The sequence below is a fragment of the Pseudomonas mendocina genome, from assembly GCA_037482215.1.
Lineage (GTDB): Bacteria > Pseudomonadota > Gammaproteobacteria > Pseudomonadales > Pseudomonadaceae > Aquipseudomonas > Aquipseudomonas mendocina_E.
Genome location: CP148074.1, coordinates 4,491,164 through 4,721,849, shown reverse-complemented (window position 1 = coordinate 4,721,849; position 230,686 = coordinate 4,491,164). Strand labels below are relative to the sequence as shown.

The following is a 230,686-nucleotide window of genomic DNA, read 5'->3' as shown; positions in this document are numbered from 1 at the left end:
TGGCTGGTGCTTGCTCAGGTAGCACCAGCCGGGTATTCAAGAATTACGGATAAAACAACAGCATCCCAAACACCACAAACAACATCATGTGCATGTAGCCCTGGATGGGGGACGTGCGCTGGCCGTTGAAGGTCTGCATGCTCAGAAACAAGGTAAGGGCAAACAGTACGGTTTCGAGGCTGCTGATGCCCATGATCACTTGTTTGCCAGTGAGCATGCCGATAATCAGCACCACTGGCACTGTCAGGCCGACGGTGGAAACAAACGCACCCAGACACAGGTTAATGGCGCGCTGCATTTCGTTGTTGAGTGCGGCTTTGACGGCAGTGATCGACTCTGGCGTGAACACGATAATCGCGATCAGAACGCCGCCTACCGCCAGCGGCATGCCTGCGGCTTCGATGCCGTAATCGGTGACTACGGCCAAGTAATGGGCCAGCAGCACAATGGGCAGAATCAGCGCCAGCAGGACGGCACTGTGGATGACCAAACCCCGCACATCCCGGTCTTTTTGACCGGAGTGAGTGCCTGAGTCTGCTTTATCCACAGGTGCCACTGACAGTGATCCTGCTTCGGGCTGGATAAAGAAGCGTCGATGGCTGCTCATTTGTTTCCACAGGAAGACGCCATACAGCACGATGGTCATTGAGCTAATGGCAGCAGCCTGTCTGAATGAGAACTCCCCGGGGATGCTGGTGAAGTTGGGCAGCACCAGCGCTACGCCAGTGAGTAGGGCGATCATCGACAGGTAGCTGGCGGTGCCTTGGGCGTTGTACTCCTGTTCATTGTGGCGAGCTGCACCGGCAATCAGGCAGATGCCCATGACCAGGTTCATGATGATCATCATCACGGCAAAAATGGAGTCGCGGCCGATGGTGGGCGTTTCGGCCGGGCCGAGCAGTACCGAGGCAATCAGGATTACCTCAATGCCCACAATTGAGAGGGTGAGGATCAGCGTGCCGTAAGGTTCCCCCAACTGTTCCGCCAGATGATCCGCCTCATGCACCACGCCGAATGAGGCAGCGAGGATGGTGATAAACAGCAGGGCAAATACCCAGCTGGCGGTTAGCGGTGTGATGGGGGCAGCGAGGATGCTGTCGCCGTAGATAAGAAACAGTGCGACAACTAGCCAGGCGCCGATCATGCGTGCCCAGGTAACCGGCGTGATGAGTCGGTTTGCAGTGTTCATGAGTTCACCTCCGTGCATGGCTTATGGGCGGCTTGCATGACGCGACGCGTGCGCGCAAACCGTTCAGTCGCGTTGGCGGAAGAAGGGAGAGTTCGGGGAAAACGTTCAGTCGCGGAAAGAGAGAAGACCATTGCAGCGTATTCCAGTTACAGGGTCGTCCCTTTGATGTGATACGTGGTCGGGGTCGTCCTCGTCCAGACTTGAGCCGTTGGCGCAAGTGGGATGAAGTTTATCACGCAGGCTTATTTTCGCACGGCACGAGGCACTGTTTCGGTGCTTATTTGAATCGGCTGCACCAGCGGAGTTCGCCTATAAAATTCACTGATCGTGCACGAAAAACGCTAATACGCTGTATTTAATCAGCTTTTTTGCATTGATTGGGTTGGCATGGCGCTTGCTCAAACCCTAATCAAGCGGAGCAGCATGGCAACGTGCTGCGAACTTGAAATGGCTGGCTAGGGTTCCGGTCCATGCAGGTGGATGACTGGTCCGAGAGCTAGCGACCTCTAGTCGAGGTTACACGGCGGGATAAAAGCCCGGGAGAGAGCTGCACCCTCATTGGTGTCGCGCTGCTCCCGCTTATATCCAACCTGACTGGAGGTTCGCATGAGCACTTGCCGCATAGTAGGAACGCTAGCCCTTTGCCTCGCCAGCCTGGTCGCTATTCCGGCCCACGCTGACCCGAAACGCTTCGATATCTGCTGGACCCTCTACGCGGGCTGGATGCCCTGGGGCTTTGCCCAGACCCAAGGGATTGTGGATAAGTGGGCCGACAAGTACGGCATCGAAATCAAAATCACCCAACTCAACGATTACATCGAGTCGATCAACCAGTACACGGTGGGTCAGTTTGATGGCTGCACCATGACCAACATGGACGCCCTGACGGTACCGGCTGCCGGTGGTGTCGACAGCACGGCGCTGATCGCGGGGAGCTACTCCAACGGCAACGACGGCATCGTGCTCAAGGGGCAGGGCAAATCCCTGGCTGATATCAAAGACCAGGATGTGCATTTGGTGCAGTTCTCCGTATCGCATTACTTGCTGGCCCGAGGGTTGGACAGCGTTGGCCTGCGCGAGCGAGATATCAAGGTGGTCAACACCTCGGATGCGGACATTGTCGGCGCCTTTTCTGCACCTCAGGTGCAAGCGGTGGTGGCGTGGAACCCGCAGCTCTCAAGCATTGCCGCTCAGTCGGAGGCCAGCCGCGTGTTTGACTCAAGCCAAGTGCCCGGAGAAATCATCGACCTGTTGGTGGTGAACACGGCAACGCTCAAGGCTAACCCTGAACTGGGTAAAGCCCTGACCGGGGCCTGGTATGAGGTCATGGCATTGATGCAGGCACAGGACGCCAATGCGCTGGGCGCTATGGCTAAGGATGCAGGCACCACCCTAGCTGATTTCCAAAGCCAGTTGAAAACCACCGCACTGATGTACACCGCTGAAGATGCACTGGCCTTTGTCAGCAGCCCCAAGCTGAGCCAGACCATGCGGCATGTGGCTGACTTCTCCTTTGATAAGGGCTTGCTCGGTGAAGGGGCCCGCAGCGCCGATGCCATCGGTGTTGAGCTGGCCGATGGTGCAGTCAATGGCGACCCTCAAAACATCAAGCTGCGTTTCGACGCGACCTACCTGCGCCAAGCCGTAAACGGCCAGCTCTGATCTCAGGAGAGCCTCTATGCGCTTTATTAGCCGTCACCCCAGCCGGGGCGGGAGCTTGCTGCTTGCGTTGCTGCCGCTGCTTCTGTTGGCGCTGGCCTACGGTACTGCCTCCAGCCTGCGGCTGGCCGAAAACCCCGGGGATCGTTTGCTGCCGAGCCTGGCGCAAATGACCGATGCGGTGGTGCGTCTGGGCTTTAGTGAAGATGCTCGCACCGGCGAATATTTGCTGTGGAGCGATACCCTCGCCAGTTTGCTGCGGTTGGGGCTCGGCCTGGGTATTGCGGCGGTGGCCAGCCTGGTGCTGGGGATCGCCGCTGGGGTCTTCCCGCTGCTGCGTGCACCTCTGTCGCCGTTGCTGGCGGTGGCGTCGATGGTGCCGCCGCTGGCGATCCTGCCGATCCTCTTTATCGTCTTTGGCCTGGATGAGTTGTCCAAGATGATGCTCATCGTCATCGGTATCACGCCGCTGCTGGCGCGGGAGCTGGAGCAACGCGCACGGGAGATTCCGTCAGAGGTGCTGATCAAGGCGCAAACCCTTGGCGCTAACAGCTGGACGCTGGTGCTGCGGGTGGTGTTGCCGCAATTGCTGGCGCGTTTATTGGTGTCGCTGCGGTTGATGCTGGGCGCGGCCTGGTTGTTCCTGATTTCGGCTGAGGCCATTTCCGCCACTGAAGGCCTGGGCTACCGCATCTTCTTGGTCCGTCGCTATATGGCGATGGATGTGATCCTGCCGTACGTGCTGTGGATAACCCTGCTGGCCTGGCTGATGGACTGGGGCCTGCGTGTGCTGCACCGGCGCTGTTTCCCTTGGTCGGAAGGAGCGCGCCCATGAGCTTTATCGAGATTCGTAATGTCTGGCAGCACTATGGCGATCAGGTGGTGTTGGAACGTCTCAACCTGAGTGTGGAAGAGGGACAGTTCTGCACCTTGGTCGGCGCCTCCGGCTGCGGTAAATCGACCTTTTTGCGCTTGTTACTGGGGCAGGAACGGCCGAGCAAAGGCACGCTGCTGTTGCAAGGCCAGTCGTTCCCCGCCGAGCCAGACGCCAGCCGTGGCGTGGTGTTCCAGCGTTATTCGGTGTTCCCGCACCTGAGTGTGCTGGATAACGTCAGCATCGGTTTGGAATTGCCCCGCTCAGCCTTCAGCGGCCGCCTGTGGGGCAACAGCAAACGTCGCGCCCGCGATGAGGCTGCGCAGATGCTGGAGAAGGTCGGCCTCGGCGCGTTTTTGCAGCGTTATCCCAGCCAGCTCTCCGGCGGCATGCAGCAACGTTTAGCGATTGCCCAGGCCTTGATCGCCCGGCCCCGTGTGTTGCTGCTGGATGAGCCCTTTGGCGCCCTCGATCCGGGTATCCGCAAAGACATGCATGCGCTGTTGCTGGAGCTGTGGCGCGACAGCGGCCTGACCGTATTTATGGTCACCCACGACCTGCCCGAAGGCTTCCATTTGGGCACCCGTTTGCTGGTGTTCGACAAGGTTCGTCACGACCCACAAGCGCCTCAGGCTTATGGCGCCCGTATTACCTATGACATCCCCCTGAATCACGACCGTTTACAGGCCCGCGCTGCACTTGCCGGGCTGCCGTCGCAGGTTCTGCAAGCCATTCAGCCACCCCCTGTGGAGATTGCCCCATGACCACCGAAGTTCTGACGCCATCCGCTGCGCTGTATGAAGAGTTAGTGCCCGGCGGCGGTCACACCTCGTTCATCCTCAAGCGCGGCCAGACCCTGCGCATCACGGATGTGCAAGGCAACGCCAATGTCAGCCTGATGCTGCTCAACGCCAACCAACCCAGTGAGCGCCTCAACCTGCCGGACACCCTCAAAGGCCAGCACACCGCGCGCCTAAGCACCGGCCACTGCCTGTACTCGGACATGGGCCGGGTGCTGGCGGCGATTACTGCCGACACCTGTGGCTGGCACGACAGCTTTGGCGGCGTGCTGAACGCGGCAGAAACCCGCGAGAAATATGGCCAGGGCCGCTATCAGGAACTGCGTAATGGCTTCTACCGCAACGGCACAGACAACCTGCTGGTGGAAATGGGCAAGTGGAACCTCGACCTGCAAGACCTGCTCATGGTGCTCAACCTCTTCAGCAAGGTCACGGTGGATGAGTCCGGCGCCTTCAGCTTTGTCCCCGGCAACGCTAAGCCCGGTGACTACATCGAGTTGCACGCGCCGATGGACAGTCTGGTGATCCTCACCGCCTTGCAGCACCCCATGGACCCGAACCCTGCCTACGCGCCGCGCCCGGTGCAACTGGCTGTGCGCGCCGAGCCGGAGGCTGATCTGGCCGTCAGCCGCAACCTGCGCCCGGAAAACGGTCGTGCCTTGCACAACACCGAACGCTTTTACCTGTAAGGAGCTGCCCCATGACCCTCACCAGTAGTGCGCTCAGCGCCGAAACCGCCCGGTTCAGTCACACCATTCCGGCCGGTGAGCCTTATCTGTTTGAAGTCAAAGCCGGACAAACCGTGCGTTTGCTTGATCTGGAAGGTAATCAGGCAATCGACACGCTGTTCTACAGCGCCAGCAATCCCCGTGAGCGCTACGACCCGCAGCGCACCCTGCGTCGCCAGAAAAACGCCTACTTATCCACCGGTAGCGTGCTGTATTCCAACCTGGGCCAGCCGCTGCTGACCATCGTTGCCGACACCTGTGGCCGGCACGACACCTTAGGCGGCGCTTGTGCGCAAGAGAGCAACACCGTGCGCTACGCCCACGACAAACGCCACAGTTGCCGCGACAACTTCCTCTGCGCTTGCCTGCATGACGGCCGCCTGAACAAGCGCGACATCGGCGCCAACATCAACTTCTTCATGAACGTGCCCGTCACCCCAGAAGGCGGCCTGACCTTCGAGGACGGCATCTCCGCGCCCGGTAAATACGTGGAGCTGAAGGCGCACCAAGACGTGGTCGTACTGATCTCCAATTGCCCACAACTGAACAACCCCTGTAACGGCTGGAACCCAACCCCGGCGCAGGTGCTGGTATGGGATTGAGGCGAACGCCTCGCAGCTTTTGATCTGGCGCTGACAGCGCGCTGCCCCGTGGACGACCACGGTGTGCTTTCACCTCGCGGGACGGCCCGCAACCGGGAAACACAGAGATGATCGACACCCTGCTTATCGCCAATCGCGGCGCCATCGCCTGCCGCGTGTTGCGCACCCTGCACTCAATGCAGATCAAAGGCGTCAGTGTGTACGCCGAAGCCGATGTCGCCAGCCTGCATGTGCAGCAGGCCGATCAGGCCATCAGCCTGGGCGAAGGCCCGGCAGCTCAGACCTATCTGGTTGTGGATAAGATTCTCGCCGCCGCCCGTGACAGCGGCGCCCAAGCGATCCATCCCGGCTATGGCTTTCTGTCTGAAAACGCCGCCTTTGCCGAAGCCTGCGAAGCCGCAGGGATTGCCTTTGTCGGCCCGACGCCTGAGCAGCTAAGGGTGTTCGGCCTCAAACACACCGCCCGCGCCCTGGCCAAACAACAAGGTGTCCCGCTGCTGGAAGGCACCGAACTGCTCGACGACCTTGCCGCAGCGCTGAACGCAGCAGAGCAGGTGGGCTACCCGGTGATGCTGAAAATCACCGCAGGCGGTGGCGGTATCGGCATGCGTGTGTGCCGCTCAGCTCAGGAGCTGAGCGAAGCCTTCGACACGGTGCGGCGTCTGGGCCAGAACAACTTCAGCGACGCCGGTGTGTTTATCGAGAAATACATCGAGCGTGCCCGCCACCTGGAAGTACAGGTGTTTGGTGACGGTGAGGGTGAGGTCATTGCCCTCGGCGTGCGCGATTGCTCAGTGCAGCGGCGCAACCAGAAGGTTTTGGAAGAAACCCCTGCACCGAACCTGCCAGACGGGATGGAAGAGGCGCTGTGTGCGGCGGCGATCAAGCTGGCCCGCGCCGTCAATTACCGCAGCGCAGGCACCGTGGAGTTTGTCTACGACACTCAGGGCGAACACTTTTACTTTCTTGAAGTGAACACCCGCTTGCAGGTTGAGCATGGCGTTACCGAGCAAGTCTGGGGTGTGGATTTGGTGCGCTGGATGGTCGAGCTGGCCGCTGGCACCTTGCCGCCGCTGAGCGAGCTGGCGGCGCAGGTGCAACCGCATGGCCATGCGATTCAAGCGCGGGTGTATGCGGAAGATCCGGGCCGGGACTTTCAGCCCAGCCCCGGCCTGCTCACCGCAGTGGCCTTTGCGCCTGCGGACGGCCAGCGCCTGCGTATCGACACATGGGTGGAAGCGGGGTGTGAAATCCCGCCGTACTTTGACCCGATGATTGCCAAGTTCATCAGCTGGGCTGACACCCGCGAGCAAGCCCGTCTGGCGCTGGATGCAGCGCTTAAAGACAGCCTGCTGTATGGCGTGGAAACCAACCAAGGCTACCTGCGGCAGATATTGGCGGATGCACCGTTCACCAGCGGCCAGCCTTGGACGCGCTGTTTGGAAGGATTGCACTACCGCGCCGCGACCTTTGAGGTGATCAGCGCGGGCACGCAAACCACTGTGCAGGATGTGCCCGGGCGTCTCGGCTACTGGGCCGTTGGTGTGCCGCCCTCCGGGCCAATGGATGACCGTGCGTTGCGTTTGGGCAACCGCTTGTTGGGCAATGCGCAGGACGCGGCGGGTTTAGAAATCACCATGAGCGGCCCGACCCTGCGCTTTAACACCGATGCGGTGGTGGCGGTGACCGGAGCGCCTATTCCGCTGCGTTTAAACGGCGAAGCGCAGCCGCTGAATACCGCACTGTTTGTCCCCGCTGGCAGCACCTTGACGCTCGGCACCATCGCATCAGCCGGTGCGCGCAGCTATCTGAGCATTCGCGGGGGTGTGCAAGTGCCGGATTATCTCGGCAGCAAAAGTACTTTTACCCTCGGTCAGTTTGGCGGCCATGGCGGTCGTGCTCTGCGTGCTGGTGATGTACTGCACTTGCTGGCGCTGGAGCAATCCGAAGCAGGCGCAACACTGCCTGTCGCGCTGCACACGGCATTACCTGCGGTACGCCAACTCAGGGTGATCTACGGCCCTCACGGCGCGCCGGAATACTTCAGCCCGGCCTATATCGACACCTTCTTCAGCACTGACTGGGAAGTGCACTTCAACTCCAGCCGCACCGGCGTGCGTTTGATTGGGCCTAAACCCGAGTGGGTGCGTGACAGCGGTGGTGAGGCGGGTCTGCATCCGTCCAATATCCACGACAACCCGTACGCCATTGGTGCGGTGGACTTTACCGGCGATATGCCGGTAATCCTTGGTCCGGACGGCCCTAGCCTTGGCGGCTTTGTCTGCCCGGTGACGGTGATCGAGGCTGATCTGTGGCAACTGGGTCAACTCAAAGCCGGGGATAAGGTGCGCTTTGTGCCTGTGGATATCTCTACAGCGCGCGCGCTGGCCGCGGCGCGGCTGGACGAGGTGGCTAATCTGGCTCCGGTCACTGTGGCTTGGCAGCCCGCTGAACGGCTATCGCCGGTTGTGCTGGATATTGGTCAGGACGACAGCCGTTTAGTCGCTCGCCTGTCGGGCGACACCCATCTGCTGTTGGAAATCGGCGCGCCGGAGCTGGATCTGGTCCTACGCTTCCGTGCCCATGCGCTGATGCAGGCACTGCAGGCCAAGGCACTGGCTGGGGTGATCGACCTGACGCCGGGCATCCGCTCGCTGCAAGTGCATTACCAGCCCCAGGTGCTGGCGCTGCAAGCGTTGCTGGCTGCCATTGCTGAGTTGTGGGACGACGTGTGCAGCGCAGCGGACTTAAGCGTGCCGTCGCGTATCGTTTATCTGCCGTTGTCATGGGACGACCCGGCCTGCCAGCTGGCGATCCAGAAGTACATGACCACCGTGCGTAAAGACGCGCCTTGGTGCCCGAGCAACCTGGAGTTTATCCGTCGCATCAACGACCTCAGCGACCTCGACGCGGTGCAGCGCACAGTGTTTGAGGCCCGCTATCTGGTCATGGGCTTGGGCGATGTTTACTTAGGTGCGCCGGTGGCCACGCCGCTGGACCCGCGTCACCGTTTGGTCACCACCAAATACAACCCGGCCCGCACTTGGACCGCTGAAAACTCAGTGGGCATCGGTGGCGCCTATATGTGCGTGTACGGCATGGAAGGGCCGGGCGGTTATCAGTTTGTCGGGCGCACCTTGCAGATGTGGAACCGCTACCGCGCAGTCGAAGCGTTTGCTGGCAAGCCGTGGCTGCTGCGCTTTTTTGATCAGATTCGCTTCTACCCGGTCAGCGCCGAGGAGTTGCTGCAGATTCGCCGCGACTTCCCACTGGGCCGGTATCCCCTGCAAATCGAAGACAGTCACCTCAATTTGGCTGAGTACCAAGCCTTTCTCAGCCGCGAGAGTGACGGCATCGAGGCCTTCCGCCAGCAGCAGCGGGCCGCCTTCGATGCTGAACGCCAACGCTGGATCGCCAACGGTCAGGCCAATTTCGACAGCGAAGAGGTGGCCGCCGACCAAGGTGATGAAGCGCCACTGGCTGCCGGACAGCACGCCATCGAAAGCCATATCGCCGGCAACCTCTGGCAGGTGCAGGTGGAAGTGGGTCAGGCCGTTAACGCCGGAGAGGCGCTGGTGATTCTGGAGTCGATGAAGATGGAAATCGCCGTGGATGCGCCCTTTGCCGGGGTGGTTCGTGAGATACGGGTACAACCCGGTTCGCCGGTGCGTGCCGGGCAGTGTGTTGTTGTGATTGAAGAGCTTGAGGAGGCTGGCCATGCTGCATAAATACGATCTTCGTCTGAGTGCCTTGGCGGCGAGCTACGCCTCGGGCGCGTTCACCCCACGTCAGTTGCTCAGCCAATTACGCGAGCAGGCTCTGGCGCTTAATCCCGAATTCAATCTGTTTATCCATGTTCTCAGCGACGCTGAGCTGGAGCCTTATCTGGCTGCGCTTGAAGGTCGTGACCCGGCTGATCTGCCGCTGTACGGCGTGCCCTTTGCGATCAAGGACAACATCGACCTGGCTGGGATTCCCACTACCGCTGCCTGCCCAGCCTTTGCCTATGTGCCGCAGCAGAGTGCAACGTTGGTTGAACAGTTGATTGCCCTAGGTGCGGTGCCGGTTGGTAAGACCAATCTCGATCAATTCGCCACTGGCCTTAACGGCACCCGCTCGCCCTATGGCGCCTGCCGCAACAGCGTGCACCCGGATTATCCGTCCGGCGGCTCCAGCGCGGGTTCGTCGCTGGCGGTCGCGCTGGGGGTGGCCAGCTTTGCCTTGGGCACGGACACCGCTGGCAGCGGGCGAGTACCGGCGGCGCTTAACAATCTGGTTGGGCTCAAGGCAAGCAAGGGCTTGTTATCCACAGCTGGCGTAGTGCCTGCCTGTCGCACTTTGGATTGCACCACCTTCTTTACTGCCACCGCCGCTGAAGCCAGCCATTTGCTGGCGCTGACGGCACGGCTTGATCCGCGAGATGCATACAGCCGCGCCAACCCGCAGTGGAACGACGCCAGCGCGTTCGGTCGACCCCATGCGGGCTTTCGCTTTGGCGTGCCGCGCCAGCTGGAGTTTTTTGGCTGCACAGAAAGCCCGGCGCTGTTTGCCCAGGCTGTGGATTATTTGCGTGAGTTGGGCGGTGAGCCGGTGGAGATCGACTTTGCGCCATTCCTTGAAGCCGCCCGCCTGCTCTATGAGGGCCCGTGGGTGGCGGAGCGCTACAGCGTGGCGGGTGAGTTGATCGAGCAGCAGCCCGACGCAGTATTGCCAGTGATTCAAGAGGTACTGCGTAAAGCGCCGGGGGCGACAGCGGTCGAGGCCTTCCGCGCTCAGTACCGTTTGCAGGCGCTAAAAGCCATATGCGATCAGCTAATGGCTGAGCTGGACTGCGTGTTGACCCCGGCCTATCCGCGCCCGGTGACGCTGGCTGAGCTGGCGGCGGAACCGGTTAAGCGCAATGCCGATCTGGGCTGGTACACCAATTTTATGAACCTGCTGGATTACGCTGCCGTGGCCGTGCCCAGCGCCTTTATGGGCAACGGCCTGCCGTGGGGTGTGACCCTGTTTGGGCGGGCCTTTACTGATCAGTGGCTACTCGGCCTGGCCGACGCCCTGCAACGCCTGCATGGTTTGCCACTGGCCGGTGAGCGGCAGTTCAACAGCCCGGCCCCACTCAATCTGGCCCGTAATGACCGCGCCCGTGTGGTGGTGTGCGGGGCTCATTTGGATGGTTTGGTGCTGAACTGGCAATTGCGCAATCGCGGTGCGCGTTTGTTGCGCAAAACCACCACTGCAGCGGCATACCGTCTGTATGCCTTGGCCGGTGGTCCGCCGCAGCGTCCCGGTTTGCAGCGTGTGGCAGCGGATGGTGTGGCGATTGAGGTGGAAGTATGGGAGTTGCCTTCGGCTGAATTAGGCTCGTTCCTAACCGGCATTCCGGCGCCGCTAGGCCTCGGCAAAGTGGAGCTGGCCGATGGCAGTTGGGAAACCAGCTTTATCTGCGAAAGCTACGCACTGAAAAGCGCGGAAGACATCAGCCGGTACGGTGGCTGGCGGGCCTATCTGGCACGATAAGCCGCCACCGCTGCTGTGGATAACCGCAAGGCACGGTTATCCACAGCACGCCGAGTGTTTGGCTAGCCTCTTAAGGCAGTTTGGCGATTACTTTGATCTCAAAGTCGAAGCCATACAGCCAGGTCACGCCCACAGCGGTCAGGGTCGGGTGCGGCGCCTGGCCCCAATATTCCGGCACGATCTGCCAGATGCGTTCGAATGTGGCCTGTGGATCGACCATAAATACCGTTACGTCGACCACATCATCAAAGCTGCAACCGGCCTCCTTGAGGATTGCATTGAGGTTGTCGAAGGCGCGACGGACTTGATCTTCAAGATTCGGCTCGGGTGAACCATCCTCACGGCTGCCCACCTGACCTGAGACAAACACAAAGCCGTTGCTACGAATCGCCGGTGAGTAGCGGTTGCGCTCGTACAACGCTTGCCGGCCTGCTGGGAACACCACATCACGTACTGTCATCACGATCTCCATCTGGGCCTGTCGGCCCGTTGATTGCGCGTTATTTGCGATGGAGAAACTGTAGAAACCCACGTCTTGTGGATAAACCAGCAACTTTGTTCATAACTGTTTGTAGAATCCAAACAATCAACCCGATCTGGAACGGACCATGGACCGCTTCGACGCAATGCAGGCCTTCGCCCGCGTGGTGGAAACCGGCAGCTTCACCAAGGCCGCCGAGAGCTTGCACATGAGCAAGACCAGCGTGACCCAGCTGGTGCAGCAACTGGAGGCGCGGCTGCGGGTGCGCTTGCTCAACCGCACCACACGCAAGGTCAACGTCACCGCTGATGGTGCGGCGTATTACGAGCGGGTGATCCGCCTGCTGGATGATCTGGACGACGCCGAAACCAGCCTGTCCTACGCGGCTACCCAGCCTCGTGGACGCCTGCGTATTGATGTGCCCAGTCCGCTGGCGCGGCTGGTGCTGATCCCGGCGCTGCCTGAGTTTTATGCACGCTACCCGGATATTCAGCTGGACATGGGTGTTAGCGACCGGGTTGTCGACATCATCAGCGAGAACGTCGACTGCGTGATCCGCGGCGGCGAAATCCGCGAGCAGTCCATGGTGGCTCGGCAGGTGGGGAGTTTGCAGCTCGGTGTGTATGCAGCACCTGCCTATCTGCAACGCAGCGGCATCCCGGCGCATCCCGGCGAGGTGGAACACGGCTCGCATCGGGTGGTGAATTTTGTCAGCTCGCGCACGCGCCAACCGATGTTTTACCGCCTCAGTCGCGCGGGTGAGCAGCTCAGCCTGCAAGGCCGCCAGGCGCTGACGGTGGATGACGGCAACGCCTATATCGCTGCCTGTGTGGCCGGTTTGGGCATCGCCGCGCTGCCGGACTATATGGCCCGCTCACATCTGGATAATGGCGAGCTGGTGCAGCTGTTTACGGACTGGTCGCTGGAGCCGATGCCACTGTATTTGGCTTACCCACCGAATCGCCATGTCAGCGCCAAGTTACGTGTATTTATTGACTGGGTGGTGGCGCTTTTATCAGCTCGGCAGGGATTTGGTTTGGGTTAGGCGTGAGCCGCTCCAACTGCGGGCACGCCCAATCCACAAAGGCTTTGACCCGTGGCGACAGTTGTAGGGAGTGTGGGTAAACCAGCTGGATCGGTAAGTCCTCCGGCTCAAACGCCTGCAGGACTCGGATCAGTCGGCCATCTGCCAGTTCATCCGCGACCTGATAGTGCATCAGCCGGGCAATGCCCAAACCCTGCACGCAAGCCAAGCTGGCGGCGCGTACTTGTGAGCACACCAGTCTTGGGGTGATCTCTTGCGCCCATTCCTGCTCATCATCGCGGAAGTACCACTGCCGGCCTTGGGCGCTGGTGCTGATGCAATGGTGTTCCCGCAGCTCTGATGGATGCTCAATGGCTGGGGCGCTGCGCAAGTAGTCCGGGCTGGCGCAAGTAACCAGACGGGTGCGGCTAACTTGCCTCGCCACCAGCCCGGAGTCCGGAAGGTGGCCGATGCGCAGGGCCAGATCGAGGCGCTCATCCAGCAGCGGCATGATCTGATCATTCAAGTTCAGCTCAATCCGCATAGCTGGGTGTTCTTTCAGGAAGCTGTTCACCAGCGGCGCGACATGGCGAGAGCCGAACTCCACCGGCGCAGTGATCCGCAACTGGCCGCGTACGCTACCGTCGTGGCCCGCCAGACGATGCTCCATCTCATCAAAGTCAGCCAGCATGCGCCGCCCCCAGGCTAGGTACTCCTTGCCCTCGTCGGTTAGGGCCATGCTGCGGGTTGTGCGATTGAGCAAACGCACGCCCAGGTACTTTTCCAGTGCTGCCAGCGAGCGCACCAGCGAGGCCAGTGATTGGCCGCTGGCATCGGCAGCGGCGCTGAGGCTGCCGCTGTCAACGATGCGGACGAAATTGGCGATTGCTTTGAGCCGGTCCATAGTCCACTTCCGGATTAGTGCGATTGGCGCACAGGTGATGTCAGCTTAGGGGTATAGGTGAAACGTGCGTGGGCCGTGACACTGGCCAAACAGACATTCCACCGGAGATCGCCAACATGAGCGCCCTGCAAAACCCCGCCAGGATCTTTGCATACGACCATATCGGGATTCGCGTCAGCGACAAACAGCGGGCACTGGATTTTTATCAGGCCCTCGGTTTTGTCGAAAGCGCAAATTTCCCCCTGTACGAGGCCAACGAGATGCTCACCCCAGATGGGGTGCGAATCAACCTGATCTTCAACGGCACGCGTATGCCCGATGCCCACAATCCGTTGCTGGACGCACCGGTCAAGCTGCCGGGCATCACCCATCCTGCGTTCGTGGTCGATGATCTTCAGGCGCTGCAGACGTGGCTGGGCGAGCAGGGCATCCGCATCACCGAAGGCCCGCATCCGATAGGCCCCAGGCGCATTGCCCTGTTTATACGCGACCCCGATGGAAATGTTCTGGAGTTCAACCAACTCATCAACGGAGAACACCCATGAAACTGTACGACCTGGAACCTTCCGGTAACTGCTACAAAGTCCGTCTGTTTGCCGCGCTGGCCAATATCAAGCTTGAGATTGTGCCGGTGGATTTTCTCGGTGGTGAACATAAGCGGGCACCGCTGTTGGATCTGAATCCGCTGGCGCAACTGCCGATTCTGGTGGATGGCAAGCAGGTGATTTATGACTCGCACGCCATTCTGGTGTACCTGGCTGGTGCCCATGGCGGGCTGGCCTGGTGGCCGGCGCATCCGTTTGGCCAAGCCGAGATTGTTAAGTGGCTGTCCTTTTCCGCCAACGAAATTCAGCACAGCGTCTGCGCTGCGCGTTTGGTGCAGAAGTTTGGTTATGCCCTTGATTACGATGCGGCGGTGGAAAAGTCTCCACGCGTGCTGTCTGTCCTTGATCAGCACCTGAAAGCCAACGAGTGGCTCGCCATCGGCCGTCCTTCGATTGCCGATTGCGCGGTCTATCCCTATGTCGTACTGGCCCATGAAGGTGGTGTGGATATCTCGGGCTACCCGCACATCGCTCAGTGGATAAACCGTATCGAAGCTTTACCGGGCTATTTGCCTAAGCCCTGAGTCGGGCGATTTAGCTGGCCCACGAACGCCGCCACGTTCGCTGGCTGGGTCTGCTAGGCTGCTGTTTCTTCACGGATAACCAGCCTTTGCTATGCACCAACAGCTACTCGCCATTCTTGCCGCCGACCCGATGCGTATGGCCGTTCTACGCCAGGTAAAAGCGTTGGGCCTACCGGATTGCTGGGTGGCGGCCGGGTGTGTACGCAATGCGGTCTGGGATCAATTGCACCAGTTGCCCATCAGCACGCCACTGGCGGATATCGACGTGATTTGGTTCGACCCTGATCAGGCCAGTGCCGAAGTCGATGCCCGGTTTGAACAGGCGTTGCAGCAGATGGACAGCCGCCACAACTGGTCGGTGAAGAATCAGGCCCGCATGCACCTAGGCAATGCTGATCAGCCCTATACCAGCTCCACCGACGCCATGTGCTACTGGCCGGAAACTGCCACGGCTGTTGCGGTACGTTTGGGCGTGGATGAGCAGATCGAAATAGCAGCGCCTTACGGCCTGGGCGACCTGTTTAACCTGATCGTCCGCCCAACCGCGAAATTCGCCGCAGAAAAGCAGCCGATTTATACACAGCGCCAGCGTTCCAAGAACTGGGCGGCGATATGGCCGCAGCTGCGCTTTGCTGAGGGCTGATCATCTGGGTTGGTTAAACGACATAATAAACAGTTCACAATTCCTCATGATCGTGAGGATTATCGCGTGTTTTCGACGAATTACATTTAAATCCTCACGATCATGAGGATTATTTGATAAATACGGGTTTTTCGCTAAAATCCTCACAGTCATGCGGATTTTTATCCGCCAAGCTCCTGTGAGGCGTCCGAATGAAGTTCGAAATAGATTCAGCAGAGCAAATGGGCATGCTCATCCGCGCTAGCCGTAAAGCCATGCAGCTCCGCCAGGATGATGCAGCGGGCGTCCTGGGTGTATCAGAGAATTTCCTTGGCAAGGTTGAGCGAGGCGGGGAAACCGTCCAGTGGGGCAAGCTGCTTCAGGTTATGCAGGGTCTTGGCCTCACCGTTAGCGTCGAGGCACCTGCGATCTTGGCGGATGAAATTCGTGACGTTCTGGCACAGAGCAGCAATAGGAAAACCGCTAAAACGCGCAGGAGCGCTGAGTGATGGAGCGCTTATTGAATGTCTGGATCAATCAGTCACTGGTTGGTGTTCTGCGTGAAAACAATGGACTCTGGGCATTCGGCTACAGCGCGCAGTGGTTGAGAGGCGCCTCGGCCTATCCGCTATGCCCGCTATTGCCATTACAGGAAGAAGAGCATCTGGATGGAGCCAGCATCCGTCCTGTGCAGTGGTATTTCGACAACCTGCTGCCCGAGGAAGGGCAACGGCGGCTGATTGCTGAGGCAGCAGGTTCTACCGTCGAGGATGCGTTTGCTTTATTGCAGCATTTTGGTGCTGAGTCAGCGGGCTCGCTGACCCTCCTGCCTCCAGAGCAGACTCCGCCACCCGGGCAGGTTCTGGAGCTGCCTGCCAGTGTACTGTCAGAGCGAATCAAGGCGATGCCTAAGGTGGCGTTGGCACAGCAGTCGGCTAAGAAAATGTCGTTGGCCGGGGCGCAGCACAAAGTCGCTGTCATATACCGGGATGGCCAACTGTTTGAGCCGCTGGGGAATGAGCCTTCGACTCACATTCTTAAGCCAGATCATCCTGATGGAGCGTGGGCACACTCAGTGATTAATGAGTGGTTTGTGATGACTTTGGCCAAGCGGGTCGGGCTGCCAGTGCCCGATGTGCATCGCTTGTATGTGCCTCAGCCGGTTTATCTGATTGAACGCTTTGATCGCCAGCTCACGGCAGAGGGTTGGAGCCGTCTCCACTGCATCGATGCCTGTCAGTTGGACGGATTGGCTGCGACGTTTAAGTACAGCGCCGGTAGTGTCGAGAAAATCTCAGCGTTGGCTGATCAGTGCCGTCCCACTGTTGTTGCCAGGCTGCGCTTGTTTCAATGGCTGATTTTTAATGTCTTGGTGGGAAATGAGGACGCTCACCTCAAGAACCTCAGCTTTCTGTTGAGTGGTAAGGACGTAAGCCTGTCGCCGTTCTATGACCTGCTGTGCACAGCGGTCTACGGCACCCGCGCATTTGACCAGAATAAGTGGCCCGAGCAGGCTGAGATGGCCTGGCCAGTTCTGGGCGTTAAACACCTAAGCCAGATCGGCGTAGCGTTGCTGGTAGAGGCTGCCGAGGTAATGGGCATCAAGCCTGCAACAGCCAGAGAACACATCCGCAAACTGGTGGATGCGGTGAGTGTGAAGGCTGAACAGTTATTGGATGCAGTGGTGCAAAACAATGCCCAATTGCGTGAAGGCAGGCCGGAGCTGGCGAGTACGCTTGCGGGTGAGGTACGTCTTTTAAGGAGTATTAACGCCATTGTGATCAGGGAAATGACGGCACATTTGCGCATAGGCCTTTAGCGTAAATCACTGCTGTTAAAAGCAGGCGCCCGTACTGAGCTCGGGCGCCACTCCCTGCTTACTCTTCCAGCGCAGCCAGCACCGTGCGCAACCGCTCTACTGTCGCCGCGCTACAGCTTTGCATCGGTTCACGCAGCTCCGGGGTGATCAGCCCTTGCAGCGCTAACGCGGCTTTGACTGCAGCGGGGTTGGGCTCGGCAAAGGCGGCCTGCATCCACGGCATCAGGCGGTAGAAGGTATGCCGGGCAGCACCCAGTTGCCCACTTTCGACCTGCTGCTGCATCTGCACATAAAGGTCGGCGCGGATATGCGCGCTGGCGGAGATGGCGCCGTGGCCGCCCAGGCACAGGTTGTTGAAGATGTACAGGTCTTCCCCGGCGAGCACTTCGACATCGCCATCGGCAATGAGCGTCATCGTCGTTTCCGCATCGCCGCCACAATCTTTGATCGCTTTGATATTCGGGTGGCGGACGATGCGGCGCAGGGTTTCGCGCTCAATGCGGACGCCGGTGCGGTAAGGAATGTCGTAGACCACCAGCGGCACGCTGGCCGCGTCAGCGACGGTGTTGAAGAAGGCTTCGATGCTTTGTTGAGAGGGACGGATGTAATAGGGCGCAGGTGTCAGCAGTCCGGCAATCGGGCGCTGTTGAATCTCCTGCTGGAAGGCCAGCAGTTCGCGCAGGTTATTGCCCGCTAGCCCCATGATCACCTGTTGTCCCGGTACCTGCTGCAATACTGCATCCAGCACAGCCAGTTGCTCGGCGTGGCTCAGTGCGGCGGCTTCGCCGGTAGTTCCACACACCACGAAACCGGCAACGCCTTCGGCGGCCAGCTTGTTGACCAGATTGCGCAGGGCCGGGAAGTCGATTTCACCTGAGCGAAACGGTGTGGCCAACGCCACCCAAATACCACGAAAAGACATGCAAGTACTCCTGTTACTGACCGTCAGGTCGCCATCAGAAGGGAGTGAACTTGAAAGAGAAGGTCGGTAAACCCAGCGCCATCTGTCCAGTCAGCCCATCTGACGGGACAGTGCCCCGGTCAAATGAGCGACTGTTTCTTGGATTTCTTGGCAACGACGACGCACGCGCAAACCTGGGCAAAGAAGCCCGGCTGTGCTGGCGAGTGGTCGTGGGTGTGGAGCATGGGATGTCCGTTGCGCAAGTCGTGCGGCAGATAGTGCGCAGCGTGTGGCTGACTGTCAACCGGGTTTTCTAAGACATTCGCGAGCAAATCTGATCAATGACAGACGATCTTCGGCGATTTTTGCTGATCATACGGTATGACCGTGTAAAATCCCGCGCCCCAAAAAGCAGGAGATAACACGTTGGCAATTCACTACTCCGCAAACCAAGAGGGTGTTGCATGCGGTCGCTCAGGAGCGAGCCTTGAGATGACGCAGGTTGAGGCTGAGGTTTCGTGCAAGCTGTGCCTCCGTTCCCTTGAGAAGAAGGCCGTTGAGCCGGTGCGTAAGACCCCGAGCTTGGCTGATCTGAGAGCGGCAGCCAAAGCCGAGAAAGCCGCAGCTGCTGAGGCCGCTGCCGCTGTTGAAGCGAAGCCGAGCCGCACTACGCCGGTGGAAAAAGTCGCTGCTGATAAGGCCGCAAGTACACCGAGCAAAAAATCTGCCCGTGCTGAATGGCAGGCGCGTCTGGCTCAATTGCCGGGGCGTAATCGTTTGCCTCGGGGCGCTTCGCGTCAGTCGTTTATCTGATGCTTACGTGGAGTGCTCTAGCGGCGCTCTGCTGATTTATCCACAGCCGGTCCGGCTTTCACACAGCGCCGGCCTGTGGATAAGCAAACTCATGGATGCTTATCTGCGCTTGAATGTGAGTTCAGCCCACGCTGTTGCAAATCATGGTTTGCATCAGGATTGTCGGGTCACTGTCCAGCGGCTCCCACTCGTCGATGAAGGCGAATCCCTGTTTCTGATAGAAACCTACCGCCCGGTGATTGTCGGGTGAGACCTCCAGATAAACCCGCTTGTGCTGCTTCTGGATCGCATCGCGCGTAACTGACTCAACTAACCGGGCGGCCACGTCGGAGCCTCGTCGTTGCGGCTCAACCCACATGGCGATCAATGTGTAGCGATCTGCTGCGCTGATGAGGCTTCCCACCAAGCCGACAGCCTCGTCGTCTTCTACCGCTAGCCAGAACCTTCTGTGAGCTGTTGCGGTTGCGAGGGCTTGCCACTGTTCATCGCTCAGGTTTGAGGCGCTCTGATAGGTCACGGCAAATGCGTTTGGGCTGTCTTTAAGCGCGTTGAGGCGTACAGCTTTAAGTAGGCGCCAGTCCGTGGTGCGTGCGGGTCGTATGTCCATGCTCAAGCGTGTCGTAGGCAAATGCCAAGCGTACTGGCCCCGCGAACGGGGATGACATTTAAATCGGTCGAACGGTAGGTGGCCCGCTGCTATCTTGTTTGCCCATAGGATGCACCGTCCAAGGAACCGGAGCCTGCACATGCCTGAGTTGTTCCAACGCCACCGCGTCATCATCCTGACCCTGCTTATCGTGCTGGGGCTGATCATCAGCATGTGGCTGGCCGGGCGCTATGCCGAGCAGCGCGCTTGGCAGGAGCGTAGTCAGGAGGCGCAAGGGCAGCTGCAGCTCTACAGCCAGTCAATTCACACCCTGTTGGACCGTTATCGCGCCTTGCCTAAGGTGCTGGCGCTGGACAGTGATATCCGCACGTTGCTGCGCTCAAAGGATGATCCGATTCTGCTGGACACCCTCAACAAGCGCCTAGAGCAGCTCAACGCTGTGGCCGGTTCGAGTGTGTTGTACCTGCTCGACACGCAAGGCAAGGCATTGGTGGCCAGTAACTGGCGGGACTGGAGCAGTTTTGTCGGTAACCGCTATGCCTTTCGCCCGTATTTCCAGAATGCGCTGCGCGAAGGTCACGGCCAGTACTTCGCCGTGGGGGTAACTACCGGGATTCCCGGTTATTTCTTAGCCCATGCGGTGCAGGACTTGGACGGAACCGTGCTGGGCGTAGTGGTGGTCAAGCTGGAGCTGGAGGAGTTGCAGCGCGAATGGGTCAGCCAGCCGGGCGTGCTTATGATCAGCGACAGCTACGGCGTGGCGATTCTCAGTAACCGCCCGGCCTGGCGCTTCCGCATGCTCAAAAGTCTGAGTGAGCAAGACCGAGACGAGTTGGTTGGGGTGCGCAAATACGCTGAGCAGGCCTTGCAGCCCTTATCGAGCCACGTACTGCGCACCATTACGCCTACCAGCCAGTGGCGCCGAGTCACGGGCCCGGATGGTGTGCAGGACTACCTCTGGCAGCAGCAAGACCTGGGTGATGAGGGCTGGACCCTGCATTTACTGAGCGAGCCAGGCAATCTGCTGAATACCGTACGCAGTTATCGGCTGGCCGCAGGCGGGACATGGATGACGCTGGCATTCCTGCTGCTGTATCTGGCCCAGCGCCGCAAAAATCAGCGTTTGCAGGCGGGCATCCGTGAACGTCTGGAGCAGGAGGTGGCGCTGCGTACACAGGAACTGCGTGAAGCACAGGACGGGTTGGTACATGCCGCAAAAATGGCCGCGCTGGGGCAGATGTCCGCCGCCATGGCCCATGAAATCAACCAACCGCTGACGGCCATGCGTATGCAGCTAGGCAGCCTCCATCTGCTGCTTCAGTCCGGAAGGCAAGATGAGGTAGAGCAGGGCCTCAAACGCATCGAAGAGCTGCTGCAACGCATAGCGGGCTTGACCGGCCACCTGAAAACCTTTTCCCGTAAAACCCCGGCTGGCCAGACTGAGGTGTTAATGCTGGTGGATGTGCTGGAGCAGGCCCTGCAACTGCTGGCGCCGCGTCTGCGCAGTGAACACGTTCACGTACATCGTGAAATCGACAACAACGTGCGTGTGCGAGGCGATGCGATTCGCTTGGAGCATGTGCTGGTCAACCTGCTCAACAATGCCTTAGACGCCATGGCGGATGTGGATAAGCCTCAGCTGTGGATAACCCTTCAGGTTGTCGGTGGGCAGGCGCGCTTGAGCATTGCCGATAACGGCGGCGGGCTGGATGCCCAAGCGCTGGCCCATGTATTTGAACCGTTCTTCACCACCAAACCGGTGGGGGCAGGACTGGGGCTCGGCTTGGCAGTGTCTTACGGCATCATGCGCGAGCTGGGTGGCAACCTGAATGCGGCTAATGGTGAACAGGGCGCAGTGTTTACACTGAGCTTGGCGCAAGCAGAATAAGCCGCGCGGCAGCAAAAGCTGTCGCGCCGCAACAAGGAGGTATTCATGCACACACAGGTCATCGTGGTTGATGACGAAGCGGCCATCCGCGACACCGTCCGGCAATGGCTGGAGCTGTCCGGTTTTACCGTGCAGACCTGCGCGAGTGCGCAGCAGGCGCTGGCGCTGATTGATCAGGACTATCCCGGCATTCTGATCAGCGATGTGCGCATGCCTGGCGTCGATGGCCTGCAACTGCTGGATGATGTGTTGCAGCGAGACCGTGATTTGCCGGTCATCCTCATCACCGGTCATGGCGATGTGCCGATGGCGGTGCAGGCGCTGCAGCATGGGGCCTACGACTTTATCGAGAAGCCGTTTCCGCCGGAACGTTTGCTCGACAGCGTGCGTCGCGCGCTGGATAAGCGTCGTCTGGTCTGCGAGAACCGCCAGCTGCGCCAGCAGGTCGGTCAGAAAAACAGTATCGAAGCGCATCTGCTCGGCATATCAAAGCCTATGCAGCATTTGCGTCGGCAAGTGCTGGAGCTGGCTGCAACTTCGGTCAATGTGCTGCTGCAAGGCGAAACCGGCTGCGGCAAAGAACTGGTCGCCCGCTGCCTGCACGACTTCAGCCCGCGTGCGGGCAAAGCGTTTGTGGCCCTTAACTGCGCGGCAATCCCCGAGCAGCTATTTGAAAGCGAATTGTTTGGCCATGAGAGCGGTGCTTTTACCGGTGCGCAGGGGCGGCGTATTGGCCGTATCGAACACGCTGACGGCGGCACCCTGTTTCTGGATGAAGTGGAAAGCCTGCCGCTGCCACAGCAGGCCAAACTGCTGCGTGTGTTGCAGGAGCAGTCGCTGGAGCGCCTTGGTTCAAACCGCAGTATCAACGTAGATTTGCGCGTGGTTTGCGCAGCCAAGCCAGACCTGCTGGAAGAGGTGAAAGCCGGGCGCTTCCGTGAGGATTTGTACTATCGCCTGAACGTCGCCAGCCTGCGCTTGCCGACCCTGCGTGAACGGCGTGAAGACATCCCGCTGCTGTTTGAGCATTTTGTGCAGATCGCCGCTAAGCGCCATGGCCGCGAAGTAGCTGCCTCAACGCCGGGGGAATGGACCAAGCTACAAGGCCACGACTGGCCCGGTAACGTCCGCGAACTGATCAACGCCGCCGAACGCCACGCCCTTGGCCTGAGCAGCCGTGAAGTCGCCAGCAGCAACGGACTGTCCCTGAGCGAGCAAATGGAAAACTTCGAAGCCCAATGCCTGCACCAAGCGTTGCAACAGGCCCAGGGCAACATCGCTGAAGTCATGGAACGCCTGCAGATTCCCCGCCGCACCCTTAACGAAAAGATGCAGCGCCATGGCCTGCAGCGCAGCCATTACCTGCCAGCCGGTGCCGCTGACGAGGGTGAGTAAAACCGTGGGTGCGCAGTGGTGGATGGCTTCGTCCATCCACCCTACGGGTTTTGTGGGGGCGGGTAGGGTGGATAACGCTCTTTTTATCCACCAAGCGATGGTTCGTTTTAGGTGGTCTTTCAGATGGTTTGATCGGCGGAATCTTGCCGATTGGTCTGTTTATCAACAGCAAAAATCCGCTCAATAGCCGTCTTAATATTCCCGGCGGCCCCGTAATATGGGGCTTTCAGTCTCTGGCATGGCTTCTGCTATGACCTTGGTGCTAGGCCCTCGATGGCCAGCGCGTGAACAGATAAGAAAGACAAGAGCTGACACGATTGCATGGGTGCGACTGCACCTGTCTCCTGCTTCTTTCCCGCCGCTGTTCTGCCAGTTTCGCTGGCTGCCGCTGACCGGCGTTGTGCCCGTAATCAGGATGCATATAGCCATAACAATGACGGAGAAACTCCATGCGCATGACCAAGCGTTTAAGCCTGTTCGCTGCTGCGGCCGCACTGACTGCCAGCACCGCAGTATTGGCCGCCCCGACCTTTATCAATGTCCTTACCGGCGGCACCAGCGGGGTGTATTACCCGATCGGTGTGGCCCTGTCACAGCTGTACAGCAACGGTATTGAAGGGTCTAAAACGTCGGTGCAGGCCACCAAGGCCTCTGTGGAAAACCTCAACCTGCTGCAAGCAGGCCGTGGTGAGTTGGCGTTTGCGCTGGGAGATTCGGTGGATGACGCGTGGAAGGGCATCCCTGACGCAGGCTTTAAGACGCCGCTGAACAAGCTGCGGGCCATCGCCGCGACTTACCCGAACTACATCCAGATCGTTGCCAGCAAAGAGTCCGGGATCAAAACCCTGGCTGACCTCAAAGGTAAGCGCATCTCCGTGGGCGCGCCGAAGTCCGGCACTGAGCTGAATGCCCGCGCTATCTTCAAGGCCGCTGGCCTGAGCTATGAAGACATGGGCCGTGTGGAGTTTATGCCGTATGCCGAGTCGGTCGAGCTGATCAAAAACCGTCAGCTGGACGCCACCCTGCAATCGTCCGGTTTGGGTATGGCGGCGATTCGCGATTTGGCGTCCATGGTGCCAATCACCTTTGTCGCTATTCCTGAAGAAGTGGTCACCAAGATCGGCAGTCCGGCGTATCAATCCAAAATCATTCCGGCGGGCACTTACGACGGTCAGGAGGAAGACGTACCGACTGCTGCTATCACCAACCTGCTGGTGACCCATTCCGGCGTATCCGACGACGTGGTCTATCAGATGACCAAACTGATGTTTGAGAACCTGCCACGTCTGGCCAACTCTCACTCGGCGGCCAAGGACATTGCCCTGGAAAACGCTGCCAAGAACCTGCCGATCCCGCTGCACCCCGGTGCTGAGCGCTTCTACAAAGAAGCGGGCGCTCTGTAATTCTGCCGGTATGGCGCAGGCTTTCGGGCGTGCGCCTTTTGCTCATTGAGCGATGTGTGTAGCAAGGGTGTAGACACCATGAGTGAAGATAAAGGCTTGCATGCCAGCCCGGCCGAGTGGCCGAAGGCGTTGTTTGTTGTTGCGTTGCTGTTTTCCATTTACCAGATCGTCACCGCCGCGTTTCACCCGGTTTCCAGTCAGGTGCTGCGGGCCGGGCACGTTGGTTTTCTGCTGTTGATGGTGTACCTCTGCTATCCGGCTAAAGGCTCAGATCGGCCGTGGCAGCCGCTGGCTTGGGTGCTGGGTTTAGCGGGTATGGCCACGGCGTTTTATCAGTGGTACTTCGAGGCCGATCTGGTGCAGCGCTCGGGTGACCTGACGCAGATGGACCTGATTGTTGGCATCACCCTGACGGTGCTGGTGTTCGAGGCGGCGCGGCGGGTGATGGGCATTGCCTTACCGCTGATCTGCGCGCTGTTTCTGGCGTACGGGCTATTCGGTGAATACCTGCCGGGTGATCTGGCCCATCGCGGTTATGGTTTTGATCAGATCGTCAATCAGCTGGCCTTCGGTACGGAAGGCTTCTATGGCACGCCGACTTACGTATCGGCCACCTACATCTTCCTGTTCATCCTGTTCGGTGCTTTTTTGGAACAGGCGGGAATGATCAAGCTGTTCACTGACTTTGCCATGGGGTTGTTCGGCCACAAACTCGGCGGACCGGCCAAGGTCTCGGTGGTGTCGTCGGCGCTGATGGGCACCATCACCGGTTCCGGTGTGGCTAACGTGGTCACCACCGGCCAGTTCACCATTCCGCTGATGAAGCGCTTCGGCTATCGCCCGGCCTTCGCCGGTGCGGTGGAAGCGACGGCGAGTATGGGCAGCCAGATCATGCCGCCGGTGATGGGTGCGGTGGCATTCATCATGGCGGAAACCATCAACGTGCCGTACGTGGAAGTGGCCAAGGCCGCGCTGATCCCGGCGCTGCTGTACTTCGGTGCGGTGTTCTGGATGGTCCATCTGGAGGCCAAGAGCAACGACCTCAAAGGTCTGCCGAAAGAGCAGTGCCCGAGCGCCTGGGCGGCGGTGAAAGAGCGTTGGTATCTGCTGATCCCGCTGCTGGTGCTGGTGTACCTGCTGTTCTCCGGGCGTACGCCGATGTTCTCCGGGACCGTGGGTCTGGCGCTGACGGCTATCGTGATTCTTGGTTCGGCGATCATCCTGCAGGTGTCGTCGACGTGGCTGCGGATGATCTTCTGGATTCTGCTCGGCGTGGTCTGCGCGGCGTTCTTCCAGCTGGGCATTGGCGTGGTATTCGGCGTGATTGCCGCGTTGGTTGTGGCGTGCTGGTTTGTTAAAGGCGGCGGTGAAACCCTGCGCGCCTGCCTGTATGCACTGGTAGAAGGCGCGCGCCATGCGATTCCGGTGGGTATTGCCTGTGCGCTGGTGGGGGTGATTATCGGTGTGGTGTCGCTGACCGGTATCGCCACGACCTTTGCCGGTTACATCCTTGCCATCGGCCAGAACAACCTGTTCCTGTCGCTGGTGCTGACCATGCTCACCTGTCTGGTGCTGGGCATGGGCATTCCGACCATCCCCAACTACATCATCACCAGTGCCATCGCGGCACCGGCGCTGCTGGATCTGGGCGTGCCGCTGATTGTGTCGCACATGTTCGTGTTCTATTTCGGCCTGATGGCTGACCTCACCCCACCGGTAGCGCTGGCCTGCTTTGCGGCAGCGCCGATTGCCCGGGAGAACGGCTTCAAGATCAGCCTGTGGGCGGTGCGCATTGCCGCTGCCGGTTTTGTTGTGCCGTTTATGGCGGTCTACGACCCGGCGCTGATGATGCAGGGCGACAGCTGGACGGCAACGCTGTACATGCTGATCAAAACCGCCTTTGCCATCGGCCTGTGGGGCATGGCGGTGGTGGGCTTCCTGAGCGTGCGTTTGGCCTGGTGGGAGCGCTTGCTGGCATTTGCTGCAGGTGTTTCGCTGATTCTGGCGATGCCGGTCAGTGACGAACTGGGCTTTGCCCTGGGGATTGTCCTGATTGCTCAGCACATCTGGCGCGCCCGCTGCGCTCAGCCGGTTCTGAACTGATCATGTTGGGTCTGTGCCTGGGGTTCGCCGGTGTGGTGTGGGCAGAAGTGCCCGTGCCGGCCTTTACCCTGGCCTGGACCCACACGATCGAGAAAGTCCGCTGGGAAGAAGACTACCGTGTCACACCGCAAGGCTTATTGCTGGGTGAGGCGCGGGTTAAAGGTTCAGGCGCCGGTATGGAGATTCCGGACGGCGCCGTACTGCGCAATGGCAGCTGGCATTACCAGCGTCAGCTGCCGCCGTTGCAACCGCTGCGTGTCGGGCGAACCCCGGAGGCAGGGGATTACCAACTCTGTTATGACCAGCGCTGCCACGCCCTGAGCGAATGGCTCGGCCCGCCACAAGCGAGCCAGCCCGCGCTGGAACTGTGGAGCTGCAGACTGAAAGAGTGAGGCGTTACTTGCGTGCCTGAGACGGTGCAATGCCGTACTGGCGCCTGAACGCATTGCTGAAGCTACTGAGGTGCTCGTAGCCAGCCAGGCTGGCCGCATCATCCACCGAGATGCGTTGCTGGCACAGAGCCTGATAGGCCTGTTCAAGCCGTGCCTTGCGCAGGTAAGCGGCGATGGTATCGCCGTAGAGCTGACGGAAGCCTTTCTGCAAATCCACCGGGTTGCTACTCAGCTCGCGGGCCATCTGGGCGATGCTCAGGTGATTGGCCGTGCCGCTGTCGAGCCAGTCTTTCAGGCGCTCCAGGCGCTGTTGCAGGTGATTACTCAGGCGCTTGCCGGGTATGGTCGCCTCAATGCCCTGGAGGATATCCACAGCCAGTTCCAGCGCCAGGCTCTCCCGTTGCAGGCGGCGTAATACCGGGTTCAGCGTTGCTGTCGGCTCCAGCTGCTGCGCTCGTTGCAGCAGGTTGGCAGCGGGTAGCCAGGGCTGGCTGTGCAGGTGGTTTTTGGCGAGCTGACGCAGCTGTTTGCTGCCGTCTGCGCTGCTGTGCAGGTATTGATCAAGCCACTGTGGGGTGATGTGCAGGCTCAGCTTGGTTTCGTGACGGCCTGCCTGCCAGTGGCGGGTGAACTGTTCGCTGTCGGTCAGGTTCAGCAACATGGCGCGGTTTTGGCTGCGACGGGCGTCGGAGTACCAGCGCTGACCGGGCAGGCTGATATCAGCCTGGCCTTCGAGCAACACAGACGCAGTCAGCCCCGGGCTGAGCAGGTTGCGACTGCAGCCATCGACCAGATCTTGGCTGTGGCTGAGGTACAGCACCAGGCCGTTGTCGGCTGTCTGTACGTTCTGTTGACCGTTCAGTACAGGCATGTCGCCGGGTAAATCAGCATCAAAACGCACGTCGCCACCCAGCGCGTTAGCGGCAGCGCTCAGTTGGCCGCAGGTGAATAAGTGCATGTGATTACCCGTGAAAATTTGCTCGCGCCTAAGTTTTGCTTGTTTTCTCCTAAGTGAGCAAGTGTATTCAGAATTATTCTCATATAGAAATAGCTGCCGATTTGCCTGTGCAATCGGCCAGTTGCGTGCAATTGCAGGAGAGTGAGCGGGGCGATGGGTTTTTTGCTACGCCAGACGGCGGTGGTTGATGCGGTATTTCAGGGGCTGGTCAGTGCCGGGGAAATCCGTGACTGGCTGGAGGGTATCGAGACCCTGCTGAAGGCTGAGCAGCCTTTTTATTTTGTGTCCTGCACCCTGGCCGGAACTGAGTTTGACGAGGATTACCGGGCCATTCAGGCGCTCTGGTACAAGCAGTACAAACCGGCTTTTCGTAACCATTGCCGGGGCATTGTGCGCGTCGCCCGTGATGCTGCCGAGCAGGCTCGGTTGGATACGCCAGCCCTGCATGCGGCTTGGGGCGTTCCCTATTTTGTTACTCAAGACAAAACCCAGGGCTACCAGTGGATCGCTCAACGCATGGTGAATGATGAAACGCAGTGCTGAGTTGACCGCCGTAACCGGCATGGGCCTGTCCGTGGTCGTGGTGTTGTACCTGGCCCACGCCTTGCCCCTGTATTTCTTCACCGTGGCGCTGCCCGCCATTTTGCGCAGTCAGGCGGTGGATTTGCGTTGGATCGGCATGCTTTCGCTGCTCTACATCCCGTGGGCGTTCAAGTTTCTCTGGGCACCGCTGATTGACCGCTATTACGTGCGAGCCTGGGGGCGGCGTAAAACCTGGTTGTGGGGCACGCAACTGGCGCTGGTGCTGGGTGTGCTAGCGCTGGCGGTGACGGCCTTCGATTACGGCCTGTGGGTGTTCATTCTGGTGAGCCTGTGGATATCTACCTTTGCGGCCACGCAGGACATCGCCATTGACGGCTACACCGTAGAGTCCCTGCCCACTGCTGATTATCGCCTGGGCAGTATGGCGCAGAGCATGGGTGTGGCGCTGGGCAGCATGGTCGGTGGAGCCGGTGTGTTGTGGCTGTACCAGACATCGGGCTGGCAAGTGGCGCTGCTGGTGCTGGCTGCGCTGACGGCATTGCCGATGCTGGCGGTGGCGCGGATTAATGACCGTACGCCGGTAACGGGCGCAGAGAAAAGCCCCCGCCCGAGTTTTATCAACACCTTTAAGCGCAAGGAAATGCTCTGGGCGTTTCTGCTGATTGTGGTGTATCGCCTGATCGAAGCCCCGGCCATGGCCATGCTGACGCCGCTGATGATCGACCAGAAGTGGAGCCTGACCGAGATCGGCCTGCTGATGTCAGTGGTGGGTGCGTCGGTTGGCCTGCTGGCTGCGGTGGCGGCGGCGCGGGCTCTGAAAACCCGCAAGGCTGAGTCGCTGCTGATCCAGATCGGCTGGGGGCGTACGGTGCTTTATCTGCTACTCGGCGTGCTGCTGTATGGCGGCGTGGCTCAGGGCTCATCACTGTGGCTGGGGGCGATTGTGTTGCTGATGCTGGCGATCCGTTACATCGCCATGACCAGTCTTTATGCCTTGCTGATGCGCCTGTGCTCGCGTCAGCAGGCGGGTACCGATTTCACCGTTCTGGTGTGCCTGGAGCTGCTGGTGTACTTCCTCGGCGGCGCGGTTTCCGGGCTTTTGGCTGAACGTTTGGGCTATGCCGCGTATTACCTGCTGCTGGGTGGGTTGTCGGTGCTCAGCGTGCTGCTCAGCCAGCGTGTTATGAAAAAAATTACTGCCGGATTTGCCAACTCTTAACTCGCAAACAAGGAGTCTCCCTGAAACGCAGTGCGTGTTCAGCGGTGCTCCGAAGGGGAACGTCATGCGTCTTCTAGCAACATCATTTCAGGTATCTCTGCTCAGCCTGGCGATCAGCGCCCAGGCCGTGGCACAGACAGGTGACTCAGCCCAAGGCAGCAGCCAGGCGCAGGCATTGGCACCGGCGGTGATTACCGCCAGCCGTGTGGGCAAAAGCGTGGCGGAAATCGCCGGTACGGTTTACACCATCGAGCGAGAAGACATCGCCAAGCAGAGCGCGCCGGGGCGCAGCACGGCGGATGTACTCGGGCAACTGGTGCCATCCCTGACGCCTGGCTCCGGGACCACCAGCAACTACGGTATGACCATGCGTGGCCGTACCGTGCAGGTGATGATTGATGGCGTACCGATGACCGGCTCCCGCGACGGCTCGCGCCAGCTCAACAGCATCACCCCGGCGATGATTGAGCGTATTGAGGTGGTCTCCGGTGCCAGCAGCGTGTTCGGTGCAGGGGCTACGGGCGGCATCATCAACATCATTACTCGCCAATCAGACGGCACGCCGTTGGCCTTCAGCAGCGAGGTCGGGATGAAGTTTGCCGACCGTGCTTCGCAGGACAGCATGGCCTACAACGCCACCCAGACCATTGCATTTAGCGAAGGAGACTTCAGCGGCTTTGCCGGGCTCAGCTATGTGAAGCAAGGTGAAATTCAGGATGCCCATGGTGATCGCGTAGGTCCTGAAATCGCTCAGACCGACCGTCAGGACACCCAGACCGTCGACTTCAACGGGCGCCTCAGCTGGCAACTGGACGACAATCAGAAACTCAGTGCTGGTGTGCGCTACTACAAAGACAAGCAGGACAGCGATTACGGCCCGGATTACGGCCCCGGTCTGGCGGTGCTGTTTGACCCCAGCTACGAGCCGAGCATGAAAGGGGTGGATGGCCTGAAGCTGGATGACCAGCCACGCACCGAGCACTACGGCTTCAATACCCAGTACCAGAATCTGGATGTGCTCGGCGGCCAGCAGCTGACCGCCGAGGCCTATTACCGCAAGGAAAAGGGCCGCTGGTTCCCCAGTGTTTCCGGCCTTGCACACCCGGCACTGCCTCGCGGCTTCACCTATGTGGCGATGCAGTCCAATACCGATATCGACGTATGGGGCGTACGCACGGCGCTGCAAAAAGGCTTCAGCGTGGCCGAGCGTGAGCTGACCCTGACCTACGGTGTGGACTACGAGCGCGAGAAAGACAGCCAGACCGGCCAGACTTACGACGTGAACACCTTTATCGCCAGCAACGGCCTCGACTATCAGGCCGGTAAGCGTTACGCCATGGGCCCGGATGTCGAAGTGACCAACACCGGTTTCTTCCTCCAGTCGGATTACCAGCTCACTGAGCGTCTGAGCCTGCAAGCCGGTTTGCGCAGGCAGATCATCAAGAATGACGTGTCCGACTCCACGCCATACTCCGAGGCGATCACCGCTGACCTGGCGCCGGGGTATCAGGCCAAGCAGTTGCGCGGTGGCGATGTGAAACACAGCGAAACCTTGTTCAATGTCGGCGCGCTGTACCAGCTCAACGATGATCAGCAACTGTTCGCCAATTTCAGTCAGGGCTTCAGCCTGCCGGATACCCAACGCATGCTGCGTGATGTCTCGGCAGGCTTTGTGATCGACAGCAGCAACATCGACCCGATCAAGATTAATAACTACGAGTTGGGCTGGCGCTTGCAGGCGCGTTCTGGCCTGACAGCAGGCGTTACCGCCTTCTACAACACCTCAGACAAAGTGGTGCAGTTCAACCGCGATTACAGCGTGTCGGTAGCCGATACCGACGAGCGTATCTGGGGGGTGGAAGCCAACCTTAACTACCCGCTGACTGAAATCTGGAATGTGGGCGGCACCCTGGCTTACACCCGCGGTGAATACAAGGATGCGGCGGGCGACTGGCGTGAGCTGAATGCCTTCCGTGTATCACCGCTGAAAGCCACGCTGTACAGCGACTGGACCTTCTACGATGACTACGGCTTGCGCCTGCAAGCATTGACCGTGGGCGGCACCGACCGCGCCTATGACGACGCACAGGACGCGGCGGTCAGCCCGACCATCCGTGCCACACCGGCGGCGAAGATTCGGGGCTACACCACCTTCGACCTGATCGCCCATGCGCCGCTGGCTGGCGGCAAGGTTGGCTTCGGCATCTACAACCTGGCCGACCGCGACTACAAGACTGTTTACGGCCAACAGGCTGAGGCCACCTACGGCAAAATCTCCAGCGTCTCGGCGCAGGGCCGCACCTTTGCCCTGAGTTATGCCGTGGAGTATTGATCAGGCGTTGCAGAAATAACCGCTGTAGCCAGACGCCGGGCTTTGTCCCGGCGTTTGCGTGTCTGTGCGCGAGAAAACCTGCACTCAATGGATAGGCCGCGCCGTCACGGGAGTGTTGGTAGCAGGCCACCTACCTATGCTCGGTACAGATCAATCATAGGAACCTGGTTGCACTGCCTGTGGGGGCTGTGCAACCCGAGTGTGGAATCAAGATGAGTGTCTATCTGCATTGCCTTTCCCATACCCCGCTGATGGGGCATGTGGACCCTGCCCAAGCCGTCCTCGACGAAGTGGACGGCGTAATCAGCGCCGCCCGCCAGCGTATCGCCGAGTTTGATCCTGAGCTGGTCATCTTGTTCAGCCCTGACCATTACAACGGCTTCTTCTACGATGTGATGCCGTCGTTTTGTATTGGAATGCAGGCCCATGCCATTGGTGACTTCGGCACCCTGGCCGGGGCTTTGGATGTGCCGCAGAGCCTGGCTGAAGCCTGTGCTGATGCTGTGCTGGCTGCGGGCATAGACAGTGCCGTGTCCTACCGTATGCAACTGGATCATGGCGCTGCTCAGCCACTGGAGTTTTTGCTGGGTGGCTTACGTGAAGTGCCGGTGATCCCGGTCTTCATCAACTCGGTGGCAACCCCGCTGCCGAGTTTTCAACGTGCCCGTCTGCTGGGCGAGGCCATTGGCCGCTGGGCCAGCTCGCTGGATAAGAGGGTCCTGTTGATAGGCTCCGGAGGTTTATCGCACCAGCCTCCGGTACCTGAACTGGCCAACGTCGAAGGCCTCATGGCAGACAGGCTCAAAGGCAGTGGTCGGCATTTGCCGGCCGACGAACGCGAAGCACGCACTCAGCGGGTGATCCTCGCTGCGCAGCGATTCGTGAAAGAACCGGAGTCGCTGTACCCACTCAACCCAGAGTGGGATCAGCGCTTCCTTTCCCTGCTTGAGCAGGGACAGCTCAGCGAGCTGGACAGCATGAGCAATGCCGAGTTGTCGGTGTTAGCCGGTAAGTCCAGCCACGAAATCAAAACCTGGGTGGCCGCGTTTGCTGCTCTGTCGAGTTACGGCCCATACCAGACCCATGACCGTTATTACCGGCCAGTGCCTGAATGGATTGCCGGTTTTGGCTCGCTCAGCGCGCGCCTTGTTTGAGAGGTGACCATGACCCGCTTCAGCGAAGAAGACAGCAGCCGTTTTGTGCAGATCGAAGACAATGGCCGCTCGCTTAAGGTGCATTACAACGACATCGGCGATGGCGACAAGGTTGTGGTCATGCTTCACGGCTCTGGGCCGGGAGCTACCGGCTGGGCCAACTTCAACCGCAATATTGATGCGGTGGTGGATGCCGGTTACCGCGTGCTGCTGATCAATTTCCCCGGCTGGGGCAAGAGTGATGCGTTTGTCTGTGCCGAGTCGCGCTCTGACTTCAACGCCCGCGTGGTCAAGGCGGTGATTGACCAACTGAACATCGACAAGATCACCCCAATCGGCAACTCCATGGGTGCTCACAGCGCGGTGGCCTTTACCCTCACTTATCCACAGAACGTCGATAAGCTGATCCTGATGGGCGGTGGCACCGGCGGTATCAGCGCCTTTGTGCCGATGCCGACTGAAGGCATCAAACGTATCGGTGAGCTGTACCGTGAGCCGACGCTGGAAAACCTCAACCGCATGATGCAGGTGTTCGTTTACGACACCAGCGACCTCACCGAAGACCTGATGAAGGCGCGCTTGGCCAACATGACCGCCAACCCGGATCACAACGCCAACTTCGTCAAGAGCGCCCAGATGTTCCCGACGCAATACCCGGATTTCGGCCCACGTTTGCCGCAGATCAAAGCACACACGCTGATCATTTGGGGCCGCAATGACCGCTTTGTTCCTGTGGATGTGGGCTACCGCCTGAACGCCGGCATCCTCAACTCCGAACTGCATGTGTTCAACCAATGCGGCCACTGGGCGCAGTGGGAACACGCAGAGCGTTTCAACCGTTTGGTGGTGGATTTCCTGCAGAACTAAGACTTAAGAAGTATCGGGACATCTCCGGGTCGTTGGTAGATTCGGAGGTGTCCAAAGGGTCTGCTGCCCAGACTCATTACAACCTGAAAAAAGCCGGAGAATAAAAATGAACGGCATCAACCCCTTCGAGTACGGCATGCCGCGCGAGGCTGCCAACTTCCAGGCCCTGACGCCCTTGAGTTTTATTGAGCGGGCGGCCACGGTGTATCCCGATCGTCTTGCCATCATCCACGGCCCGCAGCGGCAAACGTGGGCGCAGACCTATACGCGTTGTATCCGTCTGGCCTCTGCGTTGCACCAGCGGGGCATTGCCCAGGGCGAGACCGTAGCCTATCTGGCTCCCAACGGCCCTGCGCTGTTCGAGGCGCATTTCGGTGTTCCGATGTGCGGCGCGGTGCTCAACGCCATCAACACCCGTCTGGATGCCGAGGCGATTGCCTTTATCCTCCAGCACGGTGAAGCCAAAGTGCTGGTGGTGGATAAAGAGTTCGGCGAACTGGCCCAACGGGTGATCAGCCATCTGCCGCAACCGCCGCTGGTGGTGGGCATTGATGATCCGCTGTATGAGCAGGGCCAGTTGATCGGCCAGATTGAGTACGAAGCGCTGCTGGCAGAAGGGGATGAGCATTACGCCTGGCCGATGCCGCAGGATGAGTGGCAGGCCATCAGTCTCAACTACACCTCCGGCACCACCGGCAACCCGAAAGGGGTGGTTTATCACCACCGTGGCGCGCACCTGAATGCGCTGTCCAACGCCATGAGCTGGGACATGACCCGCTTCCCGGTGTACCTGTGGACGCTGCCGCTGTTCCACTGCAATGGTTGGTGCTTCCCTTGGGCGTTGGCTGCATTTATCGGCACCAGTGTGACCCTGCGTCATGTGCGGGCTGAGCTGATTTATCCGCTGATCGCCGAACACAAGGTCGATCACTTCTGCGCCGCACCGATTGTGTTGAATATGCTGGCTAACGCCGCGGATGAACTGAAAGCACTCAAACAGCATCCGGTGAAGGTGCTGACGGCAGGCGCGGCACCACCTGCTGCGGTGCTGGAGAACATGGAAGCGCAGGGGTTTGTTGTCACTCACGGTTATGGCCTCACCGAAACCTATGGCCCCAGCGTGTTCTGCGAGTGGAAAGAAGAGTGGCGTGCCGAGCCTGCTGAAGAACGTGCCCGTCTGACCTCCCGTCAGGGCGTGCGCGGGCCGCTGCTGGATCAGTTGATGGTGGCCCACCCGGAAACCCTGGAGCCTGTGCCGCAAGACGGCCAGACCATCGGTGAGATCATGATGCGCGGCAACGTGGTGATGAAGGGCTACCTGAAGAACCCGTCTGCCAGTGCCGAAGCGTTTGAGGGTGGCTGGTTCCATTCCGGTGACCTAGCGGTGTGGCATGCCGACGGTTACGTGGAAATCAAAGACCGCTCCAAAGACATCATCATCTCCGGTGGTGAAAACATCTCTTCCATCGAGGTGGAAGATGCTCTGTATCGCCATCCCAAGGTGCTGGAAGCCTCTGTGGTGGCCATGCCGAGCGAGAAGTGGGGCGAGACGCCGTGTGCCTTTGTCACCGCCAAACCGGGTGTGGAGTTGACGTCTGAGGAGCTGATCAGCTTCTGCCAGCAGCGTCTGGCGCGCTTTAAGGTGCCAGGCAAGATCGTCTTCAGCGAGCTGCCCAAGACCAGTACCGGCAAGGTGCAGAAGTTCGTCCTGCGTGAGCGGGCCCGGCAATTGGCGGTGGCGCAGTAATTTCTGCACTACTGGGATAAACCCGGTGCTCATGGGAGCGCCGAGTTTACCGGGCAGTTTCTAACATCGACCTCAATGCAAATTGTGCGGGCCTGAATCACGGGCCTGTCACAGTGAACCTTGAGGTGATGTGATGAGCGTGAACCAGGCAACTCTGGAGCAACTGGCAGCGGCGCTGCGTGAGGCCGAGCAGAGCGGTGTGGCCATTGCCCCGCTGCGCGAACAGATTGGTGAAGAGTCTGGCGAAGCGGCCTATGCCATTCAGCGTCTGAACGTGGCCCATGCCGTAGCGGCTGGGCGTCGTATCGTCGGCCGTAAGATCGGCTTGACCAACCCCAAAGTGCAAGCCCAGTTAGGTGTAGATCAGCCGGACTTCGGCACCTTGTTTGCTGATATGTGCTACGGCGACAACGAGACCGTGCCGTTCACTTCGGTGCTGCAACCGAAGATCGAAGCTGAAATCGCCCTGATCCTGAACAAAGATCTGCCCCGTGCTGACACCACCTTTGCCGATGTGATGGATGCGGCGGGCTACGTAGTGCCTGCACTGGAAATCGTCGGCTCGCGTATAGCGGGCTGGAACATCAAGTTTGTCGACACCGTGGCGGACAACGCTTCCAGCGGCTGCTTTGTCCTCGGCGGCCCGGCTGTGCCGTTTGCTGGTACTGACTTGCGCAAAGCCGCCATGAGCATGACCCGCAACGGTGAAGTCGCCTCCAGTGGCAGCGGTGCTGAGTGCCTGGGCCACCCGCTCAATGCCGCCGTTTGGCTGGCGCGCACCATGGCGCGTTTGGGTGATCCGTTGCGTGCGGGCGACATCATTCTCACCGGCGCACTGGGGCCAATGGTTGGCGTCAGCGCAGGTGATCGTTTCGAGGCTGTGATCGAAGGCGTTGGCCAGGTTGCAGTGAATTTTTCGGCCGAGTAATCGGCAGCTCCACGTAAAGAGCGCATCAGCATGAAGAAACTGAAAGTCGCCATCATCGGTTCCGGCAACATCGGCACCGACCTGATGATCAAGATCATGCGTCATGGCAAGCACCTGGAAATGGGCGCCATGGTCGGCATCGACCCTAACTCCGACGGCTTGGCTCGCGCTGCGCGCCTGGGCGTTGCCACCACCCACGAAGGCGTGGTCGGCCTGACCAAGATGGATGTGTTTAAAGACATCGACTTCGTATTCGATGCCACCAGCGCGTCTGCCCACGTTAAGAACGACGAGTTCCTGCGTTCGATCAAGCCGGGCATCCGCCTGATCGACCTGACTCCGGCGGCAATTGGCCCGTACTGCGTACCGGTGGTGAACGGTGCTGAACACGTCGACAAGCTCAACGTGAACATGGTCACCTGCGGTGGCCAGGCCACTATTCCGATGGTCGCAGCCGTTTCCCGAGTGGCTAAAGTCCATTACGCCGAGATCATTGCCTCCATCGCCTCCAAATCCGCTGGCCCGGGAACCCGAGCCAACATTGATGAGTTCACCGAAACCACCAGCAAAGCCATCGAAGTGATCGGCGGCGCGGCGAAGGGCAAGGCGATCATCATCATGAACCCGGCTGAACCGCCGCTGATCATGCGTGACACCGTTTTTGTCCTGTCCGAAGCAGCGGATCAAGCGGCTGTTGAGGCCTCCATCCTAGAGATGGAAAAAGCCGTCAACGCCTACGTGCCGGGCTACCGCCTGAAGCAGAAAGTGCAGTTCGACGTGATCCCAGAAGACGCGCCGCTGAACATCCCGGGCCACGGCAAATTCTCCGGCCTGAAAACCTCCGTATTCCTTGAAGTGGAAGGCGCGGCGCACTACCTACCTGCGTATGCCGGCAACCTGGACATCATGACCTCCGCCGGTATGGCCACCGCTGAGCGCATGGCCGAAAAAATGCTGAACGGCGAGGCCTGAGGACATGAGCATGACATTTGATCCCAGCAAAAAACTCTACATCTCCGACGTAACCTTGCGAGACGGCAGCCATGCCATCCGCCACCAGTATTCGATCCAGAATGTGCAGGACATCGCCCGCGCCCTGGACGAAGCCAAGGTCGACTCCATCGAAGTCACCCACGGTGACGGCCTGCAAGGTTCCAGCTTCAACTACGGCTTCGGCGCGCACAGCGATCTGGAGTGGATCGAAGCGGCTGCCGACGTGATCAAGCACGCGAAAATCACCGTGCTGCTGATCCCCGGTATCGGCACAGTTCACGACCTCAAAGAAGCCTACAAAGCCGGTGCTCGCTCCGTTCGCGTGGCCACTCACTGCACCGAGGCGGATGTCTCCAAACAGCACATCGAATTCGCCCGTGAGCTGGGTATGGATACGGTCGGCTTTTTGATGATGAGCCACATGATCCCGGCCGAACAGCTGGCCGCTCAGGGCAAGCTGATGGAGTCCTACGGTGCCCAGTGCATCTACATGGCTGATTCCGGCGGTGCCATGAACATGAACGACATCCGCGACCGCATGCGCGCGTTCAAGTCGGTGCTCAATGCTGAAACCCAAACCGGTATGCACGCGCACCACAACCTGAGCCTCGGCGTGGCCAACTCCATCGCTGCGGTGGAAGAAGGCTGTGACCGTATCGACGCCAGCCTCGCCGGCATGGGCGCCGGTGCGGGTAACGCGCCGCTGGAAGTGTTTATCGCTGCGGCTGAGCGTCTGGGCTGGAACCACGGCACCGACCTGTATCGCCTGATGGATGCTGCTGATGATCTGGTGCGCCCGCTGCAGGACCGCCCGGTGCGCGTCGACCGCGAAACATTGGCGCTGGGCTATGCCGGTGTGTACTCCAGCTTCCTGCGTCACGCTGAAGTGGCCGCCGCCAAATACGGCCTGAAAACCATGGACATCCTCGTCGAACTGGGCCGCCGCCGCATGGTGGGTGGGCAGGAAGATATGATTGTTGACGTTGCTCTGGACCTGCTCAAGCAACGCGCTTGATGCATTGCTCTGTTTGCGCCGTGCTTGTCACGGCGCTTTTTTTTGCCTTGCGAAAACTGACGTCTGCGGTGCGCTACCCATAACTAACAAGAGGTGCCCTGATGCTGTCGAATTTGACGATGAAGAACAAACTGCTCTTCACGGTTTTACCCCTGACGCTATTGATCTACCTGGCTACGGTGCTGTTGGTGTATTTCTCCAGCAAATCCTCCACTGAGGAGCTGGCTGAAGTCGCGGTGGATGCCATCGCCCGGCAGCAGGCCAGCGAAATCAGCAGCTATTTCGATGCATCGCTCTATTCGATGCGTAACACCGCAGGCCTGCTCAGCAGCGAGATCATTGAGGATGGGCTGCCGGATCGGCGTATCGCTGATCAGATGATCGAGTCGTTGTTCAGTGGTTTGCCTGAGGCCGCAGCGATCTGGTGGATACCTCGTCAGCAGAGCGCCGGACAGAGCGTGTTGTGGCTGCGCAATGGGCAGAGCATCAACCCGGCGCTGGATGAGGCCCGGGAGGCCCTGGTGCGGAGGCTTGGAGCGCAATTCCCGGCCACCGAGCAGGTCATTCCGCTTGTGCCGGTCAGCAGCAGCTCCGGCGATCAGAACGTCATTGCCCTGAGTGTGCCGGTGCTCAGTTCCGGCAGGGTGGTGGGCATGCTGGGTGTGGGGCTGGATGCCGCCAAGTTGCAGGAGCGCGTTGCCGGACTACGTCCACTGGGGGTTGGGGTTGCCGCTCTGATCGCCCATGACACCACGTTAGTCGCACATCCGGACCCGAGTCGAATCGGTATGAAGCAGGCGGATAGCGAGAAGGATTTCCTCGGTGATCATCTGGACGTTGTGATTGACGCGGTGCGTAAAGGTGTTGGTATCACCCTGCGTTTCGATTCGCCTGCGCTTGCTGAAGAAACATTCATGTTGGTAACCCCAGTCAGCATTGGCCATACCGTAACGCCTTGGTCGCTGGGGCTGGCCTTTCCCAGCTCGGCCCTGTTGGGTGGGGTAAAGTCACTTGCCTTGCAGCTGCTGCTATTGGGCACGTTGGCCTCTGTTGCGTTGGCCGTTGCGGTTGTCCTGCTGGGCCGGGCCATTGCTCAGCCATTGCAGGTGGTGGCGGATAAGGTCAAACAATTGGCCAGTGGTGAGGCTGACTTGTGTTCCCGTCTGCCAGCTAAAGGCAACGATGAGCTGGCAGTACTGGCGCGCGAGTTCAACAACTTCCTCAGCGCTATGGCGGACTTAGTTTTTGAAATCAAAGGCACCAGCAAATCCCTGCAGGCCACTTCTGTTGAGTTGCAGGAGCAAAGTCGTGCTTCCGGTCAGGTGGTGGATGCTCAGCGTGATGAAGTTGGCCAGTTGGCAACTGCCATGCAGGAGATGGCGGCCACCATTGAGGAGGTTGCAGCCAATGCAGGTCAGGCCGCGCGTGCCACCAGTGATGGTGATGACGCGGTGGCATTGGGGCAGGACAAAGTGTCTGGACTGGTGCGGGCGATTAATCAGGATGCCGAGACCCTGGAGCATGTTTCCACTCTGGCCGTACAGCTGGATGATGCCAGCCAGGCGATCGGTACCATTGTTGCGGTGATTAGCAATATCGCTGACCAGACCAACTTGCTGGCGCTCAACGCAGCCATTGAGTCGGCCAGGGCAGGGGAGCAGGGCCGTGGCTTTGCCGTGGTGGCGGATGAGGTCCGGGCGCTGGCGCGGCGTACGCACACGTCAACTGAGGAGGTGTGCGCCAGCATTACCTTGATTCAGGAGCGTACACGTACGGTTGTGGACATTATCGAGCAGAGTCGACGAACCTCCCAGAGCAATGTGTTGACTGCCAGTGAGGCCAGTGAGGCCTTAGATAGCCTGTCTCAGGTTATTAGTCGGGTGCGAGAGATGAGTCAGCAAATCGCAACTGCCACTGAGCAGCAGGCCACGACCAGTGACTTGCTGTCTCGCAGCCTAGTGAGCATTGCGGATTCGGCTGAAAGCGCTTCAAACAGCGCAGGAGAAGTTAACAGGCGCAGCGATGATCTGGAAGCGAGTGCGGCTCGCCTTAACGCCCTGGTAAGTCGTTTCAAGCTGTAAAAAACAGCACCGCCACTGGTCTTTCAGTGGCGGTTTAAAAGGCTGCTATGCACTTTTCGGATATTTAAATAACTCATTGATTAGAAAGAATTTTTCTTTCAGATCAGCGTTTATTTAGCGCATTTTAAGCTGTTTTTGTATTGATCCCGATCATTAACTTGCACTGGGCGGATAAGGCGAGCAGTAGACGGATAGTCCGTAGGGGCATGGCCGCCTAATGTCATGGTGCCTTCGCCGCCTGCTTTCCGGTGGCGATCAACGTGTGGATCTGTCTCATGTCGAACATCGCTACTAGTGAACTCAGCCTTGCACGGACGCAATCCCCCGGTATTGGTGCTCGGTTAATGAAACTCATGGTGGCGTTACTGCCCTGGGTGATCATTGCCGCTTTGCTCTGGGCGGGCATTTTTATCCGGCCACAGCCCGTTGGCAGCACCATTACCCCTGCTGCCCTGGAAAGCCGCGACCAGTTCTACGGTCTGGCTCAGGTGCCAGGTGCGGATCTGCTGGCAGTGGGTTTCGGTGGCAAAATTCTGAAGATCGCCGGGGACAGTAGTGTGACCCGCGCGACCTCTCCGGTTAAGAGCACCCTGCAAGACGTTGCTACTTGGGCTAACGGCAATGCCGTGGCGGTGGGGAATGACGGTGTAGTGCTGTACAGCGCTGACAAGGGCAACAACTGGCAGCAGGCACAGAACGTCCCACGTTCGGACGTGGCGAACAAACTCAACCGCGTACGGGCCTTTGCGGATGGCCTGGCCATTGCTGCCGGGGAAATGGGCGCACTGCTGATCAGCCGTGATTACGGCCACACCTGGCAGCGCCTGCGTGATGAAGAAGATGTGGCCTGGAACGATGTGGCTCTGCTGGGCAGCGACACCCTGCTGGTGGTCGGCGAGTTTGGCCGGGTGATTCGCGGCAGCCTCAGCGGCTACGACTGGCAAGAGGTGGATGTCGGCATTGGTTCGTCCCTGATGGCCGTGACCTTCCACGATGAGCTCAACGGCACGGCGGTAGGCCTGGAAGGCATGGTTCTGCAAACCACCGATGGTGGCCTGAGCTGGCTGGCGCGTGATGCTGGCCTGACTGAGCACCTGTTTGATGTGGCCTGGCTGGCTGACCAGCAGCGCTGGTTTGTCACCGGTGCCCTGGGGCGCTGGTCTGCCGGAAACGGCGAGCGCTGGCAGACGGGAATTCTCGATGAACGCAATCTGGCCTGGCACGTGCGCGCACTGCCGGTTGACGGCGGCCTGTGGCTGGCCGGCGCGAACATCGGCCATTGGGACGGCAAAGCCTGGTCCCTGTTGCAGCCCTGATGCCCATTTTGCCTAACGCAAGCGAGAACATTTCCATGATCGAACGTATTGCCGAACTCTGCATCCGGCGCCGCAACTGGGTCGCCAGCAGCCTACTGCTGATCACGCTGATCCTCGGCTGGTTTGCCCTGCACGTTGAAGTGCGCACTGTCTTCGAAGACATGCTGCCTTCGCGTCACGAATACATCAAAACCCACGAGCAGTTCAAAGACACCTTTGGCGGTTCGAACATGGTCACCATCATGTTCGAAGCCAGTGAGGGCGATATCTTCCAGAAAGAAGTACTGGATAAGGTACGCACCGTCACCTTGGGCCTGCGCGAGGTTTCGGCGGTCAACCAGTATCAGATCATCTCGCTGGCCTCCAAGAAGCTTAAAGAAGTGCGCGCCAGCACCATGGGCATCGAAAGTGTGCCGCTGATGTGGCCGGACCTACCGGCCACCGCGCAAGAGATGGCCGCGCTCAAGCAGGCGGTGCTGCGTAACCCGCTGGTGTACGGCCCGTATGTATCCCGTGATTTGAAAGCCACCCTGGTAACGGTCGACTTTATCGACGAACAGGTGGATTACGGCACCGTGTTCAAGGAAATCCGCGAGCTGATCAAGAGCGTGGATGACGACAGCGTCAATGTGCACGTAGTCGGCGACCCGATGCTGTTCGGCTGGGTTGGCCATTACCTGCCGGAAACCGTGCAACTGGTTGCAGCGGCACTGATGCTGACCCTGTTTATGCTGTTCATCCTGTTGCGTACTTGGCGCGGTCTGCTCCTGCCGATGTTGGCTGGTGCTGTGAGTGCGTCGTGGGCGTTGGGTATCTGCCGTCTGCTCGACATCAACTTCGAGCCGCTGGTGATCGTGGTGGCGATGCTGATCACCTCCCGTGCAGTTTCCCACTCGGTACAGATCGTTAACCGATTCGATGATGAGCTGGAAATCCTGCCGCCGGGTGCTGACACCAGTCGTATTGCAGCCCGTGTGGCCCTGAGCGATCTGTTCCGTCCGGGCATGCTCGGTGTGATTGCAGACGCTGCGGTAATGGCGGTGGTGGCCCTGAGCCCGATCCCGATGCTGCAAAAGCTGACGGTACTGGCCTGCGTATGGGTGGCCACCTTGACCATCAGTGCGGTGATCCTGACCCCGGTCATGCTCTCCTACATCCGTAAACCGCACGGTTACGTGCACCCGCTCAACTGCATTCCGGCACTGTCGAAAGTGCTTGATCTGGCGACCCGTGTCAGCCTCTCCCGTGGTCGCTTCGTGATCCTCGGCGGCGCGCTGATTGTGGTGGTGTCGGCCGGTCTGTACTCGCTGAACATGAAAATTGGTGACGCCAACCCCGGCTCGCCGATCCTCTGGCCGGACTCGACCTATAACCTCGACTCGGCAGCAATCAACCAGCGTTTTGAAGGCGTTGACCGCATGTTCGTGGTCATCGGCGACGAAGGTAACCGCGGTTTCGTACGCAGCACAGAATCGCTGCAAGCCATGAACGGACTGCAGCGCTTTATGGAAGCGCAGCCGGAAGTGGGTGGTTCGATCTCACTGGCAGACGTGATTCCGCAGATGAACGCCAGCCTGCGTGAGGGCAACCCGCGTTATCTGGAGATCGGCAGCAGCGATGCGGTCAACGGCAGCCTGGTGGCCATGCTCGACTCCGTATCCGAGCCGGGCGACCTGTCCCGTTTCGCCGACGATCAATATGCCAACGGCGCTGTAACCCTGATGTTCCGTGACCGTCAGGGCGAAACCATCCGTACTGCCGTGGCACGGGTGAAGGAATACATCGACAGCCATCCGCTGACCACCGGCCACTGGCAACTGGCAGGCGGCCAGATCGGTGTAATGGCGGCAGTGAACGAAATCATCCTGGCCAGCCAGATTGAGGCTGTGGCCTTGGCGCTGATGGTGCTGGCAGTGATTTGTACCGTGGTTTACCGCGCCAGTATCGCCGGCATGGTGTTCATGGTGCCGGTGATCATCTCCAACATGGTCACCTACGCGTACATGACCTGGCAGGACATCGGCATGAGCATCAATACCGTGCCGGTTGCGGCGCTGGGGATTGGTCTGGGCGTGGACTACGCGTTCTACATTGCCGACCGCATCAAAGAAGAAATCGCCCACGGCAAATCGCCGGAAGAGGCTGTGCGTATCTCTCTGCACACCGCAGGTATGGGTGTGATCGTGACTGCCAGCGTACTGATCGTGGCAACCCTGTTGTGGTGGCTGTCGTCGCTGCGCTTCCAGGCCGAAATGGGCCTGCTGATGGCGATCTGGCTCAGCGTTTCAGCGTTCTGCTCGCTGTTCGTAATGCCTGCACTGCTCTACGTGTTCCGCCCGCGCTTCATCTTTGGCGATGGGCAACCGGCGCCGGCCGCCGAAAAGCCGAACTCCTCGTTTCAGATGGCTTGAGACGACACAACAAAAACAGCAATCGATCAATCGCTGCCGCAACCTCTGGGGAGATTCACCATGAACAAGCTTATCCGGGGCACGCAACCGCAAGCCTCGTTTAAAAAGCTGGCTCTGGCTGTTGCACTGGGTGTGGTTACCACACCCGTGCTGGCTGAAACCTTTACGTATGACGGTTATCTGCGTCAGGAAATGTCCTGGAACATGAAGAACTGGGAAGACACCCCCGGTTACGATGACAAGGGCAAGCTTTCCATGATGCGCAGCACCGCCCGCGTAAACCTGCAGTGGAAACCGACTGACACCCTTTCTTTCGTCGCCAAGCTGCGCGGTGTGCGTGAAGTTGAAACCAACTTCCTCAAGCACCTGGAGAAAATGGGCGCGAACAACTATCACGAAGCGGATGGTCGCGGTGACATCACTGATCTCTATGACAAGAACGAGATTCGTGAGCTGTACGTAGACTTCCCGATGGGCGATCGCACCTGGGTTCGTCTGGGCAAGCAGCAGATCGCCTGGGGTGAGACTGACTTCTTCGCCGCCAACGACCTGGTTCATGGCTTTGATAACACCTGGCGTTCGTTCCTCGAGCCTGCGAACGAAGAGCTGCGCAAAACCAACATCATGGCCAAGTTCAACATCGACATTCCGGAGTTGAACGGCGGTATCGAGATGTTTATCCGCCCGGGTCTGGACAGTAAGAAAGACATCGGCACCGAGATCGACATCTACGGTGGCCGCTGGTCCAGCCAGCCGTACGCAGGCGTCGACTTCCGTAACATCGACCCGTACAACTTCAACCACGAAGACGGCGACCGCCACGACGTCACCGGTGGTATCCGCTGGAACGGCCTGTGGGGCGATACCAACTACTCGCTGTCGTACCTGAAGACTTACTACAACGCGCCGATCCTCAATGCCTCCAACAACCTGGCGCTGCTGGGCATGCCGGATGTACCGAGCGGTGCTGAAACCACCGACGGCAACCAGACCCGTGGCTTGGCCGGTGAGATCATCTACCCGATCGTTGACGTATTCGGCTTCACCGCCAGCCAGTACTCCGCTGCTGCTGACGCGGTATTCAGTACTGAACTGGCCTTCATCAAAGATGCGCCGTACCAGTTCGAAGCCACTACGCCGACCATGCTGAGCCAGTACGTGGCTGCTGGTTTCGACGGCTACACCAAGAAAGACGTGCTGGCCCTGATGGTGCGTATGGATAAAAACCTGGCCTTTACTCAGTCGCTGCTGGGCACTGAAAAGCCGGCGTTCTTCTCCGTGCAGCTGTTTGACAAGTGGATCCAGAACTACGACGAAGACGACAACCTGCTGTACAGCGTGGGTTGGGGCGGCAAGGCCAAAGAACACTCAGTCATGGGTACCGCGATCCTCGACATGAGCTACGCCAACGGCCGTATTCGTCCGAACCTGGTGGTCGGTGCTGACCTGAGCAACGGCGGTGGTTTCGTCGTGCCGTCGGTGACTTTCGAGCTGTCCAGCAAGCTGAAGTGGAAAGTTGAGTACGACCACTTCTGGGATACCGGCTACCACGACGACAAGTGTGAGCCTGGCAACCTGGCTACCTGCGAAAACACCAGCCTGTTCGGTTACCTGCATAACCGCGATCAGCTGTACACCAGCCTGACTTACCTGTTCTGAGTTATTCCGGAGACTCAATCATGACTACATTTCGTCGTGCACTGCTGGCTGGCCTGATCGCCGCCAGCACTGTCGGTGCAGCCCAGGCCGGTGAAGTACCGGCTGGCACTGTGATCAATGCTGCCAACATCGATCAGCTCAAAGACCAGACCTTTGAAGGTTACACCATCTCCAGCCTGCTGACCGAGAAGCTGGAATGGCGTATCCGCAACAACGGCATGCAAATGCCGCTGGCTGCCTCCAAGGAAGTGCCGCTGGACCCGCGTTGGGTCAAGGCTTCCCAGGCTAACGCCGGTAAAACCAGCATCAACAAAGAAGCCTGCCGTGTAGACGGTTGGGGCGCCGGTGCACCGTTCCCGGATGTGGATGTCAACGATCCGCAAGCCGCGGAAAAGATCATCTGGAACTTCCACCTGGGTCAGATCGTCGGTGACGTATCTCAGGTGCCGGGTTACACCCAACTGCTGATCGACGGTAAAAAAGGCGTTCACGCTGAGCCGGTTGCCGAGTTCACCCGTTACGCCATGAAAGGCCGTCTGACCGGTGACAGCACTGTAGAAGGTGATGGCAGCGAGCGCGGCCGTCAGCTGCTGTACTTCAAGTCGCCGTCCGACATGAAGGGCCTGGGCACTTACACTGTGATGTATGACTCGGACAAAGTGAACAGCGTATGGGCATACATCCCGGCTGTACGCCGCGTGCGTCAGCTGTCCGGTGGTGCGTGGATGGACCCGGTCGGTTCCTCTGACCAGCTGCAGGACGACCTGGAAATCTTCAACGCCCGTCCGTGCTGGTATCCGGAATACAAACTGCTGGGCAAGCGCAACATCCTGGCGGTGACTGCGAGCAAGCAGGGCGCGGATATCTGGAACAAAGACGGCAAAGACTACGCCACCCGTTACCCGGTCATGGACCCGAACCCACCTTACTGGAACTTCATCGGCAACACCTATGAAGTGCGTGAAGTGTATGTGGTTGAGGCGATCACGCCGTCGATCCACCCGTACAGCAAGAAGGTTCTGTACATCGACACCAAGTTCCCGCGCATCCACTACGGTGAGGCTTACAACCGTAAGGGCGAGTTCTGGAAGTTCATGGAATTCCACTCCTACTCCAACGAGAAGGATGGCGATATCCGTACCACTGCCGGTTCTGTGATCGACTTCCAGCGTAACCACGCCACCGTGTCGCTGATCGATACCACAACCTGGAAAACCAACTTCGACGCCAAATCGACTCAGTTTTCCCTGCAGGCACTGCAAGCAGCAGGACGCTGATTGCTGAGAAATCCCTTGTGTGATTTTAGTCCGGGCCAGCAATGGTCCGGGTTCTTTCTATAAAAAGCCTGTTTACAGGCGTATCAAACGGGTCGCTTGGCCTTGCGCCGTAGTCGCGATCCCAAGGAGAGTCCTGTGTCAATGATGCAAGCTGCACGTTTGCACGAGATTGGCGGCCGCTTTGTAGTCGACCAGATCCCAGTTCCAACCCCGGGCCCGCACGATGTGCTGCTCAAAGTCGCGGCCAGCGGCATTATCCCTAACCTGAAAAACGTCACCACGCATTTCCCGGAGTGGTATCCGTTCCTGCCGTTGCCGCAATTGCCGGCTATTTTCGGTCTTGATTCCGCCGGTACGGTGGCCGCTGTCGGCTCTGCCGTTACCAGCTTCAAACCGGGTGACCGGGTGTATGTGAACCCAGGTGTAGGTTGTGGCGAGTGCCGCCATTGCCGTGAGGGTGATGCACCACGCTGCGAGTCTTACACCTTTATGGGCTACTTCGGTTTTGGCCCCGGTTCAAAAGACGTCTTCAAGCGTTATTCCTACGCCGGTTATGGCCAGTACATGACGGCGCATACCCACAACCTGGTGCGTCTGCCGGACTGTCTGAGTTTTGTTGAGGCTACCCGCTTCGGTTATCTGGGCACGGCTTATGCGGCGATTCGCAAGGCCGAACTGCGTCCTTCGCAAAACATCCTGATCCTTGGTGCCAGCGGCACGCTGGGTGTAGGCGCGACTTTGCTGGCGCTGGCATTCGGTGCCTCCCGCGTATTGGTTGTGGCCCGTGACAAAGAGGCGCTTGAGCGCTTGCAGGCGCTGGACCCGCGCCGGGTTATTCCAGTTCAGTTGGGCAATGGTTCGATTCAGGAGCAGGTGCGTGCTGTGCTGCCATCCGGTGTCGATTCCATGCTCGATACGTTGGGCGCGAAAGCACCGACTGAGCTGTCGGTGGATGCCATGGGCGCTGTTGCCCGTGGTGGTCGCATCGTACAAATCGGTGGTGTGGCCGGGCCAATCCCGATTTATCCGCATCCGTTCATGTGTGCTCAGCTGCAATACATCGGCTCGCTGTGGTTCACCACCACGCAAGGCGAGGAGATGGCCAGCATGGTTGAGGCCGGCATTCTCAACCTGTCGCAGCTGGAGTCCCGTGCGTATCCGCTGGAGCAGTTGAACGAAGCCCTGGAAGACATTCAGTCCCAGGGCAACGGCTTCACCAACTTCCACATCCTCCACCAATAAATCCGTGCTGCGGTGGCCATTCAGGCCACCGCCTAAGCACCAAGGAGTTCTGCATGTCGCGTGCAAAATGTGTAGTGACCGGTCACGACGCTCAGGGACGTTCACGGGTTGTGAGTTCTGGCCCGATCCCAGGTGATGAATCGTTTGTGCATACACCGGGCTTCAGCGCAGCGGTGTTCTGGCAAACCTCGGCACAGCCGGAAATTGGCAATGTAAACCCGAATCCTCTGGCCGAACTGACCTCCATTGCGCCGGAGTTTGGGGGCACCAGTGCACTGTTTGTGACCTTCCCGCCAGAGTCTTCCTATGTGCCGAGCGAAGAAGAGCTTAAGGCTGCAGCGGAAGAAATGGCCGTGCGTCTACCGGGTATGGCGCAGCGCTTTGAGGAGGATGAGCCAGGCTTTCACCGTACTGAAACCATCGACTATGGCGTACTGATCGAAGGTGAGTTGACGCTGTGTCTGGATGGTGGTGTTACCAGTGTGTTGAAACCGGGTGATGTGGTGGTGCAAATGGGTACTCGCCACGCTTGGCGTAACACCAGTAACACTCCGGCACGCATGATGTTCGTGATGGTGGGGGCTAAACGCGTGTGATTTAGATTTAGAGTGCTTGAGCCATTGAGCGCGACCTTGCAAATCAGCCGTTTTTAACGATGAAAGGAGTCTGATTTGTGGGGTTTAGCTGTGTTTTTGACTGGCGATAGCGATATTTTCAGTTAACCCTGTGCCAGTGGTCTGGCAAATGGCCATTTAAGGCAATTCAGGCATGCTAAATGCTTGTTTTTAATGGCAGTAGGGGAAGTTTGATGTTCGTTTCATCAGGAGGGCTACATCCAGAGCATGCAAGGGGCGCAATCCCCTGCAAATGGAGCCATACCTATTTGCCTTGCCTTGAACTGGTGCGGCTCAGCCAGTAATGAGCTAAGCTGGTTCATGAGCGACAGCGATAACAAAAATGGGCTGTAGCACGAGCTGCGGCCGTATAAGAATCGTGTGATAGCGCGGTCTGGTTGCCTAGCCAGACCGTAGAGGGTTGTCCAAATGGAACAGCTAAGTTTCCGTCCTGTAACGCCGCCAGAGTCCGTCCTGGCCCGATATGAAATTTGCCGCACCCGTGATGTTGAAGAGGCTCGTCACTGGGGCGAGAGAATCTTCTGCGATAACCATCTGTGTAACCTGGACAGCAAAAGCCCGCTCAATGCCCGAATCTTTTACCGCAAGGTTGGCAATATCGGAATCGGCCGCATGAGCTATGGCGCTAATGTCACGATCAAGCCCGATGTGCTGGATACCTTCGCCCTGATTCAGATGCCGATCCGGGGTCAGGAAAAGATCGAAACGGGTGGTAAGACCGTGTTGTGCACGCCGCGTCAGGGTGTAGTCATCAATCCTCATATGCGTTCGGTTTTCAATCATGAAGCCGATACTGAAAAGCTCATTATCCGTGTAGAGCGCAGCCTGCTTGAGCGCTACTGTCAGCAGCTACTCGGACGCACGCTGCGTCATGGCATTGAGTTTGAGTCCGATATGCCGCTGAACACCGAAGCCGGAGCACGCTGGCTGCGTATGATCGGCTGGGTGTACGACAGCCTGTCTGTTGATGACGAGCTGTCACCACTGATGATTGCGCAAATGGAAAGTGGCTTGGTGACCATGCTACTGACTAACCATCCGCACAGTTACTCACAAGAGTTGTGCGCCGATGGTCCTTCACTGGCGCCTTCGTTTGTGAAGCGTGTTGAGCGCTATATTGAAGAGCATGCCCATGAGCCGATTTCGATTGTCGATATGGCCGAGCATGCCGGCGTCAGCAGCCGTTCACTGTTTACCGGCTTCCGCCGTTACCGCAACACCTCGCCGATGACCTACCTGAAGGAAATCCGCCTGCGCCGGGTCAATGAAGAACTTAAGCGCCTGACACCGGGTTCAGATACTGTCACGGCTGTTGCTTTCCGCTGGGGCTTTAGTCACCTCGGTCATTTCACCACTGACTACAAGCGCCGTTTTGGTGAGAGCCCATCAGAAACACTGGCGCGCTAAGCGCGTCAGTTTCTTTGCACAAGTTATTGTTTAATTCGCTGTTTTGGCCCTTTCAGAGTGATCTCTGAGAGGGCCTTTTAGTTGCGTATTTCTACTTATTTACCAAACGATAATCTTATTCAAACTGACCGGTTCAGCGTAGGGTAAACCGGGGGTTCTGGCTCAATGTCCCTATATAACGTGCATCTTTTTGCGCTTGCGGGATAAGCCAAACAGTATCGGGAGCGTCAGCCCGGACACAGCTTCTTAGGATGACACCAATCGCGCCACACAGGGTGGCGCTTTCCTGTCAGCTAGGGGGATAACAATAATGTCCGAGCAGCCAATCGTCCGCCGGCGTGTGGTTAAAACCGGCATCAGCGATGCCCGTACCAACAACGCCAAAACCCAAAGCCAGTATCAGCCGTATAAAGATGCAGCTTGGGGCTTTATGAACCACTGGTATCCGGCGCTGTTTAGCGATGAGCTGCCAGAAGATCATGTTGAAGGCTTCCAAATCTGTGGCGTGCCGCTGGTAATGCGTCGTGTGAACGGCAAAGTATTCTGCTTGAAGGACCAATGCCTGCACCGTGGTGTGCGCCTGTCCGAGAAGCCGATGTGCTTCAACAAGAGCACCATTTCTTGCTGGTATCACGGTTTTACTTTCGACTTGGAAAGTGGCGAGCTGGTTACCATCGTTGCCAACCCGGACGACAAACTAGTCGGCACCACCGGCATCACTTCCTACCCGGTTCAGGAAGTGAACGGCATGATCTTCGTCTTCGTTCGTGAAGATGACTTCCCACTGGAAGATGTTCCACCGCTGTCCCACGACCTGCCGTTCCGCTTCCCGGAAAACAACGAGAAGTTCCCGCACCCGCTGTGGCCGGACACCCCAAGCGTACTCGACGATAACGCACAGATCCGCGGTATGCACCGTACCGGTTACGGCAACTGGCGTATCGCCTGTGAAAACGGCTTCGACAACGCTCACATCCTGGTGCACAAAGACAACTCCATTGTGCACGCCATGGAGTGGGTTCTGCCGCTGGGCATCCTGCCTGCGTCCGATGATTGCATCACCGTTGTAGAAGACGAGAACGGTCCGAAAGGCATGATGCAGTGGTTGTTCACTGACAAGTGGAAACCGGTTCTGGAAAACCCAACACTGGATCTGAAAGTGGAAGGTGTGAAAGGTCGTTTCTACCGTACTTCCGTGGTTCTGCCGGGCGTTCTGATGGTGGAAAACTGGCCGGAAGATCACGTTGTTCAGTACGAGTGGTACGTGCCAATCACTGACGACACCCACGAATACTGGGAAATTCTGGTTCGTATTTGCCCGACTAAAGAAGACGTCGACAAGTTCGATTACCGCTACAAGTACATGTACAAGCCGCTGTGCCTGCACGGTTTCAACGACTGCGACCTGTACGCCCGCGAAGCCATGCAGAACTTCTACAACGACGGCACCGGCTGGGATGACGAGCAACTGGTTGCCACCGATATCTCGCCGATCACCTGGCGTAAAGTGGCCTCGCGCTGGAACCGTGGTATCGCCAAACCGGGTCGCGGCGTAGCCGGTTCGGTGAAGACCAGCAGCCTGATCTTCAAGGACACCGCAGACGGTCATCGCCCTGGTTACAAAGTGCGCAAGATCGAAGAGTGATCTGCCAGAACCAGCGCCCGGTAACGGGCGCTGGTTCTTTATTTCCGGATAGCCTGTATGCCCATTGAGTCTCCAAGCGAAAGTCAGTTCGTTTTGGTCGACGGTGTCCGCTTGCACTATCAAGTGCTGGGAAATGACACCGGACGCCCCCCAATTATCTTCACCCACGGCGGTGGGCCAGGCAGCACTGCCTGGAGCAACTTCCGCCTGAGTGCTGCAACCTTTGCGGCCCATCATCGTTGTTACTTCCTCGACTTGCCTCAATTTGGTCGCTCCGACATGGTGCTGGTTCAAGGCCCGCTCTGGAGTTGGCACGCTCGCAAAATGCTGGGCTTTATGGATGCCGTGGGCATTGTCAAAGCCCACCTGATCAACCAGTCTTTTGGCGGTGGTGTGGCCCTGCGCCTGGCGGCTGATAACCCTGAGCGCGTGGCTCGCATCATCACCATTGGCTCGCAACCGGTTGATCAGGGCGCACTCGCACCGCTGCCGCTGTTCAGCAAGCATGCGGCCAACCTGATGAGTGATTACTACCTCGAAGGTGGTGGGCCGAGCCTGGAAAAGATGCGTGTATTGCTGCAGCGCTATGAGCTGCATGATGACAAATGCTTGGACTCTGAAAACCTGCGCCTGCGTTTTCAGGCCAGTAACAACCCTGGCTACATTCAGCTGCTTAAAACGCCTGGTGCATTCGGTGACTGGGAGAATCTGCTGCCGGTGTTGAACCAGATAGAGTCACCCGTGTTGTTGTGCTGGGGACTGCATGACTGGTTTGGCAGTGTCGACGTGCCGATGATGATGCTTAACCGGCTACGCGATGGGAATCTGCACGTTTTCGGCAATGCTGCACATCACCTGCAGACTGAGTGCCCTGACGCGTTCAACCGTCTGGCCTCCTGTTTTATTGGAGCTGAACAATGAGTCTGCCTGACAACCTGCACTATCTCGATATGCAGGAACTTTCACTGCTGATCCGCACCCGCAAAATTTCTCCGGTCGAAGTGACCGAAGCCATGTTGGAGCGTATCAATTCGTTGGATGGCGTGCTGCACAGCTACGCCCGTGTTACTCCCGAATTGGCGCTGGAACAGGCCCATGAGGCTGAAGCGGAGCTAGCCCAGGGCATTTGTCGCAGCCCGTTTCACGGTATTCCACTGGCCTACAAAGACCTGTTCGACACCGCTGGTGTGGTGACTGCCGCGGGTATGCCTGTACACGCTAACCGTGTACCGCAGCAAGATGCCACTGTGGTAGCCAGACTGCGCGAGGCGGGCGTGGTGATGCTGGGGAAACTGCAAATGACTGAAGGCGCGTTTGCGATTCATCACCCTAGCATTGAACCGCCGGTCAACCCATGGGGAGCGAACCACTGGACAGGTGCTTCATCCAGTGGTTGTGGAGTGGCTACGGCGGCTGGCCTGTGTTTTGGCTCACTGGGTAGCGACACTGGCGGTTCGATTCGCTTTCCATGCGCGGCCAACGGCCTGACCGGGCTTAAACCGACTTGGGGACGGGTCAGCCGTTATGGTGTATTCGAGATGGCTGCCAGCCTTGATCATGTCGGGCCTATCACCCGCAGTGCGCGGGACACCCTGTTTTTGCTCTCGACTATCGCCGGTCACGATCCGCTTGATCCGACCTCAATGCCTAGCGTGTGCTTAGAAATCCCCGGTATCGACGAAAGCTTCAAAGGCCTGCGTGTCGGTGTCGATGAGAGCTGGCTGAGCGATGGTGTAGACCCGGAAATCCAGCAAGCTCTGCAAGCGGTTATGCAGTTGGTTGCAGGTGGCGGCGGACAATTGATCCGTGTGCGCATGCCGGATACCCGTGCTGTCAGCAGCAACTGGGAGGCCCACTGCGGCGTACAGACCGCTGTGGCCCATGACCTTACCTATACACAGCGCGCCAGTGAGTATGGTCCGGCTCTGAGCCGCCTGATCGAGGGTGGACGGGCACTGAGCGGTATGGATTACCAGCGTATTCTGCTCGACGCACAGCGCTTCACCGGTCAGATGGATGCCCTGATGAACGAGCTGGATGTGGTGCTTGCACCGGTGCAGCCGTATGCGGCACCAACCCACGCCAAGCTGGCCAGCTTGGCCCTGGACCCGGAAGCCAACCGCCGCCTTATTCAATTCACGGCGCCGTTTAACGTCAGTGGCCATCCGTGCCTGAGCCTGCCTATTGGCTTTACTCAGGGTGGCATGCCCATTGGCGGCCAGTTCATTGCCCGCAAAGGTGGTGAAGCCGTGCTGTGCCGTGCCGGTATGGCGCTACAAAAAGTCAGCGACTGGCATCGTCGCCGTCCGGCGGCTTATCAGTGAGGTAGCGTCATGGTGACTCTCTTCCGGTTACGAGCACTGCAAGCAGCGCGTCATGCCGAGGTACTGGGGGAGGGCGCGCCATGAATAATCGCCTAGCAAAGCAGGGGTATCAGTCTCTTCAGGTCCTGCGCTCGCGGGACCTAGATGAAACCCGCAAACTGGTGGCGGATGTGTTCTGCGAACACCGTTTGCATAACGACAGCGGCCACACGCTCAATTATCAACACAGCTATCTAAGCACCGGCCACATCAGCTTCAGCCAGATCAGCTATGGCGCGCAGGTGAAGATCCAACCGGAAAAGCTGGACAGTTTTTACCTCATTCAAATACCGCTGGCTGGGTATGACACCCTGCAAATCTGCGGACGTGAGCAGCTCAGCGACCATCGCCATGGCAGCGTCCACGGCCCGGACGAAAGCCTGGAGATGAACTGGAGCGGTGACTGCCGCAAACTGGTGGTTCGCATCGAGCGTGAAGCACTGGAGTTACACGCCAGCAGCTTGTATGGGCACGTCATACAGCGGCCTCTGCGCTTTTATTCCGGCATGAATCTCGACCATCCGGCCTGTGCGGCCTGGCGTAATACGGCACGGCATATTTTCGGGGAATTGCAGCGCTCGCCGCAGCTGTTCGAGATGCCGCTGATCCGCAACCAGTTCGAACAGACCCTGATGACCGCATTGCTCTCCTGGCAGCCGCACAATCTGCTGGCAGAGTCGCAACAAACGCTGCCCAAAGTGCTGCCCCGTCACGTCAAATTGGCGGCCGATTACATACAGGCCAACCCGGAGGAAAACATCACCGTGGAATGTCTTACGGCCATCAGCGGAGTCAGCGGAAGGACCCTGTTTGCCGGCTTTGCCAAGTTCCTCGGCATGAGCCCCATGCGCTACCTGCGCGATGTACGCCTGGACCGCGTGCATCATGACCTGCTCGACCCCAGCAAACCCCGCAGCGTCACCCAGGTCGCCACCCGCTGGGGCTTCTATCAGCTTGGCCGCATGGCCAGTGACTACCGCAAACGTTTTGGCGAAAGTCCGAGGGAGACGCTGGTGCGGGGGCTGGTTCGATAACACCCAGTAGTGATTTAGCACCCAAAGTTACAGCTTTCTCGGCTAATCGAAGGGCGCTGAATGCCACTCAACAAGTGGTTCCTGATTCTCCGCCACTGGTCATACATGACCTGTAAGTGCTGATGTCAGGTCTTAGCGGCCCATAAATGATCCATTAGTGGCTAGTCAGATTCCGCGCTTACCAGAGAGTCGGCTGCAGACAATTTTCTGCACTTTGCGTATAGCCGCTGCATGATCTGAATATTGCCCTGCCACCCCTTGCTTCACATTGGTGATACGGACGACAACAGGCCTTCCGTTCCACCACTATGGAGCGAAGCCTTATGAGAACAATAACAATCGTAGGTGCCGGGCAAGCGGGTTTACAGCTAGGCATTGGTTTGCTGCAACAGGGTTATATCGTCAATCTGATTTCCAATCGTACCGGCGAGCAGATCGCGGCTGGCCGGGTGCTGTCCAGCCAGTCGATGTACGACATGGCGCTGGGTTTTGAGCGTGAACTGGGTATCGCTCTGTGGGATGACGTTTGCCCTCCCACTGATGGCGTGCACATGCGTGCGGGCAATCATGAGGGTTTGTTAGTGGACTGGCGGGCACGTATGCATGCGCCGGGACAGTCGGTGGATCAGCGCATCAAGATGCCGCGCTGGATGGATGAGTTTGTGCGCCAGGGCGGCAACCTGATTATCGAAGAGGCAGACATCGAGTCGTTGGAGCGTTACGCACAAAGTAGCGATCTGGTGATTGTCGCCAGCGGTAAGGGCGATATTGGTAAGTTGTTTGAGCGTGATAATGAGCGCAGTGTGTTTGATCGTCCGCTGCGCACCATCTCCCTCACCTATGTACACGACATGCTGCCGCGCAAGGACTTCAGTGCGCTGAACATCAGCATCAACCCAGGTGTTGGCGAATACGTAAACTTTCCCTGCATCACCCACACCGGGCCTGGCGACATCATTAACCTGGAGTGCGTACCCGGTGGTCCGATGGATCGTTGGGAGGAAGTCACAACGCCTGCAGAGCACTTAGAGCTGGCGGTCGAGTTGATTCGGGAGTTCTTCCCATGGGAAGCCTCGCGTTGTGAAAACCTGCGTCTGACCGATGACCTGGGCACGCTGGTAGGACGCCTTACTCCGACTGTGCGCAAGCCGATTGGCGTGCTGCCTTCAGGCCGTACTGTATTGGGAATGGCTGATGCGCTGGTGCTTAATGATCCGGTCACCGGACAGGGATCCAACAACGCCAGTAAGTGCGCCAATGTGTACATGAAGTGCATTGTCGAGCAGGGTGTTGATGGTTTTGATGATGCCTGGAAACAAGCCACCTTTGAGCGTTATTGGGATTACGCACAATGGGTCACTAAATTCACTAATACCCATCTGCTGCCACCGCCTGATTCGGCTTTGCGCATATTCGCAGCCTGTGCTGCTAACCCAGCAATTGCAGCGACTGTAGCCAACGCGTTTGATGATCCGCAGAGTCTCAACCCCTGGTATTACGACCTGAATGAAGCTGAGCGCTTTATCAACAGTTTTGCCATGGCGAAGGAGGCTTGAAGTGACCCATTTCAAACTCACCGCCACCGGTTTAACTGCACTGTTGCTGACTTTTGCAGCGCAACAGGTCTATGCCACTCAAGGCACTTTCCCACATGGCTACGGGGTGAAATCCGAAGGCATGGGCGGCGTGGTGCTGGCGCTGCCGCAGGACTCTTTGGTGGGCGCATCCAACCCAGCCGGTATGGTTTGGGTTGGTACCCGCGTGGATGCTGGTGTGGCCTTGTTGCAAGTGGATAACGGCATAGAGTTCGCTGGCGAAACCGTCAGCGGTGTCGAAGACAATGACCTCTATATCATTCCGCAGCTCGGTGCGAACCGCATGCTGGATGAGGTCAGCAGTATTGGCCTTTCCATCGTTGGTAATGGTGTGGGTACCGCTTACGGCAGCGACAGCAATGTTGGTGGTCTTGAGCGTCCTGGCTCGGAGTTCCAGCAGATGGTCGCCACCGTCAGCTATGCACGCAAACTTAACGAGCGCCACAGCTACGGCATCGGTGTGATGCTGATCCGGCAGCAGTTGGATATCGACGGCACCTCCAGCATTGGCCTGCCAGAAGGGCGCGATGAGTCTTACGGCGCAGGGCTGCGTCTGGGCTATATGGGCAAACTAACCGATGAGCTGACCCTAGGCCTGAGCTACGCCACCCGTGGCTATATGGGCAAGATGAAGCGCTTTGAAAATCTACTGGCTGAAGGCGGCGACATGGATATGCCGTCCAACTACGGTATTGGCCTGAGCTACGCCAAAGGCGACTGGACGGTAGCTGCTGACGTGCAGCGCATTCTCTGGAGTGATGTGAAATCCCTCGGCAACCCCGGCGTCAGTCGTGCTACCGGCGCACCGGGCGACAGCGATGGCCCTGGTTTCGGCTGGCGCGATCAGACGGTCTACCGCCTAGGCATCGCCTACCAGGCCACTCAGGACCTGACTCTGCGCCTGGGCTACAACGACGCTAACCAGCTGCTCGACAGCCGCGATGGCTATCTGGGCATGCTCGCTCCGGCGGCTAACCATCAGCACGTCACCCTGGGCGCCACTTATCGCCTGCAAGGCGGCAATGAGCTGTCCTTTGCCTATGCCCGTTCCTTTAAGGACAAGGTGGACGGCGACGGTAATGGCCCAGACGCAGTGAGTTCGCCGTATATGGGGCAGCACTGGCTGTCATTTAGCTATGGCGTGGTGTTCTGAGGAGTGTGTGGATGATTGACCCTATGGCATTTCGTCAGGCCCTCAGCCACTTCGCCACAGGCGTTACGGTGGTTACGACGCGGGATGCTGACGACCAGCCAATTGGCGTTACTGCCAGCAGCTTTAACAGCGTCTCTCTGACGCCGCCGCTGGTGCTGTGGAGCATTGGGCGCAATGCCTATAGCTACCCAGCGTTTGCCGAGACCGAGCACTTTGCAGTGCATGTGCTGGGTGAGCACCAGCAGGAGTGGTCGAACCGTTTCGGCCGGGCTGGTGCAGACAAGTTCGGCGGGCTCAAGTGGCATGAAGGGATTGCCGCACTGCCGCTGCTTGAGGGCTGCCCGGTGCGTTTTGAGTGTGTGGTGGAACACCGCTACGAAGGCGGCGACCACATGATATTGGTCGGTCGTGTGTTGCGCGTGAGCGAAGCAGAACACGCTGCTGCACCGCTGCTTTTCCACCGTGGTCGCTATGCCGCTTTAGACAGTGCCTCAGAAGGCAGATAACGCGTAATGCTTCACGGTAGTCATGGATGACTACCGTTTCACGCAAGTAATTGCGCTTTAGGGATAACCACGTTTCCCAATGGAGCGCAGGCCCTGCGTTGCCCTTCCTAACATCGAATCCAAGCTTGGCCCCTCCGGGGCGCTGACGGCCTGTTGGGTCCGTGCGCTTCTGTTTGGCTTTACCCGCACTACGCAAGTCCCGTTTTTCGGTGGAACCCGGTTATGAATGAGCAACTACATCAAGTCACCCTGAACTTCGCCGATGGCGTTACCCACACATTCAGCGTTGCCCAGGGGGCCAATATTCTGGATGCCGCCATTGAGGCAGAGATGCCTGTGCTGTATCAGTGCCGTTCGGGGGGCTGCTCCAGCTGTATCTGTAATTTGGCTGAGGGTGAAACAGCCACACTACCTGGCGCCAGTTCATCGCTGATTTCCAGCGAGTTTGAAGCCGGTCAGCGTCTACTGTGCGTATCTGAAGCTAAGAGTGACTGTGTCTTTAACCTTGCCTATGGCAGCGAGGTAGGTTCGACCTCTGCCCACGAAGTGCATGCATTTATCGACTCGGTTGAGCGTATTGCCAGCAACGTCATGCGAGTGACTCTGGAGCTGGCAGATGGCGAATGGATGGAATTCCGTCCCGGCCAGTTTATGCAGATCGTGGTTCCAGGCCTGGGCGTGCTGCGCAGTTACTCGCCGTCCAGTACTCAAATCAGCCTGCCGAAGATGGAGTTTCTGATCCGTCTGCTGCCGGGCGGGGCCATGTCCACTTACCTCGAAAACGAAGCCGATGTGGATCAAGTTGTAACCCTCAGTGGCCCATACGGCGCGTTTTTTCTGCGTGAAGAGCATAAGCGCGCGCCTCACATCTTTGTCGCTGGCGGTACTGGCCTTGCGCCAATCATGTCGATGATCGACACCCTGCGTCAGACCAGCGGCCGTAAGCCGCCCATTCTGCTGAGCTTCGGTTGTGCCGTACCGGAAGCTCTTTTCTGCCTGGAAGACATCGAGCTGCGCAAGCAGTGGCTGCCGACGCTGGAAGCACGCATCTGCGTGGACCGCGAAGCCACTGGCGATATGCACCTGGGTAACCCGGTCAGCGCCCTGCGCGAAGGCGATGTCACCAGTCCGGACACGGTCGCTTACCTGTGCGGCCCGCAGCCCATGATCGATGGCGCTACTCAGCGTTTGATCGAGCTGGGTGTGAAGCCGGAAAACATCTTCGCCGAACAGTTTGTTGCCAGTAACTGAGGACCTGCCCATGAAACCGACGACTCAGCTTCCGTTTAGTGCCGAACAAAGCCAGTGGTATGAGCAGGCCCGTGCGCGCCTGAACCCTAAGCGTTTGCAAGAACTGTTGTTCAACCTGACCAACATTCACAGCCCCACCGGTGCGACCCGCGAAGCCAGCGAGTTTATGACTCAGCACATGCAGTCCATCGGCATGAAGTCGCGCTACTACCCAATGAACGACATCACCGGCAACGCGCTGGGTGAGTTCAAGGGCAGCGGTGGCGGTGCCACGCTGCTGCTGTACGCGCCGATCGACACGCACTTGGACCGTACACCGGGCGAAGAAGTCATCGTCGGTGATGGGCAGGAAGCTGACCTGCAGCCGTTCGCTCAGCAAGTTGATGACTGGGTTTTCGGCCTGGGTTCGTCCAACCCGAAAGCCATGATCGCCACCCTGACTGAAGTCGCCACCGCGCTGATTGAGGCCGGTGTACCGATCAAGGGTGATCTGCTGCTGGGGATGGCCGACGGCGGCATGCCGGTGGACATCAGCGAGCGTAATGCCGGCATGTCCAACGGTGTTATCCACATGCTCAACCGCGGTATGTACCCGGACTTCGCCATCATCATGAAGCCGTGGAACTGGGTCTACCACGAAGAGCCCGGCATGGCCTGGTTCAAGCTCAAGGTCAAAGGCACCCTCGGCTATGCCGGTGTGCCGCACAACATTCCGGGCTTCCGCAGCTCCGTAGTACCGGCTGCCACTGTGATTCAAGAACTGCAGCAGTGGATTCTCGATTACACCGAGCGCAACACCAGCGGCGTGATTCAGCCCCACGGCTGGATCGCCGGTGTGCGCGGCGGTCAGGTTGAGCGCCCGGCATTCCCCAGTGCGGTGACGGAAATCTTCTTCGACGTGCGGGTCAATCCGCGTGTCAGCCCGGCCAGCGTTAAGGCGCAGTTCGCTGAGTTTGTTGAAGACCTCAAGGCGCGCTTCCCCGATCTGGATCTGGACTGGGAGCAATACGGCTCGGCACCGGGCGGCACCACTGACCCGGAGAACTGGATCATCCAGTCGTGCAAACGCGGTTGGGAGCACATCGAACAGCGTCCACACGGCATGCCCGACATGCTCGCCGGGCAAACCGACGGTGCCGCTCTGCGCCGTTACGGCGTACCGACTGCGCGTATCGGCTGGCCGTGGCCTGCAACCGGTGCACCGCTGCCGGTGGCCGAAGGTCTGGGCGGCATGGGGGCGACCTATATCCCTGACCTGATGCCCTGCGCCGAGAAAATCCTCTACGCAATGATCGACACCCTGACCCGTCCGCGTCAGGAGCTGGGCCTGTAAGCCCCGGAGCCAATGATGAGCAAACGTATCAAGATGATTTTCCCGGTTCCGATGAGCGAGGCGACCCGCCCGCTGGTGGAATCGCAACTGCCGCCGGAACTGGTGCGCGCGGATATCGACGTGAGCTTTGTCGGTGCCGGTCAGGTCATGACCCTGGCTGACAGCTACTACGACATGGCAATCATGGAAATGGCCGTGATTGAAGCCGGTATCAAGGCCGAACAGGAAGGCTACGACGCAGTGTGCATCAACACCGTCAGCGACTCCGGTCTCGCCGCGCTGCGCTCGCGCCTGTCGATCCCGGTACTGGCTCCTGGCATTGCCGCGTTCCACACTGCCTGCATGCTCGGCCAGAAATTCAGCATCCTGACCATGTGGCCGCGCTGGTACCCGCTGTACCGCAAAACCATCAAGGAATACGGCCTGGAGTCGCGTCTAGCTTCCGTGCGTTCGATTGATGTGCGCCCGGACACCGAAGCTCTGCTGCAAGGCAAAGAAGAAGTGGTCTTCGCCAAGCTGCTGGAGCAGGCCAAGCGCGCCATCGAAGAAGACGGTGCGGACGTGATCGTTCTCGGCTCCACCACCATGCACCAGTCCCACGCTTACCTGGCAGCCAACCTGCCGGTGCCGGTGCTCAATCCCGGCGTGATCGCCTACAAGCAGTGCGAAGTGCTGCTTGACCTCGGCCTGTGCCACAGCAAGGTCGCTTTCCCAAGCCCGGAACAGAATAAGGACGAAGCCTTTATTCGCTGAGGCTGCGTCGAGGAGTATTGAGATGAAGATGTTCGATTCGACTGAAACTCACGCCACGAGCGACCTGACCATCGCCGAGGCGGTTGCCGCCTTCCGTGACGGCGTGCTGACCAGTGTTGAGCTGGTACACGCCTGTCTGGAGCGCTCCGAAGATGGCAAAGACCTCAACATCTACGTCACCTTGGATGGCGTTGGTGCGCTGCAAGCTGCACAGGCGGCTGACGCTGCGCGTAAAGCCGGTGAGCCGCAGAAGCCGCTGAGCGGCATTCCGATTGTGGTCAAAGACAACATCCACGCCGCAGGCCTGCAATGCACCGCAGGTTCACCGGCGTTTGCCGGTTTTGTGCCGACAGAAGATGCACCGACCGTGCGCGCGCTGCGTGATGCCGGGGCGATCATCCTCGGCAAAACCAACATGCACGAACTGGCCTTTGGGGCGACCGGCTACAACGGCGCGTTCAATACCGGCCGTGATGTCGGCGTGCGTAACCCGTATGACAGCACCCGCATTGCCGGTGGTTCGTCCTCCGGTAGCGCAGCGGCACTGGGCGCACGTATGGCGCTGGCGGCACTGGGCACCGACACCGGCGGCTCCATGCGTATTCCGCCGGCGCTCAACGGCTGCGCCTCGCTGCGTCCGAGCCAGGGCCGTTACAGCGACCGTGGCGTGATCCCGATTGCTCGCAGCCGCGACACCGTCGGCCCGATGGCTTTGTGCATGGCTGACGTGGCGCTGCTCGACGGCCTGATCACCGAAGAGTACGCCCTGCCGTCCGTGACCCTGAGTAACCTGCGTCTGGGGGTGCCGAGCGAGTTCTGGCGCAACCTGGATGAAGATACCCGCGAGCTGGCCGAAGCTGCGCTGGAAAAACTGCGCCTGCACGGCGTGACCCTGGTGCAGATCGAAGACGCTGGCTTACACGCACTGAATGAGCCGGTCGGCTTCCCCGTGGTCATCTATGAAGCCTACGACTGCATGGTTGAGTACCTGCGTGAGTACGGCCACGACATGACCATCGAACAGGTCGCCGAGAAGCTGCACAGCCCGGATGTCCGCTACATCTACGAAAACTGGGTACTGCCACGCAAGATGCCGGCCGGTGATGAGCTGGTCGATCTGACCCCGATCTATGAAGCCGCCCGCGACAGTGGTCGTCAGGCTATCCGTGAGCGCTATCAGGACCTCTTTGAGCAGTACGGCGTTGAAGCCCTGATCTTCCCGACTACCTGCGTGGTGGCTCCGCTGGCCAACGAGGAGGTGAACCTGCCGAGCAACTTCGAGCGCCTGATCCAGAACACCGAGCCGTCGGCCAGTGCCGGTCTGCCGGGTATCCAGCTGCCTATCGGCCTGGGTTCTCGCAGCGGTCTGCCGGTGGGTATGGAGCTGGATGGGCCGGCCTGGAGCGACCGTCGTCTGCTGGCCATCGGTCAACTGCTGGAAAGCATCTTCGGCCGCGTACCGCGCGCCTGAACAACCACGAGGAGTTGATATGAGCCAGAGCAGTGAGTGGCAAGACAAAGTCGTCATCGTCACCGGTGGCGCAAGCGGTATGGGGCGTGATGTCAGCCTGACCCTGGCCGCGCGTGGTGCCCGCGTGGTGATCGGTAATCGCAGTGCCGAAGCGGGCGAAGCCGTATTGCGTGAGATTCATGCAGCCGGTGGCCAGGCTGTATTCCGCGCCACCGATGTATCCAATCCGCAGGATTGCGAAGCGCTGGTGGCGCTGGCTGTGAACACCTATGGCCGCCTCGATGCGGCCTTCAACAATGCCGGATTGCAGCGTGCCTTTAACCCGATCCACGTCACACCGGATGTGGACCTGAGTGAGGTGATCGACATCAACCTCAAGGGCGTGCTGTACATGATGAAGTACGAAACCGCCGCCATGCTTGAAACCGGTGGTGGTGCGATCGTCAACAACGCATCCATTTTCGGCCTTAAAGGCATGGCTGAGACGGCCTGCTACATCGCCTCCAAGCACGGCATCGTCGGCGCGACCAAAGCAGCGGCGCTGGACTATGCCCGCCATGGCATCCGCGTAAATGCGGTGTGCCCCGGCCCGATGAAAACCCCAAGTTATGACCGCGTAACCGGTGGCGATGACCACATGTACGACGACGGCGTGCCCATGCACCGCATCGGCCAGCCCCGCGAAGTCACCGACGCCGTGCTCTGGCTGCTTTCTGACCAAGCCTCCTACGTTACCGGCAGCACCCTGTCGGTGGATGGCGGCATGGTCGCGCAGTAACGCGGCGATTTAAGGAGAACCCAAATGATCAATGCACTGAGTTATGTGGTGGTCGAGACCCCACATCTCGACGCCTGGATTGAACAGGCCCGTCACCATATCGGTTTGCATGTTGAAGAGGTGCAAGCAGGGCAATGCGTGCGCCTGCGTGCCGATGAAAAAATCCAGCGCCTGCTTGTCAGCAAAATTGACGGCGAAGCCACCATGGGCATGGGTTTCGAACTGGCCAACGCTGATGCCCTGAGCGTTATGCGCGGCAAGCTGGAAGAGGCCGGTTATGCCACTACCGAAGGCACGGCTGAAGAGCTGAGCCTGCGTGGCGTGCAGGGCATGATTCACTTCCGCGACCCGGATGGCGTGCGCATCGAGGTCTGCCACGGCCTGGGCGATGCTGTTGCACTGTTTGAGCCGGGCCGCCCGATTGGTGGTTTCCGTACCGGTGACATGGGCCTGGGCCACGTTGCGCTGATTACCGAGCACTTCGATGAGCTGAGCCATCTGTACCGCAACATCTTCGGCTTCAAGGTCAGTGACCACACCCAGGCGCCGTTCCGCGTTGAGTTCCTGCACTGCAACCCGCGCCACCACACCATGGGACTGGCCCATACCGGCGGCCCGGCGAAGATTTATCACCTGATGCTCGAATACAACGATTTCGACGATGTTGGCCGTGCCTATGACATGGCGCTGGAAAAACCGGAATCCATCGGCGTGACCCTCGGTCGCCACATCAACGACCACGTCACTTCGTTCTACCTGAAAAACCCCGACGGCTGGATGTTCGAGCTGGGCTGGGCCAGCCGCACGGTCGGCCCGGATTGGGAGGTTGAGGAACTGCAGGGCATGAGCCTGTGGGGCCACGACCGTACCTGGTTGCCCGATCACAAGCGCGAAGAAGCTCGCCAGATTCTCAAGCGTCTGTCAGCACAAGGCGTTCGCGCGCCCGTCGTCACCACTACGCAAACTGCCAAGGCTAAGCAATGAGTACTAACGCATCCCCGGAAATCGCCAAAAGCATTCAGATTGGCGAATGCACCCTTAACTATCACGATCAGGGCGAAGGTGATGTCATCCTGCTGATCCACGGTTCCGGTCCAGGTGTGACCGCGTGGGCCAACTGGCGCGGTGTTATCCCGACCCTGTCGCAGCGCGCCCGTATCATCGCCCCGGACATGCTCGGCTTCGGCTACACCAGCTGCCCGTCCGAGTGGAAACTCGACCCGGCAACCTGGGTTCAGTCCCTGGTTGGCTTGCTCGATGCCCTGAAGGTTGAGCGTGTGTCCATCGTCGGTAACTCCTTCGGCGGCGCCATTGCCCTGGCTTTCGCCAAGGCGTATCCACAGCGCGTACAGCGTCTGGTGCTGATGGGTGCAGCCGGTCTGTCGTTCCCGCTCACCGATGGTCTGAACAAGGTTTGGGGCTATCAGCCATCGCTGGACGCCATGCGTGAGCTGATGGAAGTGTTTGCCTACGATCACAGCATCATCAACGATGATCTCGTGCGTATGCGCTACGAAGCCAGTATCCGTGACGACGTGCAGACCCGTTTTGCCCAGCTTTTCCCGGCGCCGCGTCAGCAAGGTGTAGAGATGCTCGCCTTGGCCGAAGACGACCTGCGCGCACTGCCGCATCAGACCCTGCTGATCCACGGTCGTGACGACAAGGTGATCCCGCTGGAGTTGTCTGAGCGCATGCTGCGCCTGATCCCCCATTCCCAAATGCATGTTTTCGGCGAATGCGGCCACTGGGTACAGATTGAGAAAGCCCAGGCCTTTACCCGCCTGCTGGTCGACTTCCTGATTGAACAAGGAGCTTGAACATGAACCGTGACACCATTAAAGGCCGCTGGGCAATTTTGTCCTGGGAGCAACTGTACGATGACGGTCGTGTCGTGCTGCCTATGGGGACTGAGCTGGAAGGCTTCATCGAGTACAGCGATTTCGGCATGTTCTGCGTGGTTGCCAAGAAAGACCGTCCGGCTTTCACCACAGGTGGTCAGTGGAACGCTGAAGACGCTGAGAAAGCCGCCGCCTATAGCAGCTACCTGACTTATGCAGGTGGCTACGAGGTCAACGGTGACATCATCACCCACAAAGTCAATTACAGCATCTTCCCGAACTGGGTCGGTGGCAGCCAGCACCGTAAGGCAGTATTCGACGGTGAAGTTCTACGCTTGGAAGCCCGTCTGGAAGAGGGCACTAGCGAAGCCCGTACGGCTCGTCTGAGCTGGAAGCGCGTTGCTGCACAATAAGTGACCAGCTGCACCGGTGCGTCCACGCAACGCGCCGGTGCTGCGTCCATCTAAGGGGCTGACTTGTCGCTTAGCCACACGTCTAGCTGCTGATTGTTGTGCAATGGAGTAACGTTAGTGCCAAGGGATTCGGGTTGCTTGCCTGGGTCCTGACTGGTTTCTCGTTACTGGCCCCGACAGGCCGCGCCTACTGATAGGCGTGTTGCGCCGTTGTCGTGGCATCACAGCAAGGCGAATCATGCCCATTCGTTATGCCCGCAGCCTTACAGGCCAAGCCCGTACGCCTATCGCCAACCGTCATCTTGGTGTTGTCCTGGCGTTTATTGCCGGTGCGATCAATGCCGGTGGTTTTTTAGCCGTTCAGCAATACACCTCGCACATGACCGGGATTGTTTCCGGCATGGCGGATAACCTTGTGATTGGCGAGTTCACCTTGGTATGGGCCGGTTTGGGGGCTGTATTGGCCTTTCTACTGGGGGCCATTTGCACTTCGCTGATGACCCACTATTCGCAGCGCCGAGGCCTGCAAAGTGAATATGCCTGGCCGCTTTTGCTGGAGGCTGCACTACTGCTTTGTTTTGGGTTCCTCGGCGCACGTTTGGCGGAGATCGATGGTTTTTATGTGCCGCTGACGGTCTTGTTGCTGTGCTTCATCATGGGGCTGCAAAACGCTCTGATCACCAAGGTTTCCCGGGCAGAAATCCGCACCACCCACATCACGGGTATCGTTACAGACTTGGGGATCGAGTTGGGCAAACTCTTCTACTGGAACCGCAACCGCAACGATGAAGTGCCCCGCGTCATCGCAGACAACCGCCGCCTGTGGCTGCTCGGTTTACTGGGCTTTTACTTCTTCTTAGGCGGCGTGACTGGCGCGCTGGGCTTCAAGCACATGGGCTATATCTCCACCGTGCCACTGGCCATCGTGCTGGTGCTGCTGGCCAGTGTGCCGGTGCTGGATGATGCCCTGAATGTGTTGCGCCGCTGGCTAGGACGTAACGTGCAGTGACTGTGTTTTATACCGTCGCAAAGGCACGATACCGACCTGCATACCGAAGGGCTTGAACACGCTATTGAGGGTCTCTACGGTCGGGTTGCTGGTATCCTGCTCCAACTGGCGTAGCGTGCGCAGGGCGACTTTGCACATGCGGGCGAAATCGGTCTGATTCAGCCCCGTTACGCGTTGGCGCAACTGGCGGATCGCCTGACCGAAACTGAGGCTGCCCTCGCTCAATCCCTGCCTGATTTCATCCAGCACGATCTGCCGGTCTTCACGGATTTTGCTCATAGCAGCCCCCAGTCTTTCAGTGTGGCTTGCAGTCGTTTCAGGGGAATCATTGGGGCATTCCAGGTTTCTTCCGGCAGGCCAAGACCCAACAACAGGTCAGGCAGCGCGAGGCAGGTTTGGGCGTCTGCGCGCAGGTGTTCGAACAGCTGTTCGGGATCGGCAAACTCAGCCAGCTCAGTGCAGAGGGCACGCCAGTTGGTTTTGCCCAGTTGTTCGATATTCGCGGGCCACTTGCTGGTGCGGACAATACCTTCCGGGTCCATCACCATTGGGGCAAGGTCGTATATCGGCGCAAACTCGAGGCGCTCGTCTAAGCGCAGGATCGACAGGTTACGGCCATGGTTATCCGTGTTACCGAGGACCTGGTTCAGTAAATCACGGCGCAGGTATTCGCTGACTATGACCGGGATCTCATCTCGCTGTCCTGCTTCAGCCCAGGCTTGGGCCAGTTGCCTGATAACCTGCATGTGCTCCAGACGGCTGCCGGGGCGAGTGATACCACACAGCGAATACATGGACTCGACCGCCCGGTACTGAACACCATCCGCCGCGGCCACGCGGTCAAAGCGCTGCATCCACAGGCTTGGCTTTGCGGCCGTTTCGTAAGCGAGCCCATCAGCGCTGATGGTGTTAAAGCCCAGCTGATTCAGTGCCTGGTAATAGCAGTATTCACTGCGCAGGATATTACGGTCGGTTTCGGTTGCAGTGTTACGCGGAAATTTAACGAACCAGTGCTGTTTGACCTGATCATCTGCCAGCAAGGCATCGGGATAGATCAGCCCGTCTGTACCCTCGGCCAGCAACAGTTTCGGCGCCTCGCCACCTGCTCCCGTGGCACCACCCACCGCCACGCCCTGTTCGTAGGCGTAATCAAGAAAACGCGTGTCACGCTGGATCACGTCATCCCGGGAAAAGCCAATGACTGCACCTGTGCCGAGAAATCGGCTGAGGGATTCTTTAACGCGCATATGCCCCACAGGCGCCGGGGTGCAGTTTTGCAGCAGGTAGAACTCTTCATCGGCATCCAGTGGCACGCCCATACGCGCCAGAATCAGGCGTCGGGCTGCACCGGAAGGAATGACGTCATGCAGAAAGGCTGGAGCAATGTCATGGGCTACCTCCCATGACAAAGGCCATCTGGCCGAGACAGCAGGGGCTTTGATGGTGCTTAGGGCATCCAGATTTTCGACCAGATAGGTCTCCAGATAGCGCGTGCTGCATTGGCTACGCAGACCCTCAGCAGGTGTATCAAAGGTGATGGTCAGTGCATCTTGCCAGCGTCCATTGTTATGGACTTGCAGGGTCACGGTGTTATTACGCTCATCAGGCATTTTAATGCCTCTCAATCTGGACCTATTAGGCTAAATAAGCATTATTTTGCCTATTTAGTCCAATCCTTTCCTTATAAAAGGTATTTTAATACCTATTTATGGGTTGTGATGCTAAATTTTAGGTATTTAAATGCCTATTTTGGGATATGGCTGATCCGCCTGAATAGGCAAGACGGATCAGCGCGGGAGCGTTACTGCGAATCCCGCAAGCGTCCGGCTGCCTCCAGCAACATGTGCTCAGTGCCATCCCAGCCCAGGCAAGCATCGGTGATGGACACGCCGTAGCGCAGCTCGCCGCCGAGGCTTTGTGCGCCGTCGGACAGGTGGCTTTCGATCATCACCGCACGCAGGGCGTGGTCACCGGCCAGGCGCTGTTCCAACACGCTGTTGAGCACCTCAGGCTGACGCAGTGGGTTCTTGCCGCTGTTGGCGTGGCTGCAATCCACCATGATCTTCGCCTCAATACCCTGTTTGGCCAGCTCGGCACGGGCAGCTGCAACGCTCTGTGCATCGTAGTTGGGGCCGCTGTGGCCGCCACGCAGAACGATATGGCTGTCTGCATTGCCTTCAGTCAGCACCAGTGCCGGATGGCCTTGTGCATCAACTCCGAAGTGCTGATGAGCATGGGCGGCGCTGCGCATGGCGTCGATGGCAATGGAGAGGCTGCCGTCGGTGCCATTCTTGAAGCCCACCGGCATGTCCAGGCCGCTGACCAGTTCGCGGTGCACCTGAGATTCGCTGGTGCGGGCACCAATGGCGGCCCAGCTCAGCAGATCATCGAAGTAGCCCGCCACCAGCGGTTGCAGAATCTCAGTAGCCAGCGGTAGACCCAGCTCCAGCATGCGCAGCATCAACTGGCGTGAGCAGCGCAAGCCCTCGGCCATATCACCGCTGCCGTCCATCGCTGGGTCGTACACCATGCCTTTCCAGCCCACGGTGGTACGCGGTTTTTCGACGTAGGCGCGCATCACCAGCAGCAGTTTGTCGTCGACACGTTTGCTCAGTTCGGCGAGGCGTTCGGCGTATTCCAGGACAGCTTTTTCATCGTGCAGGGAGCAGGGGCCGACGACGACTAACAGGCGTGAATCGCGGCCATCGAGAATGGCGCGGACGGCGTCGCGGTGTTGCTGGATTTGCAGAGCGAGGGTGGCGCTCAGCGGCAGTTGTTCGCGTAACTGGCTGGCGCTGGGCAGGCGTGTGGTCTGGCGGCGGGCAGGGATGCTGACCTGCTGCTGAGCGCTGTTGATGCAGGTATTAAGATTGGTTTGCAGGGCTACGGACATGGTGCTTTTCCTTAGCCGGGCGGCGTGGCCGCGCGCGGCTTTCTATCTGGGATGTTGGGGTGTTCGCGTTGGTGTGCGGCCGCAGTTCAGGCCGTTGGTAAATCGCCAGTCGTAGCGGTAATAGCGGTTGAATGTATACATGGTGTGATCCTCAAAATTAGGCCGTTGTGCAGCCGGAAAAAACAAACCCCCGGTCGGGTGGCCGACCGGGGGTTTCGAGAAACTGTCTGGTGGCGACCCTTTTTGCCAGGGCGCCTGTGGGGTATCAGGCGCGCTTGTGGCTAAACCAATACCCATAAAAGAAATAACCGGTCGCAGACACGTCCGTGCGGGCAGCCGACAGCGCGATGCTGGGCGCATCGAGGCAGGCAAGCGACAGGGACAGTGTGGACGACGACATGGAAATCTCCGTTGAATAGGCCCGAAGTTACTCCTTCAGGCGCGTTGATTCAACCCGAAGTTGATGACAGGCCAATGACGTTAGGCGCATCGGCACTGTGGATCTGTTATTAACGCTCAGTCGCCGTGATCCACTTGCTGACCTGCGGCGGCTGGTAAGCACGGATAGCTTCGATTAGAGAGTCGATGCGCTTTTCCACGATCAGCATGGTGCGGTGCTCTGGCTTGACGAAGGCTTCGTTGACCATGTGATTAAGGAACAGGCCAAGCTGATCGTAGTAGCCGTTGATGTTGAGCAGCGAGCAGGGTTTGCGGTGGTGGCCCAATTGCGCCCAGGTCCAGACTTCGAATAGCTCCTCCAGCGTACCGACGCCGCCCGGCATGGCGATAAAACCGTCCGAAAGCTCAGCCATAAGGGCCTTGCGCTGGTGCATGGAATCGACCACACGCAAATCGTTGAGGCCGGTATGGCCGACTTCCTTTTCCCATAGCGAGCGCGGAATGACGCCGATCACCTCACCACCAGCCTCCAGCGCCGCATCCGCGACTGCCCCCATCAGGCCGACCGAGGCGCCGCCGTAAACCAGTCCGATTTCTTCTTCTGCCAGAGCCCGGCCCAGTCGTTTGGCACCCTCCAGATAAACTGGATCGTTGCCGGGGTTGGAACCGCAAAAGACACACAGACGCATAGGTATTCCTCCTGAATTCATCTGCCAAAAAGCGAGCAGACCGGTGAATGTAGCAGGTGCCAGTGACAGGCAGGAGACCGTTGATCTTGGATGCTGCGAGTGACGTTTTTAACGTGCGCCTCCTTGCGCAGGAGCGAACAGCTTTAACGGTAGCAGGGGCGGGGGCAGATTATTCGTTAGCTCAGCAATTTGTGGATAACTTTTTTGGAAGACACTGAAAAACAGCCCGTTAGCGAGTGCTTGATCGTCTATTAGGTACATACAAGGCGAGATTTAGAGCTTGCTTCCACTAAGGTTATCGAGGCCCACAATGAGCTAATTGCGTGCCAGAGCTAAGAAAATAGGCGTTTTCTACGTGTGAATGCTGGACGAGCAGGAAGGAATGCACCGCGTGGCGCGAAATGTCAAGCTGCGCAACTTTTTGCACAGTGATCTGTGGATAAGTCTGTTAATAGGTGGTGTAAGTAACTGTGAATAATGATCTTTAGACGACTGCGCAACTTCTTGCACAGCACTGCGCAAGAAGTTGCGCAGTTGCATGTATTTATTGGTTGTTTTCTGATCAGTTGATGATGGATAAATCTCATATCCGATTGATATTTAAGGTATTTATACGTTTTGGCACGGAACTGGCTAACCATTTGGTCAGGATCAATCCCGATCCTACGAATTTAATTCAGGCAATGGAGAGCTCTCATGCCAACACCAGCGTATCTGTCCCTCGAAGGCACCAAACAAGGTCTGATCACCGCAGGCACCTTCACCGAAGATTCCGTCGGCAACATTTTCCAGGAAGGTCATGAGGACCAGATTCTGGTTCAAGCATTCAACCACCAAGTTATCATCCCGCGTGATCCGCAGTCCGGCCAGCCGACTGGCCAGCGCGTACACAAGCCGCTGATGATCACCAAAGTATTCGACAAGTCCTCCCCGCTGATCTTCAACGCCCTGACCTCCGGTGAGCGTCTGAACAAGTGCCGTCTGGAGTGGTACCGCACTTCCTCCACCGGTACTCAAGAGCACTACTTCACCATCGAGCTGGAAGATGCCGTGATCGTTGACGTGCAGTCGCGCATGCCGAACTGCCAAGACCCGAACATGTCGCACTTCACTCACCTGGAAGACGTGTACTTCACCTACCGCAAAATCGTCTGGACCCACGAAGTATCCGGTACTTCCGGTTCTGACGACTGGCGTACTCCAATCTCCGCTTAATTGCTGCGAGATTGAGACTCACATCGACCAGGCTAGCCCTGGTCGTTGTGCTTTAAGCCTGCCTTGAGGTCGGCTGATTCATGGAATGAATTGCGAGGAACACGTATGTTCGCCCCTGCCAACCAGACTCACTTCAGCCTCACCATCGAAGGCGTTCGGCACGACCTACAAGTGCTGGCCTTTACCGGGCGTGAAGCCATCAGCAAACCGTACGAGTTTGACTTGGAGCTGGTCAGCGAACGTCCCGACCTCGATTTGGAAAGCCTGCTGCATCAGCGCGCCTTCCTCCAACTCAGCCAGAACGGTAATGGCATTCACGGGCTGATCTACCGCATCGCCCAAGGTGAGTCCGGCAAACGCCTGACCCGCTACAAACTGACCCTGCGTCCGCAGCTCAGTTACCTGGCGCACCGCCATAACCAACGCATCTACCAGTTCCTGACGGTTGAAAAAATCATCAGTCAGATCCTCGAAGAGCACGGCATCCAGAGCGACGCCTACCAATTTATCCTCAGCTCGATTTACCCCGAGCGTGAGTACTGCGTGCAGTACGACGAAAGCGACCTGCACTTCATCCAGCGCCTGTGTGAAGAAGAAGGCATTCACTACCACTTCGAACACAGCAGCGACGGCCACAAACTGGTGTTTGGTGACGACCAGAGCGTGTTCAGCCAGCTGCCTGCAACCGCCTACCAGCAAGACACTGGCTTGGTCGCTGACGAGCCCGTCATCAAGCGTTTTGGCGTGCGAATGGAAACCCGCACCAGCCGGGTGACCCGCCGCGATTACGACTTTGAAAAACCAACCTTCCAGCTCGAAGCCGCCGTGAAAGGTGACGCTAAACCAGACCTGGAAGACTACGACTACCCCGGCCGTTTTATTGAGCGTGAACGAGGCAAACACCTCAGTCAACGCGCCCTTGAACGCCACCGCCACGACTACGAGCTGGCCACTGGTGAGAGTGACCAAACGACCCTGATTAGCGGCCACTACCTGCCGTTGGCAGAGCACCCGCGTGACGCGTGGAACGACCTCTGGCTGCTGACTGAAATCCACCACGAAGGCAAACAGCCACAAGTGCTGGAAGAAGCCACACCCAGCGATGTGAAAAGCGCTGATGGCTTCCAGCAGGGTTACCGCAACCGCTTCTACGCCACGCCGTGGGCCGTACCGTTCCGCCCGACCTTGGAACACCCGAAACCGCGCATCCTCGGCAGCCAAAGCGCCGTCGTCACCGGCCCGCAAGGCGAAGAAATTCACTGCGACAAATATGGCCGGGTCAAAGTGCAATTCCACTGGGACCGCGAAGGACAAGCCAACGACAAAACCAGCTGCTGGCTGCGCGTCTCCTCCGCTTGGGCGGGGGATCGCTACGGTGCAATCGCCATCCCACGCATCGGCATGGAAGTGCTTGTCACCTTCCTCGAAGGCGACCCCGACCAGCCACTGATCACCGGCTGCCTGCACCACGCCGCCCATGAAGTGCCCTACGACCTGCCTGCCAACAAAACCCGCAGCGTGTTCAAAACCCTCAGCTCACCGGGCGGTGGCGGCTACAACGAACTTCGCATCGAAGACAAAAAGGGTGCCGAACAAATCTATATCCACGCCCAGCGCGACTGGGATGAAAACATCGAGCACGACCAAAAAATCCGCATCGGCAACGAACGCCACGACACCGTCGAAGCCAACAGCTACAGCGAATTCAAAGCTGAAGAACACCGCACCACCCACGCGGATCGCAAAAGCGAAATCAAAGCCAACGACCACCTCATCGTCGGCAACAACCAGCACATCAAAATCGGCGACAGCCAACTGATCAACGCAGGCCAGGAGATTCATCTCTCCAGCGGCCAGAAAGTCGTTATGGAAGCTGGTAGCGAACTCACCCTCAAAGCCGCCGGCAGCTTTATCAAACTCGACGCCAGCGGCATCACTATGGTTGGGCCGGTGATTAAAGTGAACTCTGGTGGTTCGCCGGGTGTGGGATCGGGGGCAGCGCCGGTACCGCCGGGTAAGGTGAAGCCTGCGGATGCGGATAAGGCAGGCATGCCGCTGGAAGCATTGCTAAAACAGAACCTTGTTTTCCGCACCACCCAGTCTGGTGTCTGTGAAGTGTGTGAGGCGGCTAAAAAGGCTAAAGCTGAGGGTGGCGTATGAGTGCTCCCAGCGGAAAAGGTGCGTTGCTGATTGATGGTGCCCGTTATGAGGACGCCTTCGCCTGGCTGTATCAGAACTTTCCGGATCATCAACCGCTCCCGTTATTGCAAGGCACGCCGTATGAACCCATCGCAGATGCAGGTCCTATTTTGTTTGATGCCCCAGTGGGCAGCTCTATTTACGAGGCGTGGCGAAGTGGGCAGAGCATTTTAGGTGGCGTGTGGTTGCAATCGGGTGCAAAGGCATCAGAGCTTTCGTTCATCTTGCAGCGGCGCTTACGTATTTTTACTCCGGAGCGTCGCGAGCTTTGGTTGCGTCTAGGAGATGCTCGCCCGCTTTACCGCGCTTGGCAGGCAGAGGCGCAGTGGCCGGAAGGTTTCTGGCACAAAATCAATGCTGTTTGGTTGAAGCACGAATCCAGTGTTGTACAGGCCTGGAGCAACGAATACCCAGACAAAGACAGCGCGCCCGCAAATACCGGATTAACGGCCCAACTGATGCTGGATTGGCCTCTGCTAGAGGCGTTGGCAAGTCAGGACGATACAACACAGGATGTGAACGCATGACCACTAAAGACACAGCCTCCATACCCGCCGCCTGTCCTCTGCTGAGTGCCATCCTGCCGTTGCGTTACGCCATTGGGCCAACTACCGCTGTTGATACCAATGCCTATGGTCTGCCTGCACTAGAGGGCAACTTCCCTGACCTCGGCGAAACCGAGCCAGAGTTGGCTCACCGCTCGCTCAACTACACAGCCCGTTTGCTAAGGGATGGTTGGCTTTATGTATGGCAGAGCGGGCTGAGCAAACTGGTTGAATACAGCGTCAGCAACGCAATGCTTAGCCAAACATCTCGCGGCGGTAAGGTGATCGATGGGCGCAAGTTGCCCTACGTGCTGGTTCCTGCTGGCGAGGTGGCGATGTTGGTCTGGTCACCCACAAAATGGAGTGACGCGCAGTTTGCATCGGCTAAAGCTAATGCCGCCGTGCGGCAGCGGGTGATGCGTTCAATAACGCCCGGCGCTGCTCCTTTCAGCGGCTCTGTCAGCTCCATCCATGAGCGGATTGGCGACTACATGGACGCTAACGCCTATGGCTGGAGCTGTGCGCCGGAAACCTCGCACCGCACCATGTGGCAGAAGTTGTTGGCTGATATGCAGCGTTGCGAGCAGCAAGGTTATGCCCTGATCGATGATGCCTGGGGCGTGTTGATGGACCTTGCCCTGCTGTTGCGCAAGCGGCAGGAGACGTTTAATGAGCGTCGACATGTGCGTGGCGATGATTGGGTCATGGCCGGTGTGCTTAAGTCGCTGGCCGACAGTGATAAGCAGATTGCAGCGCAGCTTCCCAGCATTACCCGTTACTCAGAGCTTACTGCTGCATTGCGGGAACAAAACACCGAAGAGAATGCGTTTACTACTGATATCCGCCGTCTCAGTGGCTTGTGGGTGGACTGGTTTAAGACCCAATCCGTTACCGGTCCATACACAATGGATACCGCCTGCGGTCATTTCGACATTACTCAGGCTACTGCTCGGGAAGAGTTGGAGCTGCACTTCGCCGCAGCATGTCTTGGCCCTGCATCAACTAGCCAAGCAGCTAAGGCCATAGCTGAACAACTCAATATTGAAACCGTTAAAGGCAAACCTTGGTTGCTTTGGTCGCTGCTGGGCGTGGCCAAGCGCATGGGCATCGGCGAGATATCCTCACTGGTTGGCCTGACCGATGGCGTAGCCAGTGACGGTGCAACACTAATGGCGCAGGCCTCCGCTTGGGCACAGTCCGCTAACGTGGCGGCCGAGAAGCTGGCTCCGCATGTAGACAAAGCGTTGCCGGAGGCGTTGTTCACAGCGTTGGCCCCAGTGGCCGGGCTGGGCTTGCAGCGTGGTAATGAAGCCACCAAGGCGGTTGGTCAGCTTTATATGGCTGCCTCACTTGCCCGCAGCCAGCAGCGTTTGGCGGTGGAAATGGCAAGCCCAAGGCAAATGGGCGAGTGGCTAAGTGACTTGATGGGGACACGCCCTTCGGCACCAGCTCACATCAAACCGACTCAACTCAGTGTTGCTGTTTCAGAGGCATTGCCCTTCTTCCGCCTGATGCCAGCCCGCAACCTGCCGCCGTTGGTGGGGCAGTTGCCTTCGGTTGTAAATACGAAAGATATGATGAGCCTCGTTAAAGAAGGCCTAAACAGTGCGCCTCTGAAGTGTTTAGTGGTGTTGGTGGCGGGGGTGAATTTTGCTCTCGGGGGAGTGCAGGTAATTAGCTCTCCGTCAGTTAAACAAGGAATCAGTGTTCTTGGGGGAGCTGTGGGCTTAGCATCAGCAATATCAGCTCTTACTCAGAAAGCTTATGAGATAAGGTGGGAAAAAACGGTTGCAATCAGTGGGGTGAACTCGATTTCATCTCAAGTTGCATTAGCTAATGCTTTAGGAATCAGTGCTGCAACATCAGCAGGGCAGGCGGTAACTTGCGGTCTTGATGCGCTTATCTATGGAATAGAAACATTTGAAGCATACCAAAAGGGGGATTTAGACACGGCGGCAATCAATGCCAGCCTAGCCTTTGCATCTATGGCTAACTTACAGATTTATGTAAAAAGTTTTCGTGCAATACGAGCTGCTAGAGCCGCCGTGATTGCTGGCGATGCCGCTGCATTAGCACGAGGTATCAATGTAGCTCCGCATTTAGCAGCTCGCGCCCTTGGCTGGACTATCCTGATCGTAGGTGGTGTGTTGGCCCGGCTTTATACACAGGACACGCCATTGGAGACTTGGGTTAAGCAAACACGTTTTGGCATTCGCCCTGCTGACTGGTCAAAAAGCCATGCAGAGTCGATGACTGAGTTCTATAAAATTATCTTTCCCATCAGCTTTCGGGCCTATCGGCTTAACGAGCTGAACCCCTACCACGGTCACAGGGTCAACACCTACCTGCTGCTACGTTTACCGGGCAAAAGTGAGCTGACCGATGAAATGATCCGCTTCAAAGGCCACGAGGTTTGGGACAGCTTTTTAGGACTGGCCGGAACAAAGAAAAAGGTGGAGTGGACTGGTAAAGATTTTGACGCGCATATTGGTACGCGTATTGACCCAGAGCCCGGCGTAGCAGTTTATCGCCGTGTTTATCACGAGAGTAAAGGTGAACAATTTGATGGCGTTCGGGGGGAACTCACTTATTCCCCTATGGACGGGCTGACGTTGCCACCGATTGAAATCAAGGAAGTGATGTGGTTGTAAGTGATCTGCTCCAGCAGGCCCGTGCGCGCTTTGGGAGCTCACCTAGCGCGGTATTGCGTGCCGATCAACCAACCGGTGAAAAACCGTGGGAAATGCTTGTCACGGATGAACATACCGAGAACTATTTATCGTTAAGAGCTAACGGAGAATCAGATATAGGTTTGATAACGGGCATATTAGGAGAGGCCGTTTTCTTCATGTTTGCTCTGTTAATTCCATGGATGGCTGTTGTGGATAAGTGGGATGCTTTCAATTACTTATTACTGGTTGGTTTACCAGCAATTTTGATTCCATTTTTTTGGGAAACTCGTCGCCCACTTCCTCTGCCGATTTTATTTAACCGCCGCACCCAAGAAGTCTATTTCGACCATAACGGCGAGCTGTACCACACACCGTGGGATGGAGCCGAAGCAGTTGCTGGTGAGTTTATGCTGGTGGGCCCGCATACAGGCGGTATGCGCAATGCGTCCCTAGAACTATTGGTGCGTCGCTTGGGCGAGCCGGACAATGCACTGCTGGTCTCACTGGGCTTGCCAATGGGCAAAACCTTGCAAATGCAAAAGGGCTTTTGGGAGTGGTTGCGCGCTTATATGGACAATGGCCCTTGGTTTGATGAAAACGGCCAGCGCAGCGACTCTGATGCCTATGTAAAGGAGATGCTGAAAGCCTCGGCAATTAAACCGACTGACTGGCACAAATTTACATTGGATGAAATTCGTAAAAGCAAAGCTGAAAATGGCGGCAGCAATTATCTGAGCGCGTCGGATTTTTTTATTCTTTGCTACGAAATCCTGTTTTATCCCATGCACTGGTTGCAGGTGTTCACCTACAAAGTCGCCAAGCGCCGCTCCCGCAACCGCTGGCCTCAGATCGTCATGGAGCGTCTGCAAGACGGGGGGCCTACTACCCGCCTGATCGATCTGGAGCGTGAACGCGGCTTGGATGTTTGAGCCCGCTCGCTTGGGCATCATCGCCAATTCTGACGAGTCAGGGATTGCGTGAGCACTGCTGACTACTCCGTGCTACGGCCTGATCCAGAGTCCGGCGTGAGGGTAGGGTGGATAAGGCTTTGCTTATCCACCAGCGGGCAACACCAAACATACCTTTGGTGGATGGGGGAAGCGCCATCTACCCTACGTACTGACCTTGAACCCGGCGTAGCAGTTTACCGTCGTGTTTATCATGAGAGCAAAGGTGAGCAGTTTGATGGTGTTCGTGGTGAACTCAGTTATTCCCCCATGGAAGGATTAACGTTGCCACCGATTGAAATCAAGGAAGTGATATGGCTTTAAGTGACTTGATCCAACAGGCCCGTGCGCGCTTTGGTAGTTCGCCCAGTGTAGTGTTGCGAGCGGATCAACCAACTGGGGAAAAGCCTTGGGAAATGTTCGTTACGGATGAGCATACCGAGCATTACTTATCGTTAAAAGTTGGTGGGGACTCAGATAGGGGAATGGTGACAGGGTTTCTTGGAGGGATTATTGGTGTTGCTGCAATTGTTGCAAGCACCATCCTCTTATTAAGTGGTAATGCCGATGGAGTTTGGATAGGTCTTTTATTCGGCATCATCGCATTTATCGTTCCTTTTATCTGGGAAACACGTAGCCCACTTCCACTGCCTATTTTGTTTAATCGCCGTACCCGTGAAGTCTATTTCGACCATAACGGCGAGCTGTATCACACACCGTGGGATGGTGCCGAAGCAGTTGCTGGCGAGTTTATGCTGGTGGGCCCGCATACAGGCGGTATGCGCAATGCGTCGTTGGAGCTATTAGTGCGCCGTTTGGGTGAGCCGGACAATGCACTGCTGGTCTCGCTAGGTTTACCGATGGTGAATCGCCCCGGGTTTCGTGGAGGCCGTTTCGTTTAAGTCAGGCCGCCATGGCCTGACTTGCTTGTTGCTGGTGGAAGTTTGCCTCAGCCTCCGCAGGCGGGATATACCCGATTGAGCTCAACAGCCGCTGGTGGTTGTACCAGTGCACCCATTTCAAGGTCGCCATCTCAACAGCTTCACGACTCTTCCATGACTGCCGGTAAATCAGTTCAGCCTTGTACAGCCCGTTGATAGTCTCGGCCAAGGCGTTGTCGTAGCTGTCGCCCTTGCTGCCAACCGAAGGCTCAATGCCGGCCTCTGCCAGCCGCTCGGTATAGCGGATCGAGACGTACTGACTGCCACGGTCGCTATGGTGAATCAGGCCACCCATACGATGTGGCTGTCGGGCGTACAGCGCTTGCTCCAGGGCATCCAGCACGAAGTCGGTCTTCATGCTGGTACTGACTCGCCAGCCGACGATGCGCCGTGCAAAGACGTCAATCACGAACGCCACGTACAGCCAGCCTTGCCAGGTCGAGACATAGGTGAAATCCGACACCCACAGCTGGTTCGGGCGCTCAGCATGGAACTGGCGTTGGACACGATCCAGCGGACACAGCGACTTGTCGCCGGCCACCGTCGTCCGTACAACCTGGCCACGCCTAATTCCCTGCAACCCAGCTCGCCGCATTAGCCGCTCCACCGTACATCTGGCGACCTTGAGGCCCTCTCGCAGTAACTGCTTCCAAACCTTCACCGCGCCATAGCACTGCATGTTGGTATCCCACACGCGCTGGATCTCCAAGCTCAACGCCTCATCGCGCTGAGCACGGCAACAACGCAGTGCCGGATTGCGCAGTTGGGCCGCATGTCTGCGGTAACCGGACGGGGCGATCTGCAAGACACGGCAGATCGACTCGACCCCGAGACGGTCACGGTACTGATCGACAAAAGCCCTCAGGACTTGGTGCGGCGGTCGAGCTCCGCCTGGGCAAAATACGCACTGGCCAGACGCAGAATTTCATTGGCCTTGCGCAATTCCCGGTTCTCCCGCTCCAACGCCTTGATGCGTTCGCGCTCTTCGGTGGTCGGGCCTGGACGCTGGCCTGCGTCGGTCTGATGGCGGCGAATCCAGCCATGCAACGTTTGCGCTGCACAGCCAATCTTCGGCGCGATGGCTTCAATGGCGGCCCACTCGGAGGGGTAGTCGTTCAGGTGTTCCAGAACCATGCGCACGGCACGTTCACGGACTTCAGGGGAGTAGGTCGTAGTCTTTTTCATGGCCTCATCTTCTCAAGAGTTGAGGCCTCCACGAAACCCGGGGCGATTCAGTTTGATGGGCGGGACTCATATATGATCTTTTATAGAAGGAGCGATGAGCTAGGATATGAGGAGTTGGGGCTGGTGGATACTGTCGGAATGAATGATTCTGATATTTTAATTAAGTGTAGGGAGTGGCTGTCCAATTTTTCATAAGCTTTACTTATTTTGTTAAAACCTGAGTGGGTTGTTGAAAATGAATTCGACTGAATATATTCAGGATTGGTGTAAGTCTAAAAAATCATTCTACTATTTTTTGCCGATTGGGTCGGAGGGTAGGCCATTTGATAGTCAATACAAAGTATTAAATGTTATAGGCGGTGATGATTTAATTGTGCTGGTTATGAGTGAGGGAATAAAGTTTACATTTTTTGGAAAGGTTCAGTTGCGAGATGAAGGAATGACTCTAGCATTTTGTGGGTTTGAAAAAATGATTTATGAAAGTGGTAATGAATATAGAGTGTACGAGAATGGCGAATTTGGCTTGTCTGGTTTGTGATTTGAATTTTTAAAAAAGAACAGAAGAGACTAAAGGGCCAGATTTATTAGTTAATTTCCACCCTGAAAATAAATCTGTAGTTTTTGTTGATGTCGTGCCCCCAGCTATGCCTGTAGCTGTAACTCCTTTCGCTGCCTGAAGCCGCTCCTGCCCCTTATCGATCCCCACTCGCTATACAACCTGCTTAAGTGTAATTTGAGTTCCCCCGACATGATTCGCTAATGACAGCAGCATGCGTGAGCTCATCACTTTTTATCTGCATATGCACAGCCCTGATCAGGTTCGTTGCAAGCCCTTGCCGGACGATCTGACGGTTGTGGAATGCAGGATCAAGCAATTCCAACTCAACCGTTTTCTTTATCAACTGGTGGGCGGGCCTTGGGCGTGGGATGACAAACTGAGCTGGTCAGATGCTCAGTGGCAGGCCTGGATTGAGCGGCCTGAGCACCGTACTTGGGTGGCTTATCATCAGGGCGCTATTGCCGGTTACTACGAGTTGCAGCAGGACGCTGAAGGCAATGTGGAGATTCTCTATTTTGGTCTGGTTGAGCGCTTTTGCGGGCAGGGTTTTGGCGGGCCGCTGCTGACTCATGCCCTGCAGTCTGCATGGGCCTGGCCGGGTACCGAGCGGGTTTGGGTGCATACCTGCACCCTTGATCACCCCAGTGCGCTGGCTAACTACAAGGCAAGAGGCCTGAGCCTGTACCGTGAAGTGGTTGGTGACCATTCATGAGTGGATTCACAGGCAGTGGAAACGGTGCGAACTGGTTTTCTTGTCTACATTAAGTTGAACGCTTTGTACCAAAAAGGGTCTGGTTAGACTCGGTATCGCTTCGGTTGCCTGCGCATTGCCGGCATGTTGTCCGTTGATACTGCTTTCTTGTTCCTGCCTCTGCGGTGAGGGCCGACTGTCACGTTGGGTGCTGATCGGCCTGGGCAGGGGCTGTACGAGTAGGGCAATCCGTCCTCGTGCGCGCTTCGCGTGCCAACGCTAAAGGAGAGACTCATCCATGGAGCAAACCCCTTCGTCTGACACGACACCTAAGGCTGATTCGGTTACCCCGGATGGCATTCCGGCTCCGACGGGTAAAGCTAATCTGATCGACACGGATTATGTGATAGGCCAGGACAATATTCAGGGTCAGTTCTCGATCAATCTCGACATTCACGGCAAGGTTTTCATTATCTCCGCCCTGACTGCGTTGCTGTTTGTGCTGCTGACCTTGGCTTTGCAAAATCAGGTCGAGCCGTTGTTCAGCGCTTTGCGCAACTGGATCACTCACCACATGGCCTGGTTCTTTCTCAGCGCCGGGAACATCTTTGTGCTGGTTTGTGTTGGCTTGATTCTGTCGCCGCTGGGCCGGGTGCGGATCGGTGGCACCCATGCCACGCCGGATTTCAATTACCTGAGTTGGTTCGCCATGCTGTTTGCTGCGGGTATGGGCATCGGCCTGATGTTCTATGGCGTGGCAGAACCGGTTTCCCATTACAGCGCCGCGCTGGGCGGGGTAACGGTGGAAAACGGCGTGCGCACCGATTGGGCCCCGTTGAGCGGTGCGGTAGGCGACGTTACCGAAGCCAAGCGCCTGGCTATGGCTTCCACCATATTCCACTGGGGTCTGCATCCGTGGGCGATTTATGCGGTTGTCGGGCTGTCGTTGGCAATTTTTTCCTATAACAAGGGCTTGCCGCTGGCGATCCGGTCGATCTTCTATCCGATTCTCGGTGAGCGGGTGTGGGGCTGGCCGGGCCATATCATCGATATTCTGGCGGTGTTTGCCACGTTGTTTGGTTTGGTCACGTCATTGGGCGTTGGTGCTGAGCAAGCCGCCGCGGGCATTGAGCAGCTGTTCGGGATTAAGGCCACGGACACCAGCAAGGTCGTCCTGATTATTGTGATCACGTTGGTGGCATTGGGGTCTGTGTTGTCCGGGTTGGACAAGGGCGTGCGGATTCTTTCCGAAATCAACATCGGTTTGGCCTTTGCCTTGCTGGCGTTTGTCATCATTGCGGGGCCAACGCTGGTGATCCTCAGCGGCGTTTTGGACAACCTCGGTGCGTACCTGAGTTACCTGCCTGCGCTGTCCAATCCGATTGGGCGTGAGGATGCCAACTTCAGCCAGGGCTGGACGGCTTTCTACTGGGCCTGGTGGATCAGCTGGTCGCCGTTTGTGGGCATGTTTATCGCCCGCGTCAGCCGTGGTCGCAGTGTGCGTGAGTTCCTGATTGCGGTGCTGTTGGTGCCGTCGCTGGTGTCGGTGCTGTGGATGACCACGTTTGGCAGCGCGGCATTTGAGCAGACAGCTGCGGGCTTGAACGGCGTGGCTGACGCGGCGTTGGAATTGAAGTTGTTTGCGCTGCTTAACGAGATGCCGTTGAGTGCGATTACCTCGTTTGTGGCGATCATTTTGGTGGTGATGTTCTTTATCACCTCGTCGGATTCCGGCTCGCTGGTGATCGACACCATCACCGCAGGCGGCAAGGTCAACGCGCCGGTGGTGCAGCGGGTGTTCTGGGCCAGCATCGAGGGTGTGATCGCGATTGCCCTGTTGCTTGGCGGTGGGCTGATTGCCTTGCAGGCGATGGCGGTGTCGACCGGTTTGCCATTCACACTGGTGCTGTTGGTGGGCTGTGTTTCTATCGTTAAGGGACTGATGAACGAGCCGCGTTGATAACGCAGGGCGCCTGATCCCCGTAATGAAGACAGTCGCCCGGTGTTAGCCGGGCGAACGCCCATCTGTCGCGCAGTGCATTCCGGAACCTTGCAGAAATGTGATAGTTCCTACACTTAGGTGTTAATACAAGAAAGCACTGCGTGATGGCCTTCTGCGCCGCAGTCACGCAGCAGGATGAGGATGCTTAGGATGAGTGAATCGGGACTGGCGCTGTCCAGACGGCAGTTTATGGTCGGTGCTGGGGTGTTGATTATCGGTGCACACCTGCCCGGTAAAGGCCTGGAAGCTAAAACCTTCGCGCAGAAAGTCGGGCCGTTTATGCCCAATGCTTTTGTGCAAATTGGCGAAGACGGCATTGTCACGGTGCTCAGCAAGCACTCAGAGATTGGCCAGGGCGTTTACACCGGCATGGCTACGCTGGTTGCTGAAGAGCTGGATGCAGATTGGGCACAAATGCGCGTAGTGGCCGCACCCTCTGATGCCAAGCTCTACCTAAACCCGACTTTCGGTTATCAGGCTACCGGTGGCTCAACTTCCATCGCCGGTGCTTATCAGCAGATGCGCAGTATGGGCGCGATGGCACGGGCCATGCTGGTGCAAGCTGCTGCGCTGCAGTGGCAGGTTGATCCGCAGTCCGTCACGGTTAAGCAGGGGCGCATTATTCATGCCGCCAGTGGTCGCGAAGCAGGCTTTGGCCAGTTTGCCGTAACCGCTGCGGGCTTAACCCCTCCTGCACCTGAGTCGCTGAAACTTAAAGACCCTGCCTCTTTCACCTTGATCGGTAAGCCAATCGGTGTTCGCCGGGTGGATTCCAAGGGCAAAACCGACGGCACGGCGTACTTCTCTGAAGATATCCAAGAGCCGGGCATGCTCACTGTCACCATCAGCAGGCCTCCCCGGTTTGGGGCCAAGGTGCGTCGCTTTGATGCCGCACACGCGCTATCCGTGCCTGGCGTTGTAGCCGTCAAGCAGATTGCTACAGGTGTTGCTGTGTATGCCAAAGGGACATGGGCGGCCATACAGGGGCGCAAGAGGCTGGCGGTGGAGTGGGATGAAAGCGACGCCGAGATGCGCAGCACTGAGGAAATCTTCGATTCATTCCGGCAGATCGCCCAAAAACCAGGTTTGGTGGCGGCCTCCCACGGTTCGCCGGATGAGGCCTTTAAACAGGCTGACAAAGTGATTGAGGTTGAGTACTCCTTCCACTATGTCGCCCATACCCCGATGGAGCCGCTGGGCGGCTATCTGTTTTGGGATGGCGAGCGGGTCAAGGCGCGCTATGGCAGCCAGGTGCAGACCCTTGATCACAAACAGCTGTGTGAGTTGTTCCAGCTTCCGGCAGACAACGTTGAGATTGAAACGATTCTGGCCGGTGGCAGCTTCGGTCGTCGCATCGACTTGGGCAATGCCAAGCACGGGCCGGATTTGGTCGCAGACATGGCGGCAGCGGCCAAAGGGATCGGGCCTGGCCAGGGCGTTAAGGTGGTGTGGACACGTGAGGATGATGTGACTGGCGGCTGGTACCGGCCAATGATTTTGCATCGCATGCGCGGTGCTATCCGCGACGGCAAGGTGGTTGCCTGGGCAAACACCATTACCGGCCACTCCTGGACCAAGGACAGTCCCATCAGCGAGTTGGTGGTAAACGGCATCGATATGATGATGGTGGAGGGGGCCAACGAGATTCCCTACAGCATCGAACACTTCCGCTGCGATACCCATATTGTTCCCGGCAAGGTTCCCACCTCATCGCTGCGCTCTGTAGCGTCTACCCACACCGGGCATGCGGTTGAGTGCTTTATCGATCTGCTACTGAGTGAGACCGGGCAAGACCCGGTCGAGGGCCGTCTGGCGCTCATGGGTGATGCACCACGGGAAGCCGGTGTGCTGAGAGCAGTAGCCAAGGCGGCTAGCTGGCAAGGGGCCAAGGTTGTTGATGGCCGTGCCCGTGGCGTTGGGGTTGCCAAGGCATTTGGCACCTCAGTGGCGCAGATTGCGGAAGTCTCCGTGGATGAAAATGGGTTACCACGGGTGCACAAAGTCTGGTGCGCCGTGGATTGTGGTGTGGTGGTCAATCCGGATGTCGTGCGGGCGCAGATTGAGGGCGGTATCGGCTTCGGTCTGGGGCTGGCCCTGTACAGCAAAATCACCCTCAAAGAGGGTTTGGTTGAGCAGTCCAACTTCCATGACTACCGGACGCTGCGCATCAATGAGATGCCTGAGATCGAGGTCATCATCGTCCCCTCGGCCGAGCCTCCTACCGGCGTCGGTGAGTTGGGCGTGCCGGTCATAGCGCCGGCGGTGGGCAATGCCCTGGCGTTGCTCGGTTTGCCGCGCACCTCGCTCAGCCTGCCATTTCAACGGATTAGTGCATAGGGAATGCCGTGATGAATTTAACCGTGAATGACCGGGAGCTGTCGTTTGACGGCGACCCGAACATGCCTCTGCTGTGGTTTTTGCGTGATGAAGCCGGGCTGACCGGAACCAAATACGGGTGTGGCATTGCCATGTGTGGCGCCTGCACCGTGCATATTGATGGCGTTGCTGTGCGCGCCTGTGCCATGCCGGTGTCGGCCGCTCAGGGCAAGCGCATCACCACCATTGAAGGGGTTTCGGCCACACCTGAAGGCCAGGCTGTGCAAAAGGCCTGGCTGGATCTGGACGTGGTGCAGTGTGGTTACTGCCAGTCTGGGCAGATCATGAGCGCGACGGCTCTGCTGGCGCATCAGGCTAAGCCAACAGACGCTGATATTGATGCTGCTATGTCAGGCAATATCTGCCGCTGCGCAACCTATGTCCGAATTCGGGCGGCTATTCATCAGGCATCCGGAGCGCTGGATGAAGAGCGGTCCGCATGAGCCAGAGTCGTAAAAACTTCATCCTGTTGCTGCTGGCCGTTGCCGTGCTGGCGGTGGTTTATGTCCTGTATGTGTTGTTGCGCCCTGTCGGGTCTGATCCGGTTGCGCCTATCTCTGGAGCGCCTGAGCAGTTTACCGATCAGGTCGCACGTGGCCGCTATCTGGCCCAGGCCGCAGACTGTGTCGCCTGCCATACCGCCAAGGACGGCAAGCCCTATGCCGGAGGCGGGGAGTTCGAGCTGCCATTCGGTAAGCTCTACGCAACCAATATCACCCCGGACACCGAGACCGGTATCGGCGCTTGGACTGATGAGCAGTTCGTGCGCGCAGTCCGCGAAGGGGTGGGTTCGCAAGGTAATCTCTATCCGGCAATGCCCTACACCTCGTATGCGGGCATGAGCCGGGATGATGTGCTGGCTATCAAGGCGTATCTGTTCAGTCTCGCTCCAGTCCGCCAAGCCAACAAGCCGCTTGAACTGGCGTTTCCGTTTAACCAGCGCTGGGGCATGACCTTCTGGAAGCTGGGCTTCTTTGATAACCGCCGCTTTGCGCCGGACCCACAGAAGAGTGAGCAATGGAACCGCGGCGCCTATCTGGCTAACACCCTCGGGCACTGTGGCGAGTGCCACACCCCGCGAAACCTCGCATTCGCCATGAACACAAGCCAGCACTTCTCTGGAGAAGTTGTCGATGGCTGGCTTGCCAGCAACATTACCCCGGAGCCGCAGAGCGGCATTGGTGCATGGAGTGATGAGCAACTGGCCGCCTACCTCTCGACCGGCCATGCGCCGGGCCGTAGCAGCGCTTCGGGGCCGATGGCTGAGGTTATTCAGCACAGCCTGCAGTTCCTTGTGCCAGAGGATATTCAGGCGTTGGTCGCGTACTTGCGTGATATACCGGCCTTGCCGGGTGATAAGGATGTGCGAGTTAACCTCAAACCTGCAGGTGCAGAGGCCGCCAATGCGATGCTGCCAGCCTCACAGCAGAGCGGCCTCGGTCAGCGTCTGTTTGCACAGAGTTGTGCGGGTTGCCACACCTGGAACGGCGAGGGGCGCCAGAGCCCGTATGCGGGCCTTAAAGGCAGCACCGCGAGCAATGATCCTAAGGGGCGGAATATCGTCAAAGCTATTCTGGACGGAACCCACATTGTTGTCGGTGGGCGCGAGGAGGCAATGCCAGCATTCGGTGAAAGCCACACAGACATCGAAATCGCGGCAATGGCCAACTATGTACTCGCCCAGTTTGGCGATAAGCAGGGCCCGGTCACGCCCGAGCAGGTGGCCGCACAGCGCTGATTAGGCGTACGTGCGGCCTTCAACTCCAGAGTTGGCCGACTGGCGTCTGCAGTGAATGGTGAGTCACCACCTGCGCCTGTAACAGCTCTGCAGTGGCCAGCGCATCGGTCAGCGCGTGGTGGGCCATGTAGGGCGGCAGATGGTAGCGCTGGCGGCTGTCATCCAGGCGGATGGAGACAGGCTTGCGCCCCAGCAGGCGGTCGAACCAGTTGGGCTGGCGTTTGGGGTAGAGCAGGGCTTCAAGCTGCATGGTGTCGATCAGCGGGAACTGCCAGCCTTCGCCCAGATGCAGGCGTGCGGCCTGATCGAGAAACTGCCGCTCGATATTACGGTAATGCACCACCATGACCCGCCCGGCCATGCACTCCAGTAACTCATCGAGAATTGCGGGTAGTGGCGGAGCCTGGCGGATATCGCTGTGGGTGATGTGATGGAGGGTGACCGACTCGCCGCTCAGCTCTGTGTCGGGCTTAACCACCCAGTAACGGCCCTCCGCGCAGCGAATCCGTTGCAGGTTAAAAGGCACCAGACCAAGGCTGACGATGGCGTCCCGGCTGGCATCCAGCCCGGTGGTTTCCACATCCAGCGCTAATAGCGGCACCTCTGCCAGAGGTGTATCCGCCGCTACGCAGCCCGCTTCATAAAAGGCGCGCAGGCGCGGTTCTTGGGTCGCGGCGGCCAGCGCTTTGCAACGGGCCGCCCAGTCCAGTTGCTCTATCGGGTTGCGCAGCAGGCTGAACATGCTCATTTACCGGCGTTGGCTGGGTAGCGGAAGCGAATGAACTTCTGCGCACGGTTGAGCACCTGAAAAGCCTCCTTGAGGTTATGCCGGTCAGCGGCGGAGACGTTCTCCGGCTCAATGTAATTGTCCGGCTCGCGGCCCTCAGAGACATCCCGCGCCTGATGACGGATACGCACCATGCTGAGGTATTCCAAGGCATAGCGCAGTTGTTCCAAGGCTTCGGGTTGCAGCAGCTTGGTTTTGCTGATGTCGTCGATGCGCTCAAGCGAATTTTGCGCGCGGCTGCCGCAGGCCAGTGCATGCACCCGGATCAAGTCGGTCAGCGGCGCAGTGCCCCGGCCTTTAAGGTTGATGAGGTGTTTCTGGCGGCCGTCGGTTTCCATCACAAAGGTGCGGAAGATGCCCAGCGGTGGTGTGCGGTTCAGCGCATTGCGGGCCATGGCAGCAAGAAAGGCTGGGCTTTGGCTGGCCTTGTTTGCCAGCAGGTCTTTGAGGTTTTCCACCAGCGCCGTTTTGCCGTAAACGCCATCCAGATCGAAGAAGATGCTGCTGTTGAGTAGGGCTTTGGCATTGGGCTGCTCGATCCATTGCGTAAACAGCTCGCGCCAGACCCGCAGTGGCTGCCGCCATTGTGGGTTGCTGGCCATGATCCCGCCTTTGCAGTAGCTGTAGCCGCAGGCGGCGAGGCCGTCGCAGACGAACGTGGCCAACTGGCTGAAGTACTCACCGTGCAGCGCCGGATCGTAGCGGTCGCTGAGTACCAGAGCGTTGTCCTGATCGGTGAGTATCAGCTGCTCATCCCGGGCCATGGAGCCTGCCACCATAAAGCAGTAAGACACCGGGGGAGGGCCGTACTGCTGCTCTGCCAATTCCAGCAGGCGCTGGGTGAAGGCGCGGCCGATGCTGGACATGGCGCTGCCGATCATATGTGCAGTGGCTAGCTCATTGGTCATGCGCACAAAGCTGCCACGCAACTCTGGGAGTAGGCTCTGTAAGCCCTCAACGCTGGTCTGGTTAAAGATGGCGTTAACCAAGTACAGGCTGTTTTGGGATTCGTAGCGAATGATGTCGGAGAGGTTGAGCAGCCCCACCGTGCGCTGCTGATGGAGGATCGGTAAATGATGGATGTTGTTACGCAGCATGCACAGCATGGCGCTGAACACGCTGTCGCTGCTGCGCAGGGTGATCGGGTCGGGTGTCATCACATCACTGACTGGCGTTTGTCCGCTAAGCCCGGCAGCCAACACGCGGGTGCGCAGGTCGCGGTCGGTGAGGATGCCGACCATGCTCGCGCTGTCGTCTTCAGTGTCGGTTATCACCAGTGATGACACGCTCTGTTCGGTCATCACCTGAGCGGCCTGCTGGATGGGCGTGTCTTGCGCCACGCTGACTGCTGGGCGGGTGATCAAAGACTGGACCTTGAGCTGAGTCAGATCACTGCCTTTGTTCTGGTTCTTCACCGCTGACTTAAGCCGCGACTGGCCGTCGGCCTCAACAAACTCGGCGAAGCCATCGTGTTCTTCGCAGAGTTGGGTGAAGGTGGCCTCGGGGATGAAATACACCAGGCTGTCTTCAATGGCCGTCGCCGGAAAGCGAACCTTGTTGCTGCGCAACAGACCAACCTGACCGAAGATGTCTCCCTCACTCAGACGGTTGTACAGCTCGCCACTGCGCCGATAGATTTCCACAGCGCCACTGCGCAGGTAGTGCAGGTCGTGGATTGCGGCACCGTACTCAAGAATCTCGGTGCCCGCCTTGAAGTAGGCAACCTCCACCTGAGTTGCAATGCTGTTTAAGGTGTCTTCGGGCAGGCTGTCGAACGGGGGAAAGCGCGCCAGGTGGTCGCGAATTTCCACTATTTCGATCTGCATGGAGCCTCCTTGGCCTGGATACAACGTAAAGCGTCGTGCGGGTGGGCGATCTGATCAGTTAAGACCATTGTGCTGACTGTCAGTGCCATCCTCGTGAAAATGCTGACCGATACAGATCACGCCAGGGATATATCCATGCAGGATTGAGCTTATTGGCAGGTTTGATGCTGGCGCTGGGGGTAATCACCGCCCCCAGTTGTGGCTGCTCAGCGCCACCGCATCGTGTGCATGGAGGCTCTCTGCATGCACCACCTTGATCTTGAAAGCGTTGTATTCAGGGCCTGCCAGCAGCGCCTGGTGCAGGCGGCGGGCGGCGTCTTCGCAGAACATCAGGTTTTGTCCGTTGGCTAGAGCAAAGGCCTGCTCATCCGCACGTTTCACCGCAGTCTGCACGGCTGTGCCGAGGGCTTTCTCAGCGCGGTCGATTAACGCCAGCAGCGGTATTTCATCGACATCGTCCTTAAGCCGCACCTGTAGGGTGGCCTCACTGCGCTGGCTGTGCGGCGTTGCGACAATCCCATTGCTGGAGCCCAACCATTGCAGCATGCGCTCGTGGTCCAGTGACTGCCCGTGAAAGTCCTCGGTGAACTGTTGCTGAATCAGCTGGCGGGCGAGTGCTGCCGAGCAAGGGCAGGTGGACGAGTAACTCAGCCTGAACAGTAGTTCCACGTGGAACCCCTTTGCTGACTGGCTTGCACGCAGGGTGAAGGGATAGCTCTTCCATCCAGATAGGGCGCTGATCAGCGCAGGCCGATTGAACACCGCCTCGCCGCTCAGGCGGATAAACGCCTGCTCTGACAGGTCAGCATGGCTGTGCAGGAAGTCTCTCAGTACGTGCTTGAGTGCCGAGAGCGTCAGCGGTCGTTGTTCCAGTTGGTGCAGGCCTAGAAACAGCCGCGACATGTGGATACCACGGGCGTTGCCGTCATCCAGGCTGACACCGGCGTCGACGATGGTGTTGATGGCTTGCTCCGCGAGCAAAACAGGCAAGGCAATACCTTCCATGCCCACCCAGTCGAGGGTTTGTTCGAGGCTGCTGGCTTGGGCGGCAATGTCAGGCAAGGCGGGTGCGTTCATCGGGATTAGGGCTCTTCGATTGAATAAATGTTATGTTATAACAATAATATCGTGATTCCGAACACACAAATACAGAAGCGACTGAAGGCATGCCTGACCTTCCAGCGCCGCTGATGAGGACAACTTGAAAATGAACCGCCCCCTTCCCGTAACCCTGCTGTCAGGTTTCCTTGGCGCGGGCAAAAGCACGCTGCTCAACGCCATTCTGAAAAACCGCGACGGCCTCAAAGTTGCGGTCATCGTGAATGACATGAGCGAAATCAACATCGACGGCAGCGAAGTGCAGCGCGATGTCAGCCTTAACCGTGCCGAAGAAAAACTGGTGGAAATGAGCAACGGCTGTATCTGCTGCACCCTACGCGAAGACCTGCTGATCGAAGTGGCGCGCTTGGCTGAAGAGGGCCGTTTCGATTACCTGCTGATCGAATCCACCGGCATCTCTGAGCCGCTGCAAGTGGCTGAAACCTTCACTTTCCGTGACGAGCAAGGCCGCAGCCTGTCCGACCTGGCACGGCTGGACACCATGGTCACGGTGGTCGATGGCGTGAACTTTTTGGCTGACTATCAAGCCGCGGAAAGCCTGGCTAGCCGAGGTGAAAGCCTGGGTGAAGAAGATGAGCGCGCCATCAGTGATCTGCTGATTGAACAGGTGGAGTTCGCAGACGTGCTGTTGGTGAGCAAAGCTGACCTGATCAGCAGCCAGGAGCGTGAAGAGCTGATGGCGATTCTGCGTGGCCTCAACAGTGAAGCGGAAATTCTGCCGATGGTGATGGGCAATGTACCGCTGCAAAAGGTGCTCAACACCGGGCGTTTTGACTTCGAGCGTGCCGCTCATGCACCGGGCTGGCTCAAGGAACTGCGCGGTGAACACACGCCGGAGACTGAGGAGTATGGCATTGCATCGACCGTCTACAGGGCGCGTCGTCCGTTTCATCCGCCGCGCTTCTACAACTTCATCAACCGTGAATGGCTCAATGGACGCTTGCTGCGCTCAAAAGGCTTTTTCTGGCTGGCCAGCCAGTACCAGAACGCGGGCAGCTGGTCCCAGGCGGGCGGGCTGATGCGTCATGGTCATGCCGGGCGATGGTGGCGTTTTGTGCCACAAACCCAATGGCCGCATGATGAGGAGAGCCTGCAAATGATCATGAAGAATTGGGACAATCAGGTGGGCGATTGCCGCCAGGAACTGGTCTTTATCGGCCAGAACATCGACTTCGAACGGCTGCGTGAAGAGTTGGATGCCTGCCTTCTGAACGACCTTGAATTGCAAGGTGGCCCTAGCGCCTGGGCTGAACTGGAAGACCCGTTCGGTATCACGGTGGAGGATGTCGCATGATGCTGGCTGAAGCGCTTCAACTGGCACCTCAGCAACTGGCCAGTGAGCGAATGGATGTGCTCGCCGACATCCTGCGTGATGACGTGAACCTGGCCATCTGGCAGCGCAATTTACCGGCGCACATCAGTGAGTTTGCCGAGGGCCTGCTGGCTCAGGGGGATACATTATCCGTAACCCGTCATATCGAGTTGGATGACCCGGAGCAGTTGGTCAGTCTTGCTGATTTGCTGCCCCAGTACAGCGACTTGCCGGGCCATGATGCGTTTCTCACTGACATAAGCTGGCTGGTAAGCGCCTATGCTTCTCTGCTCGATGCCCAGCGCTTAGGTCTTCGCCTAAGGGCGTTGGACAAGGCGATGTGCCCACGCTTTCACGTTGACCACGTGCCGGTGCGGCTGATCACCAGCTATGCCGGTGTGGGCAGTGAGTGGTTGGCCGAAGAGGCCATGCTGCGCAGCGAGCTGGGCAATCCGCAGGCGGAACCTGTCAGGCCCGAGCGTATCAATCGGGCCCTTGCCGGGCATGTGATGATGGCCAAGGGCGAGCGCTGGGTCGGCAATGAGGGGGCGGGCATCATCCACCGTTCACCACAGCCCCCGGCAGGTGAGCGGCGCTTGTTACTGACGCTGGACTGGCTGGCCTAATAGGCCATCCATACGCCCCGGCTCTGCTTTTCACAGTAGGGTTTGAGGTACGCGGCGTCACTGGCTACGCCGTAGTAATGAATGTCCTGTTTGTAGGGTGTGCCGCTGACCCCGGCGTTGCGGCAAACGCCAAAGGCGCCGATGGGGCACTGCTCGACAAAATCGACTTCAACCTTCTGTCCTTTGAGCTGCGGCTTACAGAAGCCGGTGCGAAACAGATTGGGCGGAATGCTGCGGTTCTGCTGGCAGACCTTCACGTCCAGCCGTTCGGCTTGGGTATGCACCACGCAGGCTTCGCCCCACGCGAGGCTGGATGAGGCCAGCAACGTCAATAACAGGGCAATTCGCATGGGGTTCTCCTTGAGCAGTGGCGTCAGCCCGTCGGGGTGGGCCGCAGGTGCGGATGATGCGCCAAAACGCGTTGCGCGATCCAGCGTTAGAATGCTGCTAATCCCAACGCAGAAAACACCCAGACCATGCTCACTCAGATCCCCACCCATGTGATTGCCGGGCCGCTCGGCGCAGGCAAGACCAGCCTGATTCAGCAACTGCTTAAACAGCGCCCGGCCCATGAGCGCTGGGCACTGCTGATCAACGAATTCGGGTTGGTCGGGCTGGATGCCGCGCTGCTGAGCACGGATGACGACGGTGTCAGCATGGGCGAGGTGGCCGGTGGTTGCCTGTGCTGTGTGAGTGGCGTGCCGTTTCAAGTGGGGCTGGGGCGCCTGCTGCGTAAGGCTAAGCCGCACCGGCTGTTTATCGAACCCTCAGGCCTGGGGCATCCGCTGCAATTGCAGGGGCAGTTGCGTGATGCCCCGTGGTTGGATGTGTTGGCTGTACAGCCGCTGCTGATGGTGCTCGATGCACAAGCGCTGGCGGCAGGGCAGGGCTTGCCGGAAGCCCAGCAGGAAACCCTCGCCAGTGCCGGATTGCTGGTGCTGAATAAGTCCGAACAACTGGACGAAACGGCCCGCGCCGCGCTGGCTGCACAGTTGCCGCAGACAGCCCTGCACTGGACAACACAAGGCCGGGTTGAGCTGCAACAACTGCCGGGCATTACTACCCAGGCGCAAGCCGCTGAGGCGGCGCCCAGTTTGCCCGCTGGCCCAGCGCCGATGCCGCAGCTGTGGCTCAATGCCGATGAGCCGATCTGCCAGGTGCAGCAACAGCCTGAAGGCTGGAGCATCGGTTGGCGCTGGCACCCGGCGCAGCAGTTTGAGTTGATGCGCGTGCAGCAATGGCTGACCAGCCTGCCTTGGCAGCGTGCCAAGCTGGTCTTACAGACCAATGCGGGTTGGCTGTCGGCCAATGCCTTGCGTGGCCAGGCGCTGCATTGGCAGAGCAGCGAGTGGCGCAAAGACTCGCGGCTGGAATTGATTTTCACCGAGCCACAGGATGTGGCAGTTTTGCAGGCTGCGTTCAGCGCTTGCCGTCTGTAGCCTGCTGCATTTACCAATCGCGCCACCGTTTTAGGTTTTTAGATGGATCTGCAACCCTGGTCTCACCCTTGTTCCGCCGGTTTTACCCTGCGTGGTTGGCACACGCCGCCCAGCGGTAAGCCTGTCCTGCATTTTCTACATGGCAATGGCTACTGCGGCCGTGTGTACACACCCATGCTGCAGGCCCTGGCAGAGGATTTCGATCTCTGGTTGTGTGATGTTCAGGGGCACGGTGAGACGGATCACGGTGGTCGCTTCCACGGCTGGAACCGCAATGCCGAAATGGCTGTAGAAGCGTTTGCCCAAGGTCGCAGCCGCTTTGGCGCTGCCCCAGCCTATGCTGTCGGCCATAGCTTTGGCGGCGTGCTCACCTGCCTGATCCTAGCTCGGCATCCAGACTTGTTTCAGCGGGCTGTGTTGCTAGACCCGGTATTGTTCAGCAAGGCCATGATCGGGGTGATGGCATTGTCTGATGTGGTTGGCTTGAGTAAGCGCAACACCATGGCCACTAAAGCCCGCAGTCGGCGCAGTCAGTGGCCTGAGCGTGCCGCTGCTTATGCCGCCCTGCATGGCCGGGGTATGTTCCGTGGCTGGGATGAGGCGGCTTTTGACGCCTATATTCAATACGCCCTGCGCGATACCGAGCAAGGCGTCGAGTTGTGTTGCCGCCCCAGCCGTGAAGCAGAAATCTTCAGCTCGTATCCGCGACGCCTGTGGCCTTCATTGAACAAAATCACTACGCCTTCGTTGATGCTTTATGGCGAGCACAGCTTTCCCTTTGTGGCCCAGTCTGCCGCCCGCTGGACGGCGATAAATCCCCACGTCCGTGCCCGTACAGTAACGGGCGGGCATTGTTTTATGCAGGAGCAGCCTGTGGATACGGCTGTGCGGGTCAGGGGCTTTCTCCTGCAAAAGGGCTGACATATTGGGCATGGAACCTGCGTGACAGATTCTGCCTCCAACGGCTTTACCTCAGGGAATGAAGATGAAGCGAATCGCACTTGTGCTCATGCTGGTGCTGACAGCCCAGGTTCAGGCGCAGCCCACTGAATGGCTGGAAAACCCGGCCGTCGGCACATTGTTCCAGCAGGCCGGTATCGACGGGACTTTTGTCTTGCATGAAGTCGGCAGCGACAAGGTCGAGGGCTACAATCAGGCTCGTGCGCAAACCCGCTTTTACCCCGCCTCGACGTTTAAAATCCCCAACTCGCTGATCGGTTTATCCACAGGTGCGGTCAGCAGTGTGGATGAAGTGATCCCCTGGGATGGCAAGCCCAAGTTCCTTAAAAGTTGGGAGCGAGCCATGGGCCTGCGTGAGGCTATTACGGTTTCCAACTACCCGATCTACCAGGAGCTGGCACGCCGGGTAGGCCTTAAGCGCATGACAGCACAGCTCGCCGCCCTGAATTACGGTAACGGGCAAGTGGGGGAGCAGGTCAATACGTTTTGGGTCGAGGGTCCTCTCACGATCAGTGCCATCGAACAGACGGAATTTCTAGAGCGTCTGGTGCAGGATAAATTGCCCTTTACCCCGGAGATTCAGGAAGCGGTAAGGGAGATCACCCTGCTGGAAGAAGGGCCCAACTGGCGCCTCTACGGCAAGACAGGTTGGAGCAAAGCCATCAAACCCGGCGTGGGCTGGTGGGTCGGCTGGGTGGAGCAGGATGGCCGCTACTACACCTTTGCTCTGAACATGCCGATGGACGATCTCAAAGACGCCAGCAAACGTGTTGAGTTAGGCAAGGCCAGCTTACGTAAGTTAGGACTTATATGAGCTGGCCAACAATCGATGGCGGTGATTCTGAGCATGCTAAATGTGAATGTTCTGTTGGATTGGGTTGGCGAAATTTAGCTTATCCTTCAGTGGAACACATAACATAAGCAGAGGTATTGGACGTATTGTTGGTTCCTGTCCTTAAACTAAAGCTTTTATAAGTTGAGCCGTCTTTGGCCCAATAATAATCACTTGCGCCTCCGCATTGATTATTTAGCGGCCACTCCCAGAGTGTGCACATTTCTTCGTTGTTTTCGTTGACACTAATAGCGCTTGTGGATTGGATGTATAGGTTTTTTGCCTGAGCATATGTGGCTACTTGCCCGTTAGCATCTGTGCAGGCTGCAATAGCCTCTGTAGATGACTTTAAACCAATATCCAGGCGGAATATAGGGTCTGGTGGGTAGTGTTCGCTGTTATCTTTCTTTTGGACCTTACCCAAACTCTTTGAAATATATATGGATTCATTTGGGTCTGTGGACGCAGCAGGTGTGGTTAATATGTATTTAACTGTGATGTCTTTTCCTACATCTTCCGAGGTGGCGAAGTAAGTTAGAGATGTTTGTCCTGGAATAGGTACACCATCACGCAGCCATTGAACTTTAGCTGTAACAATGTCGCCATCCTTATCTTTTGTAGAGATCAAATAATGGCGTAAATCGTCACCAACTATCGGTGCGGAGCCTCGGCGAGTATAGTTAAAAATCTCAGGCTTTGAAGTCAGTTCAGGTGGGTGGCCTTTAACTGCTAGCGTTCTCGCCGTCAAACTATCTTGAGCCGCGTAGGGCTGGTTAACCGAAATTAATAGAATGGCTGATACAATGTATTTTTTCATACGTGTACGCCTTAAATTTGAGATTCTGGTTAGTTGTTTTAGTCTATTGATTTTTTCATTCGGCTATCGTTGTCACTTTGTTATTTATTATTATGATGTTATGGAATCTAAGGTTAAGAATTTATTCACTATGGTTATACTGATTTTTCTAGCTGCTAGACGTCTAGGTGGTCATTATAGTCAATTTTAGAAATGCCATCCTAACGCGGTGGCTTTAATGAGATAATCAAATAGTCGTGTGTAATTAGAGAGGGAAATCGTGACGGGGGCTTATAGTTCAGAGGCTATGCGCGTTGCATAGAGTTCCTCCTTCTATGTATCAGTGGTTGGAAATATCGCGCTGATCGGCGCGATGCGTTTCCCGCCACTTGGCCAGTTCGATAACGTTGTTGTCCTCGAAGGCAGGTTCGCGCATGGGGTGCGGCGCCAATTCAATACGGCCGAGGTGACGGCCGAACATAATGATGCTGCCCGCATGGCGTTGCTCACCGGTGACGGTGAACTCAAAACCGTAAACCCGTGCTAGGCGCTTGCGCCCTTTGCTGTCGGCCTCAAAACCGATACGGCGCAGGGCCACATTGCCGTCGAGTAACTCCACATCGACCCGTGAGCAGTGATGTTTAACCAGTTCCAAGGCGCGCTCTCGCAGGCCATGGGCGTGCCACAACCACGCGCAAAACGCGGTAAACAGCATGGCGAGGAACATATCGAACAGGTCGAACATGACGGCTCCGGGACGTGGTGTGGCGAGTGCGTTCAGTCAGTGCGCAGCGTTACTGATCAGTCTAACGACTTGTAGCGCTCTTGCAGTTCAGCACGGATTTTGCGGCGTTGAATGGCCTGATTCTGTCGGCGAATACCATCGGGGGTATCTGGAACCAGCTGCGGTACTGGGGTCGGCTTACCCTCGTCATCCAGCGCCACCATGGTGAAGAAGCAACTGTTGCTGTGGCGTACTGAGCGCTCGCGGATGTTTTCCGTGACCACTTTGATGCCGATTTCCATGGACGTGCGCCCGGTGTAGTTGACCGAAGCGAGAAAGGTCACCAGCTCACCGACATGAACCGGCTCGCGGAAGATCACTTGATCCACTGACAGCGTTACAACGTAGCGGCCTGCGTAACGGCTGGCGCAGGCATAAGCCACTTCATCGAGATACTTGAGCAGAGTGCCACCGTGAACCTTGCCAGAGAAATTGGCCATGTCCGGTGTCATCAATACGCTCATCGACAGTTGGCTGCTAAAGGGTTCCATAAACCGGGTTTCCGTATATCGCGTTGAAAGCCTATACATTACCGGTTGTGGAGGAAAATGGCCCGTGCGCTTTGTCTATCGACGTAATCGGCACTAACCGACCTGACCGGAGGCGCAGGGTTTCTGTGGTCTCCGCTCAGGCCTGTCAGAGAGGCGTGATCAGGCGTGATGCAGGTACCAGCGCCAGTCTTGTTCGCCGACTTCGCCCATAAATTGGCGGAATTCGGCCCATTTGATCGACAGGTACACCTCAAGGAACGCCTCACCCAGCGCTTCTTTAGCCCAGCTGGATTGTTCCAGTGCACGCAGAGCGGTTAGCCAATCGGTGGGCAGGGTTTCCCGCGCCTGCTCGTAGCCGTTGCCAACGATAGCCTCACCGGGATCAATCTGATTTTTGATGCCGTGGTGGATGCCGGACAGGATGGCGGCAGCGGCCAGATAAGGGTTGGCGTCAGCGCCGCAGATGCGGTGCTCCACATGCCGACTCTTCGCCGGGCCGCCCGGTACGCGGAACGACACGGTGCGGTTGTTGACGCCCCAGCTCTTGGCCAGCGGCGCGTAGCTGTTAGCTTGGAAGCGGCGGAAGGAGTTGGCGTTAGGACAGAAGATCGCCAGTGCATCGTTGAGCGTGGCCATCATGCCGCCGATAGCATGACGCAGCAGCGGTGTGCCATGAGGGTCTTCGCTGGCCATCAGGTTGTTGCCTTCGGCATCCGCCAAGCTGACGTGCATGTGCAGGCCGCTGCCGGCCAGATCGCCAAATGGCTTGGCCATAAAGCAGGCCTGCAGGCCGTGTTTGTTGGCCACGCCTTTGACCAGACGTTTGTAACGGATGCCTTCATCCACTGCTTGTAGCGCGTCGAAGCGGTGCTCCAGAGTCAGCTCCAGCTGGCCCGGTGCGTATTCGGAAATTGCCGTGCGTACCGGCAGGCCCTGTACTTCGCAGGCGGCGTAGAGGTCATCGAGGAACGGCTGGACCTGTTCCAGTTCGTAAACCCCATACACTTGTGGTGCTTGTGGGCGCACGCCGTTGCACTGCACAGCAGGCTGCGGGCGGCCATTGGCGTCGCGGTTTTTATCCAGTAGGTAGAACTCCAGCTCCACCGCCATCACAGGGTGGTAGCCGTCGGCTTTGAGCCGGTCGATGGCGCGGATCAGTACGTGACGTGGGTCCGCCACCGCAGCAGGCAGGCCCTGTTCGGGGTGCATGCTCACTTGCAGTTGGCCGGTCGGCGTAGTGCGCCAAGGTTGCAGGGTGAGGCTGCCGGGCAGGGGATAGGTCCAGCAGTCGGCGTCGGCGACTTCCCAGACTAGCCCGCTTTCTTCAACGTCTTCACCCTGCATGGTCAGGGCCAGAATCGAGCTGGGCAGCGGTCGGCCGTTTTCGTAAATGGCCAGCAGTTCGTCACGGTGCAGCAGCTTGCCGCGTGGAATGCCGTTGGCGTCGATCAGCATCAGCTCGATGCTGCGTACTTCAGGGTGTTGGGCGAGGAAGTCGCGGGCTTCCTGAATTTCGGCGAATTGCATGATGCGGTCTCGTGTAAGGCGTGTGCCGGTAATGTGGTGGTGTTTTGGTGGATAACGCTTTGCGCTTATCCACCCTACGAGATGGCGGCGCGTGATTTTTGTAGGGTGGATGGACGAAGCCATCCACCAACGTCAGGCGATTATTCGCGGGCGCCGGGAATGGCCAGCAATTCGCGCAGGGCCTCATCCAGGGTGCTGATCAGTTTGTCCACGTCATCGGCTGTGGTGCTCGGGCAGCACAGGGTCATGTTGTGGAATGGCGTGATCAGGATGCCGCGGTTGATCAGGTACAGGTGCAGGGCCATTTGCAGTTCATCGTGGAACGCGGCTTCGGCTTCGGCACCGGTCTTCGGTGATACCGGGCAAAACTGGAACTCACTGCGTGCACCCAGCTCGGTCACTGACCAGCGCAGGTTGTGGTTGAGAATCAAACGGCGGAAGCCGTCGGCCAGACGTTTAGCCAGCGGCAGCATGTGGTCGTAGGCTGCTTGCGTCATCACCTGTTCCAGGTTGGCGCGCATGCAGTGCATGGCCAGGGCGTTGGCGGACAGCGTGGTGCCCATGCCGCTGTGGCCGTGACCGTGGCTGTTTTCGCTGGCTCGCTTGCGTGCGGCGGTCATGGCGTCGGCCATTTCTGCGCTGCAACCGAAGATGCCACATGGCACACCACCGGCAATGGGTTTGCCGACGACGAAGAAGTCCGGCTGCAGATCCCAAAGCTTGGTGCAGCCACCGATATCGGTGGAGATGGTGTGGGTTTCGTCGATGATCAGCAGGCTGCCGTACTTACGCGTCAGCTCGCGGCACTTCTGCATAAAGCCCGGCTCAGGCAGCACCATGCCGATATTGGTCATGGCCGGTTCGCACAGCAGGGCGCACACATCGCCTTTGGCCAGTGCGGCTTCCAGTGCCTCAACATCGTTAAACGGAATTGAACGGCTGTGTTCGGTGAGGTCGTAGGCCTGGCCGATCAGGCCACTGCGCAATACGGTTTCGCCGTCGCGGTAGCGCACCATCACGTCATCCACGGTGCCGTGGTAGCAGCCATCAAACACCAGCAAGGTTTTACGCTGAGTAATAGCCCGCGCCCAGCGCAGCACGTAGCGGTTAGAGTCGGTGGCGGTGGCGGTCACTTGCCAGAAGGGCAAGCCGAAGCGCTTGGCCAGCAGCTCACCGCAAACCACAGCATCTTCGCCCGGCAGCATGGTGGTCAGGCCGTTGTTGCCTTGTTCGGCAATGGCTTTGGCGATTGGGTCAGGCGAGTGGCCGAACATGGTGCCGGTATCGCCCAGGCAAAAGTCGATGTACTCGTGGCCGTCTACGTCATAGAAGCGTGCGCCTTTGGCGCGCTCCACGAACAGGGGGACTGGAGTGGACCAGTCGGCCATCCAGTGCATAGGCACGCCGCCATACAACGAGTGGCGGGCGCGTTCGGCCAATTCGACGGACTTGGGGTTGCGCGCAAGGAAGCGCTGACGCTCGCGCTCGACGAAGGTGTCTACGGCGGCTTGGGAAATACCACTGGCGGTCATGTCGGATACCTGTTGTTTTTTCTTCACTGTATTTTGTGATCACAAAAAATACAAGTAGTGCTGTTAATGCTGCTTACTGGTAGTTTATTGCGAAAAATGTGATCACAAAGAAGGATTGCACGATGCAACAACCACAGGTCGCTCTGGTGAGCGGGGCGGGTAGTGAGAGCGGGATTGGGTTTGCCATCTGCCGTCGTCTTGGGCAGCAGGGCATGCGTATTTTGTTGACTGCCAGCAGTGATCGCATCGAACAACGCGCCGCCGAACTAAGGGCCGAAGGCATTGAGGCTCGTGGTCGCCCAGCTGACCTGACTGATGAAGAGCAAGTGCAGGCGCTGTTTCAGTGGGCGGAGGCGCAATGGGGGCAGGTGGATGTATTGGTGAACAATGCCGGGATGGCCATGCAAGGCAGCCCGGAACCCTTCGCTGAACTGGTCACGATGGACTTGGCGACCTGGAACCTGTCCATCGCCCGCAACCTCAGCACCGCCTTCCTGCTGACCCGCGCCGTGCTGCCGGGAATGCAGGCGCGGGGCTACGGACGCATCGTCAATATCAGCTCCACCACCGGCACCCGTGGCAGCAATGTGGGTGAGTCTGCTTACAGTGCGGCCAAGGCCGGGATGCTCGGCATGAGCATGGGGCTGGCGCTGGAAGTGGCCAAGCAAGGTATTACCGTCAACAGTGTCGCGCCAGGCTGGATTGCCACCGGCTCGTCCACTGAAGAAGAGATTCGCGCCGCCGAGTACACGCCTATGGGGCGTGCAGGCCGCCCGGAAGAAATTGCCGCCGCCGTGGCTTTTCTCGCCTCACGGGAGTCCAGCTACATCACCGGCGAAGTCATCGTTGTCGATGGCGGCAACTGTTTGATTGAAAACAAAGCACCCTGAGTCAATTTAAGAAGGAAAACCCCCATGCGTGACTGCTCCCTGACACTCGCCCAGCTCCCTGCACCACCGGTACAAGGATGCTAATTCGTTATGGCCGACAATCTGCAAGAACAGCTTTATCAGCGCATCCGCCAAGACCTTCTCAGCGGACGTTTTGAACCCGGCGAGCGTCTTAAAATTCGCGACCTCGCTGCCAACCTGGGGACCAGCCCCATGCCTGTGCGCGCCGCGTTGCAACGACTGGTTGCCGAGGGCGCATTAGAGGGCGAGCCGCAGCGTTCATTGCGCGTGCCGCCGATGACCCGCGAACGTTACGAACATATCTATCAGGTGCGCCTGAGCCTTGAGGGGCTGGCTGTCGAGCTGGCCACACCACGCCTGAGCAGCGACGAGATCAGTGCTCTGCGGGAGTATGTGGAACAGATGGATCAGGCCATCGAACAGCGTCAGGTGCAGGCTTATCTGGATGCCAACAGCCAGTTCCACCTGACCCTCTATCAGGCCTGCGGCAATCCGGTGTTGCTGCGCAGCATCGAGTCGTTGTGGTTGCAGGTCGGGCCGTTCTTCAACCGCCTGTTTACCGATGCGGATATGTCACTGCGCTTTAACGACTTCCACGAAGAAGCCCTGAATGCATTGCAAGCAGGGGATGCCAAGGCAGCACGGCAAGCCATGGAGCAGGACATGAGCTACTTTGCCCGCTACCTGCTCAACTTGCTGGATCTGGAAAGTAAGGTGCGCTGAGGGCTCAAATAAAACGGGCAACCCTTGGGTTGCCCGTTGTTACATCAGCTTTCCAGCCAGACGTCCCGAGCCCAGTGCCAGACTGACTCCCAGCTTTCTTCGCTGAACTCTTCGGTCTCGGCTTCCCACAGCAGCACCGTGCCGTCTTCTTCCACGACGTAGTAGTTACCGTGGTCTTCACACAACGGCACCATTTCCCGTGGCACACCGAGGGACCAAGCCGTAGCGGCGACTTCTGGCAGATAGGTATGGGACTGCGGATCACTGGCGGTGACTGGCTCCAGGCGGCCAAATACCACATCACTGACTTGCAGGAGGAACTCACGCAGGCCGTGGGGCAGGTGAATCAGGATCTGTTCCTGAATCTCCACCAGCGTTTCTTCATCCGGTAATTCCAGAGGCACTGGCACCGGTTCGTTGAGTTCGCGCAACTGCTCGATGACGTCTTCCACGGGATAGCCTCTTGCTAGCAATCAAATCGGGCGTTTATACCTGAGTATATAACGGGGTAAAAGATGGCATAATGCCTTTATATGCCGCGACCTAGACAGGTTGCCAGCGACAAAAGGATTTTGTCATGAAGATTGATTTCGAAGTTGCCTCCGCCCCTCCCTCTGCGAAAACCTTCGGCCTGCCAGCCTTTTCCGTGAATCCGGTAAAGCAAAACCTGGCTGAATTCATGCCCTATGCTTTGTGGAGTGCCGTAGCCTTGAGCTTGGGCCTTAACTTCTATGTACTCTCGGACTCGGCCGCTGAGCGTGAAATTCACGTGCTGCAACTGCATGTACAAGCGCTTGAGCAGGCTAACGCGATTCAGCAGCAATCCTTGATGCATCACGAGAAGCTCTTGGTCAGCCAGCATCAGTCCCAGCTTGACGATGTATTCAAGCGCAGCGAAGAGCCCGACAGCGTTGGCAGGATTAGTCAGCTCTTACAGGAGCAGGAAAGGGATCTGCAAAAGCTCGTGGCGGCGATGAAAGAGAGTATGCGCGATCTGGCCAATATGATGCCCGGGCCACGGGAATGGGTGAATTATTACGCCGAGCAACTGGACGCCTTTGAGCGCAACAGCCGCGAGCGCGACCGCCTTATACAAGACTGGGCTGCGGGTGTGCACTAACCGGTTTTGAAATTAAAACGCCGCTAAAGCTTGGGCTAAAGCGGCGTTTTATTTAGGCCCCACGCAATGAGCGGGCAGGGCAAATGGCATCAGCCTGCGTGGAAGAACGCCAGCTTGTTGCCATCTAGATCACGGATGTAAGCCAGGTACATGCCTGGCAGACGCTCACCCGGCGCACCTTCGTCAGTCGCACCCAGGGCCAGAGCCTTGGCGTAAACACCGTCTACCGCTTCACGGGAGCTGGCGACGAGGCTGATCATGGTGCCGTTACCCGCGGTGGCTGGCTCGCCGTTTTGCGGGCCGCAAATGCCGAAGCTCGGTTCAGCCGGGCTCTTGCCGAACAGCACCACACGGCCAAAATCTTGTTGCACGGTCGCACCCAACTCGGCTAGCAGCTCGGTGTAGAAGGCCTTGGCTTTCTCGATGTCGTTGGTGCCATACAGGGTGTAAGCAATCATGCGGGTACTCCTTAAGTAAAACCCGTGGGGGATAAAACCGCCGAAATTGTAGCCTGAATCGGCGTCGTTCAGCCTGAATTAGGAACGATCGTTTTGCAATCGTCAGAGATCTCTACGCAGGGTTAGCCTGCCCCGGAGACGGCAATAAAAAACGCCGCATACCTTCGCAGGTAGCGGCGTTTTTGTAAGCGCGGTTTGGCTTAGTTTTGACGGATGCCCGCCACCAGCCAAGGTTGGTTTTCACCAACTGCACGCTCCAGGCGCCAGCTTTCGCTAAACTGCTCGCCCTGGTCGAAGCGCGAGGTTTTCGAGATACCGGTGAAGGTCAGGGTGGCAACAGTCTTGTCGCTGTTGTCATCCACGCCGTCCAGCTGTACGTCGAGGTTGTCGATGTAGGTGGACTGGAAGCCATCACCCAGTTCGGCACGCTCGCGGCGCAGGAACTCAAGCATTTGCGGGGTGACGAACTCGGCGATCTTGTCCATCTCGTTCGCATCCCAATGCTGTTGCAGGCTCATGAAGTGCTCACGACCCGCATTGATAAAGCTCTGCTCGTTGAACCAAGCCGGGGCGTTGATAACCGGCTTGATCAGCGCGCTGCTGCTGTTCGGGATGCTGTTGCCGAAGATGTTGCTGGAGCCGTTGTTGCTGCTCGGCATTTCACGTTGCATCGGCACACCACCGGCTGCTGCCGGGCTTGCTTGCTGGCGACGGGCCGCGAGGAAGCGGAACAGCAGGAAGGCGATCAGGCCGAAGATCAGGATGTCCATGAACTGGATGCCTTCGAAGCCGTCACCCATAAACATGGAGGCCAGCAGACCACCGGCAGCCAGACCGGCCAGAGGGCCCAGCCAGCGCGAAGCACCGCTTGCAGCAGCAGGCTGACGGCCAGCAGTGGCAGGCGCAGCGTTCTGTTGTGCAGGCGCTTGTTGACGGGTCTGATGGCTCGGCGCGGAGCCGAAGGATTTACCGCCACCCAGGCGTTTGGCCTCGGCGTCGAAACTCATGGTCAGGCCCAGCGTCATGAACATGGCCAGGGCAATACTAAGGAAACGTTGCATGCAGGCTGTCTCTTAATGATTGGAACTACGCGGGTCATCTTGCGCTGTCTGTCTACAGCTGGCTAGCCAGAGAGTGTTTCTGGCTTTTGCTTTACGCTCAAAGCCTAGTCTGCTGCGGTGACAGTTGGTGATGCCCAGTGGATAAATCGACGGGCGGGGCTTAATGGCGCCGCCTGTCGGTTGATGGGTTGGCTCAACGCCAGTTGTACAGCTCTTTCTCGGAGATGTCCTGCATCTTACCGGCCAAGGCCTGGAAGGCTTGCATGGAGGCCCAGATGCGTCCGTTCAGGTCGTTCTCGGCAGCTAGCTCGCCAAGCACGTTGATGCTTTCACGCTGCATGGCTTCCAGTACGTCATCGGGGAAGCGTTTGAGCAGTGTGCCGGATTTCTTCAGCTCATCCAGGGCCAGGGCATTGTGATAGGTGTAATCGTCGAGCATGTCCTGGCTGGTGGCGCGGGTTGCCTCGGTGAGGATGGCTTGCAGGTCGGCAGGCAGGCTGTCGAAGGCCTTCTGGTTGATCAGCAGCTCAAGGGTCGCCTGAGGCTCCTGCCAGCCGGGGAAGTAGTAATACTTGGCCGCCTGTTGCAGACCGAAGGCTTGATCATTGAAGGGGCTGACCCAGTCAGTGGCATCGATGGCGCCGGTTTGCAGGGCGGTGAATACCTCACCACCGGGCATATTGACGCTGATGGCGCCGAGGCGGGAGAACACTTCGCCACCGAGCCCAGGTGTGCGGATCTTCAGGCCTTTAAGGTCAGCAAGGCTGTTGATTTCCTTGTTGAACCAGCCGCCCATCTGCATGCCGCTGTTGCCCACGGCCAGCGGTTTGATGCCGAACGGGGCGTAGGCTTCATCCCACAGAGCCTGACCGCCGCCTTTGTTCAGCCAGGCGTTCATTTCCAGAGTTGACAGGCCGAATGGCACAGAGGTGAAGAACTGTGCTGCCGAGACTTTCCCCTTCCAGTAATAAGCTGCGCCATGGCCCAGTTCAGCGGTGCCACGGGAGACGGCATCGAAGACTTCCAGCGCGGGCACCAGCTCGCCTGCGGCATAGACTTTAATGCTCAAGCGGCCGTTGCTCATGGCGTTGACCCGCTCGGCCAGACGCTCAGCAGAGGTGCCCAGGCCTGGATAGTTCTTCGGCCAGGCGGTGACCATTTTCCAGTGATAAACCTTGTCGGCTTGTGCTGCGCCTGCCTGCGCGGGCGCTTTGTCCTCTTTGCAGCCAGTAAGGCCCAGGGTTGCAAGCAGGGCGCTGGCAAGCAGCAGGTAACGGCGTTTCATGGAAGCTCCTTGGTCTTGTTCTGTCCGATGTGCCTTACAGTGCTTGCAGCTTGGCGTAGCTGAGCATCAGCCACTTGCTGCCTTCACTCTCGAAATTCACCTGCACCCGCGCTTGAGCACCGGAACCCTCAAAGTTGAGGATGGTGCCTTCGCCAAACAATGAATGGCTGACGCGCTGGCCCAGGCTGAAGCCGGTGTCTGGTACGGCACTGCCCGCGAACAGGTTGCTGTCGCTGTTACCACCGTTGCGGCTGACTGCACCAAAGGGGCGGCTGACGCTGTTGGACAGGCGAACTTCCTGAATCAGTGCCGGTGGAATTTCGCGGACGAAGCGTGACACCTTGTTATAGGTTTCGCTGCCATACAAACGTCGGGTTTCTGCGTAGGTGAGCACCAGCTTGTGCATGGCACGGGTGATGCCCACGTAGGCCAAGCGACGTTCCTCCTCAAGGCGGCCGGGCTCTTCCAGGCTCATCTTGTGCGGGAACAGGCCTTCTTCCATGCCGACCAGGAACACCAGCGGGAACTCCAGACCTTTGGCGCTGTGCAGGGTCATCAGCTGGATGCTGTCTTCGTTCTCGGCGGCTTGGGTATCACCGGCCTCCAGCGAGGCGTGGGTGAGGAAGGCCTGCAGCGGCGTGAGGTCGTCCTCTTCGTGGTTCTCGAAGTTGCGCGCGGCGCTGACCAGTTCCTCAAGGTTATCCACACGGGCCTGGGCCTTTTCGCCTTTCTCGGCCTGGTGATAGGCAATCAGGCCGCTCTGTTCGATGACGGTTTGGGTCATCAGGTGCAGCGGCATTTCGCGGGTTTTGCTGCTGAGGTTTTCGATCAGCTCGATAAAACCTGCCAGCGCACCCGCTGCCCGGCCCGGCAGGGCTTTGCTCGCCAGCATTTGGACGATGGCGTGCCACATGGGAAGGGCATGAACGCGGGCGTATTCGCGGATCGACTCGACGGTTTTCTCACCAATGCCACGGGTCGGCACGTTGATGATGCGCTCCAGCGCGGCGTCGTTCTCGCGGCCATCCAGCAGACGCATGTAGGCCATGGCGTTCTTGATTTCGGCGCGATCGAAGAAGCGCTGGCCGCCGTAGATGCGATAAGGGATTTTCTCCCGCAGCAGGGCTTCTTCCAGCACCCGCGACTGGGCGTTGGAGCGATACAGAATGGCGATTTCGCTGCGCTTGAGGCCGTCTTTGCGCAGGGCATCTTCGATCGACTCGACCACGTAGCGGGCTTCGTCTTGCTCGTTGAAGGCGGCATACAGGCGCAGCGGCTCGCCGTCGCTGTCTTCGGTCCACAACTCTTTGCCGAGGCGGCCCTGGTTGTTGGCGATCACGGCGTTGGCGGCTTTGAGGATGCCAGCGGTGGAGCGGTAGTTTTGCTCAAGGCGAATGACTTGCGCATCGGCAAAGTCATCGGAGAACTCGCGGATGTTCTCGATCTTGGCGCCGCGCCAGCCGTAGATTGACTGGTCGTCATCGCCGACCACCATCAGGCTGTCGCCGCCTTTGGCGAGCATGCGCAGCCAGGCGTACTGCACGGCGTTGGTGTCCTGAAACTCGTCCACCAGAATATGGCGGAAACGGCGCTGGTAGTGTTCCAGAATGCCGCCGGGGTTGTTGCGCCAGAGGTCTAGGGCACGCAGCAGCAGCTCGGCGAAGTCGATCACACCGGCGCGGGCGCAGGCTTCTTCATAGGCCTGGTAGATCTTGACCATGGTGGCCTGGAACAGATCACCACCGGCCTGAATGTTCTGCGGGCGCAGGCCGTCATCTTTCTGGGCGTTGATAAACCACTGGGCCTGTTTTGGCGGCCAGCGCTGTTCATCCAGGCCCAGCTCGCGGATTACTCGTTTGATCAGGCGTTGCTGATCATCGGAGTCGAGAATCTGGAAGTTCTCGCTTAGCCCCGCTTCTTTCCAATGTGCACGCAGCAGGCGATGGGCCAAGCCGTGGAAGGTGCCGACCCACATACCTGCGGGGCTGATGCCGAGCATTTGCTCAATGCGGTGACGCATTTCAGCAGCGGCTTTGTTGGTGAAGGTGACCGAGAGAACCGAGTGCGGCGAAGCATTCTCGATCTGGATCAGCCAAGCGATACGGTGCACCAGCACGCGGGTTTTGCCTGAGCCTGCGCCGGCCAGAACCAACTGCCGGCCGAGCGGAGCGGCAACAGCCTGGATCTGGGCGTCATTGAGGGAGGCAAGGAGGAGTTCAGGGTTATTTTGCATGGCGACATTTTAGGGGGGCAGGGCTGGCAGGGCAAACCGCTGGGCGCAATGTCGCGGATCAAGTGACTGACAGGTCATCGGTTAATGTTGGAAGAGAGTCTACAAAACAGACAAAAAGATAGGTATTTCTACACTAAATGCCATCACCCCATCTCTTGGGATTGGACGTTCCTTAACGTATGCTGCTGGGCGTTTAGGCAACCATGATTATAAAAAAACGCCTATGACTATTTCGAATCCGCCTCTAGAGGCAAACGGCGAGCAGGCGACGCCTGTGCAGAATGTTGCACCGCGATACGTGCCGGACATTGCTGTTGAACGCACGCGTATGCTCTATCAGGGCTCACAAGTGCCGACCCTTTTTATGCTGCTCAGTTGCCTGGTGTGCACTGGCTTGATGTGGGGGGTTACGCACTCAGCTCTGCTTTCAGCTTGGGCTGTTTGGGTCGTAGCACTTGCAGTGCTGCGTTTGGTTCAGGTGCGGGCATTTAAAAGGTCATTGCCCAGCCAGCAGGCTGAACGACGCTGGCACTGGCAATTTTTGGTCGGGGCGGTTGTCTCGGGCCTGACCTTAGGTTTTACCGCCATCTTTATTGCTCCAGCCAATGACCTGTTATTGCAGGCTCTGGTCTATGGGCTGATTGCTGCGGCGGTGCTGTCTGCCAGTGTGGCCTATGCCATCAGTTTCGGTGCTTTTCTCTCGTTTGCATTGCCGTGTTTGCTGCCGCCGATGGTTAACCTGTTGTCTGTGGATAACCAACAGCAACAGAGCTGGGGGGTACTGGGCACTATCTTAATGTTCGCCTTGTTGGTGGTGGCCTGGCAGGTCAACCGTCTGGTGCAAACCAGCTTGTTGCAACGTTTCCAGAATCAGGCGCTGATCAGCAACCTTGAGTATGCCAAGTTGCAGGCAGAGGCCTTGAATGCAGGCTTGGCAAATGAGGTGGGGCAACGTCGTCGGGCTGAACGTGAGTTGCGCTTAGCCCATGAGGAGCTGGAACTCCGGGTTGAGGAACGCACGCGGGAGTTGGACCAGACCACCCGCGCGCTGAGCAAAAGCCGCACGCGCCTGAGTATGGCCATTGAAGCCAGTGGGTTGGGGCTGTGGGATTGGGATCTACAGACCGATGAGGTGCATCACTCACGGATCAAAGAAATTTTTGGCCTGGAGAACCATGAAGTTCAGGCCATGCTGCGAGACTTAAAACCCCGCCTGCATCCTGAGGACATGCCGCTGCTGCGCCAAGCTCTGGTTGAGCATATGAAAGGCCTGACGGACGGCTACCACGTCGAATACCGCGTGCGCCATGCCGATGGCCATTGGGTGTGGATAGAGGATCGCGGTAAGGCTGTAGAGCGTGATCAAGCAGGCCGTGTGCTGCGTATGCTCGGCACGCGCCGCGACATCAGCGCCCGCAAGCAGCATGAGGAGCAACAGGCCCTGTCCGCCACGGTATTCGAGGCAGCCAGTGAAGGTATCGTGATCCTTGATCCGAACTACCATTTTATGTCGATCAACCAAGCGTTCAGCTTGGTGACTGGGTATACCAAGGAAGATGTTCTGGGTAAGAGCGTCATCTCCTTGCTGGGCAGTAGTGACAACCGCCGCCAGTATCATCTGATCAGCATGGAGCTCGAAAAGACTGGCAGCTGGCAGGGTGAGTTGATCGACACCCGTAAGAACGGTGAGCTTTACCCACAGTGGTTGCAGCTCAACGTGGTGCGCGACAGCCTGGGTAATGTCAGCCATATCGTGGGTTTTTTTGCTGACCTGACGGCACGGCGTGAGGCCGAAGAGCGCCTGCGCTACTTGTCTCATTACGATGAGCTGACGGGGCTGGCCAACCGCTCATTGTTCAAAGAGCGCCTGCACGAAGCCGGGCAGCGTTCTCGGCAGTCAGGCCGCAGCCTGGCGCTGCTGCACATCGACTTGGACCGCTTCAAAATCCTTAATGACAGCTTGGGTCATGAGGTGGCGGATCAGCTGCTGCGGCAGATTAGCCGTCGTCTTTCCCAGGCATTGCCTGAAGCTGACACGCTGGCGCGTCTGTCTGGGGATGAGTTTGGCGTCATCATCGACTCCTACACCAGCCTTTCCAGCTTGGCGCGATTGGCCAGCCGCTTGCTCAGCAAGTTGCGCATGCCGATGACGGTGGGCGGTCATGAGTTGGTCATCAGTGCTTCGTTGGGTATTAGCCTGATGCCGGACAACGCCCGGGAAATCCCGGTGCTGATCAGCCAGGCCAACATGGCCATGCAACATGCCAAGCACTTGGGTGGTAATACCCTGCAATTCTTCACAGATAACCTACAGGCCTGCACGCTGGAGCGCCTGCAACTGGAAACCCAGTTGCGCAAGGGCATTACCGATGGCCAGTTGGAGGTCTTCTATCAGCCCAAGCTGTGCCTGGCGACGGATGGGATATTTGCCGCTGAAGCGCTGGTGCGCTGGCGTCACCCTGAGCTGGGTTTGATGCCGCCGGGGGACTTTATTGGCTTGGCCGAGGAGACCGGCCTGATTGGTGACATTGGCGAAGTGGTGCTGCGTGAGGCTTGTCGTCAGGCGCGCGTCTGGCAGCTGGAAGGGCCGGGGCCGGTACGGGTTTCAGTCAACCTGTCGGTGCATCAGTTGCGTCAGGGCAATTTGTACAGTTTGGTCTGCCAGACGCTGGAAGAGACGCATCTGCCGCCGCATCTGTTGGAATTGGAGCTGACTGAAAGCCAACTGCTGGATAACGTTGAAAGCGTCATCAGCACCTTCCGTCAGCTGCGTCAGTTGGGGGTCAAGCTGGCGATTGATGATTTCGGCACTGGCTACTCCTCGCTCAGCTACCTCAAGCGTTTCCCGGTGGATTACGTGAAGATTGATCAGAGTTTTATCCGTGATCTCACGCCGGGCAGCGAGGATGCTGCGATTACTCGGGCGATCATTGCCATGGCCCACAGCCTGGAACTGAAGGTAGTGGCTGAAGGTGTGGAAACTGAGGAGCAGTTGGAGTTTCTGCGCAGCCAGCGCTGTGATGAGGTGCAGGGATATCTGATCAGCAGGCCGGTAAATGCCGAGCGTTTTGCGGCGCTGTTCAGTGAGCAGTTTGTCAGTGCCGGTGTTTCCTGAATGGTGCTTGTCTGTTGTGGGCGGGGTCGCTACTGTCGCGTTTTCCCGGATAACCAGACATCACCATGTCGTTAGCTCTGTCCTCGTCTGCCAGTACGTTGCCCCGTAGTACGGTCATCCTGCTGGCATCGCTCTACTGTGCACAGGGTCTGCCTTCCGGCTTGATTGCCCACTCTCTGCCGGTGTTGTTGCGTCAGCATGGTGTCGATCTGGCCTTGATCGGGCTGCTCAAACTACTGGCGTTGCCCTGGCTGCTGAAGGTGCTGTGGGCACCGTGGGTGGATCGCCTCGCTTCAGCGCGGCTAGGGCACCGGCGGGGCTGGATTTTGCCGTTGCAGTTGACCGTGATCAGCATCCTGCTGGTGCTGGCATTAATGAGCCCGGACATGCTGTTTGGCCATTCGATTGCCTTGCTGGTCGGACTGTTACTGCTGATCAACCTTGCCGCTTCGACTCAGGACATTGCTACTGATGGTCTGGCTGTACGCCTGCTGCCCGAACGTTTTCGCGGCTTTGGCAACAGTTTGCAAGTCGGCGGCTACAAGGTTGGCATGTTGGTCAGCGGGAGCGGCCTGTTGCTGATGATGGAGCCGCTGGGCTGGAACCTGAGCATTGCGTTGGTTGCCTTGCTGCTGGTGCTGATGACGGTGCCGATTTGGCGTTTTGCTGAGCGGCGCGAGTTGCCGTTTCAAGCTGATAAGGCTGAGGCTACTGCGGGGCCGTCGTTGCTTTGGCAGCATTACCGGGGCCTGTTGGTGCAGCCGGGTATGTTGTTCTGGCTGGTGGTGTTGCTCGGCTTCAAATTGGGTGATGCGCTCGGCTCACCGATGATTAAACCGATGCTGGTGGATCAGGGCTGGAGCAGCGGCGCCTTGGGTGAGCTGACCTTGGTCAGCAGTGTGGTTGGTATTTGCGGGGCGTTTATTGGCGGCCTGCTGTACGGCCGCCTGGGTGTGTTCCGTTCGCTGATGCTGTTCGGCCTGTTGCAGGCGGTGGGCATCGCGGCCATGGCCTGGCTGGCAGGCTCGGCTGCCAGCGCAGTACAGGTGTACACCGTGGCGCTGTTTGAGCAGTTTGCCGATGGCATGTCCACGGTGGCGCTTTTCGCCGCGATGATGGGGTGTTGTCGACCAGAGCACGAGGGTGCTGATTTTACCTTGCAGGCCAGTGTGCAGATGCTGCTGGCTGGTGTGGTGGGGGCGGCCAGCGGTGTGCTGGCCAAGTGGTTGGGCTTTGACGGGCTGTTTTGGCTGTCAGGCGCGGCAGGCGTTTTCGGGCTGGTGCTGGTTGCCCTGTACTTCCGTAACAGGGCAAGCCAGCCGCTAGCCTAATCCAGCCATTGCCGTCCGTAGCGCTCCAGCAAGTTGTTCACCTGTTCCGGGCCGTTGGTGCCGGCTGGATAGGGGCGCGGGCTCTGGTAGTGCTGGTGCCAGCCGCTGATGATCGGATCGACCCAGGCCCAGGCCGCTTCCACTTCATCGCGGCGCATAAACAGGGTTGAGTCGCCTTCAATGACGTCCAGCAGCAGGCGCTCGTAAGCGTCCCAGCGTCGCTGTTTGTTGAAGGCGTTGGCCAGGTTCAGATCCAGCTCCACGGGTTGCAGGTGCATGCCTTTGCCGGGGCTTTTGCCCATGAGTTGAAGGCTGATGCGCTCCTCCGGTTGCAGACGAATCAGCAGGCGGTTGGCCTCGCTGCCGCCGAACAACTGGTGCGGTACGGGCTTAAATTGGATGACGATTTCTGAGGTTTTGCGTGCCATGCGCTTGCCGGTACGCAGGTAGAAGGGCACCCCGGCCCAGCGCCAGTTGTCGATTTCGGCCTGCACGGCGACAAAGGTTTCAGTGTCGCTGTCGTTATCCACATTCTTTTCAAAGTAGTAGGCCGGTACTTCCTGCCCGCCGATCTTCCCGGCGGTGTACTGGCCGCGCACGGTTTTGTCCTGCACATCGAGGCCGCTGATGGGCTTGAGCGCTTCGAGAATTTTCACCTTCTCGTTACGCACCGCTTCGGCGTCGAAGCGCACGGGCGCCTCCATCGCCACCAGGCAGAGCAGTTGCAGCAGGTGGTTTTGCACCATGTCACGCATGGCCCCAGCCTGCTCGTAGTAGCTGCCACGGTTTTCCACACCGAGGGTTTCGCACACGCTGATTTGCACGTATTCGATATGGCCAGCTCGCCATACAGGCTCGAACAGAGCGTTGGCAAAACGCAGGGCCATCAGGTTTTGTACGGTTTCTTTACCTAAGTAATGATCAATACGGAATACCCGCGACTCATCGAAGACTGCGCCGATGGAGGCGTTAATGGCGCGGGCTGACTCCAGTGAGTGGCCGATGGGTTTTTCCAGCACGATGCGTGCTTTGGGCCCGGCCAGCCCGGCGATTTTCAGGTGTGAGGCAATGTCTTCAAACAAGGCCGGGGAGGTGGCCAGGTAGTAAATACGTACCCGCTCTGGGTCATCCCCCAGATGCTTGCTCAGGCGCCCGAAGTCTGCGCTTTGGCTGGCGTCCATGGCCAGGTAGTCGAGGCGTTCGGCGAACCTCGCCCAGGTCTCATTGTCGAAGTCCTCACGGGCGACATGAGCACGACAGTTTCGTTCAGCCAGCGCCTGGAAAGCACTACGAGTGTGGGGGCTTCGGGCCAGGGCAATGATGCGTGTTTCAGCATGCAGCCGACCGGCCCGATGCAGGTAATAGAGTGCAGGAAGCAGTTTGTGCAACGCCAGGTCGCCGGTACCGCCAAACACCAGCATGTCGCAGGGGAAAATCAAAATGGTCACTCCGACTTGGTTTAGCCGTGCGGGGTTGGCGTCCTTGTAGTATAACTACAAAGTCACTACAGCCCGTTTTGCTCCGATCATAGCCGAGTCCACACTCGTATGCGCCGAGCCAGATGGTTTCGTTAGCCCAGTAGAGTCTAAATCTGTGAATTTGTTGCAACACATCGCCCAGTCCCGTCATTTGCTTCGCAAGTCCGAGCTAAAGGTCGCCGACTTCGTTCTGCTTGATCCCGCATCGGTTATGCACAGCTCCATGGCTGAGCTGGCCCATAGTGTCGGCATCAGTGAGCCGACCATTGTGCGATTTTGCCGGGCGATCGGTTGTACCGGTTTCCAGGACCTCAAGCTAAAGCTCGCGCAAAGTCTGGCCGCCGGTGCCAGCTTTGGTCAGTTTGCGATCCACGAGGACGACTCGGTCGCCGACTTTAGCCTGAAAATCTTCGATACCACCCTGCATACGCTGATGGAGGTGCGGGAGAAACTCGACACGCAAGCGTTACAACGCGCCATCAACGCCGTCAGCAATGCGCAGCGAGTGGAGTTCTACGGTTTCGGCGCGTCCGGTGCGGTGGCGGCAGATGCCCAGCACAAGTTTTTCCGCTTGTTGCTTAACGCAGCGGCCTACTCTGACCCGCACATGCAGGCCATGAGTGCTGTGACGCTCAAACCTAGCGATGTGGCGATCTGTATTTCCCAGTCCGGGCGCTCCAAAGACCTGCTGACCACGGCCAATCTGGTGCGTGAGACCGGCGCCAATCTAATTACCCTGTGCCCGAGCCAAACCCCATTGGCCGATCTGGCTACGGTGAACCTGGCCATTGATGTGCAGGAAGATACTGAGATCTATACACCGCTGACATCACGTATTGCGCACTTGGTGGTGATCGACGTATTGGCGATGGGCGTGGCCATGGCCCGCGGGCCAGATCTGGTTAATCACCTCAAGAGCGTTAAGCGCAGCCTGCGCAGCTTGCGCCTGTCGCCGAAGACACTGCGCGCCAGCGAAGACTAAAAGCTCACCCTACAGGTATTCTTTGGGCTGGAGTAAGTTTGGGCGGTAGTTGTCACGGCAGTAAGATTCGCTAAGAGGAATGGCGGTGTTATCAAGGAAGATTGCAGCTTCAAAAGTTTGTTCGGTTGTGGTTTTGGCGGTGTGTCTGAGTGGTTGTCACACGCTTATAAGTCGGTCTAATAACTCCGAACCAGAAATTTACCCTGCTACTAAGTCTGTTGCCGCTCTTGCAACAGATCCATGGTGTTGGGCGTTCTTTTTCGCTTGCCCGATCATGTTGATCTCATTCCCAGTTGAGGTCGTCGTAGACACAGCATTGCTACCTGTCGATGCAGTCAATGTGTATCGATACAGTAAACGTTCAGCTGCAGAGGAAGAGGCTCGGAGAGAAGAGACTTCACCCAGTGAATCCCTCTGAGAGTGCGATTTCATTCCGGATGTTCGCTATTTAGGAAGTATTGCTGCACGGTCTTTGGGCGTTCATCAGATGTTCATTTATCTGCGCTTAAACCGTCATCTGGATTAACCATTCTGTGATTCCCCTTATCTGGCTTGGGAGTGTCACTGATGTCTGTTTATCTGGAACAAGAGCAGCCGTATGTGAACAGTGCAGCGCGCGAGCGCCGCAAGAAGTTGGATCAGCGCCGCATGGCTTTTCGCCGGGCGATTGAGCATTACGCAGAACAGCGCGAGTTGCAGCATGCGCTTTCCGACTACCCGGAACTGATTGTTACGGGTGTGATTACCCAGCAGACGCGGACGCTGCGAAGCGCTCAGCCAGGCTGTTAATGACGCTGCGGTTGTCCCGTACGTAGTTGAAAAATGCCTGTGCCACAGGCGACAGGTATTTGCTCCGTGGGTGCGCCAAGCACCAACTGCGGTAGAGCGGCAATTCAGCTACCGGGAGTTCCCTAAGTGCGCCGCTTTCAAGCTCACGGCGTACGGCATGGCGTGGCAGCATGGCCACGCCAAGGCCAGCGAGAACGCCCTCCAGCTGGCCCTCCATGGAGGCGATTTCCAGAGTATTAGGGAAGTGTGCTCGCTTCTGGTGGCAAAACTCCTCGCAAGCCAGGCGCGTGGCGGAGCCGCTTTCCCGCATCAATAAAGGCCAGGCGGTGAGATCTTGCAGGCTCAGGCGCTCTAACTGGCTGAGCGGGTGATCGACCGGCGCTACAGCAATGATCGGGTTATTCAAGAACGGCAGAAATTCCAAGTCCATATCGGTCGGAACACGCGAGAGGATCATCAGGTCGTCACGGTTGCTGCTTAGGCGCTTGACCACCTGCGCATGGTTGGTGACCGACATCTTGAGGCTAACTTCTGGATACTCGCGGCGAAATGAGGCGAAGAGGTGCGGAATAAAATATTTAGCGCTGGACTCGATGGCCAGGCTGAGCTGACCTTGCAGCCTGCCCTGAAGATCAGCAAGTTGCATATCCAGGCTCTCCAGTCGACCGAACACATCGTCGCTGGCTCGCAGCAAAACCTCGGCCGTTTCGGTCAGGTAAAGCTTCTTCCCGACGTAATCAAACAAGGGCTCGCCAATGAGATCTTCAAGTTGGCGAATCTGCAAACTTACAGCCGGTTGTGTGAGCGACATCTCTTCTGCAGCCCGGCTATAGGAGAGGTTGCTGCACACCGAACGGAATACCTGAAGTTGGCGAAATGTCATACGCATCAATGACTTGCGCACTTTTTTGTCCTTTTTGGAAATGCACCATTCGGTCAACTATAAGTCGTTACTAATACTAAACCCAATAAATATTGATTTTTGTTAATCAAAACGCCGGCGTAGTTTTAGCCCCATGTCTGCCGACTTGGCAGGTAAACCACGTAGGCCGGCTGGTCCGGTCACCTGTTCACGTGATCGAGGAAGCTGGCTCGTGATCAAGAAAATTTTGATTGCCAACCGGGGCGAGATTGCAGTCCGTATCGTGCGAGCTTGTGCCGAGATGGGGATTCGCTCGGTGGCTGTCTATTCAGATGCTGATCGCATGGCCCTGCACGTTAAGCGTGCGGATGAAGCGCACAGTATTGGTGATGATCCGCTGGCCGGTTATCTGAACCCGCGCAAGCTGGTTAACCTGGCAGTAGAAACCGGTTGTGATGCGTTGCATCCCGGTTATGGCTTCCTGTCCGAAAACGCTGAACTGGCAGAAATTTGTGCCGAGCGTGGGATCAAGTTCATTGGCCCGAGCGCTGAAGTCATCCGCCGTATGGGCGATAAGACTGAAGCCCGCCGCAGCATGATCAAAGCCGGTGTGCCGGTCACCCCAGGCACCGAAGGCAACGTTGCTGATCTGGAAGAAGCCCTGCGTGAAGGTGAGCGCATCGGCTATCCGGTCATGCTCAAAGCCACTTCCGGTGGTGGCGGCCGTGGTATTCGTCGCTGCAACAGCCGTGAAGAACTGGAACAGGCTTACCCGCGTGTGATCTCCGAAGCCACCAAGGCATTCGGCAGCGCTGAAGTATTCCTTGAGAAGTGCATCGTTAATCCGAAGCACATCGAAGCTCAGGTGCTGGCCGACTCCTTCGGCAACACGGTGCACCTGTTCGAGCGCGACTGCTCAATTCAGCGCCGTAACCAGAAACTGATCGAAATTGCTCCAAGCCCACAGTTGACCCCCGAGCAGCGCGCCTACATCGGTGACCTCGCGGTGCGTGCAGCAAAAGCCGTGGGTTACGAGAACGCCGGTACCGTGGAGTTCCTCCTTGCTGATGGCGAGGTGTACTTCATGGAAATGAATACCCGTGTTCAGGTTGAGCACACCATTACCGAAGAAATCACCGGTATCGACATCGTCCGCGAGCAGATTCGCATCGCCTCGGGCCTTGAACTGTCGGTGAAGCAGGAAGACATCCAATACCGTGGTTTCGCCCTGCAATTCCGGATTAACGCAGAAGACCCGCGCAACGGCTTTTTGCCGAGTTTCGGCAAAATCACCCGTTACTACGCGCCAGGTGGTCCGGGCGTGCGGACCGATACGGCGATTTACACCGGCTATACGATTCCGCCGTATTACGACTCGATGTGCTTGAAGCTGATTGTCTGGGCGCTGACCTGGGAAGAGGCGCTGGCCCGTGGCTCCCGTGCGCTGGATGACATGCGCTTGCAGGGTGTGAAGACCACTGCGACCTATTACCAGCAGATTCTCGAGAATGACGAGTTCAAGTCCGGGCAGTTCAACACTAGCTTCGTGGAAGAGCATCCAGAGCTGCTGAACTATTCGATCAAACGCAAGCCGGGCGAACTGGCCCTGGCCATCGCTGCCGCAATCGCCGCGCACGCCGGCCTGTGAGGAATTGAAAATGGCTAAGAAAATCACTGTCACCGATACCATCCTGCGCGACGCTCACCAGTCCCTGATCGCAACCCGTATGCGTCTGGATGACATGCTGCCGATCTGCGACAAGCTCGACAAAGTCGGCTACTGGTCGCTGGAAGTCTGGGGCGGCGCGACCTTCGACGCCTGCGTGCGCTTCCTTAAAGAAGACCCGTGGGAGCGTCTGCGCAAGCTCAAAGCGGCGCTGCCGAACACCCGTCTGCAAATGCTGCTGCGTGGTCAGAACCTGCTGGGTTACCGTCATTACAGCGACGACGTGGTGCGTGCGTTTGTGGCCAAGGCCGCCGTCAACGGTATCGACGTGTTCCGCATCTTCGATGCCATGAACGATGTGCGTAACCTGCGCGTGGCCATCGAGGCGGTGAAGGCTGCCGGTAAGCATGCTCAGGGCACCATCAGCTACACCACCAGCCCGGTGCACACCACTGAAGCCTTCGTTGAACAGGCTCAGGCTATGGCCATGATGGGTGTGGATTCCATCGCCATTAAAGACATGGCCGGTCTGCTGACGCCGTTTGCCACTGCTGAGCTGGTTAAAGCGCTGAAAGATGCCGTGCACCTGCCGGTGTTTATCCACAGCCACGACACGGCAGGCATGGGCAGCATGTGCCAGCTCAAGGCGATTGAAGCCGGTGCTGACCACATCGACACCGCAATCTCCAGCTTTGCCTGGGGCACCAGCCATCCGGGGACTGAGTCCATGGTTGCTGCTCTGCGCGGCACCGAATACGACACCGGTCTGGATCTGGCGCTGATTCAGGAAATCGGTATGTACTTCCACGCTGTGCGTAAGAAGTACCACCAGTTCGAAAGCGAGTTCACAGCGGTTGATACCCGCGTACAGGTCAACCAAGTGCCGGGCGGCATGATGAGCAACCTGGCTAACCAGCTCAAAGAGCAGGGCGCCCTGAACCGCATCAACGAAGTATTCGCGGAAATCCCGCGAGTGCGTGAAGACCTCGGCTTCCCGCCGCTGGTGACGCCAACGTCGCAGATCGTCGGCACCCAAGCTGTATTCAACGTACTGGCCGGCGAGCGCTACAAGACCATCACTAACGAAGTGAAGCTGTACCTGCAGGGCGGTTACGGCAAGGCGCCGGGCAAGATCAACGAGCAACTGCGCAAGCAGGCCATCGGCAGCGAAGAGCTGATCGAAGTGCGCCCGGCTGACCTGCTCAAGCCTGAGCTTTCACGTCTGCGTGAAGAAATCGGCAGCCTGGCTAAGAGTGAAGAAGATGTACTGACTTACGCCATGTTCCCGGACATCGGTCGCAAGTTCCTCGAAGAGCGCGCAGCGGGCACCCTGACGCCTGAAGTGTTGCTGCCGATCCCGGAAGCGGGCGCAAGCTCGGCTGTGGGGGGCGAGGGCGTACCGACCGAGTTCGTTATCGACGTACACGGCGAAAGCTACCGTGTGGATATCACCGGTGTGGGTGTGAAAGGTGACGGCAAGCGTCACTTCTACCTGTCCATCGATGGCATGCCGGAAGAAGTGGTGTTCGAGCCACTTAATGAGTTTGTCGGCGGCGCCAGTGGTAAGCGTAAGCAAGCCAGCGCTCCGGGTGATGTCAGCACCAGCATGCCAGGCAACATTGTGGATGTACTGGTTAAGGTCGGTGATGTGGTCAAGACCGGTCAGGCTGTGCTGATCAGCGAAGCGATGAAGATGGAGACAGAAATCCAGGCGCCAATCGCTGGCACTGTCACCGCCATTCACGTTGCCAAGGGTGACCGCGTCAACCCGGGCGAAGTGCTGATCGAAATCGAAGGTTAACCTCGAAGCCCCCGGCTGGTTGAACAGGCATTCAGACGGTTTAGGGGGCTTCTTTTTATTCAGGCGGCCGCTGCATCAGGCAGCGGTTGCGGCAGGTGCACCAGCAGGCGTGCTTGCCCGGTTTAGGTTATGCCCCGTATTGGAGGTCCATCGTCCTTCCCCGGATTGGACTTTCACAGCTGCAGGTAACAGCACAACGTGCAGTGGGGCATAACCCTTTATTTTCTAGAGCAGTTTTCGGTACTGGATAAACCCTGACTTTTCGGCAATGCGCTCATACAGCAGCATGGCTTTGCTGTTGGTCTCATGGGTCAGCCAGTAAGTGCGCGAGCAACCGTGAGCTTTGGCCTGGGCGTAAACGAATTCGATCAGTTGGCGGCCTACGCCGTTGCTGCGGGTTTCTTTGCTGATGAACAGGTCTTGCAGGTAGCAGTAATCGCCCTGAGTCCAGGTTGAGCGGTGGTAGACCCACTGCACCAAGCCGATGGCTTTGCCTTCGTGCCAAGCCAGTGCTGCATTAACTGGCTCGTCCGGGTCAAGGAAGCGTTTCCAGGTCAGCTCGCTGGTGGCCGCATCTATCTCAGTCATGTAGAAGCGCTGGTAGCCCTGCCACAGCGGTTTCCAGGCTTCCAGATCGGAAGCGCTCACGGGGCGGATATCGACGGGAATACGAATAGCCATGCAGTGGTTCTCCTAGTCAGGGAGCACTGGGTTGCGCCAAGCTATCTCATTCTGCCCGCTCGCCACACAGATCCAGTGCAAACCAATATTCGGCATCAGCCTGGGTCAGACCGGCACCGATTAAAGCAAACAGTTTGCCAAGCGCAGCCTCGCGGGTCATCCCCCCAGCGGAAATCAGCCCGCAATTGGCCAGTTGGCTGCCCGCAGCATAAACACCGAATTCCACATGCCCGTGGGGGCACTGGCTGATGGCGACCATCACCACACCCTTGTCGTGGGCCTCACGCAGTACCGCCAGCAGCTCTTGGTTGTCCGAGGGGCCGGTGCCGCTACCAAAGCACTCGAGCAATAGCCCTTGTACACCTGTGCTGAGCAAGGCGCGTAGATGGTTGCCCTGCAAGCCGGGATAGAACGGTAATACGGCGAGGTTTACCGGCTGCCGACGTTGGCGGTAATCCAGTTGCGCGGGGATGTTGGTAGCGCGCTCGCTGCAACGCGGACGGGGCAGGACTTGAAAGGCATCAAAGTCGTCGCTGCTCAGTTTGCTGACGCGGGCGCCATGCATCAGACGCTGGTTGAAGTACAGATGAACGCCGTTATCGACACCTTCAGCGAGCGTGTGCAGTGCGCCGAACAGGTTGTTCCAGGCATCGCTATTCTCAGCACCGGCAGGCAGCATTGAGCCGCTCAGAATCACCGGGACAGGCAGACCCAGCAGCAGGAAGCTCAGCGCTGCGGCGCTGTAGGCTAGGGTGTCGGTGCCGTGCAGCAGCAAGACACCGTCGCAGCCGTTTTCAACGCCTTCGCGGATAGCGGCAGCCATGGCCAGCCAGTTGTGTTGGGTCATGTTGGCGCTGTCGATGGGGGGCAGCAGTTCAGCAAACTGCCAGGCGGGCAGGTTCAGATTCTGCTCAGCTTGCGCGGTGCGGACCCGCTGTTCGAAACCGGAGGCCGGTGCCAGGCCATCTTCACTCTTCTGCATGCCAATGGTGCCGCCGGTGTACAACAGCAGAATGTTTTTGCAGCCCATGCCGGGTCTCCGCATTTTCGTGCTCTGAATGTGAAAACAGGGGGCTAGGCCCCCTGTCTGTGTTGCTGCGTCGCTTCCGTTTAACGCTGGTGGACGCTGTCGCGCACCGCTGCCAGGTCATCAGCTGAGGCGGATGGTGTCGGCCAGGAGCTGTTGTCCAGTTTCAGGTCGCTGAACTTGGATGCGTCAAATACCGGGCTTTTGATGCCCGCTTTGATCTGTGCGTCATAGTCATCCATCACCCGCAGGGCTTTCTTGAACAGCAGCACCACGGCGGTGAGGTTGACCAGTGCCAGCAAGCCCATGGTCAGGTCGGCAAAGCCGAACACAGTGGTTAGGTCCTGCAGCGAGCCCCACATGATCAGGCTGATGACCAGTACGCGGTACAGGATCAGCATGGAACGGTTTTTGGTAAAGAAGCTCAGTGCGTTTTCACCCAGGTAGTAGTTGTAAACCAAGGTGGTGAAGGCAAACAACACCAGTGCAGTACTGACAAACACTTTGCCCCACTCGCCTACCTGCGAGGCCATGGCATTCTGGGTCAGCAGTACGCCTTCCATCTCCATGCCCGGCTGATAGATGCCCGACAGCAGGATGATCAGCGCGGTGCTGGTGCACACCAGAATGGTGTCGATGAATACGCTCAGTGACTGCACGATACCTTGTGCCGCCGGGTGCTTGACCTCCGCCACGGCAGCCACGTTCGGTGCGCTGCCCAGACCTGCTTCGTTAGAGAACAGGCCACGTTTAACACCCCAGACAATCGCCGCGCCCATGCCGCCTGCGAAGGCTGGCTCTAGGCCGAAGGCACTGCGCACGATTAGCATCAGGGTATCCGGCACCACATTCAGGTTCATGCCCAGAATCACCAGCGCCATGCCGATGTAGGAAATACCCATAATCGGCACCAGTACGTCGGCCATACCGGCAATGCGTTTGATGCCGCCGAAGATGATGGCACCAATAACAGCCACCAGAATCAGCCCGCTGCCGAAGGTGGGAATGTTGAAGGTGTCATGCAGTGATGTGGCTACGGTGTAAGACTGCAAGGCGTTAAAACCGAAGCCAAAGGTCACCAGCAGCAGCACCGAGAACAGTACGGCCATGCCACGATTGCCCAGGCCTTGCTGGATGTAGAAGGCTGGTCCGCCACGGTAGGTGCCGTCGGCCTGACGCTCCTTGTACAGCTGGCCGAGGGTACATTCGAAGTAGCTGGTCGCCATCCCCAAAAGGGCCACGACCCACATCCAGAACACTGCGCCTGGGCCGCCCAGCATGATCGCAACGGCTACACCAGCAATGTTGCCAGCGCCGACGCGACCTGCAACCGAAAGCATCAGCGCTTGAAATGAGCTGAGTTGGCCCGGTTGACGTTTGAATGCCTCGCCGAAGATGCGGAACATGTCGCCGAAGTAGCGGAATTGGACGAATTTCGAGCGAATGGTGAAGTACAGGCCAAGACCTACCAGCACAACGATCAGTACTTTGCCCCAGAGGAGATCGTTAACAACCCCCATCGCGCTCAGTACCTGCAAGTAAATATCTTTAAGCATTGTGTCGCCTCGTCATTGCGGTGCGCCTCTAAAACCTGTCTACGTGGGTGTCGTGACGCTTTCAGAGATGCTCCCGCTATTTCTTATGTAGGGGTGCTCCACGGTGCGGGCACACAGACCGGGCATATTTGTTGAGTGGCGTTCATCGTGCAATTTCGCGTATTTAGGCGACATGGCGCGACCTGATGCTAAAATTGCGTCGCTCGCATCACATGGAAGTTCGTCATGTCTGCCCATTTAGGGACCAATCTCAAACTGCTTTGCAGCCATTACCGCTCTATTGCGGAGGTTTGTCGCAAGCTCGACATTAACCGCGCGCAGTTCAACAAATACCTCAGCGGCCAAAGCCGCCCGATTGCGTACAACCTTAAGCGTATATGCGATTTCTTTGGTGTCGAGGCCTATGAGCTGGAGTTGCCCTCGGATCAGTTTTCCGAGTTAATCGGCGGTAACCTTGGGTTGCGAGAGTCTCCCCGCCTAAGCAGTCCGGTGACAGAGTTGTTCGCACCTTTGGCAGGTTATTGCAGCGACATGTCACGTTATTGCGGCTACTACTTCGAGTACGCCAACTGCATGTCTGTCCCTGGGAAGATCCTGCTGTCGTTGGTGCAGGTACGTGAGGAGCGCGGCAGCTTTCTGTTCGAGCGCCAAGAGCGCCAGGAGCCCGCCGGTGCGGATAGTGCTAAGGCCGATGAGTGGGTGCGCTGTCGCTACCTGGGGGCTGCGTACTTTCTCCAGGACCGCATATTCCTGGTGGATTACGAGTCTCTTACGGGTAATGAAATCAGCCAGACGATTCTCATCCCTAGCTTTAAGAGTCGCATTAAACGCCTCAATGGACTGAAAACCGGCGTGTCCAGTGGAGATCGTCGTACCCCGGCCTGCACGCGCGTGGTTTGGGAATATTTGGGTCAGCAGATTAATCGAGTCGCAGCCTATCGCCAGGTGATGCTCTACGATCCGGATGATGCGCGTATTGATGAGGATATCCGTCAGCGCCTGATTGGTTCAGTGGTGCGCAACGGCCTGTTTGAGATCGACTGAAGGGCACCGCTGCCAGCACCAATACATGACTGGCTTGATGAGCGAATAATGCCCTGCAGATCGTTTCGGCCTGTTTAAGCTGGTTTGGGTATGGACATTTCACTCGCCAGCGCCTGATCACGTGGATCGGTACTGGCCAGCAGGCCTTGCCTTACGCCACTCTGGTCTTGCTCGCTGCGGTTTTGGCCAAGCTTCCATTTACCGTCCAAACGTTCAATAGGCAGGGCGAAACCAACAATCGCGCGCAACATCCCGGCAATGTAGTCATCCGGGGCATCGCTGACCGCCCATGGTTTATCACGCCCGCCTTCATGTCGATCGGTCAGTGCGCTGACGATTTTCAGCAGGCGTTCGGCGTCTTCGAAAATTTCGACATGACCCCTGGCCTGAACGTTGATGTAGTTCCAGGTTGGCACCACTTTGCCGTGTTCTGCTTTGGCGGCGTACCAGCTGGGAGTGACGTAGGCCTCTGGACCCTGAAAAATCACCAATGCTTGGCTACCGGCGGCCAAATCCTTCCACTGTGGGTTTGCCCGGGCAAAGTGACCATACAGCGTGCCGTAAGGGCCTTCATCTTCAACTAGAAGCATCGGCAAGGGGGTGGCAAGCAGGCCATGCTCACCGTGACTGACCAAGCTGGGTAGGCGGCAGGCGCGCATTTGCTGGTGCAGTGCAGTGAGTTCTTCTTGGCGGAATGCTGAGGGGATATACATAACGGAGGCGCTCCAAGTGATAGCAGCATGCTAGACGGCTTGGAGGCACTTGGTAAGAGGGGTGTGCGATTTTATTTACGAAAACTTCTGAGTTGTTTGATAAATAAAACGAGAATAAGCTAGGGGAACACGCTCCCCTGGCTTACAGGCTTAGCCGACTTGGAACGGCGCGCTGTCTGGTGTGGACTTAATGGTCCATTGACCGCTTTGGCGGAATGACTTGGCCGAGGCGTATGTGTCCTCCATGAACTGGAAGTAAACGATCTGGTCGTTTTCTACTTTTGCCAACACCGAGAACGGGGAGGTGAAACGGTGGCCAAGGGCAACCGAGGTGTAGGTGAACTGACCGAATACGGCGACTTTGCCGTCACTGCCAAAGATGTCAGAGACCTGAAAGTCGTTTACGTCCCAGTAGGTGCCCACATTGGAGAAGGTGTCGACAAATACCTGGCGGCCTTTGCGTGTACCGGTCCAAGGCTCGATTTGCTGGAGCTCTGGGTGCTCGAAGTTAAGCGAGGTGTAGGTTGCGTCTTCCGCAACCAGTTGGCTGGCAGCGTAGGCCACGCTGTCTTTTCCAGAGTTGGCGAGAAACGCGCCTACGATGGCGACGGCATCTTGGCTGGCTTTGGCTTGGGCAATTTGCTCTTTATCTGCGGACATACTTTTTCACTCATAGATGGGTAAAAAATCAGCGCAAAGCGCGCTAACAGAGTTTGTGTAGAGTCATGCCTTAAATGTTTGCGTGCTTTAGACCAGAAAAAATGGAGTAGGTGCTGGCCCGTAGGGCGTACAGCCTAATACCTGTTGACGCGCTTCCCCTGTGTTGAATTTCAAGGAGCTCCAGCTTGAGTGTCTAGACTTTAGGCCGTCAGGCGGCTCAACGAAATCTTCACAATTTTTCTACCTGGCCAGCACAACTCACGCCGTAGATTCGCCGGCATTTCGTTCCCTGTGGGAGGACGTAATGTCCGAATCTCTCGTGAAAAAAATGTCTGTGCTGGGTCGGGTGCGATTGAGTCGTAACGTGTTGACCATGTTGGTGGCGCTGTGGGTGATGGCCACCATGAACCTGCCATTCTGGGCCAGAGTTTGGCAGGGCGTCGGTGGTTGGGATAACGACAGTCCGCTTTTTCTGCTCAGTTTGCCGGTGTTTGTCTGGATCTGGTTGTATGTGTTGCTGAGTCTGCTGGCCTGGGGGCGACTGACCAGGCCTGTGCTGTATCTGGTGCTGCTGGTTTCGGCGGCCACCAGCTACTTTATGCACAGCTATGGCATCGTTATTGACTACACCATGCTGACCAATGTGGTGCAGACCGATACGGCAGAAGCGACCGAGTTGCTAAGTTGGGGCATGTTGTTGTGGATGCTGGGCTTTGCCGCCTTGCCAATTCTCCTGATCAGCCGTGTGCAGCTGATTGAGCGGCCGTGGAAACGGGAGTTGTTTGGCAAGCTTGGCAGCATGGCGGTGTTGGTCGTGTGCTTGTTTGCGCTGGTGATGAGTTGTTATCAGCCCTATGCCTCCCTGCTTCGCAACAACCGTGAAGTGAGGCTGATGTTGGTGCCGTCAAATGTTGTAGGTGCGATCCAGGGGTATCTGAAACGTGAGTTCAGCGCACCCGATAAGCTAGAAATCGTCGGCGCAGACGCCCACCGTGTTACTCCTGTTGCGCTGGGGGCTAAGCCTAAGCCGAAGGTCATGGTAGTGGTGGTTGGTGAGACAGCCCGTGCAGTCAATTTCGGGCTCGATGGTTATGAGCGAAACACCAGCCCTGAGCTTGCCAAGCGCAACGTCATCAACTTTAAAAACGCCCGTTCATGCGGCACGGCTACAGCCGTGTCAGTGCCTTGTATGTTCCAAGACGTAGGCCGGGAAGGTTACAAAAGCAGCATGGCGCAGAACCGTGAAGGGCTGCTCGATATACTGCAGCGTGCAGGTGTTGGTGTTCTGTGGCGCGATAACAACTCGGGCTGTAAGGGGGTTTGTGATCGGGTACCGACCGAGGATGTTTCCCATCTAGATGTCAGCACGCTGTGCACAAAAGAGGAGTGCCGAGATGAAGCGCTTCTGTACAAGCTCTCGGAATATCTCGATAAGCTCGACCGCGATACCGTCGTCGTTTTGCATATGAAAGGCAGCCACGGCCCGGCCTACTACAAGCGTTACCCCGCTGCATTCGAGAAATTCACCCCGGTGTGCGACCAGGTGCAGTTGGATCGTTGTGAGCGCGAGACCATCGTCAACGCCTACGACAACAGCATGCTCTACACCGACTACGTGCTGGCCTCGACCATTGATCTGCTCAAAGAGAAGTCAGCAACGCTGGATACGGCCATGTTCTATATGTCTGACCATGGTGAGTCCTTAGGTGAGAGCGGCATGTATTTGCATGGGGTGCCGTATGCGATTGCTCCGTCGGAGCAGACCCATATCCCGATGGTGATGTGGCTATCTGATGGGGTACAGAGTAGCAATGGCATCACGGCGCAGTGCATGCAGCAACAAAGTACCGCTGAAGTCTCGCAAGATAATTTGTTCCACTCGGTGCTGGGTTTTATGGGGGTGCAGACCTCGGTGTACAAACCGTCGCTGGATCTGTTCAGCGCCTGCCAGGCGCAGAAGGTTGTCCAAAGCCAAAATCAGTCTGCGCAGGCTGTACAAGCAACTTATTAAGGCCCGTCATATCCCTCACCGGCATTGGATGTCAGAGAGATTTGCGATCAACCGGCAGAGGTAATGGCCGATGCGGATGGGGCAGGCGGTGGGTTTGGGTTACGTGTGAAGGCTGGCCTTGGCCAATAAAAAAGGGATGGCATAAGCCATCCCTAAAAAATAGAGGCGGGGGGCCTCCGGTACCATCTTGCGAAATCAGCGATTGCGGGCTTGAGCCTGCTGAGCTTGATGCTGTTCAGCGCGCTGTGGGACATAGCGCGGCATTGCAATACCCGGCCACATGCGACGTGGTGGAGTCAGCGCCATAAAGGTTGGCGGCAGGGTTGGCATGAATGCGTTGTTTTTCATGAGAATTCTCCTGGCTTATGCCTTCAGTGGGACTAGACGCGGGGCGATCATGTTTTCAGGGCGCAGAATGTCGTCCAGCGTGGCGTCATCCAGCAGTTTTTCTTCGCGTACCAGTTCCAGAACGCCACGGCCTGTGTCGAGTGCGACTTTGGCAATGCGTGTAGCGTTTTCGTAACCGATGTATGGGTTCAGTGCAGTGATCAGGCCGATGGAGTTCTCCATCAGTTCACGGCAGCGATCTTCGTTTGCAGTGATGCCGTCGATGCACAGCTCGCGCAACATATCCATGGCGCGGGTTAGCAAGCGGATCGAGTCGAGAATCTTGTAAGCGATCAGCGGCTCCATCACGTTCAGTTGCAGCTGACCACCTTCGGCAGCCATGGTCAGCGCCAGGTCGTTACCGATCACATCAAAAGCCACTTGGTTGACGGCTTCCGGGATCACCGGGTTGACCTTGCCTGGCATGATCGAGCTGCCTGGCTGACGCGCCGGCAGATTGATCTCGTTGATGCCGGTGCGCGGGCCGCTGGACAGCAGGCGCAGGTCGTTACAGATCTTCGACAGCTTGACCGCAGTGCGCTTGAGCATGCCGGAGAACAGTACGAAAGCACCCATGTCGGAGGTGGCTTCAATCAGGTCAGCCGCCGGTACAACCGGGTGGCCGCTGATAACTGCTAGGCGCTTAACCGCCAAGTGCTGGTAAGCCGGGTCGGCGTTGATGCCGGTGCCGATTGCGGTACCGCCGAGGTTAACTTCAGTCAGCAGTTTTGGCGCCAGCAGCTTCAGGTGTTGCAGGTCTTCACCGAGGGTGACGGCGAAGGCGCGGAATTCTTGGCCGAGGGTCATCGGCACGGCGTCTTGCAGCTGGGTACGGCCCATTTTCAGAACGTGACCGAACTCCAAGCCTTTGGCCGCGAACGACTGGATCAGCTTGTCCAAGGCGTTGAGCAGGCTGTCATGGCCCAGCAGCAAGCCGATGCGAATGGCGGTTGGGTAAGCGTCGTTGGTCGACTGCGCCATGTTCACATCGTTATTCGGATGCAGGTATTGGTACTCACCTTTTTCATGACCCATGGCTTCGAGGGCGATGTTGGCAATCACCTCGTTGGCGTTCATGTTGGTGGAAGTCCCTGCGCCGCCTTGAATCATGTCGACGACGAACTGGTCGTGAAACTCACCCTGAATGATACGGGCGCAGGCGGTGCTGATTGCGGTGTGCTTGGCGGCAGACAGGTGGCCCAGCTCGCGGTTTGCGTCAGCTGCAGCCTGTTTGACCATGGCCAGGCCAATGACCAGTTTCGGGTAGTGAGCAAGCGGTACGCCAGAGAGGCGGAAGTTCTGCACAGCGCGCAGCGTCTGGATACCGTAATAAGCCTCGGCGGGTACTTCGAGGCTGCCTAGCAAGTCTTTCTCGATGCGGTGTGATGCAACAAGGGACATGATGGATAAAATCTCGTAAAGGTGCGGTGGTAACCGCGATGTCCCGTAGATTAAGGGCTGTGGCCTGATGTTGGCCAATGCTGTTATCCGCTATCCTATGCACAATCGGCATAATGTTGGTGTGACTCGGTTTTGTTCAGGTAGTCAGAAAACAGCGCCGAGAGAGAAGCTCTCGATACCGGCTATCGTTTCGAGAGAAAATCTCGAAATAGATATTAAAAACACGAATTAGTCTCGAATGAGGTGCGCATGAATCTTGAGAGCAAATGGCTGGAAGACTTCGTTGCATTGGCGACAACCCGCAGTTTTTCCCAGGCCGCGCAGAAAAGATTCGTGACCCAGCCTGCATTCAGTCGGCGAATTCGAAGCCTTGAAGCTGCGCTAGGCCTGACATTGGTTGACCGCTCACGTACTCCTGTTGACCTCACGGAATCGGGGCAACTGTTTTTGGTCACGGCGCGCAGCATCGTTGAGCAGTTGGGCGAGGTGGTTCGTCACCTCCACAACCTTGAGGGACAGCAGGGTGAGGTGATGCAAATTGCGGCGGCGCACTCGCTGACACTCGGTTTCTTCCCTGAGTGGATTGCGCGTTTACGCCGTGAGGGGTTGCCACTAACGACTCGTCTGGTGGCCGCGAACGTGGGTGAGGCGGTGCACTCTTTGCGTGAAGGGGCGTGTGATCTCATCCTTGCCTATTACGATCCGGATGCTGCCATGCAGCTCGACCCGGAGCTGTTCCCTTCATTGCACTTGGGCCGCACAGAAATGCTGCCGATGTGTGCCGCGGATGAGAATGGCAAGCCCTTGTTCGATCTTGAAAGCGGGCAAAGCGTACCCTTGTTGGCCTATAGCGCCGGGGCTTTGCTTGGGCGTTCAGTCAACCAGTTGTTGCGTCAGCGCGCTCTGCGATCAACAACGGTCTATGAAACAGCCATGGCCGATAGCCTCAAATGCATGGCGTTGCAGGGCATGGGGGTGGCATGGGTGCCCAGGCTTTCCGCTACGGCTGAGCTGGCTCGCGGCGAGCTGTTGGTGTGTGGGGATGAGCAATGGTTTTTACCGCTGGAGATCCGCTTGTATCGCTGTGCTTTGGTCCGTAAGGCTTCGGTACGTTTATTGTGGCGAAAACTTGAGGGTGGTTTGGCGCCGGCACCTGTGGAGAATCTGTAGCGCGGAGCCAGTAGCATTTCATCGCCACATGCTTGATGAGGTGCCTTTGGATGAAACCAGATCGTGCGGCAGGCAGTCAGAATTTTCCGTAATACCTGTTGCGGTATTACAGCAGCTGCTTACTGGCTGATAGTTGGAGTTGAAAGGGAATTATTCGATTTTCTTCGTTCTCGTTTCAGCCCTGTCTCCATATGATCAGCACGGGATAGCTACCTGGCTGACCTGCAGTTTCTCACTGCTGGCATAACCATGCGCTGCACCGCAGATTGTAGATGTTGTTGTGATCAAACCTTAGGACAGGAGTCGCCCGCATGAGTAATGCCTTTATTAATGCTATCAAGCAACGTCGTACCCAATATGCGCTGGGTAAGGAATTGCCTCTGCCGCAGGCCGAGGTCACTGCGCTGATTCAGGAAGCCATTAAACTGTCGCCTTCGTCGTTCAACTCGCAAAGCTCACGTGCGGTGATTCTGTTCGGTGCTGAGAGCGACAGCTTTTGGGGCATCGTTAAAGATGAGCTGCGTAAGATCGTTCCAGCAGATGCCTTTGCTACAACTGAAGGCAAGATCAACAGCTTTGCGGCGGGTGCTGGTACCGTGCTGTTCTATGAAGATCAGGATGTGATCAGCGGTCTGCAAAAGCAGTTTGCTTTGTATGCCGATAACTTCCCGATCTGGTCCGAGCAGTCCAGTGGTATTGCTCAGTTTGCTGTGTGGTCAGCCCTGGCCAGCGCAGGCATTGGTGCCAGCTTGCAGCATTACAACCCGCTGGTAGATGCTGCTGCGGCAGCTAAGTGGAACATTCCGGCGAGCTGGAAGCTGCGTGCGCAATTGCCGTTTGGTGCGAACAAGGCTGGGTTTAACGACAAGACCTTTATCGACGATAAAGAGCGCTTCCGTGTTTTCTCCTGAGCATTAAACAGTTGGCCGTGAGGCTAGCTGCTTTAAACGAAAAACCCGTCGCTTTGTCGACGGGTTTTTTGTACGTGGGTTGGGAAAGTATGTTTCTGCCAATAGATGTGTTGAGCGCAGAACATACAGGCGCCACTCGAGTCCCCGTCAGGAGGCCAAGCGGAGGCGCTGTGTAGGGGGGAAGAGCCGCATGGATGCGGTGATAGACGTAAAGGGCCATGGATGGCCCTTGTACGTCGGCCCCCGGAACAGTGCCGGAGTGCGGGAAGTTTCGCGTAGCGAAACCCGGATGCCGGGGTGCATTTCTTTTGCTTACTTTTCTTTGTGCAAGCAAAGAAAAGTGAGGCGCCCGAGGGGGCGCAACCTGATCATTAAAGCGCTGCGTTGTTGTGTGTTACAGAGATTCATCCCTATGGCGCTGTTCCACTTGGCGAAAGATTTGGAGCTTCTGTCGAGTTCACAAGCCATTGGTGGATAAGCTGCTTTGCAGCCTTATCGCACCCTACGGGCTGTGACACTTAACTCAACCCGTATTTTTTCACCTTATCGAACAGCGTGGTCTTGGCCATGCCCAGGCTCTGGGCGGTCTGGCTGAGGTTGCCGCCGTTTCGGCTGAGGCTGTCGGCCAGAAGGTTGCGTTCAAAGGCTTCAACGGCTTCGGCAAAGGTGGCGCCGCCTGTGTGGCTCGTTGTGTTGTCTTTAAGCGCTGGCAGGTTGAGCGCGAAGCGTTCAGCGACGTTGCGCAGCTCGCGCACGTTACCCGGCCAGTCGTGACTTATAAGGCTGCTCAGGGTCTGTGCATCCAGCTCCGGGGCGGGGCGGTCGAAGCGCAGGGCGGCAAGTTGCAGGAAGTGCTCGAACAGCAGCGGGATATCCTCGCGGCGCTCGCGCAAGGGCGGCAGGTTGAGCGTCACCACGTTGAGGCGGTAATACAGGTCACTGCGGAAGGTGCCTGCTTTGCCTTGCTGTTCCAGATCAGCCTTGGTCGCTGCAATAAAACGACAATCCACCGGGATGCTCTGGTTCGAGCCGAGGCGCTCCAGGCTGTGCTCCTGCAGCACGCGCAACAGTTTGATCTGCAGGTTCAGCGGCATGCTTTCGATTTCGTCGAGGAACAATGAGCCGCCGTTGGCGTGTTCGATTTTGCCGACGCGGCGCTTGTTTGCACCGGTAAACGCGTGGGCTTCGTGGCCGAAGATTTCACTCTCAAAAAGGCTCTCTGGCAGACCGCCGCAGTTGAGCGCAACAAACGGATTGCTCTGGCGTTTGCTGAAGTCGTGCAGGCAGCGGGCAACCAGTTCCTTGCCGGTGCCGGTTTCGCCTTCGATCAGCACATTGGCGGAGGTGTCTGCGACATTGGCGATCAGCTCGCGCAGCCTTTCCATGGCCGGTGAGACGCCGATCAGGCGTTGTTCCAAGGCTTGACGCCCGGCGAGGCGGCGGCGCAGTTCGGAGACCTCTCGGCTCAGGCTGCGTTGGCTGAGGGCGCGGCGTGTAGCATCGACCAAGCGCTCCGGCGAGAAGGGCTTTTCAATAAAGTCGTAGGCACCGTCACGCATGGCGTTGACCGCCATGTTGATGTCGCCGTGACCGGTAATGAGGATTACTGGCAGGTTTTCGTCCAGCTGCTTGAGATGTTTAAGCAGGTCGAGTCCATCCATGCCGGGCAGGCGGATGTCGCTGATAACGATCCCGGCAAAGTCCGCATCAAGCCGTTGCAGTGCCTCTTCTGCACTGCCGACGCCGATGCTGGGGATATCATCCAGCGCCAGCGCCTGCTGGCAGCCCAGCAGAACGTGTGGGTCGTCTTCAACGATCAGAACGCTCAGGCGCTCAGTCATGGGGGGCATCCTTGTGAGGGGAGATAATGGGCAGGTTGAGGAGGAAGGCGGTACCGCCATTTTCCGGGTGCTGCACACTGAGGTTGCCATTGGCGGCGGCGGCCAGGCTGGCAGAGAGGGTCAGACCAAGGCCCAGGCCTTTTTCCCCTGGTTTGGTGGTAAAAAAGGGTTCGAACAGGTGAGCGCGAATATCCACCGGGATACCGCTGCCATTGTCTTGTACGGTCAGCAGGTAGCGTTCACCTTGGGGGCGACCTGTCAGGCAGAGTTGGCGTTCGTTTTGTTCGATCATGGCGTCCAGGGCGTTGGCGATCAGGTTGATCAGAATCTGCTCCAAACGGGTTTGCTCAATGCCCAGTACGCTGTCGTCGCCGTCGTGCTGGCAGTCGCGCTGCACGATCAGTCCTTCGTAAGCGCTATGGCTTTCCAATAGTTTTAAGGCGGCATCAATAGCCTGCTCAAGGCTGGCTTGGCCATGGTCATCTGCGCGGCGCGCAAAGGCACGCAAGCTACCGGTGATCTTGCCCATGCGGTCGACCAATTCGCCGATGGTTTGCAAGTTGCTGCTGGCTACATCCAGCACGCCGCGTTGTAGGAAACGAATGGTATTACCGGACAGGGTGCGCAGGGCGGCCAAAGGCTGGTTGAGTTCGTGGGCGATGGCGGTGGACATCTGCCCAATCACTGCCAGCTTACCCGCTTGGATCAGGTCGTCCTGGGTCTGACGCAGGGTGGTTTCGGCTTGCTCGCGTTCGCGTACCTCAGCTTGTAGGCGCTGGTTGCTGGCCTGCAAGTCGGCGGTTCGTTCGGCAATTTTACGCTCCAGTTCGTTGTTGGCTTTAATCAAGGCTTCTCGGGCAGCCAGACGGGTAGCAATCATGCGCCGACGCTGGTTGAGGGCCAGGGCGAGGAATATCAGCAGGGCGCAGGCTACTCCGGCAAGCAAGGCATGGCTGTAGGCGGCGCGGCGTACGTCCTGAATTGGGCTGAGCAAGGTCATGTGCCACGGGGTGTCCACCAGAGGCCTGGATTGGGACAAGTAGGTGACGCTGGTGGTCTGTGAGTGAGCGCTGGTTTCTTCATCGAAACTCACCAGCTCGGAGCCATCGGCGAGCTGTCGACGTGTAAGGGGTTGTAGCTCTTCGAGGGCCCACCAGTGGTATTGCAGGCTGCGCGCCAGTCGCTCGCGGGTCGTAGCGTCCAACGGTCGGACGGCCTTGAGCCAGCGCGACTCATTGCTGGAGAGAATGATGATGCCGTTTTCATCGCTGACATAGGCTTGCAGGCGTGCTTTCTGCCAGCGTTGTTCAAGGCCCTCGAGACGGACTTTAACCACTGCGACGCCAATGATCCGGTTACCTTTTTTCAGGGCGTGGGCCAGGTAATAGCCGGGCTCACCTGCTGTGCTGCCAATACCGTAGAAGCGAGCGGCGCGACCCTCCATGGCGTCTTTGAAATAAGCGCGGAAGGACAAGTCTTCACCGAGATAACTGGTCGCGTCCTGCCAGTTACTGGTGGCCAGCACCCGGCCTTGCGGGTTGAGAATATAGATAGCCAAGCTGCCGCTGCGCTGGTTAAGCCCTTCCAGGTATTCGTTGACCAAGTGACGGCGGTAAGTCGTGGGCGTACTCAACAAGCGCTCGACGTTGAACTCAAGCTCCAGCAGGGAGGGCAAGTAGGTGTACTTGCTGATTTCGCTTTCGACCGAGCGGGCGTTCAGCTCCAGTTGGCGCTGACCGTTTTCGCTGAGGTTTTGGATGCCGAAATATTCACTGGTGTAGAAGCCCGCAATGCCGCAGCCGATGGTCAGCATCAGCATCAGTGCGATCAGAGACAGGCGGCGGACAAGGCGCGGTTTCACAGTCAGTACCGAGGGTATGCAGTGAGGAGGAGCTGTAGGGTATTGCATCGTGGGAATCCCTGACAGGCCATTGTCCTAGGCTAGGTGATTACCGGGCGGAGCGCCCGGTAATCGGAACAGTGTGGTTGCCGCAGTAGCCTGCGGCGACCATGTGGGTGTGACTCAGTGCGGCAGGATGTTGGACAGGAAGTGTTGAGCGCGTTCGGAGCGCGCTTTTATGTCCCCGAAGAACTCGTCCTTGGCGCAGTCTTCAACAATCTGTCCGGCGTCCATAAAGATCACTCGGTCGGCAACCTTGCGTGCAAAGCCCATCTCGTGGGTGACGCACATCATGGTCATGCCTTCATGAGCCAGCTGCACCATCACATCCAGCACCTCGTTGACCATTTCCGGGTCCAGTGCTGAGGTTGGTTCGTCGAACAGCATTACGACAGGGTCCATAGCCAGGGCGCGGGCGATAGCCACGCGTTGTTGCTGGCCCCCAGAGAGTTGGCCTGGGTACTTGTGGGCATGGGCTTTCAGACCCACGCGCTCCAGCAGTTCAAGGCCTTTTTGAGTGGCCTCTTCCTTGCTGCGGCCGAGCACCTTGATCTGGGCGATGGTCAGGTTTTCGGTAATGCTCAGGTGTGGGAACAGCTCAAAGTGCTGGAACACCATGCCGACCCGCGAACGCAGTGTAGGCAGGTTGGTTTTCGGATCAGCAATGGAGGTGCCATCCACTACGATGTCGCCCTTCTGGAATGGCTCCAGCGCGTTGACGCATTTGATCAGGGTGGACTTACCCGAACCGGACGGGCCGCACACGACGACCACTTCGCCTTTTTTCACTTCAGTGCTGCAATCGGTCAGCACCTGGAAGTTTCCGTACCACTTGTACACGTTCTTAATGGAAATCATACGGCTAACCTTTTTTGCAGATGCTTGACCAGCAGCGAGGCTGAGAAGCTGATGATGAAGTAGACCAGACCGGCAAAGATGAGGAACTCATGGGGCTGGCCGATGATGTCGCCACGGGAGCGGGCTGCGTTGAGGAAGTCCATCAGGCCCACGGTGTACACCAGCGAGGTGTCTTGGAAGAGGATGATGCTCTGTTGCAACAACAGCGGGCTCATCTTGCGAAATGCCTGAGGCAGGATGATCAGGCGCATGGTCTGGCTGTACGTCATACCCAGGGCCTGCGCTGCACCCATTTGTCCGCGAGGGATGGACTGAATGCCTGCCCGTACGATCTCGCAGAAATAGGCCGCCTCAAACATGATGAAGGCCACCAAGCAGGAGCTGAAAGCACCGACGGGGGTGTCCTCACCGGTGATCCAGCGCAGGATGAAGGGCACTGCGAAGTAGAACCAGGTGATAACCAGCAGCAGCGGAATCGAGCGGAAGTAGTTGACGTACGTGGCAGCGATGTTCGACAGCAGGCTATTGCCGGACATGCGCATCAGGGCCAGCAGGGTGCCCAGCACCACGCCGCCGATAACGCCCATGACCGTTAGCTGTAAGGTCATCAGCATGCCGTCCCACAGCCCCGGCAAGGCCGGGATGATTGGGCTGAAATCCATTATTTACCCCCTACGGAGATCAGGCCGGGCACGCTGACTTTCTTCTCCAGCAGGCGCATGAGCAGCATCAGGCTCATGTTCAGGGTGAAGTAAATCAGGGTTGCCAGGGTGAAGGCCTCAAACAGGTTGGCGCTGAACTCAGCAGTCTGTTTGGTTTGTGCCAGCAGCTCCATCAGGCCGATCAGCGAGGCCACCGAGGAGTTCTTGAATATGTTGAGGAACTCGCTGGTGAGCGGCGGAATGATGATCCGGTACGCTTGTGGCAGCAGTACGTTCCAGTAGGTCTGCGGCAGGGTGAAGCCCATTGCGTAGGCTGCAGCGGTTTGCCCTTTAGGCAGCGCCTGAATACCGGTGCGCACTTGTTCGCAGACGCGCGCCGCAGTAAACAGCCCCAGGCACACGACCACGCTTAGGTAGGCTGAGGTGGCTGGATTGAGATCTTGTTTGAACCAGATTTCCAGCGGCTCAGGCAGCAGGTCTGGAACCAGGAAGTACCAGAGGAACAGCTGCACCAGCAGCGGCACGTTACGGAAGATTTCAACGTAAACCGTGGCGATTCCAGAAATCCAGCGGTTGGGCAGGGTGCGCATGACACCGAGCAGAGAGCCAAGCAGCAGGGCGATAATCCAGCCGGCTAGTGCGATGGCGACTGTCCAGCCCAGGCCGGTGAGGAACCAGTCCAAGTAGATCTCGCTGCCGATGCCAGTGGACTTGAAGAAAATGCCCCAGTCCCAGTTGTAGTTCATGCGGGTTTCCCCTCGGCGACTTAACAACACGCACGGCCTGCCGCTAAACAAGCGGTGGAGGGCCTATACGTGGTAACGGTTATCAAGCAGCAGGGCACACAGCTTCATCATCCGAACCGATGAGTCGTGTCATGCATGCTTGGTTGAATTGGAAAGGGGATGCCACACGGGCCTCCCCAAGTCCCCGCACACGGCCCCCCTTTTGAAAGGGCCGCGGCATCACCTTCAGATCTGTTCTGCAGACTTGTCGGTGGGGTTGGCGATCAGTTTTTTCAGCTGCTCGCTCATGGGGAAATTCAGGTTCAAGCCTTTTGGTGGGACAGGCTGTTGGAACCACTTGTTGTAGATGTCGTTGATCTCACCGGAAGCGAAGGTGTCGCTGATGGCTTTATCCACAACACGTTTAAAGTCCGCGTCGCCTTTGCGCATCATGCAACCGTAAATCTCGAAGGACTGCGGTTCACCCACAATGTGCCAGTCAGCAGGCTTCTTGGCCTTGGCCATTTCACCAGCGAGCAGAGCGTCATCCATCATGAATGCGACTGCACGGTTGGACTCCAGCATCAGGAAGGCCTCGCCGTGGTCTTTGGCGGAGATCACATTCATGCCCATTTTCTTCTCGGCATTCATGATCTTCAGCAGACGCTCGGATGTGGTACCGGCGGTGGTCACCACGTTTTTGCCCTTCAGATCTGGGAAGTCTTTAATCGGCGAGCTAGTGCGGGTCAGCAGGCGGGTACCCACTTCAAAGATACCCACGGAGAAATCAACTTGACGCTGACGCTCAACGTTGTTGGTGGTGGAGCCGCACTCGAAATCAACGGTGCCGTTCTGCACCAGTGGGATGCGGGTTTGCGAGGTGATCAGGTTGTAGCGGACCTTCAGCTCAGGCAGGTTCAGCTCTTTCTTCAGCTCTTCAACCACTTTCAGTTGCAGGTCGTGGGAGTAGCCTTCCGGCTGCTGAGGGTTGCTGCCGTAGTAGGAGAAGGGGATAGAGGAGTCACGGTGGCCGAGGGTTACGACGCCGGATTCTTTGATTTTTTTCAAGGTCCCGGTGAGTTCGTCGGCGAAAGCTGGACTGCAGATCAGGCTGGCTGCCATGGCGGCGCCCAGTACGCTTGTAGTAATTCGCATGAATCTGTTCCTCGATGTTTTTCTTATGGGTGGCAAGCCACCGAGTGCGGAAGGATCAACACATTCCTGAAAACATCAGGAGCAGGATGCATGCCAGTTGCTATTTTTAGATGCAAGTCATTGATAAATATAGATTTTATATGTTTGTCGGGAATCGCCAAGGGCTCCCTTTGTTCGGATTTACGAACCCCTTCAGTTTGGGAATTCGGATTTCCGAACGGCGCCTGGGCCTTGTCTAATTCGGTGGGGGGCACGTTTGCCGGGTGCGCGGGGAGTCAGGTTTGATAAATGTCGGGGCGGAATTGGTGCCAGATGTAATTAGGTTGATTGACGGGTTCAAACCCCATCTTTTCATAGAGCCAGGGCGCCGTTGTGGTGGCCAACATAATCCGCCGCAGCCCACATGCTTCTGGTCTGGCCAGCATGCCTTCGGATAACCAGCGGCCAAGGCCTTTACCTTGGTAGGCTGGGTCGACGAACACGTCGCACAAATAGGCAAATGTCGCTGCGTCGGTAACCAGCCGGGCAAAACCTATTTGTTGTTCATGGTGATAGAGGCCAAGGCACAGGCTGTTATCGATACTCAGCTTGACCCGCTCACGGCTGATGCCTTTGGCCCATGTCGAGTGAGTTAGAAAGCCATGGATAACATCCAGATCAAGGCGGCTTTTATCGGCATCAAGGCTGTAGCCCAAAGCGGTGAAATGGCTGTCACTGTGCGTCATTCGAAATCCCTTCGTATGTGGCTTCCAGGTAATGGAGAGTAGCTTGAAGACGCCCTTAGCCCCTAGCGATTATGCGTGCACTAAAATGCAAACGCCCGGCACATAGGCCGGGCGTTTGAGTACAGCAAAGGTTTATTTACCGGACTTGATGGTGTTCCACACGCGGGTGCGAACGCGCTCAATGTTCTGCGGCAATGCCTTCAGTACATACAGGCTCTTTTGGCCTTCTGCGTCCGGTGACAGGTCTTTGTTGTCACGGATGGCCGAGCTCACCAACTGCATGCCTGGCTTGTTCGGGTTCGGGTAGCCGAGGAAGTCACTCACCGGCGCGATAACGGTTGGGTCCATCAGGTTATTGAGGAATTCGTGGGCTTCCTCGACGTTTTGTGCGCTTTTGGGAATGGCGAAGGAGTCATACCACAGCGGTGCACCTTCCTTCGGCAGGCGCCAGTCGACCACAACGCCGTTGCCTGCTTCCTTGGCACGGTTGGCGAACTGGAAGAAGCTGCCCGAATAGCCGACGGCCACGCAGATATCACCGTTGGCGATGTCGGTCATGTACTTGGCGGAGTGGAAGTAGGCCATGTACGGGCGGATTTTCAGCATCAGCTCAGCCGCTTTTTCATAGTCTTCAGCTTTGGTGCTGTTCGGGTCCAGGCCGAGGTAGTGCAGGGCGACTGGCAGAATGTCGGTGGGCGAGTCGAGCATGGCCACACCGCATTGCTTGAGCTTGGCCATGTTTTCTTCTTTGAAGACTAAGTCCCAGCTATTTACCGGTGCGTTCTCTCCCAGTACGGCCTTAACCTTGTCTGGGTTGAAGCCGATTAGGATGGTTCCATACATATAAGGTACGGAGTGCTCATTGGCCGGATCATTGGTGGTCATCAGCTCCAGCAGCACGGGATCAAGGTGTTGCCAGTTGGGCAGCTTGGATTTGTCCAGTTTCTGGTAGACACCGGCTTTAATCTGCTGCTCAAGGAAGGTGTTACTTGGCACCACCAGGTCATAACCAGAGTTGCCAGTGAGCAGCTTGGCTTCCAGCGTTTCATTGGACTCGTATACGTCCCAGGTGACTTTGATGCCGGTGTTTTTCTGGAAGTTCTTCGGCACATCCGGCTGGATGTAGTCAGCCCAGTTATAAACGCGCAGCTCGCGCTGGGTTTTGGCTTCATCTGCGTGGGCTGTTCCGGCCAGCAGGGTGGCGCCACAGATGGCGGTGGCGAGCAGGTGTTTAATTATTGTCATCATGCTTCCCCTTAATATTTATGAGTGGCACTTATGCGCCTTCGAACCCTTCCAAAACGTTCACCGCGTTGACGCCAATGGCCTCCACCGCGTATCCGCCTTCCATCACAAACAGTGTCGGTTTACCCAGCACAGCAATACGCCGCCCCATCGCCAGGTAATCCGGGCTGTCGAGTTTGAACTGTGAAATCGGATCGTCTTTAAAGGTGTCTACGCCCAGGGACACCACGATCACTTCTGCATCAAATGCCGCAATGCGCTGGCAAGCATCTTCAAGGGCGGCGCCCCAGACTGAATACGGGCTGCCCATGGGGAGCGGGTAGTTGAAGTTGAAACCCTCTCCAGCGCCTTCGCCGCGCTCATCTTCGAAGCCTAAGAAGAATGGGAACTCTTCGGCCGGGTCGCCGTGGATGGAGGCGAACAGCACGTCGTTGCGGCTGTAGAAAATGTCCTGCGTACCGTTGCCATGGTGGTAGTCCACATCGAGGATGGCCACGCGCTTTTTGCCCTCATCCAGGAAGGCCTGGGCGGCAATGGCAGCGTTGTTCAGGTAGCAGTAGCCGCCCATCAGATCGCCAGCGGCGTGGTGTCCTGGCGGACGGCACAGGGCGAAGGCGCTGTGGGCACCGGCGCTGATTTCGGCTTGAGCGGTGAGGGCAACCTGCGCTGCACTGTAGGCGGCTTGCCAAGTGCCAGCGGTGATCGGTGCACCGCCGTCGAAGCTGTAGAAGCCGAGCTGGCCGTGCAGGTCGGTCGGGCATTTGTGGCGCAGGGTGCGCGCTGGCCAGGTGAACGGAAGCAGGTCGCCCTTGCCATTCTGCTCCTGCCAACGTGCCCAGGCGCCTTTGAAGAAGTTCAGATAATCGCGGCTGTGAATGCGTTCAATTGGCGCTAGGCCGTAATCGTTTGGGCCGCGAATTTCGCCGATTTGGCGGTCTTTCACCCGTTGCAGGATGTGATCAGCCCGTTGCGGCTTCTCGAAGCAAGGCATCAGTTGGCCGTCGATCAGCTCGCAGCTGCCGTGGTGCAGGTGGTGATCGTCGCTGTATATGGTCAGCATGCTGGTGACTCCGAGGCTTGTTGTTGTGGAGTCATTTTTCCCACCGTTGGCGACTGCTTTGAACGCTGGTAACGGCCAAAAGGGGATCGAAGTGGCCAAATTTTTCGGCCAGAGCAAACAGTGAAGACATCACCGCGATCTTGGCCAAGTGAAATCACGCTCGGAAATGGCTGGGCGCTACGCCGCTCCAGCGTTGAAACGCGTGGCGAAAACTGGCGGTTTCACTGAAGCCCAAGTGCTCGGCGATGCGGCAGACGGGCCAGTCTTTCTGGCTCAGCAGGTTCTTGGCCTGCTCGAAGCGCAATTCGTCTAACAGCTCCTGATAATGGGTGCCCAGCTCCTGTAAGTGGCGGCGCAGGGTGCGGGGTGAGCAGTGCATTTGCTGCGCAAGGCCTTCAAGGCCGGGCGGTGCATTGAGCTGCTCGGCGAGCAGCTGCCGTATGCGCGAAAGCCACGCCTGGCGGGTGGTGAACTCGGTGTTTTGTTTGCGGCAGCGTTCCAGCATCTCTCGATGGGTGACGCCGTCAGCCAGCGGTAACGGGCGCTCCAGCCAACTGGCGGGAAAGGCGAAAGCATTGCGCTGCGTATCGAATTGCAGTGGACACGGAAATGTTTGTGGATAACTGTCCAGGTAATGCGGTTCGCTGTAGCTGAACTGAGCGGCGCTCAGGGGCAGGGGCTGGCCGAGCAAGTCATCACTGATCAGCTTTAGCGAGCCTAGGCACATTTCCACGTTGAACACTTCCAGTTCCGGGTTGTGCTGGTAGTGGCTGGCGCTGACCCAGGCCAGTTCGCCTTCGAGCTGCATGTCCAGTTTGAAGTAGGTACCAAGCAACGCGGGGTATTGCAGAAGCAGGCGCCAAGCGTCACCAAAGGTGGCACTTGAGAGGGCGGCGTAACCGATCAGGCCATAGGCCGACACATGCATGCGGCGGCCCAGCTCCAGGCCCAGGTCGTTGCGCAGTTGCAGGGCATTAGAGCAGACCTGCAACTCTTGGATGCGGGTGATGCGGGTGTCGGCACTGCGCAGATCGTCTGGCGCGATGTTGCTGCCGGCCAGCAAGGTCAATGTCAGCTCTGCATCAGCGTTGAAAATCTTAAGAATCTGCGAAACCACATGCAGGGTAGTCAGATGAGCGTGCAACATCAGGGCAACCACAGCTGTTCAGGTCATTTTATGCACGCAAGTTCTATGCCGTGCGGTGTGGGTGTTACATCCTCCCCACTACTTAAGCTAAAGCCTGCGTGACGACGTTGAGCGGTTGCACGGATTTAGTGCGTTGCTTGGGCGTTTTTTGATCATATTGTTTTCTGGCTCGGCGGCTTTCCGCTGATAGAAGGGGATGGGCGTCGCTCGATAAACGGTAGCAACAGCTGCACGAGTGCATAGGGTTTCCGGTATACTGCGCGGTTCCTGACTGGCCATGCCAGACAGAATTCGCAAACAAGCCACGCCGGTTATCCCGCGTGGCTTGTTGGTTTTTGCCGCGCCAGAGGGCGCCATTTACTGATGAGGCACGACGATGAGCGCACTGGTTGGCGTGATCATGGGCTCCAAGTCCGATTGGTCCACCCTTAGCCACACCGCCGAGATGCTGGACAAACTGGGCATTCCCTACGAGGTGAAGGTGGTGTCTGCGCACCGCACGCCGGATTTGCTGTTCCAGTACGCCGAAGAAGCCGAAGGCCGTGGCATTGAGGTGATTATTGCGGGCGCCGGTGGCGCTGCACACCTGCCGGGCATGTGTGCGGCCAAGACGCACCTGCCGGTGCTGGGTGTGCCGGTACAATCCGCCGTGCTGTCGGGCGTTGATTCGCTGCTGTCGATTGTGCAGATGCCGGCCGGTATTCCGGTGGCCACTCTGGCCATCGGCAAAGCCGGTGCAGTGAACGCAGCCTTGCTGTCGGCCAGCATTCTGGGCCACAAGCATCCGCAGTTCCATGAGCGTCTGAAGCAATTCCGTAAAGAGCAGACTGACACTGTTCTGGACAATCCAGACCCACGTGAGGCCTGAGTAGTATGAAGATTGGTGTAATCGGTGGCGGCCAGCTCGGTCGCATGCTGGCCCTGGCAGGCACGCCGCTGGGGATGAACTTTGCATTCCTTGATCCGGCACCGGATGCCTGTGCTCAGGCGCTGGGCGAGCATCTGCGCGCCGATTACGGCGATCAGGATCATCTGCGCCAACTGGCCGATGAGGTCGATCTGGTGACCTTCGAGTTCGAAAGTGTCCCGGCTGAAACCGTCGCTTTCCTGTCCCAGTTCGTACCGGTTTATCCGAGCGCCGAAGCGCTGCGCATTGCCCGCGACCGCTGGTTCGAGAAGTCGATGTTCAAAGACTTGGGCATCCCGACGCCTGAGTTCGCGGATATTCAGTCCCAGGCGGATCTTGATGCGGCAGTCGCCAGCATCGGCCTGCCTGCGGTGATGAAAACCCGCACCTTGGGCTATGACGGCAAGGGCCAGAAAGTACTGCGCAAGCCGGAAGATGTGACGGGTGCATTTGCCGAGTTGGGCAGCGTGCCGTGCATCCTCGAAGGTTTTGTGCCGTTCACTGGCGAAGTCTCGCTGGTGGCTGTACGCGGCCGCGACGGTGAGACCCGTTTCTACCCGCTGGTGCACAACCGTCACGACAGCGGCATTCTTGGCCTGTCCATCGCCAGCAGCAATCACCCGCTGCAGGCGCTGGCAGAAGATTACGTAAGTCGCGTGCTGACCAAGCTGGACTATGTCGGCGTGCTGGCATTCGAATTCTTCGAAGTTGATGGCGGCCTGAAGGCCAACGAGATTGCTCCACGTGTGCACAACTCCGGGCACTGGACCATCGAAGGCGCCGAGTGCAGCCAGTTCGAGAACCACCTGCGTGCCGTTGCGGGCTTGCCGCTGGGTTCCACGGCCAAAGTGGGCGAGAGCGCAATGATCAACTTTATCGGTGAAGTACCGCCGGTGGATCAGGTGATTGCTGTCGACGGCTGCCACCTGCATCACTACGGCAAGGCGTTCAAGGCCGGGCGTAAAGTCGGCCATGCCACTTTGCGTTGTGCTGATCGTGAGACGTTGGATCGCCAGGTCGCTGCTGTTGAGGCACTGATCAGCAAGAGCTGATCATTCCGCGCTACCCGAAAGGGCCTGAGTTGCGTAAGCGCTCAGGCCCTTTTTATTTGTGCGCACTTTACTCAGTGCGCTGAACGGTTGGGCGGTTCAGCTGCGAACGACGCCATAGCAGCTAAGCTGATGGAATGGACGCCAGTGCTTGGCGCTTAGTTGAAGTGCTTTGGCGAGTCCTGCAGGAGGTAATTAGAACTGACTAGCTAATTACCGGTCAGATAACTGACCAATTGCATATTTGTTCTATAGGGAGATTCACAATGGGCATTATTGGCACAATCTTTATCGGTCTGATCGTTGGCTTGGTAGCACGCTTCATTAAACCCGGTGATGACAGCATGGGCTGGATCATGACTATTGTGCTGGGGATCGCTGGTTCCTTTGCGGCCACCTATGGCGGCCAGGCGCTGGGTATTTATAAAGCTGGCCAGGCTGCAGGTTTTATCGGTGCAGTGATTGGTGCGGTGGTGTTGCTGGTAATCTACGGGCTGGTTTCCAAGAAATAAGCCTCCCGCTGGATTGTGAGTACATCAATGCGTTATCTGCTGTTACCTCTGCTGTTGAGTTGTTCCCTAGCCTGGGCTGATATACCTGAAACGGACTGGCTGGAGCTGATGCCAGAGGCGGATCGCCAGGCTTTAGAGAATATGCCGGAAATTACCCATGACGGAGCCGAGCAAGACAGTGGCTTCTATGGTCCCGGCGGGCTTAGGCAGCAGGATAAAGGGCTGCCAGACGTGATGTACTCAAGCAAAACGGTACCCGCCTTTGACGGTAAAGATGTCCGTCTGGGCGGATACCCGGTTCCGCTGGAAAGCGACAGTAAGGGCAACAGCACGTTGTTTTTTCTGGTGCCGTATCCAGGGGCCTGTATTCATGTTCCACCCCCACCTCCTAACCAGCTGGTGCTGGTTCGCTACCCTAAAGGCATTAGCCTTGACGACATCTATGCGCCACTTTGGGTAACCGGCAAGATGAAGATCGAGCAGGTTAATAATGAGCTGGCTGATGCCGCTTATGCGCTAGATGCTCAGAATGTCAGGCCCGTCGAAGAAAATGAGTGGTAGCAGGGCGACAACAGCTCACTGACGTGTTTGGGGTGTGCCCTTCACATTGCCTTCAAGCAACTCATTGACGCTGTTGCCCATGGCATCCGTTGCCTCAAGGTCGGCGCCTTTCTCGCGCAATGACTCAAGTATCTCGGTGCGCTGGAAAAGAGCTGCATACATGGCAGGTGTCTGCCCCGCATTATTGCGTTGGTCGGGATTGCACGCTGCGTTGAGCAGGGTACGGGCGATACGCAGCTCACCCTTGAAGATGGCACCCATCAGCGCCGTATTGCCACGCTTGTCTTCGGTGCAGGGGTTGGCACCGGCTGCCAGTAACAAGTCGACTGCATCGGCGTGACCGTTGTACGCCGCCAGAATCAGAGCGGTATAGCCTTTCTGGTCTTGTCGGTCGAGGTCGTAACCGGCTTGAATAAATTCGTTGAGGATTGCCTGATCACCCTGGCGGGCAGCGTTAAATAAGTAGTCAGCGAGGCGTTGGCTGACCGTTGCCTGGTTAAGTTGATCTGCTGTCTCGGCAGCATGGCTGAAGCCACTGAACAGGCTCAGAATCAGGATCAAAGGAATAACGCGAGTCATGCTTAGTCTCCTGTAACGAATGAAGCCCGCCCTTGTGGGGCGGGCTCCGGTTTACATCAGTCTTGCAGTTTGGCTGCCAGAGCTTGAACGCGGCTCAGGTCACCTTTAGCTACTTTGGTCAGGCCTTTGCCGTAATCGGCATCAGCCTTGTAGAAGAACGACAGCATGTGATGCTTGGCTTCGTCTTCTGCACCGGCCAGAGCGCCGCCGAGGGTGGCGATCAGGTCAGCTTTCTCCTTGCGGGAGAAGGAACGGTACAGTTCGCCCGCCTGCTTGAAGTTCTGCTCTTTGTAGATCTTCTGCTGCTGAGTGGTACCTTGCAGCGGCAGCTGGCTGTAACGGGCTACGGCCGGTTGCGGTTTAGGCTGCATGCGGCTCGGCTCGTAGTTCACCTCACCGGTACGTGCGCCAGTGTTATGCGCGCCGTCCTGGTTGTTGCTGTTGACCGCAACCTTCGGCTGGTTGATCGGCAGCAGCTGGTGGTTGGCGCCCAAACGATACATCTGGGTGTCGGCGTAGCTGAACATGCGACCTTGCAGCAGGCGGTCTTCCGACGGCTCAATACCCGGAATGGTGTTGGCCGGAGCCATGGCAACCTGCTCGGTTTCCTGGAAGATGTTGGCTGGATTCTTGTTCAGAACCATTGTGCCGACTTTCTTCTCCGGAACATCAGGCCAGATTTTGGTGGCGTCCAGTGGGTCGTACTCGAACTTGCTCAGGTCTTCAGGCTTGATGATCTGAACGTACAGGTCCCATTTCGGATAGTCACCGGCGTTGATCGCAGTGATCAGGTCGCGGCTCATGTGGTTGAAGTCTTTACCCTGAACGCGCTCAGCTTCTTTCGGGTCGTGGTTTTTCACGCCCTGCTGGCTTTTCCAGTTGAACTTCACATAGTTGTACTCGCCCTTGGCATTCACGAATTTGTAGGCGTGAACCGAGCTGCCGTCCATGTGGCGATAGGTAGCCGGGGTGCCATAGTTGGAGAACAGCTGAGTCAGTGTACGGGTTGCTTCCGGTACATGACTGAAGAAGTCAAACAAGGTTTTGTCGGTGCCGTAGTTTTTGTCTGGGTCAGGCTTAAAGGCGTGAACCATGTCCGGGAACTTGATGGCGTCGCGGATAAAGAACGTCGGGAAGTTGTTACCGACCAGGTCCCAGTTACCGTCAGCGGTATAGAACTTGGTGGCGAAGCCGCGTGGGTCGCGCAGGGTTTCCGGGCTGTGGTTACCGTGAACCACGCTGGAGAAACGCACGAACACCGGAGTGGTCTTCCCTGGGGTGAACAGGCTGGCAACGGTCAGATCAGAGAGGTCAGCGCTGGCGGTGAACTCACCATGCGCACCGGTACCGCGAGCGTGTACAACGCGCTCTGGGATACGCTCACGGTCGAAGCGCTGCAGCTTTTGCAGCAAGTGGACGTCTTGCAGAAGAACCGGGCCGTTAGCGCCAGCAGTCTGCGAGTTCTGGTTGTCACCTACGGCAGCGCCGTTATCGCGGGTCAGGTCGGCAGCATTAACCGACAAGGACATCACACCAACTGCCAGTGCAGTAGCGGTCAGACGAAATGGAGTTGTCATAGACATTGAGATTACCTCGTGCTTGCAAAGCGCGTTGTAGCGCGATGGGGACAAGCGTACGTGGACTAACTCATTGATCTAAATTGAAAAGATGCAATCGAGCGATAGGTAATAATTGTCTGACTAGTTAGACAGGAATGGTTATGGAGGAGCGTCTGTCTTGTCTCAGGCCCTTATGCCTGCTTCTGATGCTGTGGGGATGTGCGCAAGCAAGCTGATTTAATTTTCAATGTGCCTAGGTCGCCTTAGAATGTGCTAATCCCGCCCGGTTAACCGGAGTCGCAATAAGTAAGGCCAGCCAGATGCGCCAACACCCCCGAATCACCTTCCGCTCGATGTTCAGGATCAAGATCAGTCGCGTTGAAGATGACCAGTTGATTGGTTACGTCGGAGATATCTCCGAGGGTGGCCTGCGCATGCTCGGCGACAATCTGCTGGAGCCTGGCTCCGAGCATCACTTGCGCTTACGCATGCGCGACCGCTTTGGTGAAATGCGACAAGTAGATGTGCAAACCATTTGCCAATGGTCGGCAGAAAATACCCGCACTGGGCATGTTGAGTCAGGCATGGCGCTGAAGAACGAGTCGCATGCTTACAACAAGCTGTTGGCTGATATCAGGTCTAAACCTGCTAAGTAGTTTAGAGCCTACTTGGGCATTGGCTGCGGCGCTGCGGTGGCTTCGTATGGGGACCTTCTCACCTTTGCTAGGAAGAATAAACATCAGCTGACATTTCATGAGGAAGCTGACTCATCCCTCGCCAGATAACCTGAGCATTTCATAACAGAACCGACGAAGTAGAACAGCCAGATTCAAGAAAATAGCAAGTTTTAATCCCCCATCTATCAGGTTTTTCCCGACTTTCCCCGATACACTGGATGTAGTCAGCATTACTAACGATTTTGTGCAGTTCGCCATTGAGAAAGAGCGCCAGAGGCTAAAGGGTAATTTCGAGGTCGTTGTGGAGAATAGGCTGGCGATTGCATAGTGGGATTTGGCTATCTATATGCTGGTTCGCCCAATGTTTGGGTCGGATCAATCGCGGCTTTTGAGGATTAGAGATTCCAGACACTTCGTGTAGCTCAAGCAGTTAGCGCAAGGAGAAAAACGCGGAAAGCTCAGTTTACGAGGTGTAGATGAGCATTTGAGGCTGTTTTAACGCAGCGATGATGGGACTGACAGTTTTTAGAATTACCCCAAAGTCAGCGAGGGCCAGCTTTTATGAGACTGATCCATCTCTCTCTGAATTAAGTGCCAACCTGAAATCTTTTCTGCACCTACTGTGTTGGTATTTCACTCGGGGTGCCTTGATGGTTCTATAGTTCCAGTTTCTATTGCTGTTAATACCAGTATATGAATCTCGCGTTGGTGCTCTATCGTGTCTGATCTGCTGTTTTAGCTGTCCATTGATAGTGCTGTCACACCTTGGTAATGGTTTTTTTTTTAAATACAATTGGTTATGAGCATTTACCAAATACTGATTTGTTGGCTTTGATAGGGTGTGTCCGCCTTGTAAAGGGAAGGGCAAACCTTGTAAGGCTGCACAGCTTACGTGGTTTCGCCTGTGCGCTGACTGAGTCATAATTAGCATTTCTACCGTGATGCAATTCTGACTAGGGGGTCTGGTGAGCTATAACGAAAGCCGCAGTCGTGATGACGACGAAATTGATCTGTTAGATCTGCTCGGCGACATCTGGGCCGAACGGTTATTAATTGCTTGTATCACCCTAGCAATTACTGTTTGTGCTGCTCTTTATGCTTTTTTGGCAACGCCCTATTACCAAGTCACCAGTGTGCTTCATCCTCCGCTGCTTAAAGACCTTGAAGAACTAAATGGTGCTGGGGTCTATAAAATAACTCCGGAAGAGGCTTTGGCGCGTGTTGGTAGCGCGGTTTCGTCATACGAAAACCGATTGGAGTTTGCGCGTTTGCACGAGGGAGAGCTGGACTTCCTTACCGACGCTGACGGATCTTTTGAGCAGGAATTTGAACGCTTCAACTCCGAAGCTTTTGAGATCAAACAGCCCGACCCTAAGAAAGCCAATACGCTATCACCGTTTATCGAGCTTTCACTAACGTATCCAAAGGATTTGGATGGGGCTCGATTTACCAACGACTTCATAAGCTTTGCCATTGACCGTGAGCGTGAAAAGTTAAAAGGCGACTTTGAAGCGATGGTTGCAAACCAGTTGGCAGGCCTGACACGCAGTATTAACTCGTACCGTGCCTCCTATGAAGCGGAAAAAGATTCGCAGATTGCTACATTATTAGAAGAGGATGCGCTGAAAACTGCTCAACTGAAGGATGAGCTTTCTGCACTGCGGCAGTTACTGCTGACGCGACGTAAGGACCGCATTGCAGCCTTGGATGAGAACATCGCTATCGCCCGCAGTTTGGGGATCCATAAGCCGACCAGTCCAACCTCGCTGGGTGACTCTGAAAGAGGGGGGGGCGGTAATGTTATCCGCACAGAAGTCAATAATCAGGAAGTCCCGCTATACTTCATGGGAACCGAGGCACTTGAAGCTGAGCGCTTGGTTCTGCAAAAGCGCCGCTCTGACGACTTTACTGAGCCGCGTATTGCCGAGATACAGCAAGAGCTGCATATGCTGCAGACCAACCGCCAAGTTGAGCTGCTTAAAAAACGCGAGAATGAAGACCTGTTCCTCAAAAAGTTGGCTGAAAGCCGTGAGGAGGAGGCCCGTCTGAAAGGGTTGCAGGTAGACCTTTCAAGCCTGAAGTTGGTCAACATCGATCGCTATGCCAGTGAGCCGCTTAACCCCGTTAAGCCTAAAAAGCTCCTTATACTTGCTGCTGGTATTATTCTTGGGGGTGTGCTGGGCGTTTTCGTTGCACTGCTGCGCTCTGTTCTGCGTAAGAAAAAACAGCCCGGCGATAACAGCCGTCCCCTCTCCGCTGTTTGATCCAGTCCACGGATCACGAGTTCTCAGAGCGCTCGCCTAGTTGGCGAACGCTCTGAGGCTGGGTAATCAGGCGGTTGATTACCCCAACGTCCCAATAATATTCACACCGACCCGTTCCGGGATTTCGTTCTGTGACAGTACGTGCAGGCCGGGGCTGAAGACGCGTGCGTAGCGGGCGAGTAATGGCCTTAGCTGTGGCATGACGGTCAGGATCGGTGGGTGGCCTTCCTTGCGTAGTTTCTCTTTCACCGCCGGCATGCTGTTCTGCAACTGGTTGAGCAGGTTCGGCTCGACCGGGATGTTGTCGAGGCTGACCGGACCGGACTGTTGGGCGATTGCCAGAGCGCTGAGCAGGGTGTTTTCCAGGGCGTTTTCCAGAATAAACACCGCGAGTTCCTGACGGTCACCGGCAATGCCTGCGACGATGCTGCGGCGCAGGGCGTAGCGCACGTCGGAGGCGAGCAGCACGGGGTCTTTAGTGGCTTCGCTGGCCTCCAGCAGGGTGGTGGCGATGGTGACGATGTCCTTCAGCGGTACCTGCTCTTGTAGCAGGTGACGATAGACACGGTGCTGCTGGGTGTAGGTGAGCTGCTGTTTGAGGCTTTCCGCCAGTTTCGGGGATTGCACCTGAAGGCGCTGCATCAGGTGGTCGACGTCTTCATGTTTAAACACTTCTGGCAGGTTCTCGCGGATCACCTTGTTCAGGTGGGTCGCGATCACACTGGCGCAGTCGATGACTTGATAGCCGAGGTTGAGGGCGCGGGATTTGTCTTCCGGCATGATCCACACCACTTGCATGTTGTAGGCCGGATCAATGCCGAGGATGCCGTCAATCTCGCCGTATAGCTCTGGCGATGGAATGGCCATCAGGCGGTCAGCGTGCAGTTCAGCGCCGTCAATCTTCTCGCCGCTCAGGTAGATGCTGTACTGCGAGGCCTTGAGGCGCAGGCTGTCGCGGATCTGGATTTCCGGCAGGAGAAAGCCGAGGTTCTCAGAGAGGGTCTGACGAACGCCACGCACTCGCTGAGTCAGGGGCGCGCCGGAGGCTTCGTTGACCAGGCCGACCAGCTTGTAACCCAGCGATACGGACAGTCGCTCTACCAGCGGGATATCTTCCCAAGCCAGGTTTTGTGCGCGCTCCTGCTCCATTGCTTTGCCGATGGCCTGCACTTGTTGCAGGCTGGCGGCTTCGTTGGGCGGGGCATTGCGTGAGGACACCCAGCCGATGAGTCCGGCCAGTGCGGCAAAGCCAAAGAACGCCAAGTGAGGCATGCCCGGCACGCTGCCCAGCACCACCAGAATGCCCGCTACCGTATACAGCAGGCTGGGTGAGGCGAGCATTTGCTTGTGCACCTGCTCGGTGATCTCGGCGGATTCGTTAACCCGGGTCACGATGATGGCCGCCGCAGTGGCCAACAGCAGCGCCGGGATCTGCGCAACCAGGCCATCACCGATGGTCAGCAGGGCGTACTGGCGGAAGGCATCCCCCGCCGGCATGTCATGGGCAAACACACCAATGGCAAAGCCACCGAACATACTCACCAGCAAGATCAGGATGCCGGCGATGGCGTCACCGCGAACAAACTTCGATGCCCCGTCCATTGCACCGTAAAAGTCAGCTTCTTTGGCGACTTCCTGGCGGCGCAATTTGGCTTCTTCCGGGCCGATCAGGCCGCCATTAAGGTCGGCATCAATGGCCATCTGCTTGCCGGGCAAGGCGTCCAGGGTGAAGCGTGCGCCAACCTCGGAAATCCGCTCGCCACCTTTGGTGATTACGATGAAGTTAACGATCATCAGAATCACGAATACCACCAGACCGACGATAAAGTTACCGCCGATCACCACTTCACCGAAGGCCTCAATCACTTTACCCGCCGCGCCGGTACCGGTATGACCTTCAAGCAGGACGATCCGGGTGGAGGCGACGTTCAAGCACAAACGCAGCAGCGTGGTGACCAGAATCACGGTGGGGAACAGGGAGAAGTCCAGCGGGCTTTTCGCTGACACGCTGATCAGTACGATCAACACCGCGAGGCTGATGTTAAAGGTGAACAGAACATCCAGCAGCAGGGGTGGCAGCGGCAGGATGACCATCGCCAGAACCGAAAGGATCAGGATGGGGATACCGATGCGGCCGCTGCGGAAGGTCGGCGCGATTTGTTGCAGTAAGTTCATGCTCAGGCCCTGTTCGCCAGACTGTCGGGGATGGGGAGGTTCTTGCTTAGCTCAGGTTTGCTTCTGCGGCCCTGGCGCCAGGCCTTGAGCTGCAGAACATACGTCAGTACATGGGCCACTGCGGTGTACAGCGGCGTTGGGATTTGCTGATTGACTTGGGTGCTGTAGTACACCGCTCGGGTAAGCGGAGGCACCTCAATCACATCCAGATTATGTTTGGCCGCCATCTGCTTCATGAATTGGGCGGTTTCATCCACGCCTTTGGCCAGTACAAAGGGCGCTTCAGCCTTTTTTGTGTCGTATTTCAATGCCACGGCGTAGTGGGTCGGGTTGGTGATGACCACGTCGGCATTCTTGATCACTTTGCTGATCTGCCGTTGCAGCATTTGCCGTTGCAGTTGCTTGATCCGCGCTTTTACCTCGGGGCGGCCTTCCTGGTTTTTATGCTCTTCCTTGCGCTCCTGTTTGGTCATACGCATTTTTTTCAGGAACAGAAAACGCTGAAGTGGAATGTCGATAAACGAAAACACCACAAAGATCACCAGCATGATCAGAATGAGGTCGAACGACAGGCTGAAGGCCGCTTGTAAGGCTTCTGTCACGCTGCGCCGTTGCAGGGCCATCAGTTCTGGCAGGGCATTGCGGATCAGCAGGTAACCGGCCAGCAGGACGACGAAGATCTTCAGGATCGACTTCAGTAGGTCGGTCCAGTTCTGGGCTGAAAAGATCCGGCCAAGCCCTGTGATGGGATTGAGCTTGCTCAACTTGGGCATAAAGTTTTTCGAGGCAAACACCCAACCACCGGGAAACAGTGACAGGGCGATCACCAGCACACTGGTTAGCAGCAGTGGAGACAGCAGTTTGATAAACGTCACCAGGTTGTAGCCGAGCAGGGTAGGCAGGTCGTCGAGACTGACTTCACTGTGGTCAAACTGGATGTAAGACATCCGGAAAATGTCGTTCAGGCCCTCCAGAAACATCCCGGCACTGAACTTCAGAATGAACAGGGTGGCGATCAACGAGACGGTGGTGGCGACGTCTTTGGAGCGGGCGACCTGGCCATCCTGCTTGCTCTTGCGCAGTTTCTGTTCGGAGGCCTCTTCTGTTTTCTCCTGACTGCTGTTCTGCTCAGCCATGGGCGCCCTCCCGCAGAATCACGCCAATGTCGTGCAGCAGCTCGCGGCTCAGGTGCAGGTAGCTTTCCGGCAGGTGAGGGATGGTCAGGAACAAGCACAGCAAGCCCATCAGAATGCTCAAGGGAAAGCCCAGGGAGAACAGGTTCATGGCCGGGGAAATACGGTTGAGCAGACCGAAGCAGAACTGCACCAGGGTCAGGCAGAACACAATGGGCAGGCTGACCAGTACAGCGGCTGCCAGTACCCAGGAGAAAGCGTCGATAAAGCTGTTCAGGCTCAGGTAATGCAGGCCGCTGCCCACAGGCCAGTAGATGAAGCTCTGGTACAGCACGCTGACGGTGAGCAAGTGGCCGTCGATGGCGAGAAACATCAGCACCAGGGCAAGGAAGTACACCTGATAAAGGATGGACGATGAGGACACGCCGTTCAGGGGGTCGTTAAACCTCGCCATACTCATACCCATCTGGGTGGAGATGATTTCGCCAACCAAGGTGAAGATGGTGAACACCAGTTGCAGCATCAGGCCCAGAATCATGCCGAAGATGATCTGCTCGACAGTGGTGAAGATGCCCTTTAGCGTCAGCGGATCAATCACGGGCATGTCCGGCAGGGCCGCGCTCAATGCCGCCGTCAGGGCCAGTGCCAACAAGATGCGCACGCGGATGCTCATGGCCTTGTGGTTAAACAGGGGCGCCATGCTCATGACGGCCATGATCCGGCAAAACGGCCACCAATAGGCCTGTAGGCTGGTCAGGTAAGTGCTGGCGTGCAGCAAGGCGTCTTGGCTGGGCATGGTGATCAGCCGACCAGGTGGCCCGCCTGCTGGAAGGTTTCTATAAACAGCTCACTGAGCGTGCGCAGAATCCAGTGGCCGGCAAACAGCAGCATGCCCAAGGTGATGAGCAGGCGCGGAAGGAAGCTCAGCATCTGTTCGTTAATCTGGGTCGCGGCCTGAAAAATGCTCACGATCAGGCCGCCCAGCAGGCTCGGCAGAACCAGAATGCACACAATCAGACCGGCGATATAGACAGCGTTGGCGACTAAGGCTGCGGCATATTCGGGAGTCAGCATGGTTGGCCTCTAATACGCCTGAATACTGGTACTGAGGGTGCCGACTAACAGCGTCCAGCCATCCACGAGCACGAATACCATGAGTTTAAAGGGCAGCGAGATCATCATCGGCGAGAGCATCATCATACCCATCGCCATCAGTACGCTGGCGACCACCAGATCTATCACCAGAAACGGTATGAAGATCATGAACCCGAGTTGGAAGGCAGTCTTCAGCTCGCTCAGTACAAAGGCTGGCAGCAGCAGGGAGAAATCCAAGTCTTCCAGATTGTCTGGCATCGTTTCGCCTGCCAGATCGACCATGGTCTGCAAGGCGTTCTTGCTGGTTTGCGCCAGCATGAATTTGCTGATGATGCGCTTTCCTTCGCCCAGCCCTTGTTCGAGGCTGATCTGGTCGGCTTCAAAAGGCTGATACGCCTCGGTGTACATCTCCTGCCAAACCGGCCGCATCACCAGCAGGCTCAGGCACAAGGCAACGCCGATGAGAATCTGGTTGGGTGGGCTCTGTTGCAGGCCGATCGCCTGACGCAGGATCGCCAGCACGATGATGAAACGGGTGAAGCAGGTCATCATCATCAACATGGCGGGCAGAAAGCCCAGCAGCGTCATCATCAGCAGGATCTGCAATTTGACGCTGAGGGTCTGGCCGTTGGCCGTGTCGTTGAAGTTGAACAGGGTGATGTCGCCGCCTTCAGCCTGGGCCAGCACGGGGCAGCACATGGCTGCCAGCAGCAGACCAACTTGCAGCAGGCGACTCATGTTCATGCGCCCAGTTTGCTCAGGCCGTCACCAGACAGCTCGACGATGCGCAGGCCGTAGTTGCCGTTCATCACCACCACTTCAGCGCGAGCAAACAGTGCACCGTTGACCTTCACATCCAGCGGTTCGCCCGCCAGTTTGTCGAGCACGATCACGCTGCCTGCGTCCACGTCCATCAGCTCTTGCAGGGACACTTCGGTGGAGGCGACTTCCAGGGTGACGTTAACCGGAATCTTGCCGAAAAAGCTCAGGTCCTGATGGGGCAGCTGCGGGGCAGCGCTTTCACTCTGAGCGGTCTCCATCAGACCGAGGCTGCCTTCGTTGATCAGGCTGTCGAAATCGTTGTCGGAAATGGGGCTGCTCATTGGGTTTTCACACTCTCAAGAGATGTCAGAAGCAGGCTGCCGTCGTCTTCGAGGATGTTCCCGCGGAACAGCTTCTGCTGGTTGATGTGCACTTCGCAGCGTTCCAGCATGCGGATCGGCAGGATGTCGCCGGGGCGCAGGGAAAGCACTTGCGACAACGGCATTTGCAGGTTGGCCAGTACACAGTCCAGGCGTACCGGCAAATCACGCACGGGATTGAGCGAACTGCTGCTCTGTGGCGTTGGCACCGTAGGGCTCAGGCGGCTGGTGAGTTCGTCCACCAGATGGCTGTCCAGGTAGACAAAGATTGAAGCCTTACCGCCGCTCTGGTGGCTGGAAAACTGGTATTCAGCGATGTATTCCCATTGCGCCTGGTCATAGGCGTTATCGTGGGTTTCCAGCTTACCGAAGGTGTTGCCAGAGAGCACTGAACGGGCAAACAGCTGGCAGATATCCACCCCGAGGCGTGAGCGCAGGCGCTGTTCGGATGTGCTGACCGGCGGGGCTTCAGTACCCGGCAGGCAGATGCCGCCGTAATAACACTCCAGCGCTTCGGTCAGCAGGCTGCGTTCAATCGAGAAACCAACTTTACCCAGAGGCGAGCGATAAACGCATTCAGCTTCGTCAACGCGCTGTTCATGAATATCAACTTTGAGCAGTTCAAGATTGACCCGGAAGTTGCGCAAAAAGTAATCGCTAATAATGCGCGGGTACTTTCCCGATAGCTCACGAATATATTGAGGAATTTTGTGGTAGTGCCGGCCCAGTTTTTGCGGTTTTAACCGGGTGAGACTTTCGGCGGGCACGCCATGATGGACTTTTTTAATGCCAGTCATGTTATTGGCGTATTCCTGATAATTGCGACGAGAGTCTTGCCGGGATGCCGGCGAGTATTTCAGATAGGGAATGCGCTGAGCGCAGCGGAGAAATCGACGCTGGGCAAGCAAAAGCGCTAGACCTGCGGTAAGTCTAGTGGTGGCGGGGCTGAAGGTTAAATCAATAGAAATCAAATACTGTTTTTGACAAGTATTTGAGGTCTGTGAGGATAATTGATTTCAAGTAATTCGCAGAATAGGTCGCTGCTTGCTAGTTTCTGCTGTTGTCGCATGGATAGCAGTCAGGTTAGTTCACACCTGTGATGAAAAAGTTCCGTTGCATGTGCACTTTTTTAAGACGACCAAGGTCGGGAAATAATTAAGTGCCTCCACGAAATTTTTTTCAGGGACGTATAGGAGCCATAACACCGGGCTGTTAAATCCAGCAGACACACGTAACTTCGGGTGGTCTACCTTGAAGCACTCTACTCAATTGGCAAGTTATGCTTCGACAGGAAGTTTTGTTGAACTTCCAAAGCGTCAGCATATAGTCGTTGTCGGTCAGGCAGACGCTGCAAGTGCGCAGCTTCTCAGCTCAGGCCTGAATCGTCAGGGCTATCAGCTGCACCACTTCGCCAACTGCCTTGAGCTCGATCCGCAGGCACTGGAGACCGCCAGCTTGGTCCTGGTGTTTGTCAGCGCCCTGGATGAGCACAGCCTTTATCCACAAGTGGCCGCTTTGCTGCGTCAGGTCGATCGCGTCGGTGTGGTGCCGGTTGTGGAGTACGCCGATCAGGCCAAGGCCGCGACCTTGCTCGAACTGGGCTGCGTGGATTACCTGCTAGCCCCCTTTAGCGAGGTGCAACTCAATGCCTTGCTGCGCCGTCAGCAGTCGGCCAGCAACGCTGATGAAGGCTTTGTCTCCTGCTCCCAAGCGGGGCGTCGCTTGCTGGCCATGGCACAGCGTGTGGCGATGACCCGTGCGCCCATTCTGATCACCGGAGAAACAGGCACCGGTAAAGAACTGATGGCGCGTTATATCCACCGCTTCAGCGCCAAAGACAATGCCCCGTTCGTGGCGGTGAACTGCGCGGCGATCCCGGAGCAAATGCTCGAATCCATCCTCTTTGGTCACGAAAAGGGCGCATTTACCGGTGCTGTGAGCGCCCAGCCGGGCAAGTTTGAGCTGGCCAGCGGCGGCACGTTGCTGCTGGATGAAATCGGTGAGCTGCCTCTGGGCCTGCAAGCCAAACTGCTGCGTGTGTTGCAGGAGCAAAAGGTCGAGCGACTGGGCGGGCATCGTGAAATTCGTCTGGATACCCGCATCATCGCTGCCACTAACCGCGATTTGCAGCAAGAAGTGGCCGAAGGGCGCTTCCGTGCTGACCTGATGTTCCGTCTGGATGTGTTGCCGCTGCATATCAGTCCGCTGCGTGAGCGCAAGGATGACGTGCTGCCGCTGGCCCGGCGCTTTATCCGCCAATATGCCGCCCAGGAAGCCGAACACGACCTGCTCACCGAAGACGCGTGCCGTGCGCTGCTGGCCTACGACTGGCCGGGCAACGTGCGTGAGCTGGAGAACTGCCTGCAACGCGCCTTGGTGCTGCGCAATGGCTTGTATATCCAAGCGCAGGACCTAGGCTTGCCGCTGCCACCTCCTGCTGAGGCCGAGCCTGCGCCATTGTCAGCGTTGCCGCCGATGCTGGTCGCTGAGGGGGGCAAAGCCGCCCTGCGCGCCAGCGGCAAGTGGGCGGAATACCAGCATGTACTCGATACCATCCGCCGCTTTGGCGGGCACAAGACCAAAGCCGCAGAAAGCTTGGGCATGACCCCGCGAGCCCTGCGCTATCGCCTCAACGCAATGCGTGAGCAAGGCGTTCAGATTCCCGTTTAACCGCCCTGGAGATACAGGATGGATGCAATCAGCAAGGTGCAGCAGAGCATGCTGAGCCAGATGGAACTACTCAAGGGAATGAGTGAAAACGCACCAGTCGCTGCGCCGCGTCTGTTTGCCGAGGAGCCGGGGGCTGCTGGCTTTGCCAGCGCCTTTAATGCTGTCGTGCGCTCTGTGGATAGCCAGCAGCATCAGGCCAGCCAATTAATGGCCGATGTCGACAGTGGCAAGACCGACAACCTGATGGGCGCCATGATCGAAAGCCAGAAAGCCAGCGTTTCATTCAGCGCCCTGTTACAGGTGCGTAACAAGCTGACCACAGCCTTCGACGACATCATGAGAATGCCGCTGTAAGCGGCTGCAGGGACTATTCGTGCTGCAACTAATTAAAGACAAACTCCCGCGCAATGGCTTTAAGCCCGACCCGCGCTTGACCTTGATCGGGCTGGCTGGCGTGGCCGCTGCGGTCGCCCTGGGCGTTGCGTATTACCTGTGGTCCGACAAGGGCGCTTTCCGCCCTCTGTATGGCGCTGGCGAAGCCTACGCGGCGGCGGATGTCATGCAGGTTTTGGACAGTAACGGCATTGGCTATCAGCTGCATCCGCAAAGCGGTCAGGTGCTGGTGCAGGAAGAGCAGCTGGGGCAGGCGCGCATGCTGCTGTCGAGCAACGGCGTGCAGGTCAAAGTCCCGGCGGGTTACGAGCTGTTTGATAAGGACGAGCCGCTGGGCACCAGCCAGTTTGTTCAGGACGTGCGCCTCAAGCGCAGCCTCGAGGGTGAGTTGGCCCGTACCGTGATGACGCTTAAGGGCGTTGAGTCGGCGCGTGTGCACTTGGCCCTGCACGAGAGCAGCTCGTTTGTCGTCGGCAAGCGTGAGCCTTCTAAGGCGTCGGTGATGCTGCGCATGGCCACCGGGCAGAAGCTGGAGCCTGAGCAGGTCAGTGCCATCGTCAACCTGATGGCCGCCAGCGTGCCGGAGTTGTCTGCGGATAATGTTCAGGTCGTTGATCAATTTGGCACCTTGCTCTCCCGGGGCATCGGCGCGGGTGGCGGCCCACAGCAGAACTGGAAGGTAGTCGATGACTTCCAGAATAAAGCGCTGGCCAATGCCGAAGCGGTGCTCGCTCCGATTGTTGGCGTTGGCAACTACCGCATCAGCGTCAATGCCGATATCGACTTCAGCCAGAAAGAACAGACCCAGCAGTCCTATGGTGAAACGCCACGTATCCGCAATGAAGTGATTCGTGACGAGAGCGTTCTCGACCAACTCGCCCTTGGCGTGCCCGGTTCGCTGAGCAATCGCCCGCCTCAGGCTAAGGCGCAACAAACGCAGGGGCAGCCTCAGCAGAATGCTGAGACAACCGCAGAGTCGGCGACCTCCTTGCGCAGTGAGGCCAATCGCCAACTGGACTATGACCAGACCGTGACCCATGTGAAGCACGCGCCGTTCAGCCTGCGTCAGCAGAGCATTGCGGTGGTGCTGAACGCGTCTTCTGCCCCGGAGGGTGGCTGGACACCCGAGACGCGCCAAGAGCTCGAAACCATGATCAAAAGTGCGGTGGGTTTTAGCACGGAGCGTGGTGATGTACTGACCCTGAGCGTTTTCCCGTTCACGGCCGCCAGCCTCGATGCGGGCGAAACCGAGGCACTGCCCTGGTGGGAAAATAGCAATATTCAAGATTGGGCCAAGTTGGGTCTGCTGGGGCTGGTCTGCTTGTTGTTGTTGCTCTTGGTGGTGCGCCCAGCGGTGCGTAGCCTGACCCAGCGCAGCAAGCCAGATGCACCGCTTCTGAGCAAAGAACACGACGAGCCGCTGGCACTGACCGGCGAAGCCGCCGCGGCACGTTTGCTCGCCGGTGAAGGCATACCCGGTGCAACCATCCTCGGTGAGCTGAACCCGCTTTCGGAGATTTATCTGCCAGCGCCTGGCTCAGGGCTGGAGATGCAAATCGAACACCTGCAAATGCTGGCCAAGAATGACCCCGAGCGTGTCTCGGAAGTCCTCAAGCAATGGATAGGGCGAAATGAAAGAGACACCAACCCAGCCTAACGGCTCTGTTGCCAAGGAAATGCGTCTGCGCGCCAAGAACCGCAACATGACGCCCACCGAGCAGGCCGCGATCCTGATGCTGAGCATGGGCGATGAAATCTCCGCCGGTGTCCTCAAACACTTCAGTCGTGAAGAGATTGTCAGCATCAGCCAGGCCATGGCGCGCCTGTCCAACGTCAAACAGCCGATGGTGTCAGAAGTCATCGGCCGGTTTTTCGAGGACTACAAAGAGCAGAGCAGCATCAAAGGGGCTTCGCGCAGCTACCTCTCTGGGATGCTGGGCAAAGCACTGGGTGGCGAGATTACCCGGACCCTGCTGGACAGCATTTACGGTGAAGAAATCCGCGCCAAGATGGCCAAGATGGAGTGGCTGGACCCGAAACAGTTCGCTGCGCTCATCGCTAAAGAACACGCACAGATGCAGGCGGTGTTTCTGGCGTTCCTGCCACCAGGTATGGCCAGTGAAGTGCTGGAGTGCATGCCCCGTGAGCGCCAGGACGAGCTGCTGTACCGCATTGCCAACCTGAGCGAAGTGAACAGCGACGTGATTGCTGAGCTTGAACAGCTGATTGAGCGCAGCCTCAACGTGCTCAGCACCCAGGGTTCGCAGGTGCGCGGTATTAAGCAGGCTGCAGACATCATGAACCGCTTCAAGGGCGATCGTAATCAGATGTTCGAACTGTTGCGTGCCCATGATGAGACGCTGGTCGAGCGCATCGAAGACGAGATGTACGACTTCTTCATCCTCTCCCGGCAAAATCAGGATGTGTTGCAGGCGCTGCTGGAAGCTGTCCCCATGGAGGAGTGGGTGGTGGCCCTCAAAGGTGCAGAGCCTGAGCTGGTTCGTGCCATCACCAACGCCATGCCCAAACGTCAGGTCCAGCAGATGGAAACCATCAACCGTCGTCAGGGCCCGGTACCGCTCAGCCGTGTTGAGCAGGTGCGTAAAGACATCATGGCGGTAGTCCGCGAGATGTCCGCCAGCGGCGAGCTGCAGGTGCAGCTGTTCCGCGAACAGACGGTGGAATGATATGGCTGTCAAAGTGATTCGCGGGGACACCCGCCAGTGGCGCCCGTTCCGGTTTCCGCCGCGCAGCAGCCAGATTAGCGCCCAGTGGGGCGGCGATCCGGCAGAGTTGCAGCAGGCCATCACCAATGGCTTTCAGGAAGGCCTCGACAAGGGCTATCAGGAGGGTCTGCAGCAGGGTGAGGAATCCGGGCGGCAAGTGGGCCTGAATCAGGGCCGTGAAGAAGGTTTGCGGATTGGCCGCGAGGAAGGGCGTCGCGAAGGGCGGCGGGAGTTCGAGCAGGCCGCGCAGCCGCTGGACCTCATCAGCCAGCAGATGCAGCAGTATCTGGCTGACATGGAACACAAGCGCCGGGAAGAACTGCTGGAGCTGGTGAAAAAAGTGTCTCAGCAAGTGATCCGCTGCGAGCTGACCCTGCATCCGACCCAGTTGCTGACGCTGGTGGAAGAAGCATTAGCCAGCATGCCGGGTGACGGTGACGATGTGCAGGTCCTGCTCAACCCTGAAGAGTATGCGCGGATCAAGTCCATTGCCCCGGAGCGTGCGGAAAATTGGAAGCTGGTGGCAGATGAGCGACTGGCCCTGGGCGAATGTCGGGTCATCACCACTCAAGCTGAGGCAGATGTAGGGTGCCAGCAGCGGCTGGATGCCTGCATCGACACCCTGGCCGAACACCTGAGCGTGAGTGAAGCCTGAGATGCTCGACTATAAGCTCGACGAAGCGTTGCGCTCGCTGGACAGCGTGCAGCTGGCCAAAGTGGCCGGGCGCTTGGTGCGGGTTTCCGGTCTGCTGCTGGAAAGCCTTGGCTGCCAGCGCAGCACCGGGCAGCGCTGTCAGGTGGAGCAAGCTGATGGCTCGCTGTTGGACGCTCAGGTGGTGGGCTTCAATCGCGATATCACCTACCTGATGCCGTTCAAAAAGCCTGTGGGCTTGGCGACTGGCTCCCGGGTATTCCCAGTTAAAGACGAAGCCCTGTTACAGATTGATGAGTCGTGGCTGGGGCGGGTTGTGAACGGCTTGGGTGAGCCGCTGGATGATCGGGGCAAGCTCAGTGGCCGCGACCCGCTGCCTGCGACGCTGCCCACTGTTAATCCCCTCAAGCGCCGCCCGGTCGAGGCCCCGCTGGACGTTGGCGTACGCGCCATCAACGCCATGCTCACTTTGGGCAAGGGCCAGCGTGTGGGCTTATTTGCGGGCAGTGGCGTCGGTAAGAGCGTGCTGCTGGGCATGATCACTCGGCAGACCAAAGCAGACGTGGTGGTCGTTGGCCTGATCGGTGAGCGGGGACGCGAAGTGCAGGAGTTCATTCTGCATTCCCTGGGGGAAGAAGGCTTGCGCAAGGCCGTGGTGGTGGTAGCCCCCGCTAACGAGTCGCCGCTGATGCGCCTAAAGGCCACTGAGTTGTGCCACAGCATTGCCGCCTATTTTCGTGATCAGGGTAAAGACGTACTGCTGCTGGTCGACTCTTTGACCCGATACGCCATGGCCCAGCGTGAAATCGCCCTAGCGCTGGGCGAGCCGCCAGCTACTAAGGGGTATCCGCCCTCAGTATTCGGCATGCTGCCGGAGCTGGTGGAAAGTGCCGGTAACGGCGAGAGCGGCAGCGGCAGCCTGAGTGCGATTTACACCGTACTGGCTGAAGGGGATGACCAGCAGGACCCGATTGTCGACTGTGCCCGTGCCATTCTCGATGGGCACATCGTTCTGTCGCGGCGATTGGCCGAGGTTGGGCATTACCCGGCGATTGATGTCAGCGCCTCGGTCAGCCGCTGCATGAGCCAGGTCACTGAACAGTCCCATCAGCGGGCGGCCCGACAGTTCAAAGAGTTCTACAGCACCTATCAAAAGATCAAAGAGCTGATTCCATTGGGCGGCTATACACCGGGGATGGATGCCAAGACCGACCGCTCAGTGCAGCTGGCGCCCATGCTGGACGGCTTTTTGCGTCAGGAAGTAGGGGCCAGCGCCGAGCTTGAAGAAAGCATCAGCAGTTTGCAGGCGCTGATCCGGTGAAAGAGCAGATAGATGTACTGAAGCGCCTCGCCAGCCTGCGCAATAGTCAGGTACAGCAGATGCTTGGCCGGGTGAATTACCAGCAGAACCTTTGTCAGCGCTACCGCAATAACATTGCCGGGCTGAGTCGCCTGTGCAGCTTTACCGTGCCTATGACCACGCCTTTGCAGCGTGATAACCAGCAGCGCTACAAAGCCACTCTGTACAAAATGGTGGAAATGCAGCGCCGTGAACTGGAGTTGGCCGAGCTTAATCTCAAGCGCATTCAGGGGGAGTTACTGGCCGCCATGCGCAATGAAAAAGTCATCACCCAACTGATGGACAGCAAGATCGAAGAGTGGAATTTGTTGCTGGGGCAGCAGGAACAGAGGATTCAAGACGGCTTGGCCGCTCAGGCCTGGTGGCGCAATCAAGCCGGTTAACGGTGGCTGCAAGCGCGACTTATGCAGCGTAGAATCGGCGCTTGCCATGATCCTGAGCAATACTTCTCAGGATTTTTGTGTGTGAATTTAAGCGCCGCGTGGATCCGGTCGCCTTAGGTTTACATCACCACCAGTTGGATTCGTATTCATGGAAATCAGCAGGCACCTCAAGCCCAGCCTCAACCTGCCCAGTGAAGCACCGGCACAGGTTAGCAGTGCGCGCCCGGCGCAGTCCGGTTCGACTTCCCGTGAAGCCATCGGCGCTGAAGCGCTGCACCTTGAACGGCTGCAAACGGCACTCAGCCAGTTGCCAGATGTGGACGAAGACAAAATCTCCACACTCAAGCTGGCCTTGGCCCGTGGCGAACTGTCACTGGACATGGCAGCCCTGGCCACCAGCATTTACACCTACCACAGCGGTAATGATGCGTGACACCCCGTGAGCAACAACTGCTGAATATCATCGCCCAGGACCTGCAACAGGACTGTGTCGATCACCAGCGCCTGCTTGAACTTATGCAGGCCCTGCATCAGCAGTTGCTTGAACGCAATACGCAGCAAATCGACCAGCTTAACGAACAAATTAACCCGCTGATCAGCCAGTCACGGCAGCGGGCTGAGCGCCGCAGCAAAGTGCTGGGGGCATTCGGTTTAAGCATTGGCCCTGAGGCCATGCAGCGTTTGCTGGGGCGCTACCCGCAGCCGCAGCGCCAAAAGCTGCTTCAGGCTTGGGCTAATCTGGCTGAGCTGACCGTGCACTGTAAGCGTCAGAACGAACGCAACGGCAAGCTGCTGGCGATGCAGAACGAGCTGCTAGAGCAGATGCTCAGTGATCCAGCCAACGCCCACCTCTACACCCCAACCTATTACTGAGCCTAAGCGCTCATCTCTGCACATTCTGCGCAAACGGCTTGCGGGTTACCCTTGGTTTATTAAGCAAACTGCTGCGCTGCTTGGAGCGGACAGCCTGCAAGGGTGATTACGGTGCAAAAGATTCTGGTCAGTCGCTGCCTGTTAGGGCATCACGTTCGTTATGACGGTGGTGCCCATGGTCCCTATTCACTGTTGCAGCAATGGCAGGCCGAAGGCCGTGTGATCGCGCTGTGCCCGGAGGTTGCAGGCGGCCTGCCTACGCCCCGTGATCCGGCCGAGATTCCCAGCGGGCAGGGCGCTCAGGTGCTCGATGGGCTGCTTCCGGTGTTGACCGTGACGGGGAACGACGTGACCGCCGCGTTTGTTTCGGGGGCTCAACAGGCACTGGCGTTGGTGCGCGAGCATGGCATCCGCGTGGCTTTGCTCAAGGCGCGTAGCCCCTCATGCGGTAATCACGAAACCTACGATGGCAGCTTCAGCGGCACCCGTGTGGCAGGAGAGGGCGTAGCAGCTGCGGCGCTCCGCCGGGAAGGGGTGCAGGTGTTCAACGAAAATGAACTGGGCGCGCTTGAGAATGTCCTTCGTCTGTTGGACTCAGTTAAATCCTGAGTACCTGCTATTACTGGGTTGTCTCACCCTTCCCGTTTGCTGAGGAATAATTATGAAAATGCTTCGCCTTGGTCTGTGTGCTGCTGCCTTGATCGGAATGTCGAGTGCATGGGCTGAAATCCCACGCACTGCTGCCCCAGAGGGCGCGTCGGTGTATTTCATCAGCCCTGCTGATGGCGCAACGGTGGATAAAACCTTTACCGTCAAATTCGGCTTGAAGGGTATGGGCGTGGCGCCTGCGGGTGTCGACGTGCCGGATACGGGCCATCATCACCTGCTGATTGATGCAGACCCGCTGCCGGACCTGAGCCAGCCGCTGCCCGCCACCGACAATGTTCGCCATTTTGGTAAAGGCCAGACCGAAACTGAGCTAACCCTTGCACCGGGCAAACACACACTGCAACTGCTGTTGGGCGACAAAAACCACGTTCCGCACAACCCGCCAGTGCTGTCTGAGAAGATCACCGTTACGGTTAAGTAAGGCGCTGCCTGTTGTTCGCGAGAGCGTTCAGGCCGCAGGGCGGAACCGCGCAGCGTTTCCGCCGTTGCGTAGGCGGCTGCAATGACGCACTCCGGATTACGCCTGCCGCTAATCCAGGCTACGAAGAGAATGAGGTGATCTTGTAGGAGCGACTTTAGTCGCGAACAAACGAAAGCCCGCTGCCTGAAACAAAAATGCCCGTCATAAGACGGGCATTTTTCGTTGCGTGAAGCCTTAGAACAGTACGCGGGTACGGATGGTGCCGTTCACGTCCTGCAGCTTCTGCAGGGCCAGGTCAGAGTAGGCTGCATCAACGTCGATCACCACATAGCCAACTTTGTCGTTGGTTTGCAGGAACTGACCAGAGATGTTGATGCCGTTGTCGGCAAACACCTTGTTGATTTCGCTCATCACGCCCGGCACATTCTTGTGGATGTGCAGCAGGCGGTGCTTGCCTGGGTGAGCCGGCAGGGCCACTTCAGGGAAGTTCACGGAAGAAACCGACGTACCGTTGTCGCTGTACTTAACCAGCTTCTCGGCCACTTCCAGACCAATGTTGGCCTGCGCTTCGGCGGTGGAGCCACCGATGTGCGGGGTCAGGATTACACGGTCCAGACCACGCAGCGGGCTTTCGAACTCTTCGTCGTTGGACTTCGGCTCAACTGGGAATACGTCGATGGCTGCGCCGATCAGGTGCTCGTCTTTGATCGCGTTGGCCAGGTGATCCAGCTCAACCACGGTGCCGCGAGCAGCGTTGATCAGGATGCCGCCTTTCTTCATGGCACGGATTTCTTTCTCGCCGATCATCCACTGAGTGGACGGCAGCTCAGGCACGTGCAGGGAAACGATGTCGGCCATGCCCAGCAGCTCGTGCAGGTTGCCAACCTGAGTGGCGTTGCCCAGCGGCAACTTGGTGACGGTGTCGTAGAAGAACACCTGCATGCCCAGTGCTTCAGCCAGAACAGACAGTTGAGTACCAATGGAACCGTAGCCGACGATACCCAGCTTTTTACCCCGGATTTCGAAGGAGTTGGCCGCAGATTTGATCCAGCCGCCACGGTGGCAGGAGGCGTTTTTCTCTGGGATGCCGCGCAGCAGCAGAATGGCCTCGGCCAAAACCAGTTCGGCTACCGAACGGGTATTGGAGAACGGTGCGTTGAACACGGCAATGCCGCGCTCGCGCGCTGCGTTCAGGTCTACCTGGTTGGTGCCGATGCAGAAGCAGCCAACGGCGACCAGTTTCTTCGCGCAGTCAAAGACTTCAGCGGTCAGCTGGGTACGGGAACGAATGCCAATAAAGTGCGCGTCGGCGATCTTGGCTTTCAGCTCGTCGCCCGAGAGTGCGCCCTTGAGGTACTCGATGTTGGTGTAACCAGCGGCCTTCAGGGTATCCACTGCATTTTGGTGGACGCCTTCCAGAAGAAGGAACTTGATCTTGCTCTTGTCGAGAGAGGTCTTGCTCATCGGAGTACCTGTTTGTCCCACATTTGGTGTCAGGGAAAGGTCAGCTGAATGCTGACAGCACCGGCGAATTGGCGGGAGCGCACGATTCGCGGGGTGCGTATGCTAGCATACGAGGCCCGCGAAACACCTATCCTGGCAGATGAGAGATGCTCAGGGTGACCATGAATCGTATGAGAGTTCCAAAATGACCAATCCTGCCCTGATCGACGAGCTGAAGTCCCTGCTTGAGCCCGGCAAAGTACTGACTGATGCTGATTCCCTCGAAGCCTACGGCAAGGACTGGACCAAGCATTTTGCCCCGGCACCGGCGGCAATCGCCTTCCCCAAGAGCATTGAGCAGGTGCAGGCCATCGTGCGTTGGGCGAATCAGCACAAGGTGGCGCTGGTGCCATCCGGCGGCCGAACTGGCCTGTCTGCGGGTGCTGTGGCCGCCAACGGCGAAGTGGTTGTCTCCTTCGATTACATGAATCAGATCCTGGCCTTTAACGAATATGACCGCACGGCGGTCTGCCAGCCGGGCGTTGTCACCAAGCAACTGCAAATGTTTGCTGAGGAGAAAGGCCTGTACTACCCGGTGGACTTCGCATCGTCCGGCTCTAGCCAAATTGGCGGCAATATCGGCACCAATGCTGGCGGGATTAAGGTAATTCGCTACGGAATGACCCGTAACTGGGTGGCGGGCCTGAAAGTCGTCACTGGTAATGGTGATTTGCTGGAGCTGAACAAAGACCTGATCAAAAATGCTACCGGCTACGACATGCGTCAGCTGTTTATCGGCGCGGAAGGCACTTTGGGCTTTGTGGTTGAAGCCACCATGCGTCTGGACCGTGCGCCAAAGAACCTGACCGCGATGGTACTGGGCACGCCGGACTTCGACTCGATCATGCCAGTGCTGCATGCCTTCCAGAACAAGCTGGACCTGACGGCTTTCGAATTCTTCTCCGACAAGGCGCTGGCCAAGGTTATGGCCCGTGGTGATGTACCGCCTGCCTTCGAAACCGACTGCCCGTTCTACGCACTGCTGGAGTTCGAGGCCACCACAGAAGAAGTCGCTGAAGCGGCGCTGGCCACCTTTGAGCATTGCGTTGAACAAGGCTGGGTGCTGGATGGCGTCATGAGCCAGAGCGAGCAGCAGCTGCAGAACCTGTGGAAGCTGCGCGAGTACATCTCGGAAACCATCAGCCACTGGACGCCGTACAAAAACGACATCTCCGTAACCGTGGGCAAGGTTCCGGCCTTCCTCAAGGACATCGACGATATCGTCGAAGCCAACTACCCAGACTTCGAAGTGGTCTGGTTCGGCCATATTGGCGACGGCAACCTGCACCTGAACATCCTCAAGCCGGAAAACCTGAGCAAGGATGAGTTCTTCGCCAAGTGCGCGACCGTCAACAAGTGGGTGTTCGAAACCGTACAGAAATACAACGGTTCGATCAGCGCCGAGCACGGCATGGGTATGACCAAGCGTGATTACCTCGGCTACAGCCGCTCGGAAGCCGAAATTGCCTACATGAAGGCGATCAAGCAGGTGTTCGACCCGAACGGCATCATGAACCCGGGCAAAATCTTCCCGGTCTGATCGGCCATCTGCGCTGGGCATGCTCGTGTCCAGCGCTCAATCCGACAAAAAAGAGGCCCGCACCTTCGGGGCTGGGCGTGGAGACGGCAGACATGAGTTATCAGCATCAGTACATTGACGGTACCCGCATCCATTACCCGATGGGCAAAGTGGTGTGTATTGGCCGCAACTATGCAGAGCACGCCAAAGAGCTGAACAACGCTGTTCCGACTGAACCGCTGTTGTTCATTAAGCCGGGCAGCTGTGTGGTGCCGCTGAGCGATGGCTTCCAGCTGCTGGCAGATCGCGGTGAGGTGCACTACGAGGCGGAAATCGCGGTGCTGATCGGCAAGCCGCTGTCGCGTAACCCCAATGCAGAAGAAGTGCTGGATGCTATTTCCGGTTTTGCCCCTGCTCTGGATCTGACGCTGCGTGATCTGCAAAGTGAGCTGAAAGCCAAGGGTTACCCGTGGGAGCTGGCCAAGTCGTTTGATGGTGCCTGTGTACTGGCGCCGTTCGTGCCGGGGGATGCAGTGGCGGATCTGGCTGATATTGGTATCCGCCTGGAGATCAACGGCGAAGTGCGTCAGGACGGCAACAGCCGCGACATGATCAACCCGATCCTGCCGATGATTCAGCACATTTCTGCTCACTTCAGCCTGCAACCGGGTGATGTGATTTTGACCGGTACGCCGGCTGGTGTTGGCCCGCTGCATGCGGGTGATGAGCTGGTGCTGGAGTTGCCAGGCCTGAGTCGTTTCAACAGCCGCGCCCTCTAAAGCCAATCCGGCCTGTGCTTGCAGGCCGGCTCACATCTTGCGGCGCCAAAGTAAGTGAAATCCTATTTACCTGTCGGTATTTTCTGGGCAGCTATTTTTAGTGCTTTGGAATGAGTCGCTGAACCGGCCGATTCCCCCACAATATTCCCGTCGTAGCTCACCGACTGCTGGGTTGTATGACCAGAGCGCAGTCGAGTCGTCGTATTGCCACATTAGAGAATTAAGGTTGGCTTAAGTCGCGATTAAGGTTCGCTTCAGCAAGCGGTTCTAGTCTTAGCTCATCAACTGACTGATGAGGAGATACCTTCATGAAACGTTTTGCACTTGTTCTGCTGGCCCCGCTGTTCTCTACCGCTGCTCTGGCTGCCAATGGTTACTCAGGTCCAGGCACTCAGGCTGCAGGTGGCTACACCGGCCCTGGCGCTCAGGCCACCATCACCACTGTGGCTGAAGCGCTGAAAGCTGGCGATGACACACCGGTGGTGCTGCAAGGCCAGATCACTAAGCGACTGCACGATGAAATGTATGAATTCAAAGATGCCACCGGCACCATTGAAGTCGAAATCGATGATGAGCTTTGGCCTGCTCAAGCTGTCTCTGAGACAGCTACGGTCAAGCTGAGCGGTGAGGTTGATCGTGACCTGACCAGTCGCGAAATTGATGTGGAATACCTGGAAGTGGTCAAGTAATCGCGACCCTTCGAAAACGTACCGGCCTGCAGCGATGCAGGCCGGTTTTGATGTTGGTGCGTGACGAGAGTTTGTATTTATGAGGATTCACCTGACATGGCGGCACCTAGGCCTGATGCTGGCCTTTGCGTTCGTGCTGCTGCTTGTTCTGGTTGCTCAAGAGTTCCGACTGTTCGAGCGGGCTTGGTTCAATGTGCAGAACTCATACAGTTCAGAACAGCAGGACGACTCAATCGGGCTGGCTGATTACCAGATCGATATTGAGGCCAAGCTTCTGGGGGATCTTGAAGAGGTGTCTGCACTGGCCTACGACCCAGATCGCAACACACTGTTCACTGTAACCAATCAGAAGGCTGAACTGATTGAGCTGTCTCTGGATGGCGACATTCTGCGGAGAATTTCGCTGGAAGGCTTTGGCGATGCGGAGGCCGTGGAATACATCAGCCCCGGTGTGTATGTCATCAGCGATGAGCGCAAGCAGCGTTTGATCAAAGTGCGAGTTACCGATAACACGACTCATCTGGTTGCGGATCACTACCAGCAGTTTTCATTGAACATAGGCGGCGGCGGTAATAAGGGGTTTGAAGGGCTGGCATATGACCCGCACACAAAGCGTTTATTTGCAGCAAAAGAGCGCGATCCAGTGCGTATTTTCGAGATTAACGGCTTTCCGCATGAAAAAAGTGAGCAGCCCTTCAATGTGCATGTAGGCGGCAATGTGGCGCGGGATGAAGCGCTGTTTGTACGGGATCTGTCCAGCCTGCATTTTGACGTTCGCAGCGGGCATCTGCTGGCGTTGTCCGATGAGTCGCGTCTGCTCTTGGAGCTGAACAAAAAGGGCAAGGTGATCAGTAGCTTGTCTTTGCTGGGTGGCACCAATGGCCTGAAAGACAGCATTCCTCAAGCCGAAGGTGTAGCCATGGATCGCCAAGGTGTTCTATATCTGACCAGCGAGCCTAACTTGTTTTACCGCTTCAAACCGGCGGCTCAGTGATTCCGCAGTGGTTTGGGTTGGAAGAAGGCCGCATCAGTCGTGCGGTCTTCCATTCAAACCCAAGCGTGAGACCAATGGCTGCGCAAGCCAGTCCGGCGGCCAGCCCCCACCATACGCCCTCAGCGCCCCAGCCGAGCGGGAACGTCAGTACCCAGGCCAGAGGGGCGCCAACGCCCCAGTAACACACAAGACCCACAAAGAAGGTGGTCTTGGCGTCTTTCAAGCCTCGGATGGCGCCCATGGCGATATTTTGGATGCCATCGAACAGCTCGAACCAGGCCGCAATCGCCAGCATACCGATGGCCAACGCGACCACCTCGGTGTAGTTGCTGTCAGCCTTGTCGAGAAACAGGCCGATTACCCATTGCGGCGCGAACCAGAACAGGCAGGCCACCAGCAGCATGCACGCGGCGCCTAAGCTGATGGCCAGCCGTCCGGCCAGACGGGCTTCACTTAACCGGTCGGCGCCGTAATGCTGGCCAATGCGGAAGGTGGCAGCATAGGAGATGCCCACCGGGATCATGAACACGACGTACACCGACATGATCGCGATCTGATGGGCAGCCAGCTCGTGGCTACCCAATGCGCCCATACACAGGGCTGCAAAAGTAAACAGCCCGGCCTCCACGGCGTAGGTTCCTCCTATAGGCGTGCCGAGGCGCAGCAACTCGCGGATATCGCTCATTTTCGGGCTGAACAAGCCTTGTTTCAGGGGGTATTGGCGGTAGGCCGGATGGCGCAGGACATACCACCCCAGTAGCAACGCCATGCCGGTCATGACAATGGCGGTAACCAGTCCAATTCCAGCCAAGCCCAGAGCGGGCAGCCCGAGCCAGCCCTTAATCAGCGCATAGTTGAGAACGAAGTTAGCCACAGCTCCACCTACGCTAATCGCCATGACCGGTCCGGGATGGCCGATGGCGCTGGTGAAACCGCGCAGAACCATAAAAGTCATGTAGCCCGGCAATGCGAGTACCAGCGTGGATAAGAACTGAGTTGCACCGTGAATATTCTGTTCCTGCTGACCTGATGCCCGCAGCAGGGGCTCTAAGTTCCACAGCAGGACGGCAGAAATCGCTGCGAGTCCCCAGCCCAACCACAGACCGCTTTGTGTCAGGCGCGTCACCCCCTGTGTATCGCCAGCGCCATGCCGAATGGCCACAAGACTGCCGACAGCGGCAATCACCCCGACACAGACAATCGACACAAAGTGATAGGTGGATGACCCGAGGCTGCCTGCCGCCAGCGCTTCAGGGCCAAGCATGCCCATCATCACCGTATCGGTGAACAGCATGACGACATAAGCCAGTTGTGCGGCCACCAGCGGAACAGCGAGGTGCAGGATGGCCCGCAGCTCGCGGCGTAAAGAGTTGGGCATGATGAGTTTCACTCAGAAAGGATGCTTGCTGCCGATTACCTGCAAGCTGAGAATCAGCCTATTCTCACAGGCAAAATGAGTTGGCACAAAAGGATAAAAACCATGCTAAGCATGATTATTACTCATGGATTATTGGCGTGAGAGAACGACTTCCCCCGCTGTATGCCTTGCGTGCCTTTGAAGCGGCGGCGCGGCACGCTTCATTCACCCGTGCAGCTGAAGAACTGGCGTTGACCCAAAGCGCGATCAGCCGCCATGTGCGCACACTTGAAGAGCACTTTTCCTGCCGCCTGTTCGACCGCCAAGGGCGCGCTCTACAACTCACAGAAGCCGGACGCCTGCTGCTGCCGGGGCTGATTGAAGGCTTCACTGCGTTGGATAGAGCCTGTAGCACCTTGCGGGTGGATGACGCTGTGCTGCGCCTGAAAGCGCCCTCGACGCTGACCATGCGCTGGCTGCTGGCGCGTATCTCGCGTTACCGACTCGCGTCGTCAGCGGAAGTACAACTAACCAGCGCCTGGATGGACGTAGATACCGTGGACTTTCTCCACGAGCCCTTCGACTGCGCAGTGCTGCTCAGCGAAGGCAATTTCCCGCCAGAGTGGGGCAGTTGTGAGCTGTTCAAGGAATGGCTGATACCGGTGTGTGCACCGGAGGCCTTGGGAGATAAGCCCTGGACCCTGTCGCGCCTGAAACATGCCGAATTACTCCATCCGACCCCCGACCGCCGCGACTGGCGGCAGTGGTTGCAGGCGATGGGGCTGGCCGATCAGGTCTCGCTCAAGGGGGGGCAGGTGTTCGATACCTTGGAGTTAGGCATGGTTGCCGCTGCTCGGGGTTACGGCGTGTCCATTGGGGATCTGGTGATGGTGGCCGAGGATGTTGCGCTTGGACGAATGGGCCTGCCATGGCCATGCGCGGTGCCCAGTGGATGCAGCTATTACCTGGTCTGGCCTAAAGCCCGCAGAGGGCAGGAGCGCGTGGAGCGTCTACGTGATTATCTGCTGACGGACATTGCTGCGGTGCAATTACCCCCTGTGGAGTTTGCTTCTCGCAAAGAAGGCTGAAGGGATGGTATTCCGTAAAAAATAATGGACTATCTGAGGATGTTCCTATCACCAAATTTGGGTGAAATTGGCTTTTTATAGGACTTTAGGAGAATCGCCGGGCCCAGTCTGGCTGCGGATTTGCTCGGATTTGTTTGACATATTAAACGGCAGTGGCAGACTGGCTGCACGGCTTCGGCTGGTGCGAAAGGGCTGTGAGCACCCTTTTTTGGTCTTTTACCAAGACCGCTTTCAGGCACCGCCAGGCGCAAACAGGAAGGCACGACCCCCGTCTTTCCTGCACAGCAATGCAGGCCATGCCTGCCTCAAGGTGATGTATGTCTAACAACAATACGAGCAAGCGCCCGGGTGCGCGTAAACCGGTAGTGCTGATGTCCATGGGAGCGCAAGAGCGCAAAGGGCACGCCTATCAAGTCATGACTCATAAATACATAACCCCCCTTGTTGATATCTCCGGCTGCGTACCTCTGCTTGCTCCGACTTGCTGCGGTATTGATGACCTCGAACAGTACCTGGACATGGTCGACGGTGTTTACCTGACCGGTGCTGGCAGCAATATCGACCCCGTTCTGTATGGGCAAGAAAACAAGACCCCTGGTAAAGGTCAGGACCGTGACCGCGATGACTTCGACCTGCCGCTGATCCGTGCCGCGCTGGCGCGTGGCCTGCCAGTGTTTGCCATTTGTCGTGGCATGCAGGAGCTTAATGTGGCACTCGGTGGCAACATTCATCAGAAGGTTTACGAAGTCCCCGGTTTTAATGACCACCGCGAAAATCCGGATGACCCGGTGCCGGTTCAATATGCCGACAGCCACACCGTACGTGCTGTACCGGGCAGCTGGTTCGCTGAGTTGATGGGCGACGATGCGTTCCCGGTTAACTCCCTGCATGGGCAAGGTCTGGACAGACTTGGCGCTGGAATTGAGCCGCTGGCTCACGCTGAGGACGGCCTGGTCGAAGCCATTCACCTGCCGCAGGCGCAAGCTTTTACCCTGGGTGTGCAATGGCATCCGGAATGGCTGGCATCGGAGAACCCGCATTCAATCAAAATTTTCAGCGCATTTGGTGATGCCTGCCGCCAGAGGGCAGCGGCTCAACAGTAAACGCTAGTGTGCTGCGGGCCGTGGGGTTGAGTCGCGGCCTCACGCCCCGCAGCACACGACTCGCTGCCTGGCCGGGACTGGCCCAGCCATATCGTTATTTGATGTACCAGCCCCATGGTTGGTCGCTGTTATAACGGGTTACCTGTTTGATTTCGCGGTAACTGTCGAAGCCCCATTGCCCCAACTCGCGCCCGATACCACTCTGCTTGTAACCGCCCCACGGTGCCTCGGTGAAGGTCGGCTGCGAACAGTTAATCCAGATGATCCCAGCCCGTAGCCGCTTGGAGAAACGCTCTGCACGTGCCACATCACGGGACATCACCGCAGCTGCCAGACCAAACGGCGAGTCGTTAGCCAAACGGCGTGCCTCATCTTCAGTGTCGAATGCACGAACACACACCACCGGGCCGAAGATCTCTTCACACCAGATGCCGCTGTCCAGTGGTACGTCGGCAAAAATGGTCGGCTCCAGGTAATAGCCTTTATCCAGATGCTCAGGACGCTTGCCCCCATGTACCAGACGGGCGCCGCTGGCTTTACCTTGCGCAATGAAATCCAACACTTTTTGATGCTGGCCACGGCTGACGAGCGGGCCGAGAAGGGTGCCCTCCTGCAGGCCATTGCCGATGGTGATGCGCGCCGCTTCAGCTGCCAGACGCTCCAGCAATGCGGGGTACAGTGCACGCTCGACTAGCACGCGGGATGTGGCCGAACAGACCTGTCCCTGGTTCCAGAAAATACCGAACATAATCCACTCAACGGCCTGTTCGATATCGCTGTCCGCAAAGACGATAAAGGGCGATTTACCACCCAGCTCAAGGCTGATGTTTTTGATCTCGCGGGCAGCGGCCTGCATGATGCGGCGGCCAGTCGGCACGCTGCCGGTAAATGCCAGCTTATCCACAAGGGCGTGTTCAGACAGCGGCGCACCCGCATCTGCACCCAGTCCGGTGATCAGGTTGAACACGCCAGCCGGGACGCCTGCTTCGTGAATGATCGAAGCCAGCTCGATGGCCGTCAGTGACGTCAGCTCCGAAGGCTTAAGCACCATTGTGCAGCCCGCGGCCAGCGCGGGGGCGACCTTCCAGGCGGCCATGAGAAGCGGATAGTTCCACGGGATAATGGCGCCCACAACACCTACCGGCTCCCGCTCGATCCAAGTGCTGAAACGGTCATCTGCGACTGCGAGGTCCTGACGGGGAGTTGTATCGGCTGCCTCGGCCAAATCCGCGTAATAATCAAAACAGCCCGCAGCGTCTTCGATGTCCAGCTCAGCCTCTGCCAGTGGCTTACCGTTGTCACGAACCTCCAGCACCGCCAGCTCTTGCAGGCGCGCGCGAATACCTTCGGCCACCTTACGCAACACCCTCGCGCGTTCTGCGCCGGTCAAATATGGCCATTCACCTTCATCAAACGCACGGCGGGCTGCTTTAACCGCCAGCTCTACGTCTTCAGCCGTTGCTGCGGGCAGCTCGGCCAGCAGGGACTCATCACTTGGATCATCTGTAGTGAAGCGTTGCCCCTTCACAGGGGCAAGCCACTGACCGTCAATGTAAAGGTGCTTATGGACGATTGGATTCATGGCGGTATCTCGTTAGCGCAGGCTTGATAATTTCAATGCCAGACTTGGGTGAGTTAGTGTCTGAGATCAAACGTACCGCAACATACGCTGATCGAGCGATGCTGATTACGCGCGGGGATGTTTCAAACCGTGAAAGACAGGCTGTCTGTGCCAGAGCAGCGTGTATGCACATCGGAGTGAGCGCAGAGTCCACAGGCTACTGGGAAAACGTAAGCGCTGGCGGTAAGGTCAGCGCCATCAGCGGCGGCACAAAGTCGCCAAACACATCAACAGGACACCTCCTTGCAATACGTCATCCGCTACCTCGAAACCCTGCCTCCCGTTACGGCTGATTGGCATGCCAGCCACTGGCAAACAGCGGATGTGATGAGCATTGACCAATTCCGTCGCGAAAGCAGCCACCACCGCCCCATCACACAAGCCAAACTGCTTTATAGCGAGCAGGGCGTACAGGGCATCTTCAAGGTTCAGGATCGCTATGTCCGCTGCGTTACAACGCAATTCCAAGACATGGTGTGCAACGACAGCTGCGTCGAGATATTCCTTCAGCCCAAGCCTCAGGCGAGTGACGGAAATGGCTACATCAGCGTAGAAATGAGCGGCAACGGAACGCTGCTGAGTTACTACATCACAGACGCAGAACGCACCGCGGATGGCTTCAAAGCGTTCAGCAAACTCACGCCTGAGCAAGGCCAGCAAATCCGAGTCCAAAGCACACTGCCTGCTGTCGTCGAACCTGAAATCACTGAACCCACCGAGTGGTGCCTTGAGTTCTTTATCCCTTTCAGCGTGCTTGAAGCCTACGTCGGAAAATTGGGCCAACTCTCAGGCCAAACTTGGCGCATCAACCTGTTCAAATGCGCCGACCAAACCTCCCATCCACACTGGGCCAGCTGGCAACCCGTACCGGAACTGAACTTCCATATGCCGGACACCTTTGGCTGGGTGAGGTTTGAGTAAGTAGTCGGATGCATACGGTCACTCCAGTTAGCGCGGCTGGGGTGAGCGGTCTCAGATACCACATGCCTCACCAAAGGCCTTATAGGTCTTCTCTTCGGAGGCTGCTTTAACCGCGATATCGACTTGCCGGTTATCCGATTCGTGATACTCCGAAAAATCAGACTGCCACTGCTTGATCAGCGTGACAGTTAAATCCTTACTGGAATAAACGCTACTCATCTCATCCGCGCTGGCCATACCTATCTGCATAGGATTGCCATCCAGCTTGATAAAAAGCTGGTCATCAAGCTCCACTGCGATTGGTTCTGCGTTTTCTAGCGGTGCGTAGAACTTATCAGCAGGAAGCAGCGCGCAGCGGTAGTTCTCAAGGCCACCAGTCGCTCGGTATGCGCTTAGCGCCTCTTTGTATGTGATCGGGCTAAGCTCAAGAGCAGAGGCATGAGGGATGAAGATAAGTGGCACGAGAAAGGCAAAGTAACGTGCGATTATGCATGGCGATCCAACCCTGAGTTTATAGTTCATATGTAGCGAACCTGGTCATTTAATAGTTCTGGAGGTGGGTGTTATTCAGTGTTGGACGCTCTATTCGGATCTTGCGTGCTACACAGGGCGGCATCATCCGTAAAAATTACACGCCGGATTTCCCCATTGTTAAAGAAGGGGAGTTCCGGGCAGTAGTAATACCCGCTATCCAATTTTGATAGTTTCCATGCAGTATTTTCTCGGCGTATTACCTTGAGTTTTTTGCCAGGGGTGTCTTGTCTAAAAATCTCGATAAAAACCCTTGGTTGAATGGCAAATGAAATATCCTCAAGCACCTCGCAGTCTGCGGGGTTAATATTTTTTAATTTCAGCTTTCCACCGCTAAACTCTTCGACACGTTGCTCAAACTCGATAAATCCATTTTTATAGTTAGGTATGACGTAGCACAAGCGTGGTGTAGTGCCATCCATTATTGGCAATAAATAACTGCTTGCAGTTTGAGTCTGTTGAATGTCACTGCCTTTCCATTGGTAGACGGATACGCCGTGTTCACAACAACTGGAGCGCCAATGCGAGTAGATGGTGCGATACTCTGGATCGAATTGGGCTGAGGTTATTTCTTGTAAGGCTTGCGGAGCGTCAAGGTAACGGTCGGTCTTTTGATCATACAGCCAGATCTGTGAAGGAATGTTAGGGCCAGCAGGAAGAAAAAGATTAATTTTCAGGTCTGGCCAGCCATCGAAGTTTGCGTCAATTAAGTCTGGCGTGTAGATACTACAAGTGCCTTGAGAATCTGTTTCCAGCGTCTGAAATAGCTCACCGTTCTTGTAAAGTCGAATAGCTGACACATATGGTGGAGTGGGGCAGCCGCTGATATCTGGTTCAGGTAGAGAGCTAGCGAGCAAGCGGATTTCGTAGGGGAAATGCTTATCGAGATCGCTCATTACACGCTCCAGTTTTACTGGAAAAGAGCGCCTGCCATCTGGCGATGTCCATGTTCCTAAAATTTCGTTGGTAAGCGCGTCAATGTGCCAGACTCCAGTTAGATTGCTTCCATCGTTGCTTAGATGTTCTGACAACTCTGCGGTATTTCCTTCTATCGCTCCACTTAAAGCAAGTTGGTAACGCGTGCTGGGCTTGCAAGGGAGGTAGCAGTAACTGCCTGCTAAAGTATCAGCAGTTCGGGTTAGAGTGATTTCGATGTTCTTATTCCCCAAAGTGCCTGCCCAATAACGTGTCCAAACAGGAAATTCGACTGAAGCGGCGGATATCGCTGAAGAAATAAATAGAGAAATGATGGGGAGTAAAAGATATAGAAATGGTCTGTGTCTCATGCAACTTCCATTTTGCGTTGAAATATGGATGGCTTAATATGTTTGTTGCAGAATTTTCTTAGCTATGGAGGATAAATAAATCCGTCCCTTTTTATTTTTTTTATTTACCTATAGCACTCGGTTCTAGGAAGAGAGGTAATATATGCGTTGTCTACATCCTTTATTTGCATGTTATCTCCATCTTCAACTATTTGCATTTTGATAGGGTGGTCAGTTTTTTTGCTGTCATAGACAAGGAAAATATGGTTGTTGCTTTCTAGATAACATCCATCTGGTGATTCAATAAAAACAGTAGGGCTAGAGTTCTCTAGGTCGCTCATTGATTTATATAAGTTTATCTCTTTAAGGCCGTTTTCTATAAATGTCTCAATCTTTAGTGGGGTGTTGCTTTCTCTGAGAGGTGCTATATTTATTCTGTTCGCAGATTCCTTCCACTTGTTTAAGTACTGGTATGGTATTTCTGTGTACTCTGGTGTTAGTTTCTCACCCAGCCCGCAGACAGCCTTGTTAACTCTAATTCCAGAGTACTTACTTCGAAAGGTTGTATAAAAACAATCAATAAGCACGTTCCCATTTGTTGCTTCTAATGTATAGAAAATGTCTTCATCTGAGCTGGAAAATAGTCCGGGGCGGTTATTGATGTTGGTTAGATTTCTGTAGATTCCGTCCTTGCTTCCGACTAGATCTCTATAATGTTTTTTGTCCCCGTCCATACGAATAACAATGTCGCGCTTGTTTTTTTCTATATAAGCGACAAAGTTGCTCTGTCCATATCCTGCTGAGGTTAATAGGGATAATATTGTAAAGCCTATGATGGTTGATGGTTTCATTGCTGTAGATCCATAGATATTTGTGATGATTCTTTTAGGGTTGATTAAAAATTTCTTGCGTATGATGCAATTAGCTCGGCTTCATCTTGTCCATTAATTATCCGTCTTGCGCCTTTGTAATCAACTTGGCTTTTATTTATATAGTCAGATAGAGAGCGCCCGGTGAAAACGCCGGATTTCATTCCCCAGAACATTATTTGGACTGCATATTTAAAATCTGCTGCAAGGTCGGGGTTGTTTACAAAGTCAACGCCGATTGCTTCTGATGATATTCTATAGTTCTTTTTCCATGTCAAATGAACGCAGCCTCTCCCCCGATATTTAAAACCATCACCCTCTTTTGTGTTCTCATTTTCTTTTGCTCTTTTTCGATGCGCCGCAGTGCTGGCTAATACTGGATCATATTTATTAAAGTATGAGTAGTCACCTATCTCTGGTTTTTCACTAAAATATTCGCCAGATAAGTAGTGGTATGTCTCATGTCTTGTTGTGGCTAGCATGTATGCGAGCTCGTATACATTGACTTTGACATTCGATACTATTAGATGTTCATTTATACTGTTCAATAGCTTTTCTAAATTTCTTTTAGATTGCTCGCCTAGTGGTGTAGTGTCCTCTCTAAAGTCCTGATGCTGGGCAGTGTATAAAGCTATAAACTTATCAACGTCTATTGCTGATTTGTTTTTACTGAATTTGCATGCTATGGAGCAACAATGGATGTGCCAAATATTTCCACTCTCAGCAATATCATCCTGCCCAATCAAGTCCGTCCACCAATTCAATTTTTCAATCCGTTTCTTCTCAACTTCCCAGTCCTGATTAATATGCCCAGGCTCCTCAACCATCAGCGTGTCTAGAGCATTCCATTTAGCTGCACTCCAAAACCACTCACTTTCATGATGGGTGATGATTTGTGAAATGCTCTGTGCAAGCCATGGCTTTTCAAGTGCGGTACGGATTTCTTTCGGTGTTAGCTTTCCGTCGCGTTCACCTGTGGGATTCTGGCCATCAATGATGTCGTAGAGCTTGCTGAAGATCGGGCCGCGTTCGGTTTGTTCGATCATGGCGGCGTAAGTTTGCTGCTCTTCACCTGTGATGCACTGCGTTGCATCGAGATTTCTTGAGCATTGGCTAACCAATGAAGAGTGATCCTCGATCGTGGTAAAGCCGGGCCATTCCCAAGGAGAGTGTTTGGAAATGATAGGGTCGATTTCCGGAACCCAGCCGGAGATGTCTTGGCCTTCTTTGCCGCCTACGGTGACGTACCACCAACGTGTTTGGTCGGGTGCTACGGCTTTCGCAGTTGCGGGTAGGTCTGCCCAGCTAGCGCCTGAAAGAATATAGTCGTAGCCGGATTCCTGACCGGGGTTGGCGTTGGTAAGCGGGAACTCAGTCCAGGCTTGCAGTGACCCTGCCGTGCTGCTGCGCTGGCCTTGGGCGTTGAGCTGGCTGCGCTCTATCCAGTATGTGCCTGTCAGGCGTATGCCTACTTTGCGCATCGGGTGTGTCGCGGGGATACTGCCACCGGAATATGGCAGCGCACCGTTACCGTCAGCGTCGTAAGACTCCAATAGGAAGTCTGCGGTATCAGGCATCTTGCTAACTTCGACACCAGCCTTGGTTGCAAGAGCGGACTTCTGAGCAGCATTCAATGGATAGGATTTTGTAGCGCTGACATAGCCACCCAATTCTGACTTGTTGGCTTTTACAACGACATACTGCTGCACCTTGACCCAGTGACCTTCCTTGGGGGAGTCAGCGCTGATATCTACGTCTATACCTGCTGGAATCTGTGTGTCTGCCTCTGAGGGCTGTTTGATGCTGGAACCGGCATGTACCTTGATCAGGGTTTTCTGATCAGCAGGTAGCTTTTGTGCAACCGCGCGGCTCTTCTCGATAAAGGCGGGAACGTCCTCACACGAGAAGACTTCAAGGTGTAGCAACGAGCGCGGCTGGGCGTCGTTTAGGTTTTGGTACTGGCCCATATGGCCGATCAATTCACCGGCTTTTATCGGGCGGGGAGTGGCCAGCACTTGCACGCTGTCTACTTCGGGTTTGCTTTGCTCGCCCTGTAGCGATTCAAAGTGAACGTAGCCATTGATGTTGTGAATACTGTTACCGGCATGAGGGACGACGCTCTGTCCCTCAACCACCTCAACCAATTTACGATAGGCACCTGTACCTGCTTCTAGGCGAATTTTTGCACCGACAGGCAAATGACCCATTTCAGCGCTTCGAAAGTTCGGTCCTTTGCGGACACTTAAGCCTTTGGCGTTGAGTAGGCTAGGTTCGAGGTCGTTGGCTTTCTCTCCGATCAGATAGGTGTCAGCCTCACCTGTCGCGTCCATTTCGCTACGGAATACCCAGCCTAGCGGAGCGCCTGTAAGGGCGGGTGACGCTTGGCCATCAATCACTTCAAGCAGCTCAACCCACTTTGAGGACGTTGCATGTGCATCCCCTGTGCGTACCTTGCAGCCTTTAGGCAGTAGTGCAATAACGTTACCGCCGGGTTCCGAGCGAACGCGCAGGCCTGTAAATGCGTTGGTAGCCTTATCGGGCTTTAGGCTATACACCGAATCCCCCATAAATGGTGGCGGTGTGGGGGCATCTGGTAGCTCGTAGCTGTTCCAATCCATCAGGTGCATGTAGAGGCTGAAGAAGGTGAGCGCTTCTCTAGGGGCATCGGCAGTTGTGTTGACTTGGGTGTTTGCCGAGCGGGTCTCTGCATTAGATGGCGTGCCTTCGGTCTGCTCGGACTCAGTAGTTGTGTTGGCTGTGGCCGGGACGCTCGGCAGTTCCAGTTTATGTCTAACCAGTACGAACCCTGTTGAAAATTGCCTCTCCAGTCCATCTGAGTACCGCGAGGTTGGGTATTTAGCATCTATGCGGTAAGCAATGATCTCGCCATCGGCAATGCAATGAATTGCCGACTGATCAAGCAATCCCGCCGTTTTGTCATCAAAGTGCACGCCGCCATGCCACAGGCCGTTGCGGCCTAATAGGTAGAAGCCGTCTTTGGCTTTGGTCAGGGCTTGTTGGTAAAGCTCAGGCGTTGCGTTGCCTGCGTTTTCGCCTTCAGCTGCTTTGGCCTTAAATGGGTAGGCCCAGTTAAGTGGTTTGCTATCTGACATATAAGAAAGGGAACATAACTATTTATTAGATTTTTGTTGAGCTGAAAATAGAGTTGTTCCCTTTTTTAAATCAGTTTCCGTGTTTGTTTTTAAAAAGCCCGCAGCGCGAAAGATTATCTTCCCCATCCCATTCTAAAAGCAGATTTGACTTTTCGCTAATTGATAAAGAAGATTCATTTAGTATGTCTATATTTGATTCATATCCTGAGAATTTCCATAAGTCATCTTTTTCTGACCATTCGCCCCCACAAAATGAGCCGGTTTCAATGCGCACGATACAGCCGGTAGACATTTCAATAAACGCGCAGTCTGCACGCTCATATTCTTCTTCATCTGTAGATTGACTAGTTGACCCCAGTGTTATTTTATTTAGCTGTGCATATTTATTTTGGGGAGATAGTGCTGTTTCGGTATCAATGCTGTATAGGGAGTTGCCACTCGTAAATAGCTTTTGCTTTTTCATTTTATTCGTGTGAAAAACTTCACTAAACTCGCCGCGGCTTGGCTGTTCTAGAGATAACTCTGCATCTTCTGTTTGTAAAGTAACTGTTTTCTGGGTAGGTGCGGAGTAGGTGGTGCCTATAGCATAGTAGAAGACTGCAAAAAGCGCGAAAATCAAAATAAACTTCTTGACTTTTGTCATGCTGGTATTGTCTTGTGAGGTTGGTTTTTATGTGGTGTATAAAACTGACCATTTAATAATTGAGATTTGAATTGCTAATCTGCCACAAGAAATTAACTTTTTAGTAGTCTATTGTTGTGAGTTTGTTATTTATGGGACGCTGTTTTTTGATGTGTTTTAGAGGTGTTTTGATTGCTCTCACAAATTTCTGTTTTACTGCAGGGAATCCAACCTTCGATGATTCCGCTTCTGGCAGTTTTATATGAGATCTTTAACCAGCCAGAAGCTTGGTCGTTGACTACAATTATGTCATTCTGGATTAGGTATTTAGGTGTTTTGTCTGCAATGCTTGGGTATTCATATATGAACACTTTGTCTATGACCTTTGCTTTACTGGGTTTGTTTAGTGACCAATTTTTGAAACCTCTCGACATTAGTGTCTCCTCAATGGCTCTCTTGGTTTTGTAAGGGTAAGAGTAGTCTATAAAGTCGCTATCTTCTTGTGTTGCCACGTCTCCGCCAGAGCCGAAGAAATCACTCAGCTTTTTGTTGAGCGAGTACTCCATTTCTGTTTTTTCATCAAATACACTTACAGTGAAGAAGTCTGAATTGTATGAGATTCCGGTATCAGATGTGATTGCGGTGCTCTGAATTATATAAAGTCTTTTCTTGTTATATTTTTTTTCATTCAGTATAAATGCGCTCTCTATTTTTCCGGGGTCGCCAAGATACGGTAAGGTCGATATTTTCCTTGACTCATTAGTAAGGCAATTTCTTGCAGATACCGAGATTGGATATGCATCAGTGCTTCCCTCCTCAGGAATATCTGAAATGTTGAATTCAATTTGTATGTTGCTATTAGTTTCTAAGGGAGGATGCGCGCTGGCAATGTTGTCGGTCTTGCAGTTTGTATTGGCGAACAATTGTGATGAGAATAAAAGTATTAAGCTAAATGTCGCAGTTGCAAGGTTTTTCTTTATGTTCAGCATTTTTTATATAACTCCTCAAATATGATGTCTATCTCTCTTTTGTATTGGGTTCGTTCGGCCAGTCCTTTGTATCCGCCATTAATTATCTTGGTGATTAGCTTTACATTTTCATCGCTGCTTTTTTGAGTATTTTCTGCTAATGGTTTTAAGTTGTTCTTCTTCCAGAACCAAAGCCCTGTTTCAACAATTATAGGTATATATTTTTCGACTAGTGTTGGGTTCTCAGATATTGGCTTTCCAATTTCTTTTGCGCAGTCGTCATAGTTTCCGAAGTGTGTAAGGTGAAGTAGGCCTCTACCGCGATAGTCGTTTTCAGGATATTCATTTGAACCAAAGCAATGGTTTCCGTAGCCTGCATCATTTTTTAGTAGATGGTCCTCGATGTATTTCATTTTTTCTTGCTCAGAGTTGAATTTTATTCCTTTTCGAACAAATCCATTATTGATGGCTGTTGGAGCCATGGCATATAGTGATTTTGCTGTGTAGCTTGAGTAGTAAAGCGATTCTCTAAACTTTGAAAAACCCTGTGTTTCGTGTTTCGCCTGTGCTAGCAGATGTTTCAGTTGGCTACAGCTATCTATCCCGTATCTAGTGGATAGATTGTTCATGCTTTCAATAAAGCCGTTCACGAATTCTTCGCTCGTCTTACTGGTTTTGATTCTGTCCATTAACTCATGTGTGATAGAGATGTCTCTACCACATATTTTGCATTCGGAAATTGTTTTTGAGTTTGGTAAGAAGGCAGGGGTTGTAGGATGGAAATGCCACGCAGCCCCATTTGCCCCAAACTCTTCAGTTAATTCATTCCACCAACTTAGCTCTTGAATACGCTGTTTTTCTTTCTCCCAAACTGCACCCTCCAAGGCTAGTAATGGGTCCAGTTCGTTCCATTTCTCTGCACTCCAGAACCACTCGCTTTCGTATTTAACAATTAGCTGACCGAGCACTTGGGCATGCCAAGGCTTGCTGAGGGCGGTACGTATTTCGTCGCTGGTGAGTACGCCGTCTTTGTTGCTATCAACAATCTCATAGAGGCGGGCTGTGGCGACAATGGGTCCACCGTCGGTTTTGTTGATTTGAGCGCGATAGTTATGTTGCTCGTCCGCAGTGAGTTGACCACGGGCATTGAGGTTATAGGCAAGCTTCTCCAGTGGAGTGCCAGTGTCCTCTATGAATTGAAACCCTTCCCATTCCCATGGACTGTGGCGGGTGGTGATTAGCTCTTGTTCGGCCAGCCAGCCACTGATGGGATTTCCTTGGGCATCAGCGAGCAGGTTTTCAAGGTGCCACCAGTGGGTGGTTTGTTCTGGAAGGCTTGCACTGGCTGGCGTTTTGACTGTGAGTTTGTGGGTTGCTGGCAAACTATCCAGATAAGCCTGGGGAATAATCAGGTCAACGCCTACAGGCTGGCTATCGTCTGTCAGTTTGGGTGGGTTGGTAGCGCTGATATCTGGGCGGTGTTTAATCAGTCGGCTGGCACCCTTGTGTACTTTTAGAAGGGTTTTGTCCTTGACTGGAAACTGGCTGGCCCATGCACGGCTCTGGCTAATAAAGCCTGGCACATCGTCACAACTGAAGATTTCCAGATGCAGTAATGGTTGTGCGCTGCCGTTATGGTTTTGATACGTGCCCAAATGACCGATGAGGGCTCCGGCCTTAATGGGTATGGGAGTATCTAACACGACCACTGACTTTAAAGCTTTGGGTTTGCTTTCGGCTTTTAATAAAGCCGAACCAATGAATCCCAGTACGCTTTCTTGACCACCTGCTTTCAACGCAGGCTCAGTATTGCCACTGATAATTTCTTCTAGCTTGAGGTACGCCCCAGCTCCAGATGCACGTACTTTGGTGCCCCTGCTGATCTTACCTAGTGACTGTGCGTTCTCTTGAGGGGCCGCTCGTACGGTAAGTGGATCTTTTTGTGTATTTACTGTGTAAGAAGAGGCCTCCCAGAAAGCTGGGCGTTCTAACTTTTCATCCAGCTCATATTCGTTCCAGCATTTGAGGTGCATATACAAGCTGTAAAGGGTGATGCTTGGGGCGGGTTTGGCGGGGGCCGCATTAGTATTTTCGGCAGCAGGTTGAGGCTGTGGTGGCTGGAGTGTGTGTTTAACCAGTACAAAGCTGCTTGAGAAGGGCGCTTTTAAGAGTTGCGGCGTCTTGGGGTATTCAGTAACCGGGTAGTTTTCGTCGACCCGATAGGCAATCACTTCCCCATCAGCAATACAGGCAATACTGGACTGATCGAATGCGGCGGCAGTGCCTTCGTCAAAATGTACGCCACCGTGCCAAATTCCATTGTTGCCTATGGGATAAAAGCCAGCGTTGGCCTTGGCCATCTGGTTCAGGTATTCGAGAGGGTTGTTACTGGCGTTTTTGAGCTTAAACGGATATGCCCAGTTAATTGGGGTGTTGTTAGCCATTGGATAATCCTAATCCTGTCAAGAGGGCGTCTGACGGCTCGCGTAAGGTTCTTGTTAACCCGAGAAATTTAAGGCGCGTGGCGCTCGGCTCTTGGCTTCTAGTGGTGCAGCTTGAGCCTGGTCCAACAAACTCCCTGCCTTATCACTGTCCGCCATACCCGGTAGCACTGGCGGTTTGATGCCGATGCCGGAGCCTTTGCCCGGCGAGCCTCCCGCATTCACCTTCACAATCGGGCCACTCATGGTGATGCCGCCGGGGTCGAGTTTGATAAAGCTGCCGCCTGCGGCGATGGTCAGTTCAGTGCCGGCTTCGATGACCATTTTTTGCCCGGCTTTGAGGTGGATTTCGCGGCCGGCTTTGGTCAGCTGGGCGGTGCCGAGTTTGATGTGTTGGCTGATGCCAACGGTGAGGTGGTCGTCGGGTTTGACTTCGACTTTGCGGTCGGCGCGGACGGTGAGGTGTTCTTCCGCTTTTAGCTCGGTGAAACTGTTGGCTTCGACCAGATCATGGCGTTCGTTACTGACGCGGATTTTCTGGTCGTTCTCGACGTTTTCGTCCCAGTCGCGTTGGGCGTGCAGGTAGATTTGCTCCGCGCCCTTTTTGTCTTCAATACGGAATTCGTTGTAACCGCCACCGCCCGGTGTGCTGAGGGTTTTGAAGGTGCTGCGGGTTTTGTTTGCAGGCAGCTCGTAGGGCGGCATGTGTTTGGCGTGGAACAGGCAGCCGGTCACCAGCGGTTGGTCCGGGTCGCTTTCGAGGAAGGTCACCAGCACTTCCATGCCGATACGCGGAATCGCTACGCCGCCATAGCGATCGCCTGCCCAGTTGGAAGCGACGCGCAGCCAGCAGCTGGTTTTATCGTCGGCCTGGCCTTCGCGGTCCCAGTGGAATTGCACTTTGATGCGGCCGTATTTATCGCAGTGAATTTCTTCGCCTTTTGGGCCGGTGACGACAGCAGTCTGGCTGCCGAGCATGCGCGGTTTCGAATGCTTTAGCGGTGGGCGGAACGGCACGTCCCACGGTGTGGCGGTAAAGCGATTGCGGTATCCCTGCTGAAAGCCGTCTTTCACATCGGTATGACTGGTGACCGACTCTTCCAGCACTTGCGGCTGTTTGCCTTCGTGCAGGACTTGGTGCATTAGCCACAGGTCGTTGTAGTCGGCGCGCGGGTGTTCGCTGAGTTCGAGGAAGTGCCCGCTGAGCAGCATCGGCTGGTCGCTGCGCCCTTCGGCAAGGCGGTAGTCGCTGCGATGACGCTCAAGGTTGCGCTTGCTCAGGTGCTTACCGCGATCCCGCTCGGTGAAGCGGCCGGGGTAATCGTAGTCTTCCAGATCGGGTTGCTGCTGGTCACTATTGGGTTGATCGCCTTTGTAGTCGGCATGCATCAGCACGCTGGGCTTTTCAAAGTCGTAGTCCCGGCGGCTGACCCGGCTGGTGCGGGTTTCCACTCGTACGCTGAAGTTTTTGACCACGCCTTCATCCGCCACCAAGCCGTGTCTTGCTGGTAGGCCGTGGACCGGCCAAATGAGCTGAAGGTGCTCTGGTCGTCGCCGAAGATCAGTACGTGGCCGTCTTTGCTGTGCTGGAAATGGTAGTGAATACCTTCTTCTTCACACAGGCGCTGAATAAAGTGCAGGTCGGTTTCGTCGTACTGCACGCAGTAGTCGCGTTCGGGATAAACGGTTGGGCCCAAGGCGAACTGGTAAGCACCCGCCAGAATGCCGTGCTCTTCCAGTACCTGAGCCACGATTTGCGGCACAGTCAGGTGCTGGAAAATTCGCTGATTGGTGCGCAGGCCAAGGTAGGACAGTTGCGGCACGATGCTCAAACCATAGCGGTGCAGGCGCTTGCCGGACTCGCCCATGGAGGCCTGATAGATCAGGCCGTGAATGCCCAGCCCCTCTGGGGTAAAACCGAGAAAAACCGGCTGGTGCAGCAGCTCGGCGAGGTCGATATTGGGGTTTTCGCTGACCGCCTCAACTTCAATGCGATAAGGCTGGCTGATGGCTTCTCGGCCTTCAAAGGCGAGCACTTGCAGATCGTGCTTGAGGCCGGGGATATGCAGGCTGAAATGGGTTTCGTTGGCTGGATTGAACATAGCGATATCCTTATTGATCCATCGTCCTTAAAGGCCGCATTTAGCGACGCCCGAACCAGCGCTCCCAGCGCGTCGGCGCAGGCTGGCGGAATGCTTGCAGCAACTCGGCACAGGTGATCGTGCGTTGAGCTTCTTCAAAAGCCAGCGCCGTTCGCAGCGCAGGCCAACAGTGTGAAGGTAAGTGTTGGGGGCAGTGCAGTCGTTGATCTAGCTCTGTGATTTTCGCCTGCTTGGCGCTTAAGCGACGGAAGGGATGCTTGCCACTGGTTAGCTCGTAAATAACGCAGGCAATCGCGTAAACATCGGTTGATGGGCTGATGGGGGCACCTTCCAACAACTCCAATGCGGCATAGCGGGGCGTCCAAGCCGAAAAGCGTTTGCGACACAGGCGTGGCAGGCCGGGCAAGATGCCTTCCAGCGGCTGGCCGAGACCGTAGTCAAACAGGCGCAGCCCGTCGTCGGCGAGTATGGCGTTGCTGGGTTTTATATCGCCGTGCAGCACACCCAAACTATGTGAATAGTTAAGGGCATCGAGCAGGGCGCAAGCGATTTCTTGCGCGTCGCTCCAGGCTATGCCATCGGGGTTGGTGCTGAGCAACTGATCCAGCGTCAGTCCCTTGAGTAACTCCAGCGTGAGGTAGGCGCGCTGGCTATTAATGTCCACATCGAAGCCGAACAGTCGCACCACGTTAGGGTGGCGCAGGCGTGCGGTAAGTGCATATTCGCTGTAGAGCAGGGCGTTGGCGTCGGGGTATTCGGCGAAGTCGTCGTTGAGGGTTTTCAGCGCGACATAGGGTTCGGGGTCGCCAAACTGTTCCCGCAGTAAGTCTCGTGCACGGTAGACCGCACCCATACCGCCAACACCCAGTAAACGCTCGATCTTGTAGCGACCGCTGAGTACTTCGGGCAGATCCGCTAAGGTTACTTCCGCCTTTTGGGCTTCTGCTTGCCCTGCTGATTTGGCTGCCGTTTGGGCCAGTGCGAAGTAGGTGAGGTCACTGGCGGCTGGCTCCTCGGGCGATGTTGATTCGAACAGAGGCTCGTTCATCCTTGAATCCTCATTGGCGAATAACAACGGCGCTTAAGTTGTCCCGCGCCGGTCCGTCCAACACCTGATCAAACAGGCGGCGCAAGGTCAGCTGCGGCGAGGGCAGGTTCAGTGCGGCACTCAGTTCGTCTGCTGAAACACCAGCCCATAAGCCATCGCTGCAGAGCATGAAGGCATCGCCGGGCAGGACATCCAGTTCCAGTAGCTCCAGCTTCAGCTCTTCTCCGGCACCGATGGCGCGGGTTAGAGCATGGGCTGAAGGATGCCGGGCGGCTTCTTGAGGAGAGACCTTTTGCTCGTCGATCAGTTGTTGCAGCAGGGTGTGGTCCCGGGTGAGCTGATACAGGCGGCTGTTGCGCCACAGGTAGCAGCGGCTGTCACCCGCCCAGACGCAGACGGCGCGGTTGTCGTCAATGAGCAGGGCAACCACCGTGCTGCCGATTACCGGGTCAGGGTTCTCGGCGGTTACGGTGAGTTCCTGATCGAACAGGCGGTTGAGTTCATGCAGACGCCGTCGCAGTTCATCCAAGCGCTCCTGCAAATTGCCGTCGCTGGGTTCTGCCAGGGTTTCAACAATCAGGCGGCTGGCAAGGGCGCCGTTTTGGTGGCCGCCCATTCCATCGGCAACCACCCACAGGCCCCGTTCTGGTAAGTCCAGAACGGAGTCTTCGTTGCGTTTGCGCACCTTGCCCGTGTCGCTGCGTGCGGCACTGCGCCAGCGTGTAGCAACTGCCGTCATTACAACGCCGCCGGCAGTTTGAAGCTACGCAGCAAGCCGAGGTCGAACGGGTTCGGCGTGCGCTGGCTGTGCAGCAAGTAGTTGGCGCGCAGGCCGCCGAGATCAGCCTTGATCATCAGCACGTCACGGCCACTGTGGTAGTCCACCTGCATCAGGTCGATCAGGCGGAACAGCGACCACGGCCCGGTGTTTTTCTCAAGGCCGACCTTACGCCCGGCGATTTCCTCGACCACCAGTGTTGTCCGGCCTTCGTTGGCGCTGGCTGGCCAGCTAAACGCCGTTTGCACGATTGGCCCGTGACGGTATTCCAGAGTCTGATCACCAAAGGTGAAGTCAGCACGGCTCAAGTTGGAGTCCAGAGAGTAGGGTTCCAGCTTAAACAGCACTTTCGGCTCGTTCGGGTCTTCGGCAAAGAACATGCGGCGGATGGTCTGTGTGTTGCTCATCTGCAGCAGGAACTCGCGGGACAGCGGCAGGGTGCGGCCATCGACACGGCGCATTTGATACTGCCCGGCACTGCCTCTGACGAACGGCTTGAGGTAGTTGTCGAAGAAGCGCTCGGCAATGCCCTGAGCCTTGAAGAACTCGCGGAAGTCAGCCACGGCGACATCGCTGGCGCTGTGGGCGTTGAACGGATAACGCTCTTTCAGGGAACTGGTGTAAGCGCTGTACAGCTCGCTGCGGTAGCGCTGATCCAGATACTGATAGGCATCGTTGAGCACCAGTGCCCAGGTGTCTTCCGCCAGCAGCGTCAGCCAGCCATTGATGGGTTGTGGCAGGCGTGCGGCGCTGGCACGGACTTGGTTGATGGCGTCACGCTGTCCGCCCATACGGGACTTGGCCAGTTCAAAGGCGGCTTGATCCGGGGCGCTGGCGTTGGCCAGTCCGGTCAGTTGCATCTGCAAGGCATCCAGTGCCTGCAAGCTGGCGGCCAGTTCCGGGCCTGCGCCACTGTTGTCATCCAACAGGCGATGCAGTTGTTCGAAACGACGCTCCAGCGATTTGCGGGCGGTGTCCGGCAGCTTGACCAGTTTCTCCTGAGCCTTTTCCGCAGCGGCAGCCGCCAGCTTAGCGGCTTTACCGACTTTACCTTTGGCTTCGCCCAATGCGGCAGCGGCTGCACCGGCTTCGTCAGCGGCTTCGGCAAGGCCTTTGAAGCGGGTGTTGTCGCGGACTTCCACCAGCAGTTGCAGCAGCGGTGAGTTGGCAGCGGTCAGGCTTGCCAGTTGCTGCGCGCCTTGGGTGGCGTTGCCGATTGGGTCGAGTGACAGTTTGGCGATGGCTTCGCCCCAGTAGTTGGCGTAGTCACGGAAGTACAGCTGCTCCATCTCCACCAGCAGACGGCTGAGGTCGTTACTGCTGAGGGTTTCGCCTTCGCCCAGTACCCAGTTATCACGCAGGATTTCACGCACCAAGTCGGCGCCCTGCGCAGTGAAAATCTTCTGGTAACCGGCCTGAGTGTAGAACCCCGGAATGCTGTAGTCGCTGCCGGAGAACAGCGCGGCTTGCGGGCCGAGCTTTTGGCTGAGGCGATACTCTGGAAGGCTGCGGGCTTGCTCGCGGAGCATGCGGTAGACCACGTTAGCCAGGGACTCGCTACGCAGTACTTGGCGAGCTTGTGCCACCAGCGGTTCGTTCAGCGAATAGGGCGTGAAGGATTCGCTCAGCAAGCGCTCGAAGTGCTCGTTCAGGCCGCGCTGTCCGGCGCTGTTGCCGGCATAACGCAGGGACCAGTCGGCCGCCATCCACTCTTGCAGGAAGGTTTTGTCGCGGCGCTCTTCCAGGTTCAGCATCAGGTAGGCGCGCAGGCTGTTGAGCAGGGTTTCGCGGTCGTCCATGTTGGCGCGAATCTGGGTTTCCAGCTGACGGCCGACACGGCTGAGCAGCTGTGCCTCCAGCTCGCTGCGGTAAGCCCGGTACAGCGTCGGGTCTACCTTCTCGCCCTGATACAGCCCCGTGCGTTCCAGATAGGACACATCGCCCACCGGAGGGAACACGTTGGTGGCTGCGTAGCTGTGATCCAGCGCAGGCAGCACACGCAAGGTGTCGTCCTGCACGCTCAGTTGCTTGTGCTCCTGAGTGAGTTTTTGCGCCAGGCTGCGCAGTTGCTCCAAGCGGCCATTGTTGCTGGAGAAACCATTAGCCCAAATCAGGCCAAAGACCAGCAGACACGCCAAGGCGATGGCGTACATGGCGCGCTGACCCCAGTCGATGCGGCGAACTTCTTTCTTATCCAGCCCGGCCAGATCCGCTTCAGGGAAGATCACCCGGCTCAGCAGGTGATGAATAAAGCGCGCTTTACCGGTGCGGAAAACCGGCAGTGCACTGCTGGCCAGGCCTAAGTTGCGACCGATGCCGCTGGTGCTTTCATCCAATGCTTCTTTGAGCTGTGGTGCGCTGGTCAGGTAGAAACCACGCAGTTGGCTGGCACGCTGATAGCGGTTACCGCTGAAGGCCAGCTCAATAAACAGGCACAGGCGCTCGCCGAGCAGGCCAAGCTGATGCGGGAAGTCGAGAATGCGGCCACGGCGCTGAGTGTCGCGCTCTTGGTGCATACGCAGGATGACCTGGCTGTTGAGGCGATGCAGCAGAGCCTCGAACTCGTTGCGCACCACTTGTACGTCGGTCGGGTTCTGGTTTTTGCGGAAGCTTGCCCCCAGCACCTGATCGCTTTCTTCACGTGACAGCTGATCGAAGAACTCTTCAAAACCGAGGACTTTGTCGGCTTTGCTCAGCACCAGATAAACCGGCACATCGACGCCCAGGCGCTGATGGATTTCCTGCAGACGCATGCGGGTCTGACGGGCCAGTTTCTCCAGCTCGACTTCGCTTTCATTTTGCAGTTGATCAACCGGAATATTCACCAGTACGCCATTGAGTGGACGCGCCCGGCGTTTGCGCAACAGGCCAAGCAGAGTCTGCCAGGCGCTGCCGTCTACCGCCTGATCGGGCTGCGTCAGGTAGCGGCCTGCGGTGTCGATCAGCACCGCGTGATCAGCGAAATACCAGTCGGCATAACGGGTGCCGGAAACGTCTTTGGTCAGGCGCTGCTCTTCACCCCGGTTAAGTGGGAAATCAAGACCGGAGAAGTCCAGCAGGCTGGTTTTGCCGCCGCCTTGAGGACCGATCAACAAGTACCAGGGCAGGTCATTGCGCCAGCGTTCGCTGCGGCCACGGTAAAGGCTGGAGCGCTTGAGAGTGTGCAGGGCTTGTTTGAAGCGCTGACGCAGCTCCATTTGCTCATCATTGACCTGGCCTTCGCGGCGCAGGCGCTCCTGAGCCGCTTCGTCCTCCTCCTCGGCCTTTTTACGGACATTGGCCTTCCAGTTGGCGTAGACCATGCACAGGCCCCAGATCAGGACCAATAGGCAGATGGTCAGCAAGCGGCTGACGGGGGATTCCCAGAACTTGTAGTCATCGACTGCCAGCAGTGGCCCGGCAAACCAGATAAGCAGCGCCAGGACAATAATCAGACACAGGCTCCACACCCATGTTTTGCGGAAAAAGGCCGCTAATTTGCTGAAAAAACTCTTCATTGGTCATCATCCATGGTGTGCCCCGCAGTCGGGTCGAGTTGCTCAAACGGCTGCAGAATGGTTTCCCGCTGCTCGCCCAGAACCCAGGCAAATCCGCTGTACATCACAATCAGACAGACCAGGGTAAACAGGGCAACCAACCACCATGGCACGATGCGCACGAGGCGTCGGCGTGTGTCTTTAAGGCCTTGCCAGTTCGGCGACACTTCACGCGGCACATCCCCGCGCATTTGCCGGATCTGGCGGTACAGGCTGTCGCGTACCGCCTCCAGCTCCAGCATGCCGCGTGGCAGCACGCGATACTTGCCTTCAAAGCCCAGAGACAGGCACAGGTACATCAGCTCCAGCATGGGCAGATGTTTCACCGGGTTGCGGGAGAGGCGCTCAAGCAGCTGGAAAAACTTCTCACCACCGAAGGTTTCGTTGTGGAAGCTCGACAGCAAGCTCATTTGCGACCACTCGCTTTCGTTGCCCCAGGTGGTCGTCACCACGGCCTCATCGACCACGGTGCACAGCACATAACGGGCAGCCATGACCTGGCTGCTTTCGGCGCCTTCATGCAGGGCGCGGTGCTCAAACAGTTTCATGGACCTGGATAGACGCTGGTTAAGCGCATCCATATCCTCGCTCTCCAAGCTGTGCTTGAGCCGCACAACCTCTGACAGCAACTCGGCGGCAGCTGCCACCAGTGGATTGAGGCTGACGTTAAAGCTTTCTGCCGGGCGCAAGCGCGCGGCGTAAATCATGCGTTCTTCAAGCTGTTCGAATTTCGGCGCAGCAGCGAAGTCGGTCAGCGGGCTTTGTGCGGCGGGTTCGCCATTACGGTTGAGGATGACGGTTTTGTCGTCCTGTCCGTAGTCTCTATCCCTGTTATTCATGATTAGTTCCTGATCGCCCAGAATTTCAACTCAAGCCCGGAGAATTCCCCGGACACGTGGAAGGCAAAGCCGCCTGAGCGCTCCAGCTGTGCCAAATCCTCAGAGCTGAGCTCCAAGGCGAAGTAGGTTTTTCCGGAGTGGAAAGGAATCTGCCGCGGTGCCACTGGCAGCGGTTTGACCTTGATCCCCGGCAGGTGCAGGTTGACCAGCTGGCGGATGCGCTCGACAGGACCGACTTTGAGGTGAGCCGGCAGACGGTTACGCAGCTCTTCGGAGTCGCACTCGGCACTGGCGGCCAAGACGAACGAGGAAGTGCCCAGCAGTTTGTGGTCGTGCAGTGGTGCCACCTGAATGCCGTACTGACGCTGTTGCAGAAGCATTTCGATGGCGTGCTGTTCCAGCACCATCGACAGCACCTGGCGAATGGCATCCATCAGCTTGCGGAAGCTCAAGCCTTGGTCGCTATGCAGGTAGCGGTTATCCAGCCCTGGCCGTTTGACCTCACTGGAGAAGGTCGCCAGCTCACCGAGCAAACCCAGCAGCTCACGGAAGATCTGCTCCGGGTGCACCTGCTCAATGTTCAGGTAATGACGCAGCACCGGCTCAAAGCGGTTGATCAGTTGCAGCATCATAAAGTCGCCCACTTCCGCACCGCCGACTTTGCCGGTAGAGCGGATGCGTTCAGCGAGGATGTCACCCCGGTGAGCCAGCATGCTGACCACTTCTTTCAGGCAGCTCAGCAGGTAGCTGGAGGCCTGGAAGTTGACGAAGGTTGGGATGAACTCGGCATCCAGTGTGATCACGCCATCGGGCGTGGTATCGAGCACATCGCACAGCTTCAGCTTTACGTAGGCTTGATCGTTTTGTTGCTCGCCGAGTAACAGGCGGAAGTTTGGGCGGCCGCAGCTGACCTGACTGGTGGCGCTGTCACCGGCGTTGGAGTCGGTCACTTCGGTATCGAAGGCAATAAAGCGCGCCAGCACATCTTCCTGTTCTGGGCGACGGCTTTCGATGTGGTTACCGGTGACCAGCGGCAGGGCCAGGTACACCGGGGTGTTACCGGTGTTTGGGGGCACATCCAGGATCAGCCCGGTTTGTTCCGTGGCGATATCAAACAGGGTGCCGTCAGGCAGAATGCCGCTGGCCTTGCTGACCACAACCTTGCCCATATTCAGGTATTGGCGGTCGAACTCCAGCTCGAAAAAGCCCCACGCATAACCGGTCAGTTTTTGCGTGCGGGTTTTCAACTGGTAATCGTAAAACCGGTCGCTCTGCTGGAAATGCTGCGGACGTAGCAGCATCCCTTCCTGCCAAACTACTTTGTGTTTGGTCATGGCTTATTCCTCGCCCTGAATCTTGATGCCTTGGGCATCAAGGGTCAGAACGCTTTGCGTGCGCTCCTGTTTGGTCACGGGAATGACCACGCGCCAGTTGCTTTCCGGCAGGTCGCGGTAAGCGGCCATCACACCGACGTAGCGGCTGTCCTGATCCACCGACAGCTTCAACTCGCGCTCCTCACCGGGGCGCAGCTCCAGCTCCTCGATGGCGACCATATCCGGCGAGAGGACTTCTTTCGGGCGCTGATACAGCGAGAAGAAATCCGCCGTCTCAAACTGTACCGGGTGCTTCAGTTCGATCAGTCGCACCACGATTGGTGAAGGGCGGCCGTTGAGGTCAGGGTTCAGCTCAACACTGCCTTTTAGCGTGAGGTCGAGCTTGGTCAGGTGCGAGTAAGGCGACAGCGCAGAGCAACCGCCGAGCACGAGCAGAGAGGCCAGCATGGCCAGTGGGAGTAAGCGGGACATGAACATCATCCTTGAACTTCAGTGTTGAGTGTGGCGATCAGGCGAACCTGTTCTTCGTAGGTGTGGGCAAAGTCGCGGGCGAAGATGCGGTCCGACCAGTCATCATCGCGTTGCAGGCTGCTGTACAGGCGCTGATAGGCGCGCCAGCGGCTGCCATTGGTGGCAATTAAGGGTTTATTGCCCTCGCGCTCGAAACGCAGGTTCAACTGATCCGGCGATAGCTGCTCCAGCATGCTTTTCACCGCAGCGCGGCTGGCCGCAACCAGCGCCACCTGATGCGCCTGCAAATCGCGGAAACTGCGGCTGATGCATTGCTCGGCCTTGAGTTGGCCGGTCTTGTTGCTGCGTAGCAGTGCATGCAACGCTTCGCTGCTGTCACTGGTGTGTTTGAGTGGGTTGTTGCTGGCGCCCTGTACGGTGGTCAGGGCCAGACGCAGCTCATTTTTCAACTCACTGCGGGTACGCAGGGCTTGCTGCAAACTGCCAATGCTCTGCTTGAGCAGGCTGGCAGCATTAAGCGCGAGGGCTTCGCGGGCGTCGTCATCCAGATCATCCAGCTTCACCCCCAACGCATCACCGAACTTCTCCCAGAAGGTCGGCGGCAGGCGCTCGGGCTCCGGAGCCGGTTTCGGCTTGGGCGGTGTTGGCGGCACGATCAGCTCGGGGATCAGCAGGTTCTCTTCGTCGATCTGCGCGTAATCCTGCTGCTGCTTCTGCATGTTTGAGGCCGGGCGCAGCACCGCAGTCAGGTCATCAACCTCGGCGTACACACGCTCTTGTTGGTCGATGGCGTTGAGCGGGTCGAGGTCAAGAAACGCATCGTCCGGAATGATGCTGCCAGCGGGTTGCGCAATGCCGATCTCACTTTCGAAAATCGCCGGGTCACGCACCAGCCGTGCGCGCACTTCAAACTCGCCGATGCAGTAAGTGCTGCCATGTTCAATGCGGTGCGGCTGATTCTTGCGCAGGCTTGCGCCGCTGTCTTTGAGCTGAATGCCGTTACTGCTGGTGTCGGTGATATAGAACGCACCGTCGCGGTAACTGATTTCGGCATGATGGCTCGATACGACGCGCTTGCGGTCCGGGATCACCCAGTCACAATCCTCCGCCCGGCCAATAATGCCGCCAGCCTGCTTGAAGGTTTTGGTGGTCAAAAGCCCCGGCACAAACTGCTGGGCGCTCACCATATCGAAGACCAGTTCCATGGTTAGTTACTCCTTGCGCTTATTGCGAGCGCTTTACTACTTGTGGATCGCCAAGTGGGCGGTATTCGTCATCGTTGAATTTGTAATTGCCGCTGCAACCGGCCAGCAGAATGGCCAGGGCGAGCAGGGGGAGGGTCTTTCTATAAAGGTGCATAGCGACGGTCCTTATCCGTTGAAATAGTGCAAATCCATGGGGCTACGCCGACAAGTCAGGCGTAGACCTTTGAAGGTGTTGTGCTGATTTTTGCCAGGTATTCGGCCTTGGCGTTGGCATCAATGGCACGCCATTCGCTGACGAGCTTTTCCAGTTCGGGGTTTTGGGCGTGTTCGCCAAAAACGTCGGCTGGTGTTAGGGGGCGTTCGGCTTGTGCGAGCAGGCGATCTACGGCCTGTCTTAAGCCTGCTCGCTGCGTGCGGCTGACTTTGCGTGCATGGGCCAGATCTGCCTCATAGCGCCTATTAACCTCATCGGCAGTTGCCAGAGGGCTCAGCAGGCCGAGCTTGATAAGCTCTTTGGCAAAAGCGAACGGTTGCATGGGTGTCCAGCTTTCCAGGGCTCCGTCGATTTCTTTGGCCTGTTGTTGCAGGTCGGCCAGTTCGTTATCTGTAAACAGTCGTCCGTTGCGACTGTCGATACTGGCTATCCAGCGCAACAGGGTTGTTAACAGCGAGCGGCTGTAACCACCATCGCTGGAGTGTTCGTCGGCTTGGAGTGCTTGATCCAGGAGTGAGTCCCGTGCAGGCATATCCCCGTCGAGCTTGAGACTCTCAACATACTGGCTGCAAATGTTCTCCGTCAGCTCGGCACATCCCGGCTCCCAAAGAATGGCCAATTTGCTGCCTCCATTCGGCAGGCGAGGCATAAGGTGACGTTGTTTACCGTGATGCTCGTACGGGTCCCCAGCCAGATTGACCAAACCGCCGTATAGCAGTGCGTCCCCGACAATTGGTGTGAATTTAAAGGCAGCGCCAACTGCAAGCATGCGCCACTCCACATCCATCCATGGAGCAGGGACGGAGGGAACCGGGTCGTTATGGTTGACGATGCGGTGATGAGTTAAAGCGGCTGCGGCTTTAACAAACGCACTGTCAGCCGCGCGGGGGGCGCCGAAGGTGTAGAGCTGGACATTCTCAGACCATTGGCGGCGTACCCACTCGGCTAGAAGCAGGGCAATGGCACCACCTAAGCTGTGGCCACAGACAATAATGGTGTGGTCGTTTGAGTAGAAGGCATCCAGATAACGCTGGGTAAATTTCTTAGCGGCCTTAAACGCCTCGTAAAATCCCCTGTGCGCCTGCCCTACACCATCCTCCATTTCGATTGGAACTTGCCGCGCATCCATATCGCGCAACTTATCGGGGTCTTCTTGAGTACCACGCACAGAGATCAGCACCACCTTGTCGTTATGGGTGATAAAGGCTTGCGTCTCCGTTGCTTCGTCATAGAGGAAATGCACGTCTTCCGGGTTATTCCAGCCTTGTGCGGCTTCCTCGGCATAGCGCTCGGGGTCGTACGGCATGACCTCCAGGCGTTTAGAGTAGGGCACTTCCTCGCAGAGCAAATCGTACTGAGCGCCATTGAACAAGGTCGGCTTGATTAAGCCCGGTAGTTGTTCACACAACACATTGCCGATGCTGCCCTTTAGCGTATAAGGCGGGGGGAACGACTGATAAGCAGCGTCTTCATCTTTAGTCTGGCTAAACGGTGCGTAAACAAACGCTGTCATCACTGAGAGGTGATAAGCATTCAGTGCGCAAAAATCAGCAGTGCGGGAAAGTAGCGGGCTGTATGCGCGCAGGGCTTTAACTTCCAGCACATGATGCATATTGGGCCTTAAGGCCACGCCGCCATGCACTTTAGCCTGACCCGCATTTTGCTTCAGGCTGGCTGAAGGCTTGGGGTTCCACAGTGAGTCTGCTTCCGGTAAATGCGCAGTGTCTTCAACAAAATCACTGACTTCCACACGCATAAAGCTTGCGTGCTCACGCAGAGCACGTTGTTCGGCGAGATAGGTTTTGCCCGTTGAGCGTCGTGGGCCGGAGGGGGATTGTTCGGCGGCTACTTGCAGGGCTGTTAAGGGCAGCGCGAAAGACTTTCTAATTGCGAGTGTCTTATACCAAGGGTCTAGCTCGCCATTGTCTAGAGAGTCAATTTCAAGGACTGCAGGGCCACTGCAGAAACCCTCAACTTTCGCGAAGCCATCGTTATCTAAATTTCCTTCAAATAGCTGTCCTTGCTTGTCATGTAGTTTATACGGCAAACCAGCGTAAGACTTGCCCTCGCCATATTCATCTACCAAACGAAAGCTGACCCAACTACTAAGGAGTGGGCAGCCAAGGGTTTTGGAGTTGTTTGTACTTGAGCTGGTCATCCCTGATCACTCCGTGCAATTGGGGTAAACGGTGCATTCCTGCCCGTTCATTTTGAAAGTTTTGAATACAGGTGGTTTTTGGCAGTTCGGCCATCCCGGTTTGGGGAGGCAAGGTTTCCAACCCTCAGGAAATTTCACCCATGTGTCATCGTGAGATGGTTCTTCTTCAGGGATTACATGAAAGTCCAGCTGAACGGCTTTCCCTGGTAGCGTATCGACTACTAGGTAGGCTCCAGCACCTTTGCAATTTAGCAGTTTGCTAATTTCGTCTCTGTGAGCCCTAGCCTTGCTCAACTGAAACCACCACGTGCATTTCGCTTGCTTGATTAGCGTGTTGTCAGCTTGAAAGTCCGGCGCACCTTCCGGCAGCTCATTGACTATCCGCAACTCGCCGTTATCGTAAGTTTGTTGCCAGTCTTTCTCGCCATAGCGGCCGTTGATAAACAGGCCAACCCGAGCCAATTTCATTTCGCAAAGCCCATCGCGATAGGTCACCGGAATATCGAAGTTGTATTGCTGCGCTGTGCGCTGAAACTCAGTCGTGAATGACTTGGCTTTGCTACGGCCGTTGACGCACTTATTGGCGACGCTATAGTGCGCCTGCGCTTTGATCGAGAAATCAGCAGGCAACTCGCCTTTAAAGGTAAACGTCTTGGCCGTCAGCGACTCGGTAATGCCGCAGGCGCTGAGCGATAGGCCTAATAAGGCAGGCCATAACAATGTGCGCATAGCGCGGATGCTAGGTGAAAGCTTCATCCCTGATCACTCCGTGCAATTGGGGTAAACGGTGCATTCCTGCCCGTTCATCTTGAAGGTTTTAAACAGAGGTGGAGTTCTGCACCAAATCCATCTCCCCTTCTCTGTGACCTCATCCACACAGGGCTTCCAACCATTTGGAAACTCAATCCATGTCTCGGCGATGGCAGGCTTTTCGATCGGATTCAGCTGGAAATCCAGTTGAACGGTTTTCCCTGGTAGCGTATCGACTACTAGGTAGGCTCCAGCTCCTTTGCAGTTAAGCAGCTTGCTAATTTCTCCCAAACGAGATTTGGCGGTACTTAATTGGAACCACCATGTACATTCCGCTCGCTTAGTTAGGCTGTCGTCGGCCTGAAAGTCAGGTGCTTTCTCGGGTAGCTCATCGACTATCCGCAACTCGCCGTTATAGTAAGTTTGCTGCCAGTCTTTCTCGCCATAGCGGCCGTTGATAAACAGGCCGACACGGGCCAATTTCATTTCGCAAAGCCCATCGCGATAGGTCACCGGAATATCGAAGTTGTATTGCTGCGGTGTGCTCTGAAACTCAGTTGTGAATGACTTGGCTTTACTACGGCCGTTTGCGCACTTATTGGCGACGCTATAGTGCGCTTGCGCCTTGATCGAGAAATCAGCAGGCAACTCACCTTTAAAGGTAAAAGTCTTGGCCGTCAGCGACTCGCCAATGCCGCAGGCACTGAGCGATAGGCCCAGCAGCCCTATTGGCAGCAGGCTAATCAGTGATCGTGCAAGGGCGTGGAGTTTCACTGTGGTTTGGCCTCGGTTACGGGGGATGCCGCAGCCAGTGTTTTGCTGACACGGGCAAAGTGTGTATCGGCGTTTTCACCGCTCAAGGGGGCCCAAGCCGGGTGTTCGACGAGTTCGGGGTTTAGCTGGTTGAGCACTAAGAATTGCAGTTGTTCGGTGCTGTGCCATTGCCAGCGTTTGGCTGTGTTCAATTGCTCTGTCAGCCATTCATCCAGCAGGCGCGTTTCGGCCAGCTCGGCGGTTTCGCCGCTGTGGTTTTCCCAGAGCCATTGCGTCAGGTTGTGACGCAGCACTTCGTCTGTTACCACTTCTGGCTCGGCCAACTCCAGCCAGGGTTTGTCGAATGGCGCTGGGTAAAAGCGCGGCTTGGTATTGTCGCAGGACTGCCAGTTTTCGCCGTCCCAGTACAACGCACTGCTCAGCGGCCCCAGAAGCAATGGGCGCTGTTCTTCTGTGAGGCCTGTCAGGTGGCGGGCGATGACGCGGTTGTCCTGAAAACGGTAAAGCGCAGGTTGTTCCTCTTCAATCAGCAAGCGGTCTTGCCAGTGCTGAGTCAGTTCACGCAGATCAACGCGTGGTGCACTGGCCAGCCAACCCCAGTGCTGTTCTGGTTGGCTGAGCAGGTCTTGAATGTATGCCGCATGTGGATTGCTCAGGCGAACCAGCCATGGACCAACGTCTGCCAGATCGGCAAACGCTGTGCGCTGATAGAGATTCACGTAGTCCTGCATCAGGTCTGCACTGAACAAGCCTTGCACCGGGTCCGGTTCGGCCAGCCGGTCGATTACCAGCAGCAGTTCACGCTGTTGAGCGAGTTGGGCGTTGAGCCAGTCTGTAGGCGTCATTTGAGCCTCCATAGCGTCCAGCCTTTCAGAGCCTCGGATGCAATGATTAGGAGTAAGAAAAACTGACCCAAACCCTGAGTGAGTTTTGCGGTAGCTAGAATCAGTGAAACGGAAGGCACGAGGAAAAACAGCCGCAAAGGTATTTGTGCATACGCCAAGAATTTAACTAGGCGAATACGGCATAGAAACATCATGCATGTGGCTACGATGGAGGTTTGCAAAAGCCAGGATGCGGCCACGATCGCTGTTGTTGAACCACCTTGTTGTTCAAGCAAAGATAGGGTCGATTGGGCGTCGCTGATATACGGCACACGCCCAGTTTTCCAGCTGGTGATGCACATCCACGCAATATAGAAAGCATCGAACAAGCCCCATATCCGATAAGTGCAGAGGCTTTGTTTGGCCACTGTTTGTGTGTCTATAAACATTTACCTTATCCCTGTGCTGGCCTTGGCAGTGCGCAAAGACCATCACGGCAGGCTTCGCAAATCGGGCAGCGGCTTGCGCCGATCTGGCGGGCCTTTTTAGCCAGTTGCAGGTTGCTCAGTGCCAGTTGCGGTACCTCTCCCGCCTTATCCGCATCTGCCGCCCCCGGTATCACCGGCAGCACAATCCCGATACCGGCGCCTTTGCCTGGTGCGCCGCCGGAGTTGACGTTGACGGTGGCGCCGCTGAGGGTGATGCCGCTGGGGTCGAGTTTGATAAAGCTGCCACCGCCGTTGGCGGTGAGTTCCATGCCTGCGTCGACAACGACTTTGCTGCCTGCGTAGTAATGGATTTCGTTGCCGGTTTCGATGAACTGGCCGACGCCGACTTTGACGTGTTGGGTTTGCGCAACGGTGAGGTGATCGCTGCTGCGGGTTTCGGTTTTGCGGTCGGCGTGGGTGGTGCGGTGTTCTTCGGCGTAGAACTCGCTGTAGCTGTTGGCTTCTACGGTGTCGTGGCGCTCGTTGCCAACGCGGATCTTTTGGTCGTGCTCGATGTTTTCATCCCAGTCGCGCTGGGCGTGGATAAAGATTTGTTCTGCGCCTTTTTTGTCTTCAATGCGCAGCTCGTTAAAGCCTCCGCCACCGGGTGAGCTCATGGTTTTGAACACGCTGCGGGTTTTGTTGGCAGGCAGTTCGTAGGGCACTTCGTGGGCGGCGTGGTACAGGCAGCCAGTAATCAGGGGCTGATCGGGGTCGCCTTCCATAAAGGTCACCAGCACTTCCATGCCGATGCGCGGAATGGTCACGGCACCGTAGTGATCGCCCGCCCAGCTGGAGGCAACGCGCAGCCAGCAGCTGGTTTTGTCGTCGGCCTGGCCTTCGCGGTCCCAGTGGAACTGGACTTTGACCCGGCCGTATGGGTCGCAGTGGATTTCTTCGCCCGCAGGGCCTGTGACCACAGCACTCTGGCTGCCGAGTACTTTGGGCTTCGTATGCAGCAGTTGCGGGCGGTAATTTACGTCCCAAGGGGTGGCAATAAAGTGGTTGCGGTAGCCCTGCTGGAAGCCGTCGTCCTCATCTGTATGGCTGGTGATGGATTCTTCCAGCACCTGCGGCTGCTTGCCTTGGTGGTGGATGGCGGTGAGCAGCCACAGCTGGTTCCACTCACTGCGCGGGTGTTCGCTGAGGTTGAGGAAGTGGCCGCTGACCAGCAGAGGCTGATCACTTTCACCTTCGACTTGTTCGTAGTCGGCGCGGTGGCGTTCGAGGATGCGTGTGGATAAGTGTTTGCCGCGCGCACGTTCAACGAACTGGCCGGGGTAGTCGTAGTCTTCGAGGTCAGGTTGGAACTCGCTGTTATAGGCCGCCTCCATCCGCAACTTGGGTTTTTCGAAGTTGTAGTCACGGCGGGTGACACGGTTGGTGCGGGTTTCCATACGCATGCCGAAGCGCTTGATAACCGGCTTGTCGGCGACCAGACCGCTGTCTTGCTGGTAGGCGGTGCCGGGCAGTTTGGGGAAACCGCTCTGGTCATCGGCAAAGATCAGGGTGTGGCCGTTTTCGCTGTGTTCGAAGTGGTAGTGAATACCTTCTTCTTCACACAGGCGCTGGATGAAGTGCAGGTCGCTCTCATCGTATTGCACACAGTATTCGCGCTCGGGGTAGAGCGTGGGGCCGAACTGGAATTTGTGGGCGTCGGTCTGGATGCCATGCTCTTGCAGAATCTGGCTGATGATCTGCGGCACCGTGAGGTGCTGGAAGATGCGTTGATTGATGCGGTGAGCCAGGTAAGCCAGTTGAGGTCTGAGGCTGATGTGATAGCGGGTCAGGCGTTTGCCGGAGTCACCTTGAGCAACGCGGTAGATGATGCCATGCACGCCTGCGCCACCTGGTGCGAAGGCGAGGAATGCGCGCTGGTGCAACAGGCTTTCCAGATCAAGGTCCGGGCGGTTGCTGATCAGCTCCAGCTCGAATTCATAAGGCTGGTTGATCGCTTCATGCCCGGTAAATTCGAGTACCTGCAAATCGTGGCTGACACCTTCGATGGTCAGGCTGAAATGGGTCTGGTTGGCGGCATTGAACATGGCTCTCTCCTTGGCCTTAAACATCAAGCAGGTTGATGTTCAGTCGTTGCATGCGGTACAGCAGGGTGCGGCGTGGCAGCCCCAGCTCGTTGGCGGCAAAGGTTTGGTTACCGCCGTTTTTACGCAGGCATTCAATCAGCATGTTGCGTTCTACGCGCTCGAGGCGTTCACGCAGACTCAGGTTGCTGTGGGTGGCGTCGTCGTTTTGTGACAGGTTGAAGTGTTCCGGCAGCAATTCGCCGTCTTCGCATAACAGCACGGCACGTTCGACCAGCCCTTTGAGTTCGCGCACATTGCCGGGGAACTCATAAGCAGACAGCGCCTGCAAGGTCGCCTCGGCCCATTCACAGGGCGGACGCTGTAAAAGCTCGCAGGTTTTGTTGGCGAAGTAATGGGCCAGGGTGAAGATGTCCTGGCCCCGCTCGCGCAGTGGCGGTAGTTGAATGGGGAACTGAGCGAGACGGTAATACAGGTCTTCGCGGAAGACGCCTTGCTCGACCCGTTCGCGCAGGTTGTGGTGAGTCGCTGCGATGATGCGGACGTCCACTTTATGGGTAGTGTTTGAGCCCAGCGGGCGGATTTCACCCTCTTGCAATACGCGCAGCAGTTTGGCTTGCAGCGTCAGTGGCATATCGCCGATTTCATCGAGGAATAATGTGCCTCCGTTTGCAGCGTCGAAGAGGCCTTGATGGTCACGGTCGGCACCGCTGAATGCGCCTTTGCGGTAGCCGAACAGCTCGCTTTCCAGCAGGTTTTCCGGCAGCGAGGCGCAGTTCTGAATCACCAGCGGTTTGCTGCGTCGCATGCCGTATTCATGTATGGCACGGGCGACCAGCTCTTTACCGGTACCCGTCTCGCCGTTAAGCAGGACGCTGACTGGAATGTGCAGCACTTTGCTGATCATCTGGTGTAGGGCGCGCATGGGCGCGCTGTCGCCGATCATGCCGTAGCCTGAACTGGCCTTGTTGTGGGTGCGGGCAGGTTCATTGGTGGAGGCTGGTCCGCTGTGCTGGCGCTGCAGGTGATGCAGTTGGGCAATGACGAAATTGCCCAATTGGGTCAGTGAATCGGCAAAGCCTCGCAGGTCGCGTGGTGCCTGGCTGGCGATCAGGAGCAAACCGATCACATGTTGCTGTTCATCTTGCAGTGGCATGCACAGCAAGCTGTGCCAGGGCTTTTGTGCAGCAGGCAGGAAGTTGATGCTGTACAGGCTGCTATTCAGTTCGTTGAGGCACAGCACTTGGTTCTGGCACAGGCAGAATTGCAGCAGTTGTTCGTCGTTGTAATCGCTGGGCAGGCTGGCATCTGTCTTTGGATGTAGCGCGCAGTTGTGCCAGTCAGCACTCAGGGTCAGGCACGTGTGGGTTGCGTCTAACAGGTACAGCTGGCTCAGCTCGCAATCAGAGAGTTGGGCGCTGCTCTCGGCGAATGCGTCCAGCAGCGCGGTTCTGTTGCTCAAGCGCGCAAGCGCTGCAAAGCGCTGAAGCAGGGCTTCAGCGTAATGCAGCGGTTGTGGGACCTGGCTGAACATCAGCGGTACGTTAAGTGAATTCACAAACCACCGTTCCCTCGCCGTCCAGCGTGGCATGTACGTGTTGCAGGGTTTCGCCGCTGGCCATGGCATCCAGCAGACGATCAACAATCAGCGGTTGCAGGTGCTGGTCGATCAGGTGGTCGATCAAGCGGGCGCCGCTTTCGCTGTAGCTGCAGCGATCAGCCAGATTGGCCAGCAGCTCAGGGCTGTGGCTGAAGCTGAGCTGACGACGCTGCAAGCGCTCGCCGAAGCGGGACAGCTTGAGGGCGACCAGTTCATTCAGCACTTCACCGTTGATTGGGTAGTACGGCACTACACGCATACGGCCAAGCAGCGCTGGCTTGAAGTGCTGGCTGAGTACCGGGCGGATGGACTGCTCGAGGTCTTCTGCTGACGGTCGCTCGCCGTTTTGGCACAGGCTGCTGATACGGTCGCTCGCCAAGTTGCTGGTCATCAGGATCAGGGTGTTGCGGAAGTTGATCTCGCGCCCTTCGCCGTCATTGGCCACGCCTTTGTCGAAGATTTGATAGAAGACGTTCATCACATCCGGATCGGCTTTCTCCACCTCATCCAGCAATACGACCGAATATGGTTTTTGCCGCACAGCCTCGGTCAGCATGCCGCCTTCGCCATAACCTACGTATCCCGGTGGGGCACCGATCAAACGGGAGACGGTGTGCTTCTCCTGAAACTCGGACATGTTGATGGTGGTCAGGAAACGGTCACCGCCATACAGCAGGTCAGCCAGAGCGATGGCGGTTTCGGTTTTGCCGACGCCACTGGGGCCGACCAGCAGGAATACGCCCACCGGCGCATCAACCCGGTTAAGCCCGGCAGCGGTAGCGCGCATGGCTTTGTCCAGTGCCTCTACAGCTTGCTCCTGGCCGCGTACGCGCTGACGCAGGTCGTTGGCGAAGCTCAGGACTTTGCTGTTGTGTTCACGGGCCAGCTGGCTCAGTGGCACACCGGTCCAGTGGCTGATCACTTCAGCAACCAAGCGCGGGCAAACCTCGAAGCTGACAAGGCGCTCTGTGGCTTGCGCACTGGCCAGTTGGGCCTGCAAGTCGCTGAGTTCTTGTTCCAGTTGCTCAAGTGTCGGTGCAGGCGCTTCACTGGCTTCGGCTTCGGCTTCGGCTTCGGCTTCGGCTTCGGCTTCGGCGGCAGGTTGGGCCTGGCGCACGGTTGCGCATTGCTTGCGCAGCTCCAGTAGACGTTTGGCCAGCTCGCTCTGGATATTCCAGCGGGTTTCGATTTGCTCAAGCTCGGCACGGGCTTGCTCAAGGCGTGCCTCCAGCTCAGCCAGTGCTTCGTGATCGATTTTCAGCCCCGCTTGCTGATCGCGGGAAATGGCATTGTGCTGGCGTTCGCCTTCGGCGATTTCGCCGCGCAGGCGTTCCAGTGCCTCCGGCGCCGCAGCAAGGCTGATGCGTACACGGGCGCAGGCGGTGTCGAGCACATCAACAGCCTTATCGGGAAGCTGGCGGCCAGCCAAATAGCGGGCGGACAATTCGGCCGCAGCGACAACCGCATCATCCCGCAGGTAGATGCCATGGCTCTTTTCATAGACCGGTGCTAACCCGCGCAGGATGGTCACCGCTTCACTGACTGTCGGTTCATGCAGCTGCACGGGCTGGAAGCGGCGAGCCAATGCCGGGTCTTTTTCGAAGTACTTCTTGTATTCGCTCCATGTCGTGGCGGCGATGGTGCGCAGCTCGCCACGAGCCAGTGCCGGTTTGAGCAGGTTTGCGGCGTCGCCGCTGCCCGCCTGACCACCTGCACCGATCAGGGTGTGGGCTTCGTCGATAAACAGAATGATTGGTTTCGGCGAGCCTTTGACTTCATCAATTACACCCTGTAGGCGTCGCTCAAACTCACCTTTGACGCTGGCACCGGCTTGCAGCAAACCGAGGTCCAGGCACAGCAGGTCAACGTCTTTTAGAGCGTCTGGAACTTCACCGTGGGCGATGCGCAGGGCCAGTCCTTCGACGATAGCGGTTTTACCGACACCGGCTTCGCCGACCACAATTGGATTGCTTTTACGGCGGCGGGCGAGGATGTCGATCATCTGGCGGATCGCGCCATCGCGGCACAACACTGGGTCCAGCTTGCCGTCGCGGGCTTGCTGGGTGAAGTTATGGGTAAAGCGCTTGAGGTTGGATTCTCCACCTGCTGCCGCTGGGCCGGACGCCGTTGGCGTTTGTTGGGCGAGGGCGAATTCACGCAGGCGCTCGGCGTTCAGTTTGGCCAGTAGCGGCTGGTAGTGGCTGCCGGCGTAGCGGATGGGGTTACGCAGCAGGGCGAGGATCAGTGCGGCCTGGTCAATCTGGCTTTGCCCCAGTTCAAGATTCGCCACCAGCAGGGCGTCTTGCAGCCATTGCACCAGTTCGGCAGCAAAGACCGGATTGCGCGATTCGCTGTGTTCGCCGCGAGGCTGCAGTGCGCGGGACAGTTCACCGGCATCCACTTCAGCATCTTGCAGGGCACGGACCAGTAAACCGTCAGGACGCTCCAGCAGGCCCAGCAAAAGGTCTTCGACCAGAATTTTGCTGCCGCCACGAATCACGCAGCGTTCGGCTGCAGCTTCGAGGTCTTGTTTGGTTGCGGCATCAAGGGCCTGAACCAGTTGCTGTAAGTCGACGTTAATCATCTTCATCAATCCTTAATGGTGTTATCCAAAACTGTTTAATCGGTGCCTGGCTGATCAGGCTGCTGTTCGTGTCTCTCTGCTTCCCTTGACGCTGCCAAGGGTGACGATGCCGTCGGCGTTTTCTGTGCCCAGCCATGTGGTCCAGCCCAACAGGCAGGGGTTGTCTGCGCCCAGTCGCAGCTCGCGGATTTCTTCGTGGCGAAGTTCCAGGCGAATGTCATAGTCCAGCGGGTCGCGCAGGGTGAAACGCACCAGTGCGCATAGGGGTTGGTAACCGCTGCCGATGGGCAGAAACTCGTGGAAGCGATCCCAGCTCATTTGACGTACGTGGATGCGGAATTTGCCGCCGCGGTCGCGGACAAACTCGCCCAGCACCAAGTTCTCGCTCAGTTGGCTGTTGCCCACACCGAGGCGGTTGCGCTGCTCTGCGAGGATTTCCACTTTGCGCTCCAAGCACTGCTCGATATGCAGGTCGGCATGCTTGAAGTAGTAGCGCAGCACCGATTCAATTAGCGCAGCTGAATGGGCCCGCAAGCTAAGTAAGCCGAGGTAAGGCAGCAGGCGTTTCCAGTTCAGCTCTTCGGCCTGGCGGATAGTGGTTCCACCCAGGCCGATCAGGGCAAATAGATGCTCGGACAGCGGGTCAGTTGCGCCACTTTTAAAGCGTCCGTAGTAACGGTATTTCTGCCAGATTGGCAGGAGCAGACGTTGTAGGCGGTTGTTGAACAGGTCGAGAAAGTCTCGGGTTGGGTTTCCGTCTTCGCTGTCGCCTAAAGCCTGTTCGCCATAAAAGGCAGGCAGGGGAGAGCCCGCCCCAAACAGGCTGACCAGATTGATGCGCATGCGCGCCCGCAACTCGCCGTGTTCTTCAAAGAATTGCAGGCGGTCAATGTCACTGCCGGGAAAGCCCAGGCTTGGGTTGGCGTGCAGCTCCAGCCGCTCGTACAGGCGTTCTTCGTCCTCATCGGGATGAGCACGCTTGAGGTGATCCAGCGCCAGCTGAACACCTTGGAACAGGCTGTACTCGCGAATCTCGCGGGTCAACCGGTTCAGGCTGCGTTCAAACCCCGGGGTATACGTTTGGGTCAGTGCGGTGGCCGGAACACTCATGGGGACTCCGCCAATGTGTTAGGCCGCGGGTTTGCATTTGAATAGCGTTTCATCATGTTCACAGCAACGGCTGTTGCCCCATCCTTGGAATCCATTGATAAACCTCTCCCTTGGTGCTCTGTACCCGCAGCTCGTGGTACGAGTTCAAACTGGCATACAGGGCAAAGAATTCATTGAGCACCGAGGCAAACAGGAACAGGTCCCCCTCTCCTACGTAGCCCTCCGGATTGATTGTCAGCTGTGTGCGCACACCGCGAACCGGCAGGCCTCGGTGCAGGCGGTCAACATGCTGGTGACTGATGCTTTTCATACCGTCGAGCAGGCGCTTGCTCACACGGGCGGCATGCTGGTCGTAGTAGCGGGGCAGGTCGTACGTTTCGAGAATCACCTTGAGCGCGTTTACGTCACTGAGCGATAAGTAGTTCAGGGACATGTTGCTGATCAGTTTCCACAAGTAGTCACGGTGCAGCGGTGGTGCGTAACTTGGGGTGACAGAGCTGATGTTGCGGAAACTGAGAAACTCCGGGGTGTCCTCGCTCGGTACGCAAATATCGCCTAGCCCGAGCTGTTGAGGCAGGCTCTGGTTGGTGCAGGTCAGCTCGACCGAAACGGTCTCATGCTGAGCCAAATTACGCAGGCTGAAACTCAGGTAGGTTTCAAGTCCGCTGCCAAACATCGAAGGCTGCTGGCGAACGCTGTAGTGGGGGCGTGTTACGGGCACATCGAAGCTGGGGTCGTGTTCGAAGGACTCGAACTGGACATAATCTTCGTAGCCTTTGCCACCCGGTTTCCAGCCAGTAACCCGATCTACGGAGAACACGCCGCAATGGGCGGCATCCAGCTCGGCAGGGAGCAGTAGGTACTGATCTTGTTTGCCATCAAGGCGAATCGGTATTGCATCGTGGCTGAACAGATTAACCACCGGTGTGCAGTACAGGCGCACGTTATCCAAGGTCGGGCGAACCCTTTGGATGCCGGTTTGCTGGATATCTATACGCAGTTCAAAGCCGCGGGCCAGTTTGAGGGTTTCTTCGGGTACCTGATCCAGCACATCCAGGCCGCCCAGCTCGACAAACAGGAACTTCTCCTGAAAGGCAAAGTACTCCTGAAGGTAGCGGTAACCACGGAATGTATTCAGGGGATAGGGTATGAGTGCTTCGTCTTCGGCAAAACCGACGGGCTGAATCTTGTCTGTGGGCAGTTTCAAGGCCGGCAGAGGTTCATGCTGGGCATCCAGCAGTGGTTTACCTTCTGCATTGAGCAATACCAATTGAAGGCCCTCTACATGACGCAGCAGCCCCAGATACAATATCTGGCTGATATAGCGTTCACCGGCCAAATGCAGGCGCAGTTGCTTGAGGCCCAGATCACCCAGATGACCGTCAGCAGTCATCCCGAAACGCAAGTTAAGCAAGGCACCATCGCCTTTGACCGAGTAATCCAGCGCACTGAGCGTCAGCGGATAAACGTCGGTGGCATAGGCCGTACGGAACTGGCAGGCCACTCCCTGAATCGGCTTGGACTCAACCGGCGTCTTGCGCGGCACGTTGAGTGCGCCACCGGGGCGTTTTAGCGGATCAAACTGCAGCATGCTGAACGCAGGCAGTGGCCGCATATAGTTCTGCCAGAGCAGGTTCATCAGCGAGTGCGTCAGCTCTGGCAGCTCATCATCCAGCTTTTGACGAAGACGCCCAGTGAGAAACGCAAAGCCCTCCAGCAGACGCTCAACATCCGGGTCACGTCCCGCTTGCCCGAGGAAGGGTGCCAGCGCCGGACTGCGTTCGGCAAAGCGTTTGCCGAGCTGGCGCAGGGCAGTGAGTTCGCTCTGATAGTAGTGGTTGAAGGACATTACTGATCCTCTCCTTTAGCAACACCTACTTGAGCGGAACACCAAGTTGAAAAATCTCGCTTATCAAAGTCCTTACAAGCATTGTTCTTGGGGATAAACCAGTAGGGTTCGTTGGGCTTGTAAGTGAAATGGTAGTAATTGCTTTTATCCTCTCCGTAAATCCAATATGAGGAGGAGCCCTCATTAGTCACGTATGGGTTAAATGTGAAAATGTTTGACTCATAAGGAATGTGGTTTGCACGCTCCATTAACAGCATCAATACATTGGAAAATAAATTCGTACTAACGGCGATGACCAAAGCGGCCAGCGATGTAATAAAGACCAGTAGAGTTTTGCTTTTCATAAACAATGTTGCTGGATTAGAGCGCCAGAACGCTGCTTTATTTGACGTGTTTCGTGAGCGCGCTGGCATAAATTTTTTCTGCAAATGTTCAACTAACGCCAAGTTTATTTGTCGAGCAGGTATGGGTTTATTGATTGGCATTAGTTGTTCATCCCTGTAACTTTTCCATTTTGTAAGACCACGGTGTATCAAAGTCATGGCCTAATGAATTTTGTATGGTTAATTCGCTTCAGGCTGGCGATAGATTCAAGTAATAGGTGCCCATAGCATGTAGAGCCGGAACAGCCATCAGTCCTAGGAAAGAGGCTTGCTTGTACACGAATGAGCTCCTGTACCTTTCAAATAGACCTGTGATAGCAACTGCCAAGCAGTAGATAGAAAGCACTGCAAACACGTCATTATCGGCGACCACTGCTAGGTAATTTGAAAAGCTCATATTATTTAAAACCTCCTGTTTTCAATTTCAGGGGCGTTCCATCTTGCAGATAAACGACATCGCCACCGTCGTAACCGAAGAGGTCTTGATTAGTAAGAGGGGATAGGTACTGTACCCAGCCTTCTGTCCAGACTTGACCGTTCTCATAACGTATCTCGATGTAATATTCAGGAGGGGATGCTTTTGTTATTTCAAAAAAAACTCCGCCATCTTGGGCTCCACTCCAATAGGCATTGGGGTGTTTTTCCAGGCTAGGGGGAGCTTCGTCGCTACGCTCGAGTACTAGGTAAGCGGAAATTACCAAGATAAGCAGAAGCACAAAGGTGGTAATAAGGAACATCTTCAGTATCTTCACTCGTTTATCTCCAGAGTGTCTGTACTAAAGATGTAATCCAAATCTGGCTCGCTGAATTGAAACTGATACATGTAAGCGCTGGGCACAACAATCCGGGTCCTAAATGGAATTGAGAAGCCCACAGCTTCAGCTAGGTCAGTCGCGAATGTTATGCAGTTATGGTTACCGAGATCGTACTCCTTGCGCTGGTTGTTCGCGTTTTCGTCAGCTTTGGCGTTCAACCAAGCTAGTGCTTCCTCGTATACGTGCCCTCTCAGTACGACCCCAGTAATATTGCCCGATTGGCCGTGAACGGTGGATATATGTCTAAGTGTCTTTTTCAAGGAGGATTCAGTAATTGCTCCTCCTTTCAGTCTGACGTCAGGAATCCTACCTATACGCACTCGTCCTGCTGGGCCTGGGCCTGGGTACCGGCCATATTCGTAATATTTTGACTGGCCTGTTTTTCCGTTAATGATGAGAACGCCTGCGTGTCCGAGATACGGAGCTTTGCCGCCAGGTATCTCAATTTTCTGACCGAAAAATGTACCTTGATAGCCATCGATATGAATTTTGTAGTCAGGGAAAACGACGGGAATGATGTAGTCGCTATCTCCTGCCAAATAAATTTGAACGGGAGCAACATCGGTCGCCGGCGTAGTAGTCACCGTCGTTACTTGAGCAGCTTGCGCCATTTCACTCCCCTCGCAAGAGCCAGTTCGGCTTGGCTATGAACTGAACATTCTGCGGTTGAGAGCCTTTACCTAGCGGCCCCGAAATTCCGAGTTCATTGGTGATCCCTCTTGTTTCAGTTCCGTCGGCAAGAGTTGCTATATAGGGAACATTCTTGAGCGGTTCTCCTGACGTCGAATCTAAAAGTTGAACGCTTGCGTCGAAGCTGAAGATATTTAATGGTACAGGTGGGACAAACGCTGCAGGTGAATGGGTCGTTCCAATAATCACCGTCCCCGACCCACCCACTACTACATTGCCGTGGCTGCCTACGCTGCCAAGGACAGCGGCCGGTTTGCCGTTAATCAGCACATTGGGGATGACATTCCCGGCCATGGCACCGCCGCAGGCGCTTGGGTCGCCTTGGCGTGCGGCGGGCAGGCTGTCGAACAGCACGTCGGGGGAGCCGGACACGATCGGGTTGGTGCCGTGACCTGGTAATGGGCAGGCGGTTGGATCGGTGACGCGTGCGGCGGGTTTGCCTGACATGGCTGCTCTCCTTAGCTGACCTTAACCACTCCGCTGCCGTTGAGGCTGGCGGAGAAGCTGACCTGGTGTTTCATACCGTCGATTTGCAACAGGCCTTCAATGGCAAACGCCAGATTCAGCGGGTTGCTGTCGCGGGGCAGGGAGATCACCTGCACTTCACTTAAGCGAGGTTCATAGGCCTCGATAAAGCGTTCAATTGCGGTACGCGCCTGCTGCAACGAGTCGTGCAGTGACAGGCGCATATCATTGAGATCGGGCAGCCCGTAGTCGGGCAGTGTTTGCACACTGCCCGCACGGGTGCTGAGCATTTTTGACAGGTGGGCAGCCACCGACGCCATGACGGCTGCTTCATGGCTCCAGCCCTTGCGGGCGCTGGTTTCACCACCAAGGCGTTCAAACAGGCTGCCGTACGTCATGGATGCTTATTCCTTGTCCAGCTTGCCAACCAGGGACAGGGTGAAGTCGGCACCCATGTACTTGAAGTGCGGACGCACGTTGAGGTTGACGCGGTACCAGCCCGGCTCGCCTTCTACATCACTGACCACTACCTGAGCGGCACGCAGCGGACGGCGGCTGCGAACTTCGGCGCTTGGGTTTTCCTGATCAGCTACGAACTGGCGAATCCACTTGTTCAGTTCCAGCTCAAGGTCGGTGCGCTCTTTCCACGAACCGATCTGTTCGCGCTGCAGCACTTTCAAGTAATGGGCCAGACGGTTGATGATGAACATGTACGGCAGCTGGGTGCCGAGTTTGTAGTTCAGTTCAGCGGTCTTGCCTTCTTCGCTGATGCCGAAGAACTTCGGCTTCTGCACTGAGCTTGCGGAGAAGAATGCGGCGTTATCGCTGCCCTTACGCATGGTCAGGGCGATAAAGCCTTCTTCAGCCAGTTCATATTCACGACGGTCGGAAACCAGTACCTCAGTCGGGATCTTGGTTTCGATTTCGCCCATGCTTTCGAAGTGATGCAGTGGCAGGTCTTCAACTGCACCGCCGCTCTGCGGGCCGATGATGTTCGGGCACCAGCGGAACTTGGCGAAGCTGTCAGTCAGACGGGTGGCGAAGGTGTAGGCGGTGTTGCCCCAGAGGTAATGCTCGTGGCTGTTGGCGACGTTCTCTTTGTAGACGAACGTTTTAACCGGGTTGTCTTCCGGGTCGTACGGGTTACGCAGCAGGAAGCGTGGCACGGTCAGGCCGACGTAGCGGGAGTCTTCTTGCTCACGGAAGCTCTGCCATTTGGCAAACTGTGGACCTTCGAAGTGATCCTTCAGGTCTTTCAGGTCTGGCAGGCCAGTGAAGCTTTCCAGGCCGAAGAATTTCGGGCCAGCCGCGGCAATGAACGGTGCGTGAGACATGCTGGCGACGCTGGCCACGTACTGCATGGTTTTTACGTCCGGTGCGCTCGGATCGAAGAAGTAGTTGGCGATCAGGGCGCCAACTGGCTGACCACCGAACTGGCCGTACTCTGCGGTGTAGATATGCTTGTACAGACCGGACTGAACGATCTCCGGGCTGTCCTCAAAGTCATCCAGCAGGTCTTGCTTGGATGCGTTGAGAATTTCCAGCTTGATGTTCTCGCGGAAGTTGGTGCGGTCAACCAGCAGCTTAAGGCCGCGCCAGGAAGACTCGAGGGACTGGAACTCTGGGTGGTGCAGAATTTCGTCCATCTGGCGGCTGAGTTTGGCGTCGATCTCCGCGATCATGCGGTCGACCATGGCCTTTTTCACCGGCTCGTTTTCATTCTGCGGTTTCAGCAGTTCTTCGATGAAAGCCGATACGCCGCGTTTGGCGATGTCATAGGCTTCGTCATCAGGCGTCAATTTAGTTTCTGCAATGATGCGGTCGAGAATGCCCGCTTCGGCTGCGCTTTTGCTGGCAGCTGCGGTTGCGCTTTTGGTGCTCATTTAATGCGTCCTTGTCGGATGAGTATCAGGAATCCAGTTTGTCCTTAGCGGCCAAGCCAAGCTCGCCGAGAATGCGATCGCGGGAATCGTCATCGGCAAGTACGCTTTCAATGGCTTTACGGAAGGCCGGGGCGTTACCCAGTGGGCCTTTCAGGGCCACGAGTGCGTCACGCAGTTCCATCAGTTTTTTCAGCTCTGGGACTTGTTCAACCAGGTTGGCTGGGTTGAAGTCCTTCATGGAGTTGATGCGCAGTTGCACGGCCAGCTCTTCGTCGGTGGGTTCGTCTTGCAGGCGGTTCGGCACTGACAAGGTCAGGTTCAGTTCCTGCTTGGCGAGCACTTCATCGAAGCTGTTTTTGTCGATGCTGACGGGCTTACGGTCTTCGATCTTACGATCGTCAGCGCGCTGGGTGAAATCGCCCAAAACCATCAGTTTCAGTGGCAGTTCGATCTCTTCTTGAGCGCCACCGGTGGCGGGTTTGAAGGTTACGTTGATGCGTTCCTTTGGGGCTACCGAGCCTTCTTTGGCCATGGTCGTTCTCCATTACGGTTATGGCCCGAGGGCCTAGTCCAGTACCACTTCAAGATCGAGGTGGCACAACCTGCGGTGAATCTCGTCTTTTTCTTCGCGCACGGCGTTGTTCTGCGGAAGCAGTTCGCAGCAACTGTGCCGCAGGCGCAGTACTTCAAGAACGAGGTCGGGTTCCCAGTTGCTGAGGCCATTGGCATGCAGCAGCTGGTCAAGTGCTTCAAGTTGAGTGCGGGCCAAGTCGTATTTCTTGGCGGCGTAGCACAGGCGGGCCAGCGTCAATTGCCAGAAGAAGCGTTCACGCTCCCCGCGGGCGCTGGCCATTTCAGTTTTGATCTGTTGCACGGCAGACTTCAGGCCGTCCTTGCGTAGGCAGGTAATGGCTTGTTGCAGTGCGATATCCCAGGCTGGAGCGCTTTCCGAGGCGGTGCTGGGCAGCTGCTCTGCCGAACTGTTTTGAACATGGGGCATAACTTGCGTGATGAGCCACGCACGCGTCTGATCGTCCGCAAACGGAGAGCCATCGTGGAAGCGAAGTGTTTCAAGCCCAGTCATGCGTTGCATGAAAAGGGCCAGCTGAATTTCCACTTCACGCATGGCGTGCTCGGCGCCCATGCCTTGCAGGCATTGCCATGCCAGATGTTGGCCGTCTAACCAGAATGGGGCACGGGCAATGCTGGCCTCCAAATCAACCAGCAGGTCGGCGTATTGGCCGCTTAACAGGCGTTCTTGGTAGCTCTTGAGTTTGTCGATAGGGATGCCGCGAAGGCTGGTGATCTGTTCGCCGTTGCGTTCAGGCAAATTGTCGATGGGTAGCCATAGTAAGGTTCTGGACAGACGTAGCGCACGTAGGTCGCTGGCGTTCTGTTTTAGCCAGTAGCCGCACAAGGGACGTGCCAGATCTTGCAACTGGCGCAAACTTTTGTGCGCATCACGTTCGGATTCAATGATGCTTGAGGGAGAGAGAATCTGGGTGGCGGCCTGTTTAACCTGAGCAATCGCATTGCTGACTACAGTGGGCTCAGCCTGGGTCTGGCTGGCCCGTTTTACCAAATCTTCAAGGCGTCGGTATAACGGCAGCAGGAGCGGTGCGTTATCGCCGAGTTGCTCGCTCAGGAATGCTTCAAGTTCGCGTATTTGTTCAGCCAGACTGCGAAATAGAGAAAGGTGTTCGCCGATCGGAACATGCTCTGCCAGCGTCTGTTCTAAGCGCGGAATCAGCCAGATGATGGCGGCGGCACGGGTACGTGGTTTACCGGGATAAAGCTCGGCCCAATGGTTTAGGCACAGGTAGTGTACGAGGGTAAAACCGGCATGCAGACCGGTGAAGGATTCGCGCTGGAAAAGCCCCCAGGTCAGCCAGGTGGCGACACGTAAATCCTTCGATTGAGAACTGAGCAGAGCCTCGCTGTTTTCTATTACTTTTTGCCAATCTATCGCGGTCGTCTGGTGAACAGAGCCGGACTTGGCAAGTTCATTTTCCAGTGCTTCATATTCGGCTGAATAGCGAACATCTTCACCGGCAAACGAACTCTCGTTAATAGGTTGCTTGGCCAGCGCCAGATAATGGGCGCTGCGCTTGCTTGAATAGGTCATTCCCTGACTCAATTTGTAATTGGCAGACTTTCTGGGCTGCTGCGATTTGAGTAACCGTAAAGTTTTACGGTATGTGTGTTGCAGTTATTAATCCTTTGTCTAGGCCAATCCTATGCAATTTTTTTTGCAAGGACAATCACCAAAAGGTGCGTGCTAGACGCATTTTTATGCTTTTTGAGGGCATCTTTCTCATTAATGCTGCGATCTGGGCGTAAATATTATTAGATATGAGCGCAGATATGTTGGCCTCGGAAACACCTTACACTGAGTTAGGAATCATCCTAATATCAATTTGATATTGTCTTACTAAATTGATATGGAATTAGTTGGTATGTAGGACGTTGTTCACAGTTCCAATCTTATCGATATGTATGCAAATATTTCTGGCTTTTAAACTTTAATTAGCAGTGACTTAAAAGCGCTAGCTACTCCAAATACTGACGCTCAGTGTGTGCTGTTCTCCGCTCTCAAGTGCTTGGAAATCCTCCGCAGCATTGGCATGTTCGATACACAGCATGCCTTGCCAAGCGTTGTGGGCAAATTGTGTTAAGCGCAAGCTTTTCTCGGTCCAGGGGTTCCAGACGACGGCAGAGCGGGAGCCGCTGCTGAGCAGGTTAATTTTCCGCCCCCACGGATCGTCGATGATGGCGATGGCCGCTGGAGTATCCAGGTAGACTCGGTCAGTCTCTGCGCTAAACACAGGCTCATCGGTTTGGTGTTTGCGTGACCAGCCATCAAGGCAATCAAGGTAGCTATGGCCTTGTAAGCCTTCGATCTTCACTTGGCGGATATCGCTCACGGCAAAATAGCTGTGCAGGGCCTGACTGTAGCGAAGGGTTGTGTCGCTTAGGTTACAGGTGGTCAGCGCCATGTGCAGGCGATCATCCAGACGTACTTGAAAATGTAATTGTGCCGCATAGGGCCAGTCGGGTTGCGGATGGAGACGGGTGTCGAAAACGAAATCCAGGCGCACGCCATTACCCTCGGTTTCGATGCCTTGCAGTTGCCAGCCAAGGCTGCGGACAAAGCCGTGGGCCGTAGCGCTGGAGGGCTGATTGTGCATCGTCTGAACCGGCTCCGGGTTATGTTCAAGGTTGGCAAACCACGGCCAGCAGATCGGTACACCTCCGCGCACAGGTTGACCTTGTTTGAAGGCTGCTTGGTCACTCAGCCAGACCAGAGGGCGGCCGTTCTCCTTGTAAGAGAGGATCTGCGCACCTTGCTGGCTGATCAGCAGCTCCTTATCTGCGTGGCGGATTTGCCAGCAGGTCAGTTCATCAAGTTGGATGCGTTCAACGCTGGGGCGGGGCATGACGGGCTCACAAAACTTTAGGGGAGGGATACGTATAAAACAAACGCCCGTTAAGGGCGTTTGTGCATCAGTTACCGTACACCTGTTGGGGCAGCCAGGTAACCAGCGACGGGAACAGGTAGACAATCACCAGCAGCAGAAGTTGGATGGCGATAAAGGGAATCACGCCTCGGTACATGGTGGTAGTTGAAATGCTCTGGGGTGTGACGCCGCGTAGATAGAACAGTGAGAAGCCAAGCGGCGGGGTCAGGAAGGAGGTTTGTAGGTTCAGGGCGATCATGACACCCAGCCACACGGGGTCCAGACCCATGGCCAGCAGCACAGGACCGACAATGGGCACGACGACAAAGATGATTTCGATAAAGTCGAGGATAAAGCCCAGCAGAAAGATCACCAGCATGACTAAAAAGAAGGCACCGAGAACGCCGCCGGGGAGTTGCTGGAACACCTCTTCGATCACTGTTTCGCCGCCAAAGCCACGGAATACCAGGGAGAAAAGCGAGGCGCCGATAAGGATCAGAAAGACCATGCAGCTGATGTCGGTGGTGCTGTAGGCAACATTTCGCAGTTGCGTGATAGTTAGCTGACCTTTAAACAGCGCCAGCAGGGTTGCACCGACTGCCCCAATGGCGGCCGCTTCTGTGGGGGTGGCTACGCCCGCTAGGATGGAGCCGAGTACAGCTGCGATGAGAAACAGCGGCGGCATCAGGGAGCCCAGCAGCTTGCCCCAATGCAGAGCACCCAGTTCTTCTTTGGGTACGGCAGGCATCTTCTCGGGCTTGAGTAATGTCATGAGAGCTAAGTAAGCGATATACAGGCCGATCAACAGCAGGCCGGGCAGCAGTGCGCCCATAAACAGATCACCAACGGAAACTGTTTTGGGGCTGAAGATGCCCATTTTCAGCTGCGCTTGTTGATAGGCGCTGGACATTACGTCGCCCAGCAGAACCAAGACGATTGATGGTGGAATGATCTGTCCTAACGTGCCGGTAGCAGCGAGGGTTCCGGTGGCGACGGCCGGGTCGTACCCGCGTTTGAGTAGGGTCGGCAAAGCCAGCAGGCCCATGGTGACGACAGTGGCGCCGACGATGCCGGTGCTTGCGGCGAGCAGGGCGCCGACTAAGCACACAGAAATCATCAGGCCACCGCGTAGGCTGCCGAACAGGCGTGACATGGACTCCAGCAAGTCTTCAGCCACACGGCTCTTTTCCAGCATCACTCCCATAAAGACAAACAGCGGCACCGCCAGCATGGTCTGGTTATTCATGATGCCAAACAGGCGGTTGGGCAGTGCGCTGAGATAACTGGCATCGAATGTGCCGCTAACAATGCCGATACCGGCGAACAACAGGGATACCCCTGCCAGGGTGAAGGCAACCGGGTAGCCAGCCATTAATGCCACGCAGATGCTGACAAACAGCAGAATCGCCATGACTTCAGCCATGTTTCACCTCATCTGCCGGCAGGCGGCCAGTCAGTACGCACAGGGCCTTGATCACATTGGACAGACCCTGCAGCAGTAGCCCTACTACCAGCAGCATGATGATGCTCTTTTGCAGGTAAACGAACTTCAGTCCGCCTGTTTCACTGGAGCCTTCGCGGCTGGCCCATGCGTTGCCGATGTAGTCCCAGCTGGCCCAGCCGAGAAACAGGCAAAGCGGCATTAGGAACAGCAGCGTACCGGTAATCTCTACCAGAGCCTGACGGCGTGGGCTGAAGCGTTGATAGAAGATGTCGACCCGCACATGGGCGTTACGTTGGAGCGCCCAGGCAGCACACCCCATGAAGACCAAACCGTGTGCGTACAGCACGGCCTCTTGAAGGGCGGTGGCGCCGATGCCGAAGCTGTAACGGAGAATCACCACCAGCGTGGTGCCCAGAACCAGAAACAGGGTCAGCCAGCTGCATAGTTTGGCGAAACCTGCGTTGACTGCATCAATCAAGCGGGCAGCTCGCAGGGCGGGGTTGGGGGTTGCAGGCATCGTCGATCCTTTCGCAGGGCCTTGAAGATCGTCGATTCTAGGGGCGGGCAACTTGCTACAGCAATGCTGTGAAACAAGCATAACGCAACGTGTTATGGCGGCGCAGGCTTACAACGGGCTGCTGTCCGACAGCCCGTAAGTGCGCTTATTGAATCGCGGGGTTAGCGGCGAGGAACCGGACGAGTGCGACCGCTGCCATCAATGGCCACGAATACGAAAACGGCCTCTGTAACCTTGCGCCACTCGCTGGATAGCGGGTCGTCGCTCCAGACCTCGACCAGCATTTGAATCGAGCTGCGGCCTACGTCCAAGGTTTGGGTATAGAAGGACAGTTGTGCGCCAACAGCGACTGGGACCAGAAAAGCCATGCGGTCGATAGCGACTGTAGCAACACGACCACCTGCTACTTTGCTGGCCATGGCAGTGCCCGCCAGATCCATCTGAGATACCAGCCAACCGCCGTAAATGTCGCCGAAACCATTGGTTTCACGCGGCAGTGCGGTGATTTGCAGGGCCAGATCGCCCTGGGGGATTGGGTCTTCCTGTTCGAAATCTTGCATCAGAATGGCTCGTGGCGCAGTTGTTTTTATTGGCGCAAACGGTGTGGGTTCAGGCCGCATGATGAGATGTCGCGGGGTGGACAAAGGTGTCCATCACTACCACTGGGTCTGTGATGCTGCGGAGTATAACCCTACATGAGGGGCAGGGCGACTGTGGCAGCTTGCCGCCTACGAATGGAGCCTTGTATCGGGAATTCGCGGTGGCTGTGGCGGGACGAAGTGATCGTCACTTAACTGTCATATTCATTACATACAGTGTTCACATGGCCCTTTGATACTTGGCCCCGTTCTAACAACACTACACATCTGGAGTAAGGCATGAAACTCAAGCGTTTGATGGCGGCTATGACTTTTGTCGCCGCTGGCGTCACCACCGCCGCTGCGGTTGCTGCTGTTGATCCGGCTCTGCCGAGCTACACCAAGACTTCAGGCGTATCGGGCAACCTGTCCAGTGTCGGTTCCGACTCGCTGGCCAACCTGATGACCCTGTGGGCTGAGTCCTTCAAAAAAGAATACCCAAGCGTCAACATCCAGATTCAGGCTGCCGGTTCCTCTACCGCGCCAATCGCACTGATCGAAGGCACCGCCAATCTTGGCCCGATGAGCCGTCCGATGAAAGATTCGGAAATTCAGGCGTTTGAAGAAAAGTACGGCTACAAGCCGACTGCAATCCCGGTCGCCATTGATGCCTTGGCTGTGTTCGTACACAAAGACAACCCGATCAAGAGCCTCGACTTGGCTCAGGTTGATGCCATCTTCTCCAGCACCCGCCTGTGCGGTGCGCCGTCCGATATCAAAACCTGGGGTGACCTGGGTCTGACTGGCGAGTGGGCTGCCAAACCGATCCAGCTGTTCGGCCGTAACTCGGTATCCGGTACTTATGGCTACTTCAAAGAAGAAGCGCTGTGTAAGGGCGACTACAAAACCAACGTGAACGAGCAGCCTGGTTCTGCTTCCGTGGTGCAGTCGATCTCCAGCACCCTGAACGCCATCGGCTACTCGGGTATTGGTTACAGAACGTCCAGTGTTAAGGCTGTTCCACTGTCCAAGAAAGGCGGTGAGGCGTTCGAGGCCAACGAGACTAACGCTCTGGCAGGTAAATTCCCGCTGGCACGCTTCTTCTACGTCTACGTGAACAAGGCCCCAAACAAGCCGCTGAGCCCGCTGGATGCAGAGTTCGTGAAACTGGTTCTGTCCAAGCAAGGTCAGGAAGTGGTTGTAAAAGATGGCTACATCCCGCTGCCATCTAAAGTGGTTGAGAAAACCAAGAAGGAGCTGGGCCTGTAATCCAGCTGTGTAATTGGTAGGGATACCTGCTCAGTTAAAGCACCCGCCTTCGTTAGCGCGAGAGGCGGGTGTTGTTTTGTCAGTGTTCTGTAACTTTTCTGTCATACAAACTGAATACATTGGCTATCCATAGCGGCTGAACTCACTTTGGCGCACTCATGGCTGCGCAGAGACGCTCTTACCTATGAATGACTTGGCTAGTAAAACCATGACCGCCTCAAGTAAATCTCTCGGGTTAGATTTCAATACCCCGGCCTTGAAGCGCAAGCGTCGCTTGCGTGCCCTGAAAGACCGCATGGCTCGCTGGGCCGTATCCATAGGCGGTATGGCTGTTCTGGGTGCTATTACCCTGATTTTCTTCTACTTGGCTTATGTTGTGCTGCCGATGTTCCAAGGTGCCAGCCTGGATAGAGGGGAAGCAGTCGATGCACCATGGCTGAAGAACTCAGGTGCACCGTTGCTCATGACACTTGAAGAGCAGAACCAAGTGGCAATGCGTGTGGATGAAAACGGCAAGGTTGAGTTTTTCAATGCCGAGAGCATGCAGCTGCTCAAAACGGTCGAGCTGCCGGTCCCTGATCAAGTTTCCATTACCTCGGTTGGCAAGGATCAGCCGGGCAGTAATCGTGTTGCCGTAGGCCTGTCTAATGGGCAGGTGCTGGTGCTTGAACACGAGTACAAAATCACCTATCCCAATGATGTAAAGACGATTAGTCCGAGCATCTCATACCCCTTTGGTGAGACACCTATCGCCCTTGATCCTAAGGGCCGCGCGTTGGATCACGTAGCGCTGAACCTCAATGGCGGCACCTTGATGCTGGCAGGCTCTGTTGGCGCCGAGTTAGAGGTGGTGACGCTTGGGCGTGAAGAAAACCTGATGACAGGTGAGGTCACCCTAAGTGAAGAGCGTGTTTCCCTGCCGCAACTGGCTGAGCCGATTAAAGAGCTGATCATTGATCCACGCCAGATGTGGGTGTACGTGATCAATGGTCGTGCGACGGCTGACGTCTTTGATATGCGCAGCAAGAGCCTGAACGGCCGCTATAAGTTATTGAACGACGGTCAGACAGAGGTGACTCACGTTACGTCCTTGCTGGGTGGTATTTCGCTCATGGTTGGTGACAGCCGCGGCGGTATCCAGCAATGGTTTATGGTGCGCGATGAAGATGGCAAATCTTCCCTTAAGCTGATTCGCAGCTTTGAGATGGCCGGCAGCCCAATCGTGCAAATTCTGCCTGAGGAGCGTCGCAAAGGCTTTATGGCGCTGGACGCCAAGGGCAATTTAGGCCTGTTCCACAGCACGGCACACCGTACCCTGCTGGTCGAGCCAGTCGCAGATGCTCAGGCGCTGGCAGGGCTGTCCCCACGTGCGAACATGATGCTGGTCGAAAGCGCGGGCACGTTGCGCAGTATCACCATTGATAACCCGCACCCTGAGATCTCGTGGTCTTCGCTGTGGGGCAAAGTCTGGTACGAAAACTACGACGAGCCTGCCTACGTTTGGCAGTCGACTTCGGCCAGTACCGACAGCGAGCCTAAGCTGAGTCTTGCACCGTTGGCATTCGGCACGCTCAAAGCCGCGTTCTACGCCATGCTGCTGGCTGCACCGCTGGCCATCGCCGCTGCGATTTATACGGCTTACTTCATGGCCCCCGCCATGCGTCGCAAGGTCAAGCCGGTGATTGAGCTGATGGAGGCACTGCCGACCGTTATTCTCGGCTTCTTTGCCGGTTTGTTCCTGGCGCCATACGTAGAAGGTCATTTGCCGGGCATCTTCAGCCTGCTGATCTTCACGCCTTTCGGCATCCTGCTGACGGGCTATATCTGGAGCCGCCTGCCTGAGCGTATTCGCTTGAGTGTGCCGGATGGCTGGGAATCGGCTCTGCTCATCCCGGTGATCTTGCTGGTCGGCTATATCTCTCTGTCCATGAGCGGCCACCTGGAAAACTGGTTGTTCGACGGCAACATGCGTCTGTGGCTGAGCAATGATCTGGGCATCGCCTTCGACCAGCGCAACGCCTTGGTGGTCGGTTTGGCGATGGGTTTTGCGGTCATCCCGAATATCTATTCGATTGCTGAAGATGCTGTATTCAGTGTGCCGAAGAGCCTGACTTTTGGTTCGCTGGCGCTGGGCGCTACGCCTTGGCAGACCTTGATTCGTGTGGTGATTCTGACTGCCAGTCCGGGCATCTTCTCGGCGGTGATGATCGGCATGGGCCGCGCTGTAGGTGAAACCATGATCGTGCTCATGGCCACGGGTAACACCGCCATTATGGACATGAACATCTTCGAGGGCCTGCGCACCCTGGCTGCCAACGTGGCGGTGGAGATGCCGGAGTCCGAGGTGGGTGGAACGCACTACCGCGTGTTGTTCCTGTCGGCACTGGTGTTGCTGACCTTCACCTTTGTCATGAACACACTGGCCGAGCTTGTACGTCAGCGTCTGCGCGTCAAGTACGCCTCGCTCTAAGGATTCGAAGGTATATGTCCGTGAAACAGCAGAATCTTAAAACCTGGTTCAAGAGCGGCTCACCGTGGATCTGGATGAACGCCGGTGCGGTGTCCATTGCAGTGATCATGACTCTGGGTCTGTTGATGGTGATCGCCGTACGTGGCCTCGGCCACTTCTGGCCGGCTGACATAGTCGAAGCGGATTACCAAGTGCCGGGTGAACCGGCCAAGGTGATGGCCGGGGAGATCATTCAAGTTGAAGAAGTCCCGCGCGCACGTCTCGCTGCTTCAG

Annotated in this window: 202 protein-coding genes, 2 pseudogenes, 1 riboswitch and 1 other annotated feature (1 of these 206 only partly in view); of the genes and pseudogenes, 109 read left to right on the top strand and 95 right to left on the bottom strand. The window is 57.0% G+C overall.

Annotation, left to right across the window (positions count from 1 at the left end; translation table 11 throughout):
- Nucleotides 1-43: 43 nt before the first annotated feature.
- Nucleotides 44-1,189: a hypothetical protein gene (locus tag WG219_21705; GenBank protein ID WXL25874.1), complete on the bottom strand. Its 1,146-nt coding sequence runs from the start codon at nucleotides 1,187-1,189 to the stop codon at nucleotides 44-46.
- Nucleotides 1,190-1,633: 444 nt separating this feature from the next.
- Nucleotides 1,634-1,734: riboswitch (guanidine-I (ykkC/yxkD leader) on the top strand.
- Between the two features lie 61 nt (nucleotides 1,735-1,795).
- Between WG219_21705 and WG219_21700 the strand changes: the two genes are divergently transcribed.
- The 7 genes from WG219_21700 to atzF all read left to right on the top strand — a co-directional run bounded on the left by WG219_21700 (nucleotide 1,796) and on the right by atzF (nucleotide 11,369).
- Nucleotides 1,796-2,851: a putative urea ABC transporter substrate-binding protein gene (locus WG219_21700; protein WXL25873.1), complete on the top strand. Its 1,056-nt coding sequence runs from the start codon at nucleotides 1,796-1,798 to the stop codon at nucleotides 2,849-2,851.
- 16 nt (nucleotides 2,852-2,867) lie between these two features.
- On the top strand, nucleotides 2,868-3,683 hold the full coding sequence (locus WG219_21695; protein ID WXL25872.1) for an ABC transporter permease subunit: 816 nt from the start codon (nucleotides 2,868-2,870) through the stop codon (nucleotides 3,681-3,683).
- Nucleotides 3,680-4,486 carry an ABC transporter ATP-binding protein gene (locus tag WG219_21690; protein ID WXL25871.1) on the top strand — a complete coding sequence of 269 codons (807 nt, stop codon included), beginning with the start codon at nucleotides 3,680-3,682 and terminating at the stop codon, nucleotides 4,484-4,486. Before WG219_21695 ends, WG219_21690 begins: the two co-directional genes overlap by 4 nt.
- A complete protein-coding gene (locus tag WG219_21685) occupies nucleotides 4,483-5,211 on the top strand; it encodes an urea amidolyase associated protein UAAP1 (protein ID WXL25870.1) in 729 nt (242 codons plus the stop codon). Before WG219_21690 ends, WG219_21685 begins: the two co-directional genes overlap by 4 nt.
- Before the next feature lie 11 nt (nucleotides 5,212-5,222).
- On the top strand, nucleotides 5,223-5,852 hold the full coding sequence (locus WG219_21680; GenBank protein ID WXL25869.1) for an urea amidolyase associated protein UAAP2: 630 nt from the start codon (nucleotides 5,223-5,225) through the stop codon (nucleotides 5,850-5,852).
- A gap of 107 nt (nucleotides 5,853-5,959) precedes the next feature.
- Nucleotides 5,960-9,580 (top strand): urea carboxylase, encoded by a 3,621-nt coding sequence (gene uca / locus WG219_21675; protein WXL25868.1) that lies wholly within the window; start codon nucleotides 5,960-5,962, stop codon nucleotides 9,578-9,580.
- The gene (atzF, locus tag WG219_21670) at nucleotides 9,570-11,369 is read left to right on the top strand and encodes an allophanate hydrolase (GenBank protein ID WXL25867.1); all 1,800 of its coding nucleotides are present in this window, start codon (nucleotides 9,570-9,572) and stop codon (nucleotides 11,367-11,369) included. Before uca ends, atzF begins: the two co-directional genes overlap by 11 nt.
- A gap of 70 nt (nucleotides 11,370-11,439) precedes the next feature.
- On the opposite strand, the gene WG219_21665 is transcribed toward atzF, so the two are convergent.
- The gene (locus WG219_21665) at nucleotides 11,440-11,829 is read right to left on the bottom strand and encodes a RidA family protein (GenBank protein ID WXL25866.1); all 390 of its coding nucleotides are present in this window, start codon (nucleotides 11,827-11,829) and stop codon (nucleotides 11,440-11,442) included.
- A gap of 148 nt (nucleotides 11,830-11,977) precedes the next feature.
- On the opposite strand from WG219_21665, the gene WG219_21660 reads away from it, so the two are divergent.
- Nucleotides 11,978-12,895, top strand: a complete 918-nt coding sequence (locus tag WG219_21660) for a LysR substrate-binding domain-containing protein (protein WXL25865.1) — start codon at nucleotides 11,978-11,980, stop codon at nucleotides 12,893-12,895.
- Here the strand turns inward: WG219_21660 and WG219_21655 are convergent.
- Nucleotides 12,840-13,778 carry a LysR family transcriptional regulator gene (locus WG219_21655; protein ID WXL25864.1) on the bottom strand — a complete coding sequence of 313 codons (939 nt, stop codon included), beginning with the start codon at nucleotides 13,776-13,778 and terminating at the stop codon, nucleotides 12,840-12,842. The two genes, WG219_21660 and WG219_21655, sit on opposite strands and share 56 nt — an antisense overlap.
- Before the next feature lie 116 nt (nucleotides 13,779-13,894).
- Here WG219_21655 and WG219_21650 point away from each other — a divergent pair, with 116 nt between their 5' ends.
- From WG219_21650 to WG219_21630, 5 genes are all read left to right on the top strand, one after another.
- On the top strand, nucleotides 13,895-14,323 hold the full coding sequence (locus WG219_21650; protein ID WXL28072.1) for a VOC family protein: 429 nt from the start codon (nucleotides 13,895-13,897) through the stop codon (nucleotides 14,321-14,323).
- The gene (locus WG219_21645) at nucleotides 14,320-14,907 is read left to right on the top strand and encodes a glutathione S-transferase (GenBank protein ID WXL25863.1); all 588 of its coding nucleotides are present in this window, start codon (nucleotides 14,320-14,322) and stop codon (nucleotides 14,905-14,907) included. The genes WG219_21650 and WG219_21645 overlap by 4 nt, the downstream gene beginning before the upstream one ends.
- 91 nt (nucleotides 14,908-14,998) lie before the next feature.
- Complete coding sequence (locus tag WG219_21640) at nucleotides 14,999-15,550, top strand: nucleotidyltransferase family protein (protein WXL25862.1); 552 nt, start codon at nucleotides 14,999-15,001, stop codon at nucleotides 15,548-15,550.
- Between the two features lie 191 nt (nucleotides 15,551-15,741).
- A complete protein-coding gene (locus WG219_21635) occupies nucleotides 15,742-16,038 on the top strand; it encodes a helix-turn-helix domain-containing protein (GenBank protein WXL25861.1) in 297 nt (98 codons plus the stop codon).
- Entirely contained in the window at nucleotides 16,038-17,348 is a 1,311-nt protein-coding gene (locus WG219_21630; GenBank protein WXL25860.1) for a HipA domain-containing protein, read from the top strand. The genes WG219_21635 and WG219_21630 overlap by 1 nt, the downstream gene beginning before the upstream one ends.
- 58 nt (nucleotides 17,349-17,406) lie before the next feature.
- Here WG219_21630 and dapA read toward each other — a convergent pair whose 3' ends face one another.
- Nucleotides 17,407-18,270, bottom strand: a complete 864-nt coding sequence (gene dapA / locus WG219_21625; GenBank protein WXL25859.1) for a 4-hydroxy-tetrahydrodipicolinate synthase — start codon at nucleotides 18,268-18,270, stop codon at nucleotides 17,407-17,409.
- Between the two features lie 405 nt (nucleotides 18,271-18,675).
- Between dapA and WG219_21620 the strand changes: the two genes are divergently transcribed.
- Nucleotides 18,676-19,062: a hypothetical protein gene (locus tag WG219_21620; protein ID WXL25858.1), complete on the top strand. Its 387-nt coding sequence runs from the start codon at nucleotides 18,676-18,678 to the stop codon at nucleotides 19,060-19,062.
- 121 nt (nucleotides 19,063-19,183) lie between these two features.
- Here WG219_21620 and WG219_21615 read toward each other — a convergent pair whose 3' ends face one another.
- A complete protein-coding gene (locus WG219_21615; protein ID WXL25857.1) occupies nucleotides 19,184-19,669 on the bottom strand; it encodes a GNAT family N-acetyltransferase in 486 nt (161 codons plus the stop codon).
- 139 nt (nucleotides 19,670-19,808) lie between these two features.
- Here WG219_21615 and WG219_21610 point away from each other — a divergent pair, with 139 nt between their 5' ends.
- The 5 genes from WG219_21610 (at nucleotide 19,809) to WG219_21590 (ending at nucleotide 26,850) form a co-directional block, all read left to right on the top strand.
- Nucleotides 19,809-21,557 (top strand): ATP-binding protein, encoded by a 1,749-nt coding sequence (locus WG219_21610; protein ID WXL25856.1) that lies wholly within the window; start codon nucleotides 19,809-19,811, stop codon nucleotides 21,555-21,557.
- A 45-nt stretch (nucleotides 21,558-21,602) separates the two neighbouring features.
- Nucleotides 21,603-22,952: a sigma-54 dependent transcriptional regulator gene (locus WG219_21605; GenBank protein ID WXL25855.1), complete on the top strand. Its 1,350-nt coding sequence runs from the start codon at nucleotides 21,603-21,605 to the stop codon at nucleotides 22,950-22,952.
- Between the two features lie 449 nt (nucleotides 22,953-23,401).
- On the top strand, nucleotides 23,402-24,355 hold the full coding sequence (locus WG219_21600; GenBank protein WXL25854.1) for a TAXI family TRAP transporter solute-binding subunit: 954 nt from the start codon (nucleotides 23,402-23,404) through the stop codon (nucleotides 24,353-24,355).
- Nucleotides 24,356-24,433: 78 nt separating this feature from the next.
- Nucleotides 24,434-26,458, top strand: coding sequence for a TRAP transporter permease (locus WG219_21595; GenBank protein WXL25853.1), 2,025 nt, complete (start codon nucleotides 24,434-24,436; stop codon nucleotides 26,456-26,458).
- 2 nt (nucleotides 26,459-26,460) lie between these two features.
- A complete protein-coding gene (locus WG219_21590; GenBank protein WXL25852.1) occupies nucleotides 26,461-26,850 on the top strand; it encodes a DUF1850 domain-containing protein in 390 nt (129 codons plus the stop codon).
- A gap of 4 nt (nucleotides 26,851-26,854) precedes the next feature.
- On the opposite strand, the gene WG219_21585 is transcribed toward WG219_21590, so the two are convergent.
- A complete protein-coding gene (locus WG219_21585) occupies nucleotides 26,855-27,808 on the bottom strand; it encodes an AraC family transcriptional regulator (protein WXL25851.1) in 954 nt (317 codons plus the stop codon).
- Between the two features lie 153 nt (nucleotides 27,809-27,961).
- On the opposite strand from WG219_21585, the gene WG219_21580 reads away from it, so the two are divergent.
- The 33 genes from WG219_21580 (at nucleotide 27,962) to WG219_21420 (ending at nucleotide 67,776) form a co-directional block, all read left to right on the top strand.
- Entirely contained in the window at nucleotides 27,962-28,351 is a 390-nt protein-coding gene (locus WG219_21580) for a hypothetical protein (GenBank protein ID WXL25850.1), read from the top strand.
- The gene (locus tag WG219_21575; GenBank protein WXL25849.1) at nucleotides 28,335-29,570 is read left to right on the top strand and encodes an MFS transporter; all 1,236 of its coding nucleotides are present in this window, start codon (nucleotides 28,335-28,337) and stop codon (nucleotides 29,568-29,570) included. Before WG219_21580 ends, WG219_21575 begins: the two co-directional genes overlap by 17 nt.
- A 64-nt stretch (nucleotides 29,571-29,634) precedes the next feature.
- Nucleotides 29,635-31,902, top strand: coding sequence for a TonB-dependent receptor (locus WG219_21570; protein WXL25848.1), 2,268 nt, complete (start codon nucleotides 29,635-29,637; stop codon nucleotides 31,900-31,902).
- Nucleotides 31,903-32,114: 212 nt separating this feature from the next.
- Complete coding sequence (gene mhpB / locus WG219_21565; protein WXL25847.1) at nucleotides 32,115-33,056, top strand: 3-carboxyethylcatechol 2,3-dioxygenase; 942 nt, start codon at nucleotides 32,115-32,117, stop codon at nucleotides 33,054-33,056.
- Between the two features lie 9 nt (nucleotides 33,057-33,065).
- A complete protein-coding gene (locus tag WG219_21560; protein WXL25846.1) occupies nucleotides 33,066-33,923 on the top strand; it encodes an alpha/beta fold hydrolase in 858 nt (285 codons plus the stop codon).
- Nucleotides 33,924-34,029: 106 nt separating this feature from the next.
- The gene (locus WG219_21555; protein WXL25845.1) at nucleotides 34,030-35,670 is read left to right on the top strand and encodes an acyl-CoA synthetase; all 1,641 of its coding nucleotides are present in this window, start codon (nucleotides 34,030-34,032) and stop codon (nucleotides 35,668-35,670) included.
- 133 nt (nucleotides 35,671-35,803) lie between these two features.
- Nucleotides 35,804-36,598, top strand: a complete 795-nt coding sequence (mhpD, locus tag WG219_21550) for a 2-keto-4-pentenoate hydratase (protein WXL25844.1) — start codon at nucleotides 35,804-35,806, stop codon at nucleotides 36,596-36,598.
- Nucleotides 36,599-36,628: 30 nt separating this feature from the next.
- On the top strand, nucleotides 36,629-37,570 hold the full coding sequence (locus WG219_21545) for an acetaldehyde dehydrogenase (acetylating) (GenBank protein WXL25843.1): 942 nt from the start codon (nucleotides 36,629-36,631) through the stop codon (nucleotides 37,568-37,570).
- 10 nt (nucleotides 37,571-37,580) lie between these two features.
- Nucleotides 37,581-38,606, top strand: a complete 1,026-nt coding sequence (gene dmpG / locus WG219_21540) for a 4-hydroxy-2-oxovalerate aldolase (protein ID WXL25842.1) — start codon at nucleotides 37,581-37,583, stop codon at nucleotides 38,604-38,606.
- Between the two features lie 101 nt (nucleotides 38,607-38,707).
- Nucleotides 38,708-40,687, top strand: a complete 1,980-nt coding sequence (locus WG219_21535) for a methyl-accepting chemotaxis protein (GenBank protein WXL25841.1) — start codon at nucleotides 38,708-38,710, stop codon at nucleotides 40,685-40,687.
- A gap of 275 nt (nucleotides 40,688-40,962) precedes the next feature.
- On the top strand, nucleotides 40,963-42,003 hold the full coding sequence (locus WG219_21530; GenBank protein WXL25840.1) for a glycosyl hydrolase: 1,041 nt from the start codon (nucleotides 40,963-40,965) through the stop codon (nucleotides 42,001-42,003).
- Nucleotides 42,003-44,414 carry an MMPL family transporter gene (locus tag WG219_21525; protein WXL25839.1) on the top strand — a complete coding sequence of 804 codons (2,412 nt, stop codon included), beginning with the start codon at nucleotides 42,003-42,005 and terminating at the stop codon, nucleotides 44,412-44,414. Before WG219_21530 ends, WG219_21525 begins: the two co-directional genes overlap by 1 nt.
- Before the next feature lie 60 nt (nucleotides 44,415-44,474).
- Nucleotides 44,475-46,073, top strand: a complete 1,599-nt coding sequence (locus WG219_21520; GenBank protein ID WXL25838.1) for a DUF1302 family protein — start codon at nucleotides 44,475-44,477, stop codon at nucleotides 46,071-46,073.
- 20 nt (nucleotides 46,074-46,093) lie between these two features.
- The gene (locus WG219_21515) at nucleotides 46,094-47,350 is read left to right on the top strand and encodes a DUF1329 domain-containing protein (protein ID WXL25837.1); all 1,257 of its coding nucleotides are present in this window, start codon (nucleotides 46,094-46,096) and stop codon (nucleotides 47,348-47,350) included.
- Between the two features lie 141 nt (nucleotides 47,351-47,491).
- Complete coding sequence (locus WG219_21510; protein WXL28071.1) at nucleotides 47,492-48,592, top strand: alcohol dehydrogenase catalytic domain-containing protein; 1,101 nt, start codon at nucleotides 47,492-47,494, stop codon at nucleotides 48,590-48,592.
- Between the two features lie 53 nt (nucleotides 48,593-48,645).
- Complete coding sequence (locus WG219_21505) at nucleotides 48,646-49,188, top strand: cupin domain-containing protein (GenBank protein WXL25836.1); 543 nt, start codon at nucleotides 48,646-48,648, stop codon at nucleotides 49,186-49,188.
- 447 nt (nucleotides 49,189-49,635) lie between these two features.
- Nucleotides 49,636-50,634: an AraC family transcriptional regulator gene (locus tag WG219_21500; protein ID WXL25835.1), complete on the top strand. Its 999-nt coding sequence runs from the start codon at nucleotides 49,636-49,638 to the stop codon at nucleotides 50,632-50,634.
- Between the two features lie 310 nt (nucleotides 50,635-50,944).
- The gene (locus WG219_21495; GenBank protein ID WXL25834.1) at nucleotides 50,945-52,279 is read left to right on the top strand and encodes a Rieske 2Fe-2S domain-containing protein; all 1,335 of its coding nucleotides are present in this window, start codon (nucleotides 50,945-50,947) and stop codon (nucleotides 52,277-52,279) included.
- A gap of 57 nt (nucleotides 52,280-52,336) precedes the next feature.
- Nucleotides 52,337-53,200 (top strand): alpha/beta hydrolase, encoded by an 864-nt coding sequence (locus WG219_21490; protein WXL25833.1) that lies wholly within the window; start codon nucleotides 52,337-52,339, stop codon nucleotides 53,198-53,200.
- Entirely contained in the window at nucleotides 53,197-54,603 is a 1,407-nt protein-coding gene (locus WG219_21485) for an amidase (GenBank protein WXL25832.1), read from the top strand. Before WG219_21490 ends, WG219_21485 begins: the two co-directional genes overlap by 4 nt.
- An 80-nt stretch (nucleotides 54,604-54,683) precedes the next feature.
- Complete coding sequence (locus WG219_21480) at nucleotides 54,684-55,676, top strand: AraC family transcriptional regulator (GenBank protein WXL25831.1); 993 nt, start codon at nucleotides 54,684-54,686, stop codon at nucleotides 55,674-55,676.
- A gap of 323 nt (nucleotides 55,677-55,999) precedes the next feature.
- Entirely contained in the window at nucleotides 56,000-57,232 is a 1,233-nt protein-coding gene (locus WG219_21475) for a styrene monooxygenase/indole monooxygenase family protein (GenBank protein WXL25830.1), read from the top strand.
- A gap of 1 nt (nucleotide 57,233) precedes the next feature.
- Entirely contained in the window at nucleotides 57,234-58,424 is a 1,191-nt protein-coding gene (locus tag WG219_21470; protein WXL25829.1) for an outer membrane protein transport protein, read from the top strand.
- Nucleotides 58,425-58,435: 11 nt separating this feature from the next.
- Nucleotides 58,436-58,930, top strand: a complete 495-nt coding sequence (locus WG219_21465; GenBank protein WXL25828.1) for a flavin reductase family protein — start codon at nucleotides 58,436-58,438, stop codon at nucleotides 58,928-58,930.
- A 222-nt stretch (nucleotides 58,931-59,152) separates the two neighbouring features.
- Nucleotides 59,153-60,181 carry a ring-hydroxylating dioxygenase ferredoxin reductase family protein gene (locus WG219_21460; GenBank protein ID WXL25827.1) on the top strand — a complete coding sequence of 343 codons (1,029 nt, stop codon included), beginning with the start codon at nucleotides 59,153-59,155 and terminating at the stop codon, nucleotides 60,179-60,181.
- Nucleotides 60,182-60,191: 10 nt separating this feature from the next.
- Nucleotides 60,192-61,514: an acetylornithine deacetylase gene (locus WG219_21455; GenBank protein WXL25826.1), complete on the top strand. Its 1,323-nt coding sequence runs from the start codon at nucleotides 60,192-60,194 to the stop codon at nucleotides 61,512-61,514.
- A gap of 15 nt (nucleotides 61,515-61,529) precedes the next feature.
- A complete protein-coding gene (locus WG219_21450) occupies nucleotides 61,530-62,267 on the top strand; it encodes an aspartate/glutamate racemase family protein (protein WXL25825.1) in 738 nt (245 codons plus the stop codon).
- Nucleotides 62,268-62,289: 22 nt separating this feature from the next.
- On the top strand, nucleotides 62,290-63,738 hold the full coding sequence (gene iaaH, locus WG219_21445; protein WXL25824.1) for an indoleacetamide hydrolase: 1,449 nt from the start codon (nucleotides 62,290-62,292) through the stop codon (nucleotides 63,736-63,738).
- Between the two features lie 19 nt (nucleotides 63,739-63,757).
- Entirely contained in the window at nucleotides 63,758-64,516 is a 759-nt protein-coding gene (locus tag WG219_21440; GenBank protein ID WXL25823.1) for a glucose 1-dehydrogenase, read from the top strand.
- A 24-nt stretch (nucleotides 64,517-64,540) separates the two neighbouring features.
- Entirely contained in the window at nucleotides 64,541-65,500 is a 960-nt protein-coding gene (locus WG219_21435; protein ID WXL25822.1) for a VOC family protein, read from the top strand.
- A complete protein-coding gene (locus tag WG219_21430; GenBank protein WXL25821.1) occupies nucleotides 65,497-66,333 on the top strand; it encodes an alpha/beta hydrolase in 837 nt (278 codons plus the stop codon). The genes WG219_21435 and WG219_21430 overlap by 4 nt, the downstream gene beginning before the upstream one ends.
- A 2-nt stretch (nucleotides 66,334-66,335) precedes the next feature.
- Nucleotides 66,336-66,767, top strand: coding sequence for a lipocalin-like domain-containing protein (locus tag WG219_21425; protein WXL25820.1), 432 nt, complete (start codon nucleotides 66,336-66,338; stop codon nucleotides 66,765-66,767).
- A gap of 238 nt (nucleotides 66,768-67,005) precedes the next feature.
- Nucleotides 67,006-67,776 (top strand): YoaK family protein, encoded by a 771-nt coding sequence (locus tag WG219_21420; protein ID WXL25819.1) that lies wholly within the window; start codon nucleotides 67,006-67,008, stop codon nucleotides 67,774-67,776.
- Here WG219_21420 and WG219_21415 read toward each other — a convergent pair.
- The 5 genes from WG219_21415 to WG219_21395 all read right to left on the bottom strand — a co-directional run bounded on the left by WG219_21415 (nucleotide 67,756) and on the right by WG219_21395 (nucleotide 71,757).
- The gene (locus WG219_21415) at nucleotides 67,756-68,055 is read right to left on the bottom strand and encodes a helix-turn-helix transcriptional regulator (GenBank protein WXL25818.1); all 300 of its coding nucleotides are present in this window, start codon (nucleotides 68,053-68,055) and stop codon (nucleotides 67,756-67,758) included. The two genes, WG219_21420 and WG219_21415, sit on opposite strands and share 21 nt — an antisense overlap.
- A complete protein-coding gene (locus WG219_21410; protein ID WXL25817.1) occupies nucleotides 68,052-69,386 on the bottom strand; it encodes a HipA domain-containing protein in 1,335 nt (444 codons plus the stop codon). The genes WG219_21415 and WG219_21410 overlap by 4 nt, the downstream gene beginning before the upstream one ends.
- Before the next feature lie 191 nt (nucleotides 69,387-69,577).
- Nucleotides 69,578-70,669 carry a 3-deoxy-7-phosphoheptulonate synthase gene (locus WG219_21405; protein ID WXL25816.1) on the bottom strand — a complete coding sequence of 364 codons (1,092 nt, stop codon included), beginning with the start codon at nucleotides 70,667-70,669 and terminating at the stop codon, nucleotides 69,578-69,580.
- 265 nt (nucleotides 70,670-70,934) lie between these two features.
- Complete coding sequence (locus WG219_21400) at nucleotides 70,935-71,069, bottom strand: hypothetical protein (GenBank protein WXL25815.1); 135 nt, start codon at nucleotides 71,067-71,069, stop codon at nucleotides 70,935-70,937.
- Nucleotides 71,070-71,178: 109 nt separating this feature from the next.
- The gene (locus WG219_21395) at nucleotides 71,179-71,757 is read right to left on the bottom strand and encodes a TIGR00730 family Rossman fold protein (protein ID WXL25814.1); all 579 of its coding nucleotides are present in this window, start codon (nucleotides 71,755-71,757) and stop codon (nucleotides 71,179-71,181) included.
- Between the two features lie 696 nt (nucleotides 71,758-72,453).
- Here WG219_21395 and WG219_21390 point away from each other — a divergent pair.
- The 6 genes from WG219_21390 (at nucleotide 72,454) to WG219_21365 (ending at nucleotide 80,237) form a co-directional block, all read left to right on the top strand.
- Nucleotides 72,454-72,972, top strand: a complete 519-nt coding sequence (locus WG219_21390) for an Hcp family type VI secretion system effector (protein ID WXL25813.1) — start codon at nucleotides 72,454-72,456, stop codon at nucleotides 72,970-72,972.
- Between the two features lie 105 nt (nucleotides 72,973-73,077).
- Entirely contained in the window at nucleotides 73,078-75,132 is a 2,055-nt protein-coding gene (tssI, locus tag WG219_21385; GenBank protein WXL25812.1) for a type VI secretion system tip protein TssI/VgrG, read from the top strand.
- On the top strand, nucleotides 75,129-75,698 hold the full coding sequence (locus WG219_21380) for a DUF4123 domain-containing protein (GenBank protein ID WXL25811.1): 570 nt from the start codon (nucleotides 75,129-75,131) through the stop codon (nucleotides 75,696-75,698). The genes tssI (WG219_21385) and WG219_21380 overlap by 4 nt, the downstream gene beginning before the upstream one ends.
- On the top strand, nucleotides 75,695-78,367 hold the full coding sequence (locus WG219_21375) for a toxin VasX (protein ID WXL25810.1): 2,673 nt from the start codon (nucleotides 75,695-75,697) through the stop codon (nucleotides 78,365-78,367). Before WG219_21380 ends, WG219_21375 begins: the two co-directional genes overlap by 4 nt.
- Nucleotides 78,358-79,317, top strand: coding sequence for a hypothetical protein (locus WG219_21370; protein WXL25809.1), 960 nt, complete (start codon nucleotides 78,358-78,360; stop codon nucleotides 79,315-79,317). The genes WG219_21375 and WG219_21370 overlap by 10 nt, the downstream gene beginning before the upstream one ends.
- A gap of 332 nt (nucleotides 79,318-79,649) precedes the next feature.
- Complete coding sequence (locus WG219_21365; protein ID WXL25808.1) at nucleotides 79,650-80,237, top strand: hypothetical protein; 588 nt, start codon at nucleotides 79,650-79,652, stop codon at nucleotides 80,235-80,237.
- Between the two features lies 1 nt (nucleotide 80,238).
- Here WG219_21365 and WG219_21360 read toward each other — a convergent pair.
- Nucleotides 80,239-81,461, bottom strand: a protein-coding gene (locus tag WG219_21360) for an IS3 family transposase (GenBank protein WXL25807.1) whose coding sequence is annotated in 2 segments (ribosomal slippage) — nucleotides 80,239-81,176 and nucleotides 81,176-81,461 — 1,224 coding nt in all. Because the reading frame shifts where the segments join, the coding sequence is not laid out codon by codon here.
- Nucleotides 81,067-81,183 (bottom strand) — a sequence feature (AL1L pseudoknot). It overlaps the preceding gene by 117 nt.
- 235 nt (nucleotides 81,462-81,696) lie before the next feature.
- Here WG219_21360 and WG219_21355 point away from each other — a divergent pair.
- The 6 genes from WG219_21355 (at nucleotide 81,697) to WG219_21330 (ending at nucleotide 88,827) form a co-directional block, all read left to right on the top strand.
- Nucleotides 81,697-81,999 (top strand): hypothetical protein, encoded by a 303-nt coding sequence (locus WG219_21355; GenBank protein ID WXL25806.1) that lies wholly within the window; start codon nucleotides 81,697-81,699, stop codon nucleotides 81,997-81,999.
- A gap of 232 nt (nucleotides 82,000-82,231) precedes the next feature.
- The gene (locus WG219_21350) at nucleotides 82,232-82,732 is read left to right on the top strand and encodes a GNAT family N-acetyltransferase (protein WXL25805.1); all 501 of its coding nucleotides are present in this window, start codon (nucleotides 82,232-82,234) and stop codon (nucleotides 82,730-82,732) included.
- A 277-nt stretch (nucleotides 82,733-83,009) separates the two neighbouring features.
- Entirely contained in the window at nucleotides 83,010-84,671 is a 1,662-nt protein-coding gene (locus WG219_21345) for a BCCT family transporter (GenBank protein WXL25804.1), read from the top strand.
- Between the two features lie 192 nt (nucleotides 84,672-84,863).
- Nucleotides 84,864-87,050 (top strand): xanthine dehydrogenase family protein molybdopterin-binding subunit, encoded by a 2,187-nt coding sequence (locus WG219_21340; protein WXL25803.1) that lies wholly within the window; start codon nucleotides 84,864-84,866, stop codon nucleotides 87,048-87,050.
- Between the two features lie 11 nt (nucleotides 87,051-87,061).
- The gene (locus tag WG219_21335; GenBank protein ID WXL25802.1) at nucleotides 87,062-87,532 is read left to right on the top strand and encodes a (2Fe-2S)-binding protein; all 471 of its coding nucleotides are present in this window, start codon (nucleotides 87,062-87,064) and stop codon (nucleotides 87,530-87,532) included.
- Complete coding sequence (locus WG219_21330; protein WXL25801.1) at nucleotides 87,529-88,827, top strand: c-type cytochrome; 1,299 nt, start codon at nucleotides 87,529-87,531, stop codon at nucleotides 88,825-88,827. Before WG219_21335 ends, WG219_21330 begins: the two co-directional genes overlap by 4 nt.
- A gap of 19 nt (nucleotides 88,828-88,846) precedes the next feature.
- Here the strand turns inward: WG219_21330 and WG219_21325 are convergent, their stop codons facing one another.
- From WG219_21325 to folE2, 3 genes are all read right to left on the bottom strand, one after another.
- Nucleotides 88,847-89,569, bottom strand: a complete 723-nt coding sequence (locus WG219_21325; GenBank protein ID WXL25800.1) for a 3'-5' exonuclease — start codon at nucleotides 89,567-89,569, stop codon at nucleotides 88,847-88,849.
- A gap of 2 nt (nucleotides 89,570-89,571) precedes the next feature.
- A complete protein-coding gene (locus tag WG219_21320; protein ID WXL25799.1) occupies nucleotides 89,572-91,440 on the bottom strand; it encodes a DUF294 nucleotidyltransferase-like domain-containing protein in 1,869 nt (622 codons plus the stop codon).
- A 183-nt stretch (nucleotides 91,441-91,623) separates the two neighbouring features.
- Nucleotides 91,624-92,517 carry a GTP cyclohydrolase FolE2 gene (folE2, locus tag WG219_21315; GenBank protein ID WXL25798.1) on the bottom strand — a complete coding sequence of 298 codons (894 nt, stop codon included), beginning with the start codon at nucleotides 92,515-92,517 and terminating at the stop codon, nucleotides 91,624-91,626.
- A 130-nt stretch (nucleotides 92,518-92,647) separates the two neighbouring features.
- Here folE2 and zigA point away from each other — a divergent pair, with 130 nt between their 5' ends.
- Nucleotides 92,648-93,853 carry a zinc metallochaperone GTPase ZigA gene (zigA, locus tag WG219_21310; GenBank protein ID WXL25797.1) on the top strand — a complete coding sequence of 402 codons (1,206 nt, stop codon included), beginning with the start codon at nucleotides 92,648-92,650 and terminating at the stop codon, nucleotides 93,851-93,853.
- Nucleotides 93,853-94,497 (top strand): DUF1826 domain-containing protein, encoded by a 645-nt coding sequence (locus tag WG219_21305; GenBank protein ID WXL28070.1) that lies wholly within the window; start codon nucleotides 93,853-93,855, stop codon nucleotides 94,495-94,497. Before zigA ends, WG219_21305 begins: the two co-directional genes overlap by 1 nt.
- Here WG219_21305 and WG219_21300 read toward each other — a convergent pair.
- Nucleotides 94,494-94,847, bottom strand: a complete 354-nt coding sequence (locus WG219_21300; GenBank protein WXL25796.1) for an NADH:ubiquinone oxidoreductase — start codon at nucleotides 94,845-94,847, stop codon at nucleotides 94,494-94,496. The two genes, WG219_21305 and WG219_21300, sit on opposite strands and share 4 nt — an antisense overlap.
- Before the next feature lie 126 nt (nucleotides 94,848-94,973).
- Here WG219_21300 and WG219_21295 point away from each other — a divergent pair, with 126 nt between their 5' ends.
- From WG219_21295 to blaOXA, 3 genes are all read left to right on the top strand, one after another.
- Nucleotides 94,974-95,936: a CobW-like GTP-binding protein gene (locus WG219_21295; protein WXL25795.1), complete on the top strand. Its 963-nt coding sequence runs from the start codon at nucleotides 94,974-94,976 to the stop codon at nucleotides 95,934-95,936.
- A gap of 42 nt (nucleotides 95,937-95,978) precedes the next feature.
- Nucleotides 95,979-96,857: an alpha/beta hydrolase gene (locus WG219_21290; protein WXL25794.1), complete on the top strand. Its 879-nt coding sequence runs from the start codon at nucleotides 95,979-95,981 to the stop codon at nucleotides 96,855-96,857.
- A gap of 64 nt (nucleotides 96,858-96,921) precedes the next feature.
- On the top strand, nucleotides 96,922-97,710 hold the full coding sequence (blaOXA, locus tag WG219_21285; GenBank protein ID WXL25793.1) for a class D beta-lactamase: 789 nt from the start codon (nucleotides 96,922-96,924) through the stop codon (nucleotides 97,708-97,710).
- Between the two features lie 79 nt (nucleotides 97,711-97,789).
- Here the strand turns inward: blaOXA and WG219_21280 are convergent, their stop codons facing one another.
- From WG219_21280 to WG219_21260, 5 genes are all read right to left on the bottom strand, one after another.
- A complete protein-coding gene (locus tag WG219_21280) occupies nucleotides 97,790-98,545 on the bottom strand; it encodes a hypothetical protein (GenBank protein WXL25792.1) in 756 nt (251 codons plus the stop codon).
- Between the two features lie 319 nt (nucleotides 98,546-98,864).
- Nucleotides 98,865-99,269, bottom strand: coding sequence for a DUF3301 domain-containing protein (locus tag WG219_21275; protein WXL25791.1), 405 nt, complete (start codon nucleotides 99,267-99,269; stop codon nucleotides 98,865-98,867).
- Nucleotides 99,270-99,325: 56 nt separating this feature from the next.
- Nucleotides 99,326-99,799, bottom strand: coding sequence for an acyl-CoA thioesterase (locus WG219_21270; protein ID WXL25790.1), 474 nt, complete (start codon nucleotides 99,797-99,799; stop codon nucleotides 99,326-99,328).
- A 159-nt stretch (nucleotides 99,800-99,958) separates the two neighbouring features.
- Nucleotides 99,959-101,326, bottom strand: coding sequence for a glutamine synthetase family protein (locus tag WG219_21265; GenBank protein WXL25789.1), 1,368 nt, complete (start codon nucleotides 101,324-101,326; stop codon nucleotides 99,959-99,961).
- A 140-nt stretch (nucleotides 101,327-101,466) separates the two neighbouring features.
- Nucleotides 101,467-102,858: an aspartate aminotransferase family protein gene (locus tag WG219_21260; protein ID WXL25788.1), complete on the bottom strand. Its 1,392-nt coding sequence runs from the start codon at nucleotides 102,856-102,858 to the stop codon at nucleotides 101,467-101,469.
- Between the two features lie 122 nt (nucleotides 102,859-102,980).
- Here WG219_21260 and WG219_21255 point away from each other — a divergent pair, with 122 nt between their 5' ends.
- The gene (locus WG219_21255; GenBank protein WXL25787.1) at nucleotides 102,981-103,748 is read left to right on the top strand and encodes an SDR family NAD(P)-dependent oxidoreductase; all 768 of its coding nucleotides are present in this window, start codon (nucleotides 102,981-102,983) and stop codon (nucleotides 103,746-103,748) included.
- 90 nt (nucleotides 103,749-103,838) lie between these two features.
- The gene (locus WG219_21250; GenBank protein WXL25786.1) at nucleotides 103,839-104,492 is read left to right on the top strand and encodes a GntR family transcriptional regulator; all 654 of its coding nucleotides are present in this window, start codon (nucleotides 103,839-103,841) and stop codon (nucleotides 104,490-104,492) included.
- Nucleotides 104,493-104,536: 44 nt separating this feature from the next.
- Here the strand turns inward: WG219_21250 and WG219_21245 are convergent, their stop codons facing one another.
- Nucleotides 104,537-104,944, bottom strand: coding sequence for an SMI1/KNR4 family protein (locus WG219_21245; protein ID WXL25785.1), 408 nt, complete (start codon nucleotides 104,942-104,944; stop codon nucleotides 104,537-104,539).
- A gap of 125 nt (nucleotides 104,945-105,069) precedes the next feature.
- Here WG219_21245 and WG219_21240 point away from each other — a divergent pair, with 125 nt between their 5' ends.
- Complete coding sequence (locus WG219_21240; GenBank protein ID WXL25784.1) at nucleotides 105,070-105,612, top strand: hypothetical protein; 543 nt, start codon at nucleotides 105,070-105,072, stop codon at nucleotides 105,610-105,612.
- 89 nt (nucleotides 105,613-105,701) lie between these two features.
- On the opposite strand, the gene WG219_21235 is transcribed toward WG219_21240, so the two are convergent.
- From WG219_21235 to uvrD, 4 genes are all read right to left on the bottom strand, one after another.
- Nucleotides 105,702-106,070, bottom strand: a complete 369-nt coding sequence (locus tag WG219_21235; GenBank protein ID WXL25783.1) for a VOC family protein — start codon at nucleotides 106,068-106,070, stop codon at nucleotides 105,702-105,704.
- 200 nt (nucleotides 106,071-106,270) lie between these two features.
- Nucleotides 106,271-107,131, bottom strand: coding sequence for a TIM44-like domain-containing protein (locus WG219_21230; protein WXL25782.1), 861 nt, complete (start codon nucleotides 107,129-107,131; stop codon nucleotides 106,271-106,273).
- A 193-nt stretch (nucleotides 107,132-107,324) separates the two neighbouring features.
- Complete coding sequence (locus WG219_21225; protein WXL25781.1) at nucleotides 107,325-108,416, bottom strand: TRAP transporter substrate-binding protein; 1,092 nt, start codon at nucleotides 108,414-108,416, stop codon at nucleotides 107,325-107,327.
- 34 nt (nucleotides 108,417-108,450) lie between these two features.
- Nucleotides 108,451-110,649, bottom strand: coding sequence for a DNA helicase II (uvrD, locus tag WG219_21220; GenBank protein ID WXL25780.1), 2,199 nt, complete (start codon nucleotides 110,647-110,649; stop codon nucleotides 108,451-108,453).
- A 328-nt stretch (nucleotides 110,650-110,977) separates the two neighbouring features.
- Between uvrD and WG219_21215 the strand changes: the two genes are divergently transcribed.
- Both WG219_21215 and WG219_21210 read left to right on the top strand, forming a co-directional pair.
- A complete protein-coding gene (locus WG219_21215) occupies nucleotides 110,978-113,764 on the top strand; it encodes an EAL domain-containing protein (GenBank protein WXL28069.1) in 2,787 nt (928 codons plus the stop codon).
- Nucleotides 113,765-113,829: 65 nt separating this feature from the next.
- Nucleotides 113,830-115,095, top strand: a complete 1,266-nt coding sequence (locus WG219_21210) for an MFS transporter (protein ID WXL25779.1) — start codon at nucleotides 113,830-113,832, stop codon at nucleotides 115,093-115,095.
- Here WG219_21210 and zwf read toward each other — a convergent pair.
- Nucleotides 115,092-116,516 carry a glucose-6-phosphate dehydrogenase gene (zwf, locus tag WG219_21205; protein WXL28068.1) on the bottom strand — a complete coding sequence of 475 codons (1,425 nt, stop codon included), beginning with the start codon at nucleotides 116,514-116,516 and terminating at the stop codon, nucleotides 115,092-115,094. The genes WG219_21210 and zwf overlap by 4 nt on opposite strands.
- A gap of 172 nt (nucleotides 116,517-116,688) precedes the next feature.
- Here zwf and hexR point away from each other — a divergent pair, with 172 nt between their 5' ends.
- Nucleotides 116,689-117,555 carry a transcriptional regulator HexR gene (gene hexR / locus WG219_21200; GenBank protein ID WXL25778.1) on the top strand — a complete coding sequence of 289 codons (867 nt, stop codon included), beginning with the start codon at nucleotides 116,689-116,691 and terminating at the stop codon, nucleotides 117,553-117,555.
- 567 nt (nucleotides 117,556-118,122) lie between these two features.
- The gene (locus WG219_21195; protein WXL25777.1) at nucleotides 118,123-118,344 is read left to right on the top strand and encodes a transcriptional regulator; all 222 of its coding nucleotides are present in this window, start codon (nucleotides 118,123-118,125) and stop codon (nucleotides 118,342-118,344) included.
- Here WG219_21195 and WG219_21190 read toward each other — a convergent pair.
- Nucleotides 118,298-119,248, bottom strand: coding sequence for a LysR family transcriptional regulator (locus WG219_21190; protein ID WXL25776.1), 951 nt, complete (start codon nucleotides 119,246-119,248; stop codon nucleotides 118,298-118,300). The two genes, WG219_21195 and WG219_21190, sit on opposite strands and share 47 nt — an antisense overlap.
- A 190-nt stretch (nucleotides 119,249-119,438) precedes the next feature.
- Between WG219_21190 and WG219_21185 the strand changes: the two genes are divergently transcribed.
- A complete protein-coding gene (locus WG219_21185; protein WXL25775.1) occupies nucleotides 119,439-120,854 on the top strand; it encodes an acetyl-CoA carboxylase biotin carboxylase subunit in 1,416 nt (471 codons plus the stop codon).
- 10 nt (nucleotides 120,855-120,864) lie between these two features.
- On the top strand, nucleotides 120,865-122,673 hold the full coding sequence (gene oadA, locus WG219_21180) for a sodium-extruding oxaloacetate decarboxylase subunit alpha (protein ID WXL25774.1): 1,809 nt from the start codon (nucleotides 120,865-120,867) through the stop codon (nucleotides 122,671-122,673).
- Nucleotides 122,674-122,898: 225 nt separating this feature from the next.
- Here oadA and WG219_21175 read toward each other — a convergent pair whose 3' ends face one another.
- The 3 genes from WG219_21175 to WG219_21165 form a co-directional block, all read right to left on the bottom strand.
- Nucleotides 122,899-123,354 (bottom strand): GNAT family N-acetyltransferase, encoded by a 456-nt coding sequence (locus tag WG219_21175; GenBank protein ID WXL25773.1) that lies wholly within the window; start codon nucleotides 123,352-123,354, stop codon nucleotides 122,899-122,901.
- Between the two features lie 46 nt (nucleotides 123,355-123,400).
- Nucleotides 123,401-124,384 (bottom strand): asparaginase, encoded by a 984-nt coding sequence (locus WG219_21170; protein ID WXL25772.1) that lies wholly within the window; start codon nucleotides 124,382-124,384, stop codon nucleotides 123,401-123,403.
- 80 nt (nucleotides 124,385-124,464) lie between these two features.
- The gene (locus WG219_21165) at nucleotides 124,465-125,937 is read right to left on the bottom strand and encodes an alanine/glycine:cation symporter family protein (protein ID WXL25771.1); all 1,473 of its coding nucleotides are present in this window, start codon (nucleotides 125,935-125,937) and stop codon (nucleotides 124,465-124,467) included.
- Nucleotides 125,938-126,162: 225 nt separating this feature from the next.
- Here WG219_21165 and WG219_21160 point away from each other — a divergent pair, with 225 nt between their 5' ends.
- Nucleotides 126,163-126,981, top strand: coding sequence for a helix-turn-helix transcriptional regulator (locus tag WG219_21160; protein ID WXL25770.1), 819 nt, complete (start codon nucleotides 126,163-126,165; stop codon nucleotides 126,979-126,981).
- A gap of 74 nt (nucleotides 126,982-127,055) precedes the next feature.
- Here the strand turns inward: WG219_21160 and WG219_21155 are convergent, their stop codons facing one another.
- Both WG219_21155 and WG219_21150 read right to left on the bottom strand, forming a co-directional pair.
- On the bottom strand, nucleotides 127,056-127,694 hold the full coding sequence (locus WG219_21155; protein ID WXL25769.1) for an FMN-binding negative transcriptional regulator: 639 nt from the start codon (nucleotides 127,692-127,694) through the stop codon (nucleotides 127,056-127,058).
- Nucleotides 127,695-127,844: 150 nt separating this feature from the next.
- A complete protein-coding gene (locus tag WG219_21150; GenBank protein ID WXL25768.1) occupies nucleotides 127,845-128,354 on the bottom strand; it encodes a nuclear transport factor 2 family protein in 510 nt (169 codons plus the stop codon).
- 304 nt (nucleotides 128,355-128,658) lie between these two features.
- On the opposite strand from WG219_21150, the gene WG219_21145 reads away from it, so the two are divergent.
- Entirely contained in the window at nucleotides 128,659-130,365 is a 1,707-nt protein-coding gene (locus tag WG219_21145; protein WXL25767.1) for a phosphoethanolamine--lipid A transferase, read from the top strand.
- Between the two features lie 195 nt (nucleotides 130,366-130,560).
- Here the strand turns inward: WG219_21145 and WG219_21140 are convergent, their stop codons facing one another.
- Both WG219_21140 and aspA read right to left on the bottom strand, forming a co-directional pair.
- Nucleotides 130,561-130,713: a hypothetical protein gene (locus tag WG219_21140; GenBank protein ID WXL25766.1), complete on the bottom strand. Its 153-nt coding sequence runs from the start codon at nucleotides 130,711-130,713 to the stop codon at nucleotides 130,561-130,563.
- Between the two features lie 15 nt (nucleotides 130,714-130,728).
- On the bottom strand, nucleotides 130,729-132,153 hold the full coding sequence (gene aspA, locus WG219_21135; GenBank protein ID WXL25765.1) for an aspartate ammonia-lyase: 1,425 nt from the start codon (nucleotides 132,151-132,153) through the stop codon (nucleotides 130,729-130,731).
- Between the two features lie 249 nt (nucleotides 132,154-132,402).
- On the opposite strand from aspA, the gene WG219_21130 reads away from it, so the two are divergent.
- Both WG219_21130 and WG219_21125 read left to right on the top strand, forming a co-directional pair.
- Nucleotides 132,403-133,323, top strand: a complete 921-nt coding sequence (locus WG219_21130) for a LysR substrate-binding domain-containing protein (GenBank protein ID WXL25764.1) — start codon at nucleotides 132,403-132,405, stop codon at nucleotides 133,321-133,323.
- A gap of 311 nt (nucleotides 133,324-133,634) precedes the next feature.
- Complete coding sequence (locus tag WG219_21125) at nucleotides 133,635-134,234, top strand: nitroreductase family protein (GenBank protein ID WXL25763.1); 600 nt, start codon at nucleotides 133,635-133,637, stop codon at nucleotides 134,232-134,234.
- Between the two features lie 518 nt (nucleotides 134,235-134,752).
- On the opposite strand, the gene WG219_21120 is transcribed toward WG219_21125, so the two are convergent.
- The 10 genes from WG219_21120 to WG219_21075 all read right to left on the bottom strand — a co-directional run bounded on the left by WG219_21120 (nucleotide 134,753) and on the right by WG219_21075 (nucleotide 145,552).
- Nucleotides 134,753-136,027, bottom strand: a complete 1,275-nt coding sequence (locus WG219_21120; protein ID WXL28067.1) for a sigma-54 dependent transcriptional regulator — start codon at nucleotides 136,025-136,027, stop codon at nucleotides 134,753-134,755.
- A 40-nt stretch (nucleotides 136,028-136,067) separates the two neighbouring features.
- Nucleotides 136,068-137,984: an ATP-binding protein gene (locus tag WG219_21115; GenBank protein ID WXL25762.1), complete on the bottom strand. Its 1,917-nt coding sequence runs from the start codon at nucleotides 137,982-137,984 to the stop codon at nucleotides 136,068-136,070.
- A 114-nt stretch (nucleotides 137,985-138,098) separates the two neighbouring features.
- Nucleotides 138,099-138,833 (bottom strand): amino acid ABC transporter ATP-binding protein, encoded by a 735-nt coding sequence (locus WG219_21110; protein WXL25761.1) that lies wholly within the window; start codon nucleotides 138,831-138,833, stop codon nucleotides 138,099-138,101.
- On the bottom strand, nucleotides 138,830-139,498 hold the full coding sequence (locus tag WG219_21105) for an ABC transporter permease subunit (protein ID WXL28066.1): 669 nt from the start codon (nucleotides 139,496-139,498) through the stop codon (nucleotides 138,830-138,832). Before WG219_21105 ends, WG219_21110 begins: the two co-directional genes overlap by 4 nt.
- Complete coding sequence (locus WG219_21100) at nucleotides 139,495-140,241, bottom strand: amino acid ABC transporter permease (GenBank protein WXL25760.1); 747 nt, start codon at nucleotides 140,239-140,241, stop codon at nucleotides 139,495-139,497. Before WG219_21100 ends, WG219_21105 begins: the two co-directional genes overlap by 4 nt.
- A 225-nt stretch (nucleotides 140,242-140,466) precedes the next feature.
- Nucleotides 140,467-141,375, bottom strand: coding sequence for a glutamate/aspartate ABC transporter substrate-binding protein (locus WG219_21095; protein ID WXL25759.1), 909 nt, complete (start codon nucleotides 141,373-141,375; stop codon nucleotides 140,467-140,469).
- A 275-nt stretch (nucleotides 141,376-141,650) separates the two neighbouring features.
- Nucleotides 141,651-142,100: a GNAT family N-acetyltransferase gene (locus tag WG219_21090; GenBank protein WXL25758.1), complete on the bottom strand. Its 450-nt coding sequence runs from the start codon at nucleotides 142,098-142,100 to the stop codon at nucleotides 141,651-141,653.
- A 132-nt stretch (nucleotides 142,101-142,232) separates the two neighbouring features.
- Entirely contained in the window at nucleotides 142,233-143,345 is a 1,113-nt protein-coding gene (locus tag WG219_21085) for a polyamine ABC transporter substrate-binding protein (protein ID WXL25757.1), read from the bottom strand.
- A 31-nt stretch (nucleotides 143,346-143,376) separates the two neighbouring features.
- Nucleotides 143,377-144,405: a histone deacetylase family protein gene (locus WG219_21080; GenBank protein WXL25756.1), complete on the bottom strand. Its 1,029-nt coding sequence runs from the start codon at nucleotides 144,403-144,405 to the stop codon at nucleotides 143,377-143,379.
- 154 nt (nucleotides 144,406-144,559) lie between these two features.
- Nucleotides 144,560-145,552, bottom strand: a complete 993-nt coding sequence (locus tag WG219_21075; GenBank protein WXL25755.1) for an AraC family transcriptional regulator — start codon at nucleotides 145,550-145,552, stop codon at nucleotides 144,560-144,562.
- Nucleotides 145,553-145,928: 376 nt separating this feature from the next.
- Here WG219_21075 and purE point away from each other — a divergent pair, with 376 nt between their 5' ends.
- The 4 genes from purE to WG219_21055 all read left to right on the top strand — a co-directional run bounded on the left by purE (nucleotide 145,929) and on the right by WG219_21055 (nucleotide 148,581).
- Nucleotides 145,929-146,420 carry a 5-(carboxyamino)imidazole ribonucleotide mutase gene (purE, locus tag WG219_21070; protein ID WXL25754.1) on the top strand — a complete coding sequence of 164 codons (492 nt, stop codon included), beginning with the start codon at nucleotides 145,929-145,931 and terminating at the stop codon, nucleotides 146,418-146,420.
- Between the two features lie 5 nt (nucleotides 146,421-146,425).
- Nucleotides 146,426-147,511, top strand: coding sequence for a 5-(carboxyamino)imidazole ribonucleotide synthase (locus tag WG219_21065; protein ID WXL25753.1), 1,086 nt, complete (start codon nucleotides 146,426-146,428; stop codon nucleotides 147,509-147,511).
- A 263-nt stretch (nucleotides 147,512-147,774) separates the two neighbouring features.
- Nucleotides 147,775-148,020: a GlsB/YeaQ/YmgE family stress response membrane protein gene (locus WG219_21060; protein WXL25752.1), complete on the top strand. Its 246-nt coding sequence runs from the start codon at nucleotides 147,775-147,777 to the stop codon at nucleotides 148,018-148,020.
- 27 nt (nucleotides 148,021-148,047) lie between these two features.
- Entirely contained in the window at nucleotides 148,048-148,581 is a 534-nt protein-coding gene (locus WG219_21055) for a DUF3299 domain-containing protein (protein WXL25751.1), read from the top strand.
- A gap of 15 nt (nucleotides 148,582-148,596) precedes the next feature.
- Here WG219_21055 and WG219_21050 read toward each other — a convergent pair whose 3' ends face one another.
- Nucleotides 148,597-149,160 (bottom strand): ankyrin repeat domain-containing protein, encoded by a 564-nt coding sequence (locus WG219_21050; protein WXL25750.1) that lies wholly within the window; start codon nucleotides 149,158-149,160, stop codon nucleotides 148,597-148,599.
- 56 nt (nucleotides 149,161-149,216) lie between these two features.
- Nucleotides 149,217-150,692, bottom strand: a pseudogene (locus WG219_21045) (catalase).
- Nucleotides 150,693-151,039: 347 nt separating this feature from the next.
- Between WG219_21045 and WG219_21040 the strand changes: the two are divergent.
- Nucleotides 151,040-151,375 (top strand): PilZ domain-containing protein, encoded by a 336-nt coding sequence (locus WG219_21040; protein WXL25749.1) that lies wholly within the window; start codon nucleotides 151,040-151,042, stop codon nucleotides 151,373-151,375.
- A 986-nt stretch (nucleotides 151,376-152,361) separates the two neighbouring features.
- The gene (locus WG219_21035) at nucleotides 152,362-153,660 is read left to right on the top strand and encodes a Wzz/FepE/Etk N-terminal domain-containing protein (protein ID WXL25748.1); all 1,299 of its coding nucleotides are present in this window, start codon (nucleotides 152,362-152,364) and stop codon (nucleotides 153,658-153,660) included.
- A gap of 78 nt (nucleotides 153,661-153,738) precedes the next feature.
- On the opposite strand, the gene WG219_21030 is transcribed toward WG219_21035, so the two are convergent.
- The 7 genes from WG219_21030 to WG219_21000 are packed head-to-tail and all read right to left on the bottom strand — an operon-like array spanning nucleotide 153,739 to nucleotide 160,002.
- Nucleotides 153,739-155,835: a flagellar biosynthesis protein FlhA gene (locus WG219_21030; GenBank protein ID WXL25747.1), complete on the bottom strand. Its 2,097-nt coding sequence runs from the start codon at nucleotides 155,833-155,835 to the stop codon at nucleotides 153,739-153,741.
- A 2-nt stretch (nucleotides 155,836-155,837) separates the two neighbouring features.
- Nucleotides 155,838-156,971, bottom strand: a complete 1,134-nt coding sequence (gene flhB / locus WG219_21025; GenBank protein WXL25746.1) for a flagellar biosynthesis protein FlhB — start codon at nucleotides 156,969-156,971, stop codon at nucleotides 155,838-155,840.
- Nucleotides 156,964-157,764: a flagellar biosynthetic protein FliR gene (gene fliR, locus WG219_21020; GenBank protein ID WXL25745.1), complete on the bottom strand. Its 801-nt coding sequence runs from the start codon at nucleotides 157,762-157,764 to the stop codon at nucleotides 156,964-156,966. The genes flhB and fliR overlap by 8 nt, the downstream gene beginning before the upstream one ends.
- 5 nt (nucleotides 157,765-157,769) lie before the next feature.
- Nucleotides 157,770-158,042, bottom strand: a complete 273-nt coding sequence (locus WG219_21015; protein ID WXL25744.1) for a flagellar biosynthetic protein FliQ — start codon at nucleotides 158,040-158,042, stop codon at nucleotides 157,770-157,772.
- 9 nt (nucleotides 158,043-158,051) lie between these two features.
- Nucleotides 158,052-158,807, bottom strand: coding sequence for a flagellar type III secretion system pore protein FliP (gene fliP, locus WG219_21010; protein ID WXL25743.1), 756 nt, complete (start codon nucleotides 158,805-158,807; stop codon nucleotides 158,052-158,054).
- Nucleotides 158,804-159,166 carry a flagellar motor switch protein FliN gene (fliN, locus tag WG219_21005; GenBank protein WXL25742.1) on the bottom strand — a complete coding sequence of 121 codons (363 nt, stop codon included), beginning with the start codon at nucleotides 159,164-159,166 and terminating at the stop codon, nucleotides 158,804-158,806. The genes fliP and fliN overlap by 4 nt, the downstream gene beginning before the upstream one ends.
- On the bottom strand, nucleotides 159,163-160,002 hold the full coding sequence (locus WG219_21000) for a FliM/FliN family flagellar motor switch protein (GenBank protein ID WXL25741.1): 840 nt from the start codon (nucleotides 160,000-160,002) through the stop codon (nucleotides 159,163-159,165). Before WG219_21000 ends, fliN begins: the two co-directional genes overlap by 4 nt.
- Before the next feature lie 472 nt (nucleotides 160,003-160,474).
- Here WG219_21000 and WG219_20995 point away from each other — a divergent pair, with 472 nt between their 5' ends.
- The 11 genes from WG219_20995 to WG219_20945 all read left to right on the top strand — a co-directional run bounded on the left by WG219_20995 (nucleotide 160,475) and on the right by WG219_20945 (nucleotide 169,352).
- Nucleotides 160,475-161,875 carry a sigma 54-interacting transcriptional regulator gene (locus tag WG219_20995; GenBank protein WXL28065.1) on the top strand — a complete coding sequence of 467 codons (1,401 nt, stop codon included), beginning with the start codon at nucleotides 160,475-160,477 and terminating at the stop codon, nucleotides 161,873-161,875.
- 18 nt (nucleotides 161,876-161,893) lie between these two features.
- The gene (locus WG219_20990) at nucleotides 161,894-162,229 is read left to right on the top strand and encodes a flagellar hook-basal body complex protein FliE (GenBank protein ID WXL25740.1); all 336 of its coding nucleotides are present in this window, start codon (nucleotides 161,894-161,896) and stop codon (nucleotides 162,227-162,229) included.
- A 19-nt stretch (nucleotides 162,230-162,248) separates the two neighbouring features.
- Nucleotides 162,249-163,925, top strand: a complete 1,677-nt coding sequence (fliF, locus tag WG219_20985) for a flagellar basal-body MS-ring/collar protein FliF (GenBank protein ID WXL25739.1) — start codon at nucleotides 162,249-162,251, stop codon at nucleotides 163,923-163,925.
- Complete coding sequence (locus tag WG219_20980) at nucleotides 163,900-164,955, top strand: FliG C-terminal domain-containing protein (protein WXL25738.1); 1,056 nt, start codon at nucleotides 163,900-163,902, stop codon at nucleotides 164,953-164,955. Before fliF ends, WG219_20980 begins: the two co-directional genes overlap by 26 nt.
- Before the next feature lies 1 nt (nucleotide 164,956).
- Entirely contained in the window at nucleotides 164,957-165,649 is a 693-nt protein-coding gene (gene fliH / locus WG219_20975) for a flagellar assembly protein FliH (GenBank protein ID WXL25737.1), read from the top strand.
- A gap of 1 nt (nucleotide 165,650) precedes the next feature.
- Nucleotides 165,651-166,967, top strand: a complete 1,317-nt coding sequence (fliI, locus tag WG219_20970; GenBank protein ID WXL25736.1) for a flagellar protein export ATPase FliI — start codon at nucleotides 165,651-165,653, stop codon at nucleotides 166,965-166,967.
- Nucleotides 166,964-167,389: a flagellar export protein FliJ gene (locus WG219_20965; GenBank protein ID WXL25735.1), complete on the top strand. Its 426-nt coding sequence runs from the start codon at nucleotides 166,964-166,966 to the stop codon at nucleotides 167,387-167,389. Before fliI ends, WG219_20965 begins: the two co-directional genes overlap by 4 nt.
- Nucleotides 167,390-167,537: 148 nt before the next feature.
- A complete protein-coding gene (flgM, locus tag WG219_20960; protein WXL25734.1) occupies nucleotides 167,538-167,822 on the top strand; it encodes a flagellar biosynthesis anti-sigma factor FlgM in 285 nt (94 codons plus the stop codon).
- Nucleotides 167,819-168,262: a flagellar protein FlgN gene (locus tag WG219_20955; GenBank protein ID WXL25733.1), complete on the top strand. Its 444-nt coding sequence runs from the start codon at nucleotides 167,819-167,821 to the stop codon at nucleotides 168,260-168,262. The genes flgM and WG219_20955 overlap by 4 nt, the downstream gene beginning before the upstream one ends.
- A 111-nt stretch (nucleotides 168,263-168,373) precedes the next feature.
- A complete protein-coding gene (locus WG219_20950) occupies nucleotides 168,374-168,871 on the top strand; it encodes a DUF523 domain-containing protein (GenBank protein WXL25732.1) in 498 nt (165 codons plus the stop codon).
- A 52-nt stretch (nucleotides 168,872-168,923) separates the two neighbouring features.
- A complete protein-coding gene (locus WG219_20945) occupies nucleotides 168,924-169,352 on the top strand; it encodes a DUF4399 domain-containing protein (GenBank protein WXL25731.1) in 429 nt (142 codons plus the stop codon).
- A 234-nt stretch (nucleotides 169,353-169,586) separates the two neighbouring features.
- Here the strand turns inward: WG219_20945 and serA are convergent, their stop codons facing one another.
- Nucleotides 169,587-170,816 carry a phosphoglycerate dehydrogenase gene (gene serA / locus WG219_20940; protein WXL25730.1) on the bottom strand — a complete coding sequence of 410 codons (1,230 nt, stop codon included), beginning with the start codon at nucleotides 170,814-170,816 and terminating at the stop codon, nucleotides 169,587-169,589.
- Between the two features lie 184 nt (nucleotides 170,817-171,000).
- Here serA and WG219_20935 point away from each other — a divergent pair, with 184 nt between their 5' ends.
- From WG219_20935 to WG219_20920, 4 genes are all read left to right on the top strand, one after another.
- Entirely contained in the window at nucleotides 171,001-172,395 is a 1,395-nt protein-coding gene (locus WG219_20935; GenBank protein WXL25729.1) for an FAD-binding oxidoreductase, read from the top strand.
- Between the two features lie 92 nt (nucleotides 172,396-172,487).
- Entirely contained in the window at nucleotides 172,488-173,153 is a 666-nt protein-coding gene (locus WG219_20930) for a fumarylacetoacetate hydrolase family protein (GenBank protein WXL25728.1), read from the top strand.
- A gap of 308 nt (nucleotides 173,154-173,461) precedes the next feature.
- Nucleotides 173,462-173,842 (top strand): NirD/YgiW/YdeI family stress tolerance protein, encoded by a 381-nt coding sequence (locus WG219_20925; GenBank protein WXL25727.1) that lies wholly within the window; start codon nucleotides 173,462-173,464, stop codon nucleotides 173,840-173,842.
- 115 nt (nucleotides 173,843-173,957) lie between these two features.
- Nucleotides 173,958-174,836 carry an SdiA-regulated domain-containing protein gene (locus WG219_20920; GenBank protein ID WXL28064.1) on the top strand — a complete coding sequence of 293 codons (879 nt, stop codon included), beginning with the start codon at nucleotides 173,958-173,960 and terminating at the stop codon, nucleotides 174,834-174,836.
- Here the strand turns inward: WG219_20920 and WG219_20915 are convergent.
- Nucleotides 174,817-176,214, bottom strand: coding sequence for a NorM family multidrug efflux MATE transporter (locus tag WG219_20915; protein ID WXL25726.1), 1,398 nt, complete (start codon nucleotides 176,212-176,214; stop codon nucleotides 174,817-174,819). The two genes, WG219_20920 and WG219_20915, sit on opposite strands and share 20 nt — an antisense overlap.
- Nucleotides 176,215-176,351: 137 nt before the next feature.
- Here WG219_20915 and WG219_20910 point away from each other — a divergent pair, with 137 nt between their 5' ends.
- The gene (locus WG219_20910; protein WXL25725.1) at nucleotides 176,352-177,281 is read left to right on the top strand and encodes a LysR substrate-binding domain-containing protein; all 930 of its coding nucleotides are present in this window, start codon (nucleotides 176,352-176,354) and stop codon (nucleotides 177,279-177,281) included.
- Between the two features lie 317 nt (nucleotides 177,282-177,598).
- On the top strand, nucleotides 177,599-178,384 hold the full coding sequence (locus WG219_20905) for a gamma-glutamyl-gamma-aminobutyrate hydrolase family protein (GenBank protein ID WXL25724.1): 786 nt from the start codon (nucleotides 177,599-177,601) through the stop codon (nucleotides 178,382-178,384).
- Between the two features lie 94 nt (nucleotides 178,385-178,478).
- Here the strand turns inward: WG219_20905 and WG219_20900 are convergent, their stop codons facing one another.
- Nucleotides 178,479-179,966, bottom strand: coding sequence for an aldehyde dehydrogenase family protein (locus tag WG219_20900; protein ID WXL25723.1), 1,488 nt, complete (start codon nucleotides 179,964-179,966; stop codon nucleotides 178,479-178,481).
- Nucleotides 179,967-180,248: 282 nt separating this feature from the next.
- On the opposite strand from WG219_20900, the gene WG219_20895 reads away from it, so the two are divergent.
- A complete protein-coding gene (locus WG219_20895) occupies nucleotides 180,249-180,926 on the top strand; it encodes a carbohydrate-binding family 9-like protein (protein ID WXL25722.1) in 678 nt (225 codons plus the stop codon).
- Nucleotides 180,927-180,977: 51 nt separating this feature from the next.
- Here WG219_20895 and WG219_20890 read toward each other — a convergent pair whose 3' ends face one another.
- The 38 genes and pseudogenes from WG219_20890 to WG219_20705 form a co-directional block, all read right to left on the bottom strand.
- Nucleotides 180,978-181,448, bottom strand: a complete 471-nt coding sequence (locus WG219_20890) for a hypothetical protein (GenBank protein ID WXL25721.1) — start codon at nucleotides 181,446-181,448, stop codon at nucleotides 180,978-180,980.
- Nucleotides 181,449-181,489: 41 nt separating this feature from the next.
- Entirely contained in the window at nucleotides 181,490-182,743 is a 1,254-nt protein-coding gene (locus WG219_20885) for a nitrite reductase (GenBank protein WXL25720.1), read from the bottom strand.
- A 104-nt stretch (nucleotides 182,744-182,847) separates the two neighbouring features.
- Nucleotides 182,848-183,573, bottom strand: a complete 726-nt coding sequence (locus WG219_20880) for a hypothetical protein (protein WXL25719.1) — start codon at nucleotides 183,571-183,573, stop codon at nucleotides 182,848-182,850.
- Nucleotides 183,574-183,617: 44 nt separating this feature from the next.
- Nucleotides 183,618-186,704 carry a glycoside hydrolase family 19 protein gene (locus WG219_20875; protein ID WXL25718.1) on the bottom strand — a complete coding sequence of 1,029 codons (3,087 nt, stop codon included), beginning with the start codon at nucleotides 186,702-186,704 and terminating at the stop codon, nucleotides 183,618-183,620.
- A 70-nt stretch (nucleotides 186,705-186,774) separates the two neighbouring features.
- Nucleotides 186,775-187,347 carry a hypothetical protein gene (locus WG219_20870; protein ID WXL25717.1) on the bottom strand — a complete coding sequence of 191 codons (573 nt, stop codon included), beginning with the start codon at nucleotides 187,345-187,347 and terminating at the stop codon, nucleotides 186,775-186,777.
- 125 nt (nucleotides 187,348-187,472) lie between these two features.
- Nucleotides 187,473-188,315, bottom strand: coding sequence for a hypothetical protein (locus tag WG219_20865; GenBank protein WXL25716.1), 843 nt, complete (start codon nucleotides 188,313-188,315; stop codon nucleotides 187,473-187,475).
- Nucleotides 188,309-190,738, bottom strand: coding sequence for a glycoside hydrolase family 19 protein (locus tag WG219_20860; GenBank protein ID WXL25715.1), 2,430 nt, complete (start codon nucleotides 190,736-190,738; stop codon nucleotides 188,309-188,311). The genes WG219_20865 and WG219_20860 overlap by 7 nt, the downstream gene beginning before the upstream one ends.
- Before the next feature lie 54 nt (nucleotides 190,739-190,792).
- Nucleotides 190,793-192,837, bottom strand: a pseudogene (tssI, locus tag WG219_20855) (type VI secretion system tip protein TssI/VgrG).
- 40 nt (nucleotides 192,838-192,877) lie between these two features.
- Entirely contained in the window at nucleotides 192,878-193,885 is a 1,008-nt protein-coding gene (locus tag WG219_20850; GenBank protein WXL25714.1) for a serine/threonine-protein kinase, read from the bottom strand.
- 10 nt (nucleotides 193,886-193,895) lie between these two features.
- On the bottom strand, nucleotides 193,896-194,624 hold the full coding sequence (locus tag WG219_20845) for a PP2C family serine/threonine-protein phosphatase (GenBank protein WXL25713.1): 729 nt from the start codon (nucleotides 194,622-194,624) through the stop codon (nucleotides 193,896-193,898).
- A complete protein-coding gene (gene tssM / locus WG219_20840) occupies nucleotides 194,624-198,160 on the bottom strand; it encodes a type VI secretion system membrane subunit TssM (GenBank protein WXL25712.1) in 3,537 nt (1,178 codons plus the stop codon). The genes WG219_20845 and tssM overlap by 1 nt, the downstream gene beginning before the upstream one ends.
- Nucleotides 198,157-199,038 carry a type IVB secretion system protein IcmH/DotU gene (gene icmH, locus WG219_20835; GenBank protein WXL25711.1) on the bottom strand — a complete coding sequence of 294 codons (882 nt, stop codon included), beginning with the start codon at nucleotides 199,036-199,038 and terminating at the stop codon, nucleotides 198,157-198,159. Before icmH ends, tssM begins: the two co-directional genes overlap by 4 nt.
- A 2-nt stretch (nucleotides 199,039-199,040) precedes the next feature.
- Nucleotides 199,041-200,372 (bottom strand): type VI secretion system baseplate subunit TssK, encoded by a 1,332-nt coding sequence (gene tssK, locus WG219_20830; GenBank protein WXL25710.1) that lies wholly within the window; start codon nucleotides 200,370-200,372, stop codon nucleotides 199,041-199,043.
- 3 nt (nucleotides 200,373-200,375) lie between these two features.
- Nucleotides 200,376-200,843, bottom strand: a complete 468-nt coding sequence (tssJ, locus tag WG219_20825; protein WXL25709.1) for a type VI secretion system lipoprotein TssJ — start codon at nucleotides 200,841-200,843, stop codon at nucleotides 200,376-200,378.
- 5 nt (nucleotides 200,844-200,848) lie between these two features.
- Nucleotides 200,849-202,048 carry a type VI secretion system-associated FHA domain protein TagH gene (gene tagH / locus WG219_20820; GenBank protein WXL25708.1) on the bottom strand — a complete coding sequence of 400 codons (1,200 nt, stop codon included), beginning with the start codon at nucleotides 202,046-202,048 and terminating at the stop codon, nucleotides 200,849-200,851.
- Between the two features lie 19 nt (nucleotides 202,049-202,067).
- Nucleotides 202,068-202,202, bottom strand: a complete 135-nt coding sequence (locus tag WG219_20815; protein WXL25707.1) for a type VI secretion protein — start codon at nucleotides 202,200-202,202, stop codon at nucleotides 202,068-202,070.
- A gap of 55 nt (nucleotides 202,203-202,257) precedes the next feature.
- Nucleotides 202,258-204,420, bottom strand: a complete 2,163-nt coding sequence (locus tag WG219_20810) for a lipase family protein (GenBank protein WXL25706.1) — start codon at nucleotides 204,418-204,420, stop codon at nucleotides 202,258-202,260.
- Nucleotides 204,421-204,426: 6 nt separating this feature from the next.
- Complete coding sequence (locus WG219_20805; protein WXL25705.1) at nucleotides 204,427-205,176, bottom strand: hypothetical protein; 750 nt, start codon at nucleotides 205,174-205,176, stop codon at nucleotides 204,427-204,429.
- 6 nt (nucleotides 205,177-205,182) lie between these two features.
- Nucleotides 205,183-205,944 (bottom strand): hypothetical protein, encoded by a 762-nt coding sequence (locus WG219_20800; GenBank protein ID WXL25704.1) that lies wholly within the window; start codon nucleotides 205,942-205,944, stop codon nucleotides 205,183-205,185.
- The gene (locus WG219_20795; protein ID WXL25703.1) at nucleotides 205,941-206,789 is read right to left on the bottom strand and encodes a DUF4123 domain-containing protein; all 849 of its coding nucleotides are present in this window, start codon (nucleotides 206,787-206,789) and stop codon (nucleotides 205,941-205,943) included. The genes WG219_20800 and WG219_20795 overlap by 4 nt, the downstream gene beginning before the upstream one ends.
- Nucleotides 206,786-207,217 carry a hypothetical protein gene (locus WG219_20790; GenBank protein ID WXL25702.1) on the bottom strand — a complete coding sequence of 144 codons (432 nt, stop codon included), beginning with the start codon at nucleotides 207,215-207,217 and terminating at the stop codon, nucleotides 206,786-206,788. Before WG219_20790 ends, WG219_20795 begins: the two co-directional genes overlap by 4 nt.
- 5 nt (nucleotides 207,218-207,222) lie before the next feature.
- Complete coding sequence (locus WG219_20785) at nucleotides 207,223-209,301, bottom strand: type VI secretion system tip protein VgrG (GenBank protein ID WXL25701.1); 2,079 nt, start codon at nucleotides 209,299-209,301, stop codon at nucleotides 207,223-207,225.
- A 16-nt stretch (nucleotides 209,302-209,317) separates the two neighbouring features.
- On the bottom strand, nucleotides 209,318-210,832 hold the full coding sequence (locus tag WG219_20780) for a sigma 54-interacting transcriptional regulator (GenBank protein WXL28063.1): 1,515 nt from the start codon (nucleotides 210,830-210,832) through the stop codon (nucleotides 209,318-209,320).
- A 10-nt stretch (nucleotides 210,833-210,842) separates the two neighbouring features.
- Nucleotides 210,843-213,488, bottom strand: coding sequence for a type VI secretion system ATPase TssH (gene tssH, locus WG219_20775; GenBank protein WXL25700.1), 2,646 nt, complete (start codon nucleotides 213,486-213,488; stop codon nucleotides 210,843-210,845).
- A gap of 48 nt (nucleotides 213,489-213,536) precedes the next feature.
- A complete protein-coding gene (gene tssG / locus WG219_20770; protein ID WXL25699.1) occupies nucleotides 213,537-214,592 on the bottom strand; it encodes a type VI secretion system baseplate subunit TssG in 1,056 nt (351 codons plus the stop codon).
- Between the two features lie 58 nt (nucleotides 214,593-214,650).
- Nucleotides 214,651-216,441, bottom strand: coding sequence for a type VI secretion system baseplate subunit TssF (gene tssF / locus WG219_20765; GenBank protein WXL25698.1), 1,791 nt, complete (start codon nucleotides 216,439-216,441; stop codon nucleotides 214,651-214,653).
- Nucleotides 216,441-216,926 (bottom strand): hypothetical protein, encoded by a 486-nt coding sequence (locus WG219_20760; GenBank protein ID WXL25697.1) that lies wholly within the window; start codon nucleotides 216,924-216,926, stop codon nucleotides 216,441-216,443. Before WG219_20760 ends, tssF begins: the two co-directional genes overlap by 1 nt.
- Nucleotides 216,927-217,222: 296 nt before the next feature.
- Nucleotides 217,223-217,576: a hypothetical protein gene (locus WG219_20755; protein WXL25696.1), complete on the bottom strand. Its 354-nt coding sequence runs from the start codon at nucleotides 217,574-217,576 to the stop codon at nucleotides 217,223-217,225.
- Nucleotides 217,573-218,250 (bottom strand): DUF6695 family protein, encoded by a 678-nt coding sequence (locus tag WG219_20750; protein WXL25695.1) that lies wholly within the window; start codon nucleotides 218,248-218,250, stop codon nucleotides 217,573-217,575. The genes WG219_20755 and WG219_20750 overlap by 4 nt, the downstream gene beginning before the upstream one ends.
- Nucleotide 218,251: 1 nt before the next feature.
- Entirely contained in the window at nucleotides 218,252-218,776 is a 525-nt protein-coding gene (locus tag WG219_20745; protein WXL25694.1) for a PAAR domain-containing protein, read from the bottom strand.
- 11 nt (nucleotides 218,777-218,787) lie between these two features.
- A complete protein-coding gene (tssE, locus tag WG219_20740; protein WXL25693.1) occupies nucleotides 218,788-219,192 on the bottom strand; it encodes a type VI secretion system baseplate subunit TssE in 405 nt (134 codons plus the stop codon).
- A gap of 6 nt (nucleotides 219,193-219,198) precedes the next feature.
- Nucleotides 219,199-220,677, bottom strand: coding sequence for a type VI secretion system contractile sheath large subunit (tssC, locus tag WG219_20735; GenBank protein WXL25692.1), 1,479 nt, complete (start codon nucleotides 220,675-220,677; stop codon nucleotides 219,199-219,201).
- Nucleotides 220,678-220,702: 25 nt separating this feature from the next.
- Entirely contained in the window at nucleotides 220,703-221,209 is a 507-nt protein-coding gene (tssB, locus tag WG219_20730; GenBank protein ID WXL25691.1) for a type VI secretion system contractile sheath small subunit, read from the bottom strand.
- Between the two features lie 33 nt (nucleotides 221,210-221,242).
- Nucleotides 221,243-222,802 (bottom strand): type VI secretion system protein TssA, encoded by a 1,560-nt coding sequence (gene tssA, locus WG219_20725; GenBank protein WXL25690.1) that lies wholly within the window; start codon nucleotides 222,800-222,802, stop codon nucleotides 221,243-221,245.
- Nucleotides 222,803-223,223: 421 nt separating this feature from the next.
- The gene (locus tag WG219_20720) at nucleotides 223,224-224,114 is read right to left on the bottom strand and encodes a D-hexose-6-phosphate mutarotase (protein ID WXL25689.1); all 891 of its coding nucleotides are present in this window, start codon (nucleotides 224,112-224,114) and stop codon (nucleotides 223,224-223,226) included.
- 67 nt (nucleotides 224,115-224,181) lie between these two features.
- Complete coding sequence (locus WG219_20715) at nucleotides 224,182-225,558, bottom strand: TRAP transporter large permease subunit (protein ID WXL25688.1); 1,377 nt, start codon at nucleotides 225,556-225,558, stop codon at nucleotides 224,182-224,184.
- Entirely contained in the window at nucleotides 225,551-226,096 is a 546-nt protein-coding gene (locus WG219_20710; protein ID WXL25687.1) for a TRAP transporter small permease subunit, read from the bottom strand. Before WG219_20710 ends, WG219_20715 begins: the two co-directional genes overlap by 8 nt.
- Nucleotides 226,097-226,257: 161 nt before the next feature.
- A complete protein-coding gene (locus WG219_20705) occupies nucleotides 226,258-226,656 on the bottom strand; it encodes an acyl-CoA thioesterase (protein ID WXL25686.1) in 399 nt (132 codons plus the stop codon).
- A gap of 318 nt (nucleotides 226,657-226,974) precedes the next feature.
- Between WG219_20705 and WG219_20700 the strand changes: the two genes are divergently transcribed.
- The 3 genes from WG219_20700 to pstA all read left to right on the top strand — a co-directional run.
- The gene (locus WG219_20700) at nucleotides 226,975-227,943 is read left to right on the top strand and encodes a phosphate ABC transporter substrate-binding protein PstS family protein (protein ID WXL25685.1); all 969 of its coding nucleotides are present in this window, start codon (nucleotides 226,975-226,977) and stop codon (nucleotides 227,941-227,943) included.
- A 184-nt stretch (nucleotides 227,944-228,127) separates the two neighbouring features.
- Entirely contained in the window at nucleotides 228,128-230,413 is a 2,286-nt protein-coding gene (locus WG219_20695; GenBank protein WXL25684.1) for a phosphate ABC transporter permease, read from the top strand.
- A gap of 20 nt (nucleotides 230,414-230,433) precedes the next feature.
- Nucleotides 230,434-230,686, top strand: partial view of a phosphate ABC transporter permease PstA gene (gene pstA / locus WG219_20690; protein WXL25683.1) — the start only. The gene runs 1,418 nt beyond the window's last position; 253 of the gene's 1,671 nt are visible here — the first part of the coding sequence; its start codon is at nucleotides 230,434-230,436; its stop codon lies off the right edge, out of view.

What these genes read in the sequence shown, in the direction of transcription:
- WG219_21705 (WXL25874.1), bottom strand. Translation starts at nt 1,189, where the DNA reads ATGAACACTGCAAACCGACTCATCACGCCGGTTACCTGGGCACGCATG.
- WG219_21700 (WXL25873.1), top strand. Translation starts at nt 1,796, where the DNA reads ATGAGCACTTGCCGCATAGTAGGAACGCTAGCCCTTTGCCTCGCCAGC.
- WG219_21695 (WXL25872.1), top strand. Translation starts at nt 2,868, where the DNA reads ATGCGCTTTATTAGCCGTCACCCCAGCCGGGGCGGGAGCTTGCTGCTT.
- WG219_21690 (WXL25871.1), top strand. Translation starts at nt 3,680, where the DNA reads ATGAGCTTTATCGAGATTCGTAATGTCTGGCAGCACTATGGCGATCAG.
- WG219_21685 (WXL25870.1), top strand. Translation starts at nt 4,483, where the DNA reads ATGACCACCGAAGTTCTGACGCCATCCGCTGCGCTGTATGAAGAGTTA.
- WG219_21680 (WXL25869.1), top strand. Translation starts at nt 5,223, where the DNA reads ATGACCCTCACCAGTAGTGCGCTCAGCGCCGAAACCGCCCGGTTCAGT.
- uca (WXL25868.1), top strand. Translation starts at nt 5,960, where the DNA reads ATGATCGACACCCTGCTTATCGCCAATCGCGGCGCCATCGCCTGCCGC.
- atzF (WXL25867.1), top strand. Translation starts at nt 9,570, where the DNA reads ATGCTGCATAAATACGATCTTCGTCTGAGTGCCTTGGCGGCGAGCTAC.
- WG219_21665 (WXL25866.1), bottom strand. Translation starts at nt 11,829, where the DNA reads ATGACAGTACGTGATGTGGTGTTCCCAGCAGGCCGGCAAGCGTTGTAC.
- WG219_21660 (WXL25865.1), top strand. Translation starts at nt 11,978, where the DNA reads ATGGACCGCTTCGACGCAATGCAGGCCTTCGCCCGCGTGGTGGAAACC.
- WG219_21655 (WXL25864.1), bottom strand. Translation starts at nt 13,778, where the DNA reads ATGGACCGGCTCAAAGCAATCGCCAATTTCGTCCGCATCGTTGACAGC.
- WG219_21650 (WXL28072.1), top strand. Translation starts at nt 13,895, where the DNA reads ATGAGCGCCCTGCAAAACCCCGCCAGGATCTTTGCATACGACCATATC.
- WG219_21645 (WXL25863.1), top strand. Translation starts at nt 14,320, where the DNA reads ATGAAACTGTACGACCTGGAACCTTCCGGTAACTGCTACAAAGTCCGT.
- WG219_21640 (WXL25862.1), top strand. Translation starts at nt 14,999, where the DNA reads ATGCACCAACAGCTACTCGCCATTCTTGCCGCCGACCCGATGCGTATG.
- WG219_21635 (WXL25861.1), top strand. Translation starts at nt 15,742, where the DNA reads ATGAAGTTCGAAATAGATTCAGCAGAGCAAATGGGCATGCTCATCCGC.
- WG219_21630 (WXL25860.1), top strand. Translation starts at nt 16,038, where the DNA reads ATGGAGCGCTTATTGAATGTCTGGATCAATCAGTCACTGGTTGGTGTT.
- dapA (WXL25859.1), bottom strand. Translation starts at nt 18,270, where the DNA reads ATGTCTTTTCGTGGTATTTGGGTGGCGTTGGCCACACCGTTTCGCTCA.
- WG219_21615 (WXL25857.1), bottom strand. Translation starts at nt 19,669, where the DNA reads ATGGACATACGACCCGCACGCACCACGGACTGGCGCCTACTTAAAGCT.
- WG219_21610 (WXL25856.1), top strand. Translation starts at nt 19,809, where the DNA reads ATGCCTGAGTTGTTCCAACGCCACCGCGTCATCATCCTGACCCTGCTT.
- WG219_21605 (WXL25855.1), top strand. Translation starts at nt 21,603, where the DNA reads ATGCACACACAGGTCATCGTGGTTGATGACGAAGCGGCCATCCGCGAC.
- WG219_21600 (WXL25854.1), top strand. Translation starts at nt 23,402, where the DNA reads ATGCGCATGACCAAGCGTTTAAGCCTGTTCGCTGCTGCGGCCGCACTG.
- WG219_21595 (WXL25853.1), top strand. Translation starts at nt 24,434, where the DNA reads ATGAGTGAAGATAAAGGCTTGCATGCCAGCCCGGCCGAGTGGCCGAAG.
- WG219_21590 (WXL25852.1), top strand. Translation starts at nt 26,461, where the DNA reads ATGTTGGGTCTGTGCCTGGGGTTCGCCGGTGTGGTGTGGGCAGAAGTG.
- WG219_21585 (WXL25851.1), bottom strand. Translation starts at nt 27,808, where the DNA reads ATGCACTTATTCACCTGCGGCCAACTGAGCGCTGCCGCTAACGCGCTG.
- WG219_21580 (WXL25850.1), top strand. Translation starts at nt 27,962, where the DNA reads ATGGGTTTTTTGCTACGCCAGACGGCGGTGGTTGATGCGGTATTTCAG.
- WG219_21575 (WXL25849.1), top strand. Translation starts at nt 28,335, where the DNA reads ATGAAACGCAGTGCTGAGTTGACCGCCGTAACCGGCATGGGCCTGTCC.
- WG219_21570 (WXL25848.1), top strand. Translation starts at nt 29,635, where the DNA reads ATGCGTCTTCTAGCAACATCATTTCAGGTATCTCTGCTCAGCCTGGCG.
- mhpB (WXL25847.1), top strand. Translation starts at nt 32,115, where the DNA reads ATGAGTGTCTATCTGCATTGCCTTTCCCATACCCCGCTGATGGGGCAT.
- WG219_21560 (WXL25846.1), top strand. Translation starts at nt 33,066, where the DNA reads ATGACCCGCTTCAGCGAAGAAGACAGCAGCCGTTTTGTGCAGATCGAA.
- WG219_21555 (WXL25845.1), top strand. Translation starts at nt 34,030, where the DNA reads ATGAACGGCATCAACCCCTTCGAGTACGGCATGCCGCGCGAGGCTGCC.
- mhpD (WXL25844.1), top strand. Translation starts at nt 35,804, where the DNA reads ATGAGCGTGAACCAGGCAACTCTGGAGCAACTGGCAGCGGCGCTGCGT.
- WG219_21545 (WXL25843.1), top strand. Translation starts at nt 36,629, where the DNA reads ATGAAGAAACTGAAAGTCGCCATCATCGGTTCCGGCAACATCGGCACC.
- dmpG (WXL25842.1), top strand. Translation starts at nt 37,581, where the DNA reads ATGACATTTGATCCCAGCAAAAAACTCTACATCTCCGACGTAACCTTG.
- WG219_21535 (WXL25841.1), top strand. Translation starts at nt 38,708, where the DNA reads ATGCTGTCGAATTTGACGATGAAGAACAAACTGCTCTTCACGGTTTTA.
- WG219_21530 (WXL25840.1), top strand. Translation starts at nt 40,963, where the DNA reads ATGTCGAACATCGCTACTAGTGAACTCAGCCTTGCACGGACGCAATCC.
- WG219_21525 (WXL25839.1), top strand. Translation starts at nt 42,003, where the DNA reads ATGCCCATTTTGCCTAACGCAAGCGAGAACATTTCCATGATCGAACGT.
- WG219_21520 (WXL25838.1), top strand. Translation starts at nt 44,475, where the DNA reads ATGAACAAGCTTATCCGGGGCACGCAACCGCAAGCCTCGTTTAAAAAG.
- WG219_21515 (WXL25837.1), top strand. Translation starts at nt 46,094, where the DNA reads ATGACTACATTTCGTCGTGCACTGCTGGCTGGCCTGATCGCCGCCAGC.
- WG219_21510 (WXL28071.1), top strand. Translation starts at nt 47,492, where the DNA reads ATGATGCAAGCTGCACGTTTGCACGAGATTGGCGGCCGCTTTGTAGTC.
- WG219_21505 (WXL25836.1), top strand. Translation starts at nt 48,646, where the DNA reads ATGTCGCGTGCAAAATGTGTAGTGACCGGTCACGACGCTCAGGGACGT.
- WG219_21500 (WXL25835.1), top strand. Translation starts at nt 49,636, where the DNA reads ATGGAACAGCTAAGTTTCCGTCCTGTAACGCCGCCAGAGTCCGTCCTG.
- WG219_21495 (WXL25834.1), top strand. Translation starts at nt 50,945, where the DNA reads ATGTCCGAGCAGCCAATCGTCCGCCGGCGTGTGGTTAAAACCGGCATC.
- WG219_21490 (WXL25833.1), top strand. Translation starts at nt 52,337, where the DNA reads ATGCCCATTGAGTCTCCAAGCGAAAGTCAGTTCGTTTTGGTCGACGGT.
- WG219_21485 (WXL25832.1), top strand. Translation starts at nt 53,197, where the DNA reads ATGAGTCTGCCTGACAACCTGCACTATCTCGATATGCAGGAACTTTCA.
- WG219_21480 (WXL25831.1), top strand. Translation starts at nt 54,684, where the DNA reads ATGAATAATCGCCTAGCAAAGCAGGGGTATCAGTCTCTTCAGGTCCTG.
- WG219_21475 (WXL25830.1), top strand. Translation starts at nt 56,000, where the DNA reads ATGAGAACAATAACAATCGTAGGTGCCGGGCAAGCGGGTTTACAGCTA.
- WG219_21465 (WXL25828.1), top strand. Translation starts at nt 58,436, where the DNA reads ATGATTGACCCTATGGCATTTCGTCAGGCCCTCAGCCACTTCGCCACA.
- WG219_21460 (WXL25827.1), top strand. Translation starts at nt 59,153, where the DNA reads ATGAATGAGCAACTACATCAAGTCACCCTGAACTTCGCCGATGGCGTT.
- WG219_21455 (WXL25826.1), top strand. Translation starts at nt 60,192, where the DNA reads ATGAAACCGACGACTCAGCTTCCGTTTAGTGCCGAACAAAGCCAGTGG.
- WG219_21450 (WXL25825.1), top strand. Translation starts at nt 61,530, where the DNA reads ATGAGCAAACGTATCAAGATGATTTTCCCGGTTCCGATGAGCGAGGCG.
- iaaH (WXL25824.1), top strand. Translation starts at nt 62,290, where the DNA reads ATGAAGATGTTCGATTCGACTGAAACTCACGCCACGAGCGACCTGACC.
- WG219_21440 (WXL25823.1), top strand. Translation starts at nt 63,758, where the DNA reads ATGAGCCAGAGCAGTGAGTGGCAAGACAAAGTCGTCATCGTCACCGGT.
- WG219_21435 (WXL25822.1), top strand. Translation starts at nt 64,541, where the DNA reads ATGATCAATGCACTGAGTTATGTGGTGGTCGAGACCCCACATCTCGAC.
- WG219_21430 (WXL25821.1), top strand. Translation starts at nt 65,497, where the DNA reads ATGAGTACTAACGCATCCCCGGAAATCGCCAAAAGCATTCAGATTGGC.
- WG219_21425 (WXL25820.1), top strand. Translation starts at nt 66,336, where the DNA reads ATGAACCGTGACACCATTAAAGGCCGCTGGGCAATTTTGTCCTGGGAG.
- WG219_21420 (WXL25819.1), top strand. Translation starts at nt 67,006, where the DNA reads ATGCCCATTCGTTATGCCCGCAGCCTTACAGGCCAAGCCCGTACGCCT.
- WG219_21415 (WXL25818.1), bottom strand. Translation starts at nt 68,055, where the DNA reads ATGAGCAAAATCCGTGAAGACCGGCAGATCGTGCTGGATGAAATCAGG.
- WG219_21410 (WXL25817.1), bottom strand. Translation starts at nt 69,386, where the DNA reads ATGCCTGATGAGCGTAATAACACCGTGACCCTGCAAGTCCATAACAAT.
- WG219_21405 (WXL25816.1), bottom strand. Translation starts at nt 70,669, where the DNA reads ATGTCCGTAGCCCTGCAAACCAATCTTAATACCTGCATCAACAGCGCT.
- WG219_21400 (WXL25815.1), bottom strand. Translation starts at nt 71,069, where the DNA reads ATGTCGTCGTCCACACTGTCCCTGTCGCTTGCCTGCCTCGATGCGCCC.
- WG219_21395 (WXL25814.1), bottom strand. Translation starts at nt 71,757, where the DNA reads ATGCGTCTGTGTGTCTTTTGCGGTTCCAACCCCGGCAACGATCCAGTT.
- WG219_21390 (WXL25813.1), top strand. Translation starts at nt 72,454, where the DNA reads ATGCCAACACCAGCGTATCTGTCCCTCGAAGGCACCAAACAAGGTCTG.
- tssI (WXL25812.1), top strand. Translation starts at nt 73,078, where the DNA reads ATGTTCGCCCCTGCCAACCAGACTCACTTCAGCCTCACCATCGAAGGC.
- WG219_21380 (WXL25811.1), top strand. Translation starts at nt 75,129, where the DNA reads ATGAGTGCTCCCAGCGGAAAAGGTGCGTTGCTGATTGATGGTGCCCGT.
- WG219_21375 (WXL25810.1), top strand. Translation starts at nt 75,695, where the DNA reads ATGACCACTAAAGACACAGCCTCCATACCCGCCGCCTGTCCTCTGCTG.
- WG219_21365 (WXL25808.1), top strand. Translation starts at nt 79,650, where the DNA reads ATGGCTTTAAGTGACTTGATCCAACAGGCCCGTGCGCGCTTTGGTAGT.
- WG219_21355 (WXL25806.1), top strand. Translation starts at nt 81,697, where the DNA reads ATGAATTCGACTGAATATATTCAGGATTGGTGTAAGTCTAAAAAATCA.
- WG219_21350 (WXL25805.1), top strand. Translation starts at nt 82,232, where the DNA reads ATGCGTGAGCTCATCACTTTTTATCTGCATATGCACAGCCCTGATCAG.
- WG219_21345 (WXL25804.1), top strand. Translation starts at nt 83,010, where the DNA reads ATGGAGCAAACCCCTTCGTCTGACACGACACCTAAGGCTGATTCGGTT.
- WG219_21340 (WXL25803.1), top strand. Translation starts at nt 84,864, where the DNA reads ATGAGTGAATCGGGACTGGCGCTGTCCAGACGGCAGTTTATGGTCGGT.
- WG219_21335 (WXL25802.1), top strand. Translation starts at nt 87,062, where the DNA reads ATGAATTTAACCGTGAATGACCGGGAGCTGTCGTTTGACGGCGACCCG.
- WG219_21330 (WXL25801.1), top strand. Translation starts at nt 87,529, where the DNA reads ATGAGCCAGAGTCGTAAAAACTTCATCCTGTTGCTGCTGGCCGTTGCC.
- WG219_21325 (WXL25800.1), bottom strand. Translation starts at nt 89,569, where the DNA reads ATGTTCAGCCTGCTGCGCAACCCGATAGAGCAACTGGACTGGGCGGCC.
- WG219_21320 (WXL25799.1), bottom strand. Translation starts at nt 91,440, where the DNA reads ATGCAGATCGAAATAGTGGAAATTCGCGACCACCTGGCGCGCTTTCCC.
- folE2 (WXL25798.1), bottom strand. Translation starts at nt 92,517, where the DNA reads ATGAACGCACCCGCCTTGCCTGACATTGCCGCCCAAGCCAGCAGCCTC.
- zigA (WXL25797.1), top strand. Translation starts at nt 92,648, where the DNA reads ATGAACCGCCCCCTTCCCGTAACCCTGCTGTCAGGTTTCCTTGGCGCG.
- WG219_21305 (WXL28070.1), top strand. Translation starts at nt 93,853, where the DNA reads ATGCTGGCTGAAGCGCTTCAACTGGCACCTCAGCAACTGGCCAGTGAG.
- WG219_21300 (WXL25796.1), bottom strand. Translation starts at nt 94,847, where the DNA reads ATGCGAATTGCCCTGTTATTGACGTTGCTGGCCTCATCCAGCCTCGCG.
- WG219_21295 (WXL25795.1), top strand. Translation starts at nt 94,974, where the DNA reads ATGCTCACTCAGATCCCCACCCATGTGATTGCCGGGCCGCTCGGCGCA.
- WG219_21290 (WXL25794.1), top strand. Translation starts at nt 95,979, where the DNA reads ATGGATCTGCAACCCTGGTCTCACCCTTGTTCCGCCGGTTTTACCCTG.
- blaOXA (WXL25793.1), top strand. Translation starts at nt 96,922, where the DNA reads ATGAAGCGAATCGCACTTGTGCTCATGCTGGTGCTGACAGCCCAGGTT.
- WG219_21280 (WXL25792.1), bottom strand. Translation starts at nt 98,545, where the DNA reads ATGAAAAAATACATTGTATCAGCCATTCTATTAATTTCGGTTAACCAG.
- WG219_21275 (WXL25791.1), bottom strand. Translation starts at nt 99,269, where the DNA reads ATGTTCGACCTGTTCGATATGTTCCTCGCCATGCTGTTTACCGCGTTT.
- WG219_21270 (WXL25790.1), bottom strand. Translation starts at nt 99,799, where the DNA reads ATGGAACCCTTTAGCAGCCAACTGTCGATGAGCGTATTGATGACACCG.
- WG219_21265 (WXL25789.1), bottom strand. Translation starts at nt 101,326, where the DNA reads ATGCAATTCGCCGAAATTCAGGAAGCCCGCGACTTCCTCGCCCAACAC.
- WG219_21260 (WXL25788.1), bottom strand. Translation starts at nt 102,858, where the DNA reads ATGACCGCCAGTGGTATTTCCCAAGCCGCCGTAGACACCTTCGTCGAG.
- WG219_21255 (WXL25787.1), top strand. Translation starts at nt 102,981, where the DNA reads ATGCAACAACCACAGGTCGCTCTGGTGAGCGGGGCGGGTAGTGAGAGC.
- WG219_21250 (WXL25786.1), top strand. Translation starts at nt 103,839, where the DNA reads ATGGCCGACAATCTGCAAGAACAGCTTTATCAGCGCATCCGCCAAGAC.
- WG219_21240 (WXL25784.1), top strand. Translation starts at nt 105,070, where the DNA reads ATGAAGATTGATTTCGAAGTTGCCTCCGCCCCTCCCTCTGCGAAAACC.
- WG219_21235 (WXL25783.1), bottom strand. Translation starts at nt 106,070, where the DNA reads ATGATTGCTTACACCCTGTATGGCACCAACGACATCGAGAAAGCCAAG.
- WG219_21230 (WXL25782.1), bottom strand. Translation starts at nt 107,131, where the DNA reads ATGCAACGTTTCCTTAGTATTGCCCTGGCCATGTTCATGACGCTGGGC.
- WG219_21225 (WXL25781.1), bottom strand. Translation starts at nt 108,416, where the DNA reads ATGAAACGCCGTTACCTGCTGCTTGCCAGCGCCCTGCTTGCAACCCTG.
- uvrD (WXL25780.1), bottom strand. Translation starts at nt 110,649, where the DNA reads ATGCAAAATAACCCTGAACTCCTCCTTGCCTCCCTCAATGACGCCCAG.
- WG219_21215 (WXL28069.1), top strand. Translation starts at nt 110,978, where the DNA reads ATGCTCTATCAGGGCTCACAAGTGCCGACCCTTTTTATGCTGCTCAGT.
- WG219_21210 (WXL25779.1), top strand. Translation starts at nt 113,830, where the DNA reads ATGTCGTTAGCTCTGTCCTCGTCTGCCAGTACGTTGCCCCGTAGTACG.
- zwf (WXL28068.1), bottom strand. Translation starts at nt 116,516, where the DNA reads ATGCTGGTGTTTGGCGGTACCGGCGACCTGGCGTTGCACAAACTGCTT.
- WG219_21195 (WXL25777.1), top strand. Translation starts at nt 118,123, where the DNA reads ATGTCTGTTTATCTGGAACAAGAGCAGCCGTATGTGAACAGTGCAGCG.
- oadA (WXL25774.1), top strand. Translation starts at nt 120,865, where the DNA reads ATGGCTAAGAAAATCACTGTCACCGATACCATCCTGCGCGACGCTCAC.
- WG219_21175 (WXL25773.1), bottom strand. Translation starts at nt 123,354, where the DNA reads ATGGCTATTCGTATTCCCGTCGATATCCGCCCCGTGAGCGCTTCCGAT.
- WG219_21170 (WXL25772.1), bottom strand. Translation starts at nt 124,384, where the DNA reads ATGGGCTGCAAAAACATTCTGCTGTTGTACACCGGCGGCACCATTGGC.
- WG219_21165 (WXL25771.1), bottom strand. Translation starts at nt 125,937, where the DNA reads ATGCTTAAAGATATTTACTTGCAGGTACTGAGCGCGATGGGGGTTGTT.
- WG219_21160 (WXL25770.1), top strand. Translation starts at nt 126,163, where the DNA reads ATGTCTGCCCATTTAGGGACCAATCTCAAACTGCTTTGCAGCCATTAC.
- WG219_21155 (WXL25769.1), bottom strand. Translation starts at nt 127,694, where the DNA reads ATGTATATCCCCTCAGCATTCCGCCAAGAAGAACTCACTGCACTGCAC.
- WG219_21150 (WXL25768.1), bottom strand. Translation starts at nt 128,354, where the DNA reads ATGTCCGCAGATAAAGAGCAAATTGCCCAAGCCAAAGCCAGCCAAGAT.
- WG219_21145 (WXL25767.1), top strand. Translation starts at nt 128,659, where the DNA reads ATGTCCGAATCTCTCGTGAAAAAAATGTCTGTGCTGGGTCGGGTGCGA.
- WG219_21140 (WXL25766.1), bottom strand. Translation starts at nt 130,713, where the DNA reads ATGAAAAACAACGCATTCATGCCAACCCTGCCGCCAACCTTTATGGCG.
- aspA (WXL25765.1), bottom strand. Translation starts at nt 132,153, where the DNA reads ATGTCCCTTGTTGCATCACACCGCATCGAGAAAGACTTGCTAGGCAGC.
- WG219_21130 (WXL25764.1), top strand. Translation starts at nt 132,403, where the DNA reads ATGAATCTTGAGAGCAAATGGCTGGAAGACTTCGTTGCATTGGCGACA.
- WG219_21125 (WXL25763.1), top strand. Translation starts at nt 133,635, where the DNA reads ATGAGTAATGCCTTTATTAATGCTATCAAGCAACGTCGTACCCAATAT.
- WG219_21115 (WXL25762.1), bottom strand. Translation starts at nt 137,984, where the DNA reads ATGCAATACCCTACAGCTCCTCCTCACTGCATACCCTCGGTACTGACT.
- WG219_21110 (WXL25761.1), bottom strand. Translation starts at nt 138,833, where the DNA reads ATGATTTCCATTAAGAACGTGTACAAGTGGTACGGAAACTTCCAGGTG.
- WG219_21100 (WXL25760.1), bottom strand. Translation starts at nt 140,241, where the DNA reads ATGAACTACAACTGGGACTGGGGCATTTTCTTCAAGTCCACTGGCATC.
- WG219_21095 (WXL25759.1), bottom strand. Translation starts at nt 141,375, where the DNA reads ATGCGAATTACTACAAGCGTACTGGGCGCCGCCATGGCAGCCAGCCTG.
- WG219_21090 (WXL25758.1), bottom strand. Translation starts at nt 142,100, where the DNA reads ATGACGCACAGTGACAGCCATTTCACCGCTTTGGGCTACAGCCTTGAT.
- WG219_21085 (WXL25757.1), bottom strand. Translation starts at nt 143,345, where the DNA reads ATGACAATAATTAAACACCTGCTCGCCACCGCCATCTGTGGCGCCACC.
- WG219_21080 (WXL25756.1), bottom strand. Translation starts at nt 144,405, where the DNA reads ATGCTGACCATATACAGCGACGATCACCACCTGCACCACGGCAGCTGC.
- WG219_21075 (WXL25755.1), bottom strand. Translation starts at nt 145,552, where the DNA reads ATGTTGCACGCTCATCTGACTACCCTGCATGTGGTTTCGCAGATTCTT.
- purE (WXL25754.1), top strand. Translation starts at nt 145,929, where the DNA reads ATGAGCGCACTGGTTGGCGTGATCATGGGCTCCAAGTCCGATTGGTCC.
- WG219_21065 (WXL25753.1), top strand. Translation starts at nt 146,426, where the DNA reads ATGAAGATTGGTGTAATCGGTGGCGGCCAGCTCGGTCGCATGCTGGCC.
- WG219_21060 (WXL25752.1), top strand. Translation starts at nt 147,775, where the DNA reads ATGGGCATTATTGGCACAATCTTTATCGGTCTGATCGTTGGCTTGGTA.
- WG219_21055 (WXL25751.1), top strand. Translation starts at nt 148,048, where the DNA reads ATGCGTTATCTGCTGTTACCTCTGCTGTTGAGTTGTTCCCTAGCCTGG.
- WG219_21050 (WXL25750.1), bottom strand. Translation starts at nt 149,160, where the DNA reads ATGACTCGCGTTATTCCTTTGATCCTGATTCTGAGCCTGTTCAGTGGC.
- WG219_21040 (WXL25749.1), top strand. Translation starts at nt 151,040, where the DNA reads ATGCGCCAACACCCCCGAATCACCTTCCGCTCGATGTTCAGGATCAAG.
- WG219_21030 (WXL25747.1), bottom strand. Translation starts at nt 155,835, where the DNA reads ATGAACTTACTGCAACAAATCGCGCCGACCTTCCGCAGCGGCCGCATC.
- flhB (WXL25746.1), bottom strand. Translation starts at nt 156,971, where the DNA reads ATGGCTGAGCAGAACAGCAGTCAGGAGAAAACAGAAGAGGCCTCCGAA.
- fliR (WXL25745.1), bottom strand. Translation starts at nt 157,764, where the DNA reads ATGCCCAGCCAAGACGCCTTGCTGCACGCCAGCACTTACCTGACCAGC.
- WG219_21015 (WXL25744.1), bottom strand. Translation starts at nt 158,042, where the DNA reads ATGCTGACTCCCGAATATGCCGCAGCCTTAGTCGCCAACGCTGTCTAT.
- fliP (WXL25743.1), bottom strand. Translation starts at nt 158,807, where the DNA reads ATGAACATGAGTCGCCTGCTGCAAGTTGGTCTGCTGCTGGCAGCCATG.
- fliN (WXL25742.1), bottom strand. Translation starts at nt 159,166, where the DNA reads ATGAGCAGCCCCATTTCCGACAACGATTTCGACAGCCTGATCAACGAA.
- WG219_21000 (WXL25741.1), bottom strand. Translation starts at nt 160,002, where the DNA reads ATGACTGGCATTAAAAAAGTCCATCATGGCGTGCCCGCCGAAAGTCTC.
- WG219_20990 (WXL25740.1), top strand. Translation starts at nt 161,894, where the DNA reads ATGGATGCAATCAGCAAGGTGCAGCAGAGCATGCTGAGCCAGATGGAA.
- WG219_20980 (WXL25738.1), top strand. Translation starts at nt 163,900, where the DNA reads ATGAAAGAGACACCAACCCAGCCTAACGGCTCTGTTGCCAAGGAAATG.
- fliH (WXL25737.1), top strand. Translation starts at nt 164,957, where the DNA reads ATGGCTGTCAAAGTGATTCGCGGGGACACCCGCCAGTGGCGCCCGTTC.
- fliI (WXL25736.1), top strand. Translation starts at nt 165,651, where the DNA reads ATGCTCGACTATAAGCTCGACGAAGCGTTGCGCTCGCTGGACAGCGTG.
- flgM (WXL25734.1), top strand. Translation starts at nt 167,538, where the DNA reads ATGGAAATCAGCAGGCACCTCAAGCCCAGCCTCAACCTGCCCAGTGAA.
- WG219_20945 (WXL25731.1), top strand. Translation starts at nt 168,924, where the DNA reads ATGAAAATGCTTCGCCTTGGTCTGTGTGCTGCTGCCTTGATCGGAATG.
- serA (WXL25730.1), bottom strand. Translation starts at nt 170,816, where the DNA reads ATGAGCAAGACCTCTCTCGACAAGAGCAAGATCAAGTTCCTTCTTCTG.
- WG219_20935 (WXL25729.1), top strand. Translation starts at nt 171,001, where the DNA reads ATGACCAATCCTGCCCTGATCGACGAGCTGAAGTCCCTGCTTGAGCCC.
- WG219_20930 (WXL25728.1), top strand. Translation starts at nt 172,488, where the DNA reads ATGAGTTATCAGCATCAGTACATTGACGGTACCCGCATCCATTACCCG.
- WG219_20925 (WXL25727.1), top strand. Translation starts at nt 173,462, where the DNA reads ATGAAACGTTTTGCACTTGTTCTGCTGGCCCCGCTGTTCTCTACCGCT.
- WG219_20920 (WXL28064.1), top strand. Translation starts at nt 173,958, where the DNA reads ATGCTGGCCTTTGCGTTCGTGCTGCTGCTTGTTCTGGTTGCTCAAGAG.
- WG219_20915 (WXL25726.1), bottom strand. Translation starts at nt 176,214, where the DNA reads ATGCCCAACTCTTTACGCCGCGAGCTGCGGGCCATCCTGCACCTCGCT.
- WG219_20905 (WXL25724.1), top strand. Translation starts at nt 177,599, where the DNA reads ATGTCTAACAACAATACGAGCAAGCGCCCGGGTGCGCGTAAACCGGTA.
- WG219_20900 (WXL25723.1), bottom strand. Translation starts at nt 179,966, where the DNA reads ATGAATCCAATCGTCCATAAGCACCTTTACATTGACGGTCAGTGGCTT.
- WG219_20890 (WXL25721.1), bottom strand. Translation starts at nt 181,448, where the DNA reads ATGAACTATAAACTCAGGGTTGGATCGCCATGCATAATCGCACGTTAC.
- WG219_20885 (WXL25720.1), bottom strand. Translation starts at nt 182,743, where the DNA reads ATGAGACACAGACCATTTCTATATCTTTTACTCCCCATCATTTCTCTA.
- WG219_20880 (WXL25719.1), bottom strand. Translation starts at nt 183,573, where the DNA reads ATGAAACCATCAACCATCATAGGCTTTACAATATTATCCCTATTAACC.
- WG219_20875 (WXL25718.1), bottom strand. Translation starts at nt 186,704, where the DNA reads ATGTCAGATAGCAAACCACTTAACTGGGCCTACCCATTTAAGGCCAAA.
- WG219_20870 (WXL25717.1), bottom strand. Translation starts at nt 187,347, where the DNA reads ATGACAAAAGTCAAGAAGTTTATTTTGATTTTCGCGCTTTTTGCAGTC.
- WG219_20865 (WXL25716.1), bottom strand. Translation starts at nt 188,315, where the DNA reads ATGCTGAACATAAAGAAAAACCTTGCAACTGCGACATTTAGCTTAATA.
- WG219_20860 (WXL25715.1), bottom strand. Translation starts at nt 190,738, where the DNA reads ATGGCTAACAACACCCCAATTAACTGGGCATATCCGTTTAAGCTCAAA.
- WG219_20850 (WXL25714.1), bottom strand. Translation starts at nt 193,885, where the DNA reads ATGAACGAGCCTCTGTTCGAATCAACATCGCCCGAGGAGCCAGCCGCC.
- WG219_20845 (WXL25713.1), bottom strand. Translation starts at nt 194,624, where the DNA reads ATGACGGCAGTTGCTACACGCTGGCGCAGTGCCGCACGCAGCGACACG.
- tssM (WXL25712.1), bottom strand. Translation starts at nt 198,160, where the DNA reads ATGAAGAGTTTTTTCAGCAAATTAGCGGCCTTTTTCCGCAAAACATGG.
- icmH (WXL25711.1), bottom strand. Translation starts at nt 199,038, where the DNA reads ATGAATAACAGGGATAGAGACTACGGACAGGACGACAAAACCGTCATC.
- tssK (WXL25710.1), bottom strand. Translation starts at nt 200,372, where the DNA reads ATGACCAAACACAAAGTAGTTTGGCAGGAAGGGATGCTGCTACGTCCG.
- tssJ (WXL25709.1), bottom strand. Translation starts at nt 200,843, where the DNA reads ATGTCCCGCTTACTCCCACTGGCCATGCTGGCCTCTCTGCTCGTGCTC.
- tagH (WXL25708.1), bottom strand. Translation starts at nt 202,048, where the DNA reads ATGGAACTGGTCTTCGATATGGTGAGCGCCCAGCAGTTTGTGCCGGGG.
- WG219_20815 (WXL25707.1), bottom strand. Translation starts at nt 202,202, where the DNA reads ATGCACCTTTATAGAAAGACCCTCCCCCTGCTCGCCCTGGCCATTCTG.
- WG219_20810 (WXL25706.1), bottom strand. Translation starts at nt 204,420, where the DNA reads ATGACCAGCTCAAGTACAAACAACTCCAAAACCCTTGGCTGCCCACTC.
- WG219_20805 (WXL25705.1), bottom strand. Translation starts at nt 205,176, where the DNA reads ATGAAGCTTTCACCTAGCATCCGCGCTATGCGCACATTGTTATGGCCT.
- WG219_20795 (WXL25703.1), bottom strand. Translation starts at nt 206,789, where the DNA reads ATGACGCCTACAGACTGGCTCAACGCCCAACTCGCTCAACAGCGTGAA.
- WG219_20790 (WXL25702.1), bottom strand. Translation starts at nt 207,217, where the DNA reads ATGTTTATAGACACACAAACAGTGGCCAAACAAAGCCTCTGCACTTAT.
- WG219_20785 (WXL25701.1), bottom strand. Translation starts at nt 209,301, where the DNA reads ATGTTCAATGCCGCCAACCAGACCCATTTCAGCCTGACCATCGAAGGT.
- WG219_20780 (WXL28063.1), bottom strand. Translation starts at nt 210,832, where the DNA reads ATGTTCAGCCAGGTCCCACAACCGCTGCATTACGCTGAAGCCCTGCTT.
- tssH (WXL25700.1), bottom strand. Translation starts at nt 213,488, where the DNA reads ATGAAGATGATTAACGTCGACTTACAGCAACTGGTTCAGGCCCTTGAT.
- tssG (WXL25699.1), bottom strand. Translation starts at nt 214,592, where the DNA reads ATGAGTGTTCCGGCCACCGCACTGACCCAAACGTATACCCCGGGGTTT.
- tssF (WXL25698.1), bottom strand. Translation starts at nt 216,441, where the DNA reads ATGTCCTTCAACCACTACTATCAGAGCGAACTCACTGCCCTGCGCCAG.
- WG219_20760 (WXL25697.1), bottom strand. Translation starts at nt 216,926, where the DNA reads ATGCCAATCAATAAACCCATACCTGCTCGACAAATAAACTTGGCGTTA.
- WG219_20750 (WXL25695.1), bottom strand. Translation starts at nt 218,250, where the DNA reads ATGGCGCAAGCTGCTCAAGTAACGACGGTGACTACTACGCCGGCGACC.
- WG219_20745 (WXL25694.1), bottom strand. Translation starts at nt 218,776, where the DNA reads ATGTCAGGCAAACCCGCCGCACGCGTCACCGATCCAACCGCCTGCCCA.
- tssE (WXL25693.1), bottom strand. Translation starts at nt 219,192, where the DNA reads ATGACGTACGGCAGCCTGTTTGAACGCCTTGGTGGTGAAACCAGCGCC.
- tssC (WXL25692.1), bottom strand. Translation starts at nt 220,677, where the DNA reads ATGAGCACCAAAAGCGCAACCGCAGCTGCCAGCAAAAGCGCAGCCGAA.
- tssB (WXL25691.1), bottom strand. Translation starts at nt 221,209, where the DNA reads ATGGCCAAAGAAGGCTCGGTAGCCCCAAAGGAACGCATCAACGTAACC.
- tssA (WXL25690.1), bottom strand. Translation starts at nt 222,802, where the DNA reads ATGACCTATTCAAGCAAGCGCAGCGCCCATTATCTGGCGCTGGCCAAG.
- WG219_20720 (WXL25689.1), bottom strand. Translation starts at nt 224,114, where the DNA reads ATGCCCCGCCCCAGCGTTGAACGCATCCAACTTGATGAACTGACCTGC.
- WG219_20715 (WXL25688.1), bottom strand. Translation starts at nt 225,558, where the DNA reads ATGGCTGAAGTCATGGCGATTCTGCTGTTTGTCAGCATCTGCGTGGCA.
- WG219_20710 (WXL25687.1), bottom strand. Translation starts at nt 226,096, where the DNA reads ATGCCTGCAACCCCCAACCCCGCCCTGCGAGCTGCCCGCTTGATTGAT.
- WG219_20705 (WXL25686.1), bottom strand. Translation starts at nt 226,656, where the DNA reads ATGCAAGATTTCGAACAGGAAGACCCAATCCCCCAGGGCGATCTGGCC.
- WG219_20700 (WXL25685.1), top strand. Translation starts at nt 226,975, where the DNA reads ATGAAACTCAAGCGTTTGATGGCGGCTATGACTTTTGTCGCCGCTGGC.
- WG219_20695 (WXL25684.1), top strand. Translation starts at nt 228,128, where the DNA reads ATGAATGACTTGGCTAGTAAAACCATGACCGCCTCAAGTAAATCTCTC.